We start from the raw sequence: 228,029 nt of genomic DNA, 5'->3' as shown, positions 1-228,029 counted from the left end.
GCGCGATGCCGCCGACATCCAGCCGCTGGTGCCGGCCCTGCAGAGCTGGTGGATGAAAATCCACGTGCCGGCCAACTTCATCGGCTACGGCACCTTTGCGCTGGCGGCCATGGTCGGTTCGGCTTACCTGATCAAGTCGCATGGCTACCTGGAAGACCGCCTGCCGGCGCTGGAAGTGCTCGACGACATCATGTACAAGGCGATCTCGGTCGGTTTCGCCTTCTTCACGGTCGCCACCATCCTGGGCGCCCTGTGGGCGGCCGAAGCCTGGGGCGGCTACTGGTCGTGGGACCCGAAGGAAACCTGGGCCCTGATCGTCTGGCTCAATTACGCGGCCTGGCTGCACATGCGCCTCATGACCGGCCTGCGCGGCCGCGTGGCGGCCTGGTGGGCCCTGATCGGCCTCTTGGTGACGACCTTCGCCTTCCTGGGCGTGAATATGTTCCTGTCCGGCTTGCATTCTTATGGCAAACTTTAATTGCTCAAGTAGGGCGGGCTGAAAACGGCGAGATGGTGTAAGGTTGGACATCCTTGCAGGAACCAAGCTGAAACCATCTGATTTTGCCGAAAGACGCCCATGCTGATCAAACGTAGCCCCAACGGTATCGACCTGCCGTTTTCATCCGACATCACGCCGCAGGCGGTCTACGAATCGCGCCGCCGTTTCATCGCCCGGATGGCGGCCGGCGCCGTCGCCGGCGGCGCCTTGTGGGAAATGGCCAACCGCGAAGCGTTCGCGGCGGCCGCGCCGGCGCAAAAGCTGGTCGGCAAGCTCAATCCGGCCTACGCCGCGCTCGACAAGCAGACCCCGTTCAAGGATGCGTCGACCTACAACAACTTCTACGAATTCGGCCTCGACAAGTCCGATCCGGCCCAGAACGCGCATACGCTCAAGACGCGTCCCTGGACGGTAACGATCGAAGGCGAAGTCAAAAAGCCGATGACGCTCGACCTCGATGCGCTGCTCAAGCTGGCGCCGCTGGAAGAGCGCATCTACCGGCTGCGCTGCGTGGAAGGCTGGTCGATGGTGATTCCGTGGGTCGGCTATTCGCTCTCCGAGCTGATCAAGAAAGTCGAGCCGACCGGCAACGCCAAATACGTCGAATTCGTCACCCTGGCCGACAAGGCGCAGATGCCGGGCGTGAGCAGCCGCGTGCTCAACTGGCCGTACGTGGAGGGCTTGCGCATCGATGAAGCCAATCATCCGCTGACCTTGCTGACCCTGGGCATGTACGGGCAGACCTTGCCGAACCAGAACGGCGCCCCGGTGCGTCTGGTGGTGCCCTGGAAATACGGTTTCAAGTCGGCCAAGTCGATCGTCAAGATCCGCTTCGTCAAGGACCAGCCGCGCACCGCGTGGAATGTATCGGCGCCGTCCGAGTACGGCTTTTATTCCAACGTCAATCCCGAGGTCGACCACCCGCGCTGGTCGCAGGCCAGCGAGCGCCGCATCGGCGAAGACGGCTTCTTCCAGAAAAAACGCAAGACGCTCATGTTTAACGGCTATGGCGACGTGGCGTCCCTGTACAGTGGCCTTGACCTGAAGAAAAATTTCTAAGCACGATGGCCTTCAATCCCGGTTCCAGGCAGTTATTTGCCATCAAGGCCGCGCTGTTCGCACTGGCGCTGGTGCCGCTGGCGCGCATGGCGTACCTGACTGTCAGCGGGCAGCTGGTCGAGCCGCTCGAATTCATTACGCGCGGCACCGGCGACTGGGTGCTGTACATGCTGTGCATCACCCTGGCGCTCACGCCCCTGCGGCGCCTGACGGGCTGGAACTGGCTGGTCAGGCTGCGCCGCATGGCGGGGCTGTTCACCTTTTTCTACGGCTGCCTGCATTTCCTCACCTTCCTCTGGTTCGACCATTTTTTCGATCTGGCGGAAATGTTCCGGGACGTCATCAAGCGGCCCTTCATCACGGTCGGCTTCATCGCCTTCGTGCTGCTCATTCCGCTGGCCGTGACCAGCACCAACGGCATGATCAAGCGCCTCGGCGGCAAGCGCTGGCAGTGGCTGCACCGGCTCATCTACCTGATCGCGCCGCTGGCGATCCTGCATTTCTGGTGGATGAAAGCCGGCAAGAACAACTTCACCGAGCCGCTGATTGTCGGCGCCATCGTGGCCGTGCTGCTGGGGCTGCGGATAGTATGGAGCCGCCAGAAGGCCGCCGCCGCGCGCGCCTGAGCCAGCGCAAATGCAGGGCAGGGGCGCTCGCTACAATGCCCCATGCCCGCCCCTCACGCCCCTCACGACCTCGGATACCGTTCGCTGTTCGCCCACCCGGAACTGGTGCGCGAACTGATCACGGACTTTACTTCCTTCAAGCTGCTCGATGACGTTGCGCTGTCGGCCTTCGAGCGGGTCAATCCGGCGTATGTGAGCGAACGCCTGTCGGCCCGCCAGGATGACGTCGTCTGGCGCGTGCGGCTGGGCGACGAGTTTCTTTACGTGTACATCCTCCTGGAATGCCAGTCCGGCGTGGACCGCTGGATGGCGCTGCGCATGCAGACCTACATCGGCCTGCTGTACCAGGATCTGGTCAAGGGCCACGAATTATCGCCGGGCCTGCTGTTGCCGCCGGTGCTGCCGCTGGTGTTCTACAACGGCTTGCCGCGCTGGAGCGCCAGCATGGAGCTGGCCGGGCTCCTCATGCAAGCGCCCGCCGAGCTGGCGGCGCTCCAGCCATCCCAGCGCTATGTGCTGATCGACCAGCAGCGCATGGACCGGACGGCGCTGGAAGCGAATGCCAGCTTGCTGGCGCTGCTGTTCCGGCTTGAACTTTCAGCCGGTCCCGATGTCTTATACCAGGTCTTGCCTGCGCTGACGACGTGGTTTGCCGATGCGCCCCAGTCCAGCCTGCGGCGCTCGGTTCAGGTGTGGATCAACGCTCTGCTGGCGCGCGGAGCCAGCGAACGGGCATTGTTGGTGGCTGACAGTGTGGAGGAGGGTGATGACATGAAAGGTAAGCTTGACACCTGGGCCGAGGAGTTCGAGGAGCTCGGCTTTCAAAAGGGGTGCGCGCAAGGTAAGGCAGAAGGCGTCGCGGAAGGCATAGCGAAAGGACAGGCGGAAGGACAGGTCATTGCACTGCGTGGTGCGCTCAAAAGTCTGTTGCGCGTCAGGTTCGGCGACGTCCCGGAACTGACTGCGCAACGTATCGAGCGAGCCACGCAGGCAGAACTGGAAGGCTGGATCGGGCGCAGTATCGACTCGCCCAGCTTGCCGGAGCTATTCGGCGATGACGCGGCGCCCGCCTGAGCGCACCGCGTCCTGGCTTACTTGAGCATCGATTCCAGTGCGAACAGCTCGGCTGGTTCTTCGCGCCGGCGCACCAGGTGCACCGTGTCGCCGTCGACCATCACCTCGGCGGCGCGGCCGCGCGTGTTGTAGTTCGACGACATCGTAAAACCGTAGGCGCCGGCCTGCATGATGGCCAGCAAGTCGCCCTGCGCCACGCTCAGTTCGCGCTCGCGCGCCAGCCAGTCGCCCGACTCGCACACGGGGCCGACCACGTCGTAGCTCACGGCCGGCTGCGTGCCCGCCTGCACTTGCTGCACATCCATCCAGGCCTGGTACAGGGCCGGGCGCATCAGGTCGTTCATGGCCGCGTCGACAATGCAGAAATTCTTTTCGGCGCCCGGTTTCAGGAATTCGACGCGGGTCAGCAGCACGCCGGTATCGCCCACGATGGCGCGGCCCGGCTCGAAAATCACCTTGATCGGGGCGCCGCCGTAGTGCGCCGCGCGCCAGGCATCGATGCGCGCGAACACGCGTCCCAGGTAGTCGCCCACCGGCACCGGCGGCGCGTCGCCCGCGGCGCCGTAGTTGATGCCGATGCCGCCGCCCATGTCCAGATGGTCGAGCACGATGCCTTCGGCGCCGAGCGCGTCGACCAGTTCGATCAGCTTGTCGAGCGCTTCGAGCAGGGGGGCGTCGTCCAGCAGCTGCGAGCCGATGTGGCAATCGATCCCGACCGGGGTCAGGTGCGGCAGGCTGGCGGCAGTGCGGTAGGTGGCCAGCGCGTCGTCGAAGGCCACGCCGAATTTGTTCGCTTTCAGGCCGGTGGCGATGTACGGATGGGTCTTGGCATCCACGTTCGGATTCACGCGCAGCGATACGCGCGCCTGCTTGCCCATGGCGCCGGCCACCTCGTTCAAGCGGTGCAGCTCGGGAATCGATTCGACGTTAAAGCACAGGATATCGTGCGACAGCGCCAGGCGCATTTCGCAGGCGGTCTTGCCGACGCCCGAAAAAATCACCTTGGCCGGATCGCCGCCGGCGGCGATCACGCGCAGCAGTTCGCCGCCCGAGACGATGTCGAAGCCGGCGCCGCGGCGCGCCAGCAGGTCGAGGATGGCCAGGTTGGAATTGGCTTTCATCGCATAGCAGACCAGCGCATCGCGCCCGGCGCAGGCGGCGGCGAAGGCGTCGAAATTCTCCAGCAGCGCCGCTTTTGAATACACATAGGTCGGCGTGCCGAACTGTTCAGCGATGCGGGACAGGGGGGTGCGTTCGGCGTGCAGGACGCCGTCCAGGTGAAAGAAATGCGGCATGGTTTATTGGGCAGCGGGAGAAGAGGGTGGGGGCGGCGTGGTCGGCAGAGCGGCGGCTGGGTTGGCGGGTACGGCGGGCTTGGCGGGCGGCTTGGGCAGGTATAGCGGACCGGTCTGGCCGCAGCCTGCCAGCAAGCCAAAGACCACGGCGGCGATGCCGATATTGAGCGCAGATGAAGACTTCACGATTAGAATCACGGTTTGATTGGCAGACCTTGGAGTGTAGCATGAGCGAAAAAGAATTTTTGGACCTGGCCGAAACGACCCTGAACAAGATCGAAGAGGCGATGGACCGGCTGAACGACGAGGATGTCATCGATGTCGAGTGCAAGCGCAGCGGCAACGTGCTGGAGATCGAGTTCATCGACAACGGCAGCAAGATCATCGTCAACAGCCAGGCGCCGATGCAGGAACTGTGGGTGGCGGCCAAATCGGGCGGCTTCCACTACAAGCGCGTCGACGGCGCCTGGATCAACACGCGCGACGGCAGCGAACTGTTCGCCGCGCTGTCGGACCTGGCCAGCGCCCAGGGCGGCGCCCGCGTCACGCTCTGACGGCAAGATAAACCGGGGTCAGACCCCGGTGTTGCCGGTTGGGGTCTGACCCCGGTTTATCTTGCCGGGGTCTGACCCCGGTTCCACAATGCCGGCCGGGGTCTGACCCCGGTTTATCTTGCCTGCGTCAGAACAATTCGTTCTTGACCGCGTCCTTGACCTTTTCCTCGGCCGGCGTGCCGCGCGCGCCGATGTCGAGGCTCTGCACTCCCGTGCCGGGCGGATTCTCGACATAGTAATAGTCGTCGCCCGCCATCACCAGCCCCTCGGGCACCGCCCGCTCGTCGTTCGGCACGCCCTTGAGCGCCTTTTGCATGTAGCCGATCCAGATCGGCAGGGCCAGCCCGCCGCCGGTTTCCTTGTTGCCCAGGTTTTTCGGCTGGTCGTAGCCGATCCACGCAACCCCCACCAGTTTCGGGGTGTAGCCGGCGAACCAGGCATCGATCGAGTCGTTGGTGGTGCCGGTCTTGCCGGAAATGTCGGTGCGCTTGAGCGACAGGGCCTTGGTGGCCGTGCCGAAGCGCACCACATCCTTGAGCATGCTGTCGACCAGGAAGGCATTGCGCGCATCGATCACCCGGTTCGCTTCGTCGCCCGACTTGTCGGGCGTCGCTTGCGACAGGATCTTGCCGCTGCTGTCGGTGACCTTCGAGATCAGGTAGGGGCTGACCCGGAAACCGCCGTTGGCGAACACGGCGTAGGCGCCGGCCAGCTGCAGCGGCGTGGTCGAGCCCGCACCGAGCGCCAGGGTCAGGTAGGGCGGGTTCTTCTCGGGCTCGAAGCCGAAGCGGGTCGTGTATTCCTGGCCGTACTTGGCGCCGATCTTGTTGAGGATGCGGATCGAAATCATGTTCTTCGACTTGGTCAGCCCGCGCCGCATGGTCATCGGCCCTTCGTACTTGTTGTCGTAATTTTTCGGTTCCCACGCCTGGCCGCCGGTCTGGCCGGCGTCGAACGAGATCGGGGCATCGTTGATGATGGTCGCCGGCGACAGGCCGCGTTCGAGCGAGGCCGAGTAGATGAACGGCTTGAACGAGGAACCGGGCTGGCGCCAGGCTTGCGTGACGTGATTGAACTTGTTGCGGTTGTAGTCGAAGCCGCCCACCAGCGCGCGGATCGCGCCATCGGTGGCGTCGGCCGCCACGAAGGCCGACTGCACTTCCGGCATCTGCGTGACCGACCAGGCCGTCCCGCCATCCTGGCTGATGCGGATCACCGCACCGCGCTTGACGCGCCGGTTGGCCGCGGCCTTGCTCGAGAGCCAGTTCTGGGCGAATGCCAGGCCGGTACCGCTGATCTTGACTTCCTCGCCCGAGGCCGTCACGGCGGTGATGCCGGTGGGCGACGCCTGCAGCACCATGGCGGCGATGATGTCGTCGCTGTCGGGGTGCTCGGCCAGTGCGTTTTCGATCGCTTCATCGGCTTCTTCCTTCGCTTGCGGGATCTCGATATACGATTCCGGGCCGCGGTAAGGGTGGCGCCGCTCGTACTCCATCACGCCGCGGCGCAGGGCCAGGTAAGCCGCATCCTGGTCGGCCTTGGTGATGGTGGTAAACACGTTCAGGCCGCGCGTATAGGTTTCTTCCTTGAACTGTTCGTACACCAGCTGGCGCGCCATTTCGGCCACGTATTCGGCGTGCACGCCGAATTCGCTGCTGTCGGTCTTGATGCGCAGCGTCTCGGCCTTGGCGGTGTCGAACTGGGGCGTGGTGATGTAGCCCAGCATGTGCATGCGCTGCAGGATGTATTGCTGGCGCGTGCGCGCGCGCTTGGGGTTGACCACCGGGTTGTAGGCCGACGGCGCCTTCGGCAAGCCGGCCAGCATCGCGGCCTCGGCCACGGTGATGTCTTTCAGGTTCTTGCCGAAGTAGATCTGGGCCGCCGAAGCGAAGCCGTAGGCGCGCTGGCCCAGGTAGATCTGGTTCATGTAGACCTCGAGGATCTGGTCCTTGGTCAGGTTTTGCTCGATCTTCCAGGCCAGCAGCACTTCATACGCCTTGCGCTTGAGCGTCTGCTCGCTCGACAGGAAGAAATTGCGCGCCACCTGCTGGGTGATGGTCGAGGCGCCCTGCTTGGCGCCGCCGGTGGCGTTGTGCAAGGCCGCGCGCAGGATGCCGGTGTAGTCGACCCCGCCGTGCTGGTAGAAGCGGTCGTCTTCGATCGCCAGCACCGCCTTCTTCATGACCTCGGGAATATCCTTGATGTGCACCAGGTTGCGCCGTTCTTCGCCGAACTCGCCGATCAGCACATTATCGGCCGAAAAAATCCGCAAGGGCATCTTCGGGCGGTAGTCGGTCAGCGTGTCGAGCGGGGGCAGATTCGGGTAGGCCATGGCCAGCGCGAACACCACGACCAGCAAGCCGATCAGGGCCGTGCCGGTCAGGCTGCCGAGGACAATTAACAACAGTCGCTTGGGCGAGCGCGCGCGGGCAGGGCGCGACGGGGAAGTGGGGCTGGCGTCCGGCTTGGAAGAGCTCATGCGGGTCGAATCTTTCGCTTTATGGGTGCCCCTCATTATAATGCACCGCCACTCGCTACGGCACATCGCCAACTACTTGCCTTTCGGAACATTTGTGACCGCCGAACAACTGTGATGACCCATAGTTCACAGAGTGTCGCATTCCAGCCCACAGGCATAAAATTTCAAAACAGAAATACCTTTACATGGGATCACGCTTATTGCTACGATTTAATGTACTGCCTTATGTATGGATGCTAAATGGCGGTTTTGTAACAAATTCCCCGCGTCGGGCACTTTCATTTTTGGTTCTGCAAGGCCCGTTTTGCAGCGTAAGCATTGATTATAGGTAGGTAAGGGAGTACGGTCTTGATGGTCAATTTAGGTTCCTTGTTCGGTCAATCCAGCCCGCCTCTGCTCGGCCTGGACATCAGCACGTCCGGCGTCCGGCTGGTTGAGCTGGTCGTGGTCGGCAAAAACGAGCTGCGTCTCGAACGCTACGCGTCCGAACCGTTCCCGCGTGGTGCGGTCGTCGACGGAAACATCGAAAATATCGAGCAGGTATCGGAGGCGGTGCGCCGCGTCTGGAAGAAAAGCGGTACCCGCGTCAAGCTCGTTGCGCTCGGCATGCCGCCGGCCTCGGTGATCACGAAAAAGATCATCCTGCCGGCCGGCATGTCCGAAGACCAGCTCGAAGTGCAGGTGGAGTCCGAAGCGAGCCAGTACATTCCTTTCGCGCTCGACGAGGTCAGCCTCGACTTCGACGTGATCGGACCGGCTGCCAATTCGGTCGACGACATCGACGTCATGCTGGCCGCCTCGCGCAAGGAAAAGGTCGAGGACCGCGTGGCGATTGCCGAAGCGGCCGGCCTGACCGCGGTGGTGATGGATATCGAATCGTATGCGGCACGCGCCGCGCTCGAACGCGTGACGTCGCAGATGAAGGGTTCCGAAGGCCAGATCGTGGCGCTGTTCCAGATCGGCGCCCAGGTCACCCATATTTCGGTCATGCTCAACGGCGAAACCATTTACGAGCGCGAGCAACCGTTCGGCGGCAACCAGCTGACCCAGGATATCGTGCGCTCGTACGGCCTGTCGTTCGACGAAGCCGACGCCAAGAAGAAAGCGGGCGACCTGCCCGACAACTTCCAGGCCGACCTGCTCGCCCCGTTCCTCGAAAATGCCGCCCTCGAAGTGACCCGCGCGATCCAGTTCTTCTACACCTCCACGCCCTACACCCGGATCGATCAACTGTTCCTGGCCGGCGGCTGCGCGCTCATTCCGGGCTTGCTCGACATCGTGGCGAGCCGTACCAAAATTTCCAGCGCGGTGGTATCGCCTTTCAAAGGCATGTCGCTGGGCCCGTCCGTGCGCGAGCAGCAACTGCGCACTGAGGCCCCCGCCTACCTTGTTGCCTGCGGGCTGGCCCTGCGGAGGTTTGGCTGATGATCAGAATTAACCTGCTTCCCCACCGGGAAGAAAAGCGCAAGCAAAAGAAGAGCGCCTTCGTCGCCCTGATGGCCTTGTCGGCCGTGATCGGCGTGCTGGTCGTGATGGCGGTCGGCGGTTACAACGCGCGCCGCATCTCGATTCAGGAGGAACGCAATGGCGTGCTGAAATCGGCTATCGTCGAACTCGACAAGAAAATTGTCGAAATCGCCGCCCTGAAACAGGAAATCGAAGCGCTCAAGGCACGCCAGCAGGCGGTCGAAGACTTGCAGGGCGACCGCAACCAGCCGGTCTATCTGCTCGACGAACTGGTCAGGCAGACTCCGCAGGGCGTCTACCTCAAGTCGTTCAAGCAGGATGGCCAGCGCGTCACCGTGGGCGGCTTCGCCCAGTCGCAGGAACGGGTTGCCGAATTGCTGCGCAATATCGCCGGCAATTCGCCATGGCTCGAGCGTCCCGACCTGACCGAGGTACGCGCGGTGCAACTGGCGCAGAGTAAAACCGGCAAGAAAGTCGTCGAGTTTTCGCTGAACCTGTACATCAAGCGTCAGCGCGAGAAGGATGAAGCGCTCAAGCCGGGCCAGAAACCGGCCGCCGGCGCCACTGCTGCCGCCCCCGGCTCACCGGTTCCCGCGACCGCGGCCCCCTAGCCAGAACGGATTGAGAGAATGAATATAGACCTGAAATCGCTGGGTGGCTCGCTCAGCTCCCAGTTCCAGAACCTGGGGGACCGCCCGCCCGGACAATGGCCGATCGCTCCGCGCATCCTGTGCGGCATCGGCGTCATTGCGGCGGTCGTCACGGCCGGCCACTTTCTGTACTGGAGCACCCAGTTCGAGGAGTACGACCAGCTCGCCGCCACCGAGCTGAGCCTGCAGGGCGAGTACAAGACCAAGGTCGCCCAGGCGATCAACCTCGAGGCCCTGATCGTCCAGAAGGCGCAGGTGGACCAGTATGTGGAGCGCCTGCAGAAGCAATTGCCGAGCAAGGCTGAAATGGCGGCCCTGCTGTCGGACATCAACCAGGCCGGCGTCGGCCGCGGCCTGTCGTTCGACCTGTTCAAGCCGGGCCAGGTGGTGGTGCGCGATTACTACGCCGAACTGCCGATCGATATCCGGGTGTCCGGCACGTACCATGACATTGGCGCCTTCGCCAGCGACATGGCCAACCTGCCGCGCATCGTAACGCTCAACAATATGGCCCTGACCACCAACAAGGATGGCGGCCTGGTGCTCGAAGCGGTCGCCAAGACGTTCCGCTACCTCGACCCCGAAGAAGCGAACGCGCAGCGCAAGATCAAGGCTGACCGCGACAAGAAGGCCAAAGATGGCAAAGGGGCCGCGTAAATGAACTGCACACGTAACAGCCTCGCGCTGCTGATCTGCGCGGGCCTGCTGGCCGGCTGCGGCGACAGCGATGTCCAGGAAGTCAATGCATGGATGGAGCAGACCAAGAAGGAAACCAAGGTCGATGTCCCGCCGCTGACCGAACCGAAAACCTTCGTCCCGTTTGCCTACAGCACCGCCGGAGAAATCGACCCGTACGACCCGAACAAGCTGCTGGCCGAGCTGGCGCGGGCCGCCAACGGGGCCAACAATCCGCTCAAGCCGGACGAATCGCGCCGCAAGGAGCCGCTCGAGGCCTTCCCGCTCGACACCATGTCGATGGTGGGCAGCATGAAATCGAAAGGCGTCACCTATGCGCTGGTACAGATCGACAAGACCATGTACCACGTCAAGCCAGGCGACCGGGTGGGCCAGAATTTCGGCATCATCACCGGCGTGAACGATGAAGCAATCAGTATCAAGGAAACCGTCCAGGACGCCGGTGGCGAATGGATCGAACGGCCCACCAAGCTAGAATTGCAGGAAAGTAAGGAGAAGAAATGATCGCACTGAGAATGAATGGCACCGCCCTCATGGGCGCGGTGATCCGCATGGGCGCATTACTGGCTCTGGCCCTTGGCGGTAACAATGCCCTGGCGCAAGACAACGCGATCGAATCGATCACGGCCAACCAGCAGGGCTCGAATGTGGTGGTGAACGTGGCGATGAAAACCGCCCCGACCAAACTGCCGATCGGCTTTTCGATCACCAATCCGACCCGCATCGCCCTCGATTTCGGCGCCACGGTCAATGCCACCGGCAAGACGGCCCAGGACGTGAACCTGGCCGACGTGCGCGGCATTAACGTGGTCCAGGCCGGCACCCGCACGCGCCTGGTGCTGAACCTGAAGCGTCCGCTGAATTACGCCACCGCCATCGACGGCAAGTCGATCATCGTCACCATCGACGGTTCCGGCGGCGTGGCGCAAGCCGTCGACAGCGTCGGCAAGCCGGTGCTCAACGGCGCTTCCTCTTCCTCCGCGCCGCTGGCGTCGGACCAGGCCGGCAAGCGCCAGGTCCTGCGCGACCTCGACTTCCGCCGCGGCGCCAACGGTGAAGGCCGGGTCGTGGTCGACCTGCCGAACAGCCAGGTGGCCGTCGACGTGCGCCAGGTTGGCAACACGGTGGTGGTCGATTTCATGAAAACCGGCTTGCCGGAAACCCTGCGCCGCCGTCTCGACGTGACCGATTTCGGCACTCCGGTGTCGCAGATCACCACCGTGCCGCAGGGCGACAATGTACGCATGACCGTGGAAGCGCGCGGCCTGTGGGAACAGACCGTGTACCAGAGCGATACCCAGCTGGTCATCGACGTCAAGCCGATCAAGGAAGATCCGAACAAGCTGACCCAGGGCACCCAGGGCTACCGCGGCGAAAAGATTTCGTTCAACTTCCAGAACGTGGAAGTGCGCGCCGCCCTGCAGGCGATCGCCGACATCTCGGGCCTGAACATCATCACCAGCGATTCGGTCAGCGGCAACCTGACCCTGCGCCTGAAGGAAGTGCCATGGGATCACGCGCTTGACGTCGTGCTGCAGGCCAAGGGCCTGGACATGCGCAAGAACGGTTCGGTGCTGTGGATTGCGCCGAAGGATGAGCTGCTGACCAAGGAAAAGCTGGAACTCGAACAGCGCGCCCAGATCGCCGATCTCGAGCCGCTGAAATCGGAAATCTTCCAGCTCAACTACCAGAAGGCGGAAGCGTTCCGCACCGTGTTCGGTCTTAACGCCGACGGTTCGCCAATGCCCGACTCCGATTCGAATCGCACCCGCATCCTGTCCAAGCGCGGCAGCGCCGTGATCGAACCGCGTACCAATCAGCTGTTCATTACCGACATCGCCTCGAAACTGGAAGACTTGCGCAAGCTGATCCAGAAGACCGACGTCGCTTCCAGGCAAGTGCTGATCGAAGCGCGCCTGGTCGAAGCCAGCGACGGCTTCAGCCGCAACCTGGGCGCCAAGATTGGCTTTGCCGACCTGCGTACCCGGCGCGGCGGCGATTCCGGCTATGCGTACCGCGGCAACGAGCGTGTCGCCATTGGCGGCAACATGCTCGGCGTCGGCCAGACCACCGGCCAGGCCGTGAACACGGAGGATAGCTTTAACAATACCACCCTGCTGAACCTGCCGGCCGCCAGTATCGGCGGCAACCCGGCCGCCACGCTGGCCGCCAGCCTGTTCTCGGCTGCCGCCAACCGCTTCCTGAACCTGGAACTGTCGGCACTCGAAGCGGACGGCAAGGGCAAGATCATTTCCAGCCCACGCGTGGTTACGGAAGACAAGAACGTTGCCGTGATCGAACAGGGTGTCGAACTGCCGTACGAAAAGTCGACCAGCAGCGGCGCCACCTCGATCGAGTGGAAAAAAGCCAATCTGCGTCTGGAAGTGACGCCGCAGATTACGCCTGACGGCAACGTCGTGCTGGAAGTGAACGTCAACAAGGATTCCAAGGGCGAAGAAACCAGGGCCGGCTTTGCGATCAACACCCAGCACGTGCAAACCAAGGTGATGGTCGAAAATGGCGGCACGGTCGTGCTGGGCGGTATTTACCAGCAAACCGAAAGCAGCCAGGTTCAGAAGGTGCCGCTGCTGGGCGACCTGCCGGTCGTGGGCCATCTGTTCAAGAAAACCTCGCGTACCAACAACAAGACCGAACTGCTGGTCTTCATTACCCCCAAAATCGTCGCAGACCGTCTGTCGACGCGCTAACACCCGAATACATTTAATCAGGACTTAACATGCTGCCGACTTATTTACAACGCGCTTTCGCGAACCCCGTTCGCCTGCTGACCTGCGTCTCCATGGCCACGGCCCTGGCCGCATGCGGCGGCGGCGGGGGCTCCCCGGGCGGGCAAACCTCGACCACCAACCCGGGCACCACCAACCCGGGCACTACCCCGCCAGGCACGGTAACGCCTGTGCCGACCGAGCCGAAGATGACGCTGCAACTGGTCGATGCCGCCGGCGCCCCGATCACCACCCTCTCGGGCGGCCAGACCGGCCAGGTCCGGGCCACCGTGGTCAATGCCAACGGTAGCGTTGCCGTCAACGAGGTCGTCAAATTCAAGACCGACGACAAGCTGCTCCAGTTCACACCGGAATCGGCCACCGCCCTGACCAATGCGTCGGGCATAGCGATCATCACGGTCAAGCCGGCCAGCGTCACCGCCGCCGGCGCGGTCAACATCGCCGCCACCGTGGTCGCCAGCGGCAAGACTGCGGAAGCGGGGGTCAACCTGGAAGTGGGCGCCGCTCCGCTGACCCTGGGCGAAGTCAAGTTCACCCCTGAGCAGACCGACATCCTGCCGGCTTTCGGTACGGCCGTGCTGACCATTCCGGTTACCACCGGCGGCGTTGGCGCCACCAGCGTGCCTGGCCTGGCCGTCAATTCCCTGTGCGCCGGCGACGGCACCGCATCGCTGGTGCTCGGCTCGCTGGCGGACGGCAAGCAACTGGTCACTTACACCAATAAAGGCTGCCTGCGCGTTACCGACACCATCACCGTCACGCTCGGCACCAGCAGCCAGACCATCAAGATCAATGTGGGCAAGGCTAACATCGGCACCATCCAGTTCGTCGGTTCGGACTTGAACGGCAGCTCGATCGTCCTGCGCGGTTCGGGCGGCTTGGGCCGTAAGGAATCGGCCATCCTGACCTTCCGCGTGCTCGACCAGAACAGCATCGGCCTGCCGGGCGTGGACGTGACCTTCAAGACGACCACCAGCACCGGCGGCCTGATCGTGCAGCCAACCAAGGCAACCTCGGATGCCCAGGGTAACGTCACCACCACCGTGGCCTCGGGCACCATTCCAACGCCGGTGCGCATCGTTGCCCAGGCATCGCGCAATGGCACCACCATCAATGGCCTGTCGGACAGCCTGATCATTTCGACCGGCCTGCCGATCCAGAAATCGATGTCGCTCAGCGCCGACAGCTACAATATCGAGGGCTGGAACTATGACAATGCGATCGCGAAAGTGACCGTGATGTTGGCCGACCAGTACGGCAATCCGATTTCGGACGACACGGCTGTCAATCTGGTGACCGAGGGCGGTGCGATTGCAGCCTCGGAAATAGGCGGTTGCCGCACCAAGGGCGGCGGTTGCACGGTCGACTTCAAGAGCCAGGCATTCCGCCCTACAAATGGCCGTGTCACGGTGCTTGCCTATGTCCAGGGCGTGGAAAACTTTACCGACACCAATGGCGACGGCCAGTACAGCTGCACCAATTTCGATCAGGTGCAACCGGTTGAACCGGGTACGCCATACCGTCCGCTGGTCGATTACTGCAAACCCGGCTCGGGCGAACCGTACACCGACCAGGGCGACCCTTTCCTCGACACCGGTACTGAACCTGTCGTTCTTGGCAACCCAAAGGGTAACGTCGGCACGCTCGACGGCAAGTACGATGTGCCGCGCTTCGATTTGCCGTTCCCTTACAACCGTACCGTCTACTCCACCGCAGGCAATGGTCAGTGGGGCATCAACTATATCTGGCGCGAGACCGAAATCGTCTTCAGCGGTGAAACGCCGACCTTTACCCGCCAGATCGTGGATGCGACCAGCGGCGAGCTGCGCGACTGGACCGCGGCGGACGGCAAGGAATATGAAGTTGTGGGACTTTCCGGCAAAGATTGCGGCAACCAGTTCATCTATTTCCGCATCGCCGACGTCAACAACAACCCGCTGCCAAGCGGTACGTCGCTTGAGTCCAGCGACGTCGACCGGGTTGTTCCGGGCGCCATTTCGCCAAGCAAGGTGCCTGCCACCAGCCGCATCGGAGGCACGCAGCACACGGTGAACGTCAAGGCCGACAGTACCTGCGTCGATGGCGAATTCTCGATCCGGACCACCACGCCACGCGGCAATGCGTTCTCCTCGAAAATCTTCAAATCGGTTGCTAAGCCATAATTGAAATCGGAAAATATCTTCCTGGTAGGGTTGATGGGCGCGGGCAAGACAACCATTGGCCGCATCCTTGCCAGGAAGCTAGGTAAACGCTTTATCGATTCCGATCACGAGATCGAGGCCCGCACCGGCGCCACGATCCCGTGGATTTTCGAAATCGAAGGCGAGGCGAGTTTTCGGCGCCGTGAGGCCGAGGTCATCCGTGACCTCACGGCGCAGGACGGACTCGTCCTCGCCACCGGCGGCGGGGCCGTGCTCGACCCCGCCAGCCGTGCCTTCCTGAAACAACGTGGCCGCGTGGTTTACCTGCGCGCCAGCGTCAACAGCATCATGCTGCGCACCACCCACGACAAAAGCCGGCCGCTGCTCCAGACGGCCGACCCCCGCAAGAAACTCGAAGAATTGACGGCCCAGCGCGAGCCGCTGTACCGCGAGATTGCCGATCTGGTGATCGACACGGGCCGACCTAACGTACAATCGATGGTCCAAACTATTCTGACGCAACTGTCCGCGCTCGGCCCAGCCGCCGCGAGAACAGGGCGCGGGCCCCAAATGCACACCTTGCAACCATCGCAACCATCGATTACCGAACAATCCCGGATTTTCCTCAACGTCGACCTGGGCGAACGCAGCTACCCGATCACCATCGGCGCCGACCTGCTGTCCGACCCGTCGCTGCTTGAGCGGCATATCGCCGGCCGCAAGGTCGCCATTGTCACCAACACCACCGTGGCCCCGCTGTACCTCGAACGCGTGGCCGCGCCGCTGCGCGCCGCCGGGCGCGATGTGCTCGAAATCGTCCTGCCCGACGGCGAACAGTTCAAGAACTGGGACAGCCTGATGACCATCTTCGACGCCCTGCTGGCCAACAAATGCGACCGCAAGACCACCATGGTGGCGCTCGGCGGCGGCGTGATCGGCGACCTGACCGGGTATGCCGCCGCCAGCTACATGCGCGGCGTGCCCTTCGTCCAGATGCCGACCACCCTGCTCTCGCAGGTCGACTCCTCGGTCGGCGGCAAGACCGGCATCAACCACCCGCTCGGCAAGAACATGATCGGCGCCTTTTACCAGCCGCGCGCCGTGCTGGCCGATACCGCGTCGCTCGGCACGCTGGCGCCGCGCGAACTGTCGGCCGGTCTTGCCGAAGTGATCAAGCATGGCGCCATCATCGACGCCGAATTTTTCGACTGGATCGAAGCGAACATCGGCAAGCTGATGGCGCGCGACCAGCAGGCGCTGGCGCACGCCATTTCGCGCTCCTGCGAAATCAAGGCCGACGTGGTGCGCCAGGATGAACGCGAGGGCGGCCTGCGCGCCATCCTCAACTTCGGCCACACCTTCGGCCACGCGATCGAAGCGGGCATGGGCTACGGCGCCTGGCTGCACGGCGAAGCGGTCGGCTGCGGCATGGTCATGGCGGCCGACCTGTCGCACCGCCTCGGCCTGGTCGACGCGGCCACCGTGGCGCGCATGCGCGCACTGGTCGGCGCGGCCGGCCTGCCGACCGTCGCTCCCGACCTGGGTACCGAGCGCTGGCTCGAATTGATGGAAGTCGACAAGAAGAACGAAGGCGGCGCCATCAAGTTCATCCTGCTCAAACCCCTCGGCAGCCCGAACATCACCAGCGCTCCGCGCGAGCAGTTGCTGGCCACCCTGGCTGCCTGCGTCGGCTGACATGCATCCCGAAGCCCACCTCGCCCCGTACGCCGTGCACTCGGAGACGGCGCGCGGCCGGCGCCATGCCGAAACGTCGCACGCGTCGCGCAGCCAGTTCCAGCGCGACCGCGACCGCATCATCCACTGCTCGGCCTTCCGCCGCCTCGAATACAAGACCCAGGTCTTCCTCAATCACGAGGGCGACATGTTCCGCACGCGCCTCACCCACAGTCTCGAAGTGGCCCAGGTCGGGCGCTCGATGGCGCGCAACCTGCGCCTGAACGAAGACCTGGTCGAAGCGCTCGCGCTGGCGCACGACCTGGGCCACACGCCGTTCGGCCACGTGGGCCAGGATGTGCTCAACGAATGCATGCAGGACCACGGCGGCTTCGAGCACAATCTGCAAAGCCTGCGCGTGGTCGACGAACTCGAAGAGCACTACGGCGCCTTCGATGGCCTGAACCTGATGTTCGACACGCGCGAGGGCATCCTCAAGCACTGCTCGCTGGCCAACGCCAGGCTGCTCGGTCCCGTGGCGCAGCGCTTCATCGACCGCACCGAGCCCTCGCTGGAAGCGCAGCTGACCAACCTGGCCGACGAAATTGCGTATAACAGCCACGATATCGACGACGGCCTGCGTTCCGGCCTGATCACCATTGCGCAGCTGGAGGAAGTCGATTTCTTCGCGCGCCGCTGGCACGATGTGCAGAAGGCGTATCCGGGCCTGTCGGGCCGGCGCGCCATTTATGAAACCTTGCGCCGCCTGATCACGGTGCTGGCCGACGACCTGATCGAAACGTCCGGCGTGCTGCTGGCCGAAGCGGCGCCGGCCGACGTGGACGCGGTACGCACCAGCGGGCCGCTGATCCGCTTTTCCGACCCGATGCGCAAGGATGCGACGGAACTGAAGCGCTTCTTGCGCGCCAACCTGTATCGCCACTTCAAGGTGAACCGGATGCGCGTGAAAGCGAGCCGCATCGTGCGCGAGCTGTTCGACGCCTTCATGGCCGAACCGGTGCTGCTGCCGCCCGATTACCAGCTCGGCGGTGACGTCACGCGTCAGGCGCGCAAGATCGCCGACTACATCGCCGGCATGACGGACCGCTACGCGATCCGCGAACACCGGCGCATCTTCTCGCTCGACGATCTTTAATTGGATTGGAACAGGGAAGGCGCGCAGAGGTCCAGCAGCAGCTTCTTGACCGGCGCCGGCAGCGGTGCGCTGTCGATGCGCGCCAGGTCCCACCACAGATACGGCGCCGCCAGTGGCGCGCGCCGCGACAGCGATACCTGGAACGGTGCGATGTGCAGCCGGTAGTGCGTGAACACGTGCACCAGCGGCAGCAGCGCCGATACCTCTTCCACCTCACCGAAGGCACCCGCCAGCGGCGCCACCGCGTCGATGGCGAGCGCGCCGCGCACGGCATGGCCGTCGGCTTCCGGCAGCGACATCAGCCCGCCCCAGATGCCGCTCTGCGCGCGCTGTTCGAGCAGCACCTGGCCGCCCTCGATCACCACCAGCACGGCAGCCTGCTTCTCGGGGATGGTCTTTTTCGGTTTGCGCACCGGCAGTTCGGCGGTGCGTCCCGTGGCGTGGGCCACGCAGCGGTCCTGCAGCGGGCAGCGCGGGCAATCGGGCTTGCTGCGCGTGCACAGCGTCGCGCCCAGGTCCATCAAGCCCTGCGTATAGGATTCGATGCCCTCAAGCGGCAGCAGCGCTTCCGCGCGCCGCCATAAGCCATCTTCGACCGCTTTCACGCCGGGAAACTCATCGATGCCGAACACGCGTGCGAACACGCGCTTGACGTTGCCGTCCAGGATGGCGGCGCGCGTGCCGCTCGAAAAAGCCGAAATGGCCGCCGCGGTGGAACGTCCGATGCCGGGCAAATCGGCCAGCAGGGCCGGATCGCTCGGGAACACGCCGCCGTATTCGTCGACCACGCGCCTGGCGCAGGCGTGCAGGTTGCGCGCGCGCGTGTAGTAGCCAAGGCCGCTCCACTGCGCCATCACATCTTCCGATGGCGCCCTTGCCAGGTCGTGCAGGGTAGGGAAGCGCTCCAGGAAGCGCGCGTAGTAGGCCAGTACCGCGGCCACCTGCGTTTGCTGCAGCATGATCTCGGAGAGCCAGATGCGGTAAGCGTCGCGCGTGTTCTGCCAGGGCAGGGCGTGGCGCCCGTGCGACTTCTGCCAGTTGATGACGGCAGCGGAAAACGAAGGGTCTTCCAGCTGCCCGAACTCGGTCAGTCTTTTCACGCAGCCGCTTCGAATGCCGCCGCGGTGGTGCGCTGCATGGCCGCGTCCACATTGCCCGCCAAATCGTTCAGACGCCCCTTGACCTTCTCCAGCGCGAACTGGCTCGCCTCGAACGATTCGATCTTGGTTTCCAGGCTGTCGGTCGCATCGTGGATGCGCTGGATCGACGCCAGGCGGTGCTTGAGCTGGTCCTTGTGCTGGCGGATCTGGGCTTCGAGCGGCGACATGATCACCTTCAGCCACGCCTCGACGTCGGCGTTGGCCGCGCGGTAGCTGCGCCGCACGCGCGAGGCGATCGAGTCGAAAAAGCGCTCGATCACGGCATCGCGGCTGGTGATGAGCAAGGTCGTGGTGCCGAACTGCTTGACGTAGACCTCTTCGATGGCGTCGACTTCCTTGCGGTATTTGTCGAGCGAGAGCGTCATCGGCACCGCGAGGCTCAGGCCATGTTCGGCGGCGAATTTGCGGTACATCATTTCCATCATCTCGCTGATCTCGGCGATCTTGCCGTTCGAGACCTCGAGATTGGCGCGCGCCTGGTCGAAAAAGTGCTTGACCGGGCCGCGAATGCCGGTGGTGACGAAGCGCGATGCCGCCATCGCTTCGCGCACGGCGGCGATTTCCTTGTGCACGATGTCCATGCCGAGCGTGGTGTACAGCTCCGTCGACAGGCGCGCGAACACGGCGCGCGTGCCCTGCAGCTTGAACAGGCTGCCGTCGAATTCCTTCTTCTCGACTTCGACGCGGCGCATCATGTGCGCGATCACGCCCTGGTTTTTTCCGCGCAGGCTTTTCAGTTCCTGCAGCTGTTCGACGATGTCGCGGATGCGCGCGCCGATGGTCGCCTGCTGGATGCTGACCACGGCGTTCAGGTCGTCCGAGAGCTGCTTGCGGATGATGTCCTGCTTGGCCGGAATGAGTTCGTTGAACAGGGCCGCTTCGAGCGCGCCCAGGCGGCTTTTCTCGAGCAGCGCCATGTCGCCGTTGATCTTGCCGACCAGCGCCTTTTGCGCCGACACCGGGAACACCTGGCGTGGTTCGAGCGCCAGCATGTGGGCCACGGTGGTTTGCTGGCGTTCGATCTCGGCGTCGTTTTCCGCCTCGGTCTTGAGTTCATCCCACATCGCGTCGATCTTGTTCATGACCACGATGCGCCCGGCGCCGGCGCCGATGTGCGTGCGCCACACTTCGATGTCGCTCTTGGTCACGCCCGTTTCGGCGGCCAGGATGAACAGCACCGCGTGCGCGTTCGGAATCAGGTTCAGGGTCAGTTCCGGCTCGGTGCCGATCGCGTTCAGGCCAGGCGTGTCGAGAATGACCAGGCCTTGCTTGAGCAGCGGGTGAGGGAAGTTGATGATGGCGTGGCGCCACAGCGAAATTTCGATCTCGCCGTTATCGTCCAGGGTGGCGGCGACGTCCGGGTCGGTCTCGTCGAACAGGCCGTAGCGCTTCGCTTCCTCGACCTTGACATGCTTGGTCATGCTGACCTGCTTGAAGGTCTCGTGCATTTCCTCGCCGGCGTCGAGCGCGAGCGGCAGCACGGTCCAGGCGGCGGGGTCGTCGCGGTAGTCGCTGGTCGACAGGTTGCTGGCGCGCGTTTCGATCGGCAGCAGGCGGATGCACGGCGGGAAGGCCGGGTCGTACATCAGCTCGGTCGGGCACATGGTGGTGCGGCCGGCCGCGGACGGCAAGATGCGCTGGCCGTAATCGGCAAAGAAAATCGCGTTGATCAGTTCGGATTTTCCGCGCGAAAATTCCGCCACGAACGCCACCGACAGCCGGTCATCGGCCAGGCGCGCCAGCGCGCGCGCAATGCGCTGCTCCGTTGCCGCGTCGGCCAGCTCGGCCGCGTTGACCCACATCTGATACTTCTCCAGCGCCATGGCCACGTCCTGACGCCATGCGCTGTACTGCTCAAAATCTTGCACCATTATGCTCACGTTGCCCTCGCGTACAGGTTCTTGCGAATCCTGCTCGATTGTCATTTTTGACAATGTACACAATAAAAAGTCGACCGCTGTCCCTGCTTGATCTGACGAATCTCTGCCCCACAGTTGCGGCAAGGCACTCCAGCACGATCATAGACGAAATATGTCTGTTGGAAATAGCCCGATTGCCCATTTACAGCAATAAAGTCACGCAAAGTGCTGCCTCCTTGCACAATAGCCTCAGAAAGGATAAGGCGGATCGCCTCGGCCAGCCTGTTGTAGCGTTCCCGGCCGATGCGCGCGGCCGGCGTTTTCGGACTGATTCCTGCCCGAAACAGGCTCTCGCACGCGTAGATATTGCCCACGCCCACCACGATGTCGCCGGCCAGCAGCACCTGCTTGATCGGCGCCGAGCGCCTGCGCGTTTCGCGGTACAGCAATTCGCCCGAAAAACCGGCTTCCAGCGGCTCGACGCCGAGGCCGCGCAGCAGGATGTGCTGGTCGAGTTCGCCATCATCGCCGGGGTGCCACAGCACGGCGCCGAAGCGGCGCGGGTCGTTCATGCGCAGCACCTGGCGCCCCGCGTCGCCCTCGACCACGAGGTCGAAATGGTCGTGTTTCTTCACTGCGGTATCCGGCGGCAGCACGCGCAGGTGGCCGGACATGCCCAGATGGATGATCAGGGTGCCATGATCGAAGGCGATGAGCAAGTATTTGCCGCGCCGTCCCGTGTGCAGGATGCGCTGTCCGGCCAGCAAATCGGACAAACCCGGCGGAAACGGCCAGCGCAGTCCCTCCCTGCGCGTCAAGACGCTATCGACGATGCGGCCATCGATATGGGGTGCGACGCCGCGGCGGGTGACTTCGACTTCGGGCAGTTCAGGCATGTCGGATAGGCAAATTTATGTTTGTGACGGTGCGGCCCCGTACGCGAAGCTGGCGTTGGGCGTAGAATCGGAAATAATCGCTGTCATTCTGGAACCACCTTGAAAAACGCTTTCGTCATTGTAACCCTGTCCGGACTGCTCTCGGCGTGCGCCGTGGCGCCAACGCCTCACGCTCCCGCCCTGGCGGGCGCCGCGGCCGATGCCCAGGCGGACGCCCCCGCGCCCGCCGCCACGGCCGAACCCCTGCCGCCGGCCGCCGAGGTCCTGGCCGAAGGCGAACGCGCGTCCGCGCCGGACGAGCCATCTGCGGACCTGAAGCTGCCGCACGTGGCACTGAGCAAGGAAATGCTCTACAAGCTGATGAAGGCCGAGCTGGAATTTCGCGGCGGCACCTGGCAGGGCCCGTACATGACCCTGATGGCCCTGGCCCAGCAGACGCGCGACCCGCGCCTGGCCCAGCGCGCCGCCGAAATGGCGCAGGCGGCCCGGAAGGGCAGCGAAGCGCTGGCCGCGATCCGCCTGTGGCGCGAACTGGCGCCCGAATCCGACGAAGCCGGCCAGTACTACATCGCCGCTTCCGTCATGGCCGACGACCTGGGCGAGGCGGGCGAGCTGTTCGCGGCGCGCCTGCGCGATGCGGCGCCCGCCAACCGTGGCATGGCCATGTACCAGATCCAGCAACTGCTCACCCGCGCCAAGGACAAGGCCGCCGCCGGCGCGCTGCTCGAGCGCCTGCTCGCGCCGTACATCGCGATGAGCGAGGCGCGCGTGGTGCTGGCGCAGTCGGCCTACGCGCGCGGCGCCAATGACGAAGCGCTGGCCCATGCGCAGGAAGCGCTGCGCATCAAGCCCGATTCCGAAATCGCCGTGCTGACCCTGGCCCAGGTCAGCGGCGAGCAGGGCGACGTCGGTTCCTTGCTTGCCAAATTCCTCGCCGCCAATCCCGGTGCGCGCGAAGTGCGCGCGGCCCTGGCCCGCATCCTCGTCACGCAAAAGCAGTACGAGCCGGCGCGCAAGGAGTTTCTTGCCCTGCTCAAGGAGCAGCCGGACAATCCGGGCACCCTGTACGCCCTCGGCATCCTGTCGATGCAGCTGTCCGACCCGGCCGCGGCCGAAACCTACCTGGCCGGCTTCATCACGGCGCTCGACAAGAACCCGGGCGACGAGCGCGATCCCGCCAAGGTGCTGATCATGCTCTCGCAGCTGGCCGAAGAGCGCGGCGACCTTGGCGCCGCCCGCGCATGGCTGGAAAAAATCGAGCCGGAAGACGCGCCGGCCTGGTTCTCGGCGCAGTTGCGCAGCGCCCAGCTGATGGGCAAGCAGGGCGACCTGGACGGCGCACGCGCCTTCCTCGACGCCCTCAAGGCCGAGGAGCCTGCCCAGCAGGTGCAAGTGGTGCTGGTGCAAAGCCAGGTGCTGCGCGACGCCGGCAAGATCGAAGAGGCTTACGCGGTGATGGAGCGGGGCGCGGCGCGCTTTCCCTCCAACCCCGATTTGCTGTACGACTTCGCGCTGCTGGCCGAAAAACTCGGCCGCGTCGACGTGATGGAAAAAAACCTGCGCATGGTGATCGCGCAGGCGCCCGACAACCACCACGCCTACAATGCGCTGGGCTACTCGCTGGCCGAGCGCAATGTGCGCCTGGACGAAGCGCTGGCGCTGATCGACAAGGCCCTGAAAATGGCCCCGTCCGACCCCTTCATCATGGACAGCATGGGCTGGGTCCAGTACCGCCTGGGCAACCTGAACGAAGCCGAGGCGCACCTGCGCCGCGCCTACGCCTTGCGCAACGATGTCGAAATCGCCGTGCACCTGGGCGAAGTGCTGTGGCACAAGGGCCAGAAATCCGACGCCCAGCAGCTGTGGCGCGAAGCGCGTGCCAAGGACCCCAAGAACGACACGCTCAAGAGCACGCTCGCGCGCCTGCAGCTCAAGCTGTGATGGGTCATAATGCCGCGCATCTCCCTTACGCTGCCGGATTGCCATGATGCTCAGATCTAAAACCCGCTTCCTTGCCCTGGCGTGCGCCGCGCTGCTGTCGGCCTGCGTCACCGCGCCCACCAACCTGTCCAGGGCCAGCGTGGCCGCCTACCGCGAAGCCATCGAGCTGAATGGCCGCCTGACCGTGAACTACCAAAAAGACGGCCAGACCGAGACCCTGACGGGCAAGTTCGCCTGGAACCAGACTCCCGCCGCGGTCAACGTCAGCCTCGCTTCGCCGCTGGGCCAGACCATCGCCACCATCAGCGTCACGCCCGATTCGGCCACCCTGACCCAGGGCGACCGCGCCCCGCGCGTGGCGCGCGACATCGACACCCTGACCGCGCAAACGCTCGGCTGGTCGCTGCCCGTGTCGGGCTTGCGCGACTGGCTGCAGGGCTACGCCACCGGCGCCGACGGCCAGCGCTTTACCGCCTCGCCGGCCGCCAACACGGTCACCACCGCCGATGGCTGGCGCCTGACCTTCGTGAGCTGGCAAGACCCGGACGCGGCCAAGCCGGTGCCCAAGCGTATCGACGTCGCCAGGGTTGCCAGCGCCACCGTGGAAGCGATGGAAATCCGCATCGTGATCGACCCGCAAGGCTGATATGCGCGCTACCCGCCTGCATGACTGCCCGGCCCCGGCCAAGCTTAATCTTTTCCTGCACGTGAACGGGCGCCGCGCCGACGGCTACCACCTGCTGCAAACCGTGTTCCAGATGGTCGACCATGGCGACGTGCTGCACTTCGACCTGCGCGCCGACGAGCGCATCGTGCGCACCACGGACGTGCCGGGCGTGCCGGAGCAGGGCGACCTGATCGTGCGCGCGCTGCTGCTGCTGCAAGCGGCCTACGCGCGCCGCCACGGCCACCTGCCGCCCGGCATCGACGTGGCCATCGACAAGCGCCTGCCGATGGGTGGCGGGCTCGGTGGCGGCTCCTCGGACGCGGCCACCGCGCTGATGGTGGCCAACGCCCTGTGGGAGGCCGGCTTGTCGCGCGAGGAACTGATGGCGCTGGCCCTGCCGCTGGGCGCCGACATTCCGTTTTTCATCTTCGGCCAGACCGCCTTTGCCGAAGGCGTGGGCGAGGCGCTGCAGCCGGTGCAGGCCCCCGATTGCTGGTATGTGGTCATCGAACCAGGGGTCGCGGTACCCACCGCAGCGATATTTTGCTCAGAGCATTTGACAAGGGACACGAAACCCGTCAGAATAGCGGACTTTTCCAGGCACACCATGAATCGAACAGATTCGACGGGGTTCGGAAGAAATGATTTGCAAGCAGTGGCAGTGAGTCTGTTCCCGCCGGTAGCACAGGCGATCGACTGGCTCTCGGCTCACGGTGATGCCAGGATGACTGGCTCTGGAGCGTGTGTGTTTTGCGCGTTTTCCAGCGAAATGGACGCTGACACGGTACTTCAACAAGTGCCCGGCATCTGGACCGCATGGAAAGCAAAAGCGCTGATGCATCATCCTCTCAACACGGTGTTGCAAGTTAGTGCGGTTATAGAATAGAATTTGGCCTGGCGTTGTGTTTGACGATAAAATGTCAAGTGTGACGACAAGCAGTCAGTTGCGTAGGGGAATCGCCAAGCTGGTTAAGGCACTGGATTTTGATTCCAGCATACCAAGGTTCGAATCCTTGTTCCCCTGCCATTCGTTTTGCCTGGTCTGTCGATGCGAAGTCAGCGTCCAGCAGGCGGACTCGGTGGCCTCGCTCTCGCGAGTCACTTGTTAGCTTAGCGTCAGCCGGCCGGTTCTGTCCGGCGACATTCAAAGAAATCAACGCTTACCTCTTGGGACTCCCATGGCTTACGAAAACCTGATGGTTTTTACCGGCAACGCTAACCCTGCGCTGGCAGAAGGAGTCGCAAAGAATCTGGGCATCCCTCTCGGCAAAGCTGTCGTCTCCAAGTTCTCGGATGGCGAAGTCATGGTCGAAATTAACGAGAATGTCCGCGGTAAAGACGTTTTTGTCCTGCAATCGACCTGCGCACCGACCAACGACAGCCTGATGGAAATCATCCTGATGGTCGACGCCTTGAAGCGCGCGTCCGCCGGCCGCATCACCGCAGCGATCCCTTACTTTGGTTATGCCCGCCAGGACCGCCGTCCGCGTTCGGCGCGCGTGGCCATCTCGGCCAAGGTCGTGGCCAACATGCTGGAAAAAGCCGGTGTCGAGCGCGTCCTGATCATGGATCTGCACGCCGACCAGATCCAGGGCTTCTTCGATATCCCGGTTGACAATATTTACGCATCCCCGATTCTGCTGGGCGACCTGCAAAAACGCAATTACGACGACCTGCTGGTCGTTTCGCCGGACGTCGGCGGCGTGGTGCGCGCACGCGCCCTGGCAAAACGCCTCGGCTGCGACCTGGCCATCATCGACAAGCGCCGCCCGAAGGCGAACGTGTCGGAAGTGATGAACATCATCGGTGAAGTTGAAGGCCGTAACTGCGTCATCATGGATGACATGGTCGACACCGCCGGCACCCTGACCAAGGCCGCCGAAGTGTTGAAAGAGCGCGGCGCCAAGAAAGTGGTGGCGTATTGCACGCACCCGGTGCTGTCGGGTCCCGCGATCGACCGCATTTCGGCCTCGCCGCTCGATGAACTGGTTGTCACCGACACGATTCCCCTGTCGGCCGCCGGCCTGGCTTGCGACAAGATCCGCCAGCTGACCTGCGCACCGCTGCTCGCTGAAACGTTCAAGCGCATCAGCAAGGGCGACTCGGTGATGTCGCTGTTTATCGACTAAATACAGTCGCCAGACATACCCGATTCGCAGGGTGGCAAGGCGGGAACCGAGCGTTCCTGGCCCTGCCACCCTGAAGTTTATTTCAGTACCAATTTTTCCGGACACGCTAGCGTGGCCGTTTTCGAGTGCCCCTGGTCGCGGGGGCGCTCACACCGCAGGGCGATCAAGCCCCGCACTTTTTGGAGTTTCACATGAAAGTTATCGCATTCAATCGCAATCTGCAGGGGTCCGGAGCGAGCCGCCGCCTGCGTATCGCTGGTCAAACCCCAGGTATCGTCTACGGTGGCGCTGAAGCCCCGGTCATGATCCAACTGGACGGCAACGCTCTGTACCACGCACTGAAAAAAGAAGCGTTCCACGGTTCGGTCCTGGAAATGGAAATCGACGGCAAAACCCAGCCAGTGCTGCTGCGCGACTTCCAGATGCACGCATTTAAGCAATTGGTCCTGCACGCTGACTTCCAGCGCGTCGATGCCAACAGCAAGCTGCACAAGAAAATCGCCCTGCACTTCGTGAACGCCGACGTATCGCCAGCAGTCAAACTGCACGGCGCTATCGTCTCGCACGTGCTGCAAGAGTTGGAAGTGTCCTGCCTGGCAACCGATCTGCCAGAGTTCATCACCGTCGACCTGACCACCATCGATGTTGGTCACTCGATCCACGTTGCTGACCTGGTCCTGCCAAAAGGCGTGACCGCGATCACCCACGGCAAGAACCCAACCGTTGCTACCGCTGCAGTTCCAGCTGGCCACGTGGCGGCTGACGCTGCTGCTACCGCTGAAGCCGCACCTGCTGCTCCAGCTGCCAAAGGCAAAAAGAAGTAATCATTCGCGCGCCGCTGCGGCGGCGTGTTGGAGAAAAACCCGCTTGGCCTTGCGCCCAGCGGGTTTTTTATCGTCTGTTATCCTTGCACTCCATTTTGATAATTTAGAACACCATGCCCATTCGCCTGATCGTCGGCCTCGGCAACCCCGGCCCCGAGTACGAACAGACCCGCCACAATGCCGGTTTCTGGCTGGTCGACAACCTCGCCAACAGCCTGCCCGGTTGCCGCCTGCAGCGCGAGACGCGCTTTAACGCCTTCGTGGCGAAAACCTCGGTGGCCGGCCACGAAGTGTTTTTGCTCGAACCGCAAACCTATATGAACCGTTCCGGACAATCGGTGGGTGCTCTGGCGCGCTTTTACAAGATCAATCCAGACGACGTGCTGGTCGTGCACGACGAGCTCGACCTGGCGCCCGGCGCGGTCAAGATGAAGAAGGGCGGTTCCAGCGGCGGGCACAACGGCCTGAAAGACATCACGGCGGCGCTCGGCACCCAGGATTACTGGCGCTTGCGGCTCGGCATCGGCCATCCGCGCACGCTCGGCTCGCAGCAGCCGGTGGCCGACTTCGTGCTGCACCGGCCGCGCAAGGAAGAACAGATCCTGATCGAGGAAGCCATCGACAAGAGCTTGCGCATCCTGCCGCTGGCGGTCGAAGGCAAGTTCGATATCGCGACGATGCAGCTGCACACCGCCTGAAGTGGCGTTTCAGCCGCCCTTGACGATGATCTGGCTCTTGAGGTCGCGCATCATGCGTTCGAGCAGCGGACGCAGGCGCACGTAGTCGGCCGGCGTGCAGATCATGCCGGCATGGCGGAAGCGCACGTTGCGCCGGACCAGCACCGTGTTGGCCTGGCGCGTGTAACTGGCCTGGTACGACAGGCCGGCATCGTTCAGAGACAGCGCTTTCGGCAGCGCCATGATGCGGATGCCGGGCGCGAACGCGATTGCCGTGTCGTCGGCGGCATCGATCCCGGGACAGATAAAGTCTTGCGTGCGGGTTTTTTCCTGCGCCATGCTGGCGACCGACTCGCCCAGTCCGCCCCAGAAATTGAAGCTGGTCGCCACCCCGGCCGGGCCCGGCAGGTCGGCGAAATTGTCGCTCACGCCGCTAAAGCCCATGCGGTACTCGTCGCCGGCGCCGTCGAGCAGGCCGGCATCGAATGCACCATCGCCGTGCTGGCCCAAGGCGAGCAGCGTGCGCTCGACGAACAGGGCGCGTTCGGCCGGCGCCGTGTCGCGCACCGCCTGGCGGTAAGGCTCGGCGATTGCGCCGCCGGCCGTGCGCACCACCTTGAAACTGCCGCGGCCGTTCTTGCCGACCTCGAAGCGTGCCAGCGTGCGGTTTGTCTCCGGCTGCATGGACGGCGTCTGCGCCAGCTTGCCTGTCTTGGCCAGCAACACTGGTTTACCGAGCGCGGCCGGCGGCAGATAGCCGGCGGAAACCGCATCCGAGGTGGAATCGAGGTACAGCTCGAGCGCGGGAATGTAGGTGATCACGTGGTTGAAGATGCCCAGGGTGGGCGCATCCGGCAGGCGGTAGGCATTGCCGCTGTTGATCAGGGCGGCGCTGCTGTCGATGCCGCTTGCGGCCAGCAGCGCTTCGAGCAGGATTGCATGGTCCTTGCAGTCGCCGTAACGGTTGTTCAGCACCGTGGCGGCCGCATGCGGCACCACGCCGCCGGCGCCGGTGTAGACGGCCACGTAGCGGATATGGCGGCGCACCCATTCGGACAGGGCCAGCGCTTTCGCGCGCGGGGTGTCGAGACCGGCCGTCAGTTCGCGCGCCAGCGCGGCGATGGCCGGGGTAACGGCGGCTTGCTCCTGCGCGCGCGTATGGTAAGCGCGTGCAAAGGCGGCGTAGTTGGGGAAGGTGGACACCGCCAGCCGCTTGCCGTAATCGAGATAGCTGACCGACTCCGCCTCGATGCGCCGGTTCGGCCCGCTGACGTATTGCCACTGATACAACTGGCGTCCGGGTGCGCTGCTTGCCGGCACCGGCACGAAGCCGGCCGCATCCGCATACAGCAGCATCGAGGAAGGCATGTCGTAGATCAGGTGAAACTGCTTGCTGGCGTAAAACTGGGACGAGGACAAGTCCTCGAAATGCCCGGGGAACAAGGCGGTCTTGCGCTTGAGGACGTAGCGCACCGCCACCTTGTCGCCCACCGCGACGTCGGAAAACACCACGATTTTCAGGCGCGTATCCTGGAACATGGGCGCGTCGCCCGAGGCCGGCTCCTGCTGGTCCTTGACCTGTTCCGGCGGTACCGCGACGCGCCGGCCGTCCGGCTTGATGGTGTAGGCTTCGACCTCGCCGACTTCGTCGAGGCTGGTGTTATAGCTGATGTAGTACTGGCTGTGCGCCTGCACCGCGCGCGCCAGGACGATGGTTTTGACGTTGTCGACCGTGAGGCGGTAGCTGCCGTCGGTGTCGACCACGAAGTGCTGGATGTATTTGTCGACCACCATCGAGGGATCGGTTCCGGTATCGGGGGCGGTATCGGCAGTGGCGGCGGCTTTGGCGTTGACAATAAGGAGGAGGGCGCTCAATACTGCGGCGAGGCAAGTGGGCATGAAGGGCTCCGGATGAGGCATCAGCGGCCCATGTTACGCAGGCTCATGCTTCCGGATTTGACTTGTCGCAATCGCGCTCCGGTGGCGGGCATTAAGCTGGCCCGCGGCAGCCCGCATTGGGAAGTGCCGGGTGCGTGGCCAGCGTCTTTCGCGCTTGTTGCCTGCTTCGTTCAACCTATACTGACGACTTAAAGGAGGCAACCATGTCCGATATGAAGGCGCCATCCGCAAAGCCAACGGCTTTGGTCCCCACAGCACAGCCGAAGCCGGTTGCCGATGCAGCTGAGCGGGCCGATATTGCTGTAACGCAGTCGTATCGAAGCGACCCGCAACAGCGAATCGACCTCATCCGCGATGGCATTCCGGCTGCTCGCGTCAGCCAATTATCCTCACGCATGGGAATGAGCAAGGAACAACTCATTCATAGCCTCCGGCTTTCCCGCGCGGCCATCAAGCGCAAGGAAAGGGACGGGGCATTGCTGTCAAGCGATGAGTCCGAACGTGTACTGGGTGTCGAGACCCTCATTGGCATGGTGCAGAGTATGGTGGAAGAGTCAGGTAACCCGGAGGGCTTTGATGCGGCGCGCTGGCTCGCTACCTGGTTAGTCCAGCCGCTACCGGCGCTGGGCGGTGCAACTCCCGCCAGTTACATGGACACGTTTGAAGGTCAAAAACTGGTCGCCGGGCTGTTGTCCATGATGCAGAGTGGCGCATACGCATGACGGTGTCGCTATGGCGGATCGCAGTCGAGGCAGCAAGCTATTCAGCGAACGATCTCAGCGGAACCGGCGCCAGGATGATGGGAGGGCGCTGGAATAGCAAGGGCACGCCTGTCGTTTACTGCGCCACCAACATTGCGCTGGCCACGCTCGAAACAGTGCATTACCTCCGCAGTGGCGGCTTGCCGTTCAACCGCTACCTGGTGCGTGTCGATATTCCCGATCACGTATGGGATCGCCGCGCGGTGCTCGATCCCTTGCCGGGAGGCTGGGATGCGGTACCGGCCGGACGTGGCAGCACGGCGGCCGGGGAGCGCTGGGTTGCTTCCGCGGCGTCGGCACTGCTTCAGGTGCCATCGGTGATTGTTCCGGACGAGTTCAACGTGATAATCAATCCCGTACACCCGGATGCCGCCGGTATCAGTGCAACAACGCTCAAGCGCTGGATATACGATCCCCGGTTCTTTCCCTGATGTGCGCGCGGGTTGGTTCACCGCCATGCGCTCCTGCGAGCATGCGACTTGCCGCAACAGACGACTTGTCGCCATAATCATGGCATGCACGCACTTTCCTTCCACGCCGGCCCGCACGCGCTGGCCCACATCCGCCAGCACGGCCTGCGCGCGCGCGACATCGCCGTCGTTCCCGCCGCCGCCGGCGGCCCCAAGGGCCTGATCTTCCAGTCGCTCGACCAATGGCTGTTCGGCGACTGGTTTCCGCAATCACCGCGCGAGCGCGCCCTGATCGGCGCTTCGATCGGCGCCTGGCGCATGGCGGCCGCTTGCCAGGCCGATCCGGTCGCCGCGCTGGCCCGCTTGGGCGAGCTGTACTGCGGCCAGCGCTACACCGCCAAACCCTCGCCGCAGGAAATCCACGCCGTCTGCCGCAATCTCCTGCACGAACTGGTCGGCGGGCACGAGGCGCAAGTGACCGCTCACCCTCACCACCGCCTGCACGTCATCGCGGCGCGTGGACGGCGCGCGCTGGCGGAACCAGCCCACCGGCGCGCCGAAGCGACCGGCTTTGCCGCCGCCGCACTGCTCAACCTGGCCTCGCGCGCCAGCCTGGGCCGGGTGGCCGAACGGGTCGTCGTCGGCGATGCGCGCGGCGCACCAAGCTGGATGCCGGCCGGCTTCGACAGCTTCACCACCCATTTCGCCACCCTCGACAGCAGCAACCTGGCCGACGCCCTGCTGGCCTCGGGCACCCTGCCCATGCTGATGCCGCCGGTGCGCACGATTGCCGGCGCCCCGCCCGGCGCCTACTGGGATGGCGGCCTGATCGACTATCACCTGGCGCTGCCCTACTCGAACCTGGCGCCGGGCGAGATCGTGCTGTATCCGCACTTCAGCGAGCACATCGTGCCCGGTTGGCTGGACAAGGCGATGCCGTGGCGGCGCATGGCGCGCGGCGCCCAGCGCGGCTGGCTCGACAATGTGCTGCTGGTCGCGCCGACCCCGCATTTCCTCAGCACCCTGCCGCGCAGCAAGTTGCCCGACCGCAAGGATTTCACTTTCTATGGGCTCGACCACGACGCGCGCATCCGCAACTGGCAGCAGGCGATCGGGCAGGGACAGCGCCTGCGCGACGAGTTCGCCGCGTTCGTCGATCAACCCGACCTGTCGCGCATCCAGGCATTCTGAAGGGCAGCTTGATCCTGCGATGAGCATCGCCGTCTCCGCCTTGGAAAGGTCGGCGGCGGGCGTCGTTTTCCCTGCTGGGATAAACTTTCGCTGAAGCCGCCGAGCGTCGACGCGGGCAGATGCGGCCGAGGAGACGTATTTCAAGAAGTTGGCGAGCAGCTATGCACTACTGACGCCGGCAGCCATCACGGCATTGTTGAAATCAAGCGATTTTGTGGAGATATGCCATGAGGAATGCTAAACCGGCGACTGCAAAGCCCGCCAAGGCCGCAAACAAGCCAGCGGCAAAATCCGCGCGACCCGAAAGAATGCAGAAAGCCGACGCCTTGGCGGCGATGGCAGTAGCCGCCCCTGCGGGCCAGGCGGTGAAGGCCCATAAAACGGGCGCTGCCATGAAGAGTGCTTCCACCGCGCGGGCGCGGCCCCACCGTAGCGACGCGTTCGAGGCGATCCACAGCGCTGCGGCCGCGCTCCATTCAGTCGGCATTATCGACAAAAAGACGATGCGCGAATTTGACGAGAGTTGCTTTACCCCGCCGAATTTCACTGCGCGCGACGTGCTGCGCATCCGCACACAGGAGAACCTCAGTCAGGAAGTTCTGGCGCGCTATATGGGGATAACGAAGTCGACCGTGGTCAAATGGGAGTCGGCGTACAATATTCCAAGCCCAATGGCACAACGGTTGTTGAAAGTCATCGACGAACAAGGCATTAACGCGATTGCCGAAGCGCCAGGACGCCGCACTGGGCGTGCTTAGGCCGAAAACCCAGGAGGGCGTGCTTGACCCGGTCCGACGGCCGGGCGCCGCGATTGCCGTCCTGACTGCCGCCGCGCTCGGGCATGGCACGCCCAAACCGGGTTTTTGCGGCCCCCGGCCCCGTCCAAGGTTACAATATGGGGTTTTGGGGCTTGCCTGTTTGAGCGCCCCTCGTCCATCGAACTAGAAAGTCTTCCCATGAGTCTCCAATGCGGCATCGTCGGCCTGCCTAACGTCGGCAAGTCCACCCTCTTCAACGCGCTGACCAAGGCCGGCATTCCGGCCGAAAACTATCCGTTCTGCACGATCGAGCCGAACGTCGGCGTGGTCGAAGTGCCGGACCCGCGCATGGCTGCGCTGGCTGACATCGTCAAGCCGGAACGCATGGTCAACGCCATCGTCGAATTCGTCGACATCGCCGGCCTGGTCGCTGGCGCGTCGAAGGGCGAGGGCCTGGGCAACCAGTTCCTGTCGCATATCCGCGAAACCGACGCCATCGTCAACGTGGTGCGCTGCTTCGAGGACGACAACGTGATCCACGTGGCCGGCAAGATCAGCCCGCTGGACGACATCGAAGTCATCCAGACCGAGCTGGCGCTGGCCGACATGGGCACCGTCGAAAAAGCCATCCACCGCGAGAACAAGAAAGCCCGTTCCGGCGACAAGGATGCCGCCAAGCTGGTCGCGCTGATGGAACGCATGATGCCGTTCCTGAACGACGCCAAGCCGGTGCGCGCGATGGGCCTGGATGCGGAAGAAATGCTGCTGATCAAGCCGCTGTGCCTGATCACCGCCAAGCCAGCCATGTACGTGGCTAACGTGTCCGACACGGGCTTCACCAACAACCCGCTGCTGGACCAGTTGACCGCCTACGCCAAGGGTCAGAATGCCCCGATCGTCGCCATCTGCGCCGCCATCGAGTCCGAAATCGCCGACCTCGACGATGCCGACAAGGGTGCGTTCCTGGCCGACATGGGCATGGAAGAGCCAGGTCTCGACCGCCTGATCCGCGCCGCCTACAAGCTGCTTGGCCTGCAAACTTACTTCACCGCGGGCGTGAAGGAAGTGCGCGCCTGGACCATCCACGTGGGCGATACCGCGCCGCAAGCGGCCGGCGTGATCCACACCGACTTCGAACGCGGCTTTATCCGCGCGCAAACTATTGCCTACGATGATTTTGTCGCGTACAAGGGCGAGGCCGGCGCCAAGGAAGTGGGCAAGATGCGCGCCGAAGGCAAGGAATACGTGGTCAAGGATGGCGATGTGCTGAACTTCCTGTTCAACGTCTAAGCCGATTGCCGGATGTCGCCGCCTGTCGGCGCATTCCGGTGAAAAACAAAAGCCCCGTGCATCCTTGTGATGGCGGGGTTTTTTCATGCCGCAATGGTTTTCCGCACCCGAGCGCCAAGGCCCATGGCCCGATGCTGTGACACGCGTCATGGGCGCCCGAAAGTAACAACCTACAATCAATAATCGATTGGCAACAGCATCCCGGCCCGGCACCACGGCGCCGGCGGCAGGCGGCATGGCTTGACTGCGAACGGAACGACAACGATGGTCATTGCGGACTCCCCCCTCGACAAGGATGCAGCCGGTACGGTGGCGCAGTGGGACGTGGCCTATAGCCAGCTGGTCGCGCGCATCAGGCTGGTGCTGACGGTGTCGGCGGTCCTGGTCGCCGTTCTCGACCACCCCGGCCCGGACCGCGCCAACCTCACCGCGCTGCTGGTCCTGTCCGTTTATGCCACGCTGTGCGCGGCTGTCTATCTGTTTCCCCAATGCCAGCCGCGCTGGACCCGCGGCAAGCTGCGCCACCGGCTCGACGTGGCCGTGTCGGCGGCGGTGGTGGCGGCGGTCGGCCCGGCCGAGATTTTTCCGCTGGTCTTCCTGCTGTTCGCGATCGTGGTCGCCTCGCTGCGCTACGGTCTGGCCGAAGGCGTGCGCGTCACCATCGCCACCGTCCTTCTGTACTACGTGGCGGCCATCATCACGCTGCCCGACGTGGCGCCGGCGCGCCTGCTGCTGCGCGCGGCCGTGCTGCTCGCTTTCGGCCGCGTGATCGCCCAGCTGGGCGAAATGCACATCCTGGCGGCGCGCCGCCAGGCACTGCTGCGCGAACTGAGCCAGGTGGCCAATCCGCGCTTCGGCATCGACCGCAGCATGACCGCCGCGCTGGAGCGGGTAAGGGCGTTTTTCATGGCCGACAGCTGCCTGCTGCTGCTGGGCGACCACGACAGCGGCGGCCACGCGCTGCGCACCGTGCGTGGCCGCGGCCCGGCGGTCGCACCGGCCGACCCGATCGACCCGGCCCTGGCGCGCGTCATGCTGCCCGAGCCACATACGCAGGTGCTGCTGTTCACGCGTGCGTGGCGCTGCTGGCGCGCCTTCGGCGGCTGCGCGCTCGGTCATGGCGGCGAGCCCCCCGCCTGGGCGCCGCACGACCCTGCCCGCCTGGAGGAAGTGGCCGACCTGCTGGGCGCCACCTCGTTCATCAGCGCCCCCGTGAGCTTTGGACGCGGAAAGGGCCGCATCTACGTGGCCACGCGCCTGCGCCACCTGGGCCGCGGCGATGCACTGTTCCTGGCGCGCATCGCCGAACAGGGCTTGCGCGCCATCGACCGCATCGATCTGCTGGACCGCATCGCTTCCGACGCGGCCGGCCTGGAGCGCAAGAAGATCGCGCTCGACCTGCACGACACGGCCATCCAGTCCTACATCGGCTTGCAGCTGGGCCTGGTCGCCCTGTGCCGCAAGGCCGAGCCCAGCAATCCGCTCGCCCCCGGCCTCGACAAGCTGGTGACGATGGCGGCCGAGGTCATCGCGCAGCTGCGCGACGAGGCCCAGCGTGCCTGCGGCGCGGCTCCCGCCGACGACGCCATGTTCCTGGCCGCGCTGCGCCGCCAGGCGGCCCGGGCGCTGGCGGCGTACGGCGTCGAGATCGGCATCGATGTCGGCGCCAACGTCACGCTCGGCGACCGGCTCGGCGCGGAAGTGCTGCAGATCGTGCGCGAAGGCATCAGCAACGTTTGCCGCCACACCGACGCCACGGCGGCCACGGTGGCGCTGCGCTGCAGCGGCGCCATGCTGCACATCGACATCGTCAACCCGCACGGCGGCAATGCGCCGCCGGCCTTCCAGCCGCGTTCGCTCAGCGAGCGCGCCAGCGCCCTGGGCGGCGCCGCCTCCGTGCGCCAGGGCGGCGCCAACGACACCATTGTCACCGTGGAGATTCCATTATGAAAAGTGAAGCACAGGACGACTCCGGCCCGGTCAAGGTCATGCTGGTGGAAGACCACCAGACCATGCTGTGGGGGCTGCAAACCCTGGTCGACGCCGAACGCCCGCGCATGACGGTGGTGGGCACGGCGCGTACCTGCGCCGAGGCGCTGTCCGGCGCCGCGCAACTGGCGCCGGACGTGATCCTGCTCGACCTCGACCTGGGCGGCGTGTCCACCATCGAGTTCCTGCCCGAACTGCTGGCCAATGGCGTCTCGCGCGCGCTGGTGCTGACAGCCGCCCACGATCCCGACCTGCTCGACCTGGCGGTGCGGCGCGGCGCGCGCGGCATCCTGCACAAGGAAGTGACGGCCGAACAAGTCATCAAGGCCATCGCCAAGATCCACCGCGGCGAACTCTGGTTCGACGCCGACACCATGGACCGCGTGTTCGGCCAGATGCTGGGCTGGCGCCGCGCGTTGCGAGCCGACCCGCCCGAGGAAAAGCACGCCGCCCTGACCGCGCGCGAACGCGCCATCGTCAGCGCCGCCGTCGAACACAGCGGCAGCGCCAACCACGAGGTGGCGCAGCGCCTGTTCATTTCCGAGCACACCCTGCGCAACCATCTGAGCTCAATCTACCGCAAGCTCGACGTCCCCAACCGGCTCGGCATGTACGTGTACGCGATCCGCCACGGCCTGGTCCAGCCCCAGTCCCAGCCCGGCCAGAGCGGCCAGCGCCACGAGCGCCTCAATGGGCACTGAGCACCGGCATGATGGTGCGCACGATGATGATCATCGCCGGCCCCAGCACCACCATGATGATCGCCGGGAAGATGAACAGGGCCAGCGGAATGAGCATCTTGGTCGGCACCTTGGCCGCGTGCTCTTCGGCCCGCACCTGGCGCTTGTGGCGCAAGTCTTCCGAAAACACCCGCAGCGATTCGCCGATGCTGGTGCCAAATTTATCCGACTGCGCCAGCATCGTGGCGAAGGTGCCGACTTCCTCGATGCCGGTCCTTAGCGCCAGGTTGCGCAGCGACTGGGCGCGGCTGGCGCCGGCCCGCATCTCCAGGTTGGTCAGGTGCAGTTCCTCGGCCAGCGCGCGGCTGCTCATGCCCATTTCATCGGCCACCCGGGTCAGTGCGGCGTCCAGGCCCAGGCCCGCTTCCACGCACACCAGCATCAGGTCGGCGGCATCGGGGAAGTGCTCGAAAATCTCGCGCTTGCGTTCGCGCAGGCGCAGCCACAGCGCCACGTTCGGCAGGTAGCAGCCGGCCAGCGCCGCGATCCCCAGGTTCATCAGCACCGTCATTTCGTCCATGCCGGTGAAGGCGCGCAGCAGCAGCCAGGTAGCGCCCGCGAACACCAGCGGCAGCACCGTCTTGAGGCCGAAATAGATCAGGCGCGCGTCGCTGCGCCGGATGCCGGCATTGATGAAGCGCAGGCGCAGGGGCGAACTTTCCCAGTCGCCGGCAGGCGCCAGCACGCGCGCGAACGGGCCGACCGCTTGCGCCACGGTGGCGCTCCAGTCGGTTGCGGCGGCCGGATTGCCGATCGCGTCCAGGCGCCGGTCGAGGCGGCTCGGCACGAGCAGCAGGTACAGGCCGGCGATGGCGGTGGTGACGGCCAGGCAGACCAGGGCAGCGAGCACGAACATGATGATCCCCTTTTCAGATACGGATACGAATGATGTGACGCAGCAGCAAGATGCCGAACGCCATCGAAATGAGCATGCCGCGCACCAGGCTCTGGCCCAGCGGGTCGGTCCACAAAGGCGCCATGAAGTCCGGGTTGAACACGCTCATCAAGCCACCGATGGCGAACGGCAGCAGCGACAGCAGCCAGGCCGACATGCGGCCCTCGGCCGAGAGCACGCGCACATGCCAGAACAGCTTGAGGCGCTGGCGGATCAGGCGGCTCAGGTTGGCCAGCACCTCGGTCAGGTTGCCGCCCGAATCGCGCTGGATCAGCACCGCCACCACGAAGTAGCGCAGGTCGGTGATCGGCGCGCGCACGCTCAGGTTGCCCAGCGCCTGTTCGAGCGAGACGCCGAAGTTGATCTCGTCGTGCACCAGCCGGAATTCGCTGGCGATCGGCTCGGCCATTTCGTCGCCGATCATCTGCAGGCCGGCCCCGAAAGCGTGGCCGGCGCGCAGGGCGCGCGCCAGCAGGTCGAGCGCGTCGGGCAATTGCTGCTCCAGTTTGGTGAGGCGGCGGCGGCGCCGGCGCTGCAGGTACGCCAGCGGCAGCCAGGCCACCACGCCCGCCACCAGTGCACCGGCCATGAAGGGCTGGTGCAGCAGCCCCGTCACCAGCAGGAAGCTGGCCGCGCCCAGCGCCACGCAGGCCAGCAGCAGTTTCGAGACGGTCCAGTTCAGGTTCGCCTGCAGCAGATAGCGGTCGAGCTGGTGGGCGCGCGGCAGGCGCAGCAACAGGCGCTGGAACAGCGGCAGCTCGCTCATCATGCGCTCGCGCAGCAGGTGCGACTGGGCCGAACTGTCGCCCGCCGCCGACAGGGCGTTGAGGCGATGTTCGATCTTCCTGGCCTGCGGTCCCTTGTAGGTCTTCCACATCAGGTAGAGCCCCTCGAACAGCAGGACCACCGCGATGAATACCAGCACCGACAGCAGCGGCGAAACGGGAGCGCCGGCGCCGGCGCCGTTGACTTGACTGAGCATGATGGCCTCCTACTGGTAGCGGCGGGTGCTGTCGAACATGGCGTCGGGCAGGGTCACGCCGAACGCGCGCAGGCGGTCGCTGAACTTGGGGCGCACGCCGCTGGCCTGGAAGTAGCCTTCGACGGCGCCGTCGGCGGCAACGCCGGTCTGGCGGAAGGCGAAGATTTCCTGCATGGTGATGATGTCGCCTTCCATGCCGGTGATCTCCTGAATGCTGGTGATCTTGCGGCGCCCGTCGATCAGGCGCAGGCCCTGGATCACCACCGTGATGGCCGAGGCGATCTGCTGGCGCGCCGCCTTGTGCGGCAAGTTCAGGTTGGCCATGCCGATCATGTTTTCCAGGCGCGAGAGGGCGTCGCGCGGGTTGTTGGCGTGGATGGTGGTGAGCGAGCCGTCGTGGCCCGTGTTCATGGCCTGCAGCATGTCGACCGCCTCGGCGCCGCGCACCTCGCCGATGATGATCCGGTCCGGACGCATGCGCAGCGCGTTGCGCACCAGCGCGCGCTGCGTGATTTCGCCCTTGCCTTCGATGTTGGCCGGGCGCGTCTCCATGCGCACCACGTGCGGCTGCTGCAGCTGCAGTTCGGCCGCGTCTTCGATGGTGACGATGCGTTCGGCCGGCGGAATGAAGCCGGACAGGATGTTGAGCAAGGTGGTCTTGCCGGCCCCGGTGCCGCCGGCGATGATCATGTTGACCTTGGACTTGCACAGCCCTTCGAGCACGGTCGCCATGTCGGGCGTGAGGCTGTGCAGGTCGTGGATCAGGTTATCCATCTTCAGCGGAATGTGGGCGAAGCGGCGGATCGACATCATCGGGCCGTCCAGCGCCACCGGCGCGATCACGGCATTCACGCGCGAGCCGTCCGGCAGGCGCGCGTCGACCATGGGGCTCGATTCGTCGATGCGGCGCCCCACCAGCGAGACGATCTTGTCGATGATGCGCAGCAGGTGCTTTTCGTCGGTGAAGCGCACCGTGCTCAGTTCCAGCCGGCCCTTGCGTTCCACGAAAATGCGGTTGTAGCTGTTGACCAGGATGTCGGAGACGGTCGGATCGGCCATCAGCAGTTCCAGCGGGCCGAAGCCGAGCATCTCGTGCTGGATGTCGCGGATCAGCGAACGCCGTTCCGATTCGTTGATCGCGGCCTGCTCCTCGTCGAGCAGGCGTTCGGCCATCACCGCGATTTCGCCGCGCAGCATGGGCCCCGGCAGCGCTTCGAGCGCGGCCAGGTCGAACTTGTCGAGCAGTTTCAGGTGGATGCGCCCCTTGATGGCGTGGTAGTCGTCGCTGGCGCCGGAGGCGGCCACGCGCATGTCGGCCTGGCTGTCGATGGCATTGAGTTGTTCACGGAAGGACATGGGATTCTCCTGAGTGGCGTCCTAACAGGCGGCCGGTAAGGCGGCCGAACAGGCGCGCCGGCGTGCCGTCCTGCGCGGTGTGCGCGGCCTGCGGACGCGTCATGAGCGCTTCGGCCAGAGCGGCCACGCCGTGCAGCACCGGATTGGCGCGCGCGCTCGCCGTCAGGGGCTCGCCATGGTCGATCGCCGCGGTCACCTGCCTGTACGAGTTGGCGACCGTGTGGATCGCGAACTTGCCCAGTGCCCGTTCGATCTCGGCCACGCCGATCGGTCCCTTGCGCTCGAAACGGTTGACGATCAGCTCGATCTTGTCGGCGCCGTAATCGAGCGACTTGAAAATGGCCAGCATCTTCTTGGCGTTGCGGATCGACGCCAGGCCGGCCTGCAGCACCGGATAAATGCGGTACGCGCGGTCGAGCGCCTTGATGCTCAGGGTGGTCACCGGGCGCCCGATATCGAGCACCACGTAGTCGTAGTGCCGCACCGCCAGCGCCAGTATCGCGTCCACGTGCGCCGCGCTGATCTCGACCGCCTGGGCATGGTCGTCGGGCGCGGCCAGGATGCTGAAATTGGGCGTCACCTTGACCGTGCTGGCGGCCAGGAAGGAAGAGTCCAGGCGCGCGATGGCGCGCGCCACGTCGGCCAGGGTCGATGCGGGACGGCCATCGTGCACGAACGCGAGCGCGTCGCCGAACTGCAGGTTCAGGTCGACCAGCAGCACGGAACGGGTTTGCGCCAGCTGGTATCCCAGGCTGGTGGCGAGGAAGGTGGCGCCGCTGCCGCCCTTGCAGGAAATGAAGGCGAGGACCTTGCCTTCGCTGTGCGCCTGGGCGTTGCGCAGCTTGGCGCCGATGCGCAGCAGCGCCGCCTCCAGTTCGGCCGGCGCGAGCGGTGCCGGCAGCACCTCGCGCACCCCGGCGCGCATGGCGTTGATCAGGAAGTCGGGCGTGCAGATCGCGCACAGCAGCACCACGGCGATGTGCGGATGGCCGCTGGTGAGCGCGCCGATGGCGGCCAGGCCCGCGCTGTCGGCGCAGCCGTCGACCAGCATCAGGTCCGGCTGGTCGCGCCCGGCCAGCGCCAGCAGGTCGCCGGCGCCGCCGACGGTGGGCAGCACCACGTGCGCGCCGCCCTGCAGCAGCTGCCCGATCTCGTTGATGCGTAGTTTGTCGGGCGATACGATGGCAATTTTCATGGCGAGTTCCTTGGTTGGGTTTTTATTGGCAGATGAGCGCGTTATTGGGATCGCGCCGCATCATTTCGCGCGGCAGATAGGTGCTGAACGCGGGCAGCGCGCGCACCGGCATCACCACCCCGACCACCGGCGAGAGCCAGCGGTAGTGCAGGCTGGTGACGGTCACCGTCACCCCTGCGCAGCTGGCGGCGTCGCAGCCGGACGGCTCCCACGCCAGCGCCACCGCGCCGATTTCGGGCACCATCATGCGCATCTTCTGCAGTACCTGCCCCTGGTTGGCCGGGTCGGCGCACACCACCGCGTAGCGCGCGCCGGCGCGGGTGGCCTCGGTGGCCGCGTTCCAGGTGAACAGCATGCGCGCCACGTCGGTCACGCCGAGCAGGAACATGAAGAAGAGCACCAGCACGAACGCCAGTTCGATCGTCGTCGCGCCGTTGCGGGGGGCTGTTTTCCTGGTTTTCATAATGGGCTGCGCATGGTGGCGCTGATATCGTTGAAGGAAATGACCGCGAACCTGGCCCCGAACATATTGGCCATCAGCGGCCGGAACTGGTAGCCCGATACCCGGATCGTGACGGTGTTCATCAGCGGATCGCTGCCGGCCGTCTGCCAGGTCGGCGCCGGCACGTTGGCCGCCGTCAGCGCCGGGTCGAGCAGCGTGCCGGTGCCGGCCACGTTCCCGTACAAGATCATGTTGCGCGCCTCGACGACGTGGGTGCCCGGCGTTTGCACCGACAGGTAGCGCACCGCATTGCGCACGGTCTTGGCGGTGGTGTTGTAGCGGTAGACGGCGCGTCCGAGTTCGGCGCACACCAGCGAGAGAATGAGTAGCAGCGGCAGCACGAACGCGAATTCGACCAGGGCTACGCCTTGTTGACGTTTTTTCATGGCGTTCACCTCACCAGTACCGGTACCAGCGGCCCGGCCGCGCCACCGGGCGTGCCGCCCGGCGAACAGGGCGAGGCCGCGATCCCTGCCAGGCCGCGAAACTCCAGCTGGGCCGGGTCGTTCGGGCCGCTCAGTGGATGCAGCATGAACATGCACACGAAGTCGGTGACCTGGGACGCGCCATTGATCACCGGGACGATCACCAGGCGCCGGCTGGTGCCGTACTGGCGGTGCTCGCCGGCCGCGCCGGGCGTGGCCAGCTTGTGGAAGCTGTTCAGGCGGTTGTTGTCGTTGAAGGCGATCTGCGACCCGGTCTTGATGCTGGTGCCGGTGTCGGCCAGCGAGGCATAGGCGGCGCGCTTGGTGATGTAGTTCTGGGCGCTGGCGTGCGAGCCGGGTGCGGGCGTGCCGGCAAAAGCGTTCTGCGGCACCGCGTTCTTCCAGTTGGCGGCGGTGTAGGAGTAACCGCTTTGGTCGGGATGGTTCAGGGCGGGGGAATCGCTGTTCTTGTAGACACCGAAGCGGAAGTTCCATGGCCGGTCCACGCTGGTTTGCGCGCCCGGGGTGCCGAGCGTGTCGCCCAGGCGTGTGCCGCAGTAGCCTCCTTCGGCCAGTTCGGCGGCCGTTTCGCTGGCGCTTTTGCTGCCATCGAGGTTGTACCAGCCCATTTCGCCGGCCGACGCAGCCGCGCCGCCCTTGTCGAACACGGTCACCCATTCGCCGACCAGGAAACCGTAGTTGTTCGATGGCGTGCCGCCCACCTTGGCCTTGATCGCCACCGGGATCGGGCAGGTACTCTGGGCGCTGCCGCGCGTGGCGACCGCGCTGGCCAGCACCGCGCGCGTGGACGGATTGGCGGTGCCGTTGCCGGCAAACGTACCCAGCGCGTGCAGCAGCCACATTCTTATCCCGCTCTGGCGGTGCTCGCACTGCGCGTAGCGCGCGCTGGCGGGAGCGGTGGTGGGCATGTAGCCCTGGTCGCGGAAGCTGATGCCGGTCTCCGGCAACTGGCCCTTGCCGTCCCAGCTCGCCGACTGCAGGTTGACCCGGTTCAGATTGGCCGCGGTGGTGCCGGCCCGGCGCGCCCGCGCCAGTGCGCTCGACTGGCCGTCGAGCTCCTGGGCCGCGGCCAGGGCGCAGCTGTCCATGGCCGTCTGCAGCTCGGTCTTGACGATGAACAGGCGCCCCAGGTCGAAGGCGATGGCGACAAACCCCAGCAGGAAAAACAGCAGGAAGCAGACCGTCAGGATCACCGCGCCGTGCTGGCGCTGGCGAACTGCGTATCGATTGTGCGGGATCATGGTTTTCATCCAAAAAATGACGGGCCGCGGGCAGGCCGCGGTCCGTCGGCTGGTGGGTCAGGCGCAGGCGCCGCCGGTCAGGCAGGACTCGACGCGGGCAATGAAGCCGGAAAAGCTGGTGCCGGTGAGATTGCGCAGCGCGACCACCAGGATGATCGAGACGACGGCGATGATCAGCGCGTATTCGACCACCTGGGCGCCTTCGTCGTCGCGCAGGAAGGAGCGGATGCTGCGGCTGGCGTTGTTGAGCAGGGCGTTCATGGTATGGACCTTTCAGTTGTGTTATCGGGAAGGGGTTGCTGGTACGCCGGGGATCAGGTGCAGGCGCCGCCGGTCAGGCACGATTCGACGCGGGCGATGAAGCCGGAGAAGCTGGTGCCGGTGAGGTTGCGCAGCGCCACCACCAGGATGATCGAGACGACCGCGATGATCAGCGCATACTCGACGACCTGGGCGCCTTCGTCGTCGCGGGCGAAGGATTGGACCGACTGGCTTATCGATTTCAAAAAAGTGTTCATTTGACGTACCTTTCATGTGAGATGGAGGGACAAACATGCCCGCCCCTGCGGGCGGGGTACTGCTCCGGACGGCGGCCCCATGGCCGCTGCCAGATCCTGTGGCGAGCCTGCCGGCTCACCTGGCGGCGGGGCCGCCGATGTTGATGACGTTGACCACCGGCGGCGGCGCCTTGAAGCTGTCCTGGTAGCGCGTCATGGCGTCGCGCGCGGCCTGGCCGTCGATGCCGGCCACCGGGTCGGGCGTGGCGCCCGCCTGCGGGTCGATGGTCATGGCGCTGCGCGCCTGGCGCACGGCGTCGCCGAAACGCGCCTCGTAGCGGGGGGCCGTGGCGCAGCCGGCCAGCATGGCCAGCACGGGCAGCGCGGCGCGGCAAATGAGTGTGTTCATGGCGCTCTCCTTATTCGGTTTTTGCGGGGGCGGACCTGCCCTCGGTCTTGCCCATGAAAATCAGGTCGGCACGACTGGCCGGCACGTGGTGGTCGGTCGGCGCCGCCAGTGCGCTGGCCGGCTTGACCAGGCGCGGCGTGACGATGAATATCAGCTCGGTCTGGTCTTTCTGGAACTCGGTCGAGCGAAACAGCGCGCCGAGCACCGGGATGTCGCCCAGGCCGGGAAAGCGCGACAGGGTTTCGGTCACGTTGTTGCGGATCAGGCCCGCGATGGCGAAGCTCTGGCCGTCGTTGAGCTGCACCGTGGTGTCGACCCGGCGCGTGGTGATCGACGGCAGCACCGAGGTCACGCCGCCGCTGGTGGTGAAGGGCGAACCGGTCTGCGCCAGCTCCGACACTTCCGATACCAGCTTGAGGTTGATGCGGGCCCCGCCCAGCACCGTCGGCGAGAACTTGAGCCCGACCCCGAATTCCTTCTCTTCCAGGGTGACGGTGGAGCCGCCGCTGTCGCGCGACTGGGCCACCGGAATGAAAATCTTGCCGCCCGACAGAAAGCTGGCCGACTGGCCGCTGATGGCCATGATGTTCGGTTCTGCCAGCACCCGTACCAGGCCATCTTTTTTCTGCGCATCGACCCCGAACAGGGTGGCGCCGCGCGCTCCCGCCGACAGCTGCGCCCCGGCGGCCGAATTGCCGCCCCTGACCGCGGCGTCGGCCACGGCGCCCAGTGCCGCGCCCGACCCGCCGTGACTGTACTGGCCAACCACCGCCGGCGCGCCGCCCAGGATGCCCGAGATGACGCGCGAGCTCAGGCCGTCGGCCGAGGCAACCATGCGGGCAAAATCGACGCCGAACTTGTCGAGCAGGGTCTTGCTGACTTCGGCGATCTTCACTTCCAGCATCACTTGCTGGGGCGAGCCCACCCGCAGCAGGTTCAGCACGCGCTTGCCGCCGCCGTAGGCACCGGCCACGCGCAGCGCTTCGTCGAGCTGGCCGGCGTCGCGCACCGTGCCGGTCAGCACGATGGCGTTTTCGGCACTCTTGACGACGATGCCGGTTTCCTCGGGCATCAGTTCGCCCAGCTTGGCTTGCAGGGTGGCCGGGTCGATCTCCACCACGATGTCGCGCAGGTAGCACACCCCGCTCGCATCCTGCAAAATGAGGCTGGTGGCGCCGGCTTTTTTTCCAAGCAGGAACAGGTCGGTTGGGCTGAGCAGCAGTACCTCGATCTCGGCGATGCTGCCCACGTCCGCCGCGTCGCCCGCCGCCGTGCTTGCCGTGCTTGCCGCGCTTGCCTGTTTGGCGTCGCGCTGGCCGCTGGCCACGATGCGGGTCACCGGCGCCGTCAGCGCAATCACCGACGACTTACCGAGCATCACCTGCGCTGTCTTTGCGACGACCACCGACTTGCAATTTTTCGTGCCGCCTGCGCCCCGCGTTGCCGCTTCTGCTGCCCAGGCCGGCGTGGCAACCATGCCTGCGGTCGCGACGGTCCATGCCGCCATGCGAATGTGCTTGTTCATGATTCAGGTCTCCGTGGCTGTTCAAAAGCAGTTCACTGCCAGCACGCCGTGCTGGATCACTTCCACACAATGGCGGCGGCTGGCGGCCGGCGCGGCCGCGGTCATGGCCGGGCGTGGCTTGCGCACCGCCGCCGGGGCGGGCAGGGGCGCCGGCGCTTTCTTGCCGCCGAACAGCTCGTCCTTGGTGATGCCGGCGGTCGCCACGGTCTTCTGGTCGACCTGGTTGCGCAGCACCAGCGACAGGGTGCCGACGCTGCGTGCCAGGTCGAGCCTCTCCGAGTCTTCCAGCGACAGTTCCAGGGTGACGGCGCTGACGACCTTGGGCTTGGTATCGTCGCGGCCCGCTTCCTGCGCCACCGCCAGCACCAGTACCCGTTCGAGGACCGTCTTGCTGATCTGCTTGCCCTCTTCGTTTCCCGATTTTTCCTGCTGCGCATTGACCATCACATCGACGTAGTTGCCGGGCAGGGCAAAGCCGGCCACGCCCACCACATCGTTGACGCGCACCGTCATGGCCCGCTTGCCCTCGGCGATGACAGCCGACAGGCCGCCCTTGGTGCCCTGCGGCGCCAGCTTGCCGTCGAGCAGCGGTTCGCCGCGCAGGATGCCGACCTTGGCGATGCGGTCCTGCAGTTCGCCGGCGTTCTTGAAGGCGCCCGGCGGGGTGGCGCCGGCCGGCCAGTCGAGGTTGGTCAGCATTTCGGTGTTGATCTTGCTGCCGGGTTCGATGTCGACCGCCGCCACGACGACCTTGTTCAGGCTGACGCCGCCCTGGCGCGATACCCATCCGGCGGCGTAGACGGCCGCCGCCAGTCCGATGACGAGGGCGAATGCGATCAGCCCGAGTGCCTTGAGGTTTTTCATGGTGATCTCTTTCTGAGGTCAGACGAGGTTGAATTGCTGGGCCACCAGGTAGCTCGTGGTGCCGAGCGCGATGCTGATGCCGTAGGCCAGCTTGCCGACCGATTGCATGGCTTCCGGCTGCAGCCTCGGCGTGCCGCTGGCGACGGCGGACCACAGCATGCCGCGCATGGCGTCGCCGGTGTTGGCCAGCATCCGTCCCATCACCCGCTTGCGCAGGCCGAAGACGAGGGCGGCGATGCCGGCGGCGATCACGCAAAACAGCAGGGCGTACAGGGTCGCGTTAAAGCCGAGAAAGGCGCCGACCATGGCCATCAGCTTGACGTCGCCGGCGCCCATCGTGCCGATCGCGTACATCGGCAGCATCGCGCCGAAACCGAGCAGCATGCCGGCCGGCGCCCAGGTCCAGCCGGCGCGCCAGTCGGGTGGCACGACGGTGTTGTAGACCAGTGCGAACAGGATGCCGCCGCCGGTGATCAGGTTGGGAATGCGGAAAGTGCGGTAGTCGCACACCGCGGCCGCCGCCAGCAGGGCCAGCAGCACGCCGGTACGCGGATCGGTGACCAGCATGCCGAGCAGTTCAAAAAAGAAAGCTGTTTCGTCCATGATTACTCGCCGGTGATGTTGTCGGGTGATCCTGCAAGGCCTGGAGCTGTTTGCGTGATCGATGGAGTGAGTATATTTAGACGGGCCCGGCGGCGAATCGGCGGGATGTCCTTTTCCGGATGGGACGGCGCTCCTGATTTTCAGGGCAGCGGATGGGGCGCGTGCACCAGGCAAGGGCAGGGCGGCGTAGTACGAATGTCACGCGCCTGTCTTGGCCCAAGGGGTGCTGTTTAACGTGTAACATTGCGAACTTCGTATGGCGCGAATCGGCCGGGCGGTCAGTGGCAACGGGCGCGCCGGCGCCCATTCTTCATTGGAGGCAATGCATGGCAATCTTGCGCGGGCTGGCACTCGCCCTGGCGATCACGGCAACAGGGATGACGGCGGCAATGGCCGAGGACCTCAAGTGCGGCATGTGCGAGGAGTGGACAGCGGCTGGCCAAACGCCTCAAGAGCGAAGCGTCGCAATGACGCCGCTGGCGTGATCGCGCGCATCGTCTTCATCGCGCTTCATCTGCTGCTCGTGGTCGGCCTGACCTTTGCCTGTGCCGATGGCGCCAGCGGATCGTCGTGGCGGCGCGCGCTGCTGCTCCTTCCCGCGCTGGCCAGTCTGGCGCCGCTGCCGTTTGCGGTGCTGGCGGACGTGAAGCGCAATGCGACGATGGCGAGGACGCTGCGGCTCAGCGTCATGCTGTCGCTTCCCGTGAGCGTCATTCTTTTACTTCTGTTACTCGTCTTCAGGCGCCTCGACAATGCTGGGTGGCATTGAGCAAGCGCCTGCGTCGACGCCGGTAATTTTTTCCTTGGCGATATTCTTCAATCCCATGCGTCCGGCCATGAGGGTAGCGAGCAGTGCGCCTCAAGTGGCTCGTTGGGCTGGCACATTGGCCGCCGCATCCGCGTACTTACCATGACTGAAAGCCTCGCGCCGATCATTACGGCGAACCACATGAGGTCGATATGAAACTCTCTCAATAGCAACGAACAGAGGAGCTTGTCATGGCTAGAGTCCAGTAACACCATTTCCCACAGCGGCAACAGCGGAAACCGTTGCAGATAATTCGACGCATCGAGAACGCCAGCCTGATGCCCTCCAGGGTAACTCGGGAGGACAGGCCGCCGACTGGTTCCTGATTCGCGGCCCAACCGTGTTCGAACACAACGAGCAACGGATCGCTGCCGTTGCGCGGGCACCGGGCATTCTGGATCTGTTTGCCATCGGATACGATAACCGTGTCAGGAGTACGTACTGGACCGCCGGTTGAGGTCGCGCGGGGCGGCGCTGTCGCAAGCCGGCGCCGGCGCGCGCGAGCGGGCCTCCAGCAAGAAATCCACGAACGCGCGTACTTTCAGTGACAAGTGCCGGCCGTGAGGATACATCACGGAGAACGGGCGCGAGCAGCCTCCATGCGCGGACAATACGTCGACCAGCGACTTGTTGCGCAACTCTTCTTCGATCGTAAATCGATATGCCTGGAACAGGCCCGCGCCGCTGCGCGCCAATGTCACCCCGGCGAGTATGTCTTCGTACAGGCAATAACTGCCGGTCGCCGCCACCTCGATCAACTTTCCTTTTTCGCGAAACAGCCAGGGAATCGGGCGGCCAGTACTGGGCAACACAAAGTTAATGCAGTCGTGCCGCGCAAGGGAGGCGATTGAATCCGGCATGCCGGCCCGGGCGAGATAGCCGGGCGCGGCCACAACGACCAGCTCCGCATCTTCCAGCTTGCGGGCGACAAAGCGCGAATCGGCAGGTTCGCGCGCACGGATCGCGAGGTCATAACCTTCATCGACAAAATCGATGTTCCGGTTGCTGACATGAACATCGACCCGCACCTCCGGATACAGTGCGCGAAACTGCGGCAGCAGCGGCAGCACGCGATGATGGCCGTAGGTTGTCGGCACGCTGATCCGCAGCACGCCGGAAGGCATGCTTTGCAGGCCAGTGACCGCACGTTCGGCATTGATCAGTTGGGTGAGCGCCTGCCGGCATTGCTCGAAATAGCGGCGACCGTCTTCCGTCAAGCTCACTTGCCGCGTGGTGCGCACGAACAGCCGCGCGCCAAGCCGCGCCTCGAGCCGCGATACCGAGCGGCTCACCGCGGCGGGCGTCACGCCAACCGCCTTGGCGGCGGCGGTAAAACTGCCGTATTCGGCAGCGGCGCAGAACAGCTCGATGCTGCCTACCAATACATCCTCAAAATGGCGTCTCATTTGGCTGTTTTATTCATTACATGATGTATCAGATGAATTGCATGGATGTGGATTTATCTCTGAAAAAAACATCAATAGACTACACCATATTGCAGATCGCGCAATCAGCCGCTTTCGGCGTCACTGAAGCCAACCTCACCGGAAAACAACCATGAAACTCTATTATTCGCCCGGCGCCTGCTCGCTCGCGCCACATATCCTGCTGTGCGAAGCAAAACTGCCGCATACGCTCGTCAAGGTCGACACCAGAACGCACCTGACTGAAGAGGGGATCGACTTTTACACCATCAATCCGAAAGGCCATGTGCCGGTTCTCGAACTCGATGACGGCCAGCGACTGTCCGAGGGACCGATCATTGCGCAATTCATTGCAGACCGTGCTCGCCGCGACGATTTGATGCCCGCCGCCGGATCGATGGCGCGCTATCGGGTGATGGAGTGGCAGAACTACATCACGTCCGAGCTGCACAAGTCGTTCAGTCCGCTGTTCAATCCGGCATTGGACGCGGCGGCCAAGGCAGTCTTCGCCGCAATCCTGAGCAGGAAATTCGGCTGGGTGTCAGATCAGTTACGTGGCAAGCCTTACCTGACCGGTGACAGCTTTACCGCTGCCGACGCCTACCTCTTCACGGTCGCGGGCTGGGCCAGCCACGTCAATCTCGATTTGTCGGAGTTCGAGCATGTACAGGCATTCCTCAAACGCGTTGCATCGCGCGCGGCTGTACAGGAAGCGATGAAGGCAGAAGGTTTGCAGAATGCGAAATGAACCAAACAGTCCGCGGGCCAACATCGGGAATCTGAATCATGTGGAAAAATACTGAAGTAGCACGCCGCCTTGGCTTGGCCGCGCCGATTATCCAGGGGCCGTTCGGCGGCGGCATTTCGTCGGTCGACCTGGTCGCCGCCGTTTGCGAAAGTGGCGGCCTCGGTTCATTCGGCGTCCATCATCTTGATGCAAACGGCATCCGCGATGTCGCAAGCCGGATCCGGGCACGCACATCGGGTCCGTTCGCATTGAATCTATGGATCCCGCTGGACGACGCCGACGAGCTGCGGATTGACGATGCGGCATTCGCGCGCAATACGGCATTGTTGCAGCCGTACTTTACGGAACTCGGGCTGCCAATGCCGCAACGGCCGCAGCGGTTCGCTCCGCCTTACGCCGAGCAAATCGAGGCAGTTCTTCAAGCGCGGCCGGCGGTGTTCAGCTTTGTGTTCGGGATACCGTCGCAGAGTGTGCTCAAGCGCTGCCGCGAACTTGGCATCGTGACACTTGGCGCCGCGACCACGGTCGATGAGGCGATCGCACTGGAACAAGCCGGCGTCGACATGATCGTCGCCACCGGTTTCGAGGCGGGCGGGCACCGCGTGTCCTTTTTGCGCGGGGCGGAAGAGTCGCTATCGGGAACCTTTTCGCTCATACCGCAGGTGGCCGACGCCGTTCGCATTCCGGTGATCGCCGCGGGCGGCATCGCTGACGCGCGCGGTATCGCAGCCGCGCTGGCGCTGGGTGCGCAGGGCGTGCAGATCGGCACGGCGTTTCTCGCATGTGAGGAATCGAATGCCGAGGCCACCCATCGCAAGATGCTTTTCAGCCCGGACGCGCGCTACACGGGGTTGACGCGGGTCTTCAGCGGCAGGCTGGCGCGCGGCATCCGCAACCGGCTGATGAACGAATTGCAGCCGCACGCCGCGCAGATACCGCAATACCCGGTACAGAACTGGTTTACCGGAATAATGAAAAAGGCCGCCGGTGCCCAGGAGCGTTCCGACCTGATGTCGCTATGGTGCGGACAGTCGGCCCCACTGCTCACGCATCGCGATGCACGCTCGCTGATGGCCGCCCTGGTGGAAGAAACGTCAGTGATCATCAGGCGCATGGGTGGCGATTCTTCCTGAACGCGGAAATGTGCTTTCTTATTACTACACAAGTGTATAATAAGTCGCATGAACCGTCCTTCCCAAAAAATCGATGCCCAGCTGATCGCCTCCGGCATGGTGTTGCTGCCCCAGACCGGCTGTGCCGGCTTGTCGGTGCGCAAACTCGTCGAACATGCCGGGGTCAACCTCGGCATGTTCCACTACCACTTCAAGAACAAGGATAATTTCCTGCGCGTGCTGCTGCAGCACATGTACGAGGAAATGTTCGCCGCCCTCACGCTCAGGGCGCAAGCGTCGCGCAGCGGTGCGCAGAACCTCGATGGCGCGCTGCGCGTGCTGGCCGGCTTCGCCTGCAAGCACCGCCACCTGCTGCTGATGCTCCTGTCGGAAGCGAGCCGCGGCGAAGCGCTGCCCGTGTCGTTCCTGCGCGAGAACCTGCCGCGCCACATCACGGTGCTGGCCCAGCTGCTGCGCCAGGGCCAGGCCGATGGCGACATCATCGACGCCCCGGCCATGCAGCTGCTGCCGTTCATGCTCGGTGCGATCGCCGGCCCCGTGCTTGCCGGCGGCGTGCTCGAACGCCTGCCCTCAGCGCCGCCCGAACTGGCGGTGCTGGCGCAGCAGGCGCTGTTGTCGGAACCGGCCATCGCCCTGCGCATCGACCTGGCCATGCGCGCCATTCTCACCGCTTCCAGGAAGCCAGCGCCGCCATGAACCTGTCCCAGCTCGCGCGCATCTGCGCCGCGGCTTTGCCGCTCACCCTGTGCGTGGCCTGCGGGCCGGCGCGCGACGATGCCTTTCCCGGCTACGCCGAAGGCGACTACGTGCGCCTGTCGGCCCCCCTGGCCGGCACATTGACCGCGGTGCACCTGCGCCGCGGCGATCAGGTCAAGGCCGGCGCGCCCGCCTACGTGCTGGAACAGGCCAGCGAAACGGCGGCGCGCCAGGAAGCGCAAAGCCGGGTAGGCCGGGCCGAGGCCCTGCTGGCCGACTTGCGCAAGGGCGCGCGCAGCGATGAAGTGGCGGCCCTGGTGGCCGCGCTGCGCGAGGCCGAGGCGGCGCTGGCGCTGTCGCAGGCGAACCTGGAACGCGAACGCAAGCTGGTCGCCGACAAATTCATCTCGCGCGCCCGGCTCGACCAGTCGACGGCGGCGCTGGCGGCCGACCGCGCCCGGGTGGAACAGGCGCGCGCCCGCCTGCGCAGCGCCGGCACCAGCGCCAGGAGCGACCAGGTGGCGGCGGCGGAAAAGGAAGTCGAAGCCGCGCGCGCCCAGCTGGCGCAGGCACAATGGAAGGTCGACCAGAAAGCCCAGGCCGTGCCGGTGGGCGGCATGGTCAGCGATGTGGCCTACCGCGCCGGCGAATGGGTGCCGGCCGGCGCGGCCATCGTCACCCTGCTGCCGCCGGCGAACATCAAGGCCCGCTTCTTCATTCCCGAAACGGAGCTGGGCAAGATCCGGATAGGGCAGGGCGCCGTCATCGCCTGCGACGGCTGCGCGCAGCCGGTGAAGGCACGCATCACCTTCATTTCGCCCGAGGCGGAGTTCACCTCGCCGCTCATCTACAGCAAGGAAAACCGCGCCTCGCTGGTGTTCATGGTGGAAGCGACGCCCGAGCCGGGACAGGCGCTGCTGCATCCCGGCCAGCCGCTGACGGTGCGCACGGAGCCGCGGTCGTGATCTCGTCCGTGATCTCGCCGGCCATCGTCATCGACGTGCAGGGCCTGACCAAATCCTATGCCGGGCGGATGGTGGTCGACCATGTCGACATCCGCGTCGAGCGTGGGCGCATTTACGGCTTCCTGGGCCCGAACGGCAGCGGCAAGACCACCACCATCCGCATGCTGTGCGGCCTGCTCACCCCCGACGAAGGGCAGGGCCGCTGCCTCGGCTACGACATCCGCACCGAGGCGCGCGAGATCAAGAAGCAGGTCGGCTACATGACGCAAAAATTCGGCCTGTACGACGACTTGAGCATCGAAGAAAACCTCGACTTCGTCGCCCGCGTCTACCAGGTCGCCGGGCGCCGCCAGCGCATCGCCGACACGCTCGACCGGCTTGGCCTGGCCAGCCGCCGCGCGCAGCTGGCCGGCTCGCTCTCGGGCGGATGGAAGCAGCGGCTGGCGCTGGCGGCCTGCCTGATCCACGACCCGCAACTGCTGCTGCTCGACGAACCGACGGCCGGCGTCGACCCGTCCGCGCGGCGCGAATTCTGGGACCAGATCCACGACCTGGCCGCCGCCGGCATGACGGTGCTGGTCTCGACCCATTACATGGACGAAGCGGAGCGCTGCCACCAGCTGGCCTACATCGCCTACGGCAAGCTGCTCGCGCGCGGCAGCGTGGCCGAGGTGATCGCCGGCGCCGGCCTGCACACCTGGTCGCTCTCCGGGCCGGACCTGCAGCGCGCCGCCCACAGCCTGCGCGGCGCGCCCGGCATCCGCACCGTCGCCCCGTTCGGCATGGCCCTGCATGTGAGCGCCAACTCCGCCGACGCGTTCGCGCAGGCGCTGGCGCAGCCGGCCCTGGCCGCGCTCACGGCCACGCCGATCGAGACCAGCCTGGAAGACGTCTTCATCGCGCTGATGCAGGACGCGCAGGATAACTTCGGCGGAGCGGCGCCATGAACTGGCGGCGCATGCTGGCGGTGCTGCTCAAGGAACTGCGCCAGGTGGGGCGCGACCGGCTCACTTTCGGCATGATGGTCGGCATTCCGATCATGCAGCTGATCCTGTTCGGCTTTGCCATCAACGGCGACGTGCGGCACTTGCCGCTGGCCGTGGCCGACCTTGACCGCAGCGTGTTCTCGCGCCGCCTGGTCGCTGCGCTGGAGACGTCGCAGTACTTCCGCACCGTGCGCCACGTCAAGGGCCCGGCCGAGGGCGATGCGCTGCTGGCGCGCGGCGAGGTGCAGTTCGTGCTGGTGGTGCCGGGCGACTTTTCGCGCAAGCTGGTGCGCGGCGAGCGGCCGGCGATCCTGCTGGCGGCCGACGCCACCGATCCGGCGGCCACCGGCAATGCGCTGGCGTCGGTCAACGCGATCGCGGCGCGCGCCATCGGCTCGGAGCTGCGCGGGCCGCTGGCGCGGCTGCGTCCGGGCGAGGCGCCGTACGAAATCCGCAGCCAGCGCCGCTACAATCCGGAGGGGCTGACCCGCTATAACATCGTGCCCGGGCTGATGGGCGTGATCCTGACCATGACGATGGTGATGATGACGGCGCTGGCCATGACGCGCGAGCGCGAACGCGGCACCATGGAAAACCTGCTGGCCACGCCGGTTTCCCCGCTCGAAGTCATGATCGGGAAAATCGTGCCGTATATTTTGATCGGCTACATCCAGGTGGGCGTGATCTTGTTGGCCTCATGGCTGGTGTTCGATGTGCCGATGGTGGGCAGTTTGCTGCTGTTATCGAGCGCGCTGGTGCTGTTCATCGCCGCCAACCTGGCGATCGGCTTCACGTTTTCGACCATCGCGCGCAACCAGATGCAGGCCATGCAGCTGACCTTCTTCTTCTTCCTGCCGTCGATGCTGCTAACCGGTTTCATGTTCCCGTTCCGGGGCATGCCGGGATGGGCGCAGGCGATCGGTGAAGTGCTGCCGCTGACGCACTTCCTGCGCATCACGCGCGGCATCATGTTGAAGGGGAACGGGCTGGCCGACGTGCTGCCGCACGCATGGCCGATTGCGCTGGCGATGGGCGTGGCCGGCACGATCGCCATGCTGCGCTACCGGCAGACCCTGGATTGAAGCGGCCGCCGGTTTTATGACTTAGCCGGCGCTCGGGCGCGGCTTGCGGCGGCGCCGGATCAGCGCACCGAGGCCGATGACGCCACCGAAGGCGATGCCGGCAACCGGCAGCGGCACGAGGCTCGATTTGTTCGGCGGCGGGGTATTGGCGTCGCGCAGCGCTTCGGGAAACGGCCGTGGTCCGACCGGAACGATTTTCCAGTCGGCCTGGTCGGGCGGCGTGCGCTTCATGAATTCGCTGAACGAAAACACCGGGTTCGATCCCATCACACGGCTCGACGGCACTTGCGGAATGCGCACCAGCACCAGCGCCTCGATGTCGTTCTGCAGCTGCTTTTCATACGCCGTCAGCTTGCGCGCCTTGCCCTTGGTGGCGCCCACCAGTTGCAGCAAGTCGTTGCCGGCCGCCTCGAACGCCACCGCCGGATACAGGCGTACCTGTTCCTCGGTGAGGTAATCGTAGATCTTGCGCCCGCTGGCCAGGCTCATGTCCTTGGCCGACAGGTAAGCGTACGCGCCCAGCGCCTTGATATTGCTGGTCGGTCCGCGCTGCGGGATGTTCCAGCCCAGGCCCTTGAACACGTCCAGGCTGATACCGGCGCAGTTGGCCTTCGCATGCTGGTAGGTGAAGTCGTGGCGGTAGAAGTGGTTGAACACGCGCTGCACGCCGCCCTGGTAGGCGGCCGCCGTGCGCGCGTTGCTCAACACCGCCACCAGCATGTACGACGGACGGTAATACTGCTGGCCGCTGTTAAGGTCCATCAGGTAGTTGTCCATCGGGACGGGCGCGGCGATGATGCCTTTTTCGCTGACCGAATCGAGGTTGTAGAAGTTATTGACGATCCAGTCCGACCACTCGCCCTCGCGGCCAAGGTGGCCGGTGGCGACGGCGAAGTGGCCGCCGTAGGCTTCGTCGTCGTCGCCCTGGGCGCCGTTGAGCATCACGCCGAGGACCGGTTTTTCCTGCCACTGGCGGGCCTGGCCCGGTTTGCGTTCCCACAGCAGGCGGGTCGAGAACGGGCTCGATGCGCCGCCGCCTTCCGCGCGCACATAGGTGGCGAAGGTTTCATCCTTGCCCAGCGGCTGCGGGCGCATCGCGGCCTGGTCGATCGTGAAGTCCTTCGGCCAGACGGTGCGCGCCACGAACGACGACTTGCCGTCCGCTTCGCTGTAGGTGCCGCGCATGCGCACTTCGCGCTTGGCGAAGAAGGCGGTGGTCTTGGGATCCCAGTACGACAGATTGCTGGCGATCCTGGGCGCCAGCGCCAGGTCGGTGACGGCATCGTCGCTGGTGCGCACGTGGGCGCCGTCGGGCAGGATGTGGGCGTCATCGAGAATGTGCGGGGCGCCCAGCCACACCAGGCCCGGAAGGGCCAGCTGGTCCCTGGTGCCGTCCGGCGCCCATTCCCTGGTGCCGCGCACGATATCGCCGCCGCGCTTGAAGCTCGACACCGGCTGCGATGGCAGCGGCACCGCCAGCACTTCGTTCTTGAAATACCATAAGCCCTGCTTGACCGTAACGCAGTCCGGGCAGTTGCCATTGCTGAGCCGGAACTGCATGGCCGGCAACAGCCCGAGTCGTTCTCCGGCGAGGGCGCTTTTCAGCCCTGCCGGTTCGGTGGCCTGCGCGCCGGATGACATCAGCAGCACGCCGGCACCGACGAAAGAACGGGTTTTCAACATAAGTTGTCCTTGAGCGTTAATGAATAAAATCGCAAGCTTGCAAATCTACACTGGTTGCGTGACAACATCATGATTTCAACTGCTTTAAGGCAAGAAAAAGGTTGAGGAAGATACACTTCCGGGTCTTTTGTTGTGGCCGTGGAAATAAGTAGTCTGCTTGTATTTCATTGTCGGCAACACAAGCATGCTGCGATCGCCAGATCAATCGAGCGTCCAGACGTATTGCATTTTGATAATGTCCTGCACCGGTTTGCCGCCGCGGCGGCCCGGGAGGAAACGGCACGCCGAGAGTGCCTTGATAACGGCCTCATCCCACGGGCGGCCGCCGCCGCTTTGCTCGACGCGAGCCTTGAGGACGCGGCCATCGGGCGCGATGACGAGGGCGATCTTGAAGGTGTCCAGGCTTTCGATACGCATGCCGGTGCCGGGCCATTGCGGCGCAGGGCAGGAGCCGGCGACGACGGAAGCCCGGATGCGGGCGGGGATGGCGTCTTGCGCGGGCGCCGGCTGGGCCAGCATCAACAGGCAAGCGGTGGACAGAAAATGACGCATGAATCGGGCCGGGTTCAACACTGATGCGCTTTCGAGGGGGCCAATGTATACCAATCGCTTGCCGACAGGCAGATATATGTTGGGACAAAAACTGAGATAGACTTGGTTATTTCTTAATTACAGCGTAAACACGATGGCGATCCTGTCCGAACTGATTCTGTACCCGATCAAATCCTGCGCCGGCATCTCCGTGCGCGAAGCCACGCTGACCCGTTCCGGCCTGTCGGTCGACGCGGTGTACGACCGCGAATGGATGCTCATCGACGAGAACGGGCAGTTCCTCACGCAGCGCGAGCATCCGCGCATGGCGCTGATCACGCCGCGCCTGTTGTCCGATACGCTGGAGTTGCGCGCGCCGGGCATGCTGCGCCTTGAAATTCCGCTCGGCCTGCCCGACCCGGACCACGAAATCACGCGCGAAGTGACGGTCTGGGAAGACATCGCGCTGGCCTACGACTGCGACGACACCACCGCCACCTGGTTCTCGAAAGCGATCGGCGCCCCGTGCCGGCTGGTGCGCTTCCACGCCACCGCCACCCGTTTTTCCAGCACCAAGTGGACCGGCGGGCTGGCCGAGCCGACCCTGTTCTCGGACGGCTATCCGGTGCTGCTGGTGGGCCAGGCCTCGCTCGACGACCTGAATCAGAAAATGCAGGCGGCCGGGCGCGCGGCCCTGCCCATGAACCGCTTTCGCCCGAATATCGTCATCGACGGCATCGACGCCTTCGAGGAGGACTACGCCGACCATTTCGCGCTGGGCGCGGCACGCCTCAAGCCCGTCAAGCCCTGCTCGCGCTGCCCGATTCCGGCGGTCGACCAGGCCACCGGCGAGCCGGGTCCCGATCCGCTCGATATCCTGCGTACCTACCGCAGCAAGGCGGTCATGGACGATAAAATCTGCTTCGGTATGAATGCGATCGTAACCGACGGTGATGGCGAGCGCCTGCAAGTGGGCCAACCGGTGACAATGACGCTGGCATTCTGAGGCCGTGGCGGCACTGTTGGCGGCGATGCTAAATGCGATCCGGGTAAAATTTTTCGTTTTCAAGGCGGACCGGATCGCGTAAGGTGGCATTATTGTCGAGGTCGACAGGAAAAAGGTGGGAACCGTATGCATGATCCCGGCGCTTCGGCGCGCGATGTGGAAGCTGAAAACGAGTCCTTGCGCGCGCGCCTGGATTATCTGGTGGAGCAGGCCGAACGCAATCACGAGATCATGTGCCGGCACCAGGCGTTCGACCTCGAGATCGTCGGTTCCGACAGCTTCCAGGCGCTGATCGGCACCATCTTCAGCAGCCTGCCGGCCATTGCCGGTCTCGATATCGTGACACTGAGCCTGGTCGACCCGGACGCCGACATCCGCACCGTGATGGACAAGCTGGGTGTGGACTTCAACGATTTCCCGCACATGATTTTCGTGGACTCGGTGGCTGCGCTGGGCTTCGTGCCGTCGCGCAGCGAGGTGTTCACCGGGCCGCCCAAGCCGATGCTGGGGCCTTATCACCCGGCCGGCCACCAGCCGATGTTCCCGAACCAGCCGCCCGGCCTGCAAAGCATCGCGCTGGTGCCGCTGCTGCGCAACAAGCGCCTGATCGGCAGCCTGAACCTGGGCAGCCTGGATGCCACGCGTTTTACGCCGGCCATGGCCACCGACTTCATCGAGCACATGGCGTCGATCATCGCGATCTGCCTCGAGAACGTGATCAGCAACGAGATGCTCAAGTATATCGGGCTGACCGATTCGCTGACCGGGGTGTACAACAGGCGCTACATCGACCGCCGCCTGCTCGAAGAAATCGGCCGCGCGCGGCGCCAGGCGTACCGCATTTCGTGCCTGTACATCGACATCGACCATTTCAAGCAGGTCAACGACAGCTCCGGGCACCAGGGCGGCGATGAAGTGCTGCGCGAGGTCGCTGCCCGCATCAAGGCCGAGCTGCGGCTGTCGGACGCGCTGGGGCGCTTCGGCGGCGAGGAATTCGTGGTGCTGCTGATCGATGCGAATCTCGACAGCGCGACCCAGGTGGCGCAGCGGATTTTGCAGAGCATCGCCGGGACGCCGTTCACGCTGTCGGGCGGGGAACGGCTGGCGGTGTCGGTGTCGATCGGGGTGGCCACGCTGGACGATTTCGAGCGCGATCACGCGATCGAAGGCGTGGCGCAGGCGCTGGTGGCGCATGCGGATACGGCGCTGTACAAGGCGAAAGAGGGCGGGCGCAACCGGGTGGTGTCGTTCGTTTAGCCGCCCGCGGCGTTTTTGCTAGTCTCCGCCTGCGCCGGAACGACGCTAACGGGCTAATGCAGCAAGCGCTCCTCCGCCCGGTTCACCGCATCGGCCGACCCGCGCAGCACCACCACATCACCGACTTCCAGCTGCGTCAGCGGCGTTACATCGAGCCGTTCTTTCCCGCGCCGCACCGTGGTCACGTCGGCCCCCAGTTCGGCCAGTTCCAGCTGGTCGATGCGCTTGCCGACCGAGGCGGCATCCTCGCGCAGGGTCACCGAATGCAGCCGCACGAACAGATGTTCCGGGTCGTCGCTGACGTCGCCGCTGCCATGAAAATACCCGCGCAGCGAGGCGTAGCGCTCGTCGCGCGCACTCTGTACCCGGTGCACCACGCGCCGCAGCGGCACGCCCATCATCACCAGCGCGTGCGAGGCGAGCATCAGGCTGCCCTCCAGCGCTTCCGGCACCACTTCCGCCGCGCCGGCCTTTTTCAGCACATCGAGATCGGTATCGTCATAGCTGCGCACGATCACCGGCAAGGTCGGCGCCAGCTCGTGCACCAGGTGCAGCACCTTGATCGCCGAGGGCGTGCTGGCATACGTGATCACCAGCGCGCTGGCGCGGTAAATACCGGCCGCCACCAGGCTTTCGCGGCGCGCCGCGTCGCCGTACGACACATGCGCGCCGGCCGCCTGCGCTTCCGCCACCCGTTCCGGGTCCAGGTCGAGCGCCTGGTAGGCCACTTTTTCTTCGGTCAGCAAGGTCGCCAGGGTCTGGCCGCTGCGCCCGAAGCCGGCGATGATGACGTGCTTCTGGGTCGACATGGTGCGGCTGGCGATCTGGGTGAGCTGGAGCGACTGCATCATCCATTCGTTGGACGAGACCTTCATCACGATCTGGTCCGACTTGGCGATGATGAAGGGCGCCACCAGCATCGACAGCACCATCGAGGCGAGCACCAGCTGGATGATGAAGTCGTCGATCAGGCGCGCGCCGGAGGTCAGGTTGAGCAGAACGAAGCCGAATTCGCCCGCCTGCGCCAGCGCCAGGCCGGTGCGTATCGATACGCCGTCGGATGCGCCGAACAGCTTGGCCAGCACCGCGATCAGCGCGAACTTGAGCGCCACCGGCAGCACCAGCAAGAGCAGTACCAGCCACCAGTTTTCCAGCACCAGGCCGACATTGAGCAGCATGCCGACGGTGATGAAGAACAGCCCGAGCAGCACATCGCGAAATGGCTTGATGTCTTCTTCCACCTGGTGCTTGTACTGGGTCTCGGAGATCAGCATGCCGGCCACGAAGGCGCCCAGGGCCAGCGACAGGCCGGCGTGCTCGGTGATCCAGGCCGCGCCCAGGGTGATGAGCAGCAGGTTGAGCATGAACAGCTCCTGCGAGCGGCGCTTGACGACGATGGCAAACCACTTGCGCATGATCTTCTGGCCGATGAACAGCAGCAGCACCAGCACGATCACCGCTTTCAGGCCGGCCCAGGCCAGCGTTTCGGCCAGTTCCTCGGGCGGCTTGCCGAGCGAAGGAATGAGAATGAGCAGCGGCACCACGGCCAGATCCTGGAACAGCAGGATGCCGATGATCTTGCGGCCATGCTGGCTTTCGAGTTCGAGCCGCTCGGTCAGCATCTTGACCACGATGGCGGTCGACGACATGGCAAGCGCGCCGCCCAGCGCAAACGCGGCCTGCCAGGTGATTTTCAGCGACGCAGGCAACTGGGTCGAGAGCAGCCACCCGAACAGCATGGTGGCCACGATGGTCAGCACCACCTGGGCCATCCCGAGGCCGAACACGATGCGCCGCATCGCCATCAGCTGCGACAGGGAAAACTCCAGCCCGATCGAAAACATCAGGAACACCACCCCGAATTCGGCCAGCGTTTCGGTGGTCTTGCTGTTTTCGGCCAGGCCCAGCGCGTGCGGGCCGATCAGGATGCCGACAGCCAGGTAGCCTAGCATCGGCGGCAAGTGCATCATGCGGAACGCGACCACGCCCAGTACGGCGCTGCCTAACAGAAGGAGGGTAAGTTCTAGTCCTGAAAACATGCAGTGCCGTGTAAAGGAATGGTAAAGGCCGGGCGAAAACACGGGGTGACGACGATTTCTGCGTCTGGCAAGTTTTTTGCTTTCGCAATTCGTTTATACTTCTGCCATGAGTGTAACCCATGAAAAAACAATGCTGAAAGCTTTTGACAAAAACCTCACGCAACGCGCCATGCAACTGGCCCGCGAGACGCTCGAAATCGAAGCGGACGCCATCCGCGCCCTGCACGCACGCCTGGAGACCGACGACAGCGTCGGCCAGGCCGTCGGCCTGCTGATGGAATGCGGCGGGAGGGTGGTTGTCTCCGGCATGGGCAAGTCGGGCCATATCGCGCGCAAGATCGCCGCCACCCTGGCGTCGACCGGCACCCCGGCCATGTTCGTCCACCCGGGCGAAGCGGCCCATGGCGACCTTGGCATGGTCACCGCGCAGGATGCCTTCATCGCCATTTCTAACTCCGGCGAGACGGCCGAACTGATGTCGATCCTGCCGATCATCAAGCGCATGGGCGCGCCGCTGATCGCCATGACCGGCAATCCGCAATCGAGCCTGGCGCTGCTGGCCGATGTGCACCTGGACGTCTCCGTGGCCAAGGAAGCCTGTCCGCTCAACCTGGCGCCGACCGCCAGCACCACCGTCACCCTGGCGCTGGGCGACGCGCTGGCCGTGGCCCTGCTCGACGCGCACGGCTTCAAGGAAGAAGACTTCGCCCGCTCGCATCCGGGCGGCGCGCTGGGCCGGCGCCTGCTGACCCACGTGCGCGACGTCATGCGCAGCGGCGACGCGGTGCCGAAGGTGAGCGCCGACGTGTCGCTGTCGGTGGCCCTGCTCGAAATCACCCAGAAGGGCATGGGCATGACCGCCATCGTCGACGAAGCCCAGCGCCCGATCGGCGTATTTACCGACGGCGACCTGCGCCGGCTCATCGAGCGTGTGCAGGACTTCACCAGGATCACGATCCGCGACGTGATGCACGCCGATCCGCGCCGCGTCGGTCCCGACCAGCTGGCGGTGGATGCCGTCGCCATCATGGAAGAATTCCGCATCAACCAGATGCTGGTGGTCGACACCGACGGCAAGCTGGTGGGCGCCCTGCATATCCACGACCTGACCCGCGCGAAGGTAATCTGATGAACCAGCCCGAAGTCAACTCTACCTACCAGCTCGACCACCTGCGCCGCGCCGCCGCCGTCAAGGTCATGATTTTCGACGTCGACGGCGTGCTGACCGACGGCAGCCTGACCTACGGCCCCGATGGCGAAGCGACCAAGACCTTCAATGTGCTCGACGGCCTGGGCATCCAGCTGCTGCAAAAAAGCGGCGTGGCCACCGCCATCATCAGCGCGCGCCAGTCGCCGATCGTGGTGCGGCGCGCGGCCGACCTGGGCATCATGCATGTCCACCAGGGCATCCACGACAAGCGCATCGCCTTTGCCAAACTGCTGGAAGCGACGGGCGTGACGGCCGCGCAGTGCGGCTACATCGGCGACGACGTGATCGACCTGCCGCTGCTGCTGCAGGTCGGCTTTGCCGTCACCGTGCCGACCGGGCACCCGGAAGTGCAGTACCGCGCCCATTACGTCACCAAGGCCGGCGGCGGGCGCGGCGCCGTGCGCGAAGTGTGCGACATGGTCATGCGCGCGCAGGGCACCTACGAGACGGCCCTGGCGCCGTACTTCGCCTGATGCAAACGACAAGGAACGACCATGCATAAGCGCACCGCACACCGCTGGCGCCTGACCGCGACCATGGTGGTCGGGACCTTCTTCGCCTTCGGCACCTTCTGGCTGGTCCAGCTGGCGCAGAACAGCGACACCTCGGTCGATCCGAACAGTTTCAAGAATGAACCCGACTACATCGTCGAACAATTCAGCTTCGTGCGCATGACGCCCGAGGGCAAGCCGCGCTACCTGGTTTCCGGCGCCAAGCTCACGCACCGCCCGATCGACGATTCCTCAGACGTCGAGCTGCCGGTGCTGCAGGGCGTCGCGCCCGGCCAGCCGGTCACCACCATCACCTCGCAGCGCGCGCGCATCCGCCACGCCCAGAACCAGGCGGACCTGATCGGCAATGTCAACGTGGTGCGGCCCGAATCGCCCACCAACCGCGCCATGCAGCTCAAGACCGAAGCGCTGACTGTATTTATCGACGAAGACCGCATGACGTCCGACCAGCCGGTCCAGGTCACGCTGGGCACCGCCACCATCACCGGGACCGGCATGGAGGCGAACAACGCGACGCGCGAGCTCAAATTCGCCAGCCGCGGGCAGATCGTGTATCCACCGAAAGCGGCGCGCGCAGCGCCACCCATCACAGGTAAACCACAATGAAAAAATTCTTAGCCTTTGCCCTGTTAGGCCTGGCGGCGGCAACCGCGTCCGCCGAAAAGGCCGATGCCGCCAAAAAGGCGGTGATCGATTACGGGTCACTTGAAACCAACGAAGTAACCCAGGTGACGATATTCACGGGGGACGTGGTCGTCACCAAGGGCACCCTGGTCCTCAAGTCCGACCGCGCCGTCGTCAAGCACTCGCCGGAAGGCGACATGTTTGTGACGCTGACCGCCAGCCCCGGCAAGGTTGCCACATTCCGTCAGAAACGCGACGGTGGCCCCGACCTGTGGGTCGAAGGGCAGGCCCAGCGCATCGAATACGATGAACGCAACGACATGATGAAGCTTTTCTCGGGCGCCAAGATCCGCCAGCTGGAAGGCCAGAAGCCGACCAACGAAATCGAGAGCGAATTCATTTCCTACGACAGCCGCAAGGAAGTTTTCCTGGCGCGTAACGACGCCAGCGGCACCAACAAGCCGGGCCAGGGCCGCGGCACCATGATCATCGCGCCGCGCAAGCCGCGCGCCGCACCGGGCACGCCGCCGGGAGCACCCGCACCGGCACCAGTGCCGGCGCCGGCCACCACGCCTGCCGCGGGAACCCAATGATGGAACCGAAGAATTGCGGAAGCACGCTCATCGTGCGCGGGCTGCAGAAAAGCTACGGCAAGCGCCTGGTCGTGCGCGACGTGTCGCTGCAGGTCGATTGCGGCGAGGTGGTCGGCCTGCTCGGCCCCAACGGCGCCGGCAAGACCACCTCGTTCTACATGATCGTCGGCCTGGTGCCGTCGGACGCGGGCACGATCGATATCAGCGGAGTCGATATTTCGAGCCTGCCGATCCACCGCCGCGCCGCGCTCGGCCTGTCGTACCTGCCGCAGGAAGCGTCGGTGTTCCGCAAGCTGACGGTGGAAGAAAACATCCGCGCCGTGCTGGAACTGCAAAAGGTGGACGGCAAGTCGCTGACCAAAGCCCAGATCAACGAACGCCTGGACACCCTGCTGGCCGACCTGCAAATTGAAAAACTGCGCGAGAACCAGGCCATGTCGCTGTCGGGCGGCGAGCGGCGCCGGGTCGAGATCGCGCGCGCGCTGGCGACCAACCCGCGTTTCGTGCTGCTCGACGAACCGTTCGCCGGGGTCGATCCGATTGCCGTCATCGAGATCCAGCGCATCGTGCGCTTCCTCAAGCAGCGCGGCATCGGGGTCCTGATCACCGACCACAACGTGCGCGAAACGCTCGGCATTTGCGATCGCGCCTACATCATCAACCAGGGTGCGGTGCTCGCCTCCGGTCGACCCGACGACATCATCGCCGATGAATCCGTGCGCCGGGTCTACCTGGGCGAACACTTCCGGATGTAGGCATGAAACAGTCCCTTCAACTACGCACCTCACAGCACCTCGCCCTCACGCCCCAGCTGCAGCAGTCGATCCGGCTGCTGCAGTTGTCGACCCTGGAACTGCACCAGGAACTGGAACAGCTGTTAAGCGACAACCCGCTGCTCGAACGGCTCGACGATCCGCTCGATCATTCGGTGCGCCTGCTGGGCGATGGCGCCATCAGCAGCACCTCGACGCCGACCGAAGCGGCGCCCGAGCCGGGTGCGCAGGATGCGCCGGCGCCGGCCGAAGGCGAGGGCTTCGAAGGCGGCGAGGCGGACAGCCCGGCCAGCAGCGACAACGATGGCGAATGGGGCGACCTCGGTCGCGCCAAGACATCCGACGATGAGGATTCGCGCCCGCAGCTGGAAGCCTCGGCCACCACCTTGCGCGAGCACCTGATGGAGCAGATGCGCGTGACCGTGCTGGAGGCGCGCGACCGCGCGCTGGTCGAACTGATCGTCGACGCCATCGACGACAACGGCTACCTGACCGAAACGCTGGAAGAAATCCACGAGCGCATGCCACCCGAGCTGGATATCGAAATTGAAGAACTGCGCACGGCGCTGGCGCTGCTGCAAAGTTTCGATCCGGTTGGCGTGGGCGCGCGCAACGCGTCCGAGTGCCTGGCGCTGCAGATCCGGCGCATGCCTTGTGTGGCGCTGGTGACGCGGCGCATGGCGCTGACCATCGTCGAGAACCACCTGACCTGGTTCGCGCAGCGTGAATTCAACAAGCTGAAAAAGGCGCTCGACTGCGACGATGAAGACTTGCGCGAGGCGCAGACCGTGATCCGCCAGTGCAATCCGCATCCGGGCGCGGAGTTCGCGTCGGACGTATCGGACTACGTGGTGCCGGACGTGATCGTGCGCAAGGCGAAAAACGGCTGGTCGGTGATGCTCAATAACGATGTCATGCCGCGCCTGCGCGTGAACAGCATGTACGCCGCGCTGCTCAAGCAGGGCAAGGGCGAAGGGCAGATGGGCGCGCAGCTGCAGGAAGCGAAGTGGCTGATCAAGAACATGCGCCAGCGTTTCGATACCATCTTGCGGGTGGCCGAAGCGATCGTCGAACGCCAGCGCAATTTCTTCTCGCACGGTGCGGTGGCGATGCGCCCGCTCGTGCTGCGTGAAATCGCCGACACGCTCGGCCTGCACGAAAGTACGATCTCGCGCGTGACCACGCAAAAGTACATGATGACGCCGCACGGCATGTTCGAGCTCAAATATTTTTTCGGCAGCCACGTGGCCACCGAAGCGGGCGGCGAAGCGTCATCGACGGCGATCCGCGCGCTGATCGTGCAGCTCACCAGCGCCGAAGATCCCAAGAGCCCTCTGTCGGACAGCAAGATCGCCGACATGCTGGGCGAGCAGGGCATGGTGATCGCGCGCCGCACGGTCGCCAAGTACCGCGAAGCGCTCAAGATTCCGCCGGTCGCCCTGCGCAAGTGCCTCTAGCCTGCTCAGAGCTGCGCGGCGCCTAGAAAAATTCCGGGTGCTCGCGCAGCAGCAGCTGCTCGTACTGGTTCACCGCCTTGAACGTTCCCAGGCCGGGTGCCATGCGCCGGCCCGCATCCCAGCTGCGCCAGGCGCGCGCCATGTCGTAGCTCAGGAACAGCGCATCACCCATATCCTTGTAGGCCCCGGCCAGCGCTGGATTGGCGCGCAACACGCTGGCGTACAGCGGTAGCGCGCCGCGCACGTCGCCCAGCTTGGCGCGCCAATTTGCTTCAAACAGCGCCAGCATGTGCTGCTTGTGTGTGGTGAGCTTGCGCAGTTCCTGCAGCTTGGCGAGCGCCGCCTCCATCTCCGCCTTCCCCTTGGGCCGTATCGCCGCCGCGAACGCGCGCACTTGCGGGTCGGCGTTGAGCAGCACCTTCTGCTCCGGAGTCGGCATTTTCATCTGTTCGCCGCTGACAAAGGCCAATTCGGACATGCCGAGCATGGCGTCGAATGCACGCTTGTCGGCGAACGCTTGCGCGATCTCGGTCTCGAAGGCTTGCCTGGTTGCCGCCGTTGGCGGGGCCGCATTCGCCTGCGCCTTGTCGAGCAGCTGATCGAGTTCGTCGGCCGCTGCCGTGCGTGGCTTGTACGGCTTGAGGTCGTAGCTGGCGGGGGCGCTTTGCCTGAGCGCGCTGACCGTGTAAGTGCGCGTCTGGCTGTGGCCGACCTGCTTGTGGTGCATCACAAAGCCGGCCGGCACGCGCTTCTCGCTGGCCAGGCGCGCCAGCACCAGCGGATGGCCGCCGAAACGGTAGCGCATCATGCGCTCGAACTTGGCCGCGTCGCCGGCGCCGATGCTGGTGCCGCCGGCCGGGATGCGCGCCAGCGGATGGCCGTCGACCGCCAGCACGGTGGCGCCGGCTTCGGTCGAGTCGGACAGCTTGCGCGCCGCCGACGCGACCGACAGCTCATGTTCGTCGAAGACCGGGTCGAACGCCGGCACGTCGACCTTGGCCACGCTCAGCGCCCGGTTCAGCACCGACCGGTTCTTCAGTTCCTGGACGCGAAAGCCCGCTTCGTCGAACAGCGAGTAATCGACATAGCGCCGAGTGGCCAGGTCGATCTGGTAGCGGCGCCGGGACGCCAGGTCGTAGATCGTCGATTCGCTCGCGCTGCTCACCGACAGATAGTGTTCGCCCAGGACCACCTTGTACTGCTCGATCTTGTCCGGCGGCGGGTTGTTGCCGTGCGACGCCACCGCGTATTTGGTGGCTACGCTCAGGTCGAAACTGAGGGCGGCAAAGGCCGGCGCGGCGTTGCACAGGGCGCCGGCCAGGGCCAGGCGCAGCAGGGAGGTAAAGGCGGATCGCTTGAACATATCGGTCGTCGGGAAGGGGCGGGGAAGCGATTGTAGGTGAAGACCGTTGTCTTATATATATCAGTCTACACACCTGCTACTTTCCGATCCTGCCGGTATTACGAGGATATACCGCAGAGAATATACCGGCTATTTCCCCTTGATTCCTGGCGTCTTTGTGCTTACCTTGTGCTATGCCAAATAACTGATACACTTGGTTCTACACGAGAGAAAGTTGCTCGGGTACAAAAATGAAGGAGTTGAATACCATTAAACCCATTAATCGATTGGCAATTTTGCGGACGTACAGGATCACCTCGTCCGTGCTGTAATAACGCTGTTCCTCTGCGCTGCCATGCGTACGAACGATAGTAACAAGAAGTGCCATTATCATTAGGAGTGTGTGTATGAATCTCACAATCAGTGGACATCATCTTGAAGTAACGCCAGCCATCCGTGAATACGTACAGAGCAAGCTTGAGCGCGTAAGGCGCCATTTCGATCAAGTGATCGATATTGCTGTCATCCTCACCGTCGACAATCTGACGGAAAAAGAAAAGCGTCAAAAGGCCGAGATCAATCTGCGCCTGTCGGGCAAAACCGTGTATGTGGAAAGCCTGTCGCACGATCTTTACGCCGCCATCGATACCCTGATCGACAAACTGGATCGTCAGGTCATGAAGTACAAGAGCAAGGTCCAGGACCATAATCACCAGGCCATCAAGCACATGCCTGAAGAGATGCCTGAAGAAGAGACGCCGTCGGCCGCATAAGCAGGCCCCGTCCCTTTCGCCAAAGGGCGCCCGCGTGGCGCCCTTTTTGCATCCATGCGCGATAAAATAGCGCTCTTTTCCTCTTCTACCAGCCAGCCATGAGCGAATTCGTCCAGACCCGCGTTGCCAACCGTACCGGCATGATTATCCTCGACCGCCCCAAGGCCCTCAATTCGCTGTCGCTGGCGATGGTGCGCGACCTGACCGAGGAATTGAGCGCATGGCGTAGCGATCCCGCCATCGATGCCGTGGTCATTGGCAGCAGCAGCGAGAAAGCGCTGTGCGCGGGCGGCGATATCCGTTTTTTCCACGATTGCGGGCATGCCACGCCCATGGGCGGCAGCGCGCTTCTGGAAGATTTTTTCACCGAAGAATACGCGCTCAATCACCTGATTCATTTTTACCCCAAGCCGTATATCGCGCTGATGGATGGCGTGGTGATGGGCGGCGGCATGGGCATTGCCCAGGGCGGTCCCGAATGCCGCATCCGCATCGTCACCGAAAAAACCAGGATGGCCATGCCCGAGGTGAATATCGGCCTGTTTCCGGATGTGGGCGGCAGTTATTTTCTGTCGCGCGCGCCGGGGCAGCTGGGGCATTACCTGGGCTTGACCGGCCTGACCATCGGCGCGGCCGATGCCCTGTATGTCGGGCTGGCCGATCTGTTCGTGCCGCAGGCGCACATGGGCGCGCTCAGCGAACTGATCGAGGCCACACCGGGCGCGCAGCTGCGCGCGGCCATCGAGGCGTTTGCGGCGCCCTTTTCCGCTGATGCGGGCGCCTCGATCCTGGCCGCGCAGCGCGATGGCATCGACCGCCATTTCGGCGTCGCTTCGGTGGCGGCCATCATGGCCTCGCTCGAAGGCGACGACGGCGAGTTCGCGCAAAAGGCGCTGGCCGCGATGCGCCAGCGCTCCCCGCTGATGATGTGCGTGACGCGCGAACTGCTGCTGCGCGGCGCGTCGCTGGGCGTGGCCGATTGCCTGCGCATGGAACGCACCGTGGTGCGCCACAATTTCGAGCACGGCGAAGTGCTCGAAGGCGTGCGCGCGCTCGTCATCGACAAGGACAATGCGCCCAAGTGGAATCCGGCCAGCCTCGATCAGGTCGACGCGCAGATGGTCGAGCGCTTCTTCGCGCCGGTGTGGCCGGCCACGGCGCATCCGCTGCGCCATCTGGATTGATGTAAGGCGCGCCGCCGGGTTGGTGCTTGACCTTGTGTGACAAATGTCGCATACTTGCCCCATTAGTCACAATGTGGAGCATCGTCATGTCAGCCATTCCCTCGGTTTCAGAACTCAGCCTGCTCAAAGTCCTCTGGAAAGACCAGCCCCTGAGTGCGCGCGAACTGCACGAGCGCGCCGTCGCGGAACTGGACTGGTCGTTTTCCTCGACCCGCAAGACGCTCGAACGCATGCTCGACAAGCAGATGGTGTCGCAGCACGCGCAGCACGGGGTGCAGGTCTACCGCGCCCAGCTCGACAAGGTGACGACCCTGGCCGCCTTTGCGCGCGACTTCGGGCGCCGCGTGATGGAAATCGATGCGCCGCTGCCCGTCAATATGTTCACCGGCAGTAAACTGGTCGACCAGCAGGAACTCGCCGAACTCGAACAGATGCTGCAAGACTGGCCCGACGCGAAGGACTGAGCATGTTTGACGCGATCGCCTTTCCCTTCCTTAAAGCGAGCATCACCTGCGGCATTGCGGCCGCCATCATCCTGGCGCTGCTCTCGCTCGCGACGCGCGTGTGGCCGGTGCTGGCCGGGCACCGCTCGGTGTGGCTCTGGTCGCAGGCGGCCATTGCATGCGCCTTCGCGCTGGCGCTGCTGCCGCACAGCGCCAGCTACAGCGTGCTGCCGGCCATCGAGATCGAACGCGCCGTGGCCTCAGCCCCGGCGCCGCTGCAGTACTCCGGCGCCGGCGAGGCCGATGGCGCCGAAGACGACATCGACGCCATCGAACTGCTCGCGCAAGCCTGGCTGGCGCTGTACGCGGCCGGCCTGCTGGCGGCCGGGGCGCGCTGGATGCATGCGCAGCGCGGCCTGCGCGCCTTGCTGGCCAGCGCGCGCCCGCTCGACGCCGCGGCGCTGGCGCAGCACGCGGGATTTGGCGCCGAGCCGGTGGCTGCGCTGCTGCGGCGCGGCCTGCGCGTGTCCGAAACCGATGCCGCCATCTCGCCCATGCTGACCGGTCTCGCGCGGCCGCACCTGCTGCTGCCGCGCCATCTGCGCAGCTTCAGCGAGGAGCAGCAGCGCCTGATCGTGGCCCACGAACTGACCCACTGGCAGCGCCGCGATCCCTTGTGGCTGCACACGGGCATGCTGCTGCAAACGCTGTTCTGGTTCAATCCCCTGCTGGCGGTGCTGACCCGGCGCCTGAACTGGGCGCAGGAACTGGGGTGCGACCGCGCCGTGCTGGCCGGCCGTCCCACCCAGCAGCGCAAGCAGTATGCGGCCGCCCTGGTGGCCCAGCTCAAGGTACAGCAGGACAGCTTCGGCGCGCCTGCGGCCAGCATCGCCTTCGGCGACGGGAACGCCGCGTCGCTGCGCGCCAGGGTGAACCTGATCCGCGAGCAGGGATTGCGCGCGCCTGGCTTGCCGGGCAAGGCCGCGGTGGCCGGCGCGCTGGTGTCGGTGCTGGGCGCAAGCCTGTTCCTGCAGCCGGCGTTTGCCTGGCGCGCACCGGAATCGACCGCGCCAGCGGCATCGGCCACCATCGCCAGCGCGCCGCAGCAGTGGCAGATGCCGCTCGACCGCGTGCGCGTCACCAGTTTTTACGGCGCCGCGCGCAAGAACCTGGAAGGCGGCCATCACGGCATCGACTTCGCCGCCCGCACCGGCACCCCGGTATTGGCCGCGGCAAGCGGCACCGTTGTCACCTCAAGCGCGCAGTACGAGGGCGGGCCGCAGTACGGCGACGTGGTCCTGATCGAACACGCCAACGGCGTGCGTTCGCTGTACGCCCACCTGAGCGTGCGCTCGGTGCAGCCGGGCCAGGTGGTGCGCGCCGGCGACATGATCGGCCTGGCCGGCGAAACCGGCAAGGTCACCGGTCCCCACCTGCATCTGGAAGCCTTTCGCAACGGCGAGCGCATCGATCCGCAGCAGATGCTGACGTCCCTCGACGCCTACGCAACCTCCCAGGCGCTGCGCAAGCGTCCCGCCAAACCCTAACCACCCCCTTCGGTCAAGCGCGGTTTCCCGTGCGGCGCAGCAGCGCTGCGGGACCGCGCTCGTCCCTGCACACCATTCAAGGAAACCCATGCAGATCCGTCCGTATGCCTGCGCCTGCGCGCTGGCTTTATCCCTACCTGCGCTGGCCGGCGACGTCCTTCCCACAATCGAGATTGCGGGTGTCCGCTACGACCAGCGCCGCGAGGAAACCGCCGCCAGCCTGGTGGTCGGGCGCGAAGAGCTGATGCGCCACGGCGACCGTTCGCTCGGCGACGCCCTCAAGCGCGTCCCCGGCATCACCATCGGCGACGGTGGAGGGCGCACCAGCGATATCCGCCTGCGCGGCCTGGGCAACGGCTACACGCAGGTGCTGCTCAACGGCGTGGCCGCGCCGGCCGGCTTCTCGCTCGAATCGCTGGCGCCGGAACTGATCGAACGGGTCGAGATTGCGCGCGGCGCGTCGGCGGCGACGAGCATGCAGGCCATCGCCGGCAGCGTCAACATCGTGCTGCGCAAGTCGGCCACGCGCCTGCGCGCCACCGTCAAGGCGGGGGTGGACACGCAGCATGGCCGGCGCTCGCCCAGCCTGGGCGGAGAATTGAGCGGCAAGGACAATGCGTTTTCGTATTCGGTTCCGGTGAGCCTGTCGTATTCGCCCGTATCCGCCCCATCGCGCGAGGAAGAAACGGCGCCTGGCCTGCGCCGTGAAACGCGCCTGAACGAAGACAACACCACGCGCCTGGTGAGCCTGTCCCCGCGCGCCAACTGGAAGCTCGCCAACGGCGACACGCTCGGCTTGCAGGCTTTTCTGAGCAACAGCCGGCGCGCGACCGGCGCATGGGCCAAGGAGACCACGCTGGTCGGCACGCCGACCCTGCATCCGCAGCGCGCGGCGGTGTTCGACATGATGGCAATGTGGCTGCGCGCCGATCTGGAGTGGACGCGCAGCCTGGGCGAGGGTGCGCGCATCGATGCCAGAAGCGGCATTCACCGCAGCCGGCGCAAGAGCGATTTCGAGTTCGGCGACATGATCGACGGCCGGCGCGCGCCCGCGCTCAACCTGGTCACGTCCGACCTGCGCGAAGGCGGCTACCACGCGGGTGCCACCTGGACCCGGCCCGTGGGCGGCGGCCACACGCTCACCGCCGGCTGGGATGGCGCGCACACCACGCGCAGCCAGACCCGCGTGGGCAGCGAGCGCGATAGCTTCGACCAGGCGCCGCTTTTGACCGATCACCGCTATCACGGCATCATCGACCGGCTTGGCGTGTTCGCGCAGGATGGCTGGGAGATCACCCCCGCGTGGTCGCTCTCGGCCGGCCTGCGCTGGGAAACGCTGCGCACCTCGGTGGCCGAAGCCGGCGTGGCGGCGGTGCGCCAGCGCAGCGTGATCCCCGCACCGGTGCTGCAGGCACTGTACAAGCCGGCCGCGGGCCATCAGCTGCGCGCCGGGCTGGCCCGCACCTACAAGGCGCCCACCATGGGCAGCCTGATTCCGCGCCGCTATACGGTCGACAACAACAACAGCGCCACCAATCCGCATAGCGAGGGCAATCCCGCGCTGCGGCCCGAAAAAGCCTGGGGCCTCGATGTTGGCTACGACCGCCAGGTCGGCAAGGATGGCCTGCTGGCCGCCAGCGCCTACGTGCGCCGCATCGACGACGTGACGGTCACACGGCTGTTCCAGGATGGCGTGGACTGGGTATCGACCCCGGCCAACCAGGGCCTGGCGAGCGCGCGCGGCATTGCGCTGGAAGCGAAGCTGCCGCTGCCCGGTTTTGCGCGCGCGGCGTTGAACGGCAACGTGGCGCGCAACTGGTCGCGCATCGACAAGGTCCAGGGGCCGCACAACCGGCTGGCGGAGCAGGCGCCGCTCACGGCCAGCCTTGGCATCGATGTGCGCGCCGCGCTGACGGTGGGAGCGAGCTTCACGTATGCGCGCGGTGCGGTGACGCGCTACTCGCCCGTATGGCGCGAATCGACCGGCGGCACGCGCTTGCTGGATATGCATGCCTTGTGGGGAGCGGGCAAGCAGACGCGCTTGCGGGTCGGGCTGACCAATGTGCTGCGGCGTTCAAACGTATCGCAATCGGACCATGGCAGCGCCGGCGCCATGCGCTCCACCAGGCGCGAGCTGACGCCCGGCGCTGCGCTGCGCATCACGTTCGAGCATGATGTTGAACGGCCCAAATGAGCCGGCCGATCAGGACTGTTCGCGGTGCCTGAGCACGACCCGTTCGGTCGGGCTGAAGTAAGCGGCGAGGCGCTCGGCCATGTACACCGAGCGATGCTGCCCGCCCGTGCATCCCAGCGCCACGGTCAGGTAGCTGCGGTTGTCGGTCTTGAACGACGGCAGCCACTTCTCGACAAAGGCGCGGATATCTTCCAGCAGCTCGGCCGCGCTGGGCTGGGCGTCGAGAAAAGCGATCACCGGCGCGTCCATGCCGGTGAGGGGGCGCAAGGTCAGGTCGTAGTAGGGATTGGGCAGGGCGCGCACGTCGAACACGAAGTCGGCGTCGAGCGGCACGCCCAGTTTGAAGGCGAACGATTCGAAGAAGAGCGTGAGCGGCGCGCGCTCGATCTCGACCAGTTCCTTGATCCACGCGCGCAGCTTGTTGGCCGACAGGTCGGACGTGTCGATCACGTGGCCAAGCTGCTCGATGGCGGACAGGCGCTCGCGCTCTTCGAGAATGCATTCGATCAGGGTGCGGCGCGAGGCCGGATTTTCGTCGGGGCGCAGCTGGTGCGACAGCGGATGGCTGCGCCGCGTTTCGGAAAAGCGCGCCACCAGCGAGTGCGTGTTCGAGGTCAGGAACATGACCTTGATATCGTGGCCCTGGTCTTTCAGCAAACGGATGTTGGTGGGCAGTTCGACCAGCGACTGGGCGCTGCGCGCATCGACCGCAACGGCGGCGCAGGCAGTGCCGTCCGCGATCAGCGCGTCGATCAGGCTCGGTAACAAGGCTGGCGGAAGGTTGTCGACGCAGTAGTAGCCCGCGTCTTCAAGAACGTTGAGGGCGACCGATTTGCCCGATCCGGAAATACCTGTGATGAGTACGATGCGCATAGGCCCGATGATACCCCAAGCGGGTGGGGTTTGCTTAGGCACTATGCATGATTCTCAAGAGGCAACAGAGATTTTACAACGGTCCCGGGGGCTACCTGTGCGAACAGACAGGTTTAATCGCTGCTCATCGCCAGGCGCTGGCGCTCCATGAATTCTTGCAGCGTGTCGATGCCACGCAGTTGAAGAATCGTATTGCGCACCGCCGCTTCAAGCAGTACCGCGATGTTGCGGCCGGCTGCCACGGGGATGACGACTTTGCGAATCGGCAGCCCTAATACATCTTCGGTCGGAAACAAGAACGGCAGGCGCTCGACTTCTTCTTCCAGCGCACTGCGGCGCACGAGATGGACAATCAGCTTGAGGCGCATCTTGCGCCGCACGGCCGTCTCGCCGAAGATCGCCTTGATATCCAGCAGTCCCAGGCCGCGCACTTCCAGCAGGTTTTGCAGCAGCGCCGGGCAGCGTCCTTCGATCATGTTCGGCGCGATGCGCGAAAACTCCACCGCATCGTCGGCCACCAGGCCGTGGCTGCGCGAAATGAGTTCCAGTCCCAGCTCGCTCTTGCCCAGGCCCGAGTCGCCGGTAATGAGCACGCCCACGCCCAGCACGTCCATGAACACGCCATGCATGATGATGCGCTGCGCGAGCTTCTTGGACAGGTACACGCGCAGGAAGTCGATCACCTGCGCGGCCGGCAGCGGCGTGGAAAACAGGGGGATATTCTGCTCGTCGCAGATGGCCAGAATGTCGGGCGGCGTATCGAGGCCCTGCGCGATGATCAGCGCCGGCGGCCCGCCGGCAATGAGCTCGCCGATGACGTGGCTGCGCGAGCCGGATTTGAGACGGTGGTAATACGTCAGTTCCTGATGCCCGAATACCTGGATGCGGCCCGGGTGGATCAGGTTCAGGTGGCCGACCTGGTCGGCGGCGGAGGCGACGTCGCCCGAAATGAGGCGCTCGCCGCCCGGAAAGCCGGCGAACCAGCCCAGCTGCAGACTTTCGCGATTGTCGTCGTACAGCCGTTGGATGGTCAGCGGAGTTTGCAGCATGAACGGGTCTTCAGAAAAGTGAGGGCGCCAACGCGCCCGGCATCCTGAAGTTTAACCCAGTGCTTGCAGGCTTGGTTGCCAATTGATGATGCGCGAGTGAACCGATTTGGGGTCCGGATCGGTCGCCAGCGCTGTACGGAAACCGTCGTCGGAAAACATCTCGGCGATCTCGGACAAAATCTCAAGGTGCTGCTGGGTCACGTGGTCGGGAATGAGCAGGAAGAACAGCAGGTTGACCGGCTGGCCGTCGGGCGACTCGAACGGAATCGGTTCGAGCAGGCGCACGAAAGCGGCCAGGGGCGACTTGAGGCTCTTGCTGCCCTTGATGCGGCCGTGCGGCACCGCCACTCCATGGCCGAGCCCGGTTGAGCCGAGGCGCTCGCGCGCAAACAGGTTGTCGGAAACGGTCGAGCGGGCAATTCCGCAGTTGTTCTCGAAGATCAGCCCGGCTTGCTCGAAAGCGCGCTTCTTGCTGGAAACTTCGAGATCAAGCAACACGTTCTCGAGCGATAAAATTTTGCTAAGGTTTGTCATAACGCTGAGTATTGGTGCGATGCACAAGGGTGCTTGCGAGCCAGAATTATAGGCCTGTTTTACAGTCGTGTAATCGTAATTCGTCGTCGATTCATGTCAAGTCTGCATTGACATTTCGCAAGTTGAATAGCGATTCATACAAGCCGAACATCATGCTATCGGGCCGGGTGGCTGAAAATTTGAATTTCCGCCACGAAATTGAAGATTTTGCACACAAATGCTGGTCCTTAACGCAGTTCGCCATTTTTCCTGTGCTTGCTGCCCGTTTTTTCAGCGCCACATCTGCACCGGCGCCTGTTGTTTTATTATAAAGTTGGTGGCCATTGTCTGTCGCCCGAAAAGCACACTCGTTCCCTTACCGACCAAGGTATTCCCGCATGGCAATGCCGTCAAGCGTGCGCGCAGGGGAAAGCGGGCCCCTTGCGCTGCCTCAAACGTCATTGGCGGGCCGTGCGCAGATTGGGCGGACGGCCCGAGCTGAAGTTGCTGCGCCATGGATTGATGTCGAGCCCGCCACGCCGGGTATAGCGGGCGTACACGGCCAGTTTTTGCGGCGCGCACTGGCGCAGGATGTCGGTAAAAATGCGCTCCACACATTGTTCGTGGAATTCATTGTGCTCGCGAAATCCGATCAGGTATTTCAGCAAGCCTCCCTGTTCGATCTGCGGGCCCACGTAATGAATCTGCACGCTGGCCCAGTCCGGCTGGCCGGTGACCAGGCAGTTCGATTTGAGCAGGTGCGAGACCAGCTTTTCCTCGACCGGCGCGCCGTCCGTCGCGGCCGTGAGCAGGGCGGGAGAGGGCGAGTAGTGGTCGATCTCGACGTCCAGGCGGTCCAGCAGCATGCCATCGAGTTCGCCCATTTTGACGGTGTCGAAGGCGTGCGGCTCGATCAGGGTGATGTGGACCGGCGCGCCGAAGCCGCCGGCCAGGTCTTCGCGCAGCAGGGCCAGCAAGGCGTCGCTGTTGGACAGGCGCGTCTGGTTGAACGAATTCAAATACAGCTTGAACGATTTCGATTCGACGATGTTGGGCGAATCGGCCGGCACCGTGATCGTGGCAATCGCCACCTGGGGTTTGCCGCGCATGTTCAGCCACGAGATTTCGTAGGCGTTCCAGATATCGACGCCGAAGAAGGGCAGGGTGCCGGTGAGCTGGAGTTCATCGCGCTTGCCCTGGCGCGGGATCGGGAACAGCAGGTCCGGCGCGTATTGGGTTTGGTAGGCGGAGGTTTTGCCCAGGGGGGATAGATCGGCGGTGTTGGTCATATCGATTCAGTCAAATTCAAGCACCGTCGCTCCCGCGCCAGGGCGGCACTCGGCGGGGGCGACGGCGATCAGGTCAGCGAGGGTATTGGCATCACCCCAAAAACATCTTATACACCGGATTGGCACTCTCATCCCAATGACGGTATCCGAGCGTGGTGAGGAACAGGCGGAACTCCTCCATTTCCTCGACCGGCACTTGCAGTCCCACCAGAATGCGTCCGACATCGCCGCCTTGATTGCGGTAATGGAACAGCGAGATATTCCAGTTCGGCGCCATGCTGTCGAGGAAGCGCATCAGCGCGCCCGGACGCTCGGGGAATTCGAAACGATACAGCAGTTCGTCATGGGCCAACGCACTCTTGCCGCCAACCAAATGGCGGATGTGCAGCTTGGCCAGCTCATCGTGCGTCAGATCGAGCGTCTTGAAGTCGCTCTGCTCGAAGGTCCGCGCCAGCACGCCGGACTCGCCGCGGCTGGCGATCTGCACACCCACGAACACGTGCGCCTGGGCCGCATCGCTGACCCGATAGTTAAATTCGGTCACATTGCGCGGTCCGATCAGCGCGCAAAAGCGCTTGAAGCTGCCGCGCTGCTCGGGAATGGTCACCGCGAACACCGCCTCGCGCGCTTCGCCCAGCTCCGCGCGTTCGGCCACGAAACGCAGGCGGTCGAAGTTCATGTTCGCGCCGCAGGCAATCGCCACCAGCGTCTCGCCGCGCACCGGGTTCTTGCTCATCGCCGAACGCTCGATGTACGCCTTGGCGCCGGCCACCGCCAGCGCGCCGGATGGCTCCAGGATCGAGCGCGTGTCCTGGAACACGTCCTTGATCGCGGCGCAGATCGCATCGGTATCGACCAGGATGATCTCGTCCACATACTGCTGCGCCAGGCGGAAGGTCTCTTCGCCCACCAGGCGCACCGCGGTGCCGTCGGCGAACAGGCCCACATCGGGCAGGGTCACGCGCTCGCCGGCTTTCAGGCTGCGCGCCATCGCGTCCGAATCGGTCGACTGCACGCCGATGATCTTGATGTCCGGGCGGATCTGCTTGACGTATGCCGCAACCCCGCCGATCAGGCCCCCGCCGCCAATGGCCACGAAGATCGCATGGATCGGGCCCGAATGCTGGCGCAAAATCTCCATGCCCACCGTGCCCTGGCCGGCAATGACGTCCGGATCGTCGAACGGGTGCACAAAGGCGAGCTTCTGCTCTTTTTCGAGCGTGAGCGCGAAGTTATAGGCGTCGGTGTACGAGTCGCCATGCAAAATCACTTCCACATTGGTTCCGCCGAAGGCCTTGACCGCATCGACCTTCACGCTCGGCGTGGTGGTCGGCATGACGATCACCGCGCGGCAGCCCGTCTTGGCCGCCGACAGGGCCACGCCCTGCGCATGATTGCCGGCCGACGCGCAGATCACGCCGCGCTTGAGCTGCGCCGGGGCCAGGTTGGCCATCTTGTTGTACGCGCCCCGCAGCTTGAAACTGAACACGCTCTGCATGTCTTCACGCTTGAAGTAAATGCGGTTCTCCATGCGCTGCGACAGGATCGGCGCGAATTCGAGCGGCGTTTCGGTGGCGACGTCATAGACGCGGGCGGTCAGGATTTTCTTGAGGTAGTCGATAGTCATAGTCTGCAAACAAAGTGATTCTGGGCCGGAAAATCCGGAACGCGATGCTGTTGACGCTGGACTGTGTTGTCGGCGGATGACCGAGGCTTGCAGTGCGATGCGCGGTACCGGATGACGGGCCCGGCGTATCGTGTCGTTGCAATAGTTTTTCCTCATTATAATGGACGGCTTCAGCAGTCATCAAAGTGCCTCCATGATCGAATCCGCTGTCCTCTGGCTGCTCAAATTGCTGGCCGCTCCCGCGGTCGGGCTCAGCTCGGTCTTCGTGATTGCGTTCGTGTCGGCCACGCTGGTGCCGCTCGGGTCCGAGCCGGCCGTGTTCGCCGTCATCAAGGCCAATCCGGCCATGTTCTGGCCCGCCATCCTGGTGGCGACCCTGGGCAACACCCTGGGCGGGGCGCTCGACTACTTCATCGGCTACCGCGCCAAGGTCGCGTTTGCGAAAGAGCGCAAATCGCGCTGGTTCGCCTGGCTGGCGCGCTACGGCGCCAAAACCATGCTGCTGTCGTGGGTGCCCGGAATTGGCGATCCGCTGTGCACGCTGGGCGGGTGGCTGCATTTGCCGTTCTGGCCGAGTCTCGGCTATATGGCGATCGGCAAATTCATGCGCTACCTGACCATGACCACCGCGCTGCTGTATGTGCCGGATACTTTCTGGAAGGGGCTCGGCGCGACCTTGTCCAATTTCTGGCACATGCTGTTTTAAGGTTCCTCCACCGCGCACAACGACGGCGGTCAGAGGCTCGTCTCCAGCACCATCCGCACCACCGCCGCCGTCGATGCGCGCCCCGCGCGCGTGTTGCTGCCGTCAGCATCGGCATACGCGCTGCCGCTCCTGCGGTCGCGGTGCAGCGCGTTCGCCACCGACAAACGCAGCTGCGTGTTTGCCCCCGCCTTCCACACCCCAACCACATCGAGCACGCGTACCGGCCCCGTATCGCTGCGCAGATAGCGGCTCATTTGCGTCGCCCCGCCGTATTGCAGATTCAGGTTCATCCCGAGCGTGTACTGCGCCCCGATGCGCGCATCGATGCCGATATTGGCTGTGACGCGCGCCTGGTCGCCAAGGCGGTTGTCCGGCCCCGGCACCGCGTCCAGCCGCGACCAGTTGCGCGCGGCGTTGGCGCGCAGGTCCATGTCCGGCGCCGACGGCAGCACGCTGCGCAGCGGGAGCTGGTGTGGGTGACGTTTACGTTCGTGGCCGTGGTGGCCGCGTGCAGCTGGCGTGAAGGCCGCCGGCGCGAACAGGCCTGGATGCGCTCTCAAAGCGACAATCTGAACCTGCGCCTGGAACTGGAGCAGCAACGCTTGCTGGCGCTGCGCGGCCAGCTGGAACCGCACTTCCTCTTCAACGCCCTGAACGCCATCAGCGCGCTGGTGCGCTCGGACGACAAGCGCGTGGCGCTGGACGGCATCAACCACCTGAGTGCCTTGCTGCGCTATGCGCTGGAAGCGAGTGCGCGCGATCACGTCGGCGTGCGCGAAGAGCGCCAGTTCCTTGACGACTACCTGGCCTTGCAGCGCCTGCGCTACGGTGCGCGCCTGCAGGTCAGCGTCGAAGGCGACAGCGAGGCGTGCTGGCCGGCGACCTGCCGCCGCTGCTGCTGCTGCCGCTGATCGAAAACGCGCTGCGCCATGACCTGGACTGCCACGACCGCCCGAGCGATATCCGGGTCGCCTTTGCCGCAACCACGGATCGCCTGACAATCCACGTATCGAACCCCGCCGGCGAGGCCCGCTCGGCCAATCCCGGCCTCGGGATGGGCCTGCGCCATACCCGCGCGCGCCTTCAACTGGCCTACGGCGACAGCGCCTCGCTGCAAACGGGCCTGAACGACGGCCGCTTCGTGGTCGATATCCGCATGCCGCTGCATGCGCCGGACACATGATGGTGCGCGCGCTGATCGTCGACGACGAGGAACCGGGCCGCGTCAACCTGCGCTACGCCCTGGCCGACCACCCGCGCTGGCAGGTGGCCGGCGAATGTCCCAGCGTGGCCGCGGCCCAGGCGTTCATCGCATCGCAGGACGTCGACGTCGTTTTCCTCGATATCCAGATGCCGGGCAACTCCGGCATGGTGCTGGCGCGCGCGCTGGCCGGCCTGGCCAACCCGCCGCTGGTCATTTTCGTCACCGCGCATAACGCCTTTGCGCTCGACGCCTCCGAGGTGCACGCCCTCGACTACCTGCTCAAACCCGTGCACGATGCGCGCCTCGCCACTGCGCTGGCGCGTGCCGAATCGATGCTGGAACTGCGCCAGCGCCGGGCCTCCCGGCACACCGGAGCGGTACTGGCGGCAGGTGAGCGTGCGCTCGGTCGGCCGCATCGAATGCATTCAGCTGGCCGACGTCGACTGGATCGAAACCTGCGGTAATTACGTCAGCCTGCACCTGGGCACGCGCAGCGTGATGCACCGGCTGCCCCTGAGCCGCCTGCTGGGCCATCTCGATCCGGCCCGCTTCCTGCGCGTCCACCGCGGCGCAGTGGTGCGCACCAGCCAGGCCGCCAATCTGGACGTGGTGGGCGATGGCGCCTGGCGCCTGACCCTGCGCTCGGGCGCACACGTCGCCGTCAGCGAACGCTATGTCGATGCCCTGCGCGCGGCGATGCGCGAGCGCTGACGCGGCGGGTGATTCAGTATTTTGTTGAGGAAATTTTGATTCCGGCTGAATTTTGATCGGTGGAGGGTGGCGTTAAATCCAAAAACTCTTGTCGATTTCTCAAATCGCCATCGATTTGTTTGTGCGCTTTCCCCCTGTAGCCCTTGCAAAAGCGAAGGCTGTTCCTGCGTTGTGCAGCGCAATACGCTAGAATGAACTTCCTTAGGGTCAGTCCACATAGTCCACCAATACATGAACGCCCCCGCACAAATCCAAGCACTTCTGGCCGAAACGCCAAACGGTCACGCCGCGACCCGCCTGCGCGAAATCCCTTATAACTACACCTCGTTTTCGGACCGCGAAATCGTGATCCGTCTGCTGGGCGAGTCGTCCTGGGAGCTGCTCGACGAATTACGCGGTTCGCGTCAGACCGGGCGCTCGGCGCGCATGCTGTACGAGGTGCTGGGCGATATCTGGGTGGTGCGGCGCAACCCGTATTTGCAGGACGACATGCTGGACAACCCGAAGCGGCGCCAGGAACTGATCGACGCACTGCATCACCGCCTGGCCGAAGTGGACAAACGCCGCACCAGCGTCGACGCGCTGGAGGGCGACGACCCGACCGGCGAAGTCGCGCGCGCGCGCAGCGCCAACGTGGAAAAGCTGCTCAAGGCGGCGTCCAAGGCCGTCGAAGACTTCGGCAACGAATTCCGCCAGACCTGGGACCTGCGCAAGCGCACCACCAAGGTGCTGGGCCGCTACACCGAAAAGCACAATATCTGCTTCGACGGCATGAAACGCGTCGCCCACGTGACCGATGCCACCGACTGGCGCGTCGAGTATCCGTTCGTGGTGCTCACGCCCGACACCGAAGATGAAATGGCGGGCCTGGTCAAGGGCTGCATCGAGCTCGGACTGACCATCATTCCGCGTGGCGGAGGAACCGGCTACACGGGCGGCGCCATTCCGCTCACGCCCATGTCGGCCGTCATCAACACTGAAAAACTGATCACCCTGGGCGAAGTCGAAATGACCATGCTGCCCGGCGTGGACCACGAATACGCGACCATTCATTCGGGCGCCGGCGTGGTCACCAAGCGCGTTTCCGACGCCGCCGAAAAGGCCGGCTTCGTGTTCGCGGTCGACCCTACATCGGCCGAAGCCTCCTGCATCGGCGGCAATGTCGCAATGAACGCCGGCGGCAAAAAGGCTGTGTTGTGGGGCACCGCGCTCGACAACCTGGCGTCGTGGAAGATGGTCGACCCGAACGGCGACTGGCTGGAAGTAACGCGCATCGGCCACAATCTGTCGAAGATCCACGACGCGCCGACCGCCACCTTCAAGCTCGAATGGACCCACCCGAACGCACGCGGCGAAGCGAAAGACGCGCCGTTCAAGACCGAAATGCTGGTCATCGAAGGCCGGCGCTTCCGCAAGGAAGGCTTGGGCAAGGACGTCACCGACAAATTCCTGTCCGGACTGCCGGGCATCCAGAAAGAAGGCTGCGATGGCCTGATCACGTCGGCGCGCTGGATTTTGCACAAGATGCCGAAGTACGCGCGCACCGTCTGCCTCGAATTCTTCGGCCAGGCGCGCGATGCGATTCCATCGATTGTCGAAATCAAGGATTACCTCGATGGCCTGCCGGCCAAGGGCGGCCCGGCGTTTGCGACCATTCGCCTGGCCGGCCTGGAACACCTCGATGAGCGCTATCTGCGCGCGGTCGGCTACGCCACCAAATCGAAACGCGGCGTGCTGCCCAAGATGGCGCTGTTCGGCGACATCGTCGGCGACGACGAGAACGCGGTGGCGCAAGCCGCCTCCGAAGTGGTGCGCATCGCGAACACCCGCGTGGGCGAAGGCTTTGTGGCCGTCAGCCCGGAAGCGCGCAAGAAATTCTGGCTCGACCGCGCCCGCACCGCGGCGATTGCGCGCCATACCAACGCCTTCAAGATCAACGAAGACGTGGTCATTCCGCTGGGCCGCATGGGCGAATACACCGACGGCATCGAGCGCATCAACATCGAGCTGTCGATCAAGAACAAGCTGCAGCTGACCGACGAACTGCGCGCGTTTTTCGCCGCCGGCAATCTGCCGGTCGGTAAAAGCGACGACGCCTCCGGCGAATCGATCGGCGACGAAGAAATGCTGGGCGACCGCGTGCAGCAAGCCAGCGAACTGCTCGGCGCCGTGCACGCGCGCTGGACCTGGCTGCTGGCCCAGCTCGACCAGCCGCTGGCCGGCGCGCGCGATGCCTTGCGCGCAATCGGCATGGAGCGCCTCGACGTCGTGTTCGACGAGCGCCTGGCGCAGCAGCCCGACGCCACCCTGTTCGACGTGGTCCAGGACCGCACCGTGCGCGTCTCGTGGAAGCAGGAAATCCGCGCGCAACTGCGACAGATCTTCAACGGCGCCGCCTACAAACTGATTCTCGATGAATCGGCCGCGATCCACCAGAAGGTGCTGCGTTCGCGCGTGTTCGTGGCGCTGCACATGCATGCCGGCGACGGTAACGTGCACACCAACCTGCCGGTCAATTCGGACGACTACGCCATGCTGCAGGATGCGCACGAAGCCGTGGGCCGCATCATGAAGCTGGCGCGCTCGCTCGACGGCGTGATCTCGGGCGAGCATGGCATCGGCATCACCAAGCTCGAATTCCTGACCGAAGAAGAAATCGGCGAATTCCGCGACTACAAGCTGCGTATCGATCCGGAAGGGCGTTTCAACAAGGGCAAGCTGCTCAACCTGCCCGAGTTCGGGGCCGACCTGCGCAACGCCTACACGCCGTCGTTCGGCCTGATGGGCCACGAATCGCTGATCATGCAGCAAAGCGATATCGGCGAGATCGCCAACAGCATCAAGGATTGCCTGCGCTGCGGTAAATGCAAGCCGGTGTGCACCACCCACGTGCCGCGCGCGAACCTGCTGTATTCGCCGCGCGACAAGATCCTGGCGACGTCCTCGCTGATCGAAGCGTTCCTGTACGAAGAGCAGACCCGCCGCGGCGTCTCGATCAAGCACTGGGAAGAATTCGAGGACGTGGCCGACCACTGCACCGTATGCCACAAGTGCGTCACGCCATGCCCGGTCAACATCGACTTCGGCGACGTGTCGATGAACATGCGTAACCTGCTGCGCAAGATGGACAAGAAGACCTTCAGGCCTGCCAACGCGGCGGCGATGTTCTTCCTGAACGCGACCGACCCGGTGACCATCAACGCCACGCGCCAGGTCATGGCCGGCTGGGGTTTCAAGGCGCAGCGCTTCGGCCACAACGTGCTGAAAAAATTCGCCAAGAAGCAGACCAAGGCGCCGCTGCCGACGACCGGCAAGGCGCCGGTACGCGAGCAGGTGATCCACTTCATCAACAAGAAAATGCCGGGCAACCTGCCCAAGAAGACCGCGCGCGCGCTGCTCGATATCGAAGATGACAAGATCATCCCGATCATCCGCAATCCGAAAGTGACCACGGCCGATACCGAAGCCGTGTTCTACTTCCCGGGCTGCGGATCGGAACGATTGTTCTCGCAGGTTGGCCTGGCCACCCAGGCGATGCTGTGGGAAGTCGGCGTGCAAACCGTGCTGCCGCCGGGTTACCTGTGCTGCGGCTACCCGCAGCGTGGCGCCGGCCAGTACGACAAGGCTGACAAGATGATGACCGATAACCGCGTGCTGTTCCACCGCATGGCCAATACGCTCAACTACCTCGACATCAAGACCGTGCTGGTGTCGTGCGGCACCTGCTACGACCAGCTGGCGACCTATGAGTTCGACAAGATCTTCCCGGGGTGCCGCATCATGGACATCCATGAGTACCTGCTCGAAAAAGGCGTCAAGCTCGAAGGCGTCAGCGGCACGCGCTATATGTACCACGAGCCTTGCCACAATCCGATGAAGCTGCAGGATTCGGTCAAGACCGTCAATGCGCTGGTGTCGACGGTGGACAACGTGAAGATCGAGAAGAACGACCGCTGCTGCGGCGAATCCGGTACCTTCGGCGTGTCGCGTCCCGACATCGCCACGCAGGTGCGCTTCCGCAAGGAAGGCGAGATGGAGAAGGGCGCCGACAAGCTGCGCGCCGATGGCTTCAGCGGCGACGTCAAGATCCTGACCAGCTGCCCATCGTGCCTGCAAGGCCTGTCGCGCTACAACGACGATGCCGGCACCACCGCCGACTACATCGTCATCGAAATCGCGCGCCACAAGCTGGGCGAAAACTGGCTGCCGGAATACGTTGCCCGTGCCAACAGCGGCGGCATCGAAAGGGTACTGGTATGACGTGTGAACTGTGCGAACCGGCGGTCGAGCCGATCTGGCGCAACGACAGGCTGTCGGTCATCCTGGTCGACGACGCCGCCTATCCGGGCTTTTGCCGCGTGATCTGGAACGATCATGTCAAGGAAATGACCGACCTGGCGCCGAGCGACCGCCTGCTGCTCACCGACGCTGTGTGGCATGTGGAACTGGCGCTGCGCGATGTGCTCAAGCCCGACAAGATCAACGTGGCCAGCCTTGGCAACATGACGCCGCATCTGCACTGGCATGTCATTCCGCGCTACGCCGACGATGCGCACTTCCCGAATCCGGTGTGGACGGCGGCGGTGCGCACGACCGACGAATCGATTCTGGCGGAGCGCCGCGCGCTGCTGCCGAAACTGGCGGCTGACATTGCGCGCCGCATGGAAAAATCAGCATGAACCCGACCGCATTGACCGTCCACCAGAAATCGCGCGTGCTCGATATTGCCTTCGACGACGGCAGCAGCTTTTCGATTCCGTTCGAGCTTCTGCGCGTGTATTCGCCGTCGGCCGAAGTGCGCGGCCATGGCCAGGGGCAGGAAGTGCTCCAGCTGGGCAAGCGCGATGTCGGCGTCACGGCGCTCGAACCGGTGGGTAACTACGCGGTGCAGCCGACCTTCTCGGACGGCCACAACACCGGTCTGTTCTCGTGGGATTACCTGTACAAGCTCGGTAGCGAGCAAAAGGCCTTGTGGGCCGACTACATGGCGCGCCTGCACGCCGCCGGCTTCGAGGGTGACGCAGGCCGCGAGCCTGGCGCCGAGCTGCCGGGCGTGCCGACAGCGGCCAAGGGCTGCGGCCACAAGCACTGATCTGCCGTCCGGCTGCGGGGTCGCGCTTCCTGCGCGGGCAAGTGAGCGTTTACTTACGCGGCCAGCGCCTGCGGCGATACGCCGGCCGACTGCATCGCGCCGGCGCGCGCGTAGATTGCGGCGGGCACCGGCGAACTCACTTTGAGCACCAGGCGGCGCCGGTCGGCAGTCGCCAGGCGCTCATTCATCTGGTCGAAAATTTCCAGCGGCCCCAGTTCCTGCGCCTTGAGCTGAACGCCCAGCGCATCGACCGATGGATACTCCGCCAGCTTGGCGAGGACGTCATCCACATTCATGCCCGCGTGGATAACGATCAGCTGCGGCTCCAGGCGCGCCCAGGTTTCAACCGTCAGCTTGAGCTTGCGCTTGGTGTTATCGAGCAGCGCGACCTGCACGGCTTCGGTCCAGGCGACGTGGTTCATTTCCAGCGCATGTTCGAGCTGCTGTCCGTGCAAGGTGTCGGCGGCGCCCTGGGCGGCCGCGTGCGATTTGATCTGGGGCAGGGTCGGGGCGGCGGCCAGCTGATGGTCCATGCGCGCCGCATGCACTTTTTCAAACAGCACGATCAGGTTGTTCACGTCGAGGGCGCGCCCTTCCGGCGTCGAGGCAAACGCTGCGACCGCCGAACGCCATGACGCCTTATTATTGGGTTCGACCGTCAGCGTCGGAAGGCGCAGCGCGCGCGCGCCAGGAGCGCCGCTCAGCACTCCCACGGTGCCGCTGGATGACAATTTGATGAATTCGACGAACGGGCGCATGCCGCGCTGCAGGCCCACCAGGCCGACGATCTTGTTGTCCGGGTGCTGGCCGATGATGTACACGCGCTGGTCTTCGTCGGACGCGAAGGTGCCGAGCAGTTTCATGCGGTGGTTGGTCATCCCCGACCACAGTTTTTTCATCTCGGCGTAGGCATCGGCGTCTTCCTCGCCGATATATTCACGTCCCAGCGGTTGCACGCGCAGGCGTACGCGCGCGGTTTGCTCGACCAGGTAGGGTGCGTACAGCTTGAAATCGCCCGCCAGCCTGCTGAATTGATTGCGCTGATGGTAATAGAAGCCGGCTGCCACGGCGCCGGCCACGATCGCAATCACGGCAAGGATCATCAGAAAAGTCGACATGCTCATTCGCTAACAAAATAGGGGGGCTTAGGGTAACACCAATCATCCCCCAAAAACCGCCCGCAGCCCAGCGTTGAAGCACGTTATTGCGCAATTACAACATTCACCTTGGCCTCGCGCAGCACCCGGGCCAGTGCCTCGGGCGGTTTTGCGTCGGTGAACAGCACGTCGATCTGCGAGGCGTGCGCCATGCGCATCAGCGCCTGGCGCCCGAACTTGTCGTGATCGGCCACCAGCCACACCGCGCGCGACTGCTCGATGATCGCCTGCGCCACCTTGACTTCGCGCGGGTCGAAGTCGCGCAGGGTGCCATCGGGCTCGATGCTCGAAATGCCGATAATGCCGATATCGACCTTGAACTGGCGGATGAAATCGATGGTGGTTTCGCCCACGATGCCGCGGTCGCGACCGCGCACCACGCCGCCGGCCAGGATCACTTCGCACCCGGGGCTGTCGCACAGGATGGTCGCCACATTGAGGTTGTTGGTCACCACATGCAGTCCCTGGTGGTGCACCAGCGCGCGCGCCACTTCTTCGGTGGTGGTGCCGATATTGATCAACAGCGAACAGTGCGACGGCACCTGCGCCGCCACCGCGCTGGCGATGCGGCGCTTGGCGTCCACGTTGAGCACCTGGCGGTCGCTGTAGTCGATGTTCTGGACCGAGGAGGGCAGGCCCACGCCGCCGTGGTAGCGCGCCAGCAGGCCGGCTTCTTCCATCAGCTTGACGTCGCGCCGCACGGTTTGCGGCGTCACTTCAAGCTGCTGCGCGAGTGCCTCCAGCGACACCGTTACCTGCTGGCGCACTGCGTCGAGAATGCGCCGCTGGCGTGGGTTGAGCGTCATCGTGGGGCTCCTGTAAAAGCGCCAAATTTATCACAAACGAAATAAAACGAAAACAAACAGATAAATTTTTGTTTCATTTTTTTCGTTTTTGTCTTATTGTTCATCTTTGTAGTGTACCCAGATTCCCCTTTTGAAGCGAGAGCGGCATGGACAAGGCGGGCAGTATCGCGTGTGATTTATTAGTGGTCGGCGGCGGCGTGAATGGCGCCGGCATCGCGCGTGACGCGGCGGGGCGCGGCATGTCCGTGGTCCTGTGCGAAAAGGACGATCTGGCCTCGCACACCTCGTCGGCGGCCACCAAGCTGATTCACGGCGGCTTGCGTTATCTGGAGCAGTACGAATTCGGCCTGGTGCGCAAGGCGCTGATCGAGCGTGAAGTGCTGCTGCGCGCCGCTCCGCACATCATGTGGCCGATGCGCTTCGTCACCCCGGTCGACAAGGGCCAGCGCCCGGCCTGGATGATCCGCGCCGGCCTGTTTTTGTACGATCACCTGGCGCGGCGCGAGCTGCTGCCGGGCTCCGAAGGCATCGACCTGCGCCGCCATGCGGCCGGCGCGCCGCTCAAATCGACCTTTACGCGCGGCTTTGTGTATTCCGATGGCTGGGTCGACGATGCGCGCCTGGTCGTGCTGAACGCGATCGACGCCGCCGCCAAGGGTGCGTGCGTGTTCACCCGCACCGCCTGCGAGTCGGCACGGCGCGAGGGCGAGCGCTGGGAAGCGCGCCTGCGCCGCGCCGACGGACAAGCCATCGACGTGAGCGCGCGCTGCATCGTCAACGCCGCGGGGCCATGGGCGTCGCGCTTCCTGCAGGGGACCAACCCGGGTCCGGCCGATAAGTCCGTGCGCCTGATCAAGGGCAGCCATATCGTGGTGCGGCGCCTGTTCGAACATCCCTACGCTTACATCTTCCAGCATCCGGACGGGCGCGTGGTGTTCGCCATTCCGTACGAGCAGGACTTCACCCTGATCGGCACCACCGACCTCGAATACCACGGCGACGCCGACAAGGTAGCGATCGACCAGGCCGAAATCGATTACCTGTGCGCGCTGGCGAGCCGCTACTTCACCAAGCCGATCACGCCGGCCGACGTGGTGTGGAGCTATTCCGGCGTGCGTCCTTTGCTCGACGACGAGTCCAGCGACGCGTCCGACGTCACGCGCGACTACACCTTCGAGCTTGACACCCAGGGTGCGCCGATGCTGTCCATTTTCGGCGGCAAGATCACCACCTTCCGCAAACTGGCCGAGCAAGCCGTCGACCTGGTCGCGCCGGTGCTGGGGAACACGCACGGCGCCTGGACGGTCAATGCCTGCCTGCCCGGGGGCGACGTGCACGGCCCGCTGCCGGACAACCGCAGCGTGCTCGAATTCGACGGTTTTGTCGCGAACCTGCAGAAGCAGTACGCGTGGCTGCCCGCCGCGCTGGTGGCACGCTACGCGCGCGCTTACGGCACCCGCATCCACCTGATCATCGAGCAGCGCACCAGCATCGCCGCCATGGGCGCCGAGATCGTCCCCGGTCTGTACGAAGCGGAAGCGGCTTACTGGATCGATCATGAATGGGCCACCACGGCAACCGACATGCTGTGGCGCCGCTCCAAACTGGGCTTGCATCTGCCAGCCGATGCAGGCATCGCAGTCGATGCCTGGATCACCGAATTTCGCAAGTAAAAAAAGCAAATCCCGCCACAGGGATGCAGTAGTAAGACAGGAAAAAACAGGAGACATGATGCAGCTGGCATTGGAAAACGTGAGCACGAAGTACGGGGCGCAGGATCACCTGTACCCGATGTCGCTCGAACTGGTACCCGGTACCATCAACGTCCTGCTGGGTACCACGCAGGCCGGCAAGACGTCGCTGATGCGGGTCATGGCGGGTCTCGACCGGCCCACGCACGGCAAGGTGATCGCCGGCGGCAAGGATGTGACAGGCCTGCCGGTACGCCAGCGCGACCTGGCGATGGTATACCAGCAGTTCATCAATTATCCATCGTTCACGGTGTTCGACAACATCGCTTCGCCGCTGCGCATCAAGCGCGTGCCCGAGGGCGAGATTCGCACCCGGGTGGAACGCATGGCCGAACGCCTGCATATTTCGGCGCACCTGAACAAACTGCCGGCGCAGCTGTCCGGCGGCCAGCAGCAGCGCACCGCGCTGGCACGCGCGCTGATCAAGGAATCGGCCCTGCTGCTGCTCGACGAGCCGCTGGTGAACCTCGACTACAAGCTGCGCGAAGAACTGCGCAAGGAGCTGGCCGCCCTGTTCGCGGAAGGGAAGACCACCGTCGTCTACGCCACCACCGAGCCGCTCGAAGCCTTGCAGCTGGGCGGCCACACGGTGCTGCTGCACGAAGGGCGCCTGCTGCAGCACGGACCGACGCTCGACGTCTTCAACGCGCCCAATTCGGTACAGAGTGCGCGCACCTTCAGCGACCCGCCGATCAACCTGATCCCGGCCACCGTCGGCGCCGATGGCATGGCCAGCGTGGCGCCCGATCTGGCGATTCCCCTGAACGACGCGCAGCGCCGCCAGGCCGCCCAGCATGGCGAGGTGGTGCTGGGCCTGCGTGCCCACAGCTTGCGCCTGGCGCCCCTGCATGCCGACGATTTTCCGCTCGCCGCCCAGGTCGAACTGGCCGAAATCAGCGGGTCCGAAACCTATGTCCACTTGCAGCGCGGTCCGATCGGGCTGGTGGCGCAGCTGACCGGCGTGCATAACCTCGACCTCGGCGTGCCGTGCACCGTGTACCTGCGTCCGGACGAATTGTTCATGTTCGCACCCGGCGGCGCCTTGCTGTTCGCGCCGCCGCAGACTCAAGACGGAGTGTAAGCATGGCCCGCATCGAACTACCCGACCTGGCGCATGCCTACAAACCGAACCCGCAGCGGCCCGAGGACTACGCCCTGCGCCCGATGAACCTGACCTGGGACGACGGCGGCGCCTATGCGCTGCTCGGCCCTTCCGGCTGCGGCAAGACCACGCTGCTGAACATCATCTCGGGCCTGGTGCGCCCCTCGCACGGACGCGTGATTTTCGACGGCAAGGATGTTACCGACCTGCCGCCGGAAGCGCGCAACATCGCGCAGGTGTTCCAGTTCCCGGTCATCTACGACACCATGACGGTGTTCGACAACCTCGCTTTCCCGCTGCGCAACCGTGGCTGGAAAGAAGCCGAGGTACGCAAGCGGGTCGAACATATCGCCGCCATGCTGGAACTCTCAAGCGACTTGAAACACCGTGCCAGCGGCCTGGCGGTCGACGCCAAGCAAAAGATATCGCTGGGCCGGGGCCTGGTGCGGCCGGACGTGGCGGCGGTGCTGTTCGACGAACCGCTGACCGTGATCGACCCGCACCTCAAGTGGCTGCTGCGCCGCAAGCTCAAGGAAATCCATCACGAACTCAAACTCTCGCTGATCTACGTCACCCACGACCAGGTCGAAGCGCTGACCTTCGCCGACAAGGTGGTCGTGATGACCCAGGGCGAAGTGGTGCAGACCGGCAGCGCGCAGGAGCTGTTCGAGGAACCGGCGCACACCTTCGTGGGCTACTTCATCGGCAACCCCGGCATGAACCTGCTGGCCTGCCCGGTGCGCGACGGCCGCGCTTACCCTGGCGCGGACGGTATCGCGCTGCCGCCGGCGGCGCAAGCCGCGCTGGCAGGCAGCACCGGCATCACCATCGGCATCCGTCCGGAGTTCGTCGAGTGCGCCCCCGCGCAGGGCGTCGACACCGTGGCCGCCACGGTGGCGAGCGTGCGCAATATGGGCACGCACTTCATGGCCGAATTTACGGTAGGTGCGCATACCGTCACCGCCAAGCTGCGCAGCGCTCCGGCGCGCGCCGGCCAGGCGGTGTGGCTGCGCTTTCCGCCCGAGCGCACTCTTTACTACGTCAACGACAAGCGGGTGGCCTGACATGAAAACCTATAACAACCGCGCCTGGCTGCTGATTCTTCCGGTGATCATCTGCGTGGCCTTTTCGGCCGTGCTGCCGCTGATGACGATCGTGAACTACTCGGTCCAGGATATTCTCAGCCCCACCAACAGCGTTTTTGTGGGCACCGAATGGTTCAAGATGATCATGCGCGACAGCGAACTGCATGGCGCGCTGGTGCGCCAGCTGGGCTTTTCGATGGCCGTGCTGCTGATCCAGCTCCCGCTCGGCATCCTGATCGCGCTGACCATGCCGGCCAGCGGCTGGCGCGCCTCGCTGGCGCTGGTGCTGATCGCGCTGCCGCTGCTCATTCCCTGGAACGTGGTCGGTACCATCTGGCAGATTTTCGGCCGTGACGACATCGGCCTGATGGGCAATACCATCAACCGCATGGGCATCAGCTACAACTACACCGGCAGCGTGGTCGACGCCTGGGTCACCGTGCTGGTGATGGATGTGTGGCACTGGACGCCGCTGGTGGTGCTGCTGGCGTACGCCGGCCTGCGCTCGATTCCCGACGCCTACTACCAGGCGGCGCGCATCGACGGCGCCTCGCGCTTTGCGGTGTTCCGCTACATCGAGCTGCCGAAGATGCGCAATGTGCTGATGATCGGCGTGCTGCTGCGCTTCATGGACAGCTTCATGATCTACACCGAACCGTTCGTGCTGACCGGCGGCGGGCCTGGCAACGCCACCACCTTCCTGTCGCAGTACCTGACGCAGAAAGCCGTGGGCCAGTTCGACCTTGGCCCGGCTGCTGCCTTTTCGCTGATCTATTTCCTCATCATCCTGCTGTTCTGCTTCGTGCTGTATAGCTGGATGCAACGTCTCGGTACGGGAGAGTCCAAATGAAGCGCCTGTCCTCACCGCTGCTGGTGTTCTATCTGGTACTGGCGATGCTGCCGATCTACTGGATGTTGAACATGTCGTTCAAGACCAACGAAGAAATCACCGGCGCGCTCACGCTCTTCCCGCGCGAGTTCACGCTGGCGAACTACCGCACCATCTTCACCGATCCGTCGTGGTACAGCGGCTACATCAACTCGATGATCTACGTGATGATGAACATGGTGATGTCGGTGGCGGTGGCGCTGCCTGCCGCGTATGCGTTTTCGCGCTACTCCTTCATCGGCGACAAGCACCTGTTTTTCTGGCTGCTGACCAACCGCATGACGCCGCCGGCGGTGTTTTTGCTGCCGTTCTTCCAGCTTTATTCGACGGTCGGCCTGATGGACACCCACCTGGCCGTGGCGCTGGTGCACATGCTGTTCAACGTGCCGCTGGCGGTGTGGATCCTGGAAGGCTTCATGTCCGGCATCCCCAAGGAAATCGACGAGACGGCGTACATCGACGGCTACAGCTTTCCGCGCTTCTTCTTCAAGATCTTCCTGCCGCTGATCAAATCGGGTGTGGGCGTGACCGCCTTCTTCTGCTTCATGTTCAGCTGGGTCGAACTGCTGCTGGCGCGGACATTGACCTCGGTCGACGCCAAGCCGATCACCGCGATCATGACGCGCACGGTGTCGGCCGGCGGCATGGACTGGGGCGTGCTGGCCGCGGCGGGCGTGCTGACCATCGTGCCGGGCGCGCTGGTCATCTGGTTCGTGCGCAATCATATTGCCAAGGGCTTTGCGATGGGGAGGGTGTGACATGGAAGACCTGTTTGCCTGGATGGCGTGGACCGCGCCAGTGGCCATTTTCTTTAGCTGTATCGGCCTGATGCTGGCCGGGATGACGATCTGGCAGATCCGTTCGCCGTCGATCGAGCGGCGCGGCTTTTTGCCGATGTCCACCACGCGCGGCGACCGCCTGTTTATTGGCCTGCTCACCGCGGCATATGTTAACCTCGCGTGGGCGGGCCTGAGCGAGCTGCATCAGGGGATCGGTGCGGCGATCGGATTTGTGGTGCTGTTGATTGTGATGCGCTGGGGTTGAACCGGGCACCGGCGCATGGTGGGGTACTTTCTTAACGATGTACATAAAAAAGGGCGGAGACATGAAATTGAAAATGACATTGATGGCGGCTGCATTGCTGGCTACGGCGAGCGCCTGGGCCGAGACCAAGGATGCCGAAAAATGGATTGGCCAGGAATTCCAGCCGTCCACGCTGTCGAAACAGCAGCAGCTCGATGAAATGAAGTGGTTCATCGACGCCGCCGCCAAACTCAAGGCCAAGGGCATCAAGGAAATCAGCGTGGTCTCCGAAACCATCGATACCCACGTCTACGAATCGAAGGTGCTGGCCAAGGCCTTCGAGGAAATCACCGGCATCAAGGTCAAGCACGACATCATCCAGGAAGGCGACGTGGTCGAGAAGCTGCAAACGTCCATGCAGTCCGGTAAGAGCATCTACGACGGCTGGGTGTCGGATTCGGACCTGATCGGCACGCACTACCGCTACGGCGCGATCATCCCGCTGTCGGACTACATGGCCGGCGAGGGCAAGGCCTTCACCAATCCGGGCCTGGACCTGAAGGACTTCATCGGCGCCAGCTTCACCACCGCGCCGGACGGCAAGCTGTATCAGCTGCCCGACCAGCAGTTCGCCAACCTGTACTGGTTCCGCGCCGACTGGTTCGCGCGCAAGGACCTCAAGGACAAGTTCAAGGCCAAGTACGGCTATGAGCTGGGCGTGCCGCAGAACTGGTCGGCGTATGAAGACATCGCCGAGTTCTTCACCAACGATGTGAAGAACATCGACGGCAAGAAGGTGTTCGGCCACATGGATTACGGCAAGAAGGACCCATCGCTCGGCTGGCGTTTCACCGATGCCTGGCTGTCGATGGCCGGTGCCGCCGACAAGGGCATTCCGAACGGCCTGCCGGTCGACGAGTGGGGCATCCGCGTCGCTGCCGACAAGTGCACGCCGGTGGGCGCGGCGGTTGCGCGCGGCGGGGCGACCAATTCGCCGGCGTCGGTGTTCGCGCTGACCAAATACGTCGACTGGATGAAGAAGTACGCGCCGCCGCAGGCGGGCGGCATGACGTTCTCGGAATCCGGTCCGGTGCCGGCGCAGGGTGAAGTGGCGCAGCAGATTTTCTGGTACACGGCGTTCACCGCGTCGATGATGAAACCGGGCCTGCCGGTGGTACAGGCCGATGGCAAGCCGAAATGGCGCATGGCGCCGTCGCCGCACGGCCCGTACTGGAAAGAGGGCATGCAGAACGGCTACCAGGACGTCGGCGCGTGGACCTTCTTCAAGTCGACCCCGCCGGACCGGCGCGCGGCGGCCTGGCTGTATGCGCAGTTCGTCACGTCCAAGACGGTGTCGCTCAAGAAGTCGATCACGGGCCTGACCTTTATTCGCGAGTCGGATATCAAGCACGATTACTTTACCAAGAACGCGGATAAATACGGCGGCTTGATCGAGTTTTACCGCAGCCCGGCGCGGGTGGCGTGGAGCCCGACCGGCAACAACGTGGCGGACTATCCGAAGATGGCGCAGCTGTGGTGGAAGAACGTGGCCACGGCGGTGAGCGGCGAGAAGACCCCGCAGGCCGCGATGGATAACCTGGCCGAGGAAATGGATGCGGTGATGGCGCGCCTGCAGCGCGCAGGCATGCAGAACTGCCCGCCGAAGCTCAATCCGAAGGTCGATCCGGCCACGTATTTGACCGACAAGGCCGCGCCGTGGAAGAAGCTGGCCAACGAGAAGCCGAAGGGGGAGACGATTGCGTATGACGTCTTGCTCAAGGCGTGGAAGGAAGGGCGGGCGCGCTAAGCCTCCACCGCGTCGTCCCCGCGCAGGCGGGGATGACGCAGGTATCTCATGTTTTACCTATCTCATCACCGCGACCCAGCATGACCAAATTCATTCTCGCCATCGACCAGGGCACCACCAGTTCGCGCGCGATTCTGTTCGACCGCGCCGGTCACATTCACGGCGCGGCGCAGCAGGAATTCCGCCAGTTCTTCCCCCAGCCCGGCTGGGTCGAACACGACGCCAACGAAATCTGGCAGTCGCAGCGCGCCGTCATCGACGAGGTCCTGCGCAGCAACGGCGTGGCGGCCGCCGACATCGCCGCCATCGGCATCGCCAACCAGCGCGAAACGACCGTGCTGTGGGACCGCGCCACCGGCGAACCGGTCGCCCCCGCCATCGTCTGGCAGGACCGCCGCAGCACGCCCTGCTGCGAAGCGCTGCGCGCCGACGGCCACGAAGACCTGTTCCAGCAAAAAACCGGGCTGGTTCTCGACGCCTATTTTTCAGGCCCCAAACTCAAATGGCTGCTCGACAACGTCCCCGGGGCGCGCGCCCGCGCCGAGCGCGGCGAGCTGGCCTTCGGCACCGTCGACAGCTGGCTCATCTTCAAAATGAGCGGCAAGCACCTGACCGACCCAAGCAATGCCGCGCGCACCCTGATGTTCAACATCCACAGCGCGCGCTGGGACGATGAGCTGCTGGCCCTGCTCGACATTCCCGCCGCACTGCTGCCGGAGGTAGTCGCCAGCAGCGGCGTAGCCGCCCATACCGACGCCCACCTGTTCGGCGTGGCCGTGCCGATTGCCGGCATCGCCGGCGACCAGCAAGCCGCCACCTTCGGCCAGGCTTGCCACAGCCCCGGCATGGCCAAGAATACCTACGGCACCGGCTGCTTCATGCTGATGCACACCGGCCCAACGGCCACGATTTCGCAGAACAAGCTGATCAGCACGATCGGCTGGACCCTGCCAAAAGGCACCGATTACCTGCTCGAAGGCAGCGTCTTCATGGCCGGCGCCGCCATCCAGTGGCTGCGCGACGGCCTCGGCATCATCAAGAGCGCGGCCGAGGTCGAAGAGCTCGCGCTCGCCGTGCCGGACAATGGCGGCGTGCTGTTCGTGCCCGCCTTTGCCGGCCTGGGCGCACCGCACTGGGACGCCTACGCGCGCGGCACCATGGTCGGCATGACGCGCGGCACCAACAAATCCCACATCGCGCGTGCCACGCTCGAGAGCATTGCCCTGCAAAGCGCGGACGTGCTCGACGCCATGCAGGCCGATGCCGCCATGCCGCTGACCCAGCTGCGGGTCGATGGCGGCTGCGCCCGCAACAACCTGTTGATGCAGTTCCAGGCCGATATTCTCGGCGTGCCGGTCGTGCGGCCGGTGGTGACCGAGACCACGGCCCTGGGCGCGGCATTCCTGGCCGGGCTGGCGGTGGGTTTCTGGGCCTCGCAGGAGGAAATCGCGGCCCAGTGGCAGATGGAACGGCGCTTCGAGCCCGCCATGGCGACGGATGAGCGGGTGCAGCGGATGGGCGAATGGCGCCGCGCGGTGGAGCGCTCGCGCGCCTGGAGCCAATAGGAAACGCGTCGCGTGCCGCCGCCGTGGGTCGCTTGTATAATGCACGCAGACAAACGGCGGCCCTACTATGACAAACAGCACACATTTCGGTTACAAGACGGTCTCCGAGGACGACAAGGTCCACGAAGTGGCCAAGGTGTTCCATTCGGTCGCATCCAAGTACGATGTGATGAACGACCTGATGTCGGGCGGCCTGCACCGGCTGTGGAAGACCTTCACCATCGCCAACGCGGGCGTGCGCCCCGGCTTCAAGGTGCTCGACATCGCCGGCGGCACGGGCGACCTGGCCAAGGCTTTCGCCAAGCAGGCCGGCAAGACCGGCGAAGTCTGGCTCACCGACATCAACGAATCGATGCTGCGAGTCGGCCGCGACCGCTTGCTCAACAAGGGCCTGATCACGCCGACCCTGCTGTGCGACGCCGAAAAACTGCCGTTCCCCGACAATTATTTCGACCGGGTCAGCGTGGCCTTCGGCCTGCGCAACATGACCCACAAGGACCAGGCGCTGGCGGAAATGCGGCGCGTCCTGAAACCCGGCGGCAAGCTGCTGGTGCTCGAATTCTCCAAGGTTGCCACGCCCCTGCAAAAGCCCTACGACGTGTATTCGTTCTCGGTGCTGCCGTGGCTGGGCCAGAAAATCGCCGGCGACGCCGAGAGCTACCGCTACCTGGCCGAGTCGATCCGCATGCATCCGGACCAGGAAACCCTCAAGACGATGATGGAAACGGCCGGACTGGAGCGGGTCCAGTATTTCAATTTGACGGCCGGCGTGGCGGCATTGCACACCGGTATCAAGTTCTAGGAAACGTACGATGAAAAAATTTGTTGCAAGCATCTTCTTCAGTGCTGCGGCGCTGTCCGGCGCGGCCATGGCGCAGCAGGCCCCGGCCGCGGCTCCTGCCGCCGCCACCACATCGGAATACCCGCCCCAGGTTCTCATCGGCGGCGCGGTCATGCTGTTCGGCCTGGCCGGTTTCTTTGGCTTTCGCATCATCCGGCGCCGCGACGCGGCAGCCAAACCCGCGCCTGTCGCGGTCAGCGCCAAACCCGCCTTTCCGCCCGGTTTCGACAACACCGCCTTCCTGCGCCAGGCCAAGGCCACCTTCATCCGCATGCAAAAGACCTGGGACAAGGCCGACGCCAGCGACCTGCGCCAGTTCACCACGCCGCAGGTATTCGCCGAACTGCAGCCGCAGATGCAGGCGCCCGGCGCCAGCGTCACCGAGGTGGTCTCGATCGAGTCCGAACTGCTGGGTGTCGAGACCGTCGGCGACGCCTTCCTGGCCACGGTCCGCTTCAGCGGCCAGATCCGCACCGCGCCGGGCGCCGCTCCCGAGCCGCTGGCCGAGGTATGGAATATGTCCAGGCCGCTCAAAGGCGGCGGCGACTGGAAGCTGGCGGGTATCGGGCTGCTTTCCTGATTATTCTTTCTCAAAGTAACAGTGCTGCCGGAAAAGTGCCCGGCAAACTGGTAAGATCAAAACCGCCCTAGCCCGGGCGGCCCGCGTCCGTAGGCGGTTTTGTTCTTTAAGCGTGCCCACATGTCACCACCGAACTCGTTTACTCCCCAATCCGCGCTGATGGCGCCCGCCATCGCCGCAATCAATCACTTGCTGGCGCAGGAAGCGTGGGCCAGGGATGCGCTGGCGCTGCACAGCGGTAAAGTGGCCTGCATCGATGCCAGCGGCATTGCGCTGCGCCTGCTTGTTACGCGCGACGGCATGGTCGCGGCCGGCCCGACCGGCACGCCGGAGGAGGGCGCCAGCGTCACCATCCGCGTCAAGCTGGCCGACCTGCCGCTGATCGCCCAGAACCGCGAGCGCGCCTTTTCCTACGTCAAGATCGAGGGCGATGCCGAGTTCGCCAACACGATTTCGCAAGTGAGCAAGGGCTTGCGCTGGGAAGCCGAGCACGACCTCGAACGCCTGGTCGGCCCGATCGCCGCCACCCGCCTGGTGGGCGGCGCCAGAAGCGTGTTCGACGGCGTGCGCGCGGCGCACGGCAAGGTGGCGGAAAACCTGGCCGAATTCTTCCTCGAAGAGCAGCCCCTGCTGGTGCGTCCGGCCACGGTCGACGATTTCGGCGCCGAAGTGAGCCGCCTGCGCGACGATGTCGAGCGCACCGCCAAGCGCCTCGCCCGGCTCGAACAAAAGCTGGCGCCCACGGGCGCCGCACCGGACGCGCTAAATGCTGCCGGGCAACAGAAACTGGATCTTTAATGGTATTGAAATTCCTGCGCCTGCTTAAAATTCTCCGGGTCGCGGTCAAGTACGGCCTCGACGAAATCGCCATCTCCGGCCTGAAAGTGCCGCGCACGGCCAAGCTGATCGACAATGTGATCTTCTGGCGCGATATCTCGGCCCCGCGCGGCGTGCGCCTGCGCATGGCGCTGGAAGAACTGGGCCCGATCTTCGTCAAGTTCGGCCAGGTGCTCTCGACCCGGCGCGACCTGATGCCGTTCGACATCGCCGACGAGTTGACCCATCTGCAGGACCGGGTGCCGCCGTTCAGTTCCGAACTGGCGATTGCCCAGATCACGCGCTCGCTGCGCGCCCACCCGGACGAATTGTTCGCCAGTTTCGACCGCACCCCGGTGGCGTCGGCATCGATCGCCCAGGTGCATTTCGCAGTCTTGAAGGATGGCAAGGAAGTCGCCGTCAAGGTGCTGCGTCCCGGCATGAAAAAGTCGATCGATGAAGACGTGGCGCTGATGCATATCGCCGCCGAATGGATTGGGCGCATCTGGGCCGACAGCAAGCGTTTGAAACCGAAGGAAGTGGTCGCCGAGTTCGACAAATACCTGCACGACGAACTCGACCTGATGCGCGAGGCCGCCAACGCCAGCCAGCTGCGCCGCAACTTCGCCGGCTCCAACCTGCTGATGGTGCCCGAGATGTACTGGGATTACTGCGCCAGCAGCGTGATCGTCATGGAACGCATGCACGGCATTCCGGTCTCGCAGATCGACCGCCTGGCGGCCGAGGGCGTGGACCTGAAAAAACTCTCCAGCGACGGCGTCGAGATTTTCTTCACCCAGGTGTTCCGCGATGGCTTTTTCCACGCCGATATGCACCCGGGGAATATTCTGGTCTCGGTCGCGCCGGAAACCTTCGGGCGCTACATTGCGCTCGACTTCGGCATCGTCGGCACCCTGAACGATTTCGACAAGGATTACCTGTCGCAAAACTTCCTGGCCTTTTTCCGGCGCGACTACAAGCGCGTGGCCGAAGCCCACATCGAATCGGGCTGGGCCCCGCGCGAAACCCGGGTCGACGAGCTCGAATCGGCCGTGCGCGCCTGCTGCGAGCCGATCTTCGACCGCCCGCTCAAGGATATTTCCTTCGGCCAGATCCTGCTGCGCCTGTTCCAGACTTCGCGCCGCTTCAACGTCGAAGTCCAGCCGCAGCTGGTGCTGCTGCAAAAGACCCTGCTCAATATCGAAGGCCTGGGGCGCCAGCTCGATCCCGACCTGGACCTGTGGAAAACCGCCAAGCCCTACCTGGAGCGCTGGATGGGCGAACAGGTCGGCGTGCGCGGCATGGTCGAGCGCCTCAAGGCCGAGGCGCCGCGCTACACCCATATCATTCCGCAACTGCCGCGCCTGGTTCACCGGGCGCTGCTGCAGGCGGCCGAGCCGGCCACCATCAACCATGACTTGCTCAAGATCCTGGTGATCGAGCAGCAGCGCACCAACCGCCTGATCTCGGTCGCGCTGGCCTGCGGCGCGCTGGTCGTGAGCGGGGCGGTGGCGCTGCTGGCCTACGGGCGCTGGTCGCATCTGATCTGACCATGCCCGACTTCGCCAGCCGCGATCCGCTGTCGCCCGCCTTCTGGGACGAGCGCTTCGAGCGCGGTTTCACGCCCTGGGACCGGGGCGGGGTGCCGGCGGCGCTGCGCGATTTCGCCGGCCGCGCCGCGCGCCCGCTGCGCACCCTGATTCCCGGCTGCGGCGCCGCCTACGAACTGGCCTACCTGTGCGACGCCGGCTGGGACGCCACCGCCATCGATTTTTCGCCGGCCGCCGTGGCCGCCGCCAGGGCGGCGGTGGGGCCGTGGAGCGAGCGCGTGCGCGAGGCGGACTTTTTTGCGTTTGCGCCGGACCAGCCGGTCGAATTGATGTACGAACGTGCCTTCCTGTGCGCCTTGCCGCGCGCCATGTGGCCGCAAGTGGCCGCGCGCTGGGCCGAACTGCTCGCGCCCGGAGCGCTGCTGGCGGGATTTTTCTTCTTCGACGATGTGCTCAAGGGGCCGCCGTTCGGGATCGCCGTAGCCGAACTCGACGCCTTGCTCACGCCGGCGTTTCGCTGCGTGGAAGATGCTGCCGTGGAGGATACAATTGCCGTGTTTGCCGGCAAGGAGCGCTGGATGGTGTGGCAGCGCAGGTGAACCGTTCCCGCTGGGGGAACGGCGTGGTGCACGCCGCGGCGTAGTCGCCGCGACGCCGGCCGGAGCCGCTTACTTCGATGCTGCCGGGGTGGCGGCCGCTGGCGCTGCCGCTGGTGCTGCGCCGTGGTCGTGGCCATCGTGGGCCGCTGGTGCCGCCGGTGCCGCTGCGCCCGTTGCCGCTGGCGCTGCCACAGGGTTGGTGTACACGATCTTGGCGTCGGCTTTCAGCTTGTCCAGATACGCCTTCATATTGGTGCGCTGAACCTGCTGCTTGAGCTGATCCTTGAGCTGTTCCAGCGGCGGCGGGGTGATCGGGCGCGAATCTTCGAGCATGATCACGTGGTAGCCGAACTGCGACTTGACCGGCTCTTCGGTGAACTTGCCTTTTTCCAGCTTGGCCACAGCCGCGCCGAACTCGGGCACCATGCTGGCCGGGTTGAACCAGCCCAGGTCGCCGCCGTTGACTTTCGAGCCGGGATCGTTCGATTTTTCCTTGGCCAGGCTGGCGAATGCCTTGGCATCCTTTTTCAGCTTGGCGATGATGCTTTTCGCTTCGGCTTCTTCCTTGACCAGGATATGGCGCGCCTTGAATTCGGTGCCGCCGGCCGTGCCGACCATCTTGTCGTATTCGGCCTTGACCATTTCGTCGGTCACCGGATTGGCCTTGATCCAGTCCTGGATGAAGGCGTTGGCCGTCATCGACTGCTTGATCAGCTCCAGCTGGCGCTTGACGTCGTCGGTCTTGTCCAGGCCCTTCTTGGTGCCTTCGTTGGCCACCAGGGTCTGCATTGCCAGGTTGTCGACGATGGCCTTGCGCAGCTCAGGGGTGTCCGGCTGGCCCTGGGAGGTGCGCTCCTTGACCATCATGTCGACCGTGGCGGTCGAAATCGCGGTTCCGTTAACGGTGGCTGCGACGCCATCCTTGGCGGCAGGAGCCGAGGTGGACGCCTGGCCGGACGCCGCAGGCGCTGCGTTGGCCGACTCTTTTGGGCCGCAGGCGGCCAGTGCCAGCGCCGAGGCAGCGCCGATGAACAGAACACGAGACTTTATCAACATCGTTCAATTTCCTTTTTCAAGTTAGCCCGGCGCATGCCGCGCAGCAGGCACGCATCTTACCATCCTCGCGGCTGGCCATTTATGCTTGTGACTTTGAAAAAAGCTTATAATTCAGGGTTTTGACGATTTTTGCGGAGTATTCAATGCCGATTTACGCCTACCGCTGCGATGAATGCGGTTTTGCCAAGGATGTATTGCAGAAGATCTCCGACCCTGTGTTGACGGTCTGCGTGTCCTGCGGCAAGCCTTCTTTCAAGAAGCAATTAACCGCCGCCGGCTTCCAGCTCAAGGGAACCGGCTGGTACGCCACCGATTTCCGGGGCGGAGCCGCGCCATCGACGGGCACCGCCAGCGGTCCGGCCGAGGGCGGCGCAGCCGCGCCCGCGGCCCCGGCCGCTGCGGCAACCCCTGCCGCCGAGTCCTCCGCGCCCGCGGCGCCAGCCAAGCCGTCGGCCACGCCGGGCAGCGGCACGCCCTGAGCCAAGGGACGCTGTGGCGTCCCGCCAATTACCGAGAGCCGAATGCGTAAATATTTCATCACCGGATTGCTGGTCCTGGTCCCGCTGGCGATCACCCTGTGGGTCCTGAACCTGGTCATCAGCACCATGGACCAGTCGCTGCTGCTGGTGCCCGAGCGCTGGCAGCCGCATACCCTGTTCGGGCGCGAAATTCCGGGCCTGGGCACGATCCTGACCATCGCCATCGTGTTCCTCACCGGCCTGCTGGCCAACAACCTGGTCGGCAACTATCTGGTGCGCCTGTGGGAACGCCTGCTGCACCGCATTCCCGTGGTCAGCTCGCTCTACGGCAGCGTCAAGCAGGTATCGGACACCTTGTTTTCCTCGTCCGGCAACGCCTTTCGCAAGGCCGTGCTGCTGCCGTATCCGCACGCCGAGTGCTGGACCATCGGCTTCCTGACGGGCGTGCCGGGCGGCGACGTCAAGAACCACCTGGTGGGCGACTTCGTCAGCGTGTACGTGCCGACCACGCCGAACCCCACCTCGGGCTTTTTCCTGATGATGGAACGCAGCAAGGTAATCGAACTCGACATGAGCGTCGACGCGGCCCTCAAATATATCGTCTCGATGGGCGTCGTCGCCCCCGAGCATTTGCCAACCAAAGAGTAAGAGTGCGGCGCTTCGTTTCCGCGCCCGTTGAATAACCAACCTAGACTGAAAACAATATGTCCTCCATGCGTACAAACTACTGCGGCCTTGTCACTGAAGAATTGCTGGGCCAAACCGTCAGCCTGTGCGGCTGGGTGCACCGCCGCCGCGACCACGGCTCGCTGATTTTCATCGACCTGCGCGACCGTGAAGGTCTGGTGCAGGTGGTCTGCAATCCGGAGCAGGCGGAGATGTTCAAGGTCGCCGAAGCGGTGCGTAACGAATACTGCCTGCGCGTGACCGGTGTGGTCACCGCGCGTATCGGCAATACGGTCAACAACAACCTCAAGTCGGGCAAGATCGAAATCGTCGCCAGCGCCGTCGAAGTGCTCAACGCCTCGGTGCCGGTACCGTTCCAGCTGGACGACGACAACCTGTCGGAAACGACCCGCCTGACCCACCGCGTGCTCGACCTGCGCCGTCCGCAGATGCAGAACAACCTGCGCCTGCGCTACAAGGTGACGATGGAAGTGCGCAAGTACCTCGACAACCTCGGCTTCATCGATATCGAAACGCCGATGCTGACCAAGTCGACCCCGGAAGGCGCGCGCGACTACCTGGTGCCGTCGCGCGTCAACGCGGGCAACTTCTTCGCACTGCCGCAGTCGCCGCAGCTGTTCAAGCAGCTGCTGATGGTCGCCAACTTCGACCGTTACTACCAGATCACCAAGTGCTTCCGCGACGAAGACTTGCGCGCCGACCGCCAGCCTGAATTCACCCAGATCGACTGCGAAACCTCGTTCCTGACCGAACAGGAAATCCGCGACCTGTTCGAGGACATGATCCGCATCGTCTTCAAGAACACGCTCGATATCGACCTGCCTAACCCGTTCCCGGTGATGGACTTCGCCACCGCGATGGGCATGTACGGTTCGGACAAGCCGGACATGCGCGTGAAGATGGAATTCACCGACCTGACCGAAGTGATGAAAGACGTCGACTTCAAGGTCTTCTCGGGCGCCGCCAACATGGTCGGCGGTCGGGTGGTCGGCCTGCGCGTGCCGCAGGGCGGCAGCATGCCGCGTTCGGAAATCGACGCTTACACCCAGTTCGTGGCCATCTACGGCGCCAAGGGTCTGGCTTACATCAAGGTCAACGAAAAAGCCAAGGGCGCGGAGGGCCTGCAGTCGCCGATCGTCAAGAACCTGCACGCTGACGCACTGGCCAAGATCGTCGAGCAAACCGGCGCGCAAGACGGCGACCTGATTTTCTTCGGCGCCGACAAGGCGAAAGTCGTCAACGACGCCATCGGCGCGCTGCGCGTGAAGATCGGCCACTCGGACTTCGGCAAGAAGGCCGGCCTGTTCGACGATGTCTGGAAGCCGCTGTGGGTTGTCGACTTCCCGATGTTCGACTACGACGAAGAGTCGGACCGCTGGACCGCGACCCACCATCCGTTCACGGCGCCGAAAGACGGCCATGAAGACATGCTGGAGACGAACCCTGGCGCGTGTATCGCGAAGGCCTACGACATGGTCTTGAACGGCTGGGAACTGGGCGGCGGTTCGATCCGTATCCACCGCGAAGAAGTGCAGAGCAAGGTATTCCGCGCACTGAAGATCGATGCCGAAGAAGCCCAGCTCAAGTTCGGCTTCCTGCTCGACGCGCTGCAATACGGCGCGCCGCCGCACGGTGGCCTGGCTTTCGGCCTGGACCGCATCGTGACGATGATGACCGGCTCGGACTCGATCCGCGACGTGATCGCCTTCCCGAAAACCCAGCGCGCCCAGTGCCTGCTGACCAACGCACCGTCCGAAGTCGACGAGAAGCAACTGCGCGAACTGCACATCCGCTTGCGCAACGCCGAACCGAAGATCGTTTAAACTGAAAAGCACGGTTCGCCGTGCTTTTTTTTCGTCCGCGGCCTTGGCCCCGATCCTGATCAATGATTCATGCCCGCTAAAATCCCGGAATCCGTCCTCGTCGTCATTCACACGCCCGCGCTGGAGGTGCTGCTCATCGAGCGCGCCGACAAGCCGGGATTCTGGCAGTCGGTCACCGGCTCGCTCGATGCGCCCGATGAAGCGCTGCTTGACACCGCCGCGCGTGAACTGTTCGAGGAAACCGGCATCGTGGCCGATGGCGACGGCATTGCGCTGCGCGACTGGCAACTGTCGAATATTTATGAAATCTATCCGGTCTGGCGCCACCGCTACGCGCCTGGCGTGACCCACAACACCGAACATGTGTTCAGCGTGTGCGTGCCGCGCGACACGCCCATCGTACTGAGCGCGCGCGAGCACTTGCGGCATGTCTGGCTGCCGCATGTGGAGGCAGCCGACCGCTGTTTTTCATCGTCCAATGCGGAAGCGATCCTGCAGCTTCCGCGCAGGCTGAACGGGCACGACTGACCGGCGGGCGCCGGCCAGTTCGCGCACCCGCCTGCTTACAGCAGCGGTGGCGTGGCGACCCCCACCAGATCCACATTCATCTCGGGCGCAGCCATGCTGCCCAACGCCGCGGCGGCCGGCGCCGGCGTGCTGTCGGCCACCAGCTCCGCATTGATCCTTGCCAGATCCCAGCTGACGCCATCGGCGAAGGCGATCTGCTGGAGAGGATTGGAGGGATTCGGCGTCGCTGTTTCAGACAGGAAGCTGTAGACCGTCAGCTGGTCGCTGCCGCCCGCGATCTTGATCAGCAAGGTGGTGCCTGACTTGCTTAATTGCAGATCGCTAGCGGCGATGCCAGCGTCCAATTGCAGCGTGTTCAACTTGCCTTCCGGGCCAGGCTTGGCGCTCAACAAGGTATCCTGGCCATCACCCCTGCCGAACAAATAGGTATCGTTGCCGTTGCCGCCGATGATACGGTCGTCGCCGGCGCCGCCGCGAATAATGTCGTCCCCGTCCTTGCCGTCGATGGCATCGTTCCCGGCCAGGCCGCTGATGACGTCGGCCTTCAGGGTGCCGTCGATCCGGTCGTTCGCAGCGCTGCCCGCGAACAGCTTCGCTTCGATGGCCGCCAGGTTCCAGGTGGCGCCGTCGGCAAAGCGGATCTGCTGCAGCGGGTTATAGGTATTCGCGGTGTTATCTTCGTACAGGAAATATTGCGCGGAGAGCGAGTCGGCCGAGCCGTCGATTTTCACCGTCAAGGTTCCGTTGCCGCTCGCCAGGCTGACGTCGCCAGGCAGGATGCCAGCCTTCAATTGCAGGGTGTCGACCTTGCCGGCGGCCCAGTCGTTGACCGCACCGACCAGGTCGGCGCCATCGCCGCGCCCGAACAGGTAGGTGCCGCTGCCTTCGCCGCCACGCCATCGTCATCGCCACGCCTGTCTACAAGGCGTCGTACACGGGCATCCTGAAAGTCTTCCTCGACTCGTCCCCAGGCTCCGAAGCGATCGTCGTGCCCAAGGGATCGGCGATCCGTACGGTGGCCGATTTGAAGGGCAAGAAGGTCGCCCTCAACAAGGGCTCGAACGTGCACTACCTGCTGGTGCGGGCGCTGGAGAAGGCCGGCATCGATTACAAGGACGTGCAGACCGTGTTCCTGCCGCCGGCCGATGCGCGCGCCTCGTTCGAGCGCGGCGCCGTCGATGCGTGGGTTATCTGGGATCCGTTCCTGGCCGCCGCCGAAAAGCAGCTCGGCGCACGCGTGCTGGCCGATGGCAAGGGCCTGGTGTCGAACCACCAGTTCTACCTGGCGGCGCGTCCGTATGCCGAGGCGCAGCCGGAGATTATTCGCATCGTCATCGAGGAACTGGCCAAGGTCGATGGCAGATTGCGGCGCAGGCGGGCTGGCTGTCGAGCCGCATCCTGCCGGAGCCGTGGGCCGTGGCGAAGGCGTTCTGGACCCTGGCCGTGTCGGGCGAGCTGTGGCAGCGCTTGCGCACCAGCCTGTGGCGCGCGGTGACCGGCTTTGCCATTGGCGCCGGGTTGGGTTTGCTGTTGGGGTTGCTGGACGGCAGCGTCAAGCGTGCGGAAACCTTGCTCGACACCACCTTGCAAATGCTCCGCAACATTCCGGCGCTGGCCCTGATTCCGCTGGTGATCCTGTGGTTCGGCATCGACGAGACCGCCAAGCTGTTCCTGCTGGCGATCGGCGTGTTTTTCCCGGTGTATCTGAATACGTTTCACGGCATCCGCTCGGCCGACCAGGGGCTGATCGAGATGGCGCGCAGCTATGGCTTGTCCGGCTGGACGCTGTACCGCGATGTGATCCTGCCGGCGGCGCTGCCGTCGATCCTGGTGGGCGTGCGTTTTTCGCTGGGGCTGGTGTGGGTGCTGCTGATCGTGGCCGAAACCATTTCCGCCCAGGCCGGCATCGGCTACATGACCATGAATGCGCGGGAATTCCTGCAAACCGATGTCGTGCTGGTTGGCATTTTGCTGTACGCCCTGCTGGGCAAGGCCGCCGATCTGTTGTCGCGCGGGATGGAAAAGCACTTCTTGCGCTGGAATCCGGCGTACCGCTAATCAAGCTCGGGAAACAGCATGCAAATCAATCGTATCGAGGAAAGTACCGTCGGGGGCGGCCGCCGCGCTGGGCCAGCATGGGGTGGGTGTGTCGCTGGGCCGCGTGACGAAAAGCTATTCCGGGCGTGAAGTGCTGGGTGGAATCGACCTGGAACTGGCGCCTGGCGAGTTCGTGGCAGTGATCGGACGCAGTGGTTGCGGCAAGAGCACCTTGCTGCGCACCATCGCGCAACTCGACACGCTGGACGCCGGCCAGATCCGCATCGGCGACGGCTTGCGCGATCCGGACGTGCGCATCTTGTTCCAGGAGGCGCGTCTGTTGCCGTGGAAGAGCGTGCTGGAAAACGTGGCGCTGGGGTTGCCGGGTTCCAGGGTGCGTGCCGCGGCCGCGCTGAAGACCGTTGGCCTGGCGGAGCGGGCAGGCGACTGGCCGACCGAGTTGTCCGGCGGGCAGCGTCAACGCGTGGCCCTGGCGCGCGCGCTCGTGCACGAGCCGCAACTGTTGCTGCTGGACGAGCCGCTGGGCGCGCTCGATGCGCTGACCCGCATCGAAATGCAGCAACTGATCGAATCGCTGTGGCTGGCGCGCGGCTTCACCGCCGTGCTGGTCACGCACGATGTGCAGGAAGCGCTGGCCCTGGCCGACCGCGTGCTGCTGGTCGAGGATGGCCGCATCAGCCTGGATTTGCGCGTGGATCTGCCGCGCTCGGGCAGGCGCGGCACTGCGGCGTTTGCCGGGCTGGAACAGAGCGTGCTGGCAAGGGTGCTGCATAAATAGATTGGCGCTATGGCGCGCCGCAAAACGGCGATCGCGTTGTGGAGGGCAACGTGGTCACTCCTTGCCACCTCCTTTGCCCGGCCGTTGCCGCTCCGCCTTGCGTACGCGCTCCAGCATGGCATCGAGCGACACCAGATGTCGACGCCGAATGGCAGCAAGGTCACCTTCTGCACGTGACCGGTGAGAACCACGTCCTGCGCCGACGCGTTAAGGAATGCGCAGGGCAGGAAGAGGGTGAAAAAGAGTGGTGTGACATGGCGCATTGCGGTCTCTCTGTTGATTGACGTTCCGATAAAGTAAATCATGGCACCGGATAAAAGACCCATGCTGCAAGGTGGCTGGTTTGGCTCCTTGCAAAGAATTCATGCATGCAATTCTTGCCAGCCTGGAAGAGTATCGTCCGGCGTATCCGGGGCGGGAAAATAGAATTCGATATTGAATTTTTCTGCCAGTTGACGCCCGACCATGTTGGCATGTTCGGCTTCTGGCCAAGGAGGAACGGTGCCGTTGAACAGCCGAATATCGCCGTCGGTCGGGATGGTGCCCAACCAGATGGTTTCCAGCCTGCCGTTTGCCCTGACGATGCAATCGAGGCCAAGGGACCAGCCGTCCGTATCCCCGTCCCAGAGCGCCTGGATGCAGACCAGCGGGTCGTCCATGGCCTCCAGTCTTTCGCACAGGCGTTCGTAGCTGACAGCCTCGCGCGCAGCCAGCAATGCGAGCCTGGCGCTCTCCTCCAGCGCGGGACCGACGCGCCGGTATTCTGATTCGCAGTATTGCAAGTCCCACGGAATGCTAGCGCCGGCATCTATCAGACGGCGGATGACGCAAAGATCAAACTCGGTATCGAACACGTCGGAATTCTCTGAAAATTTCCATTTCCATCCGCATTTGATCAGCCATGCGCCATGGAATGCGTAATGCAGCAGGCGGGCCGCTTGGTAGTGGTTCAGTTCGGGCGATTGGGCAAGCACGGAGCGCAGCACGACGCTGGGCAAGGTGCCAGCGAGAATGCTGGCCGCGATCGTTTCGGACGTGTCAGGGGCGGGCATGGTGGTTCGATGTGTTTTTAAAAGTGGGAATAACGCTAAGATAAGGCCCTATCGTATCGAATGACGGATCATTGGTTAGGCATTGTGTTTCGGTATAAGTTCCCGCAGTTTGTGCATTGGCCGCAGTGCCGCTTGCCGACTGGTTATGATTGCCCGCCGGCGATCAAGCGCTATTGCGAATTTAAAATGATTGCTCCATTATTCGTTTGCCTGACCCCGTCACAGTGATTGATGCGAAGTGCAATATGCTTCATCCGATGCGCAAGAACCATCTGATGACTGCTGCAGTGGATGGCGTATTTTTCGAAGCCGTGGGCATTAAAAAACAGGATGCGCATCCCGACATCCTCCGCCGCGCTTCCTGAGCGCCGGCGCCGGCCACAATCGACCCGCGAAGGGCGCCAAGTGCGCACGATAGAGTTCCTTCTGAAGAACATCCACTGAAGGGGTTAGAATGTTCCCATGAAGATTCGTGTCGCTACCTATAATATCCACAAAGGCGTGTCCTCCATCCGGAGCACACCACGCGTGCTGGCTCTGAAAAAGGCGATTGCCCAATTCGACGCCGACGTCGTGTTCCTGCAGGAAGTGCAGGGCAAGCACGACCGCAACTCGGCGAAGTTCGGCGACGAAAGCCGCGGGCACCGGCACTGGCCCGAGCGCGCCCAGCACGAGTATTTCGCGGGCGACTCGCATCATTCCGCCTACGGCATGAACGCGGTGTACGATCACGGACACCATGGCAATGCCTTGCTGTCGGCCTACCCGATCTGCAATACGTGCAACCATGACGTATCGGACCATGCCTATGAACAGCGTGGCATCCTCCACTGTATCCTCGAGACGCCGACGACGCAGGTGCATTGCTACGTTGTCCACCTGGGCCTGTTCGAGTCCGGACGCGGACGCCAGACGCAGGCGCTCATCGACTGCGTGAAGGCATCGGCGCCGAATGGCGAGCCGGTCATCATCGCGGGCGACTTCAACGACTGGCGCAACACCCTCAGCGACAAGCTGCGCAATGAGCTGGGTGTAATCGAAGTATTCGACGAACTGGGTGCGCGTTCGCGCCTGGGCGACCTGGTGCGCAGCTTTTCGGGACGCGAGAAAACGGTCACGCCGGCGCGCACCTTTCCCGCCGCACTGCCATTTTTCCGCCTCGACCGCATTTATGTGCGCGGCTTCAAAGTGGACGCGGCCGAGGTCTTGCATGGTACGTTATGGGCCAAATTATCGGACCACGCCCCGATCGTGGCCAACCTCAAGCTGGCCTGAGGCTTGCAACCAAACATGAAGCACTATGCGCCCGGTCCATTACACCGCCCACAACGATATCGCCCTGCTTGAAACCGGACTGGAACTTTTCCCTGCATTAATTGCGGCCATTGATGGTGCGCAGTACGATATCTACTTCGAAACTTATATCTTTGGGGACGACGCCACCGGCCGCTCCGTGGCCGACGCCCTGTGCCGCGCCGGCCAACGCGGCGTCAAGGTGCGCGTGGTCACGGACTGGTGGGGCACCGGACACGCGCAGTCGACCCGCCTCGGCATCGCTTTTGCCGCCGCCAACGTGCGCTTTCGCGCCTTTAACGCCTGGTTCAAACGCGGCGTCACCCGCACCCACCGCAAGATTGTCGTGGTCGACCGCGCCGTGGCGTTTGTCGGCGGCATCAACGTCAACGATGACTGGTATTGCGATTACGACCCGGGCAAGCGCCTGCCTGCGCCGCGCTGGGACTTTGCGGTGCAGGTGCGCGGCCCGCTGGTGGCGGCCATTCACCACGAAATGCAGACCCAATGGGCGCGCGTGGGCCACCTGGGGCTGATGAAACGGATCGGCCTGTTCCGCGAAATGCGCAAGGACCAGTCGCTCCAAGGCGACAAGCCGATGCAGGCCGCCTTCGTGGTGCGCGACAGCTTGCGCAACCGCCACACGATCCAGCGCGCCTACCTGCACGCGATCGGCCATGCCAAGAAAAGTGTGCTGCTGGTCAATCCTTACTTTGCCCCCGGACACAAATTTCGCAAGGCGCTGGCGATTGCCGCCGAGCGCGGGGTCGAGGTGAAGCTGCTGATCGGGGTGGGCGAAATCAAGCTGCAGGACATGGTGGCGCGCTCGTTTTATCCGAAGCTGCTCGACAGCGGGGTCGAGGTCTACGAATACCGCAAGACCCAGCTGCACGCCAAGGTGGCCGTGGTCGACGACGACTGGTCGACGGTCGGGTCGAGCAATTGCGATGGCTTGTCGCTGTTTTTGAACCAGGAAGCCAATGTGGTCGTCAAGGACCAGGAATTCGCCCGGACCATGCGCGAACACATCCGGCGCGGCATTGCCGACGGCGTTATGATTTGCCGGGAAGATTTTGAACACGTGGGATGGGTGCGGCGCAGCGGTTACGAGGTGGCGTATTTCTTCTATAAAATGGCGATGCGGATTTTCGCTATAGGATATGCCTGATGGACAATGTACGAATAGACAAATGGTTATGGGCGGCGCGCTTTTTCAAGACGCGTTCGCTGGCGACGGACGCGGTCGATACGGGCAAGGTGCGCCTCGACGGCGAGCGCATCAAGCCGGCGCGCACGGTCAAGCTGGACGACAAGCTGACCATCGATAACGGCGCCGAGACGTGGGAGGTGCGCGTGATGGGCATTTCCGACGTGCGCGGCGGTGCCCCGGTGGCGCGCACCTTGTACGAGGAAACCGAAGAGAGCGTGAGCAAGCGTGAAAACGACCTGGAAGCGCGCAAGCTGTATCGCGAGCCGGGGACCACCATCAAGGGGCGCCCGACCAAGCGCGACCGGCGGGCGATCAGCAAGGCGGGGGAGTAACACAGCTCCCACGGTTGCATTCGCCGCTATCTTCCTCATTCCCGCGCGGGAATGACGGGGTGGGAAAGGGGTGAAATGATGGCTGTAACGCGAATTTCCTTTCCCTAAACCTGAATTATGCTGCACTGCAGCAATAGACTCCCACCTCTAAGTTCCCGTTTGACATTTGCCCTGTAGTGGATAATAGTACGAGCGTTCGGATTTTATTCCACGGGTCGCATTTTCAACTACCAACGGGACCATCTATTAACACTTCAGTCAAATTCATGCGCAAGGGCGAGCTCACGCGGGCAGCCATTCTGGACGTCGCGCTCGACCTCGCCAGCCGCGATGGTCTCGAAGGGCTGACGATTGGTTTGCTCGCGGACAAAATGAACATGAGCAAGTCCGGCGTGTTCGCGCACTTCGGTTCGCGCGAAGACTTGCAGATGGAAGTGCTCAAGCTGTACCACCACCGTTTCGAGCAGGAAGTGTTTTTCCCGAGCGTCAAGGAACCTCGCGGCCTGTCGCGCCTCAAAGCCATGTATGCCCGCTGGATCAAGCGTGTCAGCGTCGAAATCGCCTCCGGCTGCATCTATATTAGTGGCGCCGTCGAATACGACGACCGTCCGGGCCCGATTCGCGAAGAACTGGTGTCGATGGTGCGTGCGTGGCAGGGAGCGCTGCTAAGATGTGTGGAGCAGACCATCGAGTGCGGCGACCTCAAGGCCGATACCGACGCCAGCCAGATGGTCTACGAGATGTATGGCCTGATCCTGGCGCTGCACCACGATGCGCGGTTCCTGCGTCGGCCGGGCAGCGTCGATCGCGCGCGCAGCGGCTTTGAGCGCCTGATCATGAATTACCAGAATCCGTCCAAGAATCACCCGAATCAAGCCCAGTAAGCGAATCGGGCGCAGTAACTGAATCAATCGAATCAATCGAGTCATCACCTTGCCGGGTCCAGCACGTCGCTGGCCTGGTCACCAACCATACGTTCGTCAGGAGAAAATCATGGGTCAATACGTCGCGCCAATTCGGGATATGCAGTTCGTGCTGCACGAGTTCCTCAATGTATCCGACGAATTGAAGCAGTTGCCTAAATTCGAAGATGTCGACGCCGACATCATCAACCAGGTGCTGGAAGAGGGTGCCAAGTTCACGCAGGACGTGCTGTTCCCGCTGAACCACTCGGGCGACCGCGAAGGCTGCCACTATGATGCGGCGACCAAGTCGGTGACCACGCCAAAAGGCTTCAAGGAAGCCTACAAGCAGTACGTCGAAGGCGGCTGGGCTGCGCTCGCGTGCGACCCGGAATACGGCGGCCAGGGCTTGCCGGTCGTGCTGAACAACTCGTTCTACGAAATGCTCAACTCCTCCAACCAGGCCTGGTCGATGTACCCTGGCCTGTCGCACGGCGCCTACGAGTGCCTGCTGGAGCACGGCACCGACGAACAGAAAAAAACCTACCTGCCGAAACTGGTCTCGGGCGAATGGACCGGCACCATGTGCCTGACCGAATCGCACTGCGGCACCGACCTTGGCATGCTGCGCTCGAAAGCGCTGCCGCAGGACGACGGCTCGTGGCTGATCACCGGCTCGAAGATCTTCATCTCGGCCGGCGAACATGACGTCGCCGAAAACATCCTGCACCTGGTGCTGGCACGCGTGCCGGACGCACCGGAAGGCTCGAAAGGCATTTCGCTGTTCCTGGTGCCGAAGTTCCTGCCGAACGCGGATGGCACCCTGGGCGAACGCAATCCGATTTTCTGCGGCGCGATCGAAGAAAAAATGGGCATCCACGGTAACTCGACCTGCCAGATGAACCTGGACGGCGCCCGTGGCTGGATCATCGGCCAGCCGAACAAGGGCCTCAACGCCATGTTCGTGTTCATGAACGCCGCCCGCCTGGGCGTGGGCATGCAGTCGCTGGGCCTGACCGAAGTGGCGTACCAGAACGCGCTGGTGTATGCAAAAGACCGCATCCAGATGCGCAGCCTGTCGGGCGTGAAAGCACCTGAGAAGCAAGCCGACCCGATCATCGTGCACGCCGACGTGCGCCGCATGCTGCTGACCGCCAAGGCCTACGCCGAAGGCGCGCGCGCATTCACCTCGTACGCCGCGCTGCAGATCGACCGCGAACTGCATCACCCTGACGAAGAAGTGCGCAAGGACGCCGCCGACGAAGTCGCGCTGCTCACGCCGATCATCAAGGCCTTCATCACCGACAACGGCTGGATCGCGACCTCGGAAGCGATGCAGGTCTACGGCGGCCACGGCTACATCTCCGAGTGGGGCATGGAGCAGTACGTGCGCGATGCGCGTATCAACCTGATTTACGAAGGCACCAACACGATCCAGTCGCTCGACCTGCTGGGCCGCAAAGTCCTGATGGACAACGGCGCCAAGCTGCGCAAGTTCGGCGAGAAGATCAAGAACTTCGTCGAAGAAAACGGCACCGACGAAGCGCTGTCGGAGTTCATCACGCCGCTGGGCGACCTGGGCGACAAGGTCACCAAGCTGACCATGGAAATCGGCATGAAGGCGTTCCAGAATCCGGATGAAGTGGGCGCGGCGGCGGTTCCTTACCTGCGCGTTGTCGGTCACCTGATCTACAGCTACTTCTTCGCGCAGATGGCGAAGATCGCGCTGGCCAAGCAAGACTCGGGCGATAACTTCTACAAAGCCAAACTGGCGACCGCGCGCTTCTACTTCGCCCGTCTGCAGCCTGAAACTGCAATGCTGATCCGCCAGGCGCGTTCCGGCTCGGCCAACCTGATGGCGCTCGACGCCGACTTGTTCTAATTAGCCAAGTGCTCCCCGCACTCCCGTCGCCCCCGCCTTGGCGCGGGGGCGACGGCTCAAGCGGCAGCGGGGATGTGCAATCAGTAATCTGGAAAAACAAAGGAAAGCCATGACCAATTTCATCGTTAAAAAAGTCGCCGTGCTCGGCGCTGGCGTGATGGGTGCGCAGATCGCTGCCCACTGCGTCAACGCCAAGGTACCGGTCGTCCTGTTCGACCTGCCGGCTAAGCCCGAGCATGTCTCGGGCGGCAACAGCAAAAATGCCATCGTCCAGCGCGCCATCGACAACCTGAAAAAACTCAGCCCTGCGCCCCTCGGCAACAAGGACGACGCAGCCCTGATCGAAATCGCCAACTACGAAGACAACCTCGAGCTGCTGGCCGGCTGCGACCTGATCATCGAAGCGATCGCCGAGCGTATGGACTGGAAGCACGACCTGTACAAGAAGGTCGCTCCGCACATCGCGCCAAACGCGATCTTCGCCTCGAACACGTCGGGCCTGTCGATCACCACGCTGTCCGACGGCTTCGACGCCGAACTGAAAGCGCGCTTCTGCGGCGTTCACTTCTTCAACCCGCCGCGCTACATGCACCTGGTCGAAATCATCCCGACCGAGTCCACCAAGCCTGAAATCGTCGACCAGCTCGAAGGCTTCCTGACCACCACCCTGGGCAAGGGCGTCGTGCGCGCCAAGGACACCCCGAACTTCATCGCCAATCGCGTCGGTATCTTCGGCATGCTGGCGATCATCCACGAAGCCGAACAATTCGGCCTGACCGTGGACGTGGTCGACGACCTGACCGGCGCCAAGCTCGGTCGCGCCAAGTCGGGTACCTTCCGTACCGCCGACGTGGTCGGCCTGGACACGATGGGCCATGTGATCAAGACCATGCAGGACAACCTGGCCGACGATCCGTTCTTCGCCGTCTACAAAACCCCCGACGTGCTGGCCAAGCTGGTCGCCGCGGGTGCGCTCGGCCAGAAAGCCGGCGCCGGTTTCTACAAAAAGGTCGGCAAGGATATCCAGCGCCTCGACTTCGCTACCGGTGACTACGTCGCCGGCGGCGGCAAGGCAGCCGACATCGTGGCCCGCATCCTGAAAGAAAAGGATCCGGTCAAGAAGATGAAAGCGCTGCGCGAATCGACCAACCCGCAAGGCCAGTTCCTGTGGGCGATCTTCCGCGACGCCTTCCACTACATCGCCGTGCATCTCGGTTCGATCGCCGACAACGCGCGCGACGTCGATTTCGCCATGCGCTGGGGCTTCGGCTGGAACGTCGGTCCTTTCGAGACATGGCAGGCGTCGGGCTGGACCCAGATCGCCAACTGGGTCAAGGAAGACATCGACGCCGGCAAGGCACTGTGCTCGGCGCCATTGCCGGCATGGGTCTTCGAAGGCCAGGTTGCGGAGAAGGGCGTGCACACCGCTGAAGGTTCGTTCTCGGCCTCCAAAAACGCCTATGTGCCGCGTTCCACGCTGGCCGTGTACGAGCGCCAGCCGTTCCGCGCACCGGTGCTGGGCGCCAGCGCTGCCGACGGCAAGACCGCCGGCACGACCTTCCACGAAGACGACTCGGTGCGCATCTGGCACCAGAACGACGACGTGCTGATCATTTCGCTCAAGACCAAGATGCACGTCATCGGCGAAGGCGTGATCAACGGCCTGAAAATGGCGCAAGCCGAAGCCGAGAAAAACTTCAAGGGCCTGGTCATCTGGAATACCGACGCAGCCGAAGGCGGTGCCTTCTCGGCCGGCGCCGACCTGCAATCGGCACTGCCATTGTTCATGCAAGGCGGCGCCAAGGCCATGGAACCAGGTATCGCGCTGCTGCAGGATACCTTCATGGCGATGAAATATTCGAGCGTACCGGTCATCGCCGCGGTGGCGGGCCTGGCACTGGGCGGCGGCTGCGAAATGGCGCTGCACGCGTCCAAGCGCGTGGCTTCGATCGAATCGTACATCGGCCTGGTGGAAGTGGGCGTTGGCCTGATTCCCGCCGGCGGCGGCCTGAAAGAAGCGGCTGCACGCGCTTCGAATGAAGCCAAGGGTTCGGACATCCTGCATTTCCTGAAAACGGGCTTCACCAACGCCGCTACCGCCAACGTGTCGAAATCGGCGCTGGAAGCGAAAGCGATGGGCTACCTGAAGGAAGACGACGTCATCGTCTTCAACCCGTACGAACTGCTGCATGTGGCGAAAGTCGAAGCGCGCGCGATGTTCGACGCCGGCTACCGTCCTCCGATGAAGAAGACGATCACCGCGACGGGCCGCTACGGCTGGGCGACCATCCGTGCGCAACTGGTCAACATGCGCGACGGCGGCTTCATCTCCGCCCACGACTACAAGCTGGGCGACATGATCGCCGAGATCGTGACGGGCGGCGACATCGACCAGGGCAGCCAGTTGAGCGAGCAGTGGTTCCTCGACATGGAGCGCAAGGCATTCCTCGAACTGCTGAATCATCCGAAATCCCAGGAACGGATCATGGGCATGATGCAAACCGGTAAACCGGTACGCAACTGATCGACCGGCAATGTCGATCCTGACCCTGGCATTCAAATTTTTACTGCGAGTGAGGCCAAGCATGGTGTATGACCGTATCAAGCAGCAAATGATGGACACGCTGCCGTTTGTGCGGCTGCTGGGAATCCGGATCGACGCGATCGGCAATGGCACCTCCGAGGTGTCGATGCCGGCCGACCCGAAACTGAACAACCACCTCGGCACGCAGCACGCCGGGGCGCTGTTCACCCTGGCCGAAACGGCGTCCGGCGCGGCCATGGCCGGCGCGTTCGCCGACCTGATTCTGGGTCTGCGTCCGGTGGCCAAGGAGTCGCGTATCCAGTACCAGAAAGTGGCCAAGGGCGCGACACGCGCCAGCGGCCGCGTTCCGGGCGATATCAAGGCGCTCAAGGCTGCCTTGAGCGCGGACGGCAAGGTGGCGTTCCCGGTGGAAGTCGACGTGTTCGACGAACACGGCACGCTGGCGGCGCAGGTGCAGGTCGACTGGTATTTGTCCGAAAAACGGTGAATCAGCATCCCATTTCGAACCACAGAATTTTTGAGAGAACACTATGAGCAAACAACTTCAAGACGCATACATCGTCTCCGCTACCCGCACCCCGATCGGCAAGGCGCCGCGCGGCATGTTCAAGTCCATGCGCCCGGACGACCTGCTGGTGCGCGCGATCCAGTCCGCGATGGCGCAAGCGCCCGGCCTCGATCCTGCGCTGATCAACGACGCCATCATCGGCTGCTCGTTCCCGGAAGCCGAACAAGGTTTTAACATCGCCCGCATGTCGGTGCTGCTGGCCGGCCTGCCGAAAACCGTGGGCGGCGTGACCGTCAACCGTTACTGCGCGTCCGGCATCACCGCCATCGCCATGGCCGCCGACCGCATCCGCGTCGGCGAAGCCGATGTGATGATCGCCGGCGGCGTCGAATCGATGTCGATGGTACCGATGATGGGTCACCACCCATCGATGAACATGAATATGTTCACCGACGAAAACGTCGGCATGGCGTACGGCATGGGCCTGACCGCGGAAAACGTGGCCAAGCAGTGGAAAGTGTCGCGCGAGCAGCAGGATGCATTCTCGGTCGAGTCGCACCGCCGCGCCATCGCCGCGCAGCAGGCCGGCTTCTTCAAGGACGAAACCACCCCGGTCGACATCATCACCCGCACGCCTAACCTGGCTACCGGCCAGGTCGACATCACGACCCGCACGGTCGATACCGATGAAGGCGCGCGCGCCGATTCGACCATCGAATCGCTCGGCAAACTCAAACCGGTGTTCGCGGCCAAGGGCACCGTCACCGCAGCGAACAGCTCGCAGATGTCCGACGGCGCCGGCGCGCTGCTGATCGTCAGCGAAAAAATCCTGCGCGAGCATAACCTGACCCCGCTGGCGAAGTTCTCCTCGTTCGCAGTGCGCGGCGTGCCGCCTGAAATCATGGGCATCGGCCCGAAAGTGGCGATTCCAGCGGCATGCGCCGCCGCCGGCATCACCCAGGACCAGCTGGACTGGATCGAACTGAACGAAGCGTTCGCCGCACAGGCGCTGGCGGTCATGGGCGACCTGGGCCTGGACCCGTCCAAGGTCAACCCGATGGGCGGCGCGATTGCGCTGGGCCATCCGCTGGGCGCGACCGGTGCGATCCGCGCCGCGACCGTCATTCACGCGCTGCGCCGCAATAACCTCAAGTACGGCATGGTCACGATGTGCGTCGGTACCGGCATGGGCGCGGCAGGCATTTTCGAACGCGTATAAGCGTCGGTTAAAATAATGTCATCAAGGGCGCTGTGGTTTAACCTCGGCGCCCTTTTCACTTTTTGGAGAATACATGGATATTTTGACGAGCAAGGCCGACGGCATCCTGACCATCGAATTTAACCGCGTCGAACGCAAGAACGCGATCACCGGCGTGATGTACCAGGCCATGGCCGATGCCCTGGTCGACGCCGAGAGCGACGACGCGGTGCGTGCGATTATCATCGCCGGCAAGCCCGAGATTTTCACGGCCGGGAACGACCTGGACGACTTCATGAAAAACGCCAAACCGGTCGAAGGCGTGCCGCCCGAAATGCGCCCGGTGTTCCAGTTCATGCGCGCGCTCTCCGGCAGCAGCAAGCCGGTGGTGGCGGCGGTGTCCGGCGCGGCGGTCGGCATCGGCACCACGCTTCTGATGCACTGCGACCTGGTCTACGCGGCCGACAATGCCAAGTTCTCGATGCCGTTCTCGCAGCTGGGACTGTGCCCCGAATTCGCATCGAGCCTGCTGCTGCCGCAGATGGCGGGATTCGCGCGCGCGGCCGAAAAGCTGCTGCTTGGCGAAGCGTTCCTGGCGCAGGAAGCCTACGACATGGGCCTGGTATCGAAAGTGCTGCCGCTGGAAGAACTGCGTCCGTACGCGGCGCGCCAGGCGGCCAAGCTGGTGGCGCTGCCGGCCGCCTCGATTCGCGCGACCAAGTCGCTGATGAAGCGCTCGCGTACTGCGGCCATCAACGAGACCATGGGCGCCGAAAACGCCTTGTTCGGCGCGATGCTGCTGGCGCCCGAAGCGAAGGAAGCCTTCACCGCGTTTTTCGAGAAGCGCAAGCCGGATTTTTCCAAGTTTGCCTGATCCGGAAGCGGCGCACAGCGCGCCGACACGTAAAGGCCGGATCCGGCCGATGATCAGGAGTTGGTCGATCTGGGTTCCAGCGACCAACTGGTGTGCCTAGCGAGCGCGTCGGCCCACACTACGATCGGCTGGATAGCAAGGCACCGCCTATCATGCAAACTCCGGCTGATTTTATGCTAAAGTCGCCGTATTGGAGAAGCATCATGAGCCACATCTTGCTCAAGGAACAATCACTGCAATCTGGATCGCAAGATTTAGAGCAGGATAAGTACCGCCGACAGGAACAGTCGCGTCGGCTCGTCACTGCGGGCCATCGTTCACTTGAACAAAATTCCTTTATCCCCCAAGAAGTTGCAGAACGGTCAACATACACTTTTAAGGGATGACTGAGCGCGAGCAGGTTGCAGTCACTTCAGCGTTAGTCGAGCTTGTCCTCGCAGCTGTCCAAAATAAAGGTGTGCTTGTAGGTGGGCAGGCCTTGTCGGTCTGGTTAGATGTATTTGGCCTTCGTCCCTACGCGACTTGCGCCCCAATAAGTATCGATGCGGACTTTCTTGGTGATCGCGACCTGGTCGAAGCAATCCATCAGAAGATACCCGGATACTTAGTCGAAACCACACTTGCACAGGTCCCTGACATTGATGAGTCCACAGGTTCTGACGAGTCCTTCTAAGGCGAACCAGGGCTAATTACCGCCTTCCAAGTTCGCCTGAGGCGCAAGCGGCGGGGTGGTAATTCAGGCGAGGAATTCCTCGCGGTCTTGCGCAGCCCCGTCGTCCCGCCAGTCGCGTGCGAGAACGGTGGCGACCTCGTAATCGTCGTGCTCCCGATTGCGATACATGTCGATACCAAGCGCCTTTGCCAACACCTGGCAGAAGGCGTGAAATGCGCGTACCAGCGATTCCGGCGCCGATGTGGGATACACCTCGAACATGACCAGCCGGTCGCGTTCATCGATTGCCACCAACTGGCGCGCCAATACCCTTCCGGCGGCGTCGCGCGCATAGATGACCTGCTTGTTTGCATCGAGCAGGCAGGCCACCGCGGAATAGTCGAAGTACCCGCCCAGCCCGAGGCAACTGCCCACGTAGGTTCCAAGCATCAGGGTTTCCAGAGGATCGGTTTCGATCGCCAGACGGATGCCGTGCGTGCCTTCGCCTGTAGGTGCCGGCGCTTTCCCGCACCACAGGTCGGCGTTGATGCGTGGATGGCGCGCGAACCAGGCGCGGTTGAGCGGATGGTCGAGATAGGCGTGCGTGCGACCCTGGCCGTGCTCCAGCAGGAAGCGCCGTAGTCCCTTGCGGTTGTCATCCACGCCAGCGAGCAGGCGCACAGCATGGCTTGCCGCGCTCGATTGCGCGCGAAGCTCGAATGGCATATCGATGCTGCGCCAGATATGCCATTCGAGCGCGGCCAACAAGACAGTTGGCAACCGCGCCAGGCTCACCCGGCAGTGACGCTCGATCTGCTTGTCCGTGAGCGCGGATTTACCTTCAAAGTGATCGCGCAGGCGGCGCGGTACGGGGCTGTTCAGCCCCGATTCGGTGCAAAGCAGGTACAGTTTGCGGCACGCTTCATAGGGCTCGGCATCGTCCCAACTGGTGGCAAACCACGGCACATGTGACGTCTCCGACAGAAACTGGCGGCGCCGTTCATATCGAAGGCATCCCAACAGCCGCGCGGTGCGCATCAACCGTGCCGGCGACGTGGAAAAAAGCCGCAGGGTAAAAGCCGGCCAGCATTGGGCGAGACTGAACAAGCCGTATCGGATCAACCTGGCATCGTTGTCGCGACGGCCAGTTCGTTCGATCAACAGCCACGTCCGCTCGTCGGTTGCGGCCAACTGCCGCCAGCCCTCGACCGGTAAGTTCCGCGCCATCGATGACAGCACGGCGTCGCCATCGGCCGTGGCTGAAAAGGGCGGGCGGCACAGCCGTTGCTGGAGCGGAAGCAGATACCGTACGCTCTCGCGCAGGCTGTCGACATCGTCCCAGCCGGATGCATGGCTGCGTAACATGCGCACGTACTTTACTTGCCACGGGCCTGATAGCGCAATGAGGCCACGGTGCCACTCGGGGAAAATCGCCGCATAGGCATGCCATCGCCTGGCGATTTTCTCTTCGTCTTCTTCATCCCATTGGATGTCTTTGAATATCGCCATCCACAGATCCGCAGCATCCGTGCCAAGCTGTTCCCAGCAAGTTTCGCGCAGCACGTGGTCGAAGCCGGGTAATTTGCCGCAGTTTTCCCAGGCGATCAATTCCCAGAACTGTCCGTCCGCACCTACCGCACGGCTCATGCGATCGATGTCCGCCATCGGAACATGCGCGCAATCCTTGTCGGTGAACAGGTAGGCACGCAGGGTGGATATCCGATCCGCATCCGTGCGCCGTTCGGCGAGGAGGCAGCCGCACAAGGTGTAGGCGGCACTGACCTGATGGCTCAGATTGGAGAGCAGGGCATTCACGTAGAGGTCGAAACGCTGTTCGTCCGCGCTTGCGGCGTCGAGTTCCATCAATTGGGTGAGGCTCAACGCCTCGCACGGCAGCAGGCAGGCGCGCTGCGCGAGCACGGCCCCGAGAAAGACGATCTGGCGCGCGGGTGGCAGATTCAGGGCCAGCGTGGCCCAATCGTGCGCACCTGGGTCGACCGCACACAAACGGGCAGGAAGCGCCAGCGCCATGCCTTGCTGCGGGCTGCCGAGGCCCCGCCATACATGGAGCCAGGCCAGCAGCGTGCGCGCTGGCTCCGTCCGCAACGACCACAGAAAGGCACGCCGGAATGCCTCGGGAAGCGCGGGCCACTGTGCCGGTTCGATGCCTGCGCCATGCGCGAGCAGTGCGCAGACCGTCGGGGTCCGATCCGGGCCGGAAAAATCCAATAATGGGTGGCCGTTCGCGTCAAGGCAAGGCAGGAGCGCAAAATCATGGCGCGCAAAGAAGCCGTCAAGCAGGCGCTCGTCGGACAGCCATGCGGATAGATCGAGGACGGGTACCGGCTGCTTCGGCGGCTGGTATTTGGTGCCACGAAAAGCGCGCGGATGCGCCGCGGTGGCCGGCGGTCGCGCTGCCGGCACCACGCGCTGCGGCATCGGCAATGGGGCATGGTCGCGTGTCTGCGTCAGCGTATGCCAGAACACGCGCCAGAACGCCGGCCATACCGGCGCAAGTTCGCGCGCCGCGCACAGGCTTTGCCAGTCCGCCAGCAAAGCATCGCGCTGCGGATAGAGCGCGAGCGGCAGATTGGCCAGCGGGATGCGGCTCAGTAGCGTGTCAATGCCGTCATCGGCCGTGTGACTGACCCATGCGGACAGACCGTCGCTACCGCGCAGCAGATGTATGAGGACGGCGGAGTTCATTGATTGACAGCCCATGGATAAATCCGGTCACGATCGGTGGACGTGGCCCGTGCCGGATGTTATCAGGCTATTCGCGCGGAAGTACACCGCCGATTCAATGGAAGTGCTTTTTCCGCAGTTGGCCGAGCCTGGCGAGATACTCCTGATCGGCCGCATTCGGATATTGGCGCTGTAGGGCCGACAGCTCGTCGGCGTAGGCGCTTCGCTGCGTCTGCTGTTGTTCGCTGCGCCGTTCCAGTTGAGCGATCTCCTGCGCCAGCTCGCGCGGGAAATGCCGCGCGAGCAAACGGTCCCGCAGTTGGTCTGCCGCCTGCGCATCGCTGGTGTCGAGACGGGCCAGGCCCAGTTCGATGCGGTATTGCCCCATCGGCCCTTCCGCCGCGCGAAGGTCGTCATAAAACGCCCCGTAATGCTGGCCGCGCAAATCTTCCACGCGCGCCAGGCGCGCCGCCAGCGACATTGCCGCCGCCTCGTCGGCGGCGAATTCGTTGACGGCGGCGGTAAAGCCGACCTGCGCCTTTTCGCGCCCGAACCACGCCTGCGCTTCCTCGCGTCCCATCGTCGCTTCGCGCAGCGCAGTCAAACGTTGCAAGCGCTGCGACAGTGGCGTGTCCATGGCCTGCACCAGGCGCGCTTGTGCTTCCTTCACGGCTGGCAGGCGCTCGATGGTGCGCGATGCGAGCGCCGCCGCGCGCGAGTTCGGCCAGGCGCCGATCGCATCGCGCAGCCAGCGTTGGCAATCGTCGATCCCGAGTGCGCCGCATTGCGCCTGGCCCGAGCGCCACCAGTCTTGCAAGCGTCCTTCGCGCAGCATCTGCGGGCCATTCGCTGCGAGCGTTGCAGCTACCGCCGCGCGCCGCTCCATGCCCGACGCGCGCGGAATGGCCCCGCCTGCGGCAGCGGCCGGCGCCGCAAACGTCACCGGCGCGGCCGGAGGCGGCGTGACCGTATCGGGCGCCGGCTCCGGCCCCGCGAAACAGGCATAGACGGCCAAAACAGCCGTGGCCGACGCGGCAATCAGGATGGCGGTGCGCATCCGGCTCAGAAGGCGAACAGGCCGGCCACCGGGAAGTGGTCCGACAAGTCATGCGCGTACCAGACTTCGTCGCGCAGGCTGCGCAGGACGCGTACGTTGTTCTCCTTGCGCACCGGCTGCCTGTTCTCGTTCGCCACCAGGATGTAGTCGAGGTATTCGGTGCTGCCGCCGGACACCACGCTGGTGGCGTTGACATTGACCGCCGCGTCGTACGTATAGGCGTAACCGGTGCTCGCCGGCGCCGATGCGCGCAGGATCGACTGCATGCGCGCGTAATCGTCCGGGAACTTGTACTTGTTGATATTCATGTCGCCGGCGATCAGCAGCGCGTCCGAGGCGGGAATCTTTTTGCTGTCGAGCATGGTGCGGATTTTTCCGAGGGCATCAAAACGCGCCTGGCGCGCTTCATCGCTATCGGTGGACGGTGCATGGGTATTGCTCAGGTGGTAGGCTTTGCCATTCTTGAGGATCTGGACATAATTGGCGCCCTTGTTGGCCAGGCAGTCCGAGCCGACGCAGCGGTCGAACACGATGGTATCGTCGGCCATGATCGGCCAGCGGCTGAGCACCATGGAGCCGCCGTTGAGCAAGATGTTTGAAGGAATATCGACCAGGCGCGACTGATAGGGGAAGGCGGCGCCGACCTTGGCGAGGAAGCGCGCGCGGCAGTCATTGTCGAAGATTTCCTGCAGCGCGACCACGTCGTAGCCGTCCAGGTTATTGGCGATCTCGTCGAGCCGCGCGCAAATGTTGTTGGCCACCACGGGCAATGCCCAGACGTTATAGCTCAGGACCTTCAACTCGTCGGCCCCGCTTGCCGGCTCGACCGTGTTCTTGTTGTGAACCACGTAGTGGACATCGTCGTAACCGCCGGTGAACTTGGCGCGGTAAGAGGCCACCGACGCCTTTTGCGCGAACATGGTGTCACGCTGATGGACGTTGCGGTCGCCGTACCATGGATCGTTGAAGCCGGCGCCGCGTGCTGAGTGCCACAGATTGCTCGAAACGAGCGTGCCGGTCAGCTTCTGGCGCAGCACCATACTGCTGTCGCCACTGCTCACGGTGGTGTCGAAATAGAACGTCTTGCCATTGGTGATGCCGACATTCCGGTTCATCCACATCACACGCCGGGTTGCATAGGCGGGAATCACGTTCGCTTCGCGTCCCCAGCTGCTACCCAGCGCAAGCTGGGCGTCGCCGCTTTGACTGACCTGGACCGTCACCGGGGCGGCGGTGGTGTTGGTGACATACACATATGTTTCGGCGTGCGCCGCGTTGCCAAACAGGGTGCCCAGGCACAGGCAGGATAGAACAAGACGTAAAACGTGCTGCATACTGATCTCCGGTGGTTGAAAATCCAGGTTCGATTGGCCAAAGCGAGGCAGGTGTGCCTAGTTGACCTGAAACGTGCGGCTGATGCCGCTCAGCGCGCGGATGCTGCCGTCCCAGCCGTTCTTGTAGTTGCCGTCATGCCGGATCCGGTATTGGCCGGTGGCGGCATCGGCGGGAATGTCCCACGAAATGGCGGCCTTGGAGCTGCCCCACACCGGATCGACCCGCACCCAGCGGTAGATGGTGTTCCAGTCGCTGTCGGTGGCTACGGTGCGCCAGGCGGCGCCGTCCCAGCGCTGCACTTCAAGGAAGGTGCCGTTCTGGCGCAAGTCGTTTTTCGGGTGTCCGGTCCAGAACTCGACATCGACCCGCTGGCCGCGCACGTAGCTGGCATTGGCCTGGCGTACCACGTCGCCAAAAGCCTTGAACAGCGGCGTGTTATCGAGCACCACGCCGGTCTGGAACGACAGCTGCTTGTCCGAGAGGTCGCGCGTGGGCGCGCTGGCATGGGCCGGCAAGCCTTGCCGCATCGCCGTGGCCAGCTCGTGGTAGCTTTGCTGGTAGGCGCCCAGTGTCCACTTGCCGAAGTGGGTGGAGGCGCCTTCGTAGTGCTGGGCGTCGTATTCCTCGGGCGTGGTGATGTAGCCGGAATACGCGTTGGCATAGCCGGCGATGACGACATGCCTGACGCTGTCGCCCAGCGCGGCCTGGACGGTCTCGCGGATGCGGCGGCCAGCCATGATGGTCAACTCGCCCGGCGCCGCCACGATCGCCAGCTGGCCGATGCGCACGATCGACACCGGCAGCACTTCCGGCGACCAGGGCACGGGCTGCTGCACGCCTGGCGAGAGCAGCACCGGCTTGACGCCATGGCAGTCGCGCACCCATTGCGGCGCGGGCGTGAGGATGCCGCCAAGCGCCTGGAAGAAGGGATTGCCGGCCAGGTCGCCTTCGTTGAATCCATCCAGGCCACGGCCATCTTCCGTGCCGGCCGCGAACGCGGTGCCCAGCGCCGCCGGACAGGTGCCGCGCGTGCGGCCGTCGGCGAAACTGGCGGCCACGCTGACGCGCGAAAAATCGATGAAGCGCTGGCGGTAGTCCAGCGTGCCGGCCAGCGGTTCGAGCGCACCGTTGTAGATCGCCAGTGCCTTCTGCAACTGGCGCTCGCCGATGATGCGCGTGTTGTCGAATTCATTGCGCGTGGGGCCGGTCCCGTCGAGGTTCAGGTTGGGCGTCATGTCGCCCGCGTTCGACTGCGCGAAGGCCGCCACGAAATCGCCGTCCGCGTTATAGCGCACCCCTTTGAGGTCATGTTCCCAGCGCCAGGCCGCATAGCCCTTGTTGTCGGGGCTGAGCAGGCGGTTGGTGGGGGCCATCGATACGCCGTGCGTGGCGAACCAGCTGATGACGCCCACATCATCGGCACCCTGTTTGAAGCGCAGCACCGTCATGTCCGGGTCGATCGGGCTGTTCCAGCGCTCACGTTCGGCCAGCGGATTGCGCTGGTAGGCGGGCAGCGAGCGGTTGTTGCTGGCGTCGGTCAGCTGGCCCTTGCCGATGGCGATGGAGCCCGGTTTCAAGTCGCGGTGCGCCTTGTCGATGGCGGCCACGATGCCGCTGACGATGGCGTCGAAGCTGCGTTTGTTGTAACCGTAGGTGGTGATGTTATACAGCGCGTAGTGGGAAAAGCCGCCGGACCCGGCGTGCGTATGGGTGGCCGTCAGGATCACGTTGTCGGCCCCATACAGGCTGCCGTACCTGGCCCGCAGCTGCCTGAGGACCGCCTGCTGCACGCCCTGGAACACCATGCCCAGGTCGTTGTTGACGAAGACCATGCGCTTGCCGCTGGCCTGGTCGGCCACGATAAAGGCGCGGGCGCGCTGGCGCATGTGGATGCCGGCGCTTACCTGGGAGAGCGAGGCATAGCCCATCATGCCCACTTCGGCGGCCTCGCCGGTGATGTCGGACATGCCGCGCCCGACCAGGTAAGGGTCGGCGCTGGCCGCGCCGCATGTCGCCGCCAGCGCCATGGCCAGGGTCAAGCGCCGGAAAGGAATGTTCGATGCCATCGTTGTCTCCTTTGTACTGGTTGGGATTGACCGTCAAAAACGCTTGGCCAGCGACAGGATCAGCGCCGTCCGATCCACCTTCCTCGTGCTTCCTGAACTATCGGGCAGCACCGCCAGTTCGCGGTTGCGCAGGACGGCGCCGGCCACCTCCGCGCCAAAATCGAGGCCCCAGCGCGTGTGCACGATGCCCAGCTTGTAGTCCACCAGGTCGGCATCGCGGAAGTGGCGCATCTTTTGAAACCCGATGTGCGCGACCAGCTTGTTCCTGCCATCGAGCTTGTGCTTGACGCCGATGTCGAGCAGCTGCGAGCCGCGCGAGTGCTTCAACCCACCGTCATAGCAGGCGATCGCCTTATCCGGGTCGCCGCCGGCCAGCACGGCCGGCAGATAGGTCGATCCGCAGATGGTGGCCGTGTTATTGCCGCGCAGCTCGTCGCTCAGGACATACAGATAGCGCGCCTCGATGGCGCCATAGGCAAATTCGAACACGCCGTAGCTGGTATCGAATTTGGTGTTGGTCACGCCGGTCGGTTCGCCCGTGGTCCAGTCGATGCCGGTCGGCGCGTCGTTGACCTTCGCACCCGGGAACCACTCCTGTGCCAGGCCCGCGCCGAAGTGCCAGCCGTCGGGATTGCCCCAGCGGTAGCCGAGCGCCCCGGTCACTTGCAAGCCGTTTGTGCCGGGGAAGATCTCCTTGCGGACCGTGCCCAGTTGCAGATAGCCGACCACGCCCGATTCGTGCACCGCTTCCATCGTCAACTCGGCGCCGGGGCGGTTGTAGGTATCGGATACGCCGCGGTTCTTGCGGTCGGTGAGCAGCTTCGCTTCGATGTCGAGCGCGTAGCTTTGGATCGCCGGTTCATCGGCATGGGCCTGCCCGCTGTGGATGGCGCCCGCCAGGGCGGCCAGCACGACAAATCTGTTCATGGCGTCTCCTTCGCCTTGCAGCCGGCCGGAATGCTGGCCACGCGGGTCATGATCTCGGTCTCGCCCAGCAGTTCGCTGCCGATGTAGGCGCGCACCAGCAGCGTATCGTTCCTGGTGCGCACGATGCCCTTGTAGTTTTTCCTGGTACGCGGGTCGTGCACCCAGCCGTTGCGCCAGGCGTCGTCCTGCCAGGTGCGCAGTTTGGCGATCATGACGCCGCATGCGTCGTCGGGCGTGCCGGCGTCCTTGTCCCAGACGATGGTGCCGCACAGCGCATCCTTCGGCTCCGCGCAAGCCTTGAACGCGATGACCGCGGCCTTGTCGGCGCTGAGCCACAGGCCCGGTACGGTGTCCGGCGCGGCCCATGCCGGCGCCAGCCAGGTACATGACAGCATCACCATCGCTATTGCTCGCATCTTGTCTCCTTGGTGTTATGGGGCCTTGTGCTTATGGCATGGGCGTCAGTACCGGCCATCGCTGCGTGATGCGGCCCGACTCCATCACGACGATGTCGCCGAATTGCTGGAGCACGGACTCGCTCTGGCGCGGCCGAAGGAAGATCACATCGTCCACGTGCAGTTGTTGTGCGCCGGAGCCGAGCAGGACCTGCTGGTTCGATGACGTTCCATACAGGCCGCTGGGCGCCATGCCGGGCGGCGAGACCGGGTCGGCCAGCCAGTTGCCGCCATAGATGAACCAGGCGCGCGACTGGTTCACGTCCCACGCGCGGGCGGCGGCGCCGATCCATTCGACCCCGTTGGGCATGTCGAATCGCGCCGGCGCCTTCAGGACCGGCGTGGCGATGAACGCGGCCGGCGCCAGGTCGCCCAGCAATTCGGTGTCGAAGTCGCCCGGCTTGACCAGGGCGGAGCCGAGCGCCACTTCGTTGGCCGTGCCCTTGCCGTCGTGAAGGCGGTAGGTCGGCGAACCGCCGGCGTTGAGGGTCAGGCCGGCCGGCGCCGCGCCGCCATGCAGCGCGCGCGCGGCCTGCGCCGCATAGTCGCGGTAAATGCCAAGCGCGTTGGCCAGGGAGCCCGCACGTACGCCCGGCAGATCGGGCAGCTTGGTGATGTGGGCGTCGTAACCCATCATGCCGGACCACTGCAGGCGCGGTTCCGACTTGACGATGTCGAGCATCTGCTGCAGCGCGGCCGCACTGGCAACGCCGCCGCGATGCAATCCGACGTCGATTTCGACATTCACGCGCAGCTGCAACTGGCGCTGGCGCGCCAGGTCGCGGTACTGTGCCATGCGCTGGGGACTGTCGACCAGCCATTGCAGCTGGCGCGCCGGATCGAAGCCGCCATTCTTGAAACGCTCGTAAAACTGGGCGGCGGCGGCCACCGGCAGCGGTTTGCCGAGCAGCAGATCGAGTGCCGGGCGCTGCGCGGCCAGCTGCTCCAGGTAGGCCAGGTTGAATACCATCAGGCGCTGCGTGCGCATGGCCGCGATCAAGTCGTCGAGCAAGGGCAGGCAGGGCAGGGATTTGGCCACCAGGCGCAGATCCATGCGTGCGCCGATATTGCGCATGACCTGGCCGGCATTGGCCAGCATGCGGTCGCGGTCGAGCACCATGGTCGGCGTGGCGATGCCGGCCGCGCGCAGTGCCGCGGCCATGTGCGCGAAGTAGGCGTCATGCGGGGCGCCATGCGCGCGCGGGCGCAATGCCAGCACGCCCGCGCCAGCCAGGCCGGAGCCGATGGCGGCCAGCGCCGTGCGGCGCTTCATGCCGGCACCCCGAACAGGGCGCGCAAGTGGGGATTGAGCATGCGCCCGTGCGGATCCATCTGCTGCCTGAGCGCCTGGAAGTCCTTCCAGCGCGGATACAGCGCGGCCAGTTCGGCGGAGCTGAAGTTGTGCAGCTTGCCCCAGTGCGGACGGCCTCCGTGTTTGCGAAACACCGGGCCGATCTCGGAGGTCAGGTAGTCGTAGGCTTCGCCGTGCGCCGCATGCACCGCGATCGAGCAGCTGTCGCGCTGGTAAAAGGGGCTGAGCCAGGCGTCGTCGCCTTTGACGAAGCGAAATTCAAGCGGGAAGAACACCTCGTTGCGCCGTTCGAGCGTGCGGATCACCTCGCGCACGCAGGCGATGCCCGCCTCGCGCGGGACGTGGCATTCGGTTTCGTTAAAGCGCGTCGGACGCACGTTCGAGAGCAGGCGAAACGAGCGGTTGGTGGCGTGTTCGGTCAGGTCCGCGTCGATCAGCCTGGCCGCACTCCAGCGCCGCAATTGGGGGAACTTGCCGAGCCAGTCGCGCAGCTGGCGCAGGTCGCGCAGCATCTCTTCGTCTTGCGACGGCGGCATCTGGATGTCGCTGCCGGCGTAGGCGTCGTGCGTGATGGCGGCGGCATAGCCGGTGAACGGCAGGTAGTAGAACTCGAAGTGGCGATGGGTACGCGCCAGCTCCGGCGCCAGCTGCAGCATCTCTTCGACCGGCTTTAGCCAGACCTTGCGGCGCAGGTTGTGCGCGGCCACCACGCGCATCGTGATCCGGGTGATGATGCCAAGGCTGCCCAGCGACACGCGCGCGGCCGCCATCTGGTCGGCGTGGCGCTCGTGCTGCCAGTCGATCACGTCGCCCTGCGGCGAGACGATGCGCATGGCGATGACGTCCGCGTGCAGCGCCGGCAGCGCGGCGCCGGTGCCGTGGGTAGCGGTGCTGATCGCGCCGGCCAGCGACTGCATGTCGATGTCGGGCAGGTTGCGCAGCGCCAGGCCGGCGCCGTCGAGCTGGCGCGACACCTGCGACAGCCGGGTGCCGCCATGCAGGGTGGCGCTCATGGCCGCCTTGTCGTGGGACTGCAGGCCAGCAAGGCGGTCGAGCGACAGGATCGTTCCGCCGGTCGGCACCAGGGGCGTGAACGAATGGCCGGCGCCGACGCAGCGCACAGCGCCGCCGGACGCGCGCAGCAGCGCGGCGATGGCAGCTTCGTCGGCCGGTGCGACCAGGGCGCGGGCCGTGCACTGCGCGCTGTCCGACCAGTTTTTCCAGGTGACGGTCGATGCGGTTGCCGCCGCCGCCGGGGTGGCGCGGCTGGCCAGCAGGCCGGCGGCCGCGGCCATCGCCCCGGTTTTCAGGAACAATCTGCGGCGCCGGGACAGGGGGCTCATGGTGCGGCTCCGGCGCTCATGAAGCTGGTCAGTGCGCGCAGGTCGTCGGGCGAGCAGTCGTTGCACTGGCCCCGAGCCGGCATCGCGTTGAGGCCCTCGGCGGCATGCCTGACCATCTGGTCCATGCCCTGCGCGAGACGGCGTTGCCAGTGCGGGGTGAAGCCGGTGAGCGGGGCGCCGCTGGCCGCGACGGCGTGGCAGGCCATGCACGAGCGTTCGTAGCGTTCGGCCAGTTGCGGGTCGCTCGGGCGTGCCGCCTGGGCCCGTTGCAGGTCGGCCGCGGCGGGCTCCCCGGTCGATGCCGAACAGCCACACAAGCCCATCGCGAAAACCGCCATGCCCAGTACCGTTCGCATCCGTTCACCTCGCAGCCGCATAGTTATCGGAACAATGTTCTGGATAATAACGACGTATCAAAAATAAAACAACGTTTTATTTTTCGCGCTGTTGCGGGCGTTTATTGGCGGAAACGGTGGAGGATTCCTGTCATCAATACATCGAGCAAGTCTTCAAGGTGCTGGTCGAACGCGGCGTGTTCGAACCACTGTTCGGTTTCGCCGAACACGAGCCGCAGCGAGGTCATGCCGTGGATACCTTCCCAGAAGATCTGGCCCATGGAATCGAGGCGGTCGGCGCGCACCTGGCCCGATGCGGCCAGGGCCGCGAACAGCTGGTGGCCGAAGGCGTATGGGTCCTGCGTCTGGTTGCCATGTTCGATCTTGGCGCTTTCGACCGGCGCATGGGGCCGGCGCTCCAGGAACACCAGGGCATACTGGTCGGGATGGAGCATGCCGAACCTGACATAGGCACGGCCGGCGCGCTTGATATTTTCAATCGGCGGCAGTGCCGGGTCGGTGGCGGCGCGCATGGCCTTGGCCAGGTTGAGCAGGTCGCTGTCCATGGCCTGGGTAATGAGCGTGGCCTTGTCCTCGAACAGCGCGTACACCACGGTGGTGGAAAACCCAGCTTCTTCGGCAACCTTGCGTAAGGTAATCGCGCGTGCACCGCCAGCCTTGATCAGCTTTCGGACCGCCTTGATGATGTCTTTACGGCGCTGTTCGGATTCCCTCAGCTTGCGATCCTGCACGCTGCTTGTTGCCTTCACCATGTGATTCAATCCTAAATAGATGCTTGGTTCGCGGCCCGAGCCTATCAGAAATCATGCGCGATGGGCGAGAATACGATTGCCGGCTTGCGCCGCCGCCCCTCTCCCTGATGCAGCCGGGCCGCAATGGCGCCCTCACGCCGGCCAGGCGATCGTGGGGCCGTTCTGGATCGAGCGGATCAGAATCGGCGCCACGTGCTGGATCTTGTTCCAGTCAAAATAATAGCGGTCCATGGTTGCTGGCGAGGCGATATGGCGTTTCACGCCCTGGTCGATCAGGTACACCGCCGCATCGCCCTGCGCCTGCGCCAGCACGGCGCCGTGGCTGAGCGGGGTTCCCGTATCGATATTATTCAGATGCGGGTCCTGTACGATGCCGCTCCAGTCGCGGAACAGGTTGTTGTACGTGGTCGGATCGGGAATATGCCGCTTCATGCCCTGATCGATGAGGTAGATTGCCGGTGCGCCGGGCAGCTGCATGCGCAGACCGTTGAGATCGTTTCTGATAGCCATGATGTTCCCCTGATGGGTTGCGCCGCAAGCGATACGCTCGATCCTTGCCACGCGCCGCGCCGTTGCGGCAAGACGGACAGCGCTGGCGGGCAAGGCATAGTCAGGCGCTATGCGGGCACGGGCAGCCTGCCTGGACGCCCGTGCCTGTCAGCGCACCTGCGCCTGTCCAGCCAGATTACAAGGCGGCGGCTCGTCAGCGGTTGTGTCCGCTCAAGCGCTTGCCTGACGCAGTACGGAGCCGCTTCGCACGCCGCGCGCCGTTTTACCGGCCCGTCCGTCCACCCTATACAACACTCGATCTTGTTTTTTGAATAAGCAAGAGGAAATGCTGCCAATGTCATTTTGTAAATCGTCACACCAGCGTAATGTTGACAGTTCACAATCTAAAAATTGTGTGACGCCATCTGATTATTCCAATCATCCATAGGAGACCTTCATGTTGAAACCTGTTGCGCGCTGTGTTGCGATTGCCTGTGCTTTTTCCGCCTTGCCTGCCGTTGCCGCTTGTCCCGATTACACCACCGCGGCCAATCCACCGGCTTTTTCCGGCCCCGCGAAGAAAACGTTCTCGAAATTCGGCAATACCATTCTGGCGGGTTTGTACAAGCCCTGGCATATGGCGCATGACACCATCGTCAAGGCAGGTTCGCAAGCAACAATCACGGGCAAGTTCGACTACGACGCCTTGCTGCACAAGGACCTGGAAGGCGAGCGCGTGCACGCGTATCTGTACGGGACCGGCATGTCGCAATGGCAGTACGTCGGCAATTACGTGACCGACAGCGACGGCAAGATCAACGTGCCGCTGGGCGTGCGGCCGGTGGGCGACTATGTCGTGCGCTTCGTCGTGGAAGGCGATCTGAGTTCGACTACCGGCTACCTGAGCGTGGTCGATCCGGGCCGTGATGCGGTGCTGTTCGACATCGACGGCACCCTGACCATCAATGACTTCGAAGCCTATGCCGATTATGTCGGCGTCAAGACCGCCACGCCGTATTACTACGCGCCGCAAGTGGTCAACGCTTACCGGGACAAGGGTTACCAGGTGATCTTCCTGACCGCGCGGCCGTACTGGGTCACCAAGGATGGCCTGGAGTGGCTCGATATCCAGAAGGTCGGGCGCTGGCACTACCACTCCAATCCGTACGGCGACGGCCCGATTCCGCCCGATACCCAGAAATTCAAAACCGATTACGTGCGCCATTTGCGCGATGTGGTGGGCCTGAACATCGTGCGTGCGTACGGCAATGCCACCACCGATATCGCGGCCTACGCCGACGGCGGCATCGCCAAGGCGAATACCTACATCATCGGGCCCAATGCCGGCGCATCGGGCACCCAGGCGATTCGCGGCGAGTATGGTTCGCACCACTCGTTTGTGGTGACGCCGACGCCGGAGGCGCGTTGCCGCCGCGGATGAGGCCCGGGCGCTGAGCGCCGGCGCGCCGGTGCCGGCCTGGCCGGCGGGTTTTTGGAGGGCATCCTCTAATCATGTTATTGATCTTGCCGTCTTAACATAGAATGGTTTTTTAATAGCCGGCGCCGCGCCATGCCTGCGCTCGCGCCGGCGATGGATGCAGATTCTGGAGTCAAAGTGTCATGCTGGTACGCGATCAAGAGATCTTCAGCGAGTTTGGAGAAGTGGTTGAATTCCAGTCCGCTCAACACCGCGATGATGTGGAGCTGTTTCGGGCGCAGATCGTGCGCAAGGTGTTTTCTCCCCATGTGCATGACGGGTATGTGATCGGCGTTGTCGAAAGGGGCGTGGAGCGGTTTCACTGGCGCGGCGCGGAGCGTTATGCGACCAGCACCGACCTGGTATTCATCAATCCCGACCAGGTGCACACCGGCGAGGCGGCCGAACGCAGCGGTGTCATTTACCGGAATATTTTCGTTGCCACCGATGCCATGAAACAGATCGTCGGTTGCACCGTGTATTTTCCGGACCCCGTGGTCAGCGATCCCGTGCTCGGCCAGCGCCTCAAGCTGGCGCTCGACACCCTGGCCATGGCGACCGAACCGCTGGCCTACGACAGCATCATGGAAGCCCTGATTTTCGATATCGCGGCGCGTCATGGGCGCGGTTTTCAAGACAACACGCCCGATCTGATGCACGGCTTTCCGGGCATGTCGCGCATGATCGAGTATATCGACGCCAATATCGGCAATACGCTGCGGGTCGAAGAGCTGGCCGATATCGCGAACCTGAGCCGCTTTCATTTCATCCGGCGCTTTCGCAAGATGACCGGGGTGACGCCGATCGCCTTTGTCCAGGCACGCCGCACCTCGATGGCCAAGACCCTGTTGCGCAAGGGCGGCAACCCATCGTCGATCGCGCTGATCACCGGTTTCGCCGATCAAAGCCATTTGACGCGCTGGCTCAAGGCCTGTTACGGGGTGACGCCCCGGGTGTACAAGGGCAAGCGATAAGCGCCTGTCCCGGCAACCCGGGGACGCCGGTATTTACAGAGACATGCTCATGGACGCATCGGCATGCGCATGCACACGCTCCGGCGGCTGCGCGCGCCGCGGCGGCGCCAGGAACATCTTGCGGGCCTGTTCCAGGATGGCGCTGTCGGCGCGCGCGCTGGGCCGCCTGCGTGTCGCCGGCAGCGCCGATGGTGTCATATACGCGAGGTAAGGCTTGCCCGCGTTCCAGAATACCAGGCCGCTGCCGCCCTGCGGAATCGCGCCGACGTAATCGGTCAGGATCACCATCCGGTCGTCGATAGCGTAGACCAGGGGCGGCGTGGAGAGTTCGGGTGTGGAGGGAATCATAGGGAAATGATATTGCTGGCTGCGAATAAGATCAGGACAAGGCCCAGGAACAGGTCGATCGAGCTGTTGAATTTCAGGTAAATGCGGCGGATCGCATCCTGGCCGAACACAAAGGCGACAAACGAATACCACAGGATTTCGAAGGTGCTGCAGATGGCGATGATCGTTACCTTGTCCATCGTCGTCGAGGAATGCGCCAGGAACGATGAAAAAATACTGATCATGAACGCGATCGTTTTCATGTTCGTGATATTGGTGATGAAGCCCATCTTGAAGCTTTTGAAGAAGGTGTGCGACGGCTCGGCGGCCGGCGCGCCATCGAGCGGCGCCGCCGCGGCGTTGTCGCGTTGCTGCTTCTTGCTGTGCAAGGCGCTTTTGATGAGCAGATAAGCGATATACAGCAGGTACAGCGCGCCCAGGATGCCGGCGATCTTGTTCATGGCCGGGAACTGGTTCAACAGCAGCGCCAGGCCCAGTATCGACGAGGTCGAAAAAATCAGGCCGACGCACCAGATGCCGAGGGAAGCGCCGATGCCGGCGGAAATCGAGTTGGACGCGGCAAACCGGCTCACCAGGATGAAATTGGGGCCGGGACTGATCACGGCCATGATGTAGACAAGTGCGGGTGAAAACACGGTGCATCTCCCATTGGATGGGCCGCGCGCAGGGATTGCACGCGCGCCCATATGAATCACATTGCAGGAATCGTGTTCCCGATTACGCCTCGACGGCGGCCAGGCGTTCCACCTGCGCGCCGGCCGGGTGCGCCGGCGCGGCGGCACGCGCCGGGCGCGGCGCCAGCAGGCTGTCGGCGATGACCTTGGCGCGCAGCGAAACCAGGCTGAACGAGCCCGCATCGCCCAGTCCATGCGACGACTCGCACAGGCCGTTGAGGAACAGGCGCGGGGCGGCCGGGTTTTTCAGGCGCACGCTGTAGTCCCGTTCGACGGCGACGACCCCGTTATCGTCCAGCGGAAGCTGATCGGCAACGGTAGCCAGCAGGCGCGGATACGGTTCGCCGCGCGGCGCCGCCGAAAAATCGAGGAAGCCCGTTGCCAGCACCAGTGCGTCCAGTTCCAGCGACGAGGTTTCACCGGTATTGACCTCGCGCAGCGCCATTGTCACGCCGCCGCTGTCCAGGCTGGCGGCGCTGTCGATCGCCTGGTTGGTCAGCAGATGGAAGCGGTTTTTGCCGTGCAGCTTTTCCTCGTAAATGCGCACGTACAGCTGGTGAATCACGTCGCCATCGGCCGAGGAATAGTTGGTGCCGCGCAGCTGGTTGCTCAGATGGGTCTTGGCGGCCGGCTTGAGGCCATAGAAGTAATCGATAAATTCCGGGAAGTAGACGCGGTCGCTGAACGGACTGGTGTCCTTCAGGCGGAAGCCGAAACCGCGCTGCAGCGAATAGATTTGCTTGTCCGGAAAGCGGTCCATCAAATCGAGCAGCAATTCGACCGCGCTTTGACTGGCGCCCAGCACGCCGATCTTGTCGCAGCTTGGGGGCAGGGCGGCAATGTGGCTCAGGTATTTGGTCAGGTGGAAGACGTTCTTGCCTTGCAGGGGCGCCAGCAGGTCCGGAATGTTCGATGCCCTGCCGGTGCCGACAATCACCGAACGCGCCAGCAGGCGTTCGCCGCCGTGGCAAATCACTTCCCATACCTGCTCGCCGTCGATGTCGGTCATGCTCATCGACTGGACCCGGGTATTGTATTGAACGATGGCGGCGAAACTGGCCGATACCCATTCGATATAATTCGCGAATTCCTTGCGCAGGGGATATTCCAGTCCCAGGTTCAGGTATTCAAGCAGGCGCTCGTTTTCTTTTAAATAATTAATAAACGTGTAGTGGCTTTTCGGATTGCGCAAGGTCACCAGGTCGCGGATCGGGTTATTCTGGATATCCGATCCGCGCAGCAGCATGTCCTTTTGCCAAACGGCGCTTTCCTGGGCTTCGATAAAACGGACATTGGCCAGTGAAGCTTCTTCTTCGAGGCAAATGGCGAGCGCCAGGTTCGACGGTCCAAAACCAATTCCCAACAGATTATAAATATGCGATGCCATGGTTTCTACTTTGCGGTGGGTACGACGTTGATCTGCTCATCCGGGGTGGTGGCCGCCGCATGCAAGGGATAGTGATAGTAGTAATAGCCGCGATTGCGGATGAAACCGAACCGCTCGTACAGGGCGCAGGCGCGCAGGTTATCCACCGCGCCTTCGATGAACAGTTGCTTGGCGCCAGCCTGATGGGCGAAATTGGCCGCGCCCTGGAGCAGGTTTTCGCCGATGCCCAGGCTGCGAAACGCCTGTTTCACATACAGATCGTTGAGGATCCACAGGCGCTGCATGGTCACGCTGGAAAAGCTGGGGAACAGCTGGGTAAAACCGGCGATTTCATCCCCGACCACGGCCACGATGACCTGGGATTCGCCCAGGAACACCCGTTCGCGCAGGAAGTGCAGGGAGCCCACGTAGTTCGGCTCTTCGTTGTAGAACTGGCGGTAGGAATCGAACAGGGCGGCAACTTCCTCCATGTCGTCCAGCGTCGCATAGCGGATCACCGCTTCGGCTTGGGCCGTCATGCTGCCTTCTCCTCGGAATAGCGGGCAATCCCGATCACTTGCTCGAACGCGGCCGCGAGCATATCGAGCCCTTGCACCAGCACCTCGTACTCGATCGTCAGGGCCGGCAGCAGTTTGACGACCTGGCCGTGGACGCCGCAGGTTTCGACGATCAGCCCGGCGCGGAAGGCCGCCTGCGAAATGTTTGATGCCACTTCGCCGCTGCCCACGTCGATGCCGCACATGAAGCCGCGGCCGAGGAAGCGGGCTTCGGGAATGTATTCGCTGCTGCGTTCGGCAAGCGCTTTGAGCCGGCTGTGCAGATAAACGATTTTCTGCTGCAGCTCGCGTTCGAAGGCGGGCGCGCTCCAGAAGGTATCGATGGCAGCCTTGGCCGTCACGAAGGCCAGGTTATTGCCCCGGAAGGTGCCGTTGTGTTCGCCCGGTTCCCACACGTCGTGATCCGGGTTGATCAGGTTCATCGAGAACGGCAAACCGTAACCGCTCAGCGATTTCGACAGGCACACGATATCGGGCGTCACGCCCATGCCCTCGAAACTGAAAAAGCGCCCGCTACGGCCGCAGCCGGACTGGATATCGTCGATGATCAGCAAGGCGCCATGCTCGTGCGCCAGGGCTTGCAAGCGTTGCAGCCAGCGTGCGCTGACGCAGCGCAGTCCGCCTTCGCCCTGAATGGTTTCAACCAAGAATGCGGCTGGCGCTTCCACGCCGCTGCCGGGCTGCAGCATCCGCGCGATCAGGTCGATCGAATCGACCTGCTCACCCAGATAGCCTTCATACGGCATGAACGTCACGCCGCCGAGCGCCACGCCGGCACCCTGGCGCTTTTTCGGGTTGCTGGTCGCGGCGAGCGAGCCCAGGCTCATGCCGTGAAAGGCGTTGGAAAACGCGATGACGTTGCTGCGTTTGGTGACCTTGCGCGCCAGTTTCAGCGCCGCCTCGACGGCATTGGTCCCGGTCGGGCCGGTGAACTGGACCTTGTACTTCATCCCGCGGCGGTGCAGGATCTGCTCCTGGAAGGTCTGGATGAAGTCTTCCTTGGCTTCCGTATAAAAGTCCAGGCTGTGCGTGATGCCATCGTTGTCGAGATACGCCTTGAGCTTTTCCTTGAGCGGCTCGCAGTTATGGCCGTAATTGAGCGCGCCGGCGCCGGCGAAAAAATCCACATACACCTGCTGGTCGACACTGTGGATCTTCGAGCCCTTGGCGTGGCGGATTTTTACGGGAAAGTCGCGGCAGTAGGAACGGACCTTCGATTCATGCACTTCGAATGTGCTGAACGCTTCATTGATGGATACGAGATTGTTTGGCATTGGAACACGATCGTCCGGTTGTTGGGGTCCGGAGAGAATATGAAATTCAATGCCTCATTTATAGAATGAAATTGCTCTTTTCAGGATTGTCATGCATGCCGCATGTATTTCGGTGTTTTTTATCCGGCATCTCGGACTTATATAATATTGGTAAATAACGATATATTAAAAGCGATGCGCTTCATAATGCTGCGGCGCCGGCTTGCCGCATGCTTTCTGAATAAAATCTTTCGCAACCGGCTAAATGTCGGCGCCGTCATCGCCATGCGGTTGATGATGCGGCGCGGTTGGCTGGCTGATCCGGCCGGCGCGCTCACGGCGTATCATTGGCCAGTCAGGCATGCCGGGGGACGTGGTAGGGGGGACGTGGTATGTTTACCGGGCCGCAACGCTTGCGGCCGGGCGCGCGGCGCCCCTACGTGAAAGGAGTCCATGGTGCATGAATTCGTCGTTTCCGCCTTGCGCAGGTTTCCGTCCGAGCTGGCCGCGCTGTACGCGACCATTCCGAGCGCATATGCCGCCTGGGCGCCGCCGTCGTGGGAAGGGATACCGAGCGAGCGGTTCACGCCGATCGAACAGATCTGCCATGTCCGCGACATCGAAATCGATGGCTATCAGCTGCGCCTGCGGCGCCTGCTCGAGGAAGACAATCCGCTGCTGGTATCGATCGACAGCGAGCGCGTGGCGCGTGAGCGCGGCTACCCCGACGCATCGGTGGAACAGGTCTTCGAGGCGTTCCGCGAGGCCAGGGAGCGGACGGCGCAGACCATCGCCGGGCTGACCGAGAGCCAGTGGCAGCGGCGTGGCGTGTTCGAGGGTTACGGCCCGGTAACGGTCAAGGGCCTGGTGCATTACCTGTGCAGCCACGATCAACAGCATCTGGCCGGGCTGCACTGGCTGCTGGGGCAAATGGCGTCGGGCGCGGCGCCAGCCGGACGTTAATCGAGGTCGCCCTCGGCCGGCGGATTCTTTTTCCCCGTGATCATCGCGCCGACCAGGTTTTCGCGGTGCTGCCAGCTGGTCAGCAGCACGCCGCCCACGTGCAGCGTCACCAGCGCGACCAGCAGCCAGGCGAGCGCCGCGTGCACCCGCACCGGCCAGGCATAGCCCCACAGCAGGTCAGTGCCCAGCGCCCATCCGCTCACGGCCAGCAGGGCGACGCAGGCCAGCAGGGCCACGACCATCCAGCCGCCCAGCGGATTGTGGCCGATATGGCGCGCGGCGCGGCCCCTGGCCACCGCGCGCAGGTATTGCACGGTGGGCGCCGGCGGGCGCACGAACCGCGCAAAGCGCGCATAGCGGTTGCCGGCGAAGCCCCAGGCCAGGCGCGCCAGGACGATCGCCGCCGCGCCATAACCGATGTATTCGTGCGCCACGCCGACCTGGTCGCTGGTCACCCAGGCCGCCGCCATGGCCGCCACGAGCGACCAGTGCAGCAGGCGCACCGGCGCATCCCAGACTGTCAGCTTGCCCGGTTCCAGCGTGGGTGCGCCGCGCTTATTTTTCTTCAACGCGCGCGAACGTCACCGGGTCGAAGAAGGCTTCGATGCGCTTGCCCTGCGGGTCCTTGGCATACACTTCGTAGCAGCTCGGGGTCGCTTCCATGCGGCGCACGACCCAGCCTTCCCTGGTCAGTTTTTCGTGCAGTTCGGTGTGCGGCTTCCATTCCGATTTCGGGCGCGTGGTGCATTTCACGTCACCGTGGGCCCAGGCGCCGTTGACGGCGAAGACGAGGGCGAGCGGGGCCAGTTTGGCGAAGGTCGAGGTCATTGTGTTTCCTTATCTATTTGAAAATCAGGTCGCTGCCCAACGGCGCAGCAGATTATGGTAAATCCCGGTCAGCTTGAGCAGATTGCGGTCGTCCGCCGCCAGGCCGGGCGTCAGGTTCTGGATCGTCTGGTCCAGGTCGAACAGCAAGGTGCGCTCGGCATCGTCGCCCACCAGGCTTTCTATCCAAAAAAACGAGGCGACCCGCGCCCCGCGCGTGACCGGCGTGACGCGGTGCAGGCTCGAGGCAGGGTACAGCACCATGTCGCCCGCGCCCAGCTTGACGGTCTGGACGCCGAATTCGGTGTCGATTTCCAGTTCGCCGCCGTCGTACTCGTCCGGCTCGGACAGGAACAGGGTGGCGGCCAGGTCGCTGCGCAGGCTCAGGTGCGTGTTCGGAATCTGCATCACTGCGCTATCAACGTGCGTGCCATAGGTTTCGCCGACAGCGTAGCGATTAAATTTGGGCGGATAAATCTTTCGCGGCAGGGCGGCGGCGATGAACAGCGGCGTGTTGCCGAGCGTGCGCAGGATGTGCTTGCCCAGGCTGATCGCCACTTCGGCGCTGTCGTCGATCTGGGCATTGTTCTTGGCCGAGCGCGCCAGGGTGCCGGCCGTGGCCGCGCCATCCTGCCATGCGGCCTGGTCGAGGTAGGCGCGAAATTGCCGCACCTCGTCCTTGCTCAATACGGCGTCGAGGATGGTCAGCATGGCGCGTCCTGGCGCCGCAGCACGGCGCCGCTGCCGATTTCGCCCACCGTGGCGCAGCCGGCCAGCGCCATGCACACTTCGAGTTCCTCGCGCAGCAGCTTGACCATGTGCGCCACGCCGAGCGCGCCGGCCACGCTGAGCGCGTACATCTGCAGGCGCCCGATCAGCACCGCGTCGGCGCCCAGCGCCAGCGCCTTGAAGATATCGGTGCCGGAGCGGATGCCGCCGTCGAACAGCAGCGGGAAACCGGGACCGGTGGCGGCGCGGATGGCCGGCAGCACGTCCAGGCTGGCCGGCGCGCCGTCGAGGGTGCGCCCGCCATGGTTCGACACCACCACGCCGGCCACCCCGATGGCGCGCAGGGCCACCGCGTCGTCGGGGTGCAGCACGCCCTTGACCAGCACCGGCAGGGTGGTCTGGCCGATCAGCCAGCGCAGGTCGTCCCAGGTCGGGGCGGTGCCCATGATGCCCTGGAAGATGCGGCTGTGCTGGGGTGCCAGCGGCGGCGTGTCGGCCGGCGCGTAGCCGCGCAGGTTGGCCGCCACGCAGTCGGCCGGCATGCGAAAGCCGGCGCGCAGGGCGCGGTTGCTGGGCACCTGGATCGGGGCGTCGAGCGTGACCACGATGGCGCTGTAGCCGGCCTTGACGGCGCGCGCCAGCAAGTCTTGCGTGTCGTCGCGGCGCAGCTGGAAGTACAGCTGGAACCAGCGCTGCGGACCGGCGCCGCGCGCCACGTCTTCCAGGCTGCAGGACGACAAGGTGCTGCTGACCAGGCAACTGTCGACCGCATGGGCCGCGCGCGCGCTTTGCAGCTCGCCGGCGCCGTGCGCCAGGTTCTGGAACGCGACCGGCGCCAGGAACACCGGATGGGCGAATTGCTGGCCGGCGACGTTGATGCGGGTGTGGCCGGCGCTGACGTCGCGCAGCAGGCGCGGATAGATGTCCCAGCGCGCGAACGCGGCCAGGTTGGCGGCCACCGTCAGGTCGCGCCCGCTGCCGCCGGCAACGTAATCGTAGCTGGGCGGCGCCATGAAGCGCTGGGCCAGCAATTCGTAGTCGGCGGCGCAGCCGATTTCGGCGGGGATCTTGCCAAGAGGCGGCTGGGCGCCAGGGAGTGGTGTGGTCATCATTAAATGAAAAATGCCGGGGGTTACCCGGCATTGTATCGAAGTTGCTGACTGCTTAAGAGACTAGACGCGAGACTAGACGCGAGACTAGACGCGGCCCGCGCTTACAGTTCGTAGTTCAGCGCCACGCGGACCGCGCGCGCATCACCCTTGTACAGGAAGGCGCCCGAGCGGTACACGGCCGTGAAGTAGTCCTTGTTGCCGACGTTGAGCACGTTCACGCGCAGGTCCAGCTTCTTGGAGAAGCGGTAGGCGGCGAACGCGTCGAACACGGTGAACGACGGCACTGGCTGCGCGCACTGGTTGCTGGCGGTGTAGCCGGCAGCGGTGTCAGGCTGGCCGCCGCAGCGGTTGCTTTCGTAGCGGGCCACGGCGCCGAACGAGAAGCTATCGGTCAGCTGGTACTTGGCCTGGGCCGAGAACGATTTTTTGGCAAAATTGGCCAGTTCGCGGCCGATGCCGGCCGGGACCGACGAACCGGTTACTTTCGAGCTCATGACGGCAGCGCCGACCTGGGCCGTCAGGTCTTCGGTGATGTTGCCGGTCAGGCCGAATTCCACGCCTTGTACCTTGTTCTTGCCGGTGTTGAAGGTGCCGGCGGTGTCGTAGTTCGCACCTTCCATCACATCCTTCTTCTTGGTCTGGAACACGGCGGCGGTGGCCAGCAGCTTGTCATTGAGCAAGTTCCACTTGGTACCGAGTTCCAGGTTGACCGAGGTTTCCGGCTTGGCGCCTGCAATCTTGTTCTGGTACAGCACCGCGCCGCCGTAGCCGCTGTTGGTGCCCGAATCGGCTTCGCCGCCGTTGATATCCTGCGAGGTCGCCGCGCTGCCGTAGACGATCAGTTTCGGCATCACCTTGAAGCTCACGCCGCCGTGGCCGTTGACCAGGGTGTCGGTGTAGCTGTAGTCGCCCGTGATCACGTTGGTGGCCGCGTTGCGGCGTGCCAGCGACAGGTCGAAGCGGTCGGCGCGGATGCCGGCAAAGGCGGTCAGGCGGTCGGTCAGGTCGACCGTGTCCATCGCCGTCAGCGAGAACGTCTTGACTTGCCAGTCCTGGTTCCAGCTGTTGCGGGTGCTGCTGCGGCCGGCGAAGTTGGTCAGGTCGGCAACCGGTACCCCATTGACGTTGAAGCAGCGGGCATTGTTCGGACCGACGGCAACGGCGCTGCGGCAATTGAACGCGCCGGTGTTGGCGACCGTGAAGTTGCCCGACACGACTTGATGGTCGGTGTATTCGGCGCCGAAGATGAATTCATGCTTCATGCCCATGATTTGCTTGTCCCAGCGCAGATTGCTCTGGTGGGCAAAGTAATCCACGTCCTGCCAGCCGGTGTGGCCGCCGTCGAGCGCGGCGCTGACGAACGACTGGGTGGTGTCGGCGGTGGCGCCGACATAGCGCGTGTTGCTCGATGCGCCGGTGGTGACGTAGGAATTGCCGGACTGGCCGTAACGGGTCAGGCTGGTCAGGGTCAGGTTGGGCGCCAGCTTCCAGTTCACGCGCGCGGTGATGGTGTCGACGTCCGAGCTGAGGAAATCGTTCGACTGGGCGTACACCGGCACGTCCTTGGCAGGCACGCGGTTCGGCACGGCGCCGACCAGGAAGTGGCCCAGGTCGGGCAGCTTGTCGTCGGTGCGCAGGCCATAGTAGTCGAGCGTGACGGACAGGTCCTTGTCCACTTCCCACAGGCCGGACACGGCCACGCCCTTGCGGGTGCGGCTCGACGGCGCGCGGTCAGGCACGTCTTCGTCGCCGTACAGCACGTTGGCGCGCAGGGCGAAGTTGTCGCCGAAGCCTTTGTTGAAGTCGGCGGTGACGCGCTTGTGGCTGTCGGTGCCCACGCCCACGGTGACGCGCTGGAAGTCCTTGTCCAGCGTCGCTTGCTTGGTGATCGCATTGATCGCGCCGCCGGCGGTGCCGCGGCCGGCGAAGCTCGAATTCGGGCCTTTCGAAATTTCCAGCTGCTCGATGGCGAAGCTTTCGCGGGTGGTCATGCCCGGATCGCGCAAGCCGTCGACGAACACGTCGCTGCGCGCTTCCTGGCCGCGGATGATGTAGCGGTCGCCGAAGGCATTGCCGTTTTCGCCGGTGCCGAGGGTGATGCCTGGCTGGGCGCTGAGGATTTGTTTCAGTTCGGTCATGCCGGAATCATCGATCGCGGCCTTGGTGATCACCGAGATGGTCTGCGGCGTTTCGGCCAGCGGACGGGTGTGGCGCGAATCGCCCGAGGTTTTCGCCTTGTACGGCGCGCCGACTTCGGCGTTCGGGTTCGGGTCGAGGTACTTGCCGTAGACGACCACGTCCGGCAGGACTTTGCTGTCCTTTTCCGATGGTGCGGCTGCGGCCGTCTGCGCGCTGGCGCTGAACGGCATCATCAACAAGGCACTGGAAATGCCCATGGCAATACTGGTTTTCTTCATCGTATTGAACGTCATGTCGCTCTTGCTACGAAGGCTTTTTGGCTGTTGCGATTGTTGTTGCTTCAAGATTAACTCCTCAAATAATTGTGGCAAATTATAGCGAAATCTCTCATGTGCGTAAACGTTAATCAATCTCATTTGCATTCACGGTATTGACATTGCCACGTCGCAAGATATGCGGAATGCATGAGGAGCGGGAAGGGCGCATCGATGACGCGCCGCAGGGGCTGCGCAGCGTGGTCGCGCCAGCGGTCGCGGCCGGCGACCGGGGGATCAGGCGAAGGACAGGGGATTGCCGTCGTAGGCGCGGGTGGCAATGGCCTTTCCCTCGCTCAGGAAATGCGCGATCGCCTCGTCCACCGTGCGCGTCTGCAGCGCGATGAACGGGCTGTAATAGGAAAACACCCGCCCATCCTCGCCGATGGCGACAATCGAATTGCCGCGGTTGATCTCGCCGACCGGACACAGGCGGGTGCCGACGCTGGCGCTGAAATCGTCGATATCGTCCACGTCGACCTGGCCGATGACGCGGTCCAGGTCGAAATGACAGGTGTTCTTGCCATCCTCGTATTTGCTGGAGGGATGGGTGAAGCCGAGGCCCTCGAAGCGGGTCAGGAAGGCCAGGGCGGCGGGATGGGGAACAAAGCCGGCCGCGGCCAGCCGCTCGCGCAGGGCCTCGGCCGGCACGCGGCGCTCCTCGCTCCAGCCGGCGTCATGGAGGATGGCCAGGGTTTGGTCGGAATAAGTCATGGGAATCGAAGGTAGCAATGAACGTCAGTGATCGGTGATGGCATGCGCGCCCTTGGTCGTGACCATGCAGTTGGCACAACGGGGGGCGCCGCCCTTTTGCCGGTTGATAGTATACATTTCCAGGTCTTCCATCCTGGCGCCATCTTTCAGGGCCTTGTTGGCAGCCTTGAATTCGGCGCAGTTTTCCGGCACGTGGGCCTCTTCCAGGCTTGGCTTGGGCATGCGCTCGCGCAGGGTCGGATGGATATCCTCGGTTTTCGGCAGGGGATAGCCGGAATCCTCCTGGTACACCTTGCCGGTGCGCTTGTCGACCACGGTGGAGGCCTTGACCGGCTTGCGCCCGTTCTCGAAATCGGTTTTCGGCGCGTTATTGATCGCATCGACACGGGCTTCGGACAGTTCCTTGGCCAGGGCCGCGCGGTTCTGGGCCGCTTCCTTCATGCCACCCAGCCCGCCCTTGAGGAAGCCCTGGGTTTCCGACAGCGGCTTGGGAATGACCTTGTTGGCGAGCGTGGAACCGCCCTTGGCGCCCAGCAGGCCGCCGATGACGCTGCCGCCCAGCGCCGACCACTTCTGGCCGTCCGAGCCTTCGCCGAAGATCTCGCCGCCCAGCCAGTCGCCGCCGATGCCGCCGGCGATGCCGCCGGCCAGGCCGGCCACGGCGATGAACGGGCCGGCCAGCACGATGGCGCTGCCCAGCCCGACCACCAGCAAGGCCCCGTGGACCCAGCCCGGCACCAGGTCTTCGGGGAAGATGTCGTCGGTTTTCTGGGTGCCGCCGCCGATGTACACATTGTTCGAGCCGGACGTGATCACCGCGCTGCAGACGATCGTATCGTCGACCCGCGCCGCCGGCTGGCCGTTGATGTACACGGTGCCGCTGCCGGTGGCGATCGGCAGCGGCGCCGGCGGCGCATGCTTGAAGCAGGTCGTCATGTCGACGTGGGCGCGGGCGGCGGGACGCTTGTTGGTAAAGACATTGAGGGAGCCGACGCCGGCGATGAAGCCGCATACTTCCTTGGGCGCCCAGCTCATGGTGCTCATCGCTTCGCACAGGCCGGCGCCCATGGCGGCGGCGCCGCCGACGATGGCGACCGCGGCCAGGCCGCCGGTGCCGACAATGGCCACCGCGGCGATCGCGATGGCGGCGCCCGCAAGCAAACCTGCGAGCAGCCAGCTCATGGTGGGGCTATGCCCGATCGGGTCGGTGATTCTCGCTGCTTGCGGCATCGCTCAACCGTGCCTGTTCGGTGGACCGGGCAGCGCCGCGCCGTCGCCGCCGGCGCGCGCCAGCAAGTAGGCGCGCACCTCGTCGATGCTGGCGAACGGCAGGGCCGGCGCGAGCGCCTGCAGCACCACGCCCTGCGGCAGGCAGTCCGCCAGCGGCGTGGCGCCGGCCGTTTCGGGCGGTGCCAGCAGATAGCTGCCGGCCTTGCGCCACAGGGTGCCGGAATTGGGCACCACGAACTGGGCTTGCAGGGCTTCGCCATCGGCATCGAAGAAAGTCCAGGCATTCTGTTCGACTTCGCGCGCGTCGGTCTTGCGGCAAGCTTCGTCGCGGTCGGCGAAGACATTGAGCAGGCGGCGCCGTTCGGACAGCGCGAAGATGAAGGGCGCGGTCGGTCCCGTGGCCGTGCCTGGCGCATTGGCGGCACTGTCCGCGCCGGCCGCCGCCAGGGGGCGGCGCAGGCGCACGCTGGCCAGCAGGCGGTCGAAGGTGGCGTTCCAGCCGTCGCCGAAGCTTGCCAGGCAGGTGGCGGCGATCATGATGGCCTGGGTGCTGTCGGGCGCCGTGCCCCGCATCAGGGCGATCACCTGGCGCTGGTGCATGAAGATGCCATCCTTGCGCCAGCTATAGGCCAGGTCGATCGCCGGCCCGCCGTCGAGCAGCGTCTCCTTGCTGTGCCTGAGCTGGAACTTGGGCAGGGCGCGCCCCATTTCCTGGACCAGGCGCGAGCTGAAGTCGTCGAGCTCCTCCTCGGGCTGGGTATCGGCATGCGAGATCACCAGGCTGAACTCGCTCGCGCCCTGGTCGCTGAGCGTGAACATGTGCATGGTCTTGTCCCTGAGCGCGGCGGGCAGGTCGAAACTGAGGTCGTTGGCGTGATAGGCTCGGGTTGCTTGGTCGTCCATGTCTGCTTATTTGTTCAGGTCGATGCGGCTGCTGCCGATCACGTCCACATGCACCCCCTGGATGGTAATGGTGCCGTCCGCCTTCATGATGATCTTGCTGGCGCCCACTTCGAGGGTAATGTCGGTGGTGGCGGTCAGGTGGATATGCCCGGTTTCGGCCTTGCCTTCGATGTTGGTCTTGGCGGTTTGCTTGATGTGCTCCGTCTCGGCCGTCAGTTCGATGTTCTTGTTGGCGGTCTGGTGGATATGCGCCGTTTCCGAGGTCGTCTCGATGTGCTGCTTGACGGTGGTGACGTGGAAACCGGTGCTCACCGTATTGGTCTGGGATGGACCATGGACCAGCGTGTCCTGCTTGTTCTGGACCGTGGTGACCATATCCTTCTGCGAATGGATATTGATCAGCTCCTTGCCCTTGGAATCGTGGATCACCATTTCCGAAAAGCCGCCGCCGCCCGGGGTCGAGCGGCTCTTGAAGCCCATCATGTGGGCCGCGTCGGGCAGGGCGTACGGCACCGGCTGGTCGGCATTGAACAGGCGGCCGGTACAGACCGGGCGGTCCGGATCGCCTTCGAGGTAATCGATGATCACTTCCTGGCCGATGCGCGGAATCGAAATGGTGCCCCAGCCCTGGCCGGCCCACGGCTGCGACACGCGGATCCAGCACGAGCTGCGCTCGTCGCGGCGGCCGTAGCGGTCCCAGTGGAACTGGACCTTGATGCGGCCGAATTCGTCGGTGTGGATCTCGGTGCCTTTCGGGCCGACCACGGTGGCCGTCTGCGGCCCGGGCATTTGCGGCGGACGGTGCGCGCGGCGCGGCCGGTACGGAATCTTGCGCCGGATCGCGCTGAAGGTATTCCGGTACACGTCGCTCATGCCGCGCTGGAAGTAGTTATTGCGCGCGTTGTACTGCACCGACAGCACCAGGAAATCGTTGTCGGTACCGTCGGCCGCGTCGAACCAGTGGTGTTCCAGCAGTTTCAGGGTGTGGCCGGCGATCAGGCCGCGGCAATCCGAGGCGCCGTGGAAAATCTTGGCCTGCCATTCCAGCACTTCCATGCGCTGGCGCGCCTCGCGCTTGCCGTCGTCCTTGTTCTTGTACGAAAAGGCCGGATTGCCGTCGTAGATTTCCATCGACGGCACGTCGCCCTGCACCGAGACGGTCGGCTGCTCCACGTACTGCATGCTGTTGGGCGCCTTGAAGTCGAAGGTGTTCAGGGCCAGCTTGGTCGACTGCAGCATGCGCTCGGCCGTGAACGCCGTCACGCTATCCTTGTCCTGGGTGCGGTTGCCGCCGTTGAAGGTGACCTCGGCATGCTTCTTTTGCGGCGGGCAAAAGCTGCTGTTGCGCGAGTCGTCGCTGATGACCATGATGTGGCCGGAGGCGCTGTGCTCGAAGTAGTAGAACAGGCCGTACTTTTCCATCAGCCGGCTGGTGAAATGCTCGTCCGTCTCATCGTACTGGACGATGTAGTTTTCCGGCTTGTAGGTCTGGCTGGTGCGAACTTCGTAGGTGGCCAGGCCGCTGTAATCGCCCTTGAAAATCTTGTCGAGCACGCCGAGCACGGTCTCGTCCTGGAAGATGCGCGAGTTCACGCGCCGCTTCAGGTAGGTGAACCAGGGCACGATTTCGGCGTGATAAAAGGCAAAGCCGCCGTCCGAGTGCGTGAAACCGAAGGAATTGACGTAACCGTTGATGAAATGCTCGCTGCCATCGGCTTGCTGGACGCCGACGCTGACGTTCTTGCCCATCAGATCCTTGAGATCGATCGAGGCATTTTTCGACAGCAGGTTGAGCTGGAACACGTATTGTTCCGACAGCGAGGTCACGCCGCTCATCGATTCGATCAGCAGGGCCTTGCTGCCCTGCAGCGGCGAATAGAAACGCAGCAGGCGCGTGCCGTCGACGAAGTTGGCGGCGCCGCCCCCGCCGGCCGCGCCGGCGCTGGCCGCGCCAGCCGGATCGGCGCTGGGCGGCGCCGCGCGCGAGGGGTCGATCGGCGCGGGCATGAACAGCGATTCCGGGGTGGCGAAGTCGTTGACCGCCTGCCCGGCCAGCGGGTGCTCGGCGATGACCAGTTGCGCGGGGGCGGCCACGGCCGCCGGCACCGCCTGCGTCAGTGAGGACGGCGCCGATGCCAGCTTGCTGCCGGCGACATCGGCCAGGGCTTTCGCCTGGCCGGCCACCGCTTGCGCCTGGCCGGCCACGGCCAGCGCCTTGGCTACCTCCGGACTGGCCTGGGCGGCGATGGCGACCCCACCTCCCGCCAGCGCCTCGACGCCACCGCCGGCCTGCACGGCCGCGGCCGTATCGAGTGCGGTCTTGCCGACCGCTAGGGCGGTAGGATCGGCCCCGGCCATGCCGGCCACGCTGGTGGCCAGCTTGCCGGCGGCCAGCGGGGTGGCCAGGTCGGACGGGCTCGCGCCGGCAATACCGGCAAGGGCGGGGGATTTGTCTACAGGTTGGAATGTCATCGGGAGCTCGCGCGCACAAAATAATCACGTTGAACAGCACCAGAACCGCCGCGAACGGCAGTATGGCCACGAATGGTTTTCATGGGGCTGCGCGCGAGATGCGGCGCACATTCCCTGGTCTTGCCGGAGTCTGAAACTATGAATGCATAAAAGATTGTGTATATACTATCATAAGCAGGCTCGTCCATTTAGAGTTATTGAACCGCACTAACCTACCGCGTTGCATCGACGCCAGAAAGTTCGCCGCGTATGTCATCTCCTGATTCCCCCAACCATTTTTTCGATTTCCAGCGCGCCCTCAAGGATGTGGGGCGCGCCTACGACAGCGCCGGCGAACAGGTGCGCCACGACATCGACCAGCGCCTGCAGCGCTGGTCGCACCGGGTGGCCGATTCGGTCGACTCGCTGGAACGGGCGGCCATGCGGGTCGGGGCGGTGCGCAGCACGGTGGCGGTCGGGCTGGCCATCGATGGCGCCGAGCGCCGCTTCCACGAATTGCTCAAGACCCAGCTCGAAGGCCTCGATTTCTCGCAGATCTGGGGCGTGCTGTGGACGGTGGTCAAGGAAGTGGTGCTGTACGTGGGCGGCGGCGCGGTCCTGGGCGGCACCGTGGGCGGCGTGGCCGGGGCGTTTGCGGGCGGCGCCGGCGCGGTGCCGGGCGCGATCGGCGGCGCCGCCCTCGGGGCCCAGATCGGCGGCGAAATCCTGGTGTGGATGGGCCTGGGCAGCCTGGTGTTATATATCGGCGAAACCATTCCCACGATGTGCGGCAAGATGGCCGAAGGCTTCGCCACCGCCTGGCACGCCGGCGAGTTGCCGGACAGCGCCAAGGGCCAGTACGCGGCCCAGCTGCGTCAGGCCAGCGAATCGTTCGCGCAGGGCAAGTTGCTGCTGGTTAAGGCGATCCTGGCCGCGATCGTGCTGTACCTGTCGCGCGGGCAGGCCAGCAAGTCGCTGCTGATGAAGGAACTGGGCAGCAGCAAGCTCGGACCGGCATTCGCCGACTGGGTGGCGGCCAACCAGGCCAAGCTGATGAAGCATCCGGCGCTGCAGCCGCGCATCGCGGCAGCCGAGGGCGAAGCGGCGTCGGCGGCCAAGACGGGCGCCGGCAAGGCCAGGCCGGCAGCCGAGCCCGTGAAGCCCGCCGAGCCGGCCAAGCCGGCGGCCAAGCCAACGCCCGGGAACGAAGGCAAGGCGCGCCGGCCTTGTCCGGCCTGCCTGCTGGTGGCCAACCCCGTCAATCCGCTCTCCGGCAGCAAGATCCTGGCCGGCGAGCTCGATCTGGACTTCGCGCTGCCGGCGGCGCTGGCGCTGGTCTGGCAGCGCAGCTACGATTCGGCGCAGGGTCAGACTCGGACCGGGGCCGGATGGCTGGGCGCGGGGTGGAGCACGCCCATTTCCGATGCCTTGCAAGTCGGCGGCGGCCAGGTCGTTGTGCTTGACGCCTGGCAGCGCGAGGTCACGTTTTCGCTGCCGCAGGTGGGCGACGCGATCTACTCGCTGTCCGAAAAAATCACCTTGTCCCGCACCGGCGAACGCAGCTTTGAACTGATCGACGAGGAGGGGTTGCGCCGCCAGTTCTTGATTGCGGCAACGGCGAGCGAGATCGCGCGGCTGGTCGGGCTGGTCGACGCCAACGGCAACAAGCTCGGCATCGGTTACAACCAGCGGCAACTGCCGGAGCGTATTGAAGACAGCGCCGGCCGGGTCTTTTTGCTGGAGTTCGGCGAGCATCGCGGTGCGCCGCGCCTCTCCGCCATCAGCCTGCTGCCCGAGGCCGGCGAGCAGGTCGATGTGCTGGCCAGCTACGCCTACGATGCCGACGGCAACCTGGCCGAGGTGCGCAATCGCCTGGACCAGGTGACGCGCCGCTTCGCCTACCGCAACGGCCTGATGATCGAGCACGCCCAGCCGGGCGGTCTGGTGTCGCGCTATGAATACGACCACGACGGCCCGGACGCCAGGGCGCAAGCCAGGGTGGTGCGCAACTGGACCAATAACGGCATGTCGTGGGACTTCCGCTACCTGGCGCGGGAAACGGTCGTGACCGATCACCTCGGGCGCGAGCAGCGCTACCGTTTCGATGCCGATGGCGAGTTCATCGGCCATGTCGACGCGATCGGCGGCGTCACCGAGCGCCGCCTCGACGGCAACGGCCGGCTGCTCGCCATTACCGACCCGGGAGGGCGCGCGATCGGCTACCGCTACGACGGGCGCGGACGCGTGGTGCGGGTGGAACGCGACGGCAAGGGAACCGGCATCGTCTACGATGCAAGCGTCGACAAGCCGGCCCTGATCACCGATGCGCTCGGGGCAAGCACGGCGCTGCGCTACGACGAGCGCGGCAACCTGGTCAGCGTGACCGATGCGCTCGGCCGGCTCACCTCCTACCAGTACGACGAGCACGGTTTGCCGGTCAGGGTGCTTGACCCGGCCGGCGGGGTCAAGCGGCTGGCCTACAATCGCGCCGCGCAACTGACGGCCTACACCGATTGTTCGGGCAATACCACGCGCTTCAGCTACGACGGCAACGGCAAGCTGTTGCGCACCACCGATGCCCAGGGCAATGCGACGGCGTATTCGTACGACCCGCTGGGACGCTTGCTGGCAGTGGTGCAGGCGGACGGTTCCACCGAGCGTTACGAATACGACGCGCTGGGCCGCTTGCTGGCGCGCATCGATCCCGCCGGGCATCGCACCAGTTACGTGCTCGACAGCGACGGCAAGCCGCTCAAGCGCATCGATGCGCGCGGCGGCGTGCTGGAGTACCGCTACGACGCGGCGCGGCGGATGGCGGAATTGATCAATGAAAATGGCGATGCGCACCGTTTCGTCTATGACGCGCTCGACCGCCTGTCCGAGGAGACCGGCTTCGATGCGCGCCTGACGCGCTACCGCTACGACGCCAGCGGGCTGCTGGTGGCGAAGGAAGAGCACGGCAGCGGTGCGCGCACCGAGTTCACGCGCATCGACACCAGCTATCTGCGCGACCGCGCCGGCCAGCTGGTCGACCAGATCATCTCGCGCACCACCGGCGAAGCGCAGGCGGAGCAATTGCGCTTGCGCTTCGCCTACGACGATGCCGGCAGGATGGTCCGCGCCATCAACGCCGACGCCGAGGTGGCGATGCAATACGACGCCCTGGGGCAGCTGGTGGCCGAGCAGACCCAGGCCGGCGCCGAGTCGACCGTCTTGCGGCACGCCTACGATGAACTGGGCAACCGGATCCAGACGGTGCTGCCGGACGGGCGCGTGCTCAACAACCTGTTCTATGGTTCGGGCCACCTGCACCAGATCAATATCGATGGCGAGGTGATCACCGACATCGAGCGCGACCAGCTGCACCGGGCGGTCAGCCGTACGCAAGGCGCGCTGGCCAGCCAGTTCCGCTACGATCCGATGGGGCGGATGCTGTCGCAGGTGGCGGGGCCGATCGGCGCGGGCGAAGGGGCCGATGCGCTCATCGCGCGCAGGTACGACTATGACGAAAGCGGCAATCTGCTGGCGATCGACGACCGGCGCAACGGGCGCACGACGTACAGCTACGACGTGCTCGGGCGCATTCTGGCGGCGCTGCAGCCGCTGTCCGATGAGCGCTTTGCGTTCGATCCGGCGCACAATCTGCTCGATGAGCGCAGCGCCGGCGCGGGCCGCATCGAGGGCAACCGGGTGCGCGTGTTCGAGGACAAGCGCTACGACTACGACGCCCATGGCAACCTGAGCGAGAAGCTGGTCGGGCGCCATACGCGCATGCGCTTCGAATGGAATGCGGCGCATCAGCTGGTCAAGGCGGTGGTCACGCGCAACGCCGGCGACGCGGCGCCGGCCGTGCAGACGGTGAAGTATGTCTACGATCCGTTCGGCCGCAGGATCGCCAAGCGCGACAGCTTCGGCCTCACCCGCTTTGCCTGGGACGGCAACCGCTTGCTGTGCGAGACACGCGCCAGCCATACGCGTACCTATCTTTACGAACCGGCGTCCTTCGTTCCGCTGGCACAGATTGACAGCGGCGGCAGTGCCGAGGCACAAGAGTCGCCCTTGCGCGGCCAACTCCATTATCTGCACACCGACCATCTCGGAACGCCGCGCGAATTGACCGATGCCGGCGGCAACCTGAGCTGGTCGGGAAGTTACCGCGCGTGGGGCAATGTGCTGACCGTGGACATGGCGGCGCCGGCCGCCGATGCGCTGGCCGGCGCGCTGGAGCAAGCGCAGCCGATCCGGTTTCAGGGGCAATACCACGAAGCGGAGACGGGACTGCACTACAACCGCTTCCGCTATTACGATCCGGACATCGGCCGTTTCGTATCGCAAGACCCGATCGGGCTGGCGGGTGGTTTCAACACCTACCAATATGCGCCCAATCCGGTGACCTGGATCGATCCCGCGGGTTTATCGGGCACGCCGATCGTCGTCATCGGCGAAGGCCAGGGGGCCGTCGACGAGGCTGCGCGCCTGCTGAAACAGCAGGGCTACGCCGCGGAAAGCATGATGTTCCCCAAAAATCAATGGCGGGGCGGTAGACTCACTCCCGGCATGGCCGCGAGCGACTTCGAAAAGACGGTGCAGTGGAATAAGGAGTGGCTGGCGGAGAAAATCCGGCAAGGATACAAAGTGGTCGATATCGGGCCGGACGGACGGGCGACGCCGAGCCGCTTCTATCTGGCCGAGCAGGAAGCCCTGGCGGAAGCGAAGGCCGCGAAAACCACCTTGAAAAAATTCGGAAACGGCGAGACCGTTGCCGAGATGCGTGCCCGGGTCTGCCGTTGCTGAGGTGTCGTTGCCGAGGTGTCGTTGCGGCGGTGTCGTCGTCAAGCTGATCGTTGTGAAGGATGAAATGAGAACGGATATTTTTCTGAAGGTCGCGTCGGCGCCGCTCGCCATCAAGTTTTATGTGGAAGAACTTGGCTTGTTCGAGATTGCCGCGGACTATGGCATGAACGACTTTCTGCTGCGTGCGATTAACAATCCCGGCGTCTGCCTGCAGATCAGCGAGCGCGCGCAGAAAACCTCGGGTTCGCCGCTGTTCGGCATGAGCGTGGAAAACTGCGACGCCGAGTTTCAACGCCTGCAACAGACCGTTTTCAGCAGCGGCGCCCGCCTGGTGCCCGATCAGGACGGCAAGCTTGCTGTATTTGAATGGCCCGGTGGGAAAAGCTTTCTGATTGAAGATCCTTCGCAGAACCAGTTCATGCTGTTCGAAGATCGCATCGCCCCGTAGATCGGCAGGCCCGCGGGCGGGACGGTTATCGATAGCCAGGAAGGCACGTTTGGCGATCGCCACGTTGAGAGAGGGAGAAGGCGATGGCGTGCCGGCTGGTGTCGGGCCTGATCAGCCGGGTGTACATCAGGGGACAGAATGAGACGGTGAACAATACGATCGACCTGGTGACGCCGGAAGGCGTGGTCCGGGGCGAGGCGATTTACGTGAATAGGCGCGCCGATCTCACGCTGTTCCAGGTCGGCCATCGCGCCGATATCCTGCATGCGCTCGACGAGATGAAGCACCAGCCGGCGCCGACGGCGGTGTCAATTATTCCAGGGCCGCGCTGGAAGTGGCAGTCTCGCTCAATCCGGCATGACGCTGAAACATTTGAAGATGCGACGCATGTTGAAATCGTTCGCCGCGCGCGCCTGAGCCAGCGCAAAGGCAGGGCAGGGGCGCTCGCTACAATGCGCCATGCCCGCCTCTCACGCCCCTCACGACCTCGGATACCGTTCGCTGTTCGCCCACCCGGAACTGGTGCGCGAACTGATCACGGAGTTTACTTCCTTCACGTTGCTCGATGACGTTGCGCTGTCGGCCTTCGAGCGCGTCAATCCGGCGTATGTAAGCGAGCGCTTGTCGGCCCGCCAGGACGATATTGTCTGGCGCGTGCGGCTGGGCGACGAGTTTCTTTACGTGTACATCCTCCTGGAATGCCAGTCCGGCGTGGACCGCTGGATGGCGCTGCGCATGCAGACCTACATCGGCTTGCTGTACCAGGACCTGGTCAAGGGCCACGAATTGTCGCCGGGCTTGCTGTTGCCGCCGGTACTGCCGCTGGTGTTCTACAACGGCTTGCCGCACTGGAGCGCCAGCATGGAGCTGGCCGGGCTCCTCATGCAAGCGCCCGCCGAGCTGGCGGCGTTCCAGCCATCCCAGCGCTATGTGCTGATCGACCAGCAGCGCCTGGACAAGGCGGCGCTGGAAGCGAATGCCAGCTTGCTGGCGCTGCTGTTCCGGTTTGAACTTTCAGTCGGCCCCGATGTCTCAAATAACGTCTTGCCTGCGCTAGTGACATGGTTCAAGGAAGCTCCCCAGGCCAACCTCCGGCGCTCGGTCCAGGTGTGGGTACATGGTCTGCTGGCACGCCGAACCGGCAAACCGGAATTATTCATGGTTGACAGTGTGGAGGAGGGTGCTGACATGAAAGGTAAACTTGACACCTGGGCCGAGGAGTTCGAGGAACTCGGCTTTCAAAAGGGGTGTGCGCAAGGAAAGGCGGAAGGTAAGGCCGAAGGTAAAGTGGAAGGGCAGGTCATCGCACTACGCGCGGTGCTGGACAGCCTGTTACGCAACAGGTTCGGCGATTTGCCGGTTTCGGCAACGCAGCGCATCGGCCAGGCAACCCAGGCTGAGCTTGAACAGTGGTTCCAGCGCAGCCTAAACGCCGCCAGCTTGCAGGCGGTGTTTGACGACGGTGCGGCGTCCATCTAGACACCTCACTCATCTTTTCCGCCGGCGTGACATCCGGCTTCGTATCGCTTGCTCCCCGTCTCCGGGCGCGGGATGCGTTCCGGCGTGACCGTGACCGGTGAACAGGCGCGAGCAATCCGCTGTCGTGCATGTGAACGCCGCCGTTCACCAACAACCTGCCTTTCACCGGCCTGTCAACTGAAAAATGCGCATGAGCCTGCCCCGCCACAGTCATGGCATCGTCACATTTCATCGTTACATTTTTACATTTCTTCCTTCGCAAATCATCCACGCGGTCGTCGCACCCGTGGAGTCAACCTGGAGTAACGATGAAACCCGGACTGCTCGCCACCAGCCTCGCGCTGGCCCTGTTTGCCAGCACACCTGCCAAAGCATGGCAACAAGAAACGCACCGCCGCATCGTCCTTGATGCGATCACCTTCATGAAGAACAACCCGTCCACCACCAACTACGCCAAACTGGCCGCCGGCGTCGCCAGGGCCGGCTACACGATGGATCAGTTCGCCCAGGCGGTGGGCCAGGGCGCCTACGACGTCGACGACTTCGCCGACACCTACCTGTGCGGCGCCACCACCGGCAGCTGCCAGATGGCGCCGGTGTGGGGCCTGGGTTCCTCGCTGGCCAACTACACCTCGTACTGGCACTTCCAGAACCACAGCGGCGGACGCGATGTGCACGGCAACGCCTTCGGCGGCTACAACTACGCCAAGCTGAGCAATCGCGGCGATATCGACAAGCTGGCCGCCGGCTGGCTGGTAGGCGACTATCTCGACGATGGCGCCGGCGGCCTCAAAGGCTGGTTCGGCGACAGCAGCAAGTACAACAGCTTCGGCGTGACCGAGGCCAACTACCGCTTCGGCGGCACCTCCACCAGCAAGCAGTACGCCGATTTTGAAACCATGCCATTCCAGCCGATCGACAACCTCGGCCAGTACTGGTGGCAGCAATTCCTGGCGCGTCCGACCGCGCAGTCGCTCGGCTTCGTGCTGCACACGACCGACGTGGTCCAGCCGCACCACACCTGGGGCACCTCGGGCAATGGCCACTCGGGCTGGGAGCAGTGGGTCGGCGATTACTACGAGCGCGAGCAGTTGAACGATGCCGCGCTGGTGCGCAGCGCCGTGGCCAGCTTTACGCCGCTGGCGCCCGGCGCCACCGATATCCGCGCGCTGCTGACCCAGGGCGGCAGCTATTCGTATGCCAACGGCGGCATCGTGCTGTCCTCGACCGACCATGCCGACCGCCGCGCGGTGGCGCGCGCCATGGTGCCGCATGCGATCGCGATGGTCGTGCACGTGCTCAACCGCGCCGCCGAGCGCCTGGCGATTTGAACCCGGCACGCACCCTGCGCGCGCTGGCCGGCGCCGTCTGGCTGGCCTGCGCCTGGCCTGCCGCAGCGGCGAACGGCCTGGGTGGGCAGGGCACGGCCGCCGCGCGCATCGACGGCGCGCCGCTGCTCGCGTTCAGCGTCGAGACCAGCTGGCGCATCGCGCGCGCCGCCGACCCAACCGCCAGGCGCAGCGCCACGCTCGACGCGCTGATCGCCAACCGCCTGCTGGCCGACGCGGCGCGCAAGCGCTTCGGCGAGGCGGTCCTGTCGAGCGGGCAGCGGGTCGGCTTCGCGCGCGATGTCGGTATCGACGACCAGCTGGTGAGCACCCTGCGCGCTCAGTACGGCGCGGAGATGGAGCAGGACCTGCGCCGGCTGCCCGGCGCTGGCCTGGACAGCCTGCTGCACCCGCAAGCGGTGAGCGAGGCCGCGCTCGATGGCGTATTCGGCAAGCCCGGCGTGCTGCAGCTCGATCTCAATCTCGATATCGCGCAACTGGCGCAGGCGGACAAGCTGGTGCTGCTGCGTTTCGCGCTGCCGCACGGCGGCGATGGCAGCATCACCCTGGGTGACGTGTACCGGCGCCAGAACGTGCAGGGCCGGGTGGCGCTGTTCGCGCGCGAACGCGACTTCATGCAGCAGCAAGCCAGGGTGCAGGTGGCGGCGAGGTACGTGCTGGACTGGAGCCGGCGCCGCTTCGGCGCCGACGCCGTGGCCGACCTGCGCCGGGTGCTGGCCGACCAGGGCGATGTGCAAGCCATGCTGCGCCTGCATGGCATGGGCGACGACCAGCATGCCGGCAGCCGCTTGCTCGACCAGCTTGCCAGCCAGGTCAGCCCGGCCCAGGTGCGCGACTGGTACCAGCGCCACCGCGATGACTTCGTGCGCATCGAACGGGTGCGGGCGCGCCATATCCGCCTGCCTGACGAAGCGACGGCGCGGACAGTGTCGGCCGCGCTGGCCGCGGGCGCCGATTTCGCCACCCTGGCACGGCGCCATTCGGTCGCACCGAGCGCGGCGGCCGGCGGCGCGCTCGGCTGGGTGCGCCACGAAGGCCGCCCGGGCTGGCTGGCGCAACTGGTATTCGCCCAGGCCGAAGGCAAGGCTTCGGCGCCGGTGCGCACCCCGGCCCCACCGGACGCACAGGCCCCGTGGGAAATCGTGCTGGTCGAGCAGCGCGTGCTGGGCTACCAGGAGGCCGATTCCGAATCGGTGCGCTACGTGGCCAGCCGGGCGCTGGCGCGCGAGATGGCGGCGGCGCAACTGGCGGCGCTGCGCGCGCAATTGCTGCGCAAGGCGCGCATCGACATCATTGCGGCCGGCACGGCGTCAGCGGGGCCGGCATGAAGGCCGGCGCCCTGGTCGCCGCGCTGGTGGTGGCCGCCGGCGCATCCTGGCTGGCGCGCCCGCACGCCGCAGCGCCGGCCGCGCCGCTGGCCGATAGCGCGGGCGTGCCGTCCGTCGCGGCCCCGCCGCAGGCAGCGCGGGACGCCCAGTCGGCGGGAGCCGGGTGGTTCGGCGAGGTGCCGCGCGCCGCGCCCGTGCCCGCAGCGGAAAGCATGGCCGATGCGCGCCGACATGGCGACGCGCGCACGCCGCCACTGGCCCCGTCGACGGCGGCCGGCACCGGCCCGAGCGCCGCCCAGCTGGCCGATCCGCGCGCATACCAGGCCTACCAGGCGGGCCAGGATGCGCGCGTCCTGGCCGCCTTCGCCAACGCCGCCCAGCTTGAAGTGCCGCGCTTGCAGGCCGATGTCGAGCGCGCCCGCGCGGCCGGCATTCCGGCGGCGCAGATCGCCAGGGTGGAAGAGAAGATCCGCCGCCTGGAACAGCTGCGCCACGAGATCGTCAACCCCGCGCAACTGCCGCGCAACTGAGCTTTACGGCCGGCTGGGCACGGGCGCCGCTGCCTGGCCGCCGACCGCGCGCTTGTGGGCATCGCTGATGGTCCAGACGTAGATGGTGCTGCCGTCGACGCGCTCGGTTTTCTCGGGCGGCCATTCGCTTCCCATGTCGACAGCACGACGATGGCCGCCGCCGCGTAGCAGGCCGGCCCGGCGCGCCCCAGCGGCAGCAGCTGGTTCAGGTAGTCGCCGAACACGAAGCCGAGCAGGGCGATCGATCCGGTGGCGATCACGGAAAAGCGGGCCCAGGCAAACAGGAAGGAGAGCGGCTTGCCGTAGGCGCGCTGCAGGAAGTGATAGTCGCCGCCGGCGCCGCCGCGCCCGCGGGTTGTGCAGGCTCGGCGAGGGGTAGGGCGTGGTTCTCGGCATGCTGGCGGTCCGGTTGGCGCTGGCGGTCCATGTAAGAGGGTGGCGCCGGCGCTTCGTTGGGACCTTCGGTGTTGGGCTTGAGCCAGCTCAATGTTTGTGTTGACCGCGCTCGCGCGCTCTTGACGTACACGCTTGCGCCAGTGCCGGACATGCTAATCTGGCAGGCTCGGGCGCGAGAGGAAAGCCTCGCCTTGCCGCTAGTGCCTGCCGTACCCTGGACTGTTCAAGCCATCTCACCAAGCGGGCCGCTCGCGGCCGCAGGAAGGAAACGCACCATGAGCAATACGTTCTTGAAGGGAATCGACGTCTCGCATTTCCAGGGCACGATCGACTGGGCCAAAGTCGCGCAGCAGGAGGTCGTGTTTGCCTACGCCAAGGCCAGCGAAGGCAACAGCGTCAGCGATCCCTGTTTCAGTGCCAATTATGCAGCCATGCGCGCGGCCGGCATCGCGCGCGGCGCCTATCACTTCCTGCATGCGGACGTGGATGGAACGGCGCAGGCGCGCCATTTCCTGAGCCTGCTGGGCAGCCCGCAGGCGGGCGACCTGCCGCCCATGCTCGACGTGGAGACGGCCTGCGGCATGCAGGCGGCGGCCATCGACAGCTGTGCGCTGGCCTGGCTGGTGCAGGTGCGCGAGAGCTTGTCGTGCACCCCGCTGATTTATTCCTCGCGCGGTTTCTGGAACAGCAACCTGGCCGGCTGCGCGGCGCTGGCCGCGTATCCGCTCTGGATCGCCGAGTACACCAGCGCCGCCGCGCCGGTCCTGCCGCAGGGCGTGACCAGCTACGCGATCTGGCAGCACTCGCAAACCGGCAAGCTCGACGGCATTGCCGGCGCGGTCGACCTCGATCTCTTCAACGGCGACGCGCAGGCGCTGGCGCAACTGGCCAGGCCCGCGTCCTGAGCGGCCGAGCGCTTACAGCGGGGCGCGTACCACCGCGCCTTTTTTCCAGATCGCCATCAGGGCGCTGCTCAGGTTGATGCCTTCGTGGTCGTCTTCCGAGAACGGCTTGTTATAGGTCGCGATCGCGCCCGGCACCGGGAGGCTCAGCCTTTCCAGCGCAGCCTTGATCTTGGTGCCGTCGGTGCTGTTGGCCTGGCGGATGGCGGCGGCCAGCAGCAGGATCGAGTCGTGCCCGCCGGCCACGGCGGTCGGATTGTTCATGCGCGGGCGCTTGTATGCGGCGCGGTAGGCTGCCTCGAATTCGCGTCCCGCCGCCGAGTGGGCGCCTTCGACGAAGGTTTGCGGCGAGATCGCCCCTTCGGCGTGGGCGCCGGCCACGTTGAGGAACGATTCGGTGGCGTTGGTCCACGATCCGATGATCGGCAGGGGCATGCCCAGCTTGGCGCCGGTGGCGGCAACATGGCCCTGCTCGGTGCCGATGCCGTACAGCAGCAGCACTTGGGCGCCGGCTTCCCTGGCCTTGGCCAGCTGGGCCGACATATCGGTGTCGCCGAGCTTGAAGCTGCCCACCGCGACCGCCTTGACGTCGTGCGTGAGCAGCTGCTTGACCATGTCGTCGTGCCCGCCCGTGCCGTACGGCGTGGTGTCGTGCAGCAGCGCGATTTTCTTGTAGCCCTTCTTGATCGCATAGTCGACCATCATCTGCGCCTGCAGCGTATCGGAGGCCTGCACGCGGAAGGTGAAGTTGCCTTCGGGCGCGTTGGCGAACGCCTTGGTCAGCTTGGTGCCGGCCGATGCCGGGACCACGTTGGGCAGCTTGGCCGCCTGCATCACCGGCTGGTAGGCCAGCACCACGCCCGTGTTCACGCCGCAGGAGCAGGCCACCACGCCCTTCGACAGCAGGGCTTTCATGTTTGCCGCCGCGTTTTCCGGCTTGCTTTCGTCGTTGACCTCGACCAGTTCCAGATTGCGTCCCATCACGCCGCCACGGGCATTGATCTGCGCGACCGCCAGACGCTGGCCGTCGCGCACTGCCAGACCGAGCGGCGCGGAACCGCCCGTCAGCGGCAGCATGGCGCCGATCTTGATGGTCTCGGCCGCAAACGTGGCGCTGCCGAGGCACAGCGTGACCGCTGCGAATGCAATATGGCTTAGTTTCATGCGTAGTCCTTTTCCTTCTGGTCTGTGAGAGGCAAACTGCTGATGTTAAGCAAACTGATAGGGTTTCTGGCAAGGGCGCTTTAGTTTAAGGTAAATTTGCGGTACTGCAACAGTTAACTGTTGTATTTGCGCCAGCCATATGCCGGAATAGATAGCGCTTATGCACAACTCATGCGGTTCAGCGGCGAGCAGGTAGGATACGGTCGCAGACGGCACCCCGGCTGTTTCCATTCCCCATGCATATTCACCAGGAGAGACCATCTTGTCGTTACTTGAAAACCATTTCAAACTCAAGGAAAACGGAACCGATGTCCGCACCGAGCTGCTGGCCGGGCTGACCACCTTCCTGACGATGGCCTACATCATTTTCGTCAACCCCTCGATCCTCGGCGACGCCGGCATGCCCAAGGACGCCGTGTTCGTCGCCACCTGCCTGGCCGCCGCCCTCGGCAGCCTGATCATGGGCTTGTACGCCAATTATCCGATCGCGCTCGCGCCCGGGATGGGCTTGAATGCCTACTTCGCCTACGTCGTGGTCAAGCAGATGGGCTTGTCGTGGGAGGTGGCGCTGGGCGCGGTCTTCCTTTCCGGCTGCCTGTTTTTGCTGGTGAGCCTGTTTCGCCTGCGCGAAATCATCGTCAACGGCATTCCGCACTCGATCCGGGTCGCCATCACGGTGGGGATCGGCCTGTTCCTCGGCCTGATCGCGCTGCGCAATGCCGGCATCGTGGTGGGCAATGAGGCCACCCTGCTCGGCGTGGGCGACCTGCACGCCGCACCGGCCCTGCTGGGGATCACCGGCTTTTTCGTTATCGTCGCGCTCGACAAGCTCAAGGTCAAAGGGGCGATCCTGATCGGCATCCTGCTGGTCACCGTGCTCAGCTTTTTCTTCGCGGGTAACAAATTCATGGGCCTGGTGTCGGCCCCGCCATCGCTGGCGCCGACCCTGTTCAAGCTCGACATCATGGGCGCGCTGTCGGTCGGCATCCTGAACGTGGTGCTGGTGTTCTTCCTGGTGGAACTGTTCGACGCCACCGGCACCCTGATGGGCGTGGCCAGCCGCGCCGGCCTCCTGGTCAACGGCAAGATGGCGCGCCTGAACAAGGCCCTGATGGCCGACAGCTGCGCCATCGTGGCCGGCGCCACCCTGGGCACGTCGAGCACCACGGCCTACATCGAAAGCGCGGCCGGGGTCCAGGCCGGCGGGCGCACCGGCCTGACCGCGGTGGCGGTGGCGATCCTGTTCCTCGGCTGCCTGTTCCTCTCGCCGCTGGCGTCGGTGGTGCCGGCCTACGCCACCGCTCCGGCGCTGCTGTACGTGGCTTGCCTGATGCTGCGCGAACTGGGCGAGATCGACTGGAACGACACCACCGAGAGCGTGCCGGCCGCGATCGCCGCGCTGACGATGCCGTTTACCTATTCGATTGCGATGGGGGTGGCTTTCGGTTTCATCTCCTATGCCGTGCTCAAGCTGATGACCGGGCGCGCGCGCGAGGTCAAGGCGGCGGTGTGGGTGATCGCGGGGGCGTTCCTGTTCAAATTTATCTACCTCGGCGCCGGCTGAAACCTTGCGTGTTTGTCCAGCTTGCGACAGGCACGCAACACTTCGGGAGGGCGTTAGCACGCTCCAATACGTTTGGTCTTGACCTGACGCAAGCTAGAAAGGAATATGGTCTTACTTTGTGACTCCCTGTCACCGGAAAGGACACCGCCTTGACGCTGTTACGCCACCTCTCGATCCAAAAGAAATTGATGTTGAGCATGGCAGCCTGTTTGCTGCTGTTTGTGGCGATCTCTTCCACCCTGAGCATCATCATGACCGGGCGCGGCATCCGCGAACGGGTGGTCGAGCAGGAACTGCCATCGGTGATCGGCGAGATCCGCAACGACGTGCTGCGCCAGATCGCCGTGCCGCTGGCGACCTCGCTGGCGCTGGCCAACAATAGCTACGTGCAGGCGTGGGAGGCGGAGGGCTTGCCGGACACCGGCATGGAAGCCTGGAAAGCCTACGCCGGCCAGATCAAGGCCAGGAACAAGGCCGCCACCGTGTTCTGGATTTCCGAGTCGACCGGCAAGTACATGACCGACCAGGGCTTGAGCCGCACCCTGGCCAAGGCCGCCGGCACCGATCAGTGGTTTTACGGTTTCCTGGCCAGCGGCAAACCCTATACCCTGGACCTGGACAAGGAAGTCGGGTCCAACGAATTCATGCTGTTCATCAATACCCGTGCCGAGGCCGCCGGCGGCAAGCTCGGCGTGGCCGGCCTGGGCCTGTCGGTGACGTCGCTGGCCGATACCATCCGCGCCTACCGCATCGGCCAGTCCGGCTTCGTGTCGCTGGTGCGCGCCAATGGCCTGGTGCTGGTGCACCGCGACCCGGCGCTGGCCGACGGCAAGCATTACCTCAAGGATTTGCCGGGCTACGATGAAGCGCTGAGCAAGACGCTGCTCAGCGGCGCCAGATTCACCCACGCCGAAACCGACCTCGGGGCAGCGCGGCGGATGGTGGTGTCGTCCTTTGTGGCAGACCTGAACATGTATGTGGTGGCCGAAGTGCCGGAAGCCGAAGTGCTGGGCAATGTGGCGCGCGACGCCACCGTCTCGGCCCTGGTGGCGGCACTGATCGGCGGCGGCATCGGCCTGTTCGGGATTTTCCTGATCAGCCGGGCGATCGCCGGCCCGGTGGCGCGCGCCGCCCACATGCTGAGCGATATCGCCGGCGGCAATGGCGACCTGACCCGCCGCATGCCGGTCGAAAGCAGCGACGAGGTGGGCGAACTGGCCGAAGCCTTCAACCGCTTCGTGTCCTCGCTCAACCTGACCATCAGCCAGGTGCGCGGCAGCACCGAAACCATCGCCGCCGCATCGAGCGAAATTGCGGCCGGCAATATGGACCTGTCGGGACGCACCGAAGCGCAGGCATCGAGCCTGGAAGAAACCGCCGCCGCCATGGAACAGATGACCTCGACCGTGAAGCAGAACGCCGAGAACGCCAGCCAGGCCAATCAGCTGGTCGTGTCCGCCTCGACCCATGCCGTCAAGGGAGGCGAAGTGGTGGGGCAGGTGGTCAGCACGATGGGATCGATTACCGACAGTTCGCGCAAGATCGTCGACATTATCGGCGTCATCGACGGCATCGCCTTCCAGACCAACATCCTGGCCCTGAACGCGGCCGTGGAAGCGGCCCGGGCCGGCGAGCAGGGCCGCGGCTTTGCCGTCGTCGCCAGCGAAGTGCGCAACCTGGCGCAGCGCTCGGCCAGTGCCGCGCGCGAAATCAAGACCCTGATCGACGACTCCGTGCAGAAGGTCGACGCCGGCAGCCGCCTGGTCGACGAAGCCGGCGTGACCATGCACCAGATCGTCACCTCGGTGCAGCAGGTGGCCGACCTGATGAGTGAAATCGCCGCCGCCAGTTTCGAGCAGAGCCAGGGCATCGGCCAGATCAACCATTCGATCAGCGCCATGGACGACGCCACCCAGCAGAACGCGGCGCTGGTGGAAGAAGCGGCCGCGGCGGCCAAGTCGCTGCAGGACCAGGCCGCCAACCTGGCCAGCGTGGTCAGCGTGTTCAAGCTCGACGAGAGCGCCACGCCGCCGGCCGCGCGTGCCGCGCCAATCCGGCCCGTGCCCGCCACCCGCAGCGTGGCGCGCGCGCCGGCGCCACGGCCGGCCGGCAAACCGGCCGGCAAGCCCGGCGGCAAGGCGGCGGGCAACAGCGTCGCCCCGGCCGCGGGCGACGATTGGGAAGAATTCTGAACGCCGCCCATTTGTCTTCGACTTTCAATCACGGGAGCATCATGAACGCAACCATCCTGCGCCGCCTGCCCGCGGCCTGCATCCTTGCCACGGCCAGCCTGGCCGGCGGCGCCGTCCAGGCGGCCGAATGGAGCGACACGGCGATCAGCTGGCGCACCGGCGAGCGCTATCGCGAACCGTTCAACCGCGAGTACGTCGGCAAGCACATTTTCGCGCTGACGCACGCCAGCGGCTACCAGTACGGCAGCAATTTCTTCAATGTCGACATGCTCGTTTCCGACAGCAAGGACCCGGCATCGCTGAACCAGACCGACGGCGCCCAGGAAGCCTACGTGGTGTACCGCCACACGCTCGACATCGGCAAGCTGCGCGGCGCCCCCATCAAATTCGGCCCGGTCAGCGCGGCCGGCGTGACGCTCGGCTTCGACTGGAACACCAAGAACGATGTCGGCTACAACTCGCGCAAGCGGATGCTGGTGGCCGGCCCGACCCTGATGTGGGATGTGCCGGGCTTTCTGTCGACCAGCATCTTGCTGCTACACGAGAGCAATGCGCCGAGCGGCGCCTTTCCGCCCATCTCCAACGTGCGCGGACGCTACACCTACGACCTGCATCCGATGCTCACGGCCAGCTGGGGCATCCCGCTCGGCACGCTGTGGGCCTTCGAGGGCTTCGCCAACTTCATCGCTTCCAAGGGCAAGAACGAAACCGGGGCCGATACCGGCGCCGAAACCAACATCGACATGCAGCTCATGTTCGACGCCGGCGCGGCCATGGGCTACAAGAAGCGCACCTTCCGCGTGGGCCTCGAATACCAGTATTGGAACAATAAATTCGGCAACACGTCGGCGATCACGGGCGGGCAGGGCTACCGCGCCAAAACGCCGATGGTGCGCGTGGCCTACCACTTCTGAGGGGGCGGCAGCAATCTTGCATTTTTTGCTATAACATGGTTGGCTCGTTGTCTTACTTTTTGCCCACCGGAGCCCACCATGCAAGAGTTGATCCTGTACGTCGATAGCCGTTTCACCAGTCCGTGGGCGCTGTCGGTGTTCCAGACCCTGACCGAGAAGCAATTGCCGTTCACCTTGCACACGGTCGACCTGGAGAAGGGCGAGCAGCATCAGGCGCGCTTTCGCGACCTGGGCCTGACCGGACGCGTTCCTCTGCTGGTGCATGGCGAGCTGGTGCTGGCCGAGTCGAGCGCCATCGTCGAGTATCTGGAAGAAGCCTTTCCGCCACCGGCCTGGCGCGCGGTGCTGCCGGCCGGGCTGGCGCAGCGCGCGCGCGCGCGCCAGGTCCTGGCCTGGCTGCGCAGCGACCTGATGGCCCTGCGCGCCGAGCGCACCACCGACGTGGTGTTTTGCGCGCCGACGGCCACGCCGCTGACGGCGGCCGGGCAAGCCGCGGCCGAGCGCCTGATCGGCATCGCCGAGCGTCTGGTGACGGGCGAGCACCTGTTCGGCGAGTGGTGCATCGCCGACAGCGAACTGGCGCTGGTGCTCAACCGGCTGATATTGAACGGCGATCCGGTGCCGGAACGCCTCAAGGCCTATGCCGCGGCGCAGTGGCAGCGCGACAGCGTGCGCCAGTGGGTGGCCAAGCCGCGCGGCCAGGCAGGGGGCTGACCCGGGGAACTCGGAGGCAAGGATTGCGCTGAATTCCATCGGGCTGTATATTGTTGCCGAAAGGGAGCAGCAATGGAAGAGCGACGCAAGAATCATGCAATGGCCGCGACGGTGGAGAAGGCAATCCTTCTCAAGGACACCGTATCGGTTCACCAAGCCGCAATTTACCTGGCCTCGGGCGGCGTGCCGCTCGACGTGACGGGACGCGTCCTCACGACCCCGTACCGGCGCGGCATGGTGCGCTCCGGGGTCAGCGACGAGGCGTACACCACGCTGCCGGCAACGCCTGTAGCGCCGGCCGTACGCGCGCCTGCCGCCGCTCCCGCACCCGTGGCCGCGCCTGCAGCTGCTCCCGCACCCGCACCCGCACCCGCACCCGCACCCGCACCCGCACCCGCACCCGCACCCGCACCCGCCGCTGCGCCAGCACCTGTACCGCCAGCGCAGTCGGCCGCTCCCGCGCTGCCGCTGCCCTTGCGCGATGCCGAGGCTGTGCAGGATACGGTCACGGTGCCGCAGATGGTGCCGGGCACGCCGCCGGCTGCGCGTTCGTCCTGGCGCGACATCATCCATTCCGCCGGACCCACATTCCGCTAGCGGCGCGGCCGGTTTTCCCGGCCGGCTGTTGTGAAACGTTAACAAAATAGCGGTGATTTTCACCGTCCGTATCTGATCCTGCCGCTCATCGAGCGCCGCTGCCGGCGGCTGCCGCGCCATCTTGTCACGATGGTTCATGCCGCATCCCGGGCCACGCCATGGCGCGCTGTTAACTCGTTGACACCTAAAATCGATGGGTGTTATATTCGTGTGCTTGCGATGGTAACGTTTCCAATCCGACGTTGCCCCGGCGAGCGGACACAGATCCGCACACAAGGAGACAGGATGCACAGAGCACACAAGCTGGCGCTGGCGGCAGCGCTGGCGCTTGGCTGCGCCACGGCGCAAGCGGTCGGACCTCAAGCCGAACGGCCAAAGGCGGAGGTGATTCACTGGTGGACCTCGGGCGGCGAATCGGCCGCCGTCAAGACCATCGCCGACGCCTACCGCGCCGCCGGCGGGGCCTGGATCGATACCGCCGTCGCCGGCAACGAGCAGGCACGCGCGGTGGCGGTCAACCGCATCGTCGGCGGCAATCCTCCCGCCGCCGCCCAGTTCAACGCCTCCATGCAGTTCCTCGACCTGGTCGAACAGGGCATGCTCAATCACGTCGACGACATTGCGGCCAAAGAGCGCTGGGACACGACCCTGCCGGCCCCGATCCGCGACGTCATCAAGGTCAAGGGCCATTACTACGCGGTGCCGCTGAACGTGCACATGCCGACCTGGATCTGGTATTCCAGGGCCGCCTTCAAGAAAGCCGGCATCGCCAAAGAGCCGGCCACGATGGACGAACTGTTCGCCGCGCTCGACAAGCTCAAAGCCGCCGGCTTGATCGGGCTGGCGCACGGCGGCCAGTCGTGGCAGGAGAATATCGTTTTCATGGCGGTGCTGGCCAATGTGGGCGGCAAGGACCTGTACCTGAGCGTATTTCGCGAGCGCGACCCGCGCGCGATCGCGTCCGAGCCGTTCAGGCAGGTGCTGCTGGCGTTCAAGCGCCTCAAATCCTACGTCGATCCCGGCTCGCCCGGGCGCAACTGGAACGACGCCACCGCGCTGCTGGTGAACGGCAAGGCCGGCGTGCAGATCATGGGCGACTGGGTCAAGGGCGAATTGAATGCCGCCAGACTCACCGCCGGCAATCAATACGGCTGCATCACCGGCTTCGGCGCGCGGGCACCGTTCCTGATCCAGGGCGACGCCTTCATCTTCCCCAAGAGCGCCAGCGCCGACACCATCAAGGCCCAGAAGCTGCTGGCCGGCGTGATGGTGGCGCCGGCAACGGTGGCCGCCTTCAACCGGATCAAAGGCTCGCTGCCGGTGCGCGCCGACCTCGATGCCTCCGCGCTCGACGCCTGCGCCCAGGCCGCGCTGGCGGTGATGAAAGACCGCACGCGCCACGTCGGCAACGGCGAGGTGTACCTCACGCCCGACCAGAACGGCGCGCTGGTCGATGTGCTGACCGCGTACTGGAACACCGCCATGCCGGTCGAAAAGGCGCAGAAGAATATCGCCGCCGCCCTGAAAGGCTGACCGATGCGCATCCGCCACCCGCTGCGCCAGGTCATTCCCTTTGCCGCGCTGCTGCCGATGGCGCTGACGGTGATCGTCGGCTATCTCGGCACGGTCCTCTGGTCGCTCAGGATTTCGCTGACCAATTCGCGCAGCTTCCCGTCCGATACCTTTGTCGGCATGGCGCAGTACACGCGCCTGTTCGAGAACGAACGCTGGCTGCTGTCGCTGCATAACCTGGCGCTGTACGGCGTGCTGTTCATCGGCGCCTGCCTGGTGATCGGCTTTCTGCTGGCTGTGTTCATCGACCAGAATGTGACCGGTGAAGGGGTGCTGCGCACGATCTTTTTATATCCGTATGCGATGTCGTTCGTGGCCACGGGCCTGGTGTGGCAATGGATGCTCACGCCCGGCAACGGCATCGAGCAGGCGGCGCACCAGTTCGGGTTCGCCGGCTTTTCGTTCGACTGGATCGTCGACCAGGACATGGTCATGTACACGGTCGTCATCGCCACCGTGTGGCAGGCGTCCGGCCTGGTGATGGCGATGATGCTGGCCGGCCTGCGCGGCATCGACGGCGAAATCTGGAAGGCCGCGCGGCTCGACGGCATTCCCACCTGGCGCGTGTACCTGTCGATCGTGCTGCCGATGATGTGGCCGACCATTGCCACCGTGCTGCTGCTGCTCTCGACCGCGGTGGTCAAGCTGTTCGACGCGGTCGTCGCCATGACCCAGGGCGGCCCCGGCACCGCCAGCGAAGTGCCGGCCAAGTTCATCATGGACCACCTGTTCGGCCGCGCCAACATCGCCCTGGCCTCGGCCGGCGCGGTGGTGCTGCTGGTGCCGGTGCTGGCCATGCTGGCGCCGTACGCCTATGCGCGCAGCCGCAAGGGCCGCGCATGAAGCGGCGCTCGTACTTCAATCCGGCGCGCATCGGCATCTACGCTTTCCTGATCAGCGCCGCGCTATTCTTTTTGCTGCCGCTGTACGTGATGCTGGTCACCTCGGTCAAGCCGATGGAGGAAATCCGGCTCGGGAACATCTTCGCGCTGCCGCTGCAGATCACGCTCGAACCCTGGCGCGACGCCTGGAGCGGCGCCTGCACCGGCGCCTCGTGCGAAGGCATCCGCGGCGGCTTCTGGAATTCGGTGGCGATCACCGTGCCGAGCACCATCCTGCCGATCCTGATCGGGGCCCTGAACGGCTACGCGCTGTCGTTCTGGAAGCCGCGCGGCGCGTCACTGCTGTTCGGGATCCTGATGGTGGGCGCCTTCATTCCGCTGCAGGTGATGATCTATCCGCTGGTGCGGGTGCTGGCCGCCTTCGGCCTGTTCGGGTCCCTGGCGGGCATCGTGCTGGTGCACATGATCTTCGCCATGCCGGTCATGACGCTGCTGTTCCGGAACTACTACGCGGCCATTCCGCACGAATTGTTCCAGGCCGCGCGCATCGACGGCGGCGGCTTCTTTCGCATCTTTATCCACGTGATGCTGCCGATGTCGCTGCCGATCATCGTGGTGGCCGCGATCATGCAGGTGACCGGCGTGTGGAACGACTACATCCTGGGACTGGTGTTCGCAGGGCGCGACAACGCGCCGATGACGGTGCAGCTCAATAACGTGATCAACACCACCACCGGCACGCGCCTGTACAACGTCAACATGGCCGCCACCATCCTCACATCGCTGGTGCCGCTGGCGATCTATTTCATCTCAGGGCGCTGGTTCGTGCGCGGAATCGCCGCCGGCGCGGTAAAAGGGTAATCCATGTCGAATGTCTGTGTCCGCAAGCTATGCATCACCCTGGGTGGCAACGAGATTATCAAGGACCTCGACCTGGCGGTGGAGGAGGGCGAATTCCTGGTGCTGCTGGGGCCTTCCGGCTGCGGCAAATCGACCCTGTTGCACAGCATCGCCGGGTTGATCGAGGTCAGCGCCGGCACGGTGGAAATCGGCGGCGAGGACATGACCTTCGCCGACCCGAGCGAGCGCCATATCGGCATGGTGTTCCAGTCGTACGCACTGTATCCGACCATGACGGTGGAGAAAAACATGTCGTTCGGGCTGCGCATCAACGGCACGCCCACGGCGGAGATTGCGCGCCGCATCGCGCGCGCCGCCGGGATGCTGCACCTCGAACCGCTGCTGTCGCGCAAACCGGCGCAGCTCTCGGGCGGGCAGCGCCAGCGCGTGGCGATCGGGCGCGCGCTGGTGCGCGAAGCGGGCGTGTTCCTGTTCGACGAACCGCTCTCGAACCTGGACGCCAAGCTGCGCGCCGAACTGCGGCGCGAACTCAAGCTGCTGCACCAGACGCTGCGCTCGACCATGATCTACGTGACCCACGACCAGGTCGAGGCGATGACCCTGGCCACCCGCATCGTCGTCATGCGGGCCGGTAAAATCCAGCAGATCGGCGCGCCGGCGGACGTGTACGAGCGTCCCGCCAACCTGTTCGTGGCCGGTTTTCTCGGTTCGCCATCGATGAACTTCATCGACGGCGCGATCGATGCCGACGGCTGCTTTGCCGGCAACGGCTTTCGCCTGGAAGGCGGGGCCGCGGGCGCGGCGGCCGGCCAGGCGCTGGTCCTCGGGATTCGTCCCGAGCATATCCGCATCGCCGACGACGGCGCGCTCGAAGGCACGGTGGCGCTGGTCGAACCGATGGGCAACCACCAGATCGTGTGGATCGCCACCGCCGGCCAGCAGCTCTCGGCCATCGTCAACGACACGCGCGTGTTCGCGCTGGGCGAGACGGTGCGTTTCGCGGTCGACGCGGCGCGCGTGTCGCTGTTCGACAAGGCCACCGAGCAGCGCCTGTGAGCGGCGCGCCACTGCTTTGTCTGGAAAGGGACGCGCCGGGCATGCATAATTCGCGGTTTGCGGTATGCTTTCGCTGTATTTACTAATCTGACCGATCAAAGGAAGTCGTGGCCAATATCAAAGACGTAGCACGCCTTGCCGGCGTAGGCCTGGGAACCGCGTCGCGCGTGGTCAGCGGCAAGGGCTCGGTCTCGCCCGCGACGCTCGAACGGGTCAAGAAAGCCATCGCGGAACTCGATTTCCGCCCGTCGCACGCGGCGCGCTCGCTGCTGTCCGGGACGTCGCAAATGATCGGCGTGTACATTCCCGTCCTCAAGGGCACCTTCTACACCCCGATCCTGCAGTCGATCGACACCGCGCTGCGCGCCGCCGGCCTGCACATGGTGGTGGCGTTCGGGGTCGGCTCGGGCGATGCGCGGCGCCAGGCCATCGAAGGCATCGATTTTTTGATGGAGCGCGGCTGCGATGGCCTGATTCTGCTGACCAATCACCTGTCGGACGAGGACATCGCCGCGCTGGGGCCGAAGCAGTCGCGCGTGGTGGTGCTGAACCACTGCTTCGCCAGCATTGCCGAGCAGTGCTTCTCGGCCGACCATACCGAGGGCGGCATCGCGGCGGCGCGCGCGCTGCTGGAGCACCGGCACCGCAAGATCGCGGTGATCGCGGGGCCGGCGACGTCGCCCGACAACGTCGACCGCATCGCCGGCTTCATGGGCGAGCTTGAACGCAACGGCATCAATACCGAAAAAATGTGGGTGGCCGAGAGCGATTTTTCGCCCGAAGGCGGATGGGCCGCGGCGGCCGAGCTGGTGGCATCAAGCCACAAGTTCACGGCGCTGTTTTGCGCCAATGACGAAATGGCGGTCGGCGCGCTGTCGTACTTCCAGGACGTGGGGCTGTCGGTGCCGGGCGACGTGTCGGTGCTCGGCTACGACGATACGCCGAGCGCGCAGTTCTCCGCGCCGCGCCTGACCTCCGTGCACATTCCGTGGCGCGACGTGACCCTGAGCGGGCTCAATGCGCTGCTCAACCGCTGCTACGGCAGCGCGCATCCGGTGGAGCGCGATTTTCCGATCAGCGTGACCGTGCGCGCCTCCCTGGGCAAGCCGGCCAAGCGCCGCGCGGAGTAACTCCCTGCCTCATCCCTTGGGGATTTACGCAATCTTATGATTGACAAAATTTCTTCACCGTCGCACTATTGCCCTTCGGTTGGGAGCGTTTCCAACCTGTGGCAGCAGCAGAACGGACCCTGGCAGCGGTGTTCACCGGCGGGGATTTTCACTTTTTCGCACTGATACCATGATCAAGAATTCCTGTCTTATCGCAGCCGTCGCGCTGCTGCACGCCAGCCATGCCGGCGCCGCTCCCCAAACCCTGGCCGAGTGGCCGCGCGTGCGCAGCGCCATCGCTCCCGACGCCGCGCTCGAAGCCAAGGTGGCCGGCATCGTGGCCGGCATGACCTTGGCGCAGAAGATCGGCCAGATGACCCAGCCCGAAATCAAGGCCATCACGCCCGACCAGGTGCGCGAGTTTTACATCGGCTCGGTCTTGAATGGCGGCGGCAGCTGGCCGAACGGGAACAAGTACGCCACCCCGGCCGACTGGGTTGCGCTGGCCGACAAATTTTACGACGCGTCGATGAGCACCGACATGACAGTGAAAGTGCCTGTCATCTGGGGCATCGACGCCATGCACGGCAACAGCAATGTGTACGGCGCCACCCTGTTCCCGCACAATATCGGCCTGGGCGCGGCCCACAACAAGAAGCTCGCGCTGCAGATGGGCGAGGCGGTCGGCAAGGCGGTGCGCGCGACCGGCATCAACTGGGTATTCGCGCCTACCCTGGCGGTCACGCGCGACGACCGCTGGGGGCGCACCTACGAGAGCTTTTCGGAAGATCCGGCGCTGGTGCACAGCTACGCCGCCGAATACGTGCGCGGCATGCAGGGAAAGTTCCGCGACGACGCCAACGTGGTCGCCACCGCCAAGCACTTCATGGGCGACGGCGGCACCGACCAGGGCAAGGACCAGGGCATCACCAAGGCCACTCCCGCACAGATGATGAACATCCACGGCGCGGGCTACTACAGCGCCCTGGAAGCCGGCGCGCAGACGGTGATGGCGTCGTTTAACAGCTGGGACGATGTCTCTTCCGGCAAGGACTACGGCAAGGTCCACGGCAGCCGCGAGCTGCTGACCGACATCCTCAAGACCAAAATGGGCTTCGACGGCCTGGTGGTGAGCGACTGGGACGGCATCGGCCAGGTCAAGGGCTGCCGCAACGACAGCTGCGCCCAGGCGATCAACGCCGGCATCGACCTGGTGATGGTGCCGAACGACTGGAAAGCCTTCATCGGCAACACCATCAAGCAGGTGGAAGCGGGCGAGATTCCGATGGCGCGCATCGACGATGCCGTCACCCGCATCCTGCGCGTGAAGCTGCGCGCGGGCCTGTTCGGACAAAAGCCGTCGGCCGGTAAGTACGCCGGCAAGGCCGATGCGCTGCAGGCACGCGCGCTGGCGCGCCAGATGGTGCGCGAATCGCTGGTGCTGCTCAAGAACGATCGCGGCACGCTGCCCCTCACCCGCGGCAAGAAGATCCTGGTGGTCGGTAAAAGCGCCGACGACCTGTCGCTGCAGACCGGCGGCTGGTCGCTGACGTGGCAGGGCACCGATAACAGGAACAGCGACTTCCCGAACGGCGAAACCATCCTGGCGGGCATCAAGGACGCCGCCGGCGCCGCCAACGTGACCTACAGCGCCACCGGCGACGGCGTCGACGTGGCAGCGTTCGATACCGTGGTGGCGGTGATCGGCGAAACGCCGTACGCGGAGTTCGGCGGCGACATCGGCCCGTCCGGCACACTGCGCCACAGCGGACGCCATCCGGAAGACCTGGCCGTGCTCAAAGCCGTCGCCGGCAAGGGCAAGCCGGTGGTGACGGTGCTGGTGTCGGGCCGCGCGCTGTACACCAATGACCTGATGAATTTGTCCGACAGTTTTGTCGCCGCCTGGCTGCCTGGCTCGGAAGGCAAGGGCGTGGCCGATGTGCTGTTCAAGGGCGCGCATGGCTTCAAGGGCAAGCTGTCGTTCTCGTGGCCCAAGTCGATCTGCCAGGCGGCCGTGAACGTGGGCGACGCCGATTACGCGCCGCTGTTCAAGACCGGTTACGGCCTGACCTACGTCAGTAAACAAAAGGTCGGCCAGCTCGACGCCACGTACGCCGACGGCGGCTGCGGCGTGACCAATCTGTATCCGGTATTTAACCAGTCCGACCGCGCCACCTGGCCGCTGTACGTGGTGGTGGGCGACAAGCGCAGCGCGCTCGGCGCCGATTTGAACAATGCGTTCACCCAGCCCGGCGTGAAGATCGAGACCTCGCAGGTGAACACCCAGCAGGACGCCAAGAACGTGACCTGGAGCGGCCCTGCGCGTCTCGAAGCGCGCGGTGCCAGGGCGATGGCGCTGCCGGCCTTCGCCAGCAAGGATGGCGCGCTGCAGTTCGATACCATCGTCGGCACCGCGCCGGCCGGCAAGGTGCTGGTGTCGATGGACGGCGCCGCGCTCGACCTGACGACGGTGTTCAAGGGGCTGGTGGGCAAGGCCAAGCAGACCGTCAGGATTCCGCTGGCCTGCTTCACGGCCAAGGGCGCCGACCTGGCCAAAGTGGAAACGCCGTTCGCGGTGGCCAGCGACGCCGCTTTCAGCGCGGCCTTTGCCAATATCGAGGTGGCCGGCGGAGCTGCGCTCGAGAAGGATGCGCTCAAGTGCGCGGACCTGAAATGAGTGCTGGCGCGTCCCTGAGTGATTGGCCCGCTAGGTCAGTGCCGGCAGGGCGCTGACGTTCGATGCGGCCTGCTCGATCTCGCTCCAGCACTGATCTTGTATCGCCGCAGTCCCGCACCGCCGCTTGCCGGCGGTGTTTTCATTTGGAGATGCCATTCGTCATCGTCGATATTCGCACGACGCTGGGGTGAACTTGCGGGACCGGTGCGCTGTCAAAAAGTGACAATGTGCTCGTGCGCGAGAATCAATCCCAACCTCATCAGGAGATCGACATGCTCAACAGGAAACCAGTAAAACGAATGCTCGGCGCTGGCCTCGCAGCAGTGCTGTGCGCCGCGATGGCGGTGCAGGCGCAGACCAGCGCAACGCAGCAGTCCGGCAGTCAGGGCGGCACCGGACAAAGCGGCATGGCACAGGGCAGCACCGCCAGCGGCACCGGTGGGGCCGCAACCGTGAGCAGCACGGACCGCAAGATTGTCACCGACCTGGCCATGGCGAATATGTCCGAAATCGAGGCGGCCCGCACTGCGCAGAGCAAGAGCGAGGACGATAAGATCAAGAAGTATGCGCAGCAAATGATCGACGACCATACCAAGGCGCTGAGCGAGGTGCAGCAACTGGCGCAGACCAAGGGCATCACCTTGCCATCCACGCTGGACCGCGCGCACAAGGCCAGGGCCGACAAGCTGGCCGCGCTCTCTGGCGATGCTTTCGACCGCGCCTACATGGCGCAGGCGGGCGTGGCCGAGCACAAGAAAACCCACAGCATGCTGACAAGGGCACAGGGCCGCGCCAAGGATGCCGATATCAAGGCGCTGGTGACGCGCATGACGCCGACCGTGGACCAGCATCTGAATGCGGCGCAGGAACTGCACGGCAATATGAACAACGCCAAGGGCAGCTCGGGCACGGCCACGGAGAAGTCCGGGCAGTAGGCAGCAGGCAGCAGGCAAGGCAGGCAAATCCTGCGCGCCAGGCTGTCGATGCCGGCGGGGGGCGGGCCGTGAGCGCGAGCTGAGCGGTCACGCTACAATGACCGTTCATGCTCGCCATCCTCGCCATTACCTTTCCGTTTTTCGCATTGGTCCTGTGCGGCTACCTCGCCGTGCGGCGCCATTTGCTGCCGCAACTGGCCATTCCCGGCCTGAACAGCTTTGTCCTGTACTTTGCCTTGCCGTGCCTGCTGTACCGCTTCGGCTCGACCACGCCGCTGACCCAGCTGCTCGACGCCGGGCTGTTCGGCGTCTACCTGCTGTGCGCGCTGGCGACAGTGGGCCTGGCCATGCTGGTCACCTTGCGCCGCGCCGGCTGGAACGATGGCGCCTTCGGGGCGCTGGTGGCGGCCTTTCCCAACACCGGCTTCATGGGTGTGCCGCTGCTGCTGGCCCTGCTCGGGCCGCGCTCGTCGGGACCGGTGATCGTGGCGCTGGTGGTCGACCTGGTGATCACGACGTCGCTGTGCATCGCCCTGTCGCGCCTCGGGCCGGCAGGCGGGCAGAGTAGCGCGGCGGCCCTGCGCAACGCCCTGGCCGGCATGCTGCGCAACCCCATGCCGTGGTCGATCCTGCTCGGCGCGCTGGCATCCGGCGTGGGACTGGTGTTGCCCGCGCCGCTGATGGACACCATCAGCCTGCTGGCCGACGCCGCCTCGCCCGTGGCCCTGTTCACCATCGGTGCGGTGCTGGCGCGCTCGCAGATGAACGCCAGCGGCCCCACCGCGCTGGCCGATTTTGTTCCGATTGCCCTGATCAAGCTGCTGATCCACCCGCTGCTGCTGCTCGCCATCGGCCATGCCGCCATCGGCCTGGGCATTCCCATCGATCCGTCCGCCCTGACGGTGCTGGTGCTGGTCGCCTGCCTGCCCAGTGCCAGCAACGTGGCGCTGCTGACCGAGCGCTTCGGCGCCGACACGGGCAGGGTGGCGCGCATCATCCTGGTGTCGACCGCGTTGTCTTTCCTGAGTTTTTCGGCAGCCGTCTCGTTGCTGATATGAAACATTTCCGACTTCTGGTAGCCTGTTTGTGAAATAATAACGGGCGGGGACCTCGAAAAACCTACTGCGCGGCGCAATTTTCGCCCTGCGATGCTCACCGTACCTTCGTACGGCTGCGCGTCTCGGACGAAACTTGCGCCGCTCGCTACGGTTTTCGAGGCCCCCGGGCATGTCCCATCGACGGTGTGGCGGCAAATTCGGGGGTTTCGATTGCTAGAAATGTTTGCAGTGGAGCAGGATCTGACGCAGCTGGAAGAGGAGCTTTCTTCCCAGTACGGCGTCGCGCGCCTGAAGCCGATGCTGGCGCTGGCCTGGCACCTGCGCCAGCGCGATCCGGCGCGCGCCCGTGCGCTGTCGATCGACGCCGCGCCGCTGTTGATGCTGCTGCCCGAATCCGAACGCCGGCTGGAACAGGCGCGCTGCCAGCTGATCGATGGCGAAGCGGCCTGGCTGGCCGGCCATCTGGACGCCGCGCGCGCGCTGGCGGACGACGCCTGGGCCGAATTCCACCGCCAGGATGACTCCATCGGCAGCGCCGACGCGCGCTGGCTGCGCGCCTGGATCGAGGTCGATCGCGGCAATGCCGCCGCCAGCGACGCTGAGCTGGTGGGCGCCGCGCATGACGTCTGGCGTGCCGGCGACCGCCTGCGCGCCGACGTGATCGACGCCGCCGCCGCCCTGTTCGCGGTGTTCCGCAATCTGCATTCGGCCAATGAGCGCTGGGGCAAGCGCTTCGACCCGGCCGAAACAGGCCTGCACCCGGCTGCCGCCGGATGGATCAACGATTATCTCGGCACCGCCGCTTTCCAGTCCAGCGACTTCGGGCGCGCCATCGGCCTGTTGATGAACACCTTCGAGGCGGCGCTGGCCACCGGCCAGGTGCGGCGCGCGATCAACGTCGCCACCAATATCGGCAACGCCTTCACCAGCCTCAATGCGCACCACGCGGCCCTCGAATGGATGCAGCGCGGGCTGGATCTGGCGCGTCCGACCGGCTGGCCGATGAGCATTGGCCTGGCGCTGATGCAGACCGCCGAAACGCTGCGCCAGCTGGGCCAGCGCGAAGCGGCGCTGGAACTGCTGCACGAGGCGCTGGCGACGCTCGCACCCATGTCCGGATCGCGCGCCTACGCCATCGCGCTCGAATACGAGGGCGACCTGGCGCTCGACGGCGGCGACTATGCGGCGGCGCTGGCAAGCTTCGCGCGCCTGGAAGCGCGCGGCGAGGCGCTGCGCCAGGCCGACTTCCAGAGCGGCGCGCGGCGCGGCCAGGCGCACGCGCTGTCGCACATGAACCGCCCGCTCGAGGCGCTCGACAAGGCTGCGGCGGCGCTGGCGCTGGCGCGCGAACACGGCGACGCCTACAACCAGATCGCCGCGCTCAAGGTGCTGGCCGAGATCCACGCGCGCCACCGCCTGGCCGATCCCGCGCCGCTGGAAGCGCCCAGTCCCGCGCTGCACTACCTGAAGCAGGCCATGGCGGTGGCGGCCACCATCGACGGCTACACGGTGCCGGGCGACCTGTATGACGCGGTGGCGCGCGAGTACGCCAGCGTCGGCGACTATCCGCAAGCGTATGAAATCGCGCTGCGCGCCGGCGCCGCGCGCGACAAGACGCACAGCCAGGAGGCGACCAACCGCGCCGTCGCGATGCAGGTGCAGTACCAGACCGAGCGCGCCAAGACCGAAGGCGAGCATCACCGCCAGCTCGCCGCGGCCGAAGCCAAGCGCGCCGAGGTGCTGCAGCAGACCAGCGCCACGCTCGAACACCTGTCGGCCATCGGGCAGGAGATCACCACCCATCTGGACGCCGCCGCCGTGTTCCGCGCGCTCGACCGCCACGTGCACGGCCTGCTCGACGCCACCCACTTTTCCATCTTCCTGATCGATGCGGACGGCAGCTCGCTGCGCTGCGCCTTCGGCGTGGAAGCGGGCAAGCCGCTGCCGTCCACGCGCTATTCGCTCACCGACGAACATGCCAATTCGGCGCGCTGCGTGCGCGAGCGGCGCGAGATCCTGCTCGACCTCAATGCCGGCGACGACATGCCGAACCTGATCCCGGGCACCTTGCCGACACTGAGCCTGCTGTTTGCGCCGCTGCTGATCGGCGAGCGGGTGCTGGGCGTGATGACGGTGCAGTCGCTGCAGGCCAGCGCCTACCGCGAACGGGAGCGGCTGATTTTCCGCACCTTGTGCGCGTACGGCGCCATCGCCCTCGATAACGCCGGCGCCTATCTGCAGGTGGCGGCCACGCTCAAGGCCCTGAGCGCGACCCAGGCGCAGCTGCTGGACAAGAACGTCGAACTGGAACAGGCCTACAAGGCGCTGGAAGAGGTCAGCCTGACCGACCAGCTGACCGGCCTGCGCAACCGCCGCTTCTTCCTGCAGCATGTCGACGCCGACGTGGTCATGAGCCTGCGCGGCTACGACGACCCATTGCGCAATGGCGCGCCGGAACGCGAGAATGCGCCGGGCAAGGACCTGGTGTTCTTCATGGTCGACCTGGATCACTTCAAGGAAGTCAATGACCAGCATGGTCACGCCGCCGGCGACGCGGTGCTGGTGCAGATGCAGGAGCGCCTGCGCGAAGTGTTCCGCGAGTCCGACTATCTGATTCGCTGGGGCGGCGAGGAATTCCTGGTGCTGGCGCGCGCCACCCATCGTGACGACGCGAAAGTGGTGGCGGAGCGCATCCGCGAGGCGGTCGCCAACCGCGACTTCGTGCTGCCCGATGGGACGGCGCTGCGCAAGACCTGCTCGATCGGGTTTGCGTGCTTTCCGTTCGTGCCGGAAGAACCGCGCCTGTTGTCATGGTCCGAAGTGGTGGAGCTGGCCGACCAGGGCCTGTACCTGGTCAAGCGCTCGGGGCGCAATGCCTGGGCCGGCATCTACAGCACGCCCGAGGCGCGGCACGACGGCGTGTTCTCGCGCCTGATTCATCATCTGGAGCAGGCGCTGAACGACGGCGAGGCCCGTCTGGTGACCAACATCGACGAGGTGCAGGTTGCCGCAGGCGCCAAGACACGGCGCCTGGTACTTGTGTCCGATAAGGTGACGCCGCGCTAGGCCGAGCGTCGCTGCATCGCTTGTGCCATCGGCGCATCCATGGCCGACTCGATCGTGCGCTGGTCGTTCCGCGAGCGGTTCTGGCTTACCTTCCATTTGCCGTGCATGCGCTCGACCGGAATTTCGATCCCGACGATCATCGTCACCAGCCGGTCGATGAAGTCGGACGGTGCGTCATCGACCGACCATGGCGCCGCCTGCGCCGCTTCGTGGCGCGTGGTCAGGCGGCCGAGCAGCGCGAGTATCCACGCCGGGTCTTCGATGGCGCGCAATGTGCCGTGCGCGTGCACCACGGCGTAGTTGTAGGTCGGGACCACTTTGCCGCTGATTTTCTTGTCTTCGTACAGCGCCGGCGTGATGTAGGCCGATGGCCCCTGGAACACCACCAGCGTCTCGCCAACGTGGCGCCAGAGCGGATTGGCACGCGCGACGTGGGCGCGCAGGATGCCGAATGGCGCGTTCTCATCGCCGGCATCGATCTCGAATGGGATGTGATTGGCATCCAAACCGCCGTCGCCGTGCGTGATGATGGTGCCCAGTGGATGCGCGTCGATCAGGCCGTGCAGCAGCGCTGGACGCATTTCGTCGAAGGCGGAAGGTCCGTACATTAAGCACTTCCTTCGATGACCACGTCAGCCTTGATCGAGTTGGCGATGTAGCACTGCGCGTGGGCGGCGTGGTGCAGGGCGTCGAGTTGGGCGGCGTCGGGACGCGTGCCGTCGGCGAAGGTGATCGCAGGACGCAGCACGATTCTGGTCATCGCCATCTTGCCGTGCGCGTTGTTGTCCATGGTGCCGAGGGCATGGTCGCGGTAGTCGTCCACCACGTGGCCGGCGCGTGCCGCCAGCGAGAGGAAGAACAGCATGTGGCAGCTCGATACCGACGCGACCAGCGCTTCTTCCGGATCGACGGCGGCCGGGTCGGACATCGGCAGCGCTACGGACAGCGGCGAGGACGAGGCGGGCACGCGCAGGCCGCCGTCGAACGACCAGGCGTGCGCGCGGCTGTAGCGGTTGTCCAGGAAAGGCTGCGCGCCGCGCTGCCAGACCAGTTGTGCTTCGAATTGCTGCATCTTGCTTCGCTCCGGATGGTGATTGGACACGACGTGCCCATCCGCTTATCTTATGCGCCGGTTTGGCTTGCTCAAATATCCAATTCACGCGATTATGTGAAGACCAATCACCGGACCGCCATGCTCGTTACCGACATCCTCGCCGCCTTGCCCCTCGCGCGCGGCACACCCGACCCTTTGTTCCGCCAGCTTTACGCGCAGATCAAGGAAGCCATCCTGCGCGGCACGCTCAGCGCCGGCATGCAGCTGCCGCCCACGCGCGAACTGGCGCGCCTGCTCGCGGTGTCGCGCCAGACGGTGCTCAACGCCTACGACCAGCTCAGCGCCGAAGGCTACCTCCATGGCGCCGTCGGCAAGGGCACCTTCATCAGCGACCATCTGGCGCAGGCCGCGCCCGGACCGGATGCCACGCACGCCCCGATGCGCCCCCTTTCCGCGCGCGGCGATGCCTACGCCACGGCGATGGAAAGCGTCGGCTTCCACCAGGGGAAACTGCGTCCATTCCGGGTCAGCATGCCGTCCCTCGACCTGTTTCCGTTCGATGTGTGGAGCCGGTTGAAGGGGCGGCGCTGGCGCCATCCCGACCACCACATGGGCTACAGCGACCCGGCCGGCTACGCGCCGCTGCGCGAGCTGCTGTGCGTCTACCTGCGCGCTTCGCGCGGCGTGACCTGCACGCCGGAACAGGTGATCGTCACCTCCGGCTCGCAACAGGGCCTGTTCTTGCTGTCGCAACTGCTGCTCGACCCCGGCGACCGGGTTTGGGTGGAGTCGCCCGGCTACCAGGGCGCCAGCGCGCCGCTGTTCGCCGCCGGCGCGAACGTGTGCACGGTGCCCGTGAGCGCCGACGGCATGGATGTCGCCTACGGCATGGCGCACTATCCGGACGCGAAAATGGTGCTGGCCACGCCCTCGCACCAGCTGCCGCTCGGCGTGACCATGAGTTTGCAGCGCCGCCTGGAGCTGCTGCGCTGGGCCACCGCCAAACGCGCCTGGATCATCGAGGACGACTACGACAGCGAGTACCGCTACACCGGTCCGCCGCTGGCGTCCCTGCAAAGCCTGGACCGCGCCGGCTGCGTGCTGTACGTCGGCACCTTGTCGAAGGTACTGTTCCCCGGCCTGCGCCTCGGGTACATCGTGGCTCCGCCGGCGCTGGTCGAACCGGTGGTGCGCGCCAAGGCGGTGATGGACCGCCACACCGCCATCGTGCCGCAGATGGTGCTGGCCGACTTCATGGCGGACGGTCATTTCGGCCGTCACATCCGGCGCACCCGCGACGCCTATGCCGAACGGCGCGCGGCGCTGCTGGCCGCGATCGAGGCGCGCATGGGCGAGCAGGTGACAGTCGGCCCGTCCGACGCCGGCCTCGATCTGGCCGTGCATTTCCGGCGCGGCCACGATGAAGCCACGGTTGTGGCGCGCGCGCTGGAACAGGGCATCGAAACGCGCGCCCTGGACTATTATGTCAACCGCATGGCCACGCCCGCGTGCGCATTCGCCCCCGGCTTGCTGCTCGGGTTTTCGTCGCTGACGACAGCCCAAATCGTGCACGGTATCGACGTGCTGGCGACGGTGCTGGCGAAGGTGCCGAAACGCGCGCCTTGAACTATACTGACATCATGACTATTGAACGCTGCTCCTGGGCCAACCCCGCCAATCAACGCTATCTCGATTACCACGACCATGAGTGGGGCGTGCCTTGCCACGACGAGAACACGCTGTTTGAAATGCTCAATCTCGAAGGCGCGCAGGCGGGCCTGAGCTGGGAGACGATCTTGAACAAGCGCGATACCTACCGCCTCGCTTTCGACAACTGGGACGCCGAAAAAATCGCCCGCTACGATGCCGCCAAGGTGGCCGAGCTGCTGGCCAATCCCGGCATCGTGCGCAACAAGCTCAAGGTGGCCGCCGCCATCACCAACGCCCAGGCCTACCTGCGCCTGCGCGCCGGGGGCGGCACGCTCGATCAATACCTGTGGCATTTTGTCGACGGCAAACCGATCGTCAACCACTACAGCGGCGACGAGCGCTCGCCGGCCAAGACCGAGCTGTCGGACCGCCTGTCGAAGGACTTGCTCAAACGCGGCTTCAAGTTTGTCGGCTCGACCATCGTGTACGCGTACATGCAGGGCATCGGCATGATCGACGACCATTCGGCCACCTGCTTTCGCCACGCGCAGCGGACCGCATGAACTGGCAAACCATTTGGAGCGAGCGCGCCCGCTTCGTCATTTTCGATGCCGCCTATGGCGACGGCGCGGCCTTTCAAAAGACGCTGCACGCCTGGCGCAACGATCCGCAGCGGCCCGCGCGCCTGCATTACATTGCGCTGGCCAGCGAGGCGTTGCCCGGCTACCGGCGCATTCCGCAAGTGGAAGACGCGGTCACGCTCGACCTGCTCACGGCGCCGCTCGACAGCGCGCTCGAACAACTGAGCGCACGCCTGGACGCCATCTGGCTGCACGACATCGGTGACGCCGGCACCCGCTTTGCCCACGCGCTGGGCAAACTGGCCGAACCTGGCGCGCTGCTCGACGCCGACGGCCTCACGCACACGCAGATGGCGACCCTGGCGCGCGCCGGCTTTGCCTGGGAACCCGGCGTGCAGCGCGCGGTCTATGCCAGCCGCCGCCCCCAAGCCGGGCCGCCAGCGCCGCGCGCGCGCCGCGCCATCGTGATCGGTGCCGGCCTGGCCGGCGCCGCCGCCTGCGAGCGCCTGTGCGCGCGCGGCTGGCAGGTGACGCTGATCGAACGCCACGCGCAACCGGCGCGCGAAGCCTCCGGCAACCTGGCCGGCATCACCATGCCGCTGCTCTCGAAAGACGACAACCTCATGACGCGCCTGTCGCGCGCCGCCTTCCTGTATGCGCAAGCCTACTGGGACCGCATTGGCGAGAACGGCATCGACAGCGCGCGTTGCGGCGTGCTGCAACTGGCGCGCGACGCCGCGCATGCGGACGTGCAGCGCGCCATCGCGGCAAACCACGCCTACCCCGCCGATTTCGCCGAATGGCTCGAAGCGCCGGCCGCCGGCGAGCTGCTTGGCGCACCCGCGCCCGATGGCGCCTGGCTGTTCCGCCAGGGCGGCTGGATACGGCCCGCCAGCGCCTGCGGCGCCATGCTCACCGCCTGCGGCGAGGCGCTGGTGCGGCACTTCGGCGCCGGCACCGTGACGCTGGAAAAACGCGGCGCCGACTGGTGCGCCATCAACGCCACCGGCGAGGTGCTCGCGCAAGCGCCGGTGGTGGTGCTGGCCAACGGCACCGGCGCGGCCGACGTGCCGTTCGCCGCCGGCCTGCCTTTGTCCCCCGTGCGTGGCCAGGTGACCCATCTGGCCCAGGGCGCCGCGCCGGCGCTGCCCTTCGTATTGTGCCGCGAAGCCTATCTGACGCCGGCCGTGGGCGGCATGCATAGCCTGGGCGCGAGCTACGACGACGATGCCGACCCGGCCCTGCGCCAGGGCAGCCAGGACGAGAACCTGGCAAAGATCCGCACCATGCTGGGCCAGAGCGCGCTTGGACGCGACGCGCCGCTGCAGGGGAGGGTCGGCTTTCGCTGCGTGGCGCCGGACCGCATGCCGCTGGTGGGCGCCTTGCCCGACCCCGACGCGGCGGGCCGCATCGAGCGCCTGCGCGACGTGCCGCGCCATGCGGGCTTGTACGGCTTGCTGGGCTACGCATCGCGCGGCCTGACCTGGGCGCCGCTGGCGGCCGAACTGCTGGCCGCGCAGCTTAACGGCGAGCCCTTGCCGCTGGAGGCCGACCTGGTCGCCGCGCTCGATCCGGCCCGTTTCCTGCTGCGCGAACGGCGCCGTGGCGAGGTAGGATAGCGAACCGGGCATCGTGTCACCCGGTTATAATTGGTATGCAGCAACTCTTTTGCAACGATCGCCGCGCCCAGCGTGGCTGGAGCCGATCACGATGGACGATGCGCCCGAGTCGAACGAGCTGTTTCTGTTTCTTGCCTCCACTGCGCACGATATGAAAAACTCCGTCAGCGTGCTGAGCGGCACGCTGGAAACCTTGCTCGCCAACGCCGCGCCCGGCACCGAAACGGCCTATCCGCAGATGGCGCACATGCTGTACCAGACCAAGCGCCTGAACGACAACCTGATCCAGCTGCTGGCCCTGTACAAGCAGGTCGGCAAACCCGCCTATCCGTTCGACATGCAGCCGCTGGCGATGGGCGACCTGGTGGCGCAGGTGGTGGGCGCCAGCCGCATCCTGCTCGACTCGCGCCATATCAAGCTGGAAACGAGCGCCGATCCGGACCTGGTCTGGCATGTGGACGAAGACTTGATCGTCGGGGTGCTCGGGCATGCGATCAACAATGCCATCCATTACACCAAAGACACGATCCGCCTGGCCATCGGCGTGGTCGACGGCGACCTCGAGATCCGGATCGAAGACAACGGCGCCGGCTACTCGGCCGCCATGCTGGAGGCCGGCGTATCGGCCATGCACGGCGCCAGCGCGGGCGTAAACTTTCTGACCAACAGCACCGGCCTGGGTCTGTATTTCTCCAGTGAAGTGGCCAAGATGCACAAGCATCGCCAGCGCGCGGGCCGCGTGCGCCTGGAAAACGGCGGCGCTTACGGCGGCGCCTGCTTCGTGCTGAGCCTGCCATGATCGTCGATCCCAAGCCGACCGCCAACCTGGCCACCAGCATCGACCTGGTCGACTGGGCCGGCAAGAATTACCTGGTGGTGGACGATTTTATCGGCATCCGCCAGTTGCTGCGCGAAAGCTTGCGCAACCTGGGCGCCAAGAATATCGACCAGGCGTCCAGCGGCGGCGAAGCCATCGCCATGCTGGCGCGCATCCGCTACGACGTGGTGTTGTGCGATTACAACCTGGGCGAGGGCAAGAACGGCCAGCAAGTGCTGGAAGAGGCGCGCGTACGCAATTTGCTGCTGCCGAGCAGCGTCTGGTTGATGGTGTCGGCCGAGAAAGGCATCGAATCGGTCATGGGCGCGGCCGAGCATCAGCCCGACGCTTACCTGATCAAGCCGATCACCGAGGGCGTGCTGCTGACCCGTCTGAACCGCGTGTGGCAAAAGAAACAAGTGTTCAAGCAGATCGACCAGGCCTTTGCCGAGAAGGATTACCTGCGCGCGGCCAAGATGTGCGACAGCCAGATATTGGCCAGCAAGGTGCACGAAATGGAATTGCTGCGCATGAAGGCGCGCCTGATGCTCAAGAGCGGCGAGCCGGAAAAGGCGCGCGAGACCTACGAGCGCGTGCTGCAGGAGCGCGATTATCAATGGGCCAAGGCGGGCCTGGCCAAGATCCGCATGGCCAACGGCGAATACGAGCAGGCGCGCCAGATGTTCCAGGGCGTGATCGCCGAGAACCGCTACTACATCGACGCTTACGATCAGTTGGCGCTCACTTACCAGGGCATGGGACAGCACGAGGAAGCTTGCGCCGTGCTCGAGCGCGCGGCCAAGCTGTCGCCCAATTCGGTGATGCGGCAGCGCTCGCTGGGGCAGGTGTCGCTCAAGCTCGGCAATGTGGGGATGGCTGAAAAAGCATTCCGCAAGTGCATTTCAATCGGTGAATATTCGGTGATGAAAACGGTCGACGCTTATCTCGGCCTGGCGCGGGTCTGCGGGCTCAAGCATGACACCAAGGAAGCGATGCAATTGCTGGTGCTGGCCCAGCGCGAGTTTCCAGGCGAACAAATCCAACTACGCAGCAAGATTACAGAGGGCATGGTCTACCACGAGAGCGGCGACTTCCAGCGCGCGCGCAAGGCCGGCGACGAGCTCGACGAGATGCTCATCGGCAGTCCCGAGCGTCCCGATACGCCCACCTGCCTGGAACTGGCGACCTTGCTGTTTTTCGTCGGGCAGCGCGAGTCGCCTGTCGAGCTGCTGTGCTATGTGATCAAAAACAACCACGACAACCTGCAGTTGCTCGACGACGTGCAAAAAATCTTCGACCACGTCCATATGGGCGACGAGGGGCTGGCGCTGATCCGCTCGTCGAGGAAGGAAGCGAGCGACCTGATGAATCAGGGGGTGTCGCTATGGAAAACCGGCAAGCTGCCCGAGGCCGTGGCCTGGATGCGCAGCGCGCGCATGAGCTTGCCCAACAACCTGCGCATCCTGTTCAACTCGGCGCAGATCCTGATTTCGCACATGCAACAGCTCGGGTATGACGCCGCGCTGGCGTCTGAAGCGACCGAGGTGTTGCTGCACGTGGACAAAATCCTGCCCGGGCAACAGCGCTTCGCCCAGCTCATGGAACAGCTTGCCGTACTGGCGCCGGGAGCGGGCGCCGAGGCCGATGGGGTTGACCCAGGCTGAGCCGTTTGCACGTTTGCGCTTGTCCCGACGCTTGCTGGTGATAAACTGATCACTGCGCGGAAGTTTCCGCATACAACAAGAAAGGGACGTACATGCGCGACATCGCAAATGAAGTCTATGAAAAAATGCGTGTAGGCAGCAGTGCATGGATACGGCCAGTGGCCGCCAAGGGCGATACCGTGCCCTCGTTCCAGGCTGTGCATGAGCAAGTCAAACAGATGGCCGAAGATGGTTTGATTACCATCTCGACCATCAAACGCCAGGAAGACGGCCTGATCGACGCGATCCGGATTCAGCGACTGGCGTAGGCAACTCCTGTAACAGGGCAGCCGCTGCCGCCCCTCCGGGCGGCGTGCCTTGTCAGGCGCCGGTTTTCGGCTTGGCGCGCCGGGATGCGGCCTTGGCCTCACTCTCCGGCTCGCCCTGGCTCGCGTTGGCCGCGTCCGCTGCCGACGGCTGCGCCGCGGACGGCGCCGCCTTGCCGGCAGCATCTCCCGCCTTGTCCGTGCCCGCCTCGGGCATCATTGCGGTCGTCACCGCCTGATTAAATTGTTCCTGCAGCATGTTCCACCACGCTACGGGATTGCTCATCGCGTTCGCCGGTGGCGCGTCTTTCTGCTCTTTGGCTGGCTCGGGCGCTGGCGCCTTGGCCGGGGCCGGCTGGGTGAAAAACGCCGATGCGAACGGCGCCGCCGCCAGCACCGATTTCTCATCCGCACCAGGTTGCTTGACGGCAGCCGCCAAGGTCGCGCCCATCGATTTCAGGGTGGCGATCGTGCCGCGCTGCACTTCCATGGTTTGGATGGTGCCGCGCAGCATGGACACATTGATGTTAAGCCAGGCTTCGACGGCTTTCAGGTCGGCGATTTTCTTGTCCAGCTCGTCGAGCGAGACAGGCGGCATGGCCATATTGGGGAAGGACATCCCCGGCACGGCCATGCTACCCCACAAATTCTTGACGAAGTCCAGCGTGTCGGTCACGGCGCCGACACCGGGGATGTTGGGCATGGGTGGTTTCAGCATGGAAGTCTCCGTAAAGTAGAAGCTTCAGCGTAGCAGATAATTATCATCCTATCAAAGTATGTTGTGCGAGCAGCAAAGCGCGCACTGCTTGGTGTCAGCGGGAAAAGCGCCAGACACGTTAAACTGTGGCCATGACGATCGCCTCCTTTCTCTCCCGACGACGCCGCGCGCTGGCGATCGGCACGGCGACAGTGCTGCTGCATTATCTGGCGATCAGCTTTGTCGGCGCGCGCATCGCGCTGGCGCCGGCCACTGCGCCGGACCTGCAACCGGTCACCATCGTCGCCCAGCTGCACGCGCCGGCGCCGGTGACAGCGCCCTTGCCGCCACCGAAACCGAAGCCGGCTGCCGCGCGGCCGCGCCCGCCGGCCCGGAGCACGCCGGCACCGGCCGCGCCCGTCGTTCAGGCGAACAGCGAGGCCAAGGCCGAGGCCGAGGCCAGCCCCGCCGGCGGCGCGGGCGACGCGGCCGATGCGGCGCCGGCGCCCGTTCAAGCGAGCGCTGCCGAGGTGGCGCCCGCCGTGGAATTGGCGCCCGAGCCGCCGCCGGTGGCGCAAGCGGCACCGGTGGAACCGGTCAAGCCGGCGCTCAAGGCCAGCCTGCCGCCATCGGCCGAGCTGAACTTCGACGTGGCGCGCACCGACCGCGACGGCGGCACCTGGTCTGGCCTGTCGACCATATCGTGGAAGCAAGCGGGGGGCGCCTACAAGCTGTCGATGGAAGCGAGCGTGAGCGTGCTGGTCGCGCGCGTGAACCTGGTGCTGCTCACCAGCGAAGGCACGGTCGGCGCGGACGGCATCGTGCCGCGCACCGCCACCGAAAAGCGGCGCGGCAAGACCCAGACGGCCACCCATTTCGGCGGGCCGGACGGCAAGATTAGCTTTTCCGCCTCCGAGCGCAGCTATCCGATGGTGGCCGGGGCCCAGGACAAGGCCAGCTTCCTGATGCAGCTGGCCGCCATCGGACGGGCCGACAGCGCCCAGCTGGCCAGCGGCGTCGAACTGTTCGTGGGCGAGGAAAAGGATGCCAACCCGTTCGGCTTCGTGCTGGTCGGGAAGGAAGACATCGATACCCGGATGGGGCGGATGGCGACCTGGCACGTCGCGCGTCCGCCGCGCCCGGGGGCCTATAACTCGCGACTGGACATCTGGCTGGCGCCGGCACACAACTGGTACCCGGTACAGATCCGCAATACCGAGTCGAACGGCTCGGTCACCACCCAGACCATCCGCAAGATTCTCATCACCGATTCAGGAAACTAAACTATGCGACCTACACTATTGACACACCTGTTGGGCGGCGCCGTACTGGCCGGTGCCTTCTCCAGCACCGGCGCGGTTGCGGCCGAGCGCGAAGCGCAGCTGCGTCCGGTCAACATGCCGCCCTCGGCCGACCTGCACTACACCCTCAAGGCGCGCCAGAAAGGCTTGAGCCTGAGCGGCGAAGCCCAGGTGACCTGGCGCGCGGGCGAGGGCAAGTACAGCCTCGTCACCGAAACGAAAGCCCAGATGCTCGGCAAGATCCTCGACAGCCGCAGCGAAGGCAAGATCGATAACTACGGTATCGCGCCGGATCAGTTCGTGGAGAAGCGCTTCCGCAAGGAAGCCACCACGGCCACCTTCGACCGCGCCGCCAAGACCCTCAGTTTCAGCGCGGGCAAGGAAACCTATCCCTTGCTCGGTGGCGAGCAGGACCGCAGCAGCGCGCAGTGGCAATTGGCGGCGCTGGCGCGCGCCCAGCCGGAGAAATTCACGCCGGGCTCGGAATGGCGCCTGTTCGTGGCCGGGCGCAAGGATGCGCAGCCGTGGTCGTTCAAGGTGGTCAAGCGCGAAAAGATCACGACCGGGTTGGGCGAAGTCGAGGCGGTGCACCTGATCAAGGCGCCGCCACCGGGCGACAAGGACCAGGCCATCGACCTGTGGCTGGCCCCGGCGCACGAGTGGTATCCGGTGCAATTGCGCTACAGCGATGAAGAAGGCGAGTTCATCGAGCAGACGGTCGACAAGATCAGCAAGAAATAAGCGCCGCTCCCGGGCGCTGCCGGCCCGGGTTTATTGTTGCCGTTGTTTTATCTGCGCATACGGATTGCCCACCGACCCGCCGAACTCGGCAATCGCGCGCCGGATGTCGGCGGCGATGATCGTCTCCAGGCTTTCCGGGTCGACCGAGGCGGCGTACGACAGGGCATCGGCCAGCCCCAGGGTGCGGATGATGGCCAGCATCAAGGCCGTCGAATTGAGGTCGCGCCGGTCCCACACGCCGATCACAAACGCGCTCAGGCGCTTCCTGGCCGCATGCGGCAGGATTTCATAGGTTTGCCATTGCCTGTCGGCCAATTGCGACAGTGCTTGCATCATCATCAACTTTTCCGCCGGGTCCGGCACCCCATGCCGGAACGAGCGCAGCAGGGAGGCGAGTTCCTTCTCCACCTGCGGAGACGGCAAATAATCGGGCAAGGCAGTAATCCTTTGCAACTCATCTTGATCCACGCATCTCTCCTCTTAATGATGTGATATTACTTTGGTTTCAATAATTCTTGCAATTATGAAACAAGATTGCAAACAGGGTGGGACCATTTGGTCGGATTGCCTTGGCTTAACTGATATACTGACGCCCCCAACGGCAAGACCTTTTGCCGAGAGCAAGAAACTGGTACCGGAACACGATGATGGAAACAACGGCAGGCGTGGCTGCAGAACCACTGACTTTAGGGCAAGACGACCACGATTCCTTGCAGGCGCATTTTCACGCCGGCATTTCGGCTGACGAGATCGAGCAAGTCTTTCATTTGAAGCGGGCGCAGCCGACGCTGCAAGCGTTCACCGCGCTGTTCCATGGCGGCGCCGACGGCGTGCTGATCCGCCTGCTGGTGCTGCGCGAACTGGCGGCCGATACCAGCACCACCGCGTTTTCGCGCGCCGACATCAACCAGAAGCTGGCCTACCTGATTCCCGAAAGCCTGGAAACGGTGCTCACCCGCCTGCGTTCGCACAGCCTGCTGGCCTGGGATGCCCAGGCCGCGGTGTACCGCGTCACGCCGATGGCGCGCAACGTGCTCTCGTCGCTCGACACCCTGCTCTCGATGGGCCAGGCCGACGACGACGCCGAGATGGGTTTCCTGCTTTCGCAGGTGGCCGGCGCCCAGGCCGTGGGCGGGGTCACCGTCGAACAGCTCAAGCACCTGCTGGGACGCCTGGTCGAACTGACCGAGGAATTTCGCGATGCGATCGCCTCCGGTTCCGAGTTCCGCCTGCGCACCTCGCAAGCGAAGTGGCACATGGCCTGCGACTGGGTCGAGAAGGGTTCCGAGATCCTGCGCGCGATCACCAGCGACGAGCGGGCCGACTCGGCCACCCACAAGGCCGCGCAAGCCATCGGGCGCGCCCAGAGCGCGCTGCTGAACATGCAGGGCATGTTCTCGCGCGCGTTGAACCAGATCGAGCGCCAGCGCGTGCACCTCGGCCAGTCCGGCCTGTCGACCACGGACGTCAAGCGCTGGCTGCTGGCGCACGACGATTTATCGAGCCTGGCGCAGGGCGCGATCGACCGCCCGGTCATGCCGCTGTTCGTCACCCCGGCCGAAATGATCGACGTGGCCGAAACCGAACTGCTGGCCGAGCGCAGCGCCAGCACCGGCCCGAGCGGCCTGCCGCAGGGCGAGGATGCCCCGCTGACGATCAACGACGGCCCGGCCATCCAGGCCGAACTCGATGACTGGCTGGCGCGCCTGGCCGATTTTGCCAACCTCGGCAACTTCCCCAGCTTCTCGGAGCACGGCCCGAAAACGGTGCCGATCCAGGATTCGCTGCTGCCGGCCAGCTTCGCGGTGGCCTCTTACCGCGCCTCGATGCTGCCGCTGCTGGGCGACGCCGCCGAGGCCAGCCTGCAGGGCGCCACCGCGCAGCTGGCGCGCCTGCCGATCACCTTCACGCCCACCGACGAGATGGTGCAGCTGAACGACCCGCACGTCTTTGCGATGTCGATCGCCACCCTCTCACTTGATCTGGAAAGCGGCCCGGCCGATGATAAATGACGACTCCCAAATCCTGATTGCGCGCCTGCTGACGCACCAGACCCTGCGCCGCGACGACAAACTGGTCAAGCGCGTGCTGTCCGATGAACTGTTCCGCGCCGAAGTCGACAAGCGCCTGCTCGAATCGGGCCTGAAGCTGCTCGATAACGTCTACGCCGACCACGTCACGCTGGCGCTGCACCGCGCCGTGGAGCCGAAGATTTTCGGCGCCAAGGATATCTGGCAAAACAATAACTTCGGTCTCACGCGCGACGGCGTGGCGCTGCTGGTGGTGCTGTGGGCGCAGATCATCCTGCCCAAGCGCGAACGCCAGGAGACCCACCAGAACGCCGACGACGACCAGAACGACCTGTTCGACAAGGACAAGCCGATGCCGCGCGCCGAAGACACCTCGATCGGCATCTCGTACACCGCGCTGCTGTCGGACTTCGGCGACAAGCTCGGTAAAAAGACGCGCATGGACATGAACCTGGGCGCGCTCTCGCGCATGGGCTTCATCGAACGGCGCGGCGACGTGATCCTCGAAGGTCCCCTGCTCGACCTGCTGATGGATACCGACGTGCTCAAGGAGCGCATCATCAACGGCGCCCTGGCCGACGTCTTCAAGCGCGCGCCGGTGGCGGTGGCGGTGCCCAAGCCGGCTGCCGGCGAAGCCGCCAACGACGCCACCGCCATGCGCGACGCCAGCGCCATCCGCGACGCCGAGGCCCACGCCATTGCGCTGGCCGCCATCGAGCCCGATCCTGGCGCCGCCGAAGCTGATGCCGACGCCGATACCCCAACCTGAGGCTAGCCCATGTTCCACATTAAATCGCTCGAACTGGTCCACTGGGATTACTGGCAACGGATCAAGAACATCCCGCTCGACGCCAAGATCATCACCATCGCCGGCCAGAACGGCTCCGGCAAGACCACCTTGCTCGACGCGCTGCGCACCCTGTTCGGCCTCGATTGCTCGATGGGCCGCACCTACAAGCACTACGCGCGCCACTCGGGGCAGCAGACCGCCTGGATCCGTTCCGTGGTCGACAACAAGGCGGTGGGGCGCCAGCTGTCGAACCGGCCGTTCCGCAGTTCGGGCTTTTTCAGCGACGATGAAGTCACGCTGTTCTGCAAGATCGAAAAGAACGGCGGCGACTGGAAGCGCCAGTACCTTATGCGCCCGGGGAATATCCAGATCGAGGAAGTCAACGACGCCACCGACTGGCTCGGCGTCGAGAATTACCGCAAGCGCCTGCACAACGCCGGCCTGTCGCCGGCCATGGCCAAGGTGCTGGCGCTGGAGCAGGGCGAAACCGACAAGCTGTGCGAATACGCGCCGCGCCAGCTGCTCGACCTGGTGTTCCAGGTTTTCGGCGACAAGGAAGTGCTGGACGCCTACGACGAAGCCAAGCGCCACCAGCGCGACACCGAAACGGAACTGAAGCGCTTCGAGAGCGAACTGGAAGCCTCGCGCACCAACCTGGAAGGCTTGCGCCTGCGCGTGGTCAATTACCACCAGTGGGAAGACCTGCACAAGGAACGGCGCAACCTGCTGGAAGAGGTTCTTCCGAGCCTCGAATACCACGAAGCGCGCGAAAAGGCGGCGGCGGGCAGCCGCGCGCTGCGCGACGCCCGCAAACCGATGGCGCAGGCCGACACACAGCTGATTGAAAAGCGCAATGCGCTGGCGGCGCAGGCAAAAGCGCTGTCCGACGCGCAGCAGCAGGAAACGCTGCTGGAGCAGGAAGCGACGGTGCTGGGCAGCCGTTTGACCCAGGTCAACGCCAGGTTGAAGCCGCTCGACAGCCTGCTCGAACAGAAGGAGCGCCTGCAAAAGCTGGCCGCCGATTCGGGTGCCGACATCGCGGAAGTGGCGGCCCAGCTGGACCAGAAAGAAGCCGAACTGGCACGCCAGCGCCAGTTGCGCGACGCCCTGGCCAGCCGCATCCTGACCGAAAAGTCGACCATCTCGGCCTTGCAGGGCAAGAGCGCCATGCCCGAGCCGGACGCCGTGCGCGGCATGCGCCGCGCGCTGCGCGACGACGGCATCCCGCACGCGATGCTGTCCGATATCGTCGAAGTGACCGATCCGAAGTGGCAGGGCGCCGTGGAAGGTGTGCTGGGCGGGTATGCCTCGGTGGTGCTGCTCGAACGCGCCAAGGATGCCGCGGCCGCGTACCGGCTGGCCGAGAAGGAGCGCTATCGCCACTTCATCGTCCCCGAATGCATCAAGGCACCGGCGGTGAAGGATGACAGCCTGTTGTCGGTGGTGCGCTTTTCGGCCCCCGCTCCGCCATGGCTGATCGACCAGCTGGCGCGCATCGAGCGGGTCGACTCGGTGGAGAAGGGCTTCAAGCTGCACAAGGATGCCGAGTGGATCACGCCGGACGCGTATCACCGCGAACGGCGCGGCGGGCGCTCGCTGTTCGTCGAAGTGTCGCGCTACCGCTTCGGCACGGCCGGGCGCACCCAGCGCATGGAAGCGCTGCAAAAGTCCTTGCCGGCGCTGGAAGCGCAGGAAGACGCGTTCACGCTCGCCATCAGCAGGCTGGCATATGAAGTGGGCGCGCTCAAGGCGCGCATCGCCGGGGTCGACGCGGCCAAGGAACTGGCCGCGCGCCAGGCCGAATTCGACGAAGCCTTGCGCGGCACGGTGCCGCTCAAGGCCGAGCGCCTGGAAGTGGGCGCGCGCCTGGGCGAGCTGCAGGCATTGACGAAAGCGGCCACGGTGGCGCGCACGCGTGCCGACACCACATGGCAGAACGCGCGCATGTCCCTGTCCGAAGCCGAAGCCGGGCTGCGGCTCGGTCACAAGCGCCAGATCGAGCAGCGCGCCGACCATGCGCGCGCCTTGCTCGAACTGCGCCGCGCCTGGCGCCATCTGCCGCAAGGCTGGCGCCGTCCGGCGCGGCGTGCCTCGCTGGTGGCCGAACACCAGAACGCGCACCAGGTCGACCTGCGCGTCGCGTCGCTGGAACATAGTCTCGCGCGCGACGACTGGGAGCTCGATGCCACGGTCATCGACCAGCACCATCGTCTGAACGAGCAGTTGCAGGGCCGCCAGACCGAGACCGACGAGCGGCGCTACCAGAACAACCGCGCGATCGAAGCGACCGCCAATGCGCGCGGCGCGTACATCGAGCGGCTGCGCTACACCATCAAGACCTATAGCAAGAACATCAAGGAGCTGGGCGAACTGGCGGGCATCGAGGTGCATGCCGATCCGGTCAAGCTGGAGAATGAAGACGTGCAGCTGTCGCAGGCCGGCCTGCACGTGCGCTTCAAGTTCGACGGCAAGGACCAGATCGGGATGAACGACGGCGAAGCGTCAGGCGGGCAGCAGGTGATGAAGTCGCTGGTGCTGCTGATTGGCTTGCTCAAGTCGGAAGATGGCTCGGGCGGGTTTGTGTTCATCGATGAACCGTTTGCCCACCTGGATATCCGGAATATCCAGCTGGTGGGCGAGTTCCTCAAGAACACCGAGGCGCAGTATTTGATGACCACGCCGCTGACGCACAACACGGATGTGTACGACCCGTCCGAGCTGACGCTCATCACCAGCAAGAAGAAGAAAGATATGCCGTGGGCGCAGCCGATTTTCGTGCTGCAGCGGCGCGTGACGCCTGCGGTGGCGGTCTGAGAGTTTGTCCCCGCGCCAAGGCGCGGGGACAACGAGACTAAGCCGCGTTGACCGCCTTCTTCAACGCCCTGCGCCAGCGGATCAAGCCCGCCGAATACGTCCCGAAATAGCCCGCCGTCAGTCCCAGCGCAATCAGGGTAATGAAGCTGTCGGTGAACCCCGGCGTCGGCACATTGCTGCCCTGGTTCGCATAAATCTCCACGCCGATATACATCACGCGCGCGAAAAACAGCATCGCAATGACCATCCCCAGGCGCGCGTTCGGCGTGAAGTAGCAGGTATCGTTTTCAAACCTGGTCAGCCGCAGCCCCCAGATCCCGTACGCGATGCCGGCCGCCGTGCCCAGCGCCAGCCAGCCGAGCAGTACCGGCCGCGACATCACCTCCGACCCCGCCACCAGGATCATGGCCGCGAACACGCCCACCCCCGTGTAATGGCGCGAGACGATCGAGCGCTGGCGCATCATCATGGCCTTGAGGCGCTGGTAGAAGCGCCACACCAGGAAAGGGGCGAGCACCAGCAGCGCGAGAGTGGTAATTGACATGGCGATTGTGATTCCGGTCCTGAAACACGCATTATAAACGCCCGCCGCACGCCGCCGATTCCACCCACCGTGCATGGCATACGCCCCGTAAATACCGGAAAAGAGCAGATTGACAAGCCCGTCAGTAGTGCGCAAGATGGAGGATCGCCTTCACCCGAGACCCTCCATGCGCCATCGCCTCCCTATCGTCCCGCTGACCATGTCCCTGCTCGCCGCCGCACCCAACGCGCATTCCCAGTACCAGCTGCCGCCGGCGCAGTTGCAGGCCATCGTGGACGCGCCGCGCGCCCCGGCACTGGGCCTGTCGCCGCAGCGTAACCTGGCGATGATGGTCGATACGCCGGCCCTGCCCAGCATCGCCGAAGTGGCGCAGCCGGAACTGAAGCTGGCCGGCCTGCGCATCAATCCGCGCACCTATTCGCCGAGCCGCTTTTCCTTCGGCACGGGTCTCAAGCTGCTCGATATCGCGACCCAGAAGGAAATCAAGATCATGGGCCTGCCGCGCCAGCTGCGCCTGGCCGACAGCGCCTGGTCGCCGGACCAGCGCTACCTGGCCTTCACCCACGTCACCTACGCCGACCGCGATGGCGCGTCCGGCGTCGAAGTGTGGCTGGTCGATATCAACACCCGCATCGCGCGGCGCCTGACCGCGCAGCCGCTGTCCTACCTGGACGGCTCGGGCTTTACCTGGATGCCGGACGCCAAAGGCCTGCTGCTGCACCTCAAACCCATCGGGCGCGGCAAGGCGCCGCAATCGACCGGGGTGCCGGGCGGCCCGATTCTGCAGGACAGCCAGGTCAGCGTGGGCGCGCGCCAGCTGCGCACCTACCAGGATTTGCTGAAAAATGAAGAAGACGCGCGCCTGTTCGAGCACTATGCCAGCTCGCAGCTGGCGCTGGTCGACCTGTCGGGCAAGCTGCGCCTGATCGGCAATCCCGAATTGTTCACCAACGTGTCGGTGGCCCCCAACGGCAAGCTGCTGCTGGCCTCCGTGCTGCAGCGCCCCTTCTCGTACGTGGTGCCGGCATCGGCCTTTCCGCGCCGCGTCGACGTGCGCGATTTGAGCGGCAAGCCGGTGCACCTGGTGGTCGAGAAGCCGCTCGAAGAAGGCCTGCCGCCGGGGAACGATGCCGTTTCCGCCGGCGTGCGCAAGGTCAGCTGGCGCGTCGACGCTCCGGCCACCCTGGTCTGGGCCGAAGCCCAGGATGGCGGCGATCCGGCCAAGGCGGCCGAGGTGCGCGACATCGTGTATTCGCACGCCGCGCCGTTCGCCGGCGAGCCGAAGGTGCTGGCCAGGCTTGGTTCGCGCTACGACCGCGTGGTTTGGGGCAATGGCGACGTCGCCCTGCTGGGCGAAGGCTGGTACAAGACGCGCGCCGTCAAGATCTGGCGCATCCGGCCGGAGCACGAGACGGTGGCGCCCGATCTGCTGTTTTCCTACTCGGCCGAAGACCGCTACAACAACCCCGGTTCGCCGGTGACGATGCCCGACAGCGCCGGCCGTCCGCGCCTGGTGCTGGGCGCCGATTCGACCATCCTGCTAGGTGGCAGCGGCGCCTCGAACGAAGGCGACCGCCCTTTCCTGGACCGCTTCAACCTGGCCACCAAGGCCAAGGAGCGCCTGTTCCAGAGCGAGGCGCCGTATTACGAGAGCATCGTGACGGTGCTCAGCGACGATGGCTCGCGCCTATTGACCACGCGCGAGTCGCCCACCGAGCGCCCGAACTTTTATGTGCGCGACCTGAAACGCAGCGGTGCGGCGCAACTGACGGCGCTGACCAATTTCCCGCATCCGACCCCGCAGCTGAAAGACGTGCAGAAGGAGCAGATCCGTTACAAGCGCGCCGATGGCGTCGACCTGACCGCCACCCTGATGCTGCCGCCGAATTACGAAGCGAAGCGCGACGGCCCGCTGCCGCTGCTGATGTGGGCGTATCCGCAGGACTTCAAGAGCGCCAGCGCGGCCAGCCAGACCACCGGCTCGCCATTCCGCTTCAATGCGATCAGCTACTGGGGCCCGGCGCCGATGCTGGCGATGGGCTACGCGGTGCTCGATAACCCGTCGATGCCGATCGTCGGCGCGGGCGAGGCCGAACCGAACGACAGCTACCTGCCGCAACTGGTCGCCAACGCCGAAGCGGCGGTGGCCGAAGTGGTGCGGCGCGGCGTGGCCGAACGCCACCGCATCGCCATCGGCGGGCACTCGTACGGCGCCTTCATGACCGGCAACCTGCTGGCCCACACGCGCCTGTTCAAGGCCGGCGTGGCGCGCAGCGGCGCCTACAACCGCACGCTTACCCCGTTCGGCTTCCAGTCCGAGGAGCGCGAGTTCTGGAAGGCCAAGGAGGTGTACCAGGCCATGTCGCCGTTTAATAACGTGGACAAGATCAAGGATGCGCTGCTGCTGATCCACGGCGAGCAGGATAACAATTCGGGCACCTTTCCGATGCAGAGCGAGCGCATGTTCCAGGCCATGAAGGGCCTGGGCGGTACGGCGCGCCTGGTGATGCTGCCGAACGAAAGCCACGCTTACCGCGCGCGCGAATCGATCATGCACATGCTGTTCGAGACCAATTCCTGGCTCGACAAATACGTCAAGAACGCGAAGCCGTAAACGTGAAAGGGGCCGCGTTGGCGGCCCCTCAAGGTCTGTCAAGCGTACGGCCCCGCACCGATGCTTATGTTAATGTCATCGCTCCACCAACCAGGAGCGACCCACATGAACCCTGCAGCCATCGACTTTCACCGCGCACCGGACCCCGTGCCGGTCGATGAACCATCTCCCGAGCCGTTCGACAATCCCCACCCGCATCACCCGCCAGTCAAGCACCCGCAGGACGACGATCCGGTGCCCGACCCGAAGCCGAGCACCTTTTTCCTGCACTAGGCTAGTCGAACGCCCACGAATACAGCACGTCGAGCGCGGTGTTGGTTCCGGTCTGGAACTGCAGCGTGATGCGCGGATTGAGCTTGTAGCGCAGCTTGACCAGGCTCGATGCGGTCGTCGCCCCCTGCTCGAAACTGAGGTAGGCGCGCGACGAAATCCGCTTGCCGACCGTGACCACGGTGCTTTCCAGTCCCTTGGCCTGCGACAGGCCCAGTTCATCGACCCCCAGCGAATTGGCCAGGCGCGACTGGAAACCGCCGCCGCTGCCCGAGCCGCCCAGCAGGGCAGCGGCGGCGGCGCTGAGCAGGCCCGCCTCGTTGCCCGATGTCGCGGCCATGCCATGTCCCAGCACCAGCCAGGACAGCTTTTCGCTGTCCGGCACCGACGGCGTCGACACCAGCTTGGCCACCGGCGAGAGGGCCGAGCCGCGCACTTCGACACCGGCTTCGACGTTGGTCTCGGACAGTTGCTCGCCCTCCGGCCGGCTGCGCACCGCGAGGATGTTCAGTGCCGGATTGTCGGACGGGCCGCTGAAGGTCAGCACGCCGCGTTCGATGTCGAGGTTCTGCCCATACGCCTTGTAGGTGCCGCTGACCACGCGGATGGAGCCGTTCACGCGCGGCGGACGCCCGCCCGTGGCGCGCACCCGCAATGCACCTGCCAGTTCGGCGTCGATGCCCATGCCGCGCAGGCGGAATGCGTTGCCCAGATCGGCCTCCACATCCATCGTCAGCGGCATGGTCGGTTCGCCCTTGACCGCCGGCGTGCCGACCCCGGCCCGTCCCAGCACGATCACGTCGTCCGACAGGGTAGGGCGGCCTTGCGGCGCCAGTTCGATCAGCGCGCGGTCGGCCTTGAATTTGCCTTCCAGAGAAAAGCGCTTGGCGTCGCGCACCAGCGTACTCTGGCCGCTGATGACGACGGTGCGGTCGGGGCGCGACAGGATTTCGAGCTTGTCGGCCACCAGTTTCAACTGCATGGTCGCTTCGCCGCCGGCAAAGCGCACCGCGCCGTCGGCCACCATCGTGCCCTGCACGCCGTCGAAACTGAGGCGCTGCAGCAGCAGCTGGTCGCCGGCCAGTTGGGCGCGCAGCTGGCCGTTACTGAGCTTGATGCCCTGTTCGGCCCAGCGCAGCGCCAGTTTGTCGCCGTTGACGCTGCCGTTCAGGGTCGGCGTGCCGACCGTGCCGCCGCCGGTCAGCGCGAGCTTCAACGCGCCGTCCAGTTCCAGTGCCGGCTGGCCGGTGAAGGGAGCCAGCCACGCGATCGAGACCATGTCGGCGTTCGCCGTCATTTTCAAGGGGCTCGCGTTGCCCAGGCGGCCGTCGATCATTTGCGCGGTGGCGTCCACGTCGGCCTGGCCAACGCGGGTGCCGTCGACCTTGGCCTGCATGCGCAGCGCGCCGCTGGCGACGTCGGCGCGCAGGTCGAGCGTGCGCAAGCCCAGCACCACCGGCACTTCGGCGCCGGCGATGATGTCGCCGCTCTCGCGGAAGACGTGCAGCGAGCCGTTCAGGGCTGGCGTGGCGCCACTCGGTGCCTGCATGTCGAGCGCCCAGTCGGCGCCCAGCAACAGGTTACCGCTGATGGCGTCGCGCATGCCCGGCGAGAATTGCGCAAGGTAGGTGAGCGGCACGCCGGCGGCCACGCCCTTGCTGGTCCAGTGCGGGCCATTCTTTTCCAGCGACTGGATGCTCACGCTGCCGTTGGGCAGCTTGATCACCGCGTTGCTCATGCTGATCTGCTGCGGCTTGGCCAGGCCGGCCAAGCCGGCGCCGGGTGCGACCGCGATGCGCACAGGTACCGGCGCCTGCAGCGCGAACGCGTAGCGGCCCTTGTTCTGCAGCGCCGCCACGGTGCCGGTCCAGGCGCTGTTGGCCCAACCGCCGCGGATGTCGCCGGTGGCGTCGAACGCTTCGCTGCGCGCGTCCAGGCGCAGGGTGTGGGCGCCGCGCGTGCCGCTCGTTTGCAGGTGCGCGCTGTCGATGCGGGTGTCGCCGCTGACGTATTCGGTGATGGCGATGTCGCTTACCAGCGGATCGTCGGCACCGCGCCCGCTGCCAAGGTTGGCGCTGGCGCGCAGGGTCTTGACCTGGTGCTTGCCGAGCACCTTGAGGTTGTGTCCTTCGAGCGCGGCGCTGACGGCCGGTGCCGCCATCGTGCCCGACACCGTGCCGGAGCCTTTGAGCACGCCGCCGAAGTCGGGTCCGAGCGCGGCCAGCTGGGTCGCGTCGATACGCCAGTCAAGCTTGTCGGCGGCAGTGCCGAAACTGCCCTTGGCGGCCACGATGTTCGGTCCCACGTGCAGGTCGACGTCGGCGTTCGAGACGTGTTTGGCGTCGGCGGCGATCCTGGCATGGCCCCACAGCGGCGAATTGGCCAGGGTCGATGGCTGCAGCGCCAGATTCAGGTTGCCGCGCCAGTCCGGGCCGGAGCGGCCGGCGGCGTCGAACGTGCCGTTGATGCTGCCCGCCAGCGGCGAGCCGAAGGCGCCCGGATTGAAGCGCTGCGCCGTGCCGGCCGCCTTGACTTCGACCGCACCCGCATTTGTTCCCCCCGCGAGCCATGCCTCGCCGCTGGCGTGCAGCAGGCTGTTATTGGTCCTGCGTGCCGCCGCCACCCAACCGAGGCCGGTCGCGTCGACCTCGAACGTGGTGCGCGGCGCCTGCATGGTGCCGGTGACGACGCCGTTGGCCGCCAGCGCGCCGTACAAATCGCTGCGCGCGGCCGCCAGGTCGGTGGCATCGACGCGCCAGGTGAGTTTTTCGCCGGGTGCCCCAAAACTGCCTTTCAATTCCGCCGTATTTTTTCCCAGCGCCAGCGTGGCGTCCACGCCGCTGATATGCGCCGCGTCGGCATTGAGTTTGCCCTTGCCCGACAAAGGCTGGTCGAACAGGCGGCTTGGCCGCAGCGCGAAGTCGGCCGCCACTTTCCAGGCTGGCGCAAGAACGCCGGCGGCGTTGATGTCGGCATTGATGTCGGCCTTCGGCAAGTCGCCGAACGCGGCCGGGTTGAACTTGACGGCGCTGGCGCTGACCTTGAATTCACGCTTGCCGGCCAGGTTGGCGCTGCCGGTCAGGCCCACGCTGCTGCCGCCGGCGGCCAGGCGCGCCTGCTGCACGGTCAGCACGTTGTCGGCCAGGGTGGCTTTCGCTTCCAGGCGCATGCCCGCTTCCACCAGCCTGGCGGTGAAGGTCTGGGTATTGCCTGCGTTGGCGACCGTGATGTCGCCGGCGATCTTGGTCGACTTCATGCGGCTGTGGATGCGCTTCATGTCAATGCCGTCGGTATGCAGCGCAAAGCCGGCCGTCCCTAAGCCTTTGTCGGCGGCGCTGCGCGCCACCGTGCCGCTGCCGGTGAATTTGCCGGCCTCGCCCAGGTCGATCAGCACCGCCCCGATCTCCAGCGCCGACAGGTTGCCTTTCAGTTCGCCGCGCATGGAGCGCAGCGGCAGGCGTTGCAGGTCGATCGGGCCGGTCGCGCCGGCGTTATCGATCGTGACGCTGCCGGCGATGTTGCGGTTCGCTTCGATGCGCGCCGTGATCGTCAGCGACAGGTCGGCCTTGGGCAGTTCGGGATTGAAAAAGCCCGGGTCGATGTTCTTGCCATGGATGGTCATGGCGCGCAGCGGGATCGGGTCGAACGGCGCCAGCGTGAATTTGGCGTCGCCTTCGGCCTTGCCCGAGACGGCGGTCGCGTCGAGCTGGGTGGTCACCAGGTCGCCGCCCACGCGCAGCTTGATTTGCGCCGGCTGCTGGCCGGCGGCCACCACGAGCTGGGTCAGGCTGGCGGTGCCGGCCAGCTTGAACGGCTTGTTGGCGCCGATGCTGGCGTCGGCCATGGCCTTGCCCCAGGGGGTGATGGCGCTGGCCTTGCGCAATGCCCATTGCTGCTGGTCGCCCAGCAGGTCGAAGCGCACGTCGGCGATCACCGTTTCGGCACCCGGGACGGCCGCATTGGTCAGGATGACCTTGCCCAGGCGCGCATCGTCGACTTCGAGCTTGAAGGGCGGCGCGAGCCTGGCCGGCATCTTGGCCGGTTCGCCTTCGCGCAGGGTATTCATGCGCAGGGTGGCCACGTGCAGCTTGTTGATGGCGACGCCGCGGCTCAGGTACTGGAAGGGCGACCAGTCGATGTCGATATTCTCGGCGGTGATCACCTGTTCCGGAGTGCGGTAGACGACTTTATCGAGGTGCATGGCGCCGTACAGCGAGCCTTTCACGCCGCTCACGACGATGCTGCCGCCGCTGGCGTTGGCCACGCGCTGGACCAGCATTTGCAGGGTTGTTTCGCGTCCGAGATACCAGTAAGCGCCGCCCAGCAGGGCGCCGGTGACGGCGACGCCGATGGCGACGCGGCGCGGCCAGCGGCGCTGGCCGTGCTCGCGGGGCGGCGGGGTGGTGGGAGTGTCGGCGGTAGTCATCAGAATGTAAAGCCCAGTGAGAAGTGCAGGCGCGCTTTTTTGAGCGCTTGTCCGTACGCGAGGTCGACGTTGATCGGGCCGACCGGGCTGCGCCAGCGCGCGCCCAGCCCGTAGCCCGATTCCGGTTTCAGGTCCTTGAATTTGTCGGCGGCGTTGCCGGCGTCGTAGAACACGGCCACGCCCCACGGCGGCTTGAACCAGTATTGATATTCGACGCTGCCGGTGAGCAGGTAGCGCCCGCCGACGATGGCGTCGCCTTCGCGCACGCCCAGTTCCTGGTAGCCGTAGCCGCGCACCGACTGGTCGCCGCCGGCGCGGAACAGGAAGGTCGATGGCACGCCTGCCTTGTCGCGCGAGGCCAGCACGCCCGCTTCGGCGCGCACGATCAGATTGCTCGACGCGCCGAGCGGACGGTAATTGATGAAGCGCGTGCTGGCGCGCAGGAAGCGTTCGTCGGTCAGCACCGGCAGCACGGCGCCGCCGAACTGCGCGTTGAGCACATAGCCTTTGGTCGGCAGTACCAGGTTGTCGAGCGCGCGCTTGGTCCAGCTGAAGGTGAGCGGCACGCTCTGGCTGCGGCGCGTCTCCACGCCTTCGACCATGCGCCGCTCGCTGAGGAATTCGAGCGTCAGGCTGCGTTCGAGCAGCGGCGAGCCCCAGGTGCGCCGTCCGGCCACGGTGGCCACGTTGGTCACTTCGCCGCGCAGGTCGTTGCGCTCGAAACCGGCGCCGAAGCTGTCGTTGTAGCCTTTTTCGGTGGTCGGGAAATAGAAGTCGGCGCGCGCGGTCTGGCGCTTCTGTTCCGTGATGAGGTTACTTTTCATGCGCAGGCCGAACACATCGAGGTCGTCGTAATTGAGCTGGGCGCGCGCGCCGGTGTTGGTCGAATAACCGAGACCGACGTCGACGTTCTTCTGCTTGTTCTCGGTCACCCGCACCAGCACCGGCAGGATCGCCGGGTTGGCCACGGGCGGGCGCGGGATGTCGTTCTGGTCGTCGGTCATGGCGTCGATGTCTTCCGACAGCGCGGCCGACATGTCGGCGCTCACTTCCACGGTGCTGAAGTAGCCGGTGTCCTGCAGGCGCGCCTGGTAGGCTTGCAGGGCCGCTTCGTTGTATTCCTGGCCGGGGCGGATGCGATTGAGGTTGCTGACGATGGTGCGCGAATAGCGCTTCAGGCCTTCGACGCGCAATTCGCCGAAGCGCGCTTCCGGGCCGCTGTCGAGGACCACCTTGAGCAGGGCGCGGCGCGTGTCGGGGTCGACGATGGCGCTCGATTCGGCCAGCTGGGCGCGCGGATAGCGCGCCATCATCACCTGGCGCAGCAGGTTGCGCTTGGCGCCTTCCCAGTCGGCCTGGCGGAAGCGCTGCCCGACCGGCAGGCCCCAGCGGTTGCGCAGGTCGGCCGCGTCGTACGGGGTGGAATCGACGCCGACCGGCTCGAAGCCCTTGAGCACCAGTTCCACGTCGCCCACCAGCACCGGCTGGCCCGGGTCGACCGTGATGCGCGCCACCGGTTTGCCGCCGCTGGTGTCCAGGCCCGCGCTCACCTTGGGCGAATAATAGCCTTCGGTGGCGATCAGGGTCTTGGCTTGCTCGGGCGCGGCCTTGACCAGGCGCTGCAACTGGTCGAGGTCGAGGCGCGGGTTGCCCTGCCAGCGCACCAGGTCGAGATTTTCTTCGAGCAGGTCGTCGAGCGGGCCGGGTGCGTCCACCTTGACCGAGTAGTCGATACCGCGCGCGGGAGCTTGCTGTGGGGTGGCCGCCGGCTCTTGCGCCAGCGCCGCTGCCGCCGGTGCCGCAAGGCACACGCTCACGGCAATCTGTGCCAAAATTCGTCGCTGGCGCGGCGTCCGGGCTGTTGTTTTGTCTGGTGTTGCGGGAAACATGGCGCTCCATTCGGGAAAATGCTGAGGCATCTTACCGGATCGGCTGCAATGATGGCGAACGCCTAACGATTTGGAAAATACAATATGCAACAAGCTGACGGCGCACTGGTTTTGTTTAGCGGCGGGCAAGACTCCGCCACCTGCCTGGCCTGGGCGCTGGAGCGTTACGCGCGGGTCGAAACCATCGGCTTCGACTACGGCCAGCGCCACGCCATCGAACTGACCGTGCGCCCCACGGTGCTGGGCAAGATGCGGGCATTGAAGCCTGATTGGGACGCGCGCCTGGGCGAGGACCACATGGTCGACCTGTCCCTGATCAGCAAGATTTCGGACACCGCCATGACCAGCAACGTGGCCATCGAAATGCAGGCCAACGGGCTGCCCAATACTTTTGTACCGGGCCGCAACCTGCTGTTCATGACCGTGGCGGCCACCGTGGCTTACCGGCGCGGCCTCAACGTACTGGTCGGCGGCATGTGCGAAACCGATTTTTCCGGCTATCCGGACTGCCGCGACGACACCATGAAGGCGCTGCAGGTCGCGCTCAACCTGGGCATGGCCACGCGCCTGAAGCTGGAAACGCCGCTGATGTGGATCGACAAGAAGCAAACCTGGCAGCTGGCGCACGAAGCCGGCGGCGACGCCCTGGTCGACCTGATCCGGGAAGACACCCACACCTGCTACCTGGGCGAGCGCGGCGCGCTGCACGCCTGGGGCTACGGTTGCGGCACCTGCCCGGCGTGCGCCCTGCGCGCGCGCGGCTACCTGCAGTATGCGGGCGCGGCGTGACGCCGCCTGATGCGCCGGTGCGCCGGCCTGGCTGAACCTGGCGGGGTTTGCCCTGCTGTCCCTCATTCCGGGCAACAAGCTGCCCAACCGCGACGGTCTGCCCCCGTGCCCCAACCACCCGCCGACGGTGGCCGTCGCCTGCCTGTCGTTGTTGCCGCTGCCGGCCATGCTTGCGCTGCTGTTCGCGCTCAGGCAAAAGCCCGAGATGCCGGCCGCCGCGCCAGCCCGCACTGCCGAACTGGCGGTTCCGGCCACACAGCCCGCGCGTTGACCAGTTTGCACGCTGTGATTGGTCCGGTCGCTGCGCGGGCGGCTCAAGCAGCGGAGACGGGCGGCGACAAATGTATTATCCATATTGCATGATTCATTTGTTAACAATTTTGTTGTTAATGTAATTTCACCGTAGTACATTCATGACAGGCACAACCCTGCGCTGACGCATCGGCGACGGGACTGGTTTTCACCGGTCCCGCAGGCTCGCCGCATCCGGCGTTTTCTCACCGCCTGTGCTCTGGTTTTAGTCTTTCCGCTGTTGACTTACATGGTTCGTCCATCAATCAATCAGGAGACTTCCTACATGCCATCCCCCGTCAGTTACCGTATTCACCCGTCGATCGGCGTCGGCCGCGTCGGCAACAGCCTGGACGCGTACTACCTCGCGCCCGACAGCATCGGCGGCTTGCCGATCGAAGCGAGCGCCAGCGGCGATCCGGTCCTCGAGAACAACGCGCCCAAAAGGGTGACCCAATTCAAGGATGCGAAAGGGCTGATCAAGCGCCAGGCGGCCACCTTCGCCATCTACCAGTCCGCTCCGGACGGGTCGGGTGAAGTCGAGCTGGACCTGACCGGCGACCTGGTCGAATCGGTGGTCTGGTCCGTTCACGTGGCCAATAAAAAATCGGCGTGGTGGGATTTCGTCCCCTTGCTGGGCGACCTGATGTTTGGCAAGTACAACAGCTACGAAACCTGGCAGGAGCCGCCCGCCGCCTGGGATGTGGGCTCGTCCGCCTGGACCGGTTACCGCAATTCGGACACCAGCGGCGACGCGCGCCAGGCCCTGATCATCGATCCGGGACCACGCAGCGTGACAGGTCCGCTGGCGGCGCCGGTGGAATTTACGGCCGACACGGTTCCGCAAGGCTACACCCACGCATCCTTCCCGCCGACCAACGTCAGCCAGGGCTTGCCGGTCAAGTCGCTCGGCGAAATCCGCACCGATTCGCGCGCCAACCTGCTGGTGCTGGGCGGCTTCGGCCACGCCGGCGGCAACGAGAGCATTACCGGTTTCGGCGGCGGCAATACCTGGAACGACGACATCGCCGACGGTCCGGTGACGGCGCTCATCACCTTCAAGGACCAGACGCAGGTCACGCTGTCGGCCTGGGTGGTGATCGGTTCGCCCAAATTCGCGCCGCAGCTGGTCAATGTGTCGACCTGGGACGATGTGGCGCTCGACTGCGCGCTCAAATACCAGGGCGCCCGGCCCGATGTGTACGACCTGGCCAGGTGGGCGGACACGGGCGGCTGGAATCCGCAGTACAAGGTCAACTACTGGGAAGACATCAAGCCGTTCCTGAACCGGATGGCGGACTACCAGTGGGTGGCGACGGTGCCGTCGATGACGGCATTCATCAATCCGCCCTTCGATCCGAGCGATGCCAGCGAAGCGGCGCGGCCGCAGCGCGAGCAGTTCCTGCGCTACTTCCGCCAGCCGCCGGCGCGGCGCGACGCCACCCTGGAGCAGGCGGCCGGCTTTACCGATGGCCAGAACCAGCAATTGTTCAGCAGCGGCTTGCAGGATGTGACGGGCCTGCCGCTGGTGCCGATGAATTCGGGCTCGAATTCGGTGCGCAACAATGTGATCGACAAGTTTTCGGTGCTGACCGATACCCAGTATTTCCTGCTCAAGCAGTGGGCGGCGGGCCAGTTCGAGCCGAACGCGCCGGCGTTGACCATTCCCAATGTGCATCCGCTGGATCGGGCCGGGATCGGCAATTGCGTGGGCGAGCCGATGTGTCCCGGCATCGAAGTGACCTGGTCGGTGCGCAATCCGACCGTGTATGCGGCGCCGTACCAGATCCGCCACCGCCATGACCAGGCGTATTACTTCAGCAACGGCCTGTCGTGGTCCGAGGACGAAACCGCGCCGATCGACTGGAACGCGCCGACCGTGGGCGCCGGTTGCGAGCCGGGCGACCTGACCAAGCGCATGGCCATTCCGTGGCAGGCCGACTTCTTCGATTGCTCGGTGCAGTTCATCAATTTCGACAATCCGAACGAGGTCAAGAACCCGATCTCGATGATCCCCACGCCGCCCACCTACTATTCGTACTGGTGGCCGCCGCAAAGCCCGTGGAACGTCATCGCCGGCGCCTACACGGCCGAGGAGCAGAAGCTGACCGGGGTGCCGGCCGGGATGCAGGTGCTGTACAGCCGCGGCGTGAACAGCTTCACGCAGATGATCACGTCGTGGAAATACCTCGGCTTCGTGGCCAACCAGAATCCCGATCCGGTCTACGGGCGCCAGTATCCGTACTTTGCGGAGCAGGAGCGCAACCACGACCGCTTCAACCTGGCTAGCGTGGCGGTGGGCAATGTGAGCAGCTTCGTTACCGGCGACGACTCGAACTTCTATCCGGCCTGGTTCCTCAAGGATGAAGATCCCGAGCCGCAGACGCGCCAGGGCGACAAGCCGCGCAAGATCCTCACCTCGTCCCATGGCCGCACCAGCCGCCGCTGAGACGGACGGCTCGCGCACCGCAGATGACGACGCCGATTACGACGTCGTCATCCTCGGCGCCGGGCCGGCGGGCGCCGCCGCGGCGATTACCCTGCGCCGCTTTACCGGGCTGCGCGTGGCGATCGTCGAGCGGCGCCTGTTCGACCCGTTCCGTCCCGGCGAGACCGTCTCGCCGGCCTTGTTTCCGCTGATCGACTACCTGGGCATCGCGCGCGCCGGGTTCGAGGAGCGCCATCTGCAATCGTACGCGCACGCCGCCGCCTGGGGCGGCGAGCAGCTGGTGGTGCGCGATTTTCTGTTCAACGGCCAGGGCAGCGGCCTGCACCTGGACCGCATGGCGTTCGACAGCATGCTGCTGGAGCAGGCCGGCAAGCTGGGCGCGGTGATCCTGCAGCCGGCCGAGCTGCTGGGGGTGACGCCTGGCGCGCGCTGGACCATCAGCGTGCGCCAGGGCGAACGGCGGCGCGAGCTGAGCGCCGCTTACGTCATCGATTGCAGCGGGCGCAACAGTGTGATGGTGCGCCAGCAGCAGTGCCCGGTGCTGCAGACCGACCGCATGGTGGGGGTGTATGCCTACTACGAGGCCGGCGACGATCACGAGCGGGTGCAGCGCACCCTGGTCGAAACGACCGCCGACGGCTGGTTTTACCTGGCGCCGCTGCCGGGACGGCGCACGGCGGTGGCCTTCATGACCGATGCCGACACCTTGCGCACGCTGGACTTGCTCGATCCGGAGCAATGGCGGCGCCACGCGCTGGCAACCCAGCATATCGGCGCGCTGGTGCGGGAACTGCCGGCGCCGCAAGCGTTCCGCCAGTATCCGATCCACAGCCGGGTGGCGCGCCTGCCGGCCGATGCGGCGTGGACCGCGGCCGGGGATGCGGCGGCCAGCTTCGATCCGGTGTCGTCGCTGGGGATCGGGCATGCGCTCAGTTCGGGCATGCATGCGGGCCGGGTGGCGCATGCGCATGTGGAGCAGGGCGGCGGGCTGGGGGAGGGCTACCGGCAATCGCTGCTGGATCATTTCCAGGCCTATGTGGCGACCAGGCGCGGCTTGTATGCGAATGAGCAGCGCTGGCCGGCGTCGGGGTTCTGGCAACGGCGCCTGATGGACGGGCGGGAGCGCCCGGCGGCTTGAGGAGCCGGGCGGCGTTTCGCAGCACCTTGCGCGTACTCCATCATCGTTCCTGTCCCGCCATCGTGGTGCCGGTGCCGCCCGTCGTTCCGGCACCATCCTCGCCAACACATCCCACGCTATAATGAAGTTGAACACTAGTCATCAATTTCAAAATAACAATCTTAATTGCGCGCCAAGCGACGCCGTCCCCCACCATGCGCCTTGCCCTGCTGACCGACCTGCACGCCAATCGCGAAGCCCTCGATGCTTGCCTGACGCATGCGCGCGCCCAGAAAGCCGACCAGTACGCGTTTACGGGCGACTTTGTCGGCTACGGCGCCGATCCGGCCTGGGTGCTCGACACCGTCATGGAGCACGTGGCGCGCGGCGCGGTGGCGGTGCAGGGCAATCACGATTATTCGGTCACCCATGAAACGCGCCCGCAGATGCATTTCGAGGCGCGCGAAGTGATCGAGTGGACCCGCGGCCAGCTCAGCAGCGAGCAGATGGCTTTCCTGTCCGGCTTGCCGCTGACCCAGGAGTTCGAGCGCATGCTGTTCGTCCACGCCAGTGCCCACGACCCGGTCAAGTGGGAATACGTGACCGGGCTGGAACCTGCCGAGCGCAGCCTGCGCGCGGCGCGCAAGCGCATGGTGTTTTCCGGCCACGTGCACACGCCCGCGCTGTACCGGCGCGCCGACGACGGACGCATGGGGTCGCACGTGCCGGTGCCCGGCACGCGCATCGCGATCGCGCCGCAGCACCAGTACCTGGTGATCCCGGGTGCGGTGGGCCAGCCGCGCGACGGCAACAGCGCCGCCTGCTACGCGCTGTTCGACGACGTCGCGCGCGAGCTGGTGTATTACCGCATTCCCTACGATAACGGCGCCGCCGCGCGCCGCGTAATCGCGGCCGGACTGCCGATTGTGTTCGCCATGCGTCTGATCGAGGGCATCTAGGCAACAGTCTTATTGCAACGCAAGGTTTGCTAACGTACTATCAGTCGGTAAGAGGCCCGCCACGGGCCCGCACCAGGATCGCTTCCATGGACCATGCCGCCCCCGCCCCGGCCGTGCCGACGCCGCACCCAGCCTTGCGCCGACCCGCGTGGATCGGCGCGGCCGCGCTGGCCGGGCTGGTGATGGCGCTGTGCCTGGTCCTGACATGGCAGCTGTGGGAAGCGGCGCGGCGCGACGCCGAACGCGAGCTGCGCACCGAATTCGAGACGGCCGCGCGCGCGGTGGTCAACCAGCTGGCGCTGCGCATGGCGGCCCATGTCCAGATGCTGCGCGGGGTGCAGGGACTGTTCGCCAGTTCGGATGATGTCACGCGCCAGGAGTTCACCGATTTCGTGCGCACCCAGCAAACCGATGCCGAGTATCCCGGCATGAAAGGGATCGGCTACATTCTCGGGCTGTCCGACTCCCAGCGCGCATCGCACCTGGCGCGGGTGCGCAGCGGCGGCTTGCCCGATTACGCGATCGCGCCCCCGGGCGCGCGCCCGGCCTACGCGCCGCTGATGTACCTCGAACCATTTACCGGCGCCCGCCTGCGCGCGCTCGGCCACGATATGTTCTCCGAGGAGCCGCTGCGCCTGATGCTGGAACAGGCGCGCGACAGCGGCCAGCCCGTCATGTCCGGCAAGGCCACGGTGGCGCGCGAACGCGGGCAGGGCGCCTCCGATGGCGTGCTCATTGCCCTGCCGGTGTACATCGGGCGCAAGGCGCCGGACAGCGTCGAGCAGCGGCGCGACCTGCTGCGCGGCTGGGTGTATGCGGCCTTCGTCATGGAAGACCTGCTGGCGCATGTGGGCGGCCAGCACGCCGCCGCCCTGGCGCTGGAGGTCCACGACGGCAATCGCGCCACGCCCGAGGCGCGCATGGCCGCCGGCGCCGTGGCGCTCGTGGGCGGCGCACCTGCGCTGCGCACCGAACAGCGCATCGGCATCGCCGGACGGCGCTGGACCCTGGTCATCAGCGCCGGCGCCGGCTTTGGCGCGGCGCAGCAGAACGAGGCGCCGCAACTGGTGCTCACGCTCGGCCTGGTGGTGACGGCGCTGCTCTCCCTGCTGACCTGGATGCTGGCGCGCAGCAGCGCGCTGGCCGGCCGCGCGCTGCGCAAATCGCAGCTGCTGACGAATGAACTGACCGTGGGCCAGCAGCGCCTGGCCGCGCTGGCCGATGCGGCACAGCGCTCCCAGGCCATGATGCGCAGCATCCTCGACTCGACCTTCGACGCCATTTTGGTCGACAATGGCGACCGCCGCATCCTGGCCTCGAACCCGCGTTTCCGCGCGCTGTGGGGCGTGCCCGACGAGCTCGACCTGACGGCCGACGACGCGGCCTTGGTCGCGCACCTGCTGACCCAGCTGGTGCATGCGGGGCCGCTGCTGTACAGCCGCTCGCTGCGGCTGGAGGAGCACGAGGAGCACCGCGAGCTGTTGCGCCTGAAGGACGGGCGCTTCATCGAACAGTTCACGCGCCCGGTGCGGCTGGGCCATGAAGGCGCGCGCTTGTGGTCGTTCCGCGACATCACCGAGCGCAAGCAGATCGAACAGCGCGAGCGCGCGCACCGCCACGTGCTCGAACTGCTGGCGCACGGCGCCCCGCTGCAGGCCGTGCTGGGCGCGGTGGTGCTGGGGGTGGAGTCGACCAATACCGGCATGCTGTGCGCGATCCTGCTGCTCGACGCCGAAGGCCGCTTCCTGCACACCGGCGCCGCGCCCAGCCTGCCGGGCTTTTTCAATGCCGCGGTCGACGGCTTGCCGGCCGCTCCGGGCTACGGTTCATGCGGCAGCGCCGCCGCCAGCGGACATCGGGTCATCGTTGAGAATATCCAGACCCACCCCGACTGGGCACCCTTCCGCGAGATTGCCGCGCGCGCGCAACTGGCGTCGAGCTGGTCGGAACCGATCCGCGGCGCGTCCGGGCGCGTGCTGGGCACCTTTGCGATCTACCACCGCACGCCGCACTATCCGAGCGCGGCCCACGTGGTGCTGATCGAGCAGGCGGCCCAGCTGGCCGGCATCGCGCTGGAACAGGCCCAGGCCGCGCAAGCGCTGCGCGTGGGCGAGGAGCGCTTTCGCAGCCTGTACGACCACGCCCCGGTGGCGCTGTGGGAGCAGGACTGGTCGGCCGCGCGCGAGGCGGTGGCGCACCTGCAGGCCAGCGGCGTGGACGACCTGGGCGCGTGGCTGCGCGTGCGTCCCGAGGAAACGCAGCGCCTGGCGTCGCTGGTGCGCATCACCGACGTGAACGGGGCCGCGCTGGTGCACGTGGGCGCCTGCGCCAAGCAGCCGGGCACGCTGGGCCTGGCGCAGATCTTCGGCAGCCTGGACGCCAGCGCATTCATCGACGCGCTGGTGGCGCTGACCGGCGGCGCCCTGTTCCACGAATGCGAGAGCAGCTTCCTGCGGGTCGATGGCGTGGCGCGCCAGCACGAACTGACCTTGCTGGTCATGCCGGGACACGCGCAATCGCTCGGCTTCGTGATTGCCTCGACGGTCGACATCACCGAGCGCAAACGCATCGACGACGAACTGCAGGCGCTGGCCAGCACCGATTTCCTGACCGGGCTGCCGAACCGGCGCGTGTTCATGGCGCGCCTGGACGACCAGTTCGCGCGGCTGCAGCGCAGCGTGGACGAGTGCGCATCGGTGCTGATGCTCGACATCGACCACTTCAAGCATGTCAACGATGCGTTCGGCCACGCGGTGGGCGACGCGGTGCTGCGCCACATGGCGGCCCTGATGCGGTCGGGCCAGCGCAAGATCGATACCCTGGGCCGGGTCGGCGGGGAGGAGTTTGCCGTGCTGCTGCCGGGGACGACCGGCCCGGCGGCGCAGCAATATGCGGAGCGCCTGCGCCAGAGCGTGGCCGACACGCCGCTCGATGGCGATGGCCGGGCGATTGCGATCACGGTCAGCATCGGCATCGCCACCATCGAGGCGGGCGACGCGGGCCCGGACGCGGCCATGATCCGGGCCGACAAGGCGCTGTACCAGGCCAAGGCGGGTGGTCGCAACCGGGTTTGCGACCATGCGATGGCCGCGCTTACGAAGGCTTGACCGCGTCGTGGCCGGCGTGCTGCTTGCGTGCGCGGCTCGACAGATACCAGATGATGGCCAGCGGGATGGCCAGCGGCAGCAGCAGCGGCGAGACCATCACGGCCAGCACGACGGCGCCGAGCGCCAGGCCGCCCACGGCCAGCACGCCCAGACCGGCGAACACCAGCGCCAGGACCACGCCCACGAACAGCATCACGATGCCCGCGATGAGCAAACCGCCGCCGGCGAACAGCATGCCGACCAGGGCGGCGGCGGGGCCGTGCAACTCGTCGCCATCGATGTTGACCGACATGCCGGACGGGCCCACCATGGCCTCCCAGGCGACCATGATGAACAGGAACAGGAGCAGCAGGGGAGCATATTTTTTCATGACAGTGGCCTCGGTTGGGGATAGGTATTTGCTTGGTACGCTTGCACTGTAGCGAGGCTGCCGGCGCGGCGCCATGTGCATGCGACAGACTGCATTTTTGACGGGTTGGGCGGTGCTGCAGGCGGTCCCGCGGCGGGGGCGTGCCCGCCTTACCCAAAACGCAATTTTCTACCTTGAAATTCCCTCATCATTGCCTATACTGAACACTCTGTCGCATGGAGATGCATATGGACTTTGTACACTATTCAGGGGACCGGTGGGCGGTGGCGGCGGGCGGCTTCGTGGCGCGCCAGTTGCGCATCCTGCTCGCCGGCGGCGGTCCCAAGGGGCCTCCGTCGGCGCCCCCGGCCATTCCACCGATTATCATCACGCCGTTCAACTACGGCACGCCGGCACCGGCCATCGATCCGCGCATCCCGCCGCCCGGTCCGCCGCTGCAGCCGCCCGCGCCGCCGCGCCAGCGGTTCGCATAAAAAAAGCCCACCTGAACAGGTGGGCTTTGTCATGTGGCGCTATCGTTCTAGCGGCTGCGCCGGCGCGTCAGGGCGAGCATGAGCAGGCCCGCCAGCAGCAAGGCGCCGGTGGCCGGTTCCGGTACCGGATTCAGCTTGCCGTCGAACGCTTGCAGATGCAGTTCGCCGTTCTGTTCGAGCGACTTGACGAACACGCCGCCCTCGATATTCTGATTATTGGTCAGCCGGGCCGAGGGCGCCAGGATGGCGCCGCCGAACAGGGCGTTGGTGGTGATGCTGGTGGCATTCCGAAAATTCCAGATCAGCTTGCTGCCGAGGGTTTGTGCGGAGCCGCCCAGGAAGTTGGCGCCGATCGTCGCGCTCTCGTCACTCGCGTTCAGGATCACGGTGGTGGCGTCGCCCAGGTTGAATTCGAACTCGCTGGCCTTGAACACGCCCGCGTCGATCAGGTTGAATACCGCCACACCGCTGGCGTTGGCCACGGCGTTGAAGGTGGCCTTGCCATAGCCGTTGAAGGTGACGGTGCTGCCGGTGCCGCTCATCTGGCCCAGGCTGGCCGACAGCGCGCCCAGCGTGGCCGCGAAATCGGTCGAGTGCGCTGCATCGGCGTTGGCCTGCATGGTGCCGTCGAGCGAGGGCAGGCGTCCGCCATTCGTGTTGCTGCCAGTCAGGCTACCGCCCACCCAGGCTGCGCCGTTGAGGTTGCTGTTGTGGACATTACCGTGGATCACGCCGCTGCCGGCATTGATGGTCGCGCCGCTCAGGTTGCCCCCGATGACGGCGCCCAAGGCATTGACCTGCACCCTGTTGGCGTTGCCCATGACGGTCAGGCCGGCGTACTTCGACGCCGGCGTGTCGTTCGCGTGCTGCGCATAGTCGCCGCCGGTGGCCGTGCCGCCCACCCAGGTGCGGCCATCGACGTGCGATTGCGAGTTCATATCGGTCAGGACCACGGCGTTGAACTCGTGCAAGATTTGCTGGGTGCTGAGCGGTGTTGCCGCCGCTTGCGTGGAAAACACGGCGGCGGCGATGGCGGTAGCTGCGAAGCGAAGGTGACGGGCGATCATGGGATACCTGTGAACTGCGAAGAGGGATGTTGCAGTGCAATATATGCGCTCAGCAATATTACCTTTTTTTCAACTGGCAAGCGATCATGCAATTAGAGGGATTGTTCTAATCGCGACTTGTGGTGCATTCCCCGCTTGCGGCGGACCCTGGCGCTGCGCGGGCCCGGCGCTGTGGAATGCGGCGAATTCGACTATCATTCTCCTCTCGGGCCAAGCCCGCTACACCGATGCGACCTCATGACAGAAGAATTCTCCGACGACAGCCCCCACGACGACGATGCGCCCGTCCAGGAACCGCGCCTGTGGAAAGGCAATGGCTGGACCGCGCGCGTGATCAAGAACGAGGATGACGAAGGCTGGGCCGTGGCCATGATCAAGGATGGCGAGCCGGAGCCGGCCCTGGTCGGCCCGTGGACCATGGGACGCGATAAAAAGAATCCCAAGCCGCTCGACACCAACGCCTTCAACACCCTGGTCAAGACCGCCGCCGAAGTGCTGCGCCGCCACGAACAGCAATTGCACGCCATGCTGCACAAGAGCACCGTGGTCTCGCACGAAGGCGCCGAAATCAAGGTCACCCTCGATATCGTGCCGGACGACGAGCATCCTTACGCGCTGCTGGCCGCCATCGACGAAGATGGCGAACGGATTGCCCAGGTGCGCATTCCCGCCAACTTCAAATTAACCCCCGCCAGCGCCACAGCCTGGGTCGAAAACGACTTTCGCAACCCTTCCTGACCTGCTAGTATTTCCCTGATGCACTGTAAAGGGAAATGCGATGGAGAGCCGTCTCGACCGTCTGGAAGCCGTCCAGGCCATGTTGCTGGGCATCGGGCAGATCTCGACGGGGTGCGCCGACATCGCCGACTTCGTGGGCGCGGTGCACCGGGCGCTGGGCCGCATCATGTATGCGGCCAATTTCTATGTGGCGCTGTGCGACCGCGAGGAGCACACGGTGCGCTTCGTGTACTACGTCGACGAACGCGACCCCACGCCCGATCCCCAGGAAAAGCTGCGCCTGGCCTCGCCCGAGCAATCGCCCACCGCCTGGGTGATCATGAACCGGCGCAACCTGGTCATGACGGGCGCCGAGAGCGCCGCGCACGAGGTCGATGGGCATACCTGGGGCCGCGGCACGCGCGCCGAACAGTGGATGGGCTGCCCCCTGCTCGACCATCAGCATCAGGCGCTGGGCGCCATCGTGCTGCAAAGTTACAGTCCGCAACACACGTACAGCGATGAAGACCAGGCGCTGTTCTCCCTGATCGCCAACCACGTCTCGAATGCGCTGCAGGGCATGCAGAGCATGGACCGGCTCGAACGCGCGGTGCACGAACGCACGGCGCTGCTGGCGCACGAAGTGGCCGAACGGCGCCGCGCCGAAGCGGTCCAGCACGCGCTGTACGAGATCGCGAACCTGTCGGCCTCGGCGGTCGATGCGGAGATGCTGTCGGGTAACCTGCACCACATCATCAGCGAACTGATCGTCGCTGAAAATTTCCTGATCGCGCTGTACCACCCGGACACGCAGGAGTTCAGCATCCCGTATTTTGTCGACCAGAAGCATGCCGAGGCGCCGGTCAAGCGCTTCGCTTATGGCGTTGGCATGAGTTCCTACATCCTGGACAGCAAGCAGGCTTGCCTGCACGACGCGGCCAGCTATGCGCGCCTGGTGGCCGAGCGCAGCATGGGCCAGCCGCTGGGCAGCGTCGAGATCGCCAGCTGGATGGGCGCGCCGATGCTGGTGCACGACCAGCCGTACGGCGTGATCATCGTGCAGAGCTACGACCCGGCCATCGTCTACACCGAGGCCGACCTGGAGCTGCTGGCCTTCATGGCCAGCCACGTGGCGGTGGCGATCGCACGCATGCAGGCCGACCGCGCGGTGCGTGTGGCCAAGGAGCGCCTGGAGCAGCAGAACGGCGCGTTGAATGCGGCCCTGACGGCGCTGCAGGATGCGCAGACCGAACTGGTGCGCCAGGAGAAGCTGGCGTCGCTGGGACGGCTGGTGGCGGGCGTGGCGCACGAGATCAATACGCCGCTGGGCATTTGCGTGACCGCCACCAGCCATCTGGTGCAGGAATTGAAACTGACGCGCGAGGAAATGGCGGCCGGCGAGATGACCGAGGACAGCCTGGAGCAGTTTTTCGACATCCTTGAGCAGTCGCTGCGCATCATGACCACCAACACGCAGCGCGCGGCGGCGCTGGTGCGCAGCTTCAAGCAGGTGGCGGTGGACCAGTCGTCGGAGGACATTCGCAGCTTCAACATGAAGGCCTACCTGGCCGAAGTGCTGCTGTCGCTGCAGCCGCGCCTGAAGGGGCAGCGGGTGTTGGTCGAGGTCGACTGTCCGGACGATATTGTGCTGGATAGTTTTCCGGGCGCGGTGTCGCAGATCGTGACCAATCTGGTGATGAACTCGCTGGTGCACGGCTACACGCGCGAGCAGGCGGGGCTGATCCGGATCGAGGTGCGGCTCGACGGCGGGCAGGTGTGGTTCGATTACAGCGACGATGGCGCCGGCATGGACCAGGAAACGCTGGCGAAGCTGTTCGACCCGTTTTTCACGACGCGGCGCGGGCAGGGCGGCAGCGGGCTGGGGGCGCACATCGTGTACAACCTGGTGACAGGGCCGCTGGGCGGCTCGGTGAAGGTGGATAGCGCGCCGGGTGAAGGCTTGCATTACCGGCTGCGGTTTCCGCAGAGCCGCAAGCAGGCGGGAGCGGGGGCGTAAGCTGTTGCGGATACCCAAAGGGAGCGTGCTCGAAGCGCAGCGTGTCGCGCTCGCTGGCCACGTACATCCTCAGTCGTTCCCATCCGATGGCCGCGCTTGCCCGCATTCGCCGCAGGCTTTGTCGTTAAGCGTTGCCGCGAAATAGCCACGATCTGCACACCGTTGACTACTCAATAGCGCCCGCTTGTCCTTTCAGGCGCGCCGTCCTGTCCCACCCGATCCGTGAAAAGCATTTGAATCATGCGTTGGGCACAATTCGTCAAAAAATGGCGACGAGAGCAGAATGTCAATATATATGCGTTTCATTCAAACAACATTAATTTGCAATAATTGTTGTCAAATTTTAAAATTCATTGAGGCAACATGAGATAATTCTGCAACTTTAAAAAATCAAAGGTATGACATGGTTTTTCCCTTCGCAGGCGCTACATTTTTATCGCGGCTATCGCCCCACCGCATCTTTTTCGCACTAATCACTGCAATTTTCCTGTGTGTCACGCTCCATGCGCGGGCCGCTGAGCCTACGCCTAGACCCGACACCTTTGGTCCGTATAAATATACTATTTTTGGTGCCAGTGAGGACCTGGATGAGGCGGGCGCAATCAAAACAGCGATTGCGCGTGTAAAAGCCCTAGACTTGAATAGCGCCTATTGTAAGATAAATTTTGTGTCACCCCCATCGTCAACTTACGGGGCTGAAACTATAGATGCCGATTTCATGCGCGGCTATTCACAGAAGTCGATATCCGCATACTACTATGTTGTGGTAAATAACGTATGCGTCGAGACAATAAAATTCGAACCTTATCCCTTGCCTATGAAGCGCTGGCGATTGGTATGCAACGCAGCGAAAAACTATCGCTATTCCGCTGAGGAAGATAAATGCGTCTATTTCACACCTGAGGCAAACAAGGACGCGGACGGAAAAAATATTGGCATTGGATGTCCTGAAGAACCCGGACCGACCGTCGGCAAACCGATTCAGCCAGCCACAGGCAATATGTGGCACGTTATAACGGATTATCTGGCGCCGCAGAGCGCGAGCAGCCTGACGCTGAGCCGTTTCTATAATAGTGCGCCCACCTATCCGGATCCCTACGTGGTTCGTGGCTTTGGCGTGCGCTGGACCCATTCGTATAACAAATCGCTCAGGCCTGAAAAACAATACACTAACGGAAGCACTTGCTGGCGGTCCCCGGTAGACGGCTCCTTCGACTGCTCGTCCGGTTTCAGGAGCGATGAGCCGATTCCAGGCAGGATATCCGTCAGCCATCCTGACGGCAGGCAAACGATGTTCACCCGTTCCACCAATGGCAATTACACCAGTTCGACCGACGTGTGCGACAGGCTGTCACCAGTCATGGCGGGAGACAATTTGTCCGTAAAAGAGTGGACACTCACCAGTGCACAGCATGACCGCACGGAACGTTTCGATGCTAAGGGTTTGCTGTTGTCCGTAACGGAACGCAGCGGGCTCAAGCAAGTATTCACGTATAGCGATGGCGTCAGCAATAACACCAGCGTCAGTCATTTTCCACCAGCCGCACCCGCTTGTGCCAACGTGCATCCGGATGACGTACTCCCGGCCGGCCGCCTGCTCTGTGTGACGAACAACTGGGGACGCCAGCTCCAGTTCATGTATGACGTGAAAGGCCGCATTGCCGAAATGATCGATCCGGCGGGGAAGTCCACTCTTTACGAGTACGACGGTGCCTCGGGCGGCTGCATTCCAGGCAATGAAGCGAGCGTCGCCTGCAAGGCAAACAATCTGACCAAGGTGACTTACCCTGACGGAAAAAGCCAGACGTATTGGTATAACGAAGCAAGCAAAATCCAGATCAATGACGACGCGGAATGCAAATTATTGACAAAAACAACCGGAAATGGCTTTGGTCCCACGGCTTTCAGAAACCTGATGACTGGCCTGGTCGATGAAAATGAAGATCGCCACATCAGCTGGACGTACGACTGCGCCGGGCGGGCGACATCGTCGCAAGTCGGCGAAGACATCGACAAGGTCACGGTCGCCTATGTCGCTAAGCCTGATACAGGGGGGCCGCCATTGGCAATTGTGACCCACTATGTGGGGCCGAAGGAAAAACCGGTGACGTCGGTGAGCTACTTTGAAAAGGATTATGTGCAAGGGGTTGCCAAAACCACCAACATTTACGCACCCTGCGTGGAGTGCGGCTCGATCGCCCAACGTAAATATGACGCCATGGGCAATGTCACCATGACGAAGGATTTCAACGGCAACTACAGCTGCTTCCAATATGAGGCCGGGCGCAATCTGGAAACGGCGCGGGTCGAAGGCGCGTCAACTGCCGATTGTACGTCGCTGCTGGCCGCGCAGACACTTGCTTCGCCAGCACGTAAAACCACAACCAAATGGCACACGGAATTCCGCCTGCCGGAGACCATCGCCGAACCCAAGCGTATTACGAAATACCAGTACGACTTCAAAACCGGCAATATAACCAAGACCGAGCAGGCCACCACCGACCTGACGGGCGCGCAGGGAGTGAATGCGCCTCTGACGGGAAGCGTCCGGAAATGGGCATACACATACGATAAAGGGCAATTGACAACCGTGACCGGTCCGCGTAGCGACATCGTCGACGTCACCAAGTACGGCTATGACTCGAAGACGGGCGACTTGGTCACAGTAACGAACGCCGTCGGCAAAGCGACGACTTACGGGGGATATGACGACCATGGCCGGGTTCACACGATTCGCGCGCCTGACGGCGTTACGACAGAGCTGGCTTACACCGAGCGCGGATGGGTCAAGTCGAAAATCGTATCAAGCGGCATAGACGCAAATAAGCCTCAACAGACGACCACATACGCCTACACGCCGTCAGGTCAGATCGAGATGGTCACGTTTCCCGACAACAGCGTGACGAAGTATACCTACGATGCGGCGCACCGGCTCACTTCGGTCGTCAGCGGCCGTGACGAAAGCCTCGAAAGCATCATTTATACACTCGACCTCACCGGCAACAGGATCAAGGAAGAAGTGCGCGACCACAAAGACAACCTTGTGCGCCAGATTACCCGTACCTATGACAAAACCGGCCGTCTGACGAGCCAAACCGGAGCTGCACGATGACCCGCCGTATTTTCAGCCGTTTGACCTCCGGCGCATTGATTGTTGTGATGACCTAT

Annotated in this window: 204 protein-coding genes, 1 tRNA gene and 2 pseudogenes (1 of these 207 running past the window's edge); 133 read left to right on the top strand and 74 right to left on the bottom strand. The window is 64.7% G+C overall.

The window, feature by feature from the left end; genetic code table 11:
• The 4 genes from ccsB to RBA41_RS15240 all read left to right on the top strand — a co-directional run.
• On the top strand, positions 1 to 478 hold the 3' portion of the coding sequence (gene ccsB, locus RBA41_RS15255) for a c-type cytochrome biogenesis protein CcsB (protein WP_306624917.1). The gene continues 701 nt to the left of window position 1, outside the view; the window shows 478 of its 1,179 coding nt (coding positions 702-1,179); the start codon falls outside the window, past its left edge; its stop codon occupies positions 476 to 478.
• A 99-nt stretch (positions 479 to 577) separates the two neighbouring features.
• Positions 578 to 1,558: a protein-methionine-sulfoxide reductase catalytic subunit MsrP gene (gene msrP, locus RBA41_RS15250; protein ID WP_306624916.1), complete on the top strand. Its 981-nt coding sequence runs from the start codon at positions 578 to 580 to the stop codon at positions 1,556 to 1,558.
• A gap of 5 nt (positions 1,559 to 1,563) precedes the next feature.
• Positions 1,564 to 2,184, top strand: coding sequence for a protein-methionine-sulfoxide reductase heme-binding subunit MsrQ (gene msrQ / locus RBA41_RS15245; protein ID WP_306624915.1), 621 nt, complete (start codon positions 1,564 to 1,566; stop codon positions 2,182 to 2,184).
• A gap of 42 nt (positions 2,185 to 2,226) precedes the next feature.
• Positions 2,227 to 3,258 carry an Rpn family recombination-promoting nuclease/putative transposase gene (locus tag RBA41_RS15240; RefSeq protein WP_306624913.1) on the top strand — a complete coding sequence of 344 codons (1,032 nt, stop codon included), beginning with the start codon at positions 2,227 to 2,229 and terminating at the stop codon, positions 3,256 to 3,258.
• A 17-nt stretch (positions 3,259 to 3,275) separates the two neighbouring features.
• Here the strand turns inward: RBA41_RS15240 and lysA are convergent, their stop codons facing one another.
• Both lysA and lptM read right to left on the bottom strand, forming a co-directional pair.
• A complete protein-coding gene (gene lysA / locus RBA41_RS15235; RefSeq protein ID WP_306624912.1) occupies positions 3,276 to 4,553 on the bottom strand; it encodes a diaminopimelate decarboxylase in 1,278 nt (425 codons plus the stop codon).
• 3 nt (positions 4,554 to 4,556) lie between these two features.
• Positions 4,557 to 4,739 carry an LPS translocon maturation chaperone LptM gene (gene lptM, locus RBA41_RS15230; RefSeq protein WP_306624911.1) on the bottom strand — a complete coding sequence of 61 codons (183 nt, stop codon included), beginning with the start codon at positions 4,737 to 4,739 and terminating at the stop codon, positions 4,557 to 4,559.
• A 41-nt stretch (positions 4,740 to 4,780) separates the two neighbouring features.
• Between lptM and cyaY the strand changes: the two genes are divergently transcribed.
• On the top strand, positions 4,781 to 5,107 hold the full coding sequence (gene cyaY, locus RBA41_RS15225; protein ID WP_306624910.1) for an iron donor protein CyaY: 327 nt from the start codon (positions 4,781 to 4,783) through the stop codon (positions 5,105 to 5,107).
• 127 nt (positions 5,108 to 5,234) lie between these two features.
• Here cyaY and RBA41_RS15220 read toward each other — a convergent pair whose 3' ends face one another.
• On the bottom strand, positions 5,235 to 7,586 hold the full coding sequence (locus RBA41_RS15220) for a penicillin-binding protein 1A (RefSeq protein ID WP_306624908.1): 2,352 nt from the start codon (positions 7,584 to 7,586) through the stop codon (positions 5,235 to 5,237).
• Positions 7,587 to 7,937: 351 nt separating this feature from the next.
• On the opposite strand from RBA41_RS15220, the gene RBA41_RS15215 reads away from it, so the two are divergent.
• From RBA41_RS15215 to RBA41_RS15180, 8 genes are read left to right on the top strand one after another with little or no spacing between them, the layout of a single operon-like run.
• Positions 7,938 to 9,011 (top strand): pilus assembly protein PilM, encoded by a 1,074-nt coding sequence (locus RBA41_RS15215; RefSeq protein ID WP_099873863.1) that lies wholly within the window; start codon positions 7,938 to 7,940, stop codon positions 9,009 to 9,011.
• Positions 9,011 to 9,664, top strand: coding sequence for a PilN domain-containing protein (locus RBA41_RS15210; RefSeq protein ID WP_306624907.1), 654 nt, complete (start codon positions 9,011 to 9,013; stop codon positions 9,662 to 9,664). Before RBA41_RS15215 ends, RBA41_RS15210 begins: the two co-directional genes overlap by 1 nt.
• 18 nt (positions 9,665 to 9,682) lie before the next feature.
• Positions 9,683 to 10,360: a type IV pilus inner membrane component PilO gene (locus tag RBA41_RS15205; RefSeq protein WP_306624905.1), complete on the top strand. Its 678-nt coding sequence runs from the start codon at positions 9,683 to 9,685 to the stop codon at positions 10,358 to 10,360.
• The gene (locus RBA41_RS15200) at positions 10,361 to 10,903 is read left to right on the top strand and encodes a pilus assembly protein PilP (RefSeq protein ID WP_306624903.1); all 543 of its coding nucleotides are present in this window, start codon (positions 10,361 to 10,363) and stop codon (positions 10,901 to 10,903) included.
• Positions 10,900 to 13,107, top strand: coding sequence for a type IV pilus secretin PilQ (locus tag RBA41_RS15195; RefSeq protein ID WP_374709553.1), 2,208 nt, complete (start codon positions 10,900 to 10,902; stop codon positions 13,105 to 13,107). Before RBA41_RS15200 ends, RBA41_RS15195 begins: the two co-directional genes overlap by 4 nt.
• A 29-nt stretch (positions 13,108 to 13,136) precedes the next feature.
• Positions 13,137 to 15,308 (top strand): Ig-like domain-containing protein, encoded by a 2,172-nt coding sequence (locus RBA41_RS15190; RefSeq protein ID WP_306624902.1) that lies wholly within the window; start codon positions 13,137 to 13,139, stop codon positions 15,306 to 15,308.
• Between the two features lie 33 nt (positions 15,309 to 15,341).
• Positions 15,342 to 16,982, top strand: a complete 1,641-nt coding sequence (aroKB, locus tag RBA41_RS15185; protein ID WP_374709556.1) for a bifunctional shikimate kinase/3-dehydroquinate synthase AroKB — start codon at positions 15,342 to 15,344, stop codon at positions 16,980 to 16,982.
• 1 nt (position 16,983) lies between these two features.
• Positions 16,984 to 18,117, top strand: coding sequence for a deoxyguanosinetriphosphate triphosphohydrolase (locus tag RBA41_RS15180; protein ID WP_306624899.1), 1,134 nt, complete (start codon positions 16,984 to 16,986; stop codon positions 18,115 to 18,117).
• Here RBA41_RS15180 and mutY read toward each other — a convergent pair.
• The 3 genes from mutY to mutM are packed head-to-tail and all read right to left on the bottom strand — an operon-like array spanning position 18,114 to position 22,032.
• Positions 18,114 to 19,217, bottom strand: coding sequence for an A/G-specific adenine glycosylase (mutY, locus tag RBA41_RS15175; RefSeq protein WP_306624898.1), 1,104 nt, complete (start codon positions 19,215 to 19,217; stop codon positions 18,114 to 18,116). The two genes, RBA41_RS15180 and mutY, sit on opposite strands and share 4 nt — an antisense overlap.
• Positions 19,214 to 21,148 carry a dynamin family protein gene (locus RBA41_RS15170; RefSeq protein ID WP_306624896.1) on the bottom strand — a complete coding sequence of 645 codons (1,935 nt, stop codon included), beginning with the start codon at positions 21,146 to 21,148 and terminating at the stop codon, positions 19,214 to 19,216. Before RBA41_RS15170 ends, mutY begins: the two co-directional genes overlap by 4 nt.
• Before the next feature lie 50 nt (positions 21,149 to 21,198).
• Entirely contained in the window at positions 21,199 to 22,032 is an 834-nt protein-coding gene (mutM, locus tag RBA41_RS15165; protein ID WP_306624894.1) for a bifunctional DNA-formamidopyrimidine glycosylase/DNA-(apurinic or apyrimidinic site) lyase, read from the bottom strand.
• A 99-nt stretch (positions 22,033 to 22,131) separates the two neighbouring features.
• On the opposite strand from mutM, the gene RBA41_RS15160 reads away from it, so the two are divergent.
• From RBA41_RS15160 to pth, 7 genes are all read left to right on the top strand, one after another.
• Positions 22,132 to 23,973 carry a tetratricopeptide repeat protein gene (locus RBA41_RS15160; protein WP_306624892.1) on the top strand — a complete coding sequence of 614 codons (1,842 nt, stop codon included), beginning with the start codon at positions 22,132 to 22,134 and terminating at the stop codon, positions 23,971 to 23,973.
• Positions 23,974 to 24,016: 43 nt separating this feature from the next.
• Positions 24,017 to 24,619: an outer membrane lipoprotein LolB gene (locus RBA41_RS15155; protein WP_306624890.1), complete on the top strand. Its 603-nt coding sequence runs from the start codon at positions 24,017 to 24,019 to the stop codon at positions 24,617 to 24,619.
• 1 nt (position 24,620) lies between these two features.
• Positions 24,621 to 25,526 carry a 4-(cytidine 5'-diphospho)-2-C-methyl-D-erythritol kinase gene (gene ispE, locus RBA41_RS15150; RefSeq protein WP_306624888.1) on the top strand — a complete coding sequence of 302 codons (906 nt, stop codon included), beginning with the start codon at positions 24,621 to 24,623 and terminating at the stop codon, positions 25,524 to 25,526.
• Between the two features lie 64 nt (positions 25,527 to 25,590).
• Positions 25,591 to 25,667, top strand: a tRNA-Gln gene (locus RBA41_RS15145).
• 151 nt (positions 25,668 to 25,818) lie between these two features.
• Positions 25,819 to 26,769, top strand: coding sequence for a ribose-phosphate pyrophosphokinase (locus RBA41_RS15140; RefSeq protein ID WP_054265879.1), 951 nt, complete (start codon positions 25,819 to 25,821; stop codon positions 26,767 to 26,769).
• Between the two features lie 191 nt (positions 26,770 to 26,960).
• The gene (locus RBA41_RS15135) at positions 26,961 to 27,593 is read left to right on the top strand and encodes a 50S ribosomal protein L25/general stress protein Ctc (RefSeq protein ID WP_306624887.1); all 633 of its coding nucleotides are present in this window, start codon (positions 26,961 to 26,963) and stop codon (positions 27,591 to 27,593) included.
• Between the two features lie 113 nt (positions 27,594 to 27,706).
• Positions 27,707 to 28,291 (top strand): aminoacyl-tRNA hydrolase, encoded by a 585-nt coding sequence (gene pth, locus RBA41_RS15130; protein ID WP_099873876.1) that lies wholly within the window; start codon positions 27,707 to 27,709, stop codon positions 28,289 to 28,291.
• A gap of 9 nt (positions 28,292 to 28,300) precedes the next feature.
• Here the strand turns inward: pth and RBA41_RS15125 are convergent, their stop codons facing one another.
• On the bottom strand, positions 28,301 to 30,169 hold the full coding sequence (locus tag RBA41_RS15125) for a DUF3857 domain-containing transglutaminase family protein (RefSeq protein ID WP_306624885.1): 1,869 nt from the start codon (positions 30,167 to 30,169) through the stop codon (positions 28,301 to 28,303).
• Positions 30,170 to 30,372: 203 nt separating this feature from the next.
• Here RBA41_RS15125 and RBA41_RS15120 point away from each other — a divergent pair, with 203 nt between their 5' ends.
• From RBA41_RS15120 to RBA41_RS15090, 7 genes are all read left to right on the top strand, one after another.
• Positions 30,373 to 30,891 (top strand): Xre family toxin-antitoxin system antitoxin, encoded by a 519-nt coding sequence (locus tag RBA41_RS15120; protein WP_306624884.1) that lies wholly within the window; start codon positions 30,373 to 30,375, stop codon positions 30,889 to 30,891.
• Positions 30,888 to 31,361, top strand: coding sequence for an RES family NAD+ phosphorylase (locus RBA41_RS15115; RefSeq protein ID WP_306624882.1), 474 nt, complete (start codon positions 30,888 to 30,890; stop codon positions 31,359 to 31,361). The genes RBA41_RS15120 and RBA41_RS15115 overlap by 4 nt, the downstream gene beginning before the upstream one ends.
• 84 nt (positions 31,362 to 31,445) lie before the next feature.
• A complete protein-coding gene (locus tag RBA41_RS15110; protein ID WP_306624880.1) occupies positions 31,446 to 32,531 on the top strand; it encodes a patatin-like phospholipase family protein in 1,086 nt (361 codons plus the stop codon).
• 227 nt (positions 32,532 to 32,758) lie between these two features.
• Positions 32,759 to 33,289, top strand: coding sequence for a helix-turn-helix domain-containing protein (locus RBA41_RS15105; protein ID WP_306624878.1), 531 nt, complete (start codon positions 32,759 to 32,761; stop codon positions 33,287 to 33,289).
• Positions 33,290 to 33,487: 198 nt separating this feature from the next.
• On the top strand, positions 33,488 to 34,579 hold the full coding sequence (gene ychF, locus RBA41_RS15100) for a redox-regulated ATPase YchF (RefSeq protein WP_099873880.1): 1,092 nt from the start codon (positions 33,488 to 33,490) through the stop codon (positions 34,577 to 34,579).
• 264 nt (positions 34,580 to 34,843) lie between these two features.
• The gene (locus RBA41_RS15095) at positions 34,844 to 36,529 is read left to right on the top strand and encodes a sensor histidine kinase (protein WP_306624877.1); all 1,686 of its coding nucleotides are present in this window, start codon (positions 34,844 to 34,846) and stop codon (positions 36,527 to 36,529) included.
• A complete protein-coding gene (locus RBA41_RS15090; protein WP_306624875.1) occupies positions 36,526 to 37,269 on the top strand; it encodes a response regulator in 744 nt (247 codons plus the stop codon). The genes RBA41_RS15095 and RBA41_RS15090 overlap by 4 nt, the downstream gene beginning before the upstream one ends.
• Here the strand turns inward: RBA41_RS15090 and RBA41_RS15085 are convergent.
• The 13 genes from RBA41_RS15085 to RBA41_RS15025 form a co-directional block, all read right to left on the bottom strand.
• Entirely contained in the window at positions 37,256 to 38,164 is a 909-nt protein-coding gene (locus RBA41_RS15085; protein WP_306624873.1) for a type II secretion system F family protein, read from the bottom strand. The genes RBA41_RS15090 and RBA41_RS15085 overlap by 14 nt on opposite strands.
• A gap of 13 nt (positions 38,165 to 38,177) precedes the next feature.
• Entirely contained in the window at positions 38,178 to 39,185 is a 1,008-nt protein-coding gene (locus tag RBA41_RS15080) for a type II secretion system F family protein (RefSeq protein WP_306624872.1), read from the bottom strand.
• A gap of 9 nt (positions 39,186 to 39,194) precedes the next feature.
• Positions 39,195 to 40,541, bottom strand: a complete 1,347-nt coding sequence (locus tag RBA41_RS15075) for a TadA family conjugal transfer-associated ATPase (RefSeq protein WP_306624870.1) — start codon at positions 40,539 to 40,541, stop codon at positions 39,195 to 39,197.
• A complete protein-coding gene (locus RBA41_RS15070; protein WP_306624868.1) occupies positions 40,528 to 41,736 on the bottom strand; it encodes a CpaE/TadZ family protein in 1,209 nt (402 codons plus the stop codon). The genes RBA41_RS15075 and RBA41_RS15070 overlap by 14 nt, the downstream gene beginning before the upstream one ends.
• A 22-nt stretch (positions 41,737 to 41,758) precedes the next feature.
• Positions 41,759 to 42,199, bottom strand: a complete 441-nt coding sequence (locus RBA41_RS15065) for a TadE family protein (protein WP_306624866.1) — start codon at positions 42,197 to 42,199, stop codon at positions 41,759 to 41,761.
• Positions 42,196 to 42,624, bottom strand: a complete 429-nt coding sequence (locus RBA41_RS15060) for a TadE/TadG family type IV pilus assembly protein (protein ID WP_099882000.1) — start codon at positions 42,622 to 42,624, stop codon at positions 42,196 to 42,198. Before RBA41_RS15060 ends, RBA41_RS15065 begins: the two co-directional genes overlap by 4 nt.
• Positions 42,625 to 42,629: 5 nt before the next feature.
• Complete coding sequence (locus RBA41_RS15055; protein ID WP_306624864.1) at positions 42,630 to 43,925, bottom strand: pilus assembly protein TadG-related protein; 1,296 nt, start codon at positions 43,923 to 43,925, stop codon at positions 42,630 to 42,632.
• Between the two features lie 57 nt (positions 43,926 to 43,982).
• Positions 43,983 to 44,186 (bottom strand): Flp family type IVb pilin, encoded by a 204-nt coding sequence (locus tag RBA41_RS15050; protein ID WP_099873887.1) that lies wholly within the window; start codon positions 44,184 to 44,186, stop codon positions 43,983 to 43,985.
• 53 nt (positions 44,187 to 44,239) lie between these two features.
• Positions 44,240 to 44,443, bottom strand: coding sequence for a Flp family type IVb pilin (locus tag RBA41_RS15045; protein WP_306624863.1), 204 nt, complete (start codon positions 44,441 to 44,443; stop codon positions 44,240 to 44,242).
• A gap of 115 nt (positions 44,444 to 44,558) precedes the next feature.
• Positions 44,559 to 44,831: a hypothetical protein gene (locus RBA41_RS15040; protein ID WP_306624862.1), complete on the bottom strand. Its 273-nt coding sequence runs from the start codon at positions 44,829 to 44,831 to the stop codon at positions 44,559 to 44,561.
• A 10-nt stretch (positions 44,832 to 44,841) separates the two neighbouring features.
• Positions 44,842 to 46,356, bottom strand: a complete 1,515-nt coding sequence (locus RBA41_RS15035) for a type II and III secretion system protein family protein (protein ID WP_306624861.1) — start codon at positions 46,354 to 46,356, stop codon at positions 44,842 to 44,844.
• A 21-nt stretch (positions 46,357 to 46,377) separates the two neighbouring features.
• Positions 46,378 to 47,220, bottom strand: coding sequence for a Flp pilus assembly protein CpaB (gene cpaB / locus RBA41_RS15030; RefSeq protein ID WP_306624860.1), 843 nt, complete (start codon positions 47,218 to 47,220; stop codon positions 46,378 to 46,380).
• A gap of 18 nt (positions 47,221 to 47,238) precedes the next feature.
• The gene (locus RBA41_RS15025) at positions 47,239 to 47,823 is read right to left on the bottom strand and encodes an A24 family peptidase (protein ID WP_306624859.1); all 585 of its coding nucleotides are present in this window, start codon (positions 47,821 to 47,823) and stop codon (positions 47,239 to 47,241) included.
• A 326-nt stretch (positions 47,824 to 48,149) separates the two neighbouring features.
• Between RBA41_RS15025 and RBA41_RS15020 the strand changes: the two genes are divergently transcribed.
• Complete coding sequence (locus RBA41_RS15020; RefSeq protein ID WP_306624858.1) at positions 48,150 to 48,308, top strand: hypothetical protein; 159 nt, start codon at positions 48,150 to 48,152, stop codon at positions 48,306 to 48,308.
• Positions 48,305 to 48,592: a hypothetical protein gene (locus RBA41_RS15015; RefSeq protein WP_306624857.1), complete on the top strand. Its 288-nt coding sequence runs from the start codon at positions 48,305 to 48,307 to the stop codon at positions 48,590 to 48,592. Before RBA41_RS15020 ends, RBA41_RS15015 begins: the two co-directional genes overlap by 4 nt.
• Positions 48,593 to 49,059: 467 nt before the next feature.
• On the opposite strand, the gene RBA41_RS15010 is transcribed toward RBA41_RS15015, so the two are convergent.
• Positions 49,060 to 50,037: a LysR family transcriptional regulator gene (locus tag RBA41_RS15010; RefSeq protein ID WP_306624856.1), complete on the bottom strand. Its 978-nt coding sequence runs from the start codon at positions 50,035 to 50,037 to the stop codon at positions 49,060 to 49,062.
• Positions 50,038 to 50,188: 151 nt separating this feature from the next.
• Here RBA41_RS15010 and gstA point away from each other — a divergent pair, with 151 nt between their 5' ends.
• The 6 genes from gstA to RBA41_RS14980 are packed head-to-tail and all read left to right on the top strand — an operon-like array spanning position 50,189 to position 55,665.
• Complete coding sequence (gene gstA, locus RBA41_RS15005) at positions 50,189 to 50,803, top strand: glutathione transferase GstA (RefSeq protein ID WP_306624855.1); 615 nt, start codon at positions 50,189 to 50,191, stop codon at positions 50,801 to 50,803.
• A gap of 38 nt (positions 50,804 to 50,841) precedes the next feature.
• On the top strand, positions 50,842 to 51,936 hold the full coding sequence (locus RBA41_RS15000) for an NAD(P)H-dependent flavin oxidoreductase (RefSeq protein ID WP_306624854.1): 1,095 nt from the start codon (positions 50,842 to 50,844) through the stop codon (positions 51,934 to 51,936).
• Positions 51,937 to 51,984: 48 nt separating this feature from the next.
• Entirely contained in the window at positions 51,985 to 52,632 is a 648-nt protein-coding gene (locus tag RBA41_RS14995; RefSeq protein ID WP_306624853.1) for a TetR/AcrR family transcriptional regulator, read from the top strand.
• A complete protein-coding gene (locus tag RBA41_RS14990) occupies positions 52,629 to 53,597 on the top strand; it encodes an HlyD family secretion protein (RefSeq protein WP_306624852.1) in 969 nt (322 codons plus the stop codon). The genes RBA41_RS14995 and RBA41_RS14990 overlap by 4 nt, the downstream gene beginning before the upstream one ends.
• 11 nt (positions 53,598 to 53,608) lie before the next feature.
• Positions 53,609 to 54,544 (top strand): ABC transporter ATP-binding protein, encoded by a 936-nt coding sequence (locus tag RBA41_RS14985; RefSeq protein ID WP_374709555.1) that lies wholly within the window; start codon positions 53,609 to 53,611, stop codon positions 54,542 to 54,544.
• Positions 54,541 to 55,665 carry an ABC transporter permease gene (locus tag RBA41_RS14980; RefSeq protein WP_306624851.1) on the top strand — a complete coding sequence of 375 codons (1,125 nt, stop codon included), beginning with the start codon at positions 54,541 to 54,543 and terminating at the stop codon, positions 55,663 to 55,665. Before RBA41_RS14985 ends, RBA41_RS14980 begins: the two co-directional genes overlap by 4 nt.
• Positions 55,666 to 55,686: 21 nt before the next feature.
• Here the strand turns inward: RBA41_RS14980 and RBA41_RS14975 are convergent, their stop codons facing one another.
• Both RBA41_RS14975 and RBA41_RS14970 read right to left on the bottom strand, forming a co-directional pair.
• Positions 55,687 to 57,348, bottom strand: coding sequence for a hypothetical protein (locus RBA41_RS14975; protein WP_306624850.1), 1,662 nt, complete (start codon positions 57,346 to 57,348; stop codon positions 55,687 to 55,689).
• A gap of 201 nt (positions 57,349 to 57,549) precedes the next feature.
• The gene (locus RBA41_RS14970; RefSeq protein ID WP_306624849.1) at positions 57,550 to 57,900 is read right to left on the bottom strand and encodes an energy transducer TonB; all 351 of its coding nucleotides are present in this window, start codon (positions 57,898 to 57,900) and stop codon (positions 57,550 to 57,552) included.
• A gap of 133 nt (positions 57,901 to 58,033) precedes the next feature.
• On the opposite strand from RBA41_RS14970, the gene RBA41_RS14965 reads away from it, so the two are divergent.
• Together RBA41_RS14965 and RBA41_RS14960 are read left to right on the top strand one after the other, a co-directional pair.
• Positions 58,034 to 58,885, top strand: a complete 852-nt coding sequence (locus RBA41_RS14965) for an MOSC domain-containing protein (protein WP_306624848.1) — start codon at positions 58,034 to 58,036, stop codon at positions 58,883 to 58,885.
• Positions 58,886 to 59,011: 126 nt separating this feature from the next.
• Complete coding sequence (locus RBA41_RS14960; protein ID WP_306624846.1) at positions 59,012 to 60,142, top strand: DUF484 family protein; 1,131 nt, start codon at positions 59,012 to 59,014, stop codon at positions 60,140 to 60,142.
• A gap of 53 nt (positions 60,143 to 60,195) precedes the next feature.
• Here the strand turns inward: RBA41_RS14960 and RBA41_RS14955 are convergent, their stop codons facing one another.
• Entirely contained in the window at positions 60,196 to 62,181 is a 1,986-nt protein-coding gene (locus RBA41_RS14955) for a monovalent cation:proton antiporter family protein (protein WP_306624845.1), read from the bottom strand.
• Positions 62,182 to 62,311: 130 nt separating this feature from the next.
• Between RBA41_RS14955 and RBA41_RS14950 the strand changes: the two genes are divergently transcribed.
• From RBA41_RS14950 to RBA41_RS14925, 6 genes are read left to right on the top strand one after another with little or no spacing between them, the layout of a single operon-like run.
• Entirely contained in the window at positions 62,312 to 63,310 is a 999-nt protein-coding gene (locus tag RBA41_RS14950; RefSeq protein WP_306624844.1) for a KpsF/GutQ family sugar-phosphate isomerase, read from the top strand.
• A complete protein-coding gene (locus RBA41_RS14945) occupies positions 63,310 to 63,864 on the top strand; it encodes a KdsC family phosphatase (protein WP_306624842.1) in 555 nt (184 codons plus the stop codon). Before RBA41_RS14950 ends, RBA41_RS14945 begins: the two co-directional genes overlap by 1 nt.
• 21 nt (positions 63,865 to 63,885) lie before the next feature.
• On the top strand, positions 63,886 to 64,509 hold the full coding sequence (gene lptC / locus RBA41_RS14940; RefSeq protein WP_306624840.1) for an LPS export ABC transporter periplasmic protein LptC: 624 nt from the start codon (positions 63,886 to 63,888) through the stop codon (positions 64,507 to 64,509).
• Positions 64,506 to 65,120 (top strand): lipopolysaccharide transport periplasmic protein LptA, encoded by a 615-nt coding sequence (lptA, locus tag RBA41_RS14935; RefSeq protein ID WP_306624838.1) that lies wholly within the window; start codon positions 64,506 to 64,508, stop codon positions 65,118 to 65,120. The genes lptC and lptA overlap by 4 nt, the downstream gene beginning before the upstream one ends.
• Entirely contained in the window at positions 65,120 to 65,875 is a 756-nt protein-coding gene (gene lptB, locus RBA41_RS14930; RefSeq protein WP_099873910.1) for an LPS export ABC transporter ATP-binding protein, read from the top strand. The genes lptA and lptB overlap by 1 nt, the downstream gene beginning before the upstream one ends.
• Positions 65,876 to 65,877: 2 nt before the next feature.
• Positions 65,878 to 67,350 carry an RNA polymerase factor sigma-54 gene (locus tag RBA41_RS14925; RefSeq protein ID WP_306624837.1) on the top strand — a complete coding sequence of 491 codons (1,473 nt, stop codon included), beginning with the start codon at positions 65,878 to 65,880 and terminating at the stop codon, positions 67,348 to 67,350.
• A gap of 22 nt (positions 67,351 to 67,372) precedes the next feature.
• Here the strand turns inward: RBA41_RS14925 and RBA41_RS14920 are convergent, their stop codons facing one another.
• Positions 67,373 to 68,713, bottom strand: a complete 1,341-nt coding sequence (locus RBA41_RS14920) for a hypothetical protein (RefSeq protein ID WP_306624836.1) — start codon at positions 68,711 to 68,713, stop codon at positions 67,373 to 67,375.
• A gap of 386 nt (positions 68,714 to 69,099) precedes the next feature.
• Here RBA41_RS14920 and hpf point away from each other — a divergent pair, with 386 nt between their 5' ends.
• From hpf to RBA41_RS14895, 5 genes are all read left to right on the top strand, one after another.
• Positions 69,100 to 69,465: a ribosome hibernation-promoting factor, HPF/YfiA family gene (gene hpf / locus RBA41_RS14915; RefSeq protein WP_099873913.1), complete on the top strand. Its 366-nt coding sequence runs from the start codon at positions 69,100 to 69,102 to the stop codon at positions 69,463 to 69,465.
• A 98-nt stretch (positions 69,466 to 69,563) separates the two neighbouring features.
• Positions 69,564 to 70,649 carry an enoyl-CoA hydratase/isomerase family protein gene (locus RBA41_RS14910; protein WP_306624835.1) on the top strand — a complete coding sequence of 362 codons (1,086 nt, stop codon included), beginning with the start codon at positions 69,564 to 69,566 and terminating at the stop codon, positions 70,647 to 70,649.
• A gap of 86 nt (positions 70,650 to 70,735) precedes the next feature.
• Positions 70,736 to 71,113 carry a BlaI/MecI/CopY family transcriptional regulator gene (locus tag RBA41_RS14905; RefSeq protein WP_306624834.1) on the top strand — a complete coding sequence of 126 codons (378 nt, stop codon included), beginning with the start codon at positions 70,736 to 70,738 and terminating at the stop codon, positions 71,111 to 71,113.
• Positions 71,114 to 71,115: 2 nt separating this feature from the next.
• Positions 71,116 to 72,639 carry a M23/M56 family metallopeptidase gene (locus tag RBA41_RS14900; protein WP_306624833.1) on the top strand — a complete coding sequence of 508 codons (1,524 nt, stop codon included), beginning with the start codon at positions 71,116 to 71,118 and terminating at the stop codon, positions 72,637 to 72,639.
• An 88-nt stretch (positions 72,640 to 72,727) separates the two neighbouring features.
• The gene (locus tag RBA41_RS14895) at positions 72,728 to 74,833 is read left to right on the top strand and encodes a TonB-dependent receptor plug domain-containing protein (protein ID WP_306624832.1); all 2,106 of its coding nucleotides are present in this window, start codon (positions 72,728 to 72,730) and stop codon (positions 74,831 to 74,833) included.
• A gap of 9 nt (positions 74,834 to 74,842) precedes the next feature.
• On the opposite strand, the gene rapZ is transcribed toward RBA41_RS14895, so the two are convergent.
• From rapZ to ilvA, 5 genes are all read right to left on the bottom strand, one after another.
• On the bottom strand, positions 74,843 to 75,706 hold the full coding sequence (rapZ, locus tag RBA41_RS14890) for an RNase adapter RapZ (protein ID WP_054265936.1): 864 nt from the start codon (positions 75,704 to 75,706) through the stop codon (positions 74,843 to 74,845).
• Positions 75,707 to 75,819: 113 nt separating this feature from the next.
• A complete protein-coding gene (gene hprK / locus RBA41_RS14885; RefSeq protein WP_099873917.1) occupies positions 75,820 to 76,755 on the bottom strand; it encodes an HPr(Ser) kinase/phosphatase in 936 nt (311 codons plus the stop codon).
• Positions 76,756 to 76,806: 51 nt separating this feature from the next.
• Positions 76,807 to 77,289 (bottom strand): PTS sugar transporter subunit IIA, encoded by a 483-nt coding sequence (locus RBA41_RS14880; protein WP_099873918.1) that lies wholly within the window; start codon positions 77,287 to 77,289, stop codon positions 76,807 to 76,809.
• A 437-nt stretch (positions 77,290 to 77,726) separates the two neighbouring features.
• A complete protein-coding gene (queF, locus tag RBA41_RS14875) occupies positions 77,727 to 78,557 on the bottom strand; it encodes an NADPH-dependent 7-cyano-7-deazaguanine reductase QueF (RefSeq protein WP_306624831.1) in 831 nt (276 codons plus the stop codon).
• Between the two features lie 91 nt (positions 78,558 to 78,648).
• Complete coding sequence (gene ilvA, locus RBA41_RS14870) at positions 78,649 to 80,184, bottom strand: threonine ammonia-lyase, biosynthetic (protein ID WP_099873920.1); 1,536 nt, start codon at positions 80,182 to 80,184, stop codon at positions 78,649 to 78,651.
• Between the two features lie 193 nt (positions 80,185 to 80,377).
• Here ilvA and RBA41_RS14865 point away from each other — a divergent pair, with 193 nt between their 5' ends.
• A complete protein-coding gene (locus tag RBA41_RS14865; RefSeq protein WP_306624830.1) occupies positions 80,378 to 80,890 on the top strand; it encodes a YqaA family protein in 513 nt (170 codons plus the stop codon).
• 29 nt (positions 80,891 to 80,919) lie between these two features.
• On the opposite strand, the gene RBA41_RS14860 is transcribed toward RBA41_RS14865, so the two are convergent.
• Positions 80,920 to 81,450, bottom strand: coding sequence for a hypothetical protein (locus RBA41_RS14860; protein WP_306624829.1), 531 nt, complete (start codon positions 81,448 to 81,450; stop codon positions 80,920 to 80,922).
• On the opposite strand from RBA41_RS14860, the gene RBA41_RS14855 reads away from it, so the two are divergent.
• The 7 genes from RBA41_RS14855 to RBA41_RS14825 all read left to right on the top strand — a co-directional run bounded on the left by RBA41_RS14855 (position 81,439) and on the right by RBA41_RS14825 (position 87,897).
• Positions 81,439 to 81,801: a histidine kinase gene (locus RBA41_RS14855; protein ID WP_306624828.1), complete on the top strand. Its 363-nt coding sequence runs from the start codon at positions 81,439 to 81,441 to the stop codon at positions 81,799 to 81,801. The genes RBA41_RS14860 and RBA41_RS14855 overlap by 12 nt on opposite strands.
• The gene (locus RBA41_RS14850; RefSeq protein WP_306624827.1) at positions 81,759 to 82,073 is read left to right on the top strand and encodes a LytS family sensor histidine kinase; all 315 of its coding nucleotides are present in this window, start codon (positions 81,759 to 81,761) and stop codon (positions 82,071 to 82,073) included. Before RBA41_RS14855 ends, RBA41_RS14850 begins: the two co-directional genes overlap by 43 nt.
• Positions 82,070 to 82,558, top strand: coding sequence for a LytR/AlgR family response regulator transcription factor (locus RBA41_RS14845; protein ID WP_306624826.1), 489 nt, complete (start codon positions 82,070 to 82,072; stop codon positions 82,556 to 82,558). The genes RBA41_RS14850 and RBA41_RS14845 overlap by 4 nt, the downstream gene beginning before the upstream one ends.
• Positions 82,491 to 82,805, top strand: a complete 315-nt coding sequence (locus RBA41_RS14840) for a LytTR family DNA-binding domain-containing protein (protein ID WP_306624825.1) — start codon at positions 82,491 to 82,493, stop codon at positions 82,803 to 82,805. Before RBA41_RS14845 ends, RBA41_RS14840 begins: the two co-directional genes overlap by 68 nt.
• A 231-nt stretch (positions 82,806 to 83,036) precedes the next feature.
• Complete coding sequence (locus tag RBA41_RS14835) at positions 83,037 to 87,065, top strand: DUF3683 domain-containing protein (protein WP_306624824.1); 4,029 nt, start codon at positions 83,037 to 83,039, stop codon at positions 87,063 to 87,065.
• The gene (locus tag RBA41_RS14830; RefSeq protein WP_306624822.1) at positions 87,062 to 87,484 is read left to right on the top strand and encodes an HIT family protein; all 423 of its coding nucleotides are present in this window, start codon (positions 87,062 to 87,064) and stop codon (positions 87,482 to 87,484) included. Before RBA41_RS14835 ends, RBA41_RS14830 begins: the two co-directional genes overlap by 4 nt.
• Positions 87,481 to 87,897: a gamma-butyrobetaine hydroxylase family protein gene (locus RBA41_RS14825; protein WP_306624821.1), complete on the top strand. Its 417-nt coding sequence runs from the start codon at positions 87,481 to 87,483 to the stop codon at positions 87,895 to 87,897. The genes RBA41_RS14830 and RBA41_RS14825 overlap by 4 nt, the downstream gene beginning before the upstream one ends.
• 53 nt (positions 87,898 to 87,950) lie before the next feature.
• On the opposite strand, the gene RBA41_RS14820 is transcribed toward RBA41_RS14825, so the two are convergent.
• Positions 87,951 to 89,015 carry a hypothetical protein gene (locus RBA41_RS14820; RefSeq protein ID WP_306624819.1) on the bottom strand — a complete coding sequence of 355 codons (1,065 nt, stop codon included), beginning with the start codon at positions 89,013 to 89,015 and terminating at the stop codon, positions 87,951 to 87,953.
• Positions 89,016 to 89,098: 83 nt separating this feature from the next.
• The gene (locus RBA41_RS14815; RefSeq protein ID WP_099873929.1) at positions 89,099 to 89,860 is read right to left on the bottom strand and encodes a DeoR/GlpR family DNA-binding transcription regulator; all 762 of its coding nucleotides are present in this window, start codon (positions 89,858 to 89,860) and stop codon (positions 89,099 to 89,101) included.
• Positions 89,861 to 90,006: 146 nt separating this feature from the next.
• Here RBA41_RS14815 and glpD point away from each other — a divergent pair, with 146 nt between their 5' ends.
• From glpD to RBA41_RS14750, 13 genes are all read left to right on the top strand, one after another.
• Positions 90,007 to 91,533 carry a glycerol-3-phosphate dehydrogenase gene (glpD, locus tag RBA41_RS14810; RefSeq protein WP_306624818.1) on the top strand — a complete coding sequence of 509 codons (1,527 nt, stop codon included), beginning with the start codon at positions 90,007 to 90,009 and terminating at the stop codon, positions 91,531 to 91,533.
• A 58-nt stretch (positions 91,534 to 91,591) separates the two neighbouring features.
• Positions 91,592 to 92,692 carry an ABC transporter ATP-binding protein gene (locus RBA41_RS14805; RefSeq protein ID WP_306624816.1) on the top strand — a complete coding sequence of 367 codons (1,101 nt, stop codon included), beginning with the start codon at positions 91,592 to 91,594 and terminating at the stop codon, positions 92,690 to 92,692.
• A gap of 2 nt (positions 92,693 to 92,694) precedes the next feature.
• Positions 92,695 to 93,777 carry an ABC transporter ATP-binding protein gene (locus RBA41_RS14800; RefSeq protein ID WP_306624814.1) on the top strand — a complete coding sequence of 361 codons (1,083 nt, stop codon included), beginning with the start codon at positions 92,695 to 92,697 and terminating at the stop codon, positions 93,775 to 93,777.
• Between the two features lies 1 nt (position 93,778).
• On the top strand, positions 93,779 to 94,648 hold the full coding sequence (locus RBA41_RS14795; protein WP_099873932.1) for a carbohydrate ABC transporter permease: 870 nt from the start codon (positions 93,779 to 93,781) through the stop codon (positions 94,646 to 94,648).
• Entirely contained in the window at positions 94,645 to 95,445 is an 801-nt protein-coding gene (locus tag RBA41_RS14790) for a carbohydrate ABC transporter permease (RefSeq protein WP_306624812.1), read from the top strand. The genes RBA41_RS14795 and RBA41_RS14790 overlap by 4 nt, the downstream gene beginning before the upstream one ends.
• Positions 95,446 to 95,455: 10 nt before the next feature.
• Positions 95,456 to 95,731 carry a DUF2160 domain-containing protein gene (locus tag RBA41_RS14785; protein ID WP_167093162.1) on the top strand — a complete coding sequence of 92 codons (276 nt, stop codon included), beginning with the start codon at positions 95,456 to 95,458 and terminating at the stop codon, positions 95,729 to 95,731.
• Between the two features lie 61 nt (positions 95,732 to 95,792).
• The gene (locus RBA41_RS14780) at positions 95,793 to 97,517 is read left to right on the top strand and encodes an ABC transporter substrate-binding protein (protein ID WP_306624810.1); all 1,725 of its coding nucleotides are present in this window, start codon (positions 95,793 to 95,795) and stop codon (positions 97,515 to 97,517) included.
• Between the two features lie 80 nt (positions 97,518 to 97,597).
• A complete protein-coding gene (gene glpK / locus RBA41_RS14775) occupies positions 97,598 to 99,082 on the top strand; it encodes a glycerol kinase GlpK (RefSeq protein WP_306624808.1) in 1,485 nt (494 codons plus the stop codon).
• A gap of 67 nt (positions 99,083 to 99,149) precedes the next feature.
• Complete coding sequence (gene ubiE, locus RBA41_RS14770) at positions 99,150 to 99,884, top strand: bifunctional demethylmenaquinone methyltransferase/2-methoxy-6-polyprenyl-1,4-benzoquinol methylase UbiE (RefSeq protein WP_099873935.1); 735 nt, start codon at positions 99,150 to 99,152, stop codon at positions 99,882 to 99,884.
• Between the two features lie 10 nt (positions 99,885 to 99,894).
• Positions 99,895 to 100,503 carry a Tim44 domain-containing protein gene (locus RBA41_RS14765; protein ID WP_306624806.1) on the top strand — a complete coding sequence of 203 codons (609 nt, stop codon included), beginning with the start codon at positions 99,895 to 99,897 and terminating at the stop codon, positions 100,501 to 100,503.
• Positions 100,504 to 100,623: 120 nt separating this feature from the next.
• The gene (locus tag RBA41_RS14760) at positions 100,624 to 101,301 is read left to right on the top strand and encodes a ubiquinone biosynthesis accessory factor UbiJ (protein ID WP_306624805.1); all 678 of its coding nucleotides are present in this window, start codon (positions 100,624 to 100,626) and stop codon (positions 101,299 to 101,301) included.
• The gene (gene ubiB / locus RBA41_RS14755) at positions 101,301 to 102,869 is read left to right on the top strand and encodes a ubiquinone biosynthesis regulatory protein kinase UbiB (protein ID WP_306624803.1); all 1,569 of its coding nucleotides are present in this window, start codon (positions 101,301 to 101,303) and stop codon (positions 102,867 to 102,869) included. Before RBA41_RS14760 ends, ubiB begins: the two co-directional genes overlap by 1 nt.
• 2 nt (positions 102,870 to 102,871) lie before the next feature.
• On the top strand, positions 102,872 to 103,468 hold the full coding sequence (locus tag RBA41_RS14750; protein WP_306624801.1) for a methyltransferase: 597 nt from the start codon (positions 102,872 to 102,874) through the stop codon (positions 103,466 to 103,468).
• Between the two features lie 69 nt (positions 103,469 to 103,537).
• Here RBA41_RS14750 and RBA41_RS14745 read toward each other — a convergent pair whose 3' ends face one another.
• Positions 103,538 to 104,524, bottom strand: coding sequence for a peptidylprolyl isomerase (locus RBA41_RS14745; RefSeq protein WP_306624800.1), 987 nt, complete (start codon positions 104,522 to 104,524; stop codon positions 103,538 to 103,540).
• A gap of 143 nt (positions 104,525 to 104,667) precedes the next feature.
• On the opposite strand from RBA41_RS14745, the gene RBA41_RS14740 reads away from it, so the two are divergent.
• The 4 genes from RBA41_RS14740 (at position 104,668) to nudB (ending at position 108,041) form a co-directional block, all read left to right on the top strand.
• Positions 104,668 to 105,003 carry an FmdB family zinc ribbon protein gene (locus RBA41_RS14740; protein ID WP_306624798.1) on the top strand — a complete coding sequence of 112 codons (336 nt, stop codon included), beginning with the start codon at positions 104,668 to 104,670 and terminating at the stop codon, positions 105,001 to 105,003.
• Between the two features lie 42 nt (positions 105,004 to 105,045).
• Positions 105,046 to 105,651, top strand: a complete 606-nt coding sequence (locus RBA41_RS14735) for a DUF502 domain-containing protein (RefSeq protein WP_099873941.1) — start codon at positions 105,046 to 105,048, stop codon at positions 105,649 to 105,651.
• A gap of 56 nt (positions 105,652 to 105,707) precedes the next feature.
• The gene (gene aspS / locus RBA41_RS14730; protein WP_306624796.1) at positions 105,708 to 107,513 is read left to right on the top strand and encodes an aspartate--tRNA ligase; all 1,806 of its coding nucleotides are present in this window, start codon (positions 105,708 to 105,710) and stop codon (positions 107,511 to 107,513) included.
• Between the two features lie 69 nt (positions 107,514 to 107,582).
• Complete coding sequence (gene nudB / locus RBA41_RS14725) at positions 107,583 to 108,041, top strand: dihydroneopterin triphosphate diphosphatase (RefSeq protein ID WP_306624794.1); 459 nt, start codon at positions 107,583 to 107,585, stop codon at positions 108,039 to 108,041.
• A 35-nt stretch (positions 108,042 to 108,076) separates the two neighbouring features.
• On the opposite strand, the gene RBA41_RS14720 is transcribed toward nudB, so the two are convergent.
• Positions 108,077 to 108,832, bottom strand: coding sequence for a calcium-binding protein (locus RBA41_RS14720; RefSeq protein WP_306624793.1), 756 nt, complete (start codon positions 108,830 to 108,832; stop codon positions 108,077 to 108,079).
• Positions 108,833 to 108,945: 113 nt separating this feature from the next.
• On the opposite strand from RBA41_RS14720, the pseudogene RBA41_RS14715 reads away from it, so the two are divergent.
• From RBA41_RS14715 to RBA41_RS14705, 3 genes and pseudogenes are all read left to right on the top strand, one after another.
• A pseudogene (locus RBA41_RS14715) lies at positions 108,946 to 109,395 on the top strand (ABC transporter substrate-binding protein); the annotation flags it as partial.
• A 2-nt stretch (positions 109,396 to 109,397) separates the two neighbouring features.
• Positions 109,398 to 110,099: pseudogene (gene ssuC / locus RBA41_RS14710) on the top strand (aliphatic sulfonate ABC transporter permease SsuC); the annotation flags it as partial.
• Between the two features lie 67 nt (positions 110,100 to 110,166).
• A complete protein-coding gene (locus RBA41_RS14705; RefSeq protein ID WP_374709554.1) occupies positions 110,167 to 110,877 on the top strand; it encodes an ATP-binding cassette domain-containing protein in 711 nt (236 codons plus the stop codon).
• Between the two features lie 362 nt (positions 110,878 to 111,239).
• Here RBA41_RS14705 and RBA41_RS14700 read toward each other — a convergent pair whose 3' ends face one another.
• Entirely contained in the window at positions 111,240 to 111,929 is a 690-nt protein-coding gene (locus RBA41_RS14700; protein ID WP_306624792.1) for a hypothetical protein, read from the bottom strand.
• Positions 111,930 to 112,391: 462 nt separating this feature from the next.
• On the opposite strand from RBA41_RS14700, the gene RBA41_RS14695 reads away from it, so the two are divergent.
• From RBA41_RS14695 to RBA41_RS14650, 10 genes are all read left to right on the top strand, one after another.
• Positions 112,392 to 113,204, top strand: coding sequence for an endonuclease/exonuclease/phosphatase family protein (locus tag RBA41_RS14695; protein WP_306624791.1), 813 nt, complete (start codon positions 112,392 to 112,394; stop codon positions 113,202 to 113,204).
• A 25-nt stretch (positions 113,205 to 113,229) separates the two neighbouring features.
• The gene (gene clsB / locus RBA41_RS14690) at positions 113,230 to 114,390 is read left to right on the top strand and encodes a cardiolipin synthase ClsB (protein ID WP_306624790.1); all 1,161 of its coding nucleotides are present in this window, start codon (positions 113,230 to 113,232) and stop codon (positions 114,388 to 114,390) included.
• Complete coding sequence (locus RBA41_RS14685) at positions 114,390 to 114,764, top strand: Hsp15 family ribosome-associated heat shock protein (RefSeq protein WP_099873960.1); 375 nt, start codon at positions 114,390 to 114,392, stop codon at positions 114,762 to 114,764. The genes clsB and RBA41_RS14685 overlap by 1 nt, the downstream gene beginning before the upstream one ends.
• A 266-nt stretch (positions 114,765 to 115,030) precedes the next feature.
• Positions 115,031 to 115,648 (top strand): TetR/AcrR family transcriptional regulator, encoded by a 618-nt coding sequence (locus RBA41_RS14680; protein WP_306624788.1) that lies wholly within the window; start codon positions 115,031 to 115,033, stop codon positions 115,646 to 115,648.
• Between the two features lie 109 nt (positions 115,649 to 115,757).
• A complete protein-coding gene (locus tag RBA41_RS14675) occupies positions 115,758 to 117,548 on the top strand; it encodes an acyl-CoA dehydrogenase C-terminal domain-containing protein (RefSeq protein WP_099873963.1) in 1,791 nt (596 codons plus the stop codon).
• 109 nt (positions 117,549 to 117,657) lie between these two features.
• The gene (locus tag RBA41_RS14670; protein ID WP_306624786.1) at positions 117,658 to 120,072 is read left to right on the top strand and encodes a 3-hydroxyacyl-CoA dehydrogenase/enoyl-CoA hydratase family protein; all 2,415 of its coding nucleotides are present in this window, start codon (positions 117,658 to 117,660) and stop codon (positions 120,070 to 120,072) included.
• Between the two features lie 61 nt (positions 120,073 to 120,133).
• Positions 120,134 to 120,580, top strand: a complete 447-nt coding sequence (locus RBA41_RS14665) for a PaaI family thioesterase (protein ID WP_306624784.1) — start codon at positions 120,134 to 120,136, stop codon at positions 120,578 to 120,580.
• Positions 120,581 to 120,623: 43 nt separating this feature from the next.
• Entirely contained in the window at positions 120,624 to 121,820 is a 1,197-nt protein-coding gene (locus RBA41_RS14660) for an acetyl-CoA C-acyltransferase (protein ID WP_306624783.1), read from the top strand.
• Between the two features lie 73 nt (positions 121,821 to 121,893).
• Positions 121,894 to 122,673, top strand: coding sequence for an enoyl-CoA hydratase (locus RBA41_RS14655; protein ID WP_306624781.1), 780 nt, complete (start codon positions 121,894 to 121,896; stop codon positions 122,671 to 122,673).
• A gap of 203 nt (positions 122,674 to 122,876) precedes the next feature.
• Positions 122,877 to 123,059, top strand: coding sequence for a hypothetical protein (locus RBA41_RS14650; RefSeq protein ID WP_306624779.1), 183 nt, complete (start codon positions 122,877 to 122,879; stop codon positions 123,057 to 123,059).
• A 350-nt stretch (positions 123,060 to 123,409) separates the two neighbouring features.
• On the opposite strand, the gene RBA41_RS14645 is transcribed toward RBA41_RS14650, so the two are convergent.
• The 11 genes from RBA41_RS14645 to RBA41_RS14595 form a co-directional block, all read right to left on the bottom strand.
• Complete coding sequence (locus tag RBA41_RS14645; protein WP_306624777.1) at positions 123,410 to 126,031, bottom strand: hypothetical protein; 2,622 nt, start codon at positions 126,029 to 126,031, stop codon at positions 123,410 to 123,412.
• Positions 126,032 to 126,125: 94 nt separating this feature from the next.
• Positions 126,126 to 127,067 carry a lipase secretion chaperone gene (locus tag RBA41_RS14640; protein WP_306624776.1) on the bottom strand — a complete coding sequence of 314 codons (942 nt, stop codon included), beginning with the start codon at positions 127,065 to 127,067 and terminating at the stop codon, positions 126,126 to 126,128.
• Positions 127,068 to 127,072: 5 nt separating this feature from the next.
• Entirely contained in the window at positions 127,073 to 128,401 is a 1,329-nt protein-coding gene (locus RBA41_RS14635; RefSeq protein ID WP_306624774.1) for a sphingomyelin phosphodiesterase, read from the bottom strand.
• A gap of 57 nt (positions 128,402 to 128,458) precedes the next feature.
• Positions 128,459 to 130,468, bottom strand: coding sequence for a neutral/alkaline ceramidase (locus RBA41_RS14630; protein ID WP_306624773.1), 2,010 nt, complete (start codon positions 130,466 to 130,468; stop codon positions 128,459 to 128,461).
• A gap of 33 nt (positions 130,469 to 130,501) precedes the next feature.
• On the bottom strand, positions 130,502 to 131,395 hold the full coding sequence (locus RBA41_RS14625) for a TorF family putative porin (protein WP_306624771.1): 894 nt from the start codon (positions 131,393 to 131,395) through the stop codon (positions 130,502 to 130,504).
• Positions 131,392 to 131,811: a DUF2147 domain-containing protein gene (locus RBA41_RS14620; protein WP_306624769.1), complete on the bottom strand. Its 420-nt coding sequence runs from the start codon at positions 131,809 to 131,811 to the stop codon at positions 131,392 to 131,394. Before RBA41_RS14620 ends, RBA41_RS14625 begins: the two co-directional genes overlap by 4 nt.
• A gap of 31 nt (positions 131,812 to 131,842) precedes the next feature.
• Positions 131,843 to 133,123: an alanine racemase gene (locus tag RBA41_RS14615; protein ID WP_306624768.1), complete on the bottom strand. Its 1,281-nt coding sequence runs from the start codon at positions 133,121 to 133,123 to the stop codon at positions 131,843 to 131,845.
• Positions 133,120 to 134,505 (bottom strand): D-arabinono-1,4-lactone oxidase, encoded by a 1,386-nt coding sequence (locus RBA41_RS14610; protein ID WP_306624767.1) that lies wholly within the window; start codon positions 134,503 to 134,505, stop codon positions 133,120 to 133,122. The genes RBA41_RS14615 and RBA41_RS14610 overlap by 4 nt, the downstream gene beginning before the upstream one ends.
• Positions 134,502 to 134,861 (bottom strand): c-type cytochrome, encoded by a 360-nt coding sequence (locus RBA41_RS14605; protein ID WP_306624766.1) that lies wholly within the window; start codon positions 134,859 to 134,861, stop codon positions 134,502 to 134,504. Before RBA41_RS14605 ends, RBA41_RS14610 begins: the two co-directional genes overlap by 4 nt.
• Positions 134,862 to 134,962: 101 nt before the next feature.
• The gene (locus RBA41_RS14600) at positions 134,963 to 135,613 is read right to left on the bottom strand and encodes a TetR/AcrR family transcriptional regulator (RefSeq protein ID WP_306624765.1); all 651 of its coding nucleotides are present in this window, start codon (positions 135,611 to 135,613) and stop codon (positions 134,963 to 134,965) included.
• A 132-nt stretch (positions 135,614 to 135,745) separates the two neighbouring features.
• Entirely contained in the window at positions 135,746 to 136,123 is a 378-nt protein-coding gene (locus RBA41_RS14595; protein ID WP_306624764.1) for a hypothetical protein, read from the bottom strand.
• Between the two features lie 436 nt (positions 136,124 to 136,559).
• Between RBA41_RS14595 and RBA41_RS14590 the strand changes: the two genes are divergently transcribed.
• Together RBA41_RS14590 and RBA41_RS14585 are read left to right on the top strand one after the other, a co-directional pair.
• Entirely contained in the window at positions 136,560 to 137,543 is a 984-nt protein-coding gene (locus RBA41_RS14590; RefSeq protein ID WP_306624762.1) for a lipin/Ned1/Smp2 family protein, read from the top strand.
• Between the two features lie 179 nt (positions 137,544 to 137,722).
• Entirely contained in the window at positions 137,723 to 138,553 is an 831-nt protein-coding gene (locus RBA41_RS14585) for an AraC family transcriptional regulator (RefSeq protein ID WP_306624760.1), read from the top strand.
• 33 nt (positions 138,554 to 138,586) lie between these two features.
• Here RBA41_RS14585 and RBA41_RS14580 read toward each other — a convergent pair whose 3' ends face one another.
• From RBA41_RS14580 to RBA41_RS14555, 6 genes are all read right to left on the bottom strand, one after another.
• Positions 138,587 to 138,901: a hypothetical protein gene (locus RBA41_RS14580; protein WP_306624758.1), complete on the bottom strand. Its 315-nt coding sequence runs from the start codon at positions 138,899 to 138,901 to the stop codon at positions 138,587 to 138,589.
• Positions 138,898 to 139,536, bottom strand: coding sequence for a LysE family transporter (locus tag RBA41_RS14575; RefSeq protein WP_306624756.1), 639 nt, complete (start codon positions 139,534 to 139,536; stop codon positions 138,898 to 138,900). Before RBA41_RS14575 ends, RBA41_RS14580 begins: the two co-directional genes overlap by 4 nt.
• Positions 139,537 to 139,618: 82 nt before the next feature.
• Positions 139,619 to 140,962 carry a SidA/IucD/PvdA family monooxygenase gene (locus RBA41_RS14570; protein ID WP_306624753.1) on the bottom strand — a complete coding sequence of 448 codons (1,344 nt, stop codon included), beginning with the start codon at positions 140,960 to 140,962 and terminating at the stop codon, positions 139,619 to 139,621.
• A 5-nt stretch (positions 140,963 to 140,967) separates the two neighbouring features.
• Positions 140,968 to 141,480 (bottom strand): GNAT family N-acetyltransferase, encoded by a 513-nt coding sequence (locus RBA41_RS14565; protein WP_099873985.1) that lies wholly within the window; start codon positions 141,478 to 141,480, stop codon positions 140,968 to 140,970.
• On the bottom strand, positions 141,477 to 142,793 hold the full coding sequence (ectB, locus tag RBA41_RS14560) for a diaminobutyrate--2-oxoglutarate transaminase (RefSeq protein WP_306624750.1): 1,317 nt from the start codon (positions 142,791 to 142,793) through the stop codon (positions 141,477 to 141,479). The genes RBA41_RS14565 and ectB overlap by 4 nt, the downstream gene beginning before the upstream one ends.
• Positions 142,794 to 142,930: 137 nt before the next feature.
• Positions 142,931 to 143,110 (bottom strand): hypothetical protein, encoded by a 180-nt coding sequence (locus RBA41_RS14555; protein WP_306624749.1) that lies wholly within the window; start codon positions 143,108 to 143,110, stop codon positions 142,931 to 142,933.
• 118 nt (positions 143,111 to 143,228) lie between these two features.
• Between RBA41_RS14555 and RBA41_RS14550 the strand changes: the two genes are divergently transcribed.
• Complete coding sequence (locus RBA41_RS14550) at positions 143,229 to 143,735, top strand: DinB family protein (RefSeq protein ID WP_306624954.1); 507 nt, start codon at positions 143,229 to 143,231, stop codon at positions 143,733 to 143,735.
• Here the strand turns inward: RBA41_RS14550 and RBA41_RS14545 are convergent.
• From RBA41_RS14545 to tssI, 9 genes are all read right to left on the bottom strand, one after another.
• Entirely contained in the window at positions 143,732 to 144,304 is a 573-nt protein-coding gene (locus tag RBA41_RS14545; protein ID WP_306624747.1) for a cytochrome b/b6 domain-containing protein, read from the bottom strand. The two genes, RBA41_RS14550 and RBA41_RS14545, sit on opposite strands and share 4 nt — an antisense overlap.
• Positions 144,291 to 144,563 (bottom strand): PepSY domain-containing protein, encoded by a 273-nt coding sequence (locus RBA41_RS14540; RefSeq protein ID WP_306624745.1) that lies wholly within the window; start codon positions 144,561 to 144,563, stop codon positions 144,291 to 144,293. Before RBA41_RS14540 ends, RBA41_RS14545 begins: the two co-directional genes overlap by 14 nt.
• Positions 144,564 to 144,587: 24 nt before the next feature.
• Positions 144,588 to 145,271, bottom strand: coding sequence for a Fe2+-dependent dioxygenase (locus tag RBA41_RS14535; RefSeq protein WP_306624743.1), 684 nt, complete (start codon positions 145,269 to 145,271; stop codon positions 144,588 to 144,590).
• Positions 145,265 to 146,398: an alpha-hydroxy acid oxidase gene (locus RBA41_RS14530; RefSeq protein WP_306624741.1), complete on the bottom strand. Its 1,134-nt coding sequence runs from the start codon at positions 146,396 to 146,398 to the stop codon at positions 145,265 to 145,267. Before RBA41_RS14530 ends, RBA41_RS14535 begins: the two co-directional genes overlap by 7 nt.
• A gap of 104 nt (positions 146,399 to 146,502) precedes the next feature.
• Positions 146,503 to 148,833 (bottom strand): TonB-dependent receptor, encoded by a 2,331-nt coding sequence (locus RBA41_RS14525; RefSeq protein WP_306624739.1) that lies wholly within the window; start codon positions 148,831 to 148,833, stop codon positions 146,503 to 146,505.
• 258 nt (positions 148,834 to 149,091) lie between these two features.
• Positions 149,092 to 149,568 (bottom strand): SUKH-3 domain-containing protein, encoded by a 477-nt coding sequence (locus tag RBA41_RS14520; protein WP_306624737.1) that lies wholly within the window; start codon positions 149,566 to 149,568, stop codon positions 149,092 to 149,094.
• Between the two features lie 24 nt (positions 149,569 to 149,592).
• Positions 149,593 to 150,798: a PAAR domain-containing protein gene (locus RBA41_RS14515; RefSeq protein WP_445352072.1), complete on the bottom strand. Its 1,206-nt coding sequence runs from the start codon at positions 150,796 to 150,798 to the stop codon at positions 149,593 to 149,595.
• A gap of 3 nt (positions 150,799 to 150,801) precedes the next feature.
• Positions 150,802 to 151,701 (bottom strand): DcrB-related protein, encoded by a 900-nt coding sequence (locus RBA41_RS14510; protein WP_306624734.1) that lies wholly within the window; start codon positions 151,699 to 151,701, stop codon positions 150,802 to 150,804.
• A 6-nt stretch (positions 151,702 to 151,707) separates the two neighbouring features.
• Entirely contained in the window at positions 151,708 to 154,173 is a 2,466-nt protein-coding gene (tssI, locus tag RBA41_RS14505; RefSeq protein WP_306624733.1) for a type VI secretion system tip protein TssI/VgrG, read from the bottom strand.
• A 249-nt stretch (positions 154,174 to 154,422) separates the two neighbouring features.
• Here tssI and RBA41_RS14500 point away from each other — a divergent pair, with 249 nt between their 5' ends.
• The 7 genes from RBA41_RS14500 (at position 154,423) to RBA41_RS14475 (ending at position 164,080) form a co-directional block, all read left to right on the top strand.
• Complete coding sequence (locus tag RBA41_RS14500) at positions 154,423 to 158,946, top strand: RHS repeat domain-containing protein (protein WP_306624731.1); 4,524 nt, start codon at positions 154,423 to 154,425, stop codon at positions 158,944 to 158,946.
• Entirely contained in the window at positions 158,924 to 159,394 is a 471-nt protein-coding gene (locus RBA41_RS14495; protein WP_306624730.1) for a VOC family protein, read from the top strand. The genes RBA41_RS14500 and RBA41_RS14495 overlap by 23 nt, the downstream gene beginning before the upstream one ends.
• A gap of 83 nt (positions 159,395 to 159,477) precedes the next feature.
• Entirely contained in the window at positions 159,478 to 159,963 is a 486-nt protein-coding gene (locus RBA41_RS33600; RefSeq protein WP_510184551.1) for an immunity protein RhsI2 family protein, read from the top strand.
• The gene (locus RBA41_RS14490; RefSeq protein ID WP_306624728.1) at positions 159,854 to 160,873 is read left to right on the top strand and encodes an Rpn family recombination-promoting nuclease/putative transposase; all 1,020 of its coding nucleotides are present in this window, start codon (positions 159,854 to 159,856) and stop codon (positions 160,871 to 160,873) included. The genes RBA41_RS33600 and RBA41_RS14490 overlap by 110 nt, the downstream gene beginning before the upstream one ends.
• Before the next feature lie 308 nt (positions 160,874 to 161,181).
• Positions 161,182 to 162,204, top strand: coding sequence for a phospholipase C/P1 nuclease family protein (locus RBA41_RS14485; RefSeq protein ID WP_306624727.1), 1,023 nt, complete (start codon positions 161,182 to 161,184; stop codon positions 162,202 to 162,204).
• Positions 162,201 to 163,550: a peptidylprolyl isomerase gene (locus RBA41_RS14480; RefSeq protein ID WP_306624726.1), complete on the top strand. Its 1,350-nt coding sequence runs from the start codon at positions 162,201 to 162,203 to the stop codon at positions 163,548 to 163,550. The genes RBA41_RS14485 and RBA41_RS14480 overlap by 4 nt, the downstream gene beginning before the upstream one ends.
• On the top strand, positions 163,547 to 164,080 hold the full coding sequence (locus RBA41_RS14475; RefSeq protein WP_306624725.1) for a hypothetical protein: 534 nt from the start codon (positions 163,547 to 163,549) through the stop codon (positions 164,078 to 164,080). Before RBA41_RS14480 ends, RBA41_RS14475 begins: the two co-directional genes overlap by 4 nt.
• Before the next feature lie 3 nt (positions 164,081 to 164,083).
• Here the strand turns inward: RBA41_RS14475 and RBA41_RS14470 are convergent, their stop codons facing one another.
• Entirely contained in the window at positions 164,084 to 164,215 is a 132-nt protein-coding gene (locus RBA41_RS14470; protein WP_306624723.1) for a hypothetical protein, read from the bottom strand.
• A 536-nt stretch (positions 164,216 to 164,751) separates the two neighbouring features.
• Here RBA41_RS14470 and RBA41_RS14460 point away from each other — a divergent pair.
• The gene (locus RBA41_RS14460; RefSeq protein WP_306624722.1) at positions 164,752 to 165,381 is read left to right on the top strand and encodes a glycoside hydrolase family 25 protein; all 630 of its coding nucleotides are present in this window, start codon (positions 164,752 to 164,754) and stop codon (positions 165,379 to 165,381) included.
• A gap of 12 nt (positions 165,382 to 165,393) precedes the next feature.
• Here the strand turns inward: RBA41_RS14460 and RBA41_RS14455 are convergent, their stop codons facing one another.
• Positions 165,394 to 166,542 (bottom strand): ABC transporter substrate-binding protein, encoded by a 1,149-nt coding sequence (locus RBA41_RS14455; protein ID WP_306624721.1) that lies wholly within the window; start codon positions 166,540 to 166,542, stop codon positions 165,394 to 165,396.
• A 262-nt stretch (positions 166,543 to 166,804) separates the two neighbouring features.
• Here RBA41_RS14455 and RBA41_RS14450 point away from each other — a divergent pair, with 262 nt between their 5' ends.
• From RBA41_RS14450 to RBA41_RS14400, 11 genes are all read left to right on the top strand, one after another.
• Positions 166,805 to 168,106, top strand: coding sequence for an NCS2 family permease (locus RBA41_RS14450; RefSeq protein WP_306624720.1), 1,302 nt, complete (start codon positions 166,805 to 166,807; stop codon positions 168,104 to 168,106).
• Between the two features lie 149 nt (positions 168,107 to 168,255).
• Positions 168,256 to 170,298: a methyl-accepting chemotaxis protein gene (locus RBA41_RS14445; protein ID WP_306624719.1), complete on the top strand. Its 2,043-nt coding sequence runs from the start codon at positions 168,256 to 168,258 to the stop codon at positions 170,296 to 170,298.
• A 41-nt stretch (positions 170,299 to 170,339) separates the two neighbouring features.
• Positions 170,340 to 171,212: an outer envelope protein gene (locus RBA41_RS14440; RefSeq protein ID WP_306624718.1), complete on the top strand. Its 873-nt coding sequence runs from the start codon at positions 170,340 to 170,342 to the stop codon at positions 171,210 to 171,212.
• Positions 171,213 to 171,290: 78 nt separating this feature from the next.
• Entirely contained in the window at positions 171,291 to 171,926 is a 636-nt protein-coding gene (yfcF, locus tag RBA41_RS14435) for a glutathione transferase (RefSeq protein ID WP_306624717.1), read from the top strand.
• Positions 171,927 to 171,998: 72 nt separating this feature from the next.
• The gene (locus tag RBA41_RS14430; RefSeq protein WP_306624716.1) at positions 171,999 to 172,523 is read left to right on the top strand and encodes a hypothetical protein; all 525 of its coding nucleotides are present in this window, start codon (positions 171,999 to 172,001) and stop codon (positions 172,521 to 172,523) included.
• A gap of 285 nt (positions 172,524 to 172,808) precedes the next feature.
• Positions 172,809 to 174,056, top strand: coding sequence for an ABC transporter substrate-binding protein (locus RBA41_RS14425; protein WP_306624715.1), 1,248 nt, complete (start codon positions 172,809 to 172,811; stop codon positions 174,054 to 174,056).
• A gap of 3 nt (positions 174,057 to 174,059) precedes the next feature.
• Positions 174,060 to 174,938, top strand: coding sequence for a carbohydrate ABC transporter permease (locus RBA41_RS14420; protein WP_306624714.1), 879 nt, complete (start codon positions 174,060 to 174,062; stop codon positions 174,936 to 174,938).
• Entirely contained in the window at positions 174,935 to 175,798 is an 864-nt protein-coding gene (locus tag RBA41_RS14415) for a carbohydrate ABC transporter permease (protein WP_306624713.1), read from the top strand. Before RBA41_RS14420 ends, RBA41_RS14415 begins: the two co-directional genes overlap by 4 nt.
• Positions 175,799 to 175,801: 3 nt before the next feature.
• Positions 175,802 to 176,854 carry an ABC transporter ATP-binding protein gene (locus tag RBA41_RS14410; protein WP_306624712.1) on the top strand — a complete coding sequence of 351 codons (1,053 nt, stop codon included), beginning with the start codon at positions 175,802 to 175,804 and terminating at the stop codon, positions 176,852 to 176,854.
• A gap of 107 nt (positions 176,855 to 176,961) precedes the next feature.
• The gene (locus tag RBA41_RS14405) at positions 176,962 to 177,984 is read left to right on the top strand and encodes a LacI family DNA-binding transcriptional regulator (protein ID WP_306624711.1); all 1,023 of its coding nucleotides are present in this window, start codon (positions 176,962 to 176,964) and stop codon (positions 177,982 to 177,984) included.
• A gap of 169 nt (positions 177,985 to 178,153) precedes the next feature.
• On the top strand, positions 178,154 to 180,640 hold the full coding sequence (locus RBA41_RS14400; protein WP_306624710.1) for a glycoside hydrolase family 3 protein: 2,487 nt from the start codon (positions 178,154 to 178,156) through the stop codon (positions 180,638 to 180,640).
• 30 nt (positions 180,641 to 180,670) lie between these two features.
• On the opposite strand, the gene RBA41_RS14395 is transcribed toward RBA41_RS14400, so the two are convergent.
• Positions 180,671 to 180,796, bottom strand: a complete 126-nt coding sequence (locus RBA41_RS14395) for a hypothetical protein (RefSeq protein ID WP_306624709.1) — start codon at positions 180,794 to 180,796, stop codon at positions 180,671 to 180,673.
• A gap of 116 nt (positions 180,797 to 180,912) precedes the next feature.
• Here RBA41_RS14395 and RBA41_RS14390 point away from each other — a divergent pair, with 116 nt between their 5' ends.
• The 3 genes from RBA41_RS14390 to RBA41_RS14380 all read left to right on the top strand — a co-directional run bounded on the left by RBA41_RS14390 (position 180,913) and on the right by RBA41_RS14380 (position 185,699).
• The gene (locus RBA41_RS14390; RefSeq protein ID WP_306624708.1) at positions 180,913 to 181,575 is read left to right on the top strand and encodes a DUF4142 domain-containing protein; all 663 of its coding nucleotides are present in this window, start codon (positions 180,913 to 180,915) and stop codon (positions 181,573 to 181,575) included.
• A gap of 107 nt (positions 181,576 to 181,682) precedes the next feature.
• Positions 181,683 to 182,633 carry an AEC family transporter gene (locus RBA41_RS14385; RefSeq protein ID WP_306624707.1) on the top strand — a complete coding sequence of 317 codons (951 nt, stop codon included), beginning with the start codon at positions 181,683 to 181,685 and terminating at the stop codon, positions 182,631 to 182,633.
• A gap of 219 nt (positions 182,634 to 182,852) precedes the next feature.
• Positions 182,853 to 185,699 (top strand): sensor domain-containing diguanylate cyclase, encoded by a 2,847-nt coding sequence (locus RBA41_RS14380; protein WP_306624706.1) that lies wholly within the window; start codon positions 182,853 to 182,855, stop codon positions 185,697 to 185,699.
• Here the strand turns inward: RBA41_RS14380 and RBA41_RS14375 are convergent.
• Together RBA41_RS14375 and RBA41_RS14370 are read right to left on the bottom strand one after the other, a co-directional pair.
• Positions 185,696 to 186,307: an FMN-binding negative transcriptional regulator gene (locus tag RBA41_RS14375; protein WP_306624704.1), complete on the bottom strand. Its 612-nt coding sequence runs from the start codon at positions 186,305 to 186,307 to the stop codon at positions 185,696 to 185,698. The genes RBA41_RS14380 and RBA41_RS14375 overlap by 4 nt on opposite strands.
• The gene (locus RBA41_RS14370) at positions 186,307 to 186,771 is read right to left on the bottom strand and encodes an OsmC family protein (protein ID WP_306624703.1); all 465 of its coding nucleotides are present in this window, start codon (positions 186,769 to 186,771) and stop codon (positions 186,307 to 186,309) included. Before RBA41_RS14370 ends, RBA41_RS14375 begins: the two co-directional genes overlap by 1 nt.
• A gap of 96 nt (positions 186,772 to 186,867) precedes the next feature.
• Between RBA41_RS14370 and pdxR the strand changes: the two genes are divergently transcribed.
• The 6 genes from pdxR (at position 186,868) to RBA41_RS14340 (ending at position 193,392) form a co-directional block, all read left to right on the top strand.
• Positions 186,868 to 188,379: a MocR-like pyridoxine biosynthesis transcription factor PdxR gene (pdxR, locus tag RBA41_RS14365; RefSeq protein ID WP_306624701.1), complete on the top strand. Its 1,512-nt coding sequence runs from the start codon at positions 186,868 to 186,870 to the stop codon at positions 188,377 to 188,379.
• Between the two features lie 14 nt (positions 188,380 to 188,393).
• Positions 188,394 to 188,966: a DNA-3-methyladenine glycosylase I gene (locus tag RBA41_RS14360; RefSeq protein WP_306624700.1), complete on the top strand. Its 573-nt coding sequence runs from the start codon at positions 188,394 to 188,396 to the stop codon at positions 188,964 to 188,966.
• On the top strand, positions 188,963 to 190,603 hold the full coding sequence (gene mnmC1, locus RBA41_RS14355) for an FAD-dependent 5-carboxymethylaminomethyl-2-thiouridine(34) oxidoreductase MnmC1 (RefSeq protein WP_306624698.1): 1,641 nt from the start codon (positions 188,963 to 188,965) through the stop codon (positions 190,601 to 190,603). Before RBA41_RS14360 ends, mnmC1 begins: the two co-directional genes overlap by 4 nt.
• A 49-nt stretch (positions 190,604 to 190,652) precedes the next feature.
• On the top strand, positions 190,653 to 191,402 hold the full coding sequence (locus tag RBA41_RS14350; RefSeq protein ID WP_306624696.1) for a sensor histidine kinase: 750 nt from the start codon (positions 190,653 to 190,655) through the stop codon (positions 191,400 to 191,402).
• The gene (locus tag RBA41_RS14345) at positions 191,399 to 193,084 is read left to right on the top strand and encodes a tetratricopeptide repeat-containing response regulator (RefSeq protein WP_306624695.1); all 1,686 of its coding nucleotides are present in this window, start codon (positions 191,399 to 191,401) and stop codon (positions 193,082 to 193,084) included. The genes RBA41_RS14350 and RBA41_RS14345 overlap by 4 nt, the downstream gene beginning before the upstream one ends.
• 92 nt (positions 193,085 to 193,176) lie before the next feature.
• Positions 193,177 to 193,392 carry a hypothetical protein gene (locus tag RBA41_RS14340; protein ID WP_099874024.1) on the top strand — a complete coding sequence of 72 codons (216 nt, stop codon included), beginning with the start codon at positions 193,177 to 193,179 and terminating at the stop codon, positions 193,390 to 193,392.
• A 52-nt stretch (positions 193,393 to 193,444) separates the two neighbouring features.
• Here RBA41_RS14340 and RBA41_RS14335 read toward each other — a convergent pair whose 3' ends face one another.
• Positions 193,445 to 194,107 (bottom strand): PhaM family polyhydroxyalkanoate granule multifunctional regulatory protein, encoded by a 663-nt coding sequence (locus RBA41_RS14335; RefSeq protein WP_306624694.1) that lies wholly within the window; start codon positions 194,105 to 194,107, stop codon positions 193,445 to 193,447.
• A 131-nt stretch (positions 194,108 to 194,238) separates the two neighbouring features.
• Here RBA41_RS14335 and RBA41_RS14330 point away from each other — a divergent pair, with 131 nt between their 5' ends.
• Together RBA41_RS14330 and RBA41_RS14325 are read left to right on the top strand one after the other, a co-directional pair.
• Positions 194,239 to 195,369 (top strand): DUF3108 domain-containing protein, encoded by a 1,131-nt coding sequence (locus RBA41_RS14330; protein WP_306624693.1) that lies wholly within the window; start codon positions 194,239 to 194,241, stop codon positions 195,367 to 195,369.
• Positions 195,370 to 195,372: 3 nt separating this feature from the next.
• Positions 195,373 to 196,128, top strand: a complete 756-nt coding sequence (locus tag RBA41_RS14325; RefSeq protein WP_306624692.1) for a DUF3108 domain-containing protein — start codon at positions 195,373 to 195,375, stop codon at positions 196,126 to 196,128.
• A 30-nt stretch (positions 196,129 to 196,158) separates the two neighbouring features.
• On the opposite strand, the gene RBA41_RS14320 is transcribed toward RBA41_RS14325, so the two are convergent.
• Positions 196,159 to 196,563 carry a hypothetical protein gene (locus tag RBA41_RS14320; protein WP_306624691.1) on the bottom strand — a complete coding sequence of 135 codons (405 nt, stop codon included), beginning with the start codon at positions 196,561 to 196,563 and terminating at the stop codon, positions 196,159 to 196,161.
• 209 nt (positions 196,564 to 196,772) lie between these two features.
• Between RBA41_RS14320 and RBA41_RS14315 the strand changes: the two genes are divergently transcribed.
• Genes RBA41_RS14315 through RBA41_RS14305 form a run of 3 tightly spaced genes read left to right on the top strand, consistent with a single transcriptional unit; the run spans position 196,773 to position 201,762 of the window.
• A complete protein-coding gene (locus RBA41_RS14315) occupies positions 196,773 to 198,140 on the top strand; it encodes a hypothetical protein (RefSeq protein WP_306624690.1) in 1,368 nt (455 codons plus the stop codon).
• On the top strand, positions 198,133 to 198,927 hold the full coding sequence (locus tag RBA41_RS14310; protein WP_306624953.1) for a hypothetical protein: 795 nt from the start codon (positions 198,133 to 198,135) through the stop codon (positions 198,925 to 198,927). Before RBA41_RS14315 ends, RBA41_RS14310 begins: the two co-directional genes overlap by 8 nt.
• Positions 198,928 to 198,936: 9 nt before the next feature.
• Positions 198,937 to 201,762 (top strand): ATP-binding protein, encoded by a 2,826-nt coding sequence (locus tag RBA41_RS14305; protein ID WP_306624688.1) that lies wholly within the window; start codon positions 198,937 to 198,939, stop codon positions 201,760 to 201,762.
• Positions 201,763 to 201,799: 37 nt separating this feature from the next.
• On the opposite strand, the gene RBA41_RS14300 is transcribed toward RBA41_RS14305, so the two are convergent.
• Positions 201,800 to 202,306 carry a CcdC protein domain-containing protein gene (locus tag RBA41_RS14300; protein ID WP_306624686.1) on the bottom strand — a complete coding sequence of 169 codons (507 nt, stop codon included), beginning with the start codon at positions 202,304 to 202,306 and terminating at the stop codon, positions 201,800 to 201,802.
• A 166-nt stretch (positions 202,307 to 202,472) separates the two neighbouring features.
• On the opposite strand from RBA41_RS14300, the gene RBA41_RS14295 reads away from it, so the two are divergent.
• Positions 202,473 to 204,920, top strand: coding sequence for a S9 family peptidase (locus RBA41_RS14295; RefSeq protein ID WP_306624685.1), 2,448 nt, complete (start codon positions 202,473 to 202,475; stop codon positions 204,918 to 204,920).
• Between the two features lie 105 nt (positions 204,921 to 205,025).
• Positions 205,026 to 205,193 (top strand): hypothetical protein, encoded by a 168-nt coding sequence (locus RBA41_RS14290; RefSeq protein ID WP_167399868.1) that lies wholly within the window; start codon positions 205,026 to 205,028, stop codon positions 205,191 to 205,193.
• 1 nt (position 205,194) lies between these two features.
• On the opposite strand, the gene RBA41_RS14285 is transcribed toward RBA41_RS14290, so the two are convergent.
• Both RBA41_RS14285 and RBA41_RS14280 read right to left on the bottom strand, forming a co-directional pair.
• Positions 205,195 to 209,616 (bottom strand): translocation/assembly module TamB domain-containing protein, encoded by a 4,422-nt coding sequence (locus tag RBA41_RS14285; RefSeq protein WP_306624683.1) that lies wholly within the window; start codon positions 209,614 to 209,616, stop codon positions 205,195 to 205,197.
• The gene (locus tag RBA41_RS14280) at positions 209,616 to 211,505 is read right to left on the bottom strand and encodes an autotransporter assembly complex protein TamA (protein WP_374709552.1); all 1,890 of its coding nucleotides are present in this window, start codon (positions 211,503 to 211,505) and stop codon (positions 209,616 to 209,618) included. The genes RBA41_RS14285 and RBA41_RS14280 overlap by 1 nt, the downstream gene beginning before the upstream one ends.
• Positions 211,506 to 211,589: 84 nt before the next feature.
• On the opposite strand from RBA41_RS14280, the gene queC reads away from it, so the two are divergent.
• The 5 genes from queC (at position 211,590) to RBA41_RS14255 (ending at position 220,217) form a co-directional block, all read left to right on the top strand.
• The gene (gene queC / locus RBA41_RS14275; protein WP_306624680.1) at positions 211,590 to 212,294 is read left to right on the top strand and encodes a 7-cyano-7-deazaguanine synthase QueC; all 705 of its coding nucleotides are present in this window, start codon (positions 211,590 to 211,592) and stop codon (positions 212,292 to 212,294) included.
• A gap of 577 nt (positions 212,295 to 212,871) precedes the next feature.
• Positions 212,872 to 215,034 (top strand): CTQ-dependent lysine 6-oxidase LodA, encoded by a 2,163-nt coding sequence (gene lodA / locus RBA41_RS14270; protein ID WP_306624679.1) that lies wholly within the window; start codon positions 212,872 to 212,874, stop codon positions 215,032 to 215,034.
• Entirely contained in the window at positions 215,012 to 216,172 is a 1,161-nt protein-coding gene (locus RBA41_RS14265; protein WP_306624678.1) for an FAD-dependent monooxygenase, read from the top strand. The genes lodA and RBA41_RS14265 overlap by 23 nt, the downstream gene beginning before the upstream one ends.
• 194 nt (positions 216,173 to 216,366) lie before the next feature.
• Positions 216,367 to 217,110: a metallophosphoesterase family protein gene (locus RBA41_RS14260; RefSeq protein ID WP_306624676.1), complete on the top strand. Its 744-nt coding sequence runs from the start codon at positions 216,367 to 216,369 to the stop codon at positions 217,108 to 217,110.
• A gap of 86 nt (positions 217,111 to 217,196) precedes the next feature.
• Positions 217,197 to 220,217: a sensor domain-containing diguanylate cyclase gene (locus RBA41_RS14255; RefSeq protein ID WP_306624673.1), complete on the top strand. Its 3,021-nt coding sequence runs from the start codon at positions 217,197 to 217,199 to the stop codon at positions 220,215 to 220,217.
• Here the strand turns inward: RBA41_RS14255 and RBA41_RS14250 are convergent.
• Positions 220,204 to 220,587, bottom strand: coding sequence for a hypothetical protein (locus RBA41_RS14250; RefSeq protein ID WP_306624671.1), 384 nt, complete (start codon positions 220,585 to 220,587; stop codon positions 220,204 to 220,206). The genes RBA41_RS14255 and RBA41_RS14250 overlap by 14 nt on opposite strands.
• A gap of 227 nt (positions 220,588 to 220,814) precedes the next feature.
• Between RBA41_RS14250 and RBA41_RS14245 the strand changes: the two genes are divergently transcribed.
• Positions 220,815 to 221,060, top strand: coding sequence for a hypothetical protein (locus RBA41_RS14245; protein WP_306624669.1), 246 nt, complete (start codon positions 220,815 to 220,817; stop codon positions 221,058 to 221,060).
• A 47-nt stretch (positions 221,061 to 221,107) separates the two neighbouring features.
• Here the strand turns inward: RBA41_RS14245 and RBA41_RS14240 are convergent, their stop codons facing one another.
• Positions 221,108 to 222,127, bottom strand: a complete 1,020-nt coding sequence (locus tag RBA41_RS14240; RefSeq protein WP_306624667.1) for a choice-of-anchor A family protein — start codon at positions 222,125 to 222,127, stop codon at positions 221,108 to 221,110.
• Positions 222,128 to 222,364: 237 nt separating this feature from the next.
• Between RBA41_RS14240 and RBA41_RS14235 the strand changes: the two genes are divergently transcribed.
• The 3 genes from RBA41_RS14235 (at position 222,365) to RBA41_RS14225 (ending at position 227,973) form a co-directional block, all read left to right on the top strand.
• Positions 222,365 to 222,865, top strand: coding sequence for a hypothetical protein (locus RBA41_RS14235; RefSeq protein WP_306624666.1), 501 nt, complete (start codon positions 222,365 to 222,367; stop codon positions 222,863 to 222,865).
• A 40-nt stretch (positions 222,866 to 222,905) separates the two neighbouring features.
• Complete coding sequence (locus RBA41_RS14230) at positions 222,906 to 224,861, top strand: GAF domain-containing sensor histidine kinase (protein WP_306624664.1); 1,956 nt, start codon at positions 222,906 to 222,908, stop codon at positions 224,859 to 224,861.
• A 403-nt stretch (positions 224,862 to 225,264) separates the two neighbouring features.
• Positions 225,265 to 227,973 (top strand): RHS repeat domain-containing protein, encoded by a 2,709-nt coding sequence (locus RBA41_RS14225; RefSeq protein WP_306624662.1) that lies wholly within the window; start codon positions 225,265 to 225,267, stop codon positions 227,971 to 227,973.
• Positions 227,974 to 228,029 lie beyond the last annotated feature (56 nt).

It is taken from the genome of Massilia scottii (assembly GCF_030846495.1).
Taxonomy (GTDB): Bacteria; Pseudomonadota; Gammaproteobacteria; order Burkholderiales; family Burkholderiaceae_D; genus Telluria_A; species Telluria_A violaceinigra.
The sequence above is the reverse complement of the archived record's forward strand: the minus strand, read 5'-3'. Positions and strand labels throughout refer to the sequence as shown.

Excerpts from the sequence above, each read along its gene's own strand:
- msrP (WP_306624916.1), top strand. The coding sequence starts at position 578 with ATGCTGATCAAACGTAGCCCCAACGGTATCGACCTGCCGTTTTCATCC.
- msrQ (WP_306624915.1), top strand. The coding sequence starts at position 1,564 with ATGGCCTTCAATCCCGGTTCCAGGCAGTTATTTGCCATCAAGGCCGCG.
- RBA41_RS15240 (WP_306624913.1), top strand. The coding sequence starts at position 2,227 with ATGCCCGCCCCTCACGCCCCTCACGACCTCGGATACCGTTCGCTGTTC.
- lysA (WP_306624912.1), bottom strand. The coding sequence starts at position 4,553 with ATGCCGCATTTCTTTCACCTGGACGGCGTCCTGCACGCCGAACGCACC.
- cyaY (WP_306624910.1), top strand. The coding sequence starts at position 4,781 with ATGAGCGAAAAAGAATTTTTGGACCTGGCCGAAACGACCCTGAACAAG.
- RBA41_RS15220 (WP_306624908.1), bottom strand. The coding sequence starts at position 7,586 with ATGAGCTCTTCCAAGCCGGACGCCAGCCCCACTTCCCCGTCGCGCCCT.
- RBA41_RS15215 (WP_099873863.1), top strand. The coding sequence starts at position 7,938 with ATGGTCAATTTAGGTTCCTTGTTCGGTCAATCCAGCCCGCCTCTGCTC.
- RBA41_RS15210 (WP_306624907.1), top strand. The coding sequence starts at position 9,011 with ATGATCAGAATTAACCTGCTTCCCCACCGGGAAGAAAAGCGCAAGCAA.
- RBA41_RS15205 (WP_306624905.1), top strand. The coding sequence starts at position 9,683 with ATGAATATAGACCTGAAATCGCTGGGTGGCTCGCTCAGCTCCCAGTTC.
- RBA41_RS15200 (WP_306624903.1), top strand. The coding sequence starts at position 10,361 with ATGAACTGCACACGTAACAGCCTCGCGCTGCTGATCTGCGCGGGCCTG.
- RBA41_RS15195 (WP_374709553.1), top strand. The coding sequence starts at position 10,900 with ATGATCGCACTGAGAATGAATGGCACCGCCCTCATGGGCGCGGTGATC.
- RBA41_RS15190 (WP_306624902.1), top strand. The coding sequence starts at position 13,137 with ATGCTGCCGACTTATTTACAACGCGCTTTCGCGAACCCCGTTCGCCTG.
- aroKB (WP_374709556.1), top strand. The coding sequence starts at position 15,342 with ATGGGCGCGGGCAAGACAACCATTGGCCGCATCCTTGCCAGGAAGCTA.
- RBA41_RS15180 (WP_306624899.1), top strand. The coding sequence starts at position 16,984 with ATGCATCCCGAAGCCCACCTCGCCCCGTACGCCGTGCACTCGGAGACG.
- RBA41_RS15170 (WP_306624896.1), bottom strand. The coding sequence starts at position 21,148 with ATGGTGCAAGATTTTGAGCAGTACAGCGCATGGCGTCAGGACGTGGCC.
- mutM (WP_306624894.1), bottom strand. The coding sequence starts at position 22,032 with ATGCCTGAACTGCCCGAAGTCGAAGTCACCCGCCGCGGCGTCGCACCC.
- RBA41_RS15155 (WP_306624890.1), top strand. The coding sequence starts at position 24,017 with ATGATGCTCAGATCTAAAACCCGCTTCCTTGCCCTGGCGTGCGCCGCG.
- ispE (WP_306624888.1), top strand. The coding sequence starts at position 24,621 with ATGCGCGCTACCCGCCTGCATGACTGCCCGGCCCCGGCCAAGCTTAAT.
- RBA41_RS15140 (WP_054265879.1), top strand. The coding sequence starts at position 25,819 with ATGGCTTACGAAAACCTGATGGTTTTTACCGGCAACGCTAACCCTGCG.
- RBA41_RS15135 (WP_306624887.1), top strand. The coding sequence starts at position 26,961 with ATGAAAGTTATCGCATTCAATCGCAATCTGCAGGGGTCCGGAGCGAGC.
- pth (WP_099873876.1), top strand. The coding sequence starts at position 27,707 with ATGCCCATTCGCCTGATCGTCGGCCTCGGCAACCCCGGCCCCGAGTAC.
- RBA41_RS15125 (WP_306624885.1), bottom strand. The coding sequence starts at position 30,169 with ATGCCCACTTGCCTCGCCGCAGTATTGAGCGCCCTCCTCCTTATTGTC.
- RBA41_RS15120 (WP_306624884.1), top strand. The coding sequence starts at position 30,373 with ATGTCCGATATGAAGGCGCCATCCGCAAAGCCAACGGCTTTGGTCCCC.
- RBA41_RS15115 (WP_306624882.1), top strand. The coding sequence starts at position 30,888 with ATGACGGTGTCGCTATGGCGGATCGCAGTCGAGGCAGCAAGCTATTCA.
- RBA41_RS15110 (WP_306624880.1), top strand. The coding sequence starts at position 31,446 with ATGCACGCACTTTCCTTCCACGCCGGCCCGCACGCGCTGGCCCACATC.
- RBA41_RS15105 (WP_306624878.1), top strand. The coding sequence starts at position 32,759 with ATGAGGAATGCTAAACCGGCGACTGCAAAGCCCGCCAAGGCCGCAAAC.
- ychF (WP_099873880.1), top strand. The coding sequence starts at position 33,488 with ATGAGTCTCCAATGCGGCATCGTCGGCCTGCCTAACGTCGGCAAGTCC.
- RBA41_RS15095 (WP_306624877.1), top strand. The coding sequence starts at position 34,844 with ATGGTCATTGCGGACTCCCCCCTCGACAAGGATGCAGCCGGTACGGTG.
- RBA41_RS15090 (WP_306624875.1), top strand. The coding sequence starts at position 36,526 with ATGAAAAGTGAAGCACAGGACGACTCCGGCCCGGTCAAGGTCATGCTG.
- RBA41_RS15085 (WP_306624873.1), bottom strand. The coding sequence starts at position 38,164 with ATGTTCGTGCTCGCTGCCCTGGTCTGCCTGGCCGTCACCACCGCCATC.
- RBA41_RS15080 (WP_306624872.1), bottom strand. The coding sequence starts at position 39,185 with ATGCTCAGTCAAGTCAACGGCGCCGGCGCCGGCGCTCCCGTTTCGCCG.
- RBA41_RS15075 (WP_306624870.1), bottom strand. The coding sequence starts at position 40,541 with ATGTCCTTCCGTGAACAACTCAATGCCATCGACAGCCAGGCCGACATG.
- RBA41_RS15070 (WP_306624868.1), bottom strand. The coding sequence starts at position 41,736 with ATGAAAATTGCCATCGTATCGCCCGACAAACTACGCATCAACGAGATC.
- RBA41_RS15065 (WP_306624866.1), bottom strand. The coding sequence starts at position 42,199 with ATGAAAACCAGGAAAACAGCCCCCCGCAACGGCGCGACGACGATCGAA.
- RBA41_RS15060 (WP_099882000.1), bottom strand. The coding sequence starts at position 42,624 with ATGAAAAAACGTCAACAAGGCGTAGCCCTGGTCGAATTCGCGTTCGTG.
- RBA41_RS15055 (WP_306624864.1), bottom strand. The coding sequence starts at position 43,925 with ATGATCCCGCACAATCGATACGCAGTTCGCCAGCGCCAGCACGGCGCG.
- RBA41_RS15050 (WP_099873887.1), bottom strand. The coding sequence starts at position 44,186 with ATGAACGCCCTGCTCAACAACGCCAGCCGCAGCATCCGCTCCTTCCTG.
- RBA41_RS15045 (WP_306624863.1), bottom strand. The coding sequence starts at position 44,443 with ATGAACACTTTTTTGAAATCGATAAGCCAGTCGGTCCAATCCTTCGCC.
- RBA41_RS15040 (WP_306624862.1), bottom strand. The coding sequence starts at position 44,831 with ATGAACACACTCATTTGCCGCGCCGCGCTGCCCGTGCTGGCCATGCTG.
- RBA41_RS15035 (WP_306624861.1), bottom strand. The coding sequence starts at position 46,356 with ATGAACAAGCACATTCGCATGGCGGCATGGACCGTCGCGACCGCAGGC.
- cpaB (WP_306624860.1), bottom strand. The coding sequence starts at position 47,220 with ATGAAAAACCTCAAGGCACTCGGGCTGATCGCATTCGCCCTCGTCATC.
- RBA41_RS15025 (WP_306624859.1), bottom strand. The coding sequence starts at position 47,823 with ATGGACGAAACAGCTTTCTTTTTTGAACTGCTCGGCATGCTGGTCACC.
- RBA41_RS15020 (WP_306624858.1), top strand. The coding sequence starts at position 48,150 with ATGGCAATCTTGCGCGGGCTGGCACTCGCCCTGGCGATCACGGCAACA.
- RBA41_RS15010 (WP_306624856.1), bottom strand. The coding sequence starts at position 50,037 with ATGAGACGCCATTTTGAGGATGTATTGGTAGGCAGCATCGAGCTGTTC.
- gstA (WP_306624855.1), top strand. The coding sequence starts at position 50,189 with ATGAAACTCTATTATTCGCCCGGCGCCTGCTCGCTCGCGCCACATATC.
- RBA41_RS15000 (WP_306624854.1), top strand. The coding sequence starts at position 50,842 with ATGTGGAAAAATACTGAAGTAGCACGCCGCCTTGGCTTGGCCGCGCCG.
- RBA41_RS14995 (WP_306624853.1), top strand. The coding sequence starts at position 51,985 with ATGAACCGTCCTTCCCAAAAAATCGATGCCCAGCTGATCGCCTCCGGC.
- RBA41_RS14990 (WP_306624852.1), top strand. The coding sequence starts at position 52,629 with ATGAACCTGTCCCAGCTCGCGCGCATCTGCGCCGCGGCTTTGCCGCTC.
- RBA41_RS14980 (WP_306624851.1), top strand. The coding sequence starts at position 54,541 with ATGAACTGGCGGCGCATGCTGGCGGTGCTGCTCAAGGAACTGCGCCAG.
- RBA41_RS14975 (WP_306624850.1), bottom strand. The coding sequence starts at position 57,348 with ATGTTGAAAACCCGTTCTTTCGTCGGTGCCGGCGTGCTGCTGATGTCA.
- RBA41_RS14970 (WP_306624849.1), bottom strand. The coding sequence starts at position 57,900 with ATGCGTCATTTTCTGTCCACCGCTTGCCTGTTGATGCTGGCCCAGCCG.
- RBA41_RS14965 (WP_306624848.1), top strand. The coding sequence starts at position 58,034 with ATGGCGATCCTGTCCGAACTGATTCTGTACCCGATCAAATCCTGCGCC.
- RBA41_RS14960 (WP_306624846.1), top strand. The coding sequence starts at position 59,012 with ATGCATGATCCCGGCGCTTCGGCGCGCGATGTGGAAGCTGAAAACGAG.
- RBA41_RS14955 (WP_306624845.1), bottom strand. The coding sequence starts at position 62,181 with ATGTTTTCAGGACTAGAACTTACCCTCCTTCTGTTAGGCAGCGCCGTA.
- RBA41_RS14950 (WP_306624844.1), top strand. The coding sequence starts at position 62,312 with ATGCTGAAAGCTTTTGACAAAAACCTCACGCAACGCGCCATGCAACTG.
- RBA41_RS14945 (WP_306624842.1), top strand. The coding sequence starts at position 63,310 with ATGAACCAGCCCGAAGTCAACTCTACCTACCAGCTCGACCACCTGCGC.
- lptC (WP_306624840.1), top strand. The coding sequence starts at position 63,886 with ATGCATAAGCGCACCGCACACCGCTGGCGCCTGACCGCGACCATGGTG.
- lptA (WP_306624838.1), top strand. The coding sequence starts at position 64,506 with ATGAAAAAATTCTTAGCCTTTGCCCTGTTAGGCCTGGCGGCGGCAACC.
- lptB (WP_099873910.1), top strand. The coding sequence starts at position 65,120 with ATGGAACCGAAGAATTGCGGAAGCACGCTCATCGTGCGCGGGCTGCAG.
- RBA41_RS14925 (WP_306624837.1), top strand. The coding sequence starts at position 65,878 with ATGAAACAGTCCCTTCAACTACGCACCTCACAGCACCTCGCCCTCACG.
- RBA41_RS14920 (WP_306624836.1), bottom strand. The coding sequence starts at position 68,713 with ATGTTCAAGCGATCCGCCTTTACCTCCCTGCTGCGCCTGGCCCTGGCC.
- hpf (WP_099873913.1), top strand. The coding sequence starts at position 69,100 with ATGAATCTCACAATCAGTGGACATCATCTTGAAGTAACGCCAGCCATC.
- RBA41_RS14910 (WP_306624835.1), top strand. The coding sequence starts at position 69,564 with ATGAGCGAATTCGTCCAGACCCGCGTTGCCAACCGTACCGGCATGATT.
- RBA41_RS14905 (WP_306624834.1), top strand. The coding sequence starts at position 70,736 with ATGTCAGCCATTCCCTCGGTTTCAGAACTCAGCCTGCTCAAAGTCCTC.
- RBA41_RS14900 (WP_306624833.1), top strand. The coding sequence starts at position 71,116 with ATGTTTGACGCGATCGCCTTTCCCTTCCTTAAAGCGAGCATCACCTGC.
- RBA41_RS14895 (WP_306624832.1), top strand. The coding sequence starts at position 72,728 with ATGCAGATCCGTCCGTATGCCTGCGCCTGCGCGCTGGCTTTATCCCTA.
- rapZ (WP_054265936.1), bottom strand. The coding sequence starts at position 75,706 with ATGCGCATCGTACTCATCACAGGTATTTCCGGATCGGGCAAATCGGTC.
- hprK (WP_099873917.1), bottom strand. The coding sequence starts at position 76,755 with ATGCTGCAAACTCCGCTGACCATCCAACGGCTGTACGACGACAATCGC.
- RBA41_RS14880 (WP_099873918.1), bottom strand. The coding sequence starts at position 77,289 with ATGACAAACCTTAGCAAAATTTTATCGCTCGAGAACGTGTTGCTTGAT.
- queF (WP_306624831.1), bottom strand. The coding sequence starts at position 78,557 with ATGACCAACACCGCCGATCTATCCCCCCTGGGCAAAACCTCCGCCTAC.
- ilvA (WP_099873920.1), bottom strand. The coding sequence starts at position 80,184 with ATGACTATCGACTACCTCAAGAAAATCCTGACCGCCCGCGTCTATGAC.
- RBA41_RS14865 (WP_306624830.1), top strand. The coding sequence starts at position 80,378 with ATGATCGAATCCGCTGTCCTCTGGCTGCTCAAATTGCTGGCCGCTCCC.
- RBA41_RS14855 (WP_306624828.1), top strand. The coding sequence starts at position 81,439 with ATGCGCTCTCAAAGCGACAATCTGAACCTGCGCCTGGAACTGGAGCAG.
- RBA41_RS14845 (WP_306624826.1), top strand. The coding sequence starts at position 82,070 with ATGATGGTGCGCGCGCTGATCGTCGACGACGAGGAACCGGGCCGCGTC.
- RBA41_RS14835 (WP_306624824.1), top strand. The coding sequence starts at position 83,037 with ATGAACGCCCCCGCACAAATCCAAGCACTTCTGGCCGAAACGCCAAAC.
- RBA41_RS14830 (WP_306624822.1), top strand. The coding sequence starts at position 87,062 with ATGACGTGTGAACTGTGCGAACCGGCGGTCGAGCCGATCTGGCGCAAC.
- RBA41_RS14825 (WP_306624821.1), top strand. The coding sequence starts at position 87,481 with ATGAACCCGACCGCATTGACCGTCCACCAGAAATCGCGCGTGCTCGAT.
- RBA41_RS14820 (WP_306624819.1), bottom strand. The coding sequence starts at position 89,015 with ATGTCGACTTTTCTGATGATCCTTGCCGTGATTGCGATCGTGGCCGGC.
- RBA41_RS14815 (WP_099873929.1), bottom strand. The coding sequence starts at position 89,860 with ATGACGCTCAACCCACGCCAGCGGCGCATTCTCGACGCAGTGCGCCAG.
- glpD (WP_306624818.1), top strand. The coding sequence starts at position 90,007 with ATGGACAAGGCGGGCAGTATCGCGTGTGATTTATTAGTGGTCGGCGGC.
- RBA41_RS14805 (WP_306624816.1), top strand. The coding sequence starts at position 91,592 with ATGCAGCTGGCATTGGAAAACGTGAGCACGAAGTACGGGGCGCAGGAT.
- RBA41_RS14800 (WP_306624814.1), top strand. The coding sequence starts at position 92,695 with ATGGCCCGCATCGAACTACCCGACCTGGCGCATGCCTACAAACCGAAC.
- RBA41_RS14795 (WP_099873932.1), top strand. The coding sequence starts at position 93,779 with ATGAAAACCTATAACAACCGCGCCTGGCTGCTGATTCTTCCGGTGATC.
- RBA41_RS14790 (WP_306624812.1), top strand. The coding sequence starts at position 94,645 with ATGAAGCGCCTGTCCTCACCGCTGCTGGTGTTCTATCTGGTACTGGCG.
- RBA41_RS14780 (WP_306624810.1), top strand. The coding sequence starts at position 95,793 with ATGAAATTGAAAATGACATTGATGGCGGCTGCATTGCTGGCTACGGCG.
- glpK (WP_306624808.1), top strand. The coding sequence starts at position 97,598 with ATGACCAAATTCATTCTCGCCATCGACCAGGGCACCACCAGTTCGCGC.
- ubiE (WP_099873935.1), top strand. The coding sequence starts at position 99,150 with ATGACAAACAGCACACATTTCGGTTACAAGACGGTCTCCGAGGACGAC.
- RBA41_RS14765 (WP_306624806.1), top strand. The coding sequence starts at position 99,895 with ATGAAAAAATTTGTTGCAAGCATCTTCTTCAGTGCTGCGGCGCTGTCC.
- RBA41_RS14760 (WP_306624805.1), top strand. The coding sequence starts at position 100,624 with ATGTCACCACCGAACTCGTTTACTCCCCAATCCGCGCTGATGGCGCCC.
- ubiB (WP_306624803.1), top strand. The coding sequence starts at position 101,301 with ATGGTATTGAAATTCCTGCGCCTGCTTAAAATTCTCCGGGTCGCGGTC.
- RBA41_RS14750 (WP_306624801.1), top strand. The coding sequence starts at position 102,872 with ATGCCCGACTTCGCCAGCCGCGATCCGCTGTCGCCCGCCTTCTGGGAC.
- RBA41_RS14745 (WP_306624800.1), bottom strand. The coding sequence starts at position 104,524 with ATGTTGATAAAGTCTCGTGTTCTGTTCATCGGCGCTGCCTCGGCGCTG.
- RBA41_RS14740 (WP_306624798.1), top strand. The coding sequence starts at position 104,668 with ATGCCGATTTACGCCTACCGCTGCGATGAATGCGGTTTTGCCAAGGAT.
- RBA41_RS14735 (WP_099873941.1), top strand. The coding sequence starts at position 105,046 with ATGCGTAAATATTTCATCACCGGATTGCTGGTCCTGGTCCCGCTGGCG.
- aspS (WP_306624796.1), top strand. The coding sequence starts at position 105,708 with ATGTCCTCCATGCGTACAAACTACTGCGGCCTTGTCACTGAAGAATTG.
- nudB (WP_306624794.1), top strand. The coding sequence starts at position 107,583 with ATGCCCGCTAAAATCCCGGAATCCGTCCTCGTCGTCATTCACACGCCC.
- RBA41_RS14700 (WP_306624792.1), bottom strand. The coding sequence starts at position 111,929 with ATGCCCGCCCCTGACACGTCCGAAACGATCGCGGCCAGCATTCTCGCT.
- RBA41_RS14695 (WP_306624791.1), top strand. The coding sequence starts at position 112,392 with ATGAAGATTCGTGTCGCTACCTATAATATCCACAAAGGCGTGTCCTCC.
- clsB (WP_306624790.1), top strand. The coding sequence starts at position 113,230 with ATGCGCCCGGTCCATTACACCGCCCACAACGATATCGCCCTGCTTGAA.
- RBA41_RS14685 (WP_099873960.1), top strand. The coding sequence starts at position 114,390 with ATGGACAATGTACGAATAGACAAATGGTTATGGGCGGCGCGCTTTTTC.
- RBA41_RS14680 (WP_306624788.1), top strand. The coding sequence starts at position 115,031 with ATGCGCAAGGGCGAGCTCACGCGGGCAGCCATTCTGGACGTCGCGCTC.
- RBA41_RS14675 (WP_099873963.1), top strand. The coding sequence starts at position 115,758 with ATGGGTCAATACGTCGCGCCAATTCGGGATATGCAGTTCGTGCTGCAC.
- RBA41_RS14670 (WP_306624786.1), top strand. The coding sequence starts at position 117,658 with ATGACCAATTTCATCGTTAAAAAAGTCGCCGTGCTCGGCGCTGGCGTG.
- RBA41_RS14665 (WP_306624784.1), top strand. The coding sequence starts at position 120,134 with ATGGTGTATGACCGTATCAAGCAGCAAATGATGGACACGCTGCCGTTT.
- RBA41_RS14660 (WP_306624783.1), top strand. The coding sequence starts at position 120,624 with ATGAGCAAACAACTTCAAGACGCATACATCGTCTCCGCTACCCGCACC.
- RBA41_RS14655 (WP_306624781.1), top strand. The coding sequence starts at position 121,894 with ATGGATATTTTGACGAGCAAGGCCGACGGCATCCTGACCATCGAATTT.
- RBA41_RS14650 (WP_306624779.1), top strand. The coding sequence starts at position 122,877 with ATGAGCCACATCTTGCTCAAGGAACAATCACTGCAATCTGGATCGCAA.
- RBA41_RS14645 (WP_306624777.1), bottom strand. The coding sequence starts at position 126,031 with ATGAACTCCGCCGTCCTCATACATCTGCTGCGCGGTAGCGACGGTCTG.
- RBA41_RS14640 (WP_306624776.1), bottom strand. The coding sequence starts at position 127,067 with ATGCGCACCGCCATCCTGATTGCCGCGTCGGCCACGGCTGTTTTGGCC.
- RBA41_RS14635 (WP_306624774.1), bottom strand. The coding sequence starts at position 128,401 with ATGCAGCACGTTTTACGTCTTGTTCTATCCTGCCTGTGCCTGGGCACC.
- RBA41_RS14630 (WP_306624773.1), bottom strand. The coding sequence starts at position 130,468 with ATGGCATCGAACATTCCTTTCCGGCGCTTGACCCTGGCCATGGCGCTG.
- RBA41_RS14625 (WP_306624771.1), bottom strand. The coding sequence starts at position 131,395 with ATGAACAGATTTGTCGTGCTGGCCGCCCTGGCGGGCGCCATCCACAGC.
- RBA41_RS14620 (WP_306624769.1), bottom strand. The coding sequence starts at position 131,811 with ATGCGAGCAATAGCGATGGTGATGCTGTCATGTACCTGGCTGGCGCCG.
- RBA41_RS14615 (WP_306624768.1), bottom strand. The coding sequence starts at position 133,123 with ATGAAGCGCCGCACGGCGCTGGCCGCCATCGGCTCCGGCCTGGCTGGC.
- RBA41_RS14610 (WP_306624767.1), bottom strand. The coding sequence starts at position 134,505 with ATGAGCCCCCTGTCCCGGCGCCGCAGATTGTTCCTGAAAACCGGGGCG.
- RBA41_RS14605 (WP_306624766.1), bottom strand. The coding sequence starts at position 134,861 with ATGCGAACGGTACTGGGCATGGCGGTTTTCGCGATGGGCTTGTGTGGC.
- RBA41_RS14600 (WP_306624765.1), bottom strand. The coding sequence starts at position 135,613 with ATGGTGAAGGCAACAAGCAGCGTGCAGGATCGCAAGCTGAGGGAATCC.
- RBA41_RS14595 (WP_306624764.1), bottom strand. The coding sequence starts at position 136,123 with ATGGCTATCAGAAACGATCTCAACGGTCTGCGCATGCAGCTGCCCGGC.
- RBA41_RS14590 (WP_306624762.1), top strand. The coding sequence starts at position 136,560 with ATGTTGAAACCTGTTGCGCGCTGTGTTGCGATTGCCTGTGCTTTTTCC.
- RBA41_RS14585 (WP_306624760.1), top strand. The coding sequence starts at position 137,723 with ATGCTGGTACGCGATCAAGAGATCTTCAGCGAGTTTGGAGAAGTGGTT.
- RBA41_RS14580 (WP_306624758.1), bottom strand. The coding sequence starts at position 138,901 with ATGATTCCCTCCACACCCGAACTCTCCACGCCGCCCCTGGTCTACGCT.
- RBA41_RS14570 (WP_306624753.1), bottom strand. The coding sequence starts at position 140,962 with ATGGCATCGCATATTTATAATCTGTTGGGAATTGGTTTTGGACCGTCG.
- RBA41_RS14565 (WP_099873985.1), bottom strand. The coding sequence starts at position 141,480 with ATGACGGCCCAAGCCGAAGCGGTGATCCGCTATGCGACGCTGGACGAC.
- ectB (WP_306624750.1), bottom strand. The coding sequence starts at position 142,793 with ATGCCAAACAATCTCGTATCCATCAATGAAGCGTTCAGCACATTCGAA.
- RBA41_RS14540 (WP_306624745.1), bottom strand. The coding sequence starts at position 144,563 with ATGACCTCGACCTTCGCCAAACTGGCCCCGCTCGCCCTCGTCTTCGCC.
- RBA41_RS14535 (WP_306624743.1), bottom strand. The coding sequence starts at position 145,271 with ATGCTGACCATCCTCGACGCCGTATTGAGCAAGGACGAGGTGCGGCAA.
- RBA41_RS14530 (WP_306624741.1), bottom strand. The coding sequence starts at position 146,398 with ATGACCACACCACTCCCTGGCGCCCAGCCGCCTCTTGGCAAGATCCCC.
- RBA41_RS14525 (WP_306624739.1), bottom strand. The coding sequence starts at position 148,833 with ATGACGTTCAATACGATGAAGAAAACCAGTATTGCCATGGGCATTTCC.
- RBA41_RS14520 (WP_306624737.1), bottom strand. The coding sequence starts at position 149,568 with ATGACTTATTCCGACCAAACCCTGGCCATCCTCCATGACGCCGGCTGG.
- RBA41_RS14515 (WP_445352072.1), bottom strand. The coding sequence starts at position 150,798 with ATGCCGCAAGCAGCGAGAATCACCGACCCGATCGGGCATAGCCCCACC.
- RBA41_RS14510 (WP_306624734.1), bottom strand. The coding sequence starts at position 151,701 with ATGGACGACCAAGCAACCCGAGCCTATCACGCCAACGACCTCAGTTTC.
- tssI (WP_306624733.1), bottom strand. The coding sequence starts at position 154,173 with ATGACATTCCAACCTGTAGACAAATCCCCCGCCCTTGCCGGTATTGCC.
- RBA41_RS14500 (WP_306624731.1), top strand. The coding sequence starts at position 154,423 with ATGTCATCTCCTGATTCCCCCAACCATTTTTTCGATTTCCAGCGCGCC.
- RBA41_RS33600 (WP_510184551.1), top strand. The coding sequence starts at position 159,478 with ATGGCGTGCCGGCTGGTGTCGGGCCTGATCAGCCGGGTGTACATCAGG.
- RBA41_RS14490 (WP_306624728.1), top strand. The coding sequence starts at position 159,854 with ATGCCCGCCTCTCACGCCCCTCACGACCTCGGATACCGTTCGCTGTTC.
- RBA41_RS14485 (WP_306624727.1), top strand. The coding sequence starts at position 161,182 with ATGAAACCCGGACTGCTCGCCACCAGCCTCGCGCTGGCCCTGTTTGCC.
- RBA41_RS14475 (WP_306624725.1), top strand. The coding sequence starts at position 163,547 with ATGAAGGCCGGCGCCCTGGTCGCCGCGCTGGTGGTGGCCGCCGGCGCA.
- RBA41_RS14470 (WP_306624723.1), bottom strand. The coding sequence starts at position 164,215 with ATGGGAAGCGAATGGCCGCCCGAGAAAACCGAGCGCGTCGACGGCAGC.
- RBA41_RS14460 (WP_306624722.1), top strand. The coding sequence starts at position 164,752 with ATGAGCAATACGTTCTTGAAGGGAATCGACGTCTCGCATTTCCAGGGC.
- RBA41_RS14455 (WP_306624721.1), bottom strand. The coding sequence starts at position 166,542 with ATGAAACTAAGCCATATTGCATTCGCAGCGGTCACGCTGTGCCTCGGC.
- RBA41_RS14440 (WP_306624718.1), top strand. The coding sequence starts at position 170,340 with ATGAACGCAACCATCCTGCGCCGCCTGCCCGCGGCCTGCATCCTTGCC.
- yfcF (WP_306624717.1), top strand. The coding sequence starts at position 171,291 with ATGCAAGAGTTGATCCTGTACGTCGATAGCCGTTTCACCAGTCCGTGG.
- RBA41_RS14430 (WP_306624716.1), top strand. The coding sequence starts at position 171,999 with ATGGAAGAGCGACGCAAGAATCATGCAATGGCCGCGACGGTGGAGAAG.
- RBA41_RS14425 (WP_306624715.1), top strand. The coding sequence starts at position 172,809 with ATGCACAGAGCACACAAGCTGGCGCTGGCGGCAGCGCTGGCGCTTGGC.
- RBA41_RS14420 (WP_306624714.1), top strand. The coding sequence starts at position 174,060 with ATGCGCATCCGCCACCCGCTGCGCCAGGTCATTCCCTTTGCCGCGCTG.
- RBA41_RS14415 (WP_306624713.1), top strand. The coding sequence starts at position 174,935 with ATGAAGCGGCGCTCGTACTTCAATCCGGCGCGCATCGGCATCTACGCT.
- RBA41_RS14410 (WP_306624712.1), top strand. The coding sequence starts at position 175,802 with ATGTCGAATGTCTGTGTCCGCAAGCTATGCATCACCCTGGGTGGCAAC.
- RBA41_RS14400 (WP_306624710.1), top strand. The coding sequence starts at position 178,154 with ATGATCAAGAATTCCTGTCTTATCGCAGCCGTCGCGCTGCTGCACGCC.
- RBA41_RS14395 (WP_306624709.1), bottom strand. The coding sequence starts at position 180,796 with ATGGCATCTCCAAATGAAAACACCGCCGGCAAGCGGCGGTGCGGGACT.
- RBA41_RS14390 (WP_306624708.1), top strand. The coding sequence starts at position 180,913 with ATGCTCAACAGGAAACCAGTAAAACGAATGCTCGGCGCTGGCCTCGCA.
- RBA41_RS14385 (WP_306624707.1), top strand. The coding sequence starts at position 181,683 with ATGCTCGCCATCCTCGCCATTACCTTTCCGTTTTTCGCATTGGTCCTG.
- RBA41_RS14380 (WP_306624706.1), top strand. The coding sequence starts at position 182,853 with ATGTTTGCAGTGGAGCAGGATCTGACGCAGCTGGAAGAGGAGCTTTCT.
- RBA41_RS14375 (WP_306624704.1), bottom strand. The coding sequence starts at position 186,307 with ATGTACGGACCTTCCGCCTTCGACGAAATGCGTCCAGCGCTGCTGCAC.
- RBA41_RS14370 (WP_306624703.1), bottom strand. The coding sequence starts at position 186,771 with ATGCAGCAATTCGAAGCACAACTGGTCTGGCAGCGCGGCGCGCAGCCT.
- RBA41_RS14360 (WP_306624700.1), top strand. The coding sequence starts at position 188,394 with ATGACTATTGAACGCTGCTCCTGGGCCAACCCCGCCAATCAACGCTAT.
- mnmC1 (WP_306624698.1), top strand. The coding sequence starts at position 188,963 with ATGAACTGGCAAACCATTTGGAGCGAGCGCGCCCGCTTCGTCATTTTC.
- RBA41_RS14345 (WP_306624695.1), top strand. The coding sequence starts at position 191,399 with ATGATCGTCGATCCCAAGCCGACCGCCAACCTGGCCACCAGCATCGAC.
- RBA41_RS14340 (WP_099874024.1), top strand. The coding sequence starts at position 193,177 with ATGCGCGACATCGCAAATGAAGTCTATGAAAAAATGCGTGTAGGCAGC.
- RBA41_RS14335 (WP_306624694.1), bottom strand. The coding sequence starts at position 194,107 with ATGCTGAAACCACCCATGCCCAACATCCCCGGTGTCGGCGCCGTGACC.
- RBA41_RS14330 (WP_306624693.1), top strand. The coding sequence starts at position 194,239 with ATGACGATCGCCTCCTTTCTCTCCCGACGACGCCGCGCGCTGGCGATC.
- RBA41_RS14325 (WP_306624692.1), top strand. The coding sequence starts at position 195,373 with ATGCGACCTACACTATTGACACACCTGTTGGGCGGCGCCGTACTGGCC.
- RBA41_RS14315 (WP_306624690.1), top strand. The coding sequence starts at position 196,773 with ATGATGGAAACAACGGCAGGCGTGGCTGCAGAACCACTGACTTTAGGG.
- RBA41_RS14305 (WP_306624688.1), top strand. The coding sequence starts at position 198,937 with ATGTTCCACATTAAATCGCTCGAACTGGTCCACTGGGATTACTGGCAA.
- RBA41_RS14300 (WP_306624686.1), bottom strand. The coding sequence starts at position 202,306 with ATGTCAATTACCACTCTCGCGCTGCTGGTGCTCGCCCCTTTCCTGGTG.
- RBA41_RS14295 (WP_306624685.1), top strand. The coding sequence starts at position 202,473 with ATGCGCCATCGCCTCCCTATCGTCCCGCTGACCATGTCCCTGCTCGCC.
- RBA41_RS14290 (WP_167399868.1), top strand. The coding sequence starts at position 205,026 with ATGAACCCTGCAGCCATCGACTTTCACCGCGCACCGGACCCCGTGCCG.
- RBA41_RS14285 (WP_306624683.1), bottom strand. The coding sequence starts at position 209,616 with ATGACTACCGCCGACACTCCCACCACCCCGCCGCCCCGCGAGCACGGC.
- RBA41_RS14280 (WP_374709552.1), bottom strand. The coding sequence starts at position 211,505 with ATGTTTCCCGCAACACCAGACAAAACAACAGCCCGGACGCCGCGCCAG.
- queC (WP_306624680.1), top strand. The coding sequence starts at position 211,590 with ATGCAACAAGCTGACGGCGCACTGGTTTTGTTTAGCGGCGGGCAAGAC.
- lodA (WP_306624679.1), top strand. The coding sequence starts at position 212,872 with ATGCCATCCCCCGTCAGTTACCGTATTCACCCGTCGATCGGCGTCGGC.
- RBA41_RS14265 (WP_306624678.1), top strand. The coding sequence starts at position 215,012 with ATGGCCGCACCAGCCGCCGCTGAGACGGACGGCTCGCGCACCGCAGAT.
- RBA41_RS14260 (WP_306624676.1), top strand. The coding sequence starts at position 216,367 with ATGCGCCTTGCCCTGCTGACCGACCTGCACGCCAATCGCGAAGCCCTC.
- RBA41_RS14255 (WP_306624673.1), top strand. The coding sequence starts at position 217,197 with ATGGACCATGCCGCCCCCGCCCCGGCCGTGCCGACGCCGCACCCAGCC.
- RBA41_RS14250 (WP_306624671.1), bottom strand. The coding sequence starts at position 220,587 with ATGAAAAAATATGCTCCCCTGCTGCTCCTGTTCCTGTTCATCATGGTC.
- RBA41_RS14245 (WP_306624669.1), top strand. The coding sequence starts at position 220,815 with ATGGACTTTGTACACTATTCAGGGGACCGGTGGGCGGTGGCGGCGGGC.
- RBA41_RS14240 (WP_306624667.1), bottom strand. The coding sequence starts at position 222,127 with ATGATCGCCCGTCACCTTCGCTTCGCAGCTACCGCCATCGCCGCCGCC.
- RBA41_RS14235 (WP_306624666.1), top strand. The coding sequence starts at position 222,365 with ATGACAGAAGAATTCTCCGACGACAGCCCCCACGACGACGATGCGCCC.
- RBA41_RS14230 (WP_306624664.1), top strand. The coding sequence starts at position 222,906 with ATGGAGAGCCGTCTCGACCGTCTGGAAGCCGTCCAGGCCATGTTGCTG.
- RBA41_RS14225 (WP_306624662.1), top strand. The coding sequence starts at position 225,265 with ATGGTTTTTCCCTTCGCAGGCGCTACATTTTTATCGCGGCTATCGCCC.